This is a genomic window from Rhodococcus opacus B4, from assembly GCF_000010805.1.
GTDB classification, from domain to species: Bacteria; Actinomycetota; Actinomycetes; order Mycobacteriales; family Mycobacteriaceae; genus Rhodococcus_F; species Rhodococcus_F opacus_C.
In genome coordinates this window covers 1-229,971 of sequence record NC_012520.1, presented here as the reverse complement: position 1 = coordinate 229,971, position 229,971 = coordinate 1, and the positions used below count along the sequence as shown (strand labels likewise).

Annotated in this window: 211 protein-coding genes, 21 pseudogenes, 1 riboswitch and 2 other annotated features; of the genes and pseudogenes, 120 read left to right on the top strand and 112 right to left on the bottom strand. The window is 65.5% G+C overall.

The features are described 5' to 3' along the window. Positions 1 to 223 precede the first annotated feature (223 nt). Positions 224 to 1,252 carry an IS110 family transposase gene (locus tag ROP_RS37075; RefSeq protein WP_007296062.1) on the top strand — a complete coding sequence of 343 codons (1,029 nt, stop codon included), beginning with the start codon at positions 224 to 226 and terminating at the stop codon, positions 1,250 to 1,252. 539 nt (positions 1,253 to 1,791) lie between these two features. Here the strand turns inward: ROP_RS37075 and ROP_RS37070 are convergent. Beyond that, positions 1,792 to 2,463 carry a M23 family metallopeptidase gene (locus ROP_RS37070; RefSeq protein WP_007296063.1) on the bottom strand — a complete coding sequence of 224 codons (672 nt, stop codon included), beginning with the start codon at positions 2,461 to 2,463 and terminating at the stop codon, positions 1,792 to 1,794. 517 nt (positions 2,464 to 2,980) lie between these two features. After that, on the bottom strand, positions 2,981 to 4,405 hold the full coding sequence (locus ROP_RS37065; protein WP_007296064.1) for an MFS transporter: 1,425 nt from the start codon (positions 4,403 to 4,405) through the stop codon (positions 2,981 to 2,983). Between the two features lie 473 nt (positions 4,406 to 4,878). Between ROP_RS37065 and ROP_RS37060 the strand changes: the two genes are divergently transcribed. The 4 genes from ROP_RS37060 (at position 4,879) to ROP_RS37045 (ending at position 9,001) form a co-directional block, all read left to right on the top strand. Beyond that, entirely contained in the window at positions 4,879 to 5,085 is a 207-nt protein-coding gene (locus ROP_RS37060; protein WP_007296065.1) for a heavy-metal-associated domain-containing protein, read from the top strand. A gap of 39 nt (positions 5,086 to 5,124) precedes the next feature. Continuing rightward, complete coding sequence (locus ROP_RS37055; protein WP_007296066.1) at positions 5,125 to 6,069, top strand: hypothetical protein; 945 nt, start codon at positions 5,125 to 5,127, stop codon at positions 6,067 to 6,069. Between the two features lie 29 nt (positions 6,070 to 6,098). Beyond that, positions 6,099 to 8,360, top strand: a complete 2,262-nt coding sequence (locus ROP_RS37050; protein ID WP_007296067.1) for a heavy metal translocating P-type ATPase — start codon at positions 6,099 to 6,101, stop codon at positions 8,358 to 8,360. Between the two features lie 296 nt (positions 8,361 to 8,656). After that, positions 8,657 to 9,001, top strand: coding sequence for a metal-sensitive transcriptional regulator (locus ROP_RS37045; protein ID WP_012686863.1), 345 nt, complete (start codon positions 8,657 to 8,659; stop codon positions 8,999 to 9,001). A 312-nt stretch (positions 9,002 to 9,313) separates the two neighbouring features. Here ROP_RS37045 and ROP_RS37040 read toward each other — a convergent pair whose 3' ends face one another. Further along, a complete protein-coding gene (locus tag ROP_RS37040; RefSeq protein WP_007296069.1) occupies positions 9,314 to 9,589 on the bottom strand; it encodes an SHOCT domain-containing protein in 276 nt (91 codons plus the stop codon). Positions 9,590 to 9,721: 132 nt separating this feature from the next. Between ROP_RS37040 and ROP_RS37035 the strand changes: the two genes are divergently transcribed. Further along, a complete protein-coding gene (locus ROP_RS37035; protein ID WP_007296070.1) occupies positions 9,722 to 10,483 on the top strand; it encodes a response regulator transcription factor in 762 nt (253 codons plus the stop codon). After that, positions 10,480 to 11,652 carry a sensor histidine kinase gene (locus tag ROP_RS37030; RefSeq protein ID WP_007296071.1) on the top strand — a complete coding sequence of 391 codons (1,173 nt, stop codon included), beginning with the start codon at positions 10,480 to 10,482 and terminating at the stop codon, positions 11,650 to 11,652. The genes ROP_RS37035 and ROP_RS37030 overlap by 4 nt, the downstream gene beginning before the upstream one ends. A 343-nt stretch (positions 11,653 to 11,995) precedes the next feature. Here ROP_RS37030 and ROP_RS37025 read toward each other — a convergent pair whose 3' ends face one another. From ROP_RS37025 to ROP_RS37000, 7 genes and pseudogenes are all read right to left on the bottom strand, one after another. Further along, positions 11,996 to 12,223 (bottom strand): heavy-metal-associated domain-containing protein, encoded by a 228-nt coding sequence (locus tag ROP_RS37025; RefSeq protein WP_373418960.1) that lies wholly within the window; start codon positions 12,221 to 12,223, stop codon positions 11,996 to 11,998. Between the two features lie 56 nt (positions 12,224 to 12,279). Further along, positions 12,280 to 12,981 (bottom strand): DUF305 domain-containing protein, encoded by a 702-nt coding sequence (locus tag ROP_RS37020; RefSeq protein ID WP_012686861.1) that lies wholly within the window; start codon positions 12,979 to 12,981, stop codon positions 12,280 to 12,282. 361 nt (positions 12,982 to 13,342) lie between these two features. Then, positions 13,343 to 15,775, bottom strand: coding sequence for a heavy metal translocating P-type ATPase (locus ROP_RS37015; protein WP_007296075.1), 2,433 nt, complete (start codon positions 15,773 to 15,775; stop codon positions 13,343 to 13,345). A gap of 118 nt (positions 15,776 to 15,893) precedes the next feature. Beyond that, positions 15,894 to 16,142 carry a hypothetical protein gene (locus tag ROP_RS37010; RefSeq protein ID WP_007296076.1) on the bottom strand — a complete coding sequence of 83 codons (249 nt, stop codon included), beginning with the start codon at positions 16,140 to 16,142 and terminating at the stop codon, positions 15,894 to 15,896. 362 nt (positions 16,143 to 16,504) lie between these two features. After that, positions 16,505 to 17,533, bottom strand: coding sequence for a hypothetical protein (locus tag ROP_RS37005; protein WP_012686860.1), 1,029 nt, complete (start codon positions 17,531 to 17,533; stop codon positions 16,505 to 16,507). 108 nt (positions 17,534 to 17,641) lie between these two features. After that, on the bottom strand, positions 17,642 to 18,046 hold the full coding sequence (locus ROP_RS45140; protein WP_012686859.1) for a hypothetical protein: 405 nt from the start codon (positions 18,044 to 18,046) through the stop codon (positions 17,642 to 17,644). After that, a pseudogene (locus ROP_RS37000) lies at positions 18,043 to 18,650 on the bottom strand (ATP-binding cassette domain-containing protein). The gene ROP_RS45140 and the pseudogene ROP_RS37000 overlap by 4 nt, the downstream one beginning before the upstream one ends. Positions 18,651 to 19,224: 574 nt before the next feature. On the opposite strand from ROP_RS37000, the gene ROP_RS36995 reads away from it, so the two are divergent. Then, a complete protein-coding gene (locus tag ROP_RS36995; RefSeq protein ID WP_007296080.1) occupies positions 19,225 to 19,890 on the top strand; it encodes a class I SAM-dependent methyltransferase in 666 nt (221 codons plus the stop codon). Positions 19,891 to 19,935: 45 nt separating this feature from the next. Here ROP_RS36995 and ROP_RS36990 read toward each other — a convergent pair whose 3' ends face one another. Further along, on the bottom strand, positions 19,936 to 20,364 hold the full coding sequence (locus tag ROP_RS36990) for a MerR family transcriptional regulator (protein ID WP_012686857.1): 429 nt from the start codon (positions 20,362 to 20,364) through the stop codon (positions 19,936 to 19,938). Between the two features lie 28 nt (positions 20,365 to 20,392). On the opposite strand from ROP_RS36990, the gene ROP_RS36985 reads away from it, so the two are divergent. Continuing rightward, a complete protein-coding gene (locus ROP_RS36985) occupies positions 20,393 to 21,154 on the top strand; it encodes a methyltransferase domain-containing protein (protein ID WP_007296082.1) in 762 nt (253 codons plus the stop codon). Positions 21,155 to 21,193: 39 nt separating this feature from the next. Here ROP_RS36985 and ROP_RS36980 read toward each other — a convergent pair whose 3' ends face one another. After that, positions 21,194 to 21,769: a TetR/AcrR family transcriptional regulator gene (locus tag ROP_RS36980; protein ID WP_007296083.1), complete on the bottom strand. Its 576-nt coding sequence runs from the start codon at positions 21,767 to 21,769 to the stop codon at positions 21,194 to 21,196. A gap of 99 nt (positions 21,770 to 21,868) precedes the next feature. Between ROP_RS36980 and ROP_RS36975 the strand changes: the two genes are divergently transcribed. Both ROP_RS36975 and ROP_RS36970 read left to right on the top strand, forming a co-directional pair. Then, entirely contained in the window at positions 21,869 to 22,132 is a 264-nt protein-coding gene (locus ROP_RS36975; protein WP_007296084.1) for a hypothetical protein, read from the top strand. Positions 22,133 to 22,134: 2 nt separating this feature from the next. Then, positions 22,135 to 22,665, top strand: a complete 531-nt coding sequence (locus ROP_RS36970) for a hypothetical protein (protein ID WP_039950558.1) — start codon at positions 22,135 to 22,137, stop codon at positions 22,663 to 22,665. Positions 22,666 to 22,688: 23 nt separating this feature from the next. Here the strand turns inward: ROP_RS36970 and ROP_RS44570 are convergent, their stop codons facing one another. The 6 genes from ROP_RS44570 to ROP_RS36945 all read right to left on the bottom strand — a co-directional run bounded on the left by ROP_RS44570 (position 22,689) and on the right by ROP_RS36945 (position 26,652). After that, a complete protein-coding gene (locus ROP_RS44570) occupies positions 22,689 to 22,991 on the bottom strand; it encodes an SRPBCC family protein (RefSeq protein ID WP_328799687.1) in 303 nt (100 codons plus the stop codon). Continuing rightward, on the bottom strand, positions 22,937 to 23,128 hold the full coding sequence (locus tag ROP_RS44565; RefSeq protein WP_231869105.1) for an SRPBCC family protein: 192 nt from the start codon (positions 23,126 to 23,128) through the stop codon (positions 22,937 to 22,939). Before ROP_RS44565 ends, ROP_RS44570 begins: the two co-directional genes overlap by 55 nt. A gap of 100 nt (positions 23,129 to 23,228) precedes the next feature. Beyond that, positions 23,229 to 24,482 carry a M23 family metallopeptidase gene (locus ROP_RS36960; RefSeq protein WP_050785263.1) on the bottom strand — a complete coding sequence of 418 codons (1,254 nt, stop codon included), beginning with the start codon at positions 24,480 to 24,482 and terminating at the stop codon, positions 23,229 to 23,231. Between the two features lie 153 nt (positions 24,483 to 24,635). Next, positions 24,636 to 25,442, bottom strand: a complete 807-nt coding sequence (locus ROP_RS36955) for a cytochrome c biogenesis CcdA family protein (protein ID WP_007296087.1) — start codon at positions 25,440 to 25,442, stop codon at positions 24,636 to 24,638. After that, positions 25,439 to 26,065 (bottom strand): TlpA disulfide reductase family protein, encoded by a 627-nt coding sequence (locus ROP_RS36950; RefSeq protein ID WP_012686852.1) that lies wholly within the window; start codon positions 26,063 to 26,065, stop codon positions 25,439 to 25,441. Before ROP_RS36950 ends, ROP_RS36955 begins: the two co-directional genes overlap by 4 nt. Then, positions 26,062 to 26,652, bottom strand: coding sequence for a TlpA family protein disulfide reductase (locus ROP_RS36945; protein ID WP_007296089.1), 591 nt, complete (start codon positions 26,650 to 26,652; stop codon positions 26,062 to 26,064). Before ROP_RS36945 ends, ROP_RS36950 begins: the two co-directional genes overlap by 4 nt. 378 nt (positions 26,653 to 27,030) lie before the next feature. Between ROP_RS36945 and ROP_RS36940 the strand changes: the two genes are divergently transcribed. The 15 genes and pseudogenes from ROP_RS36940 (at position 27,031) to ROP_RS43430 (ending at position 39,974) form a co-directional block, all read left to right on the top strand. Next, on the top strand, positions 27,031 to 27,411 hold the full coding sequence (locus ROP_RS36940) for a BlaI/MecI/CopY family transcriptional regulator (protein WP_007296090.1): 381 nt from the start codon (positions 27,031 to 27,033) through the stop codon (positions 27,409 to 27,411). Beyond that, positions 27,408 to 28,370, top strand: a complete 963-nt coding sequence (locus ROP_RS36935) for a M56 family metallopeptidase (RefSeq protein ID WP_007296091.1) — start codon at positions 27,408 to 27,410, stop codon at positions 28,368 to 28,370. Before ROP_RS36940 ends, ROP_RS36935 begins: the two co-directional genes overlap by 4 nt. A gap of 116 nt (positions 28,371 to 28,486) precedes the next feature. Continuing rightward, a complete protein-coding gene (locus tag ROP_RS36930) occupies positions 28,487 to 28,879 on the top strand; it encodes a hypothetical protein (RefSeq protein WP_007296092.1) in 393 nt (130 codons plus the stop codon). Positions 28,880 to 28,986: 107 nt separating this feature from the next. Continuing rightward, a complete protein-coding gene (locus ROP_RS36925) occupies positions 28,987 to 30,099 on the top strand; it encodes a PLP-dependent cysteine synthase family protein (RefSeq protein ID WP_012686849.1) in 1,113 nt (370 codons plus the stop codon). Next, positions 30,096 to 31,385: an MFS transporter gene (locus ROP_RS36920; protein WP_007296094.1), complete on the top strand. Its 1,290-nt coding sequence runs from the start codon at positions 30,096 to 30,098 to the stop codon at positions 31,383 to 31,385. The genes ROP_RS36925 and ROP_RS36920 overlap by 4 nt, the downstream gene beginning before the upstream one ends. Positions 31,386 to 31,510: 125 nt before the next feature. Beyond that, complete coding sequence (locus ROP_RS36915; protein ID WP_007296095.1) at positions 31,511 to 33,061, top strand: multicopper oxidase family protein; 1,551 nt, start codon at positions 31,511 to 31,513, stop codon at positions 33,059 to 33,061. Positions 33,062 to 33,155: 94 nt separating this feature from the next. Further along, positions 33,156 to 33,977: a F510_1955 family glycosylhydrolase gene (locus ROP_RS36910; RefSeq protein WP_007296096.1), complete on the top strand. Its 822-nt coding sequence runs from the start codon at positions 33,156 to 33,158 to the stop codon at positions 33,975 to 33,977. A 5-nt stretch (positions 33,978 to 33,982) separates the two neighbouring features. Continuing rightward, the gene (locus tag ROP_RS44560; protein ID WP_012686848.1) at positions 33,983 to 34,621 is read left to right on the top strand and encodes a copper resistance CopC family protein; all 639 of its coding nucleotides are present in this window, start codon (positions 33,983 to 33,985) and stop codon (positions 34,619 to 34,621) included. Positions 34,622 to 34,623: 2 nt separating this feature from the next. Further along, positions 34,624 to 35,622 (top strand): CopD family protein, encoded by a 999-nt coding sequence (locus ROP_RS44555; RefSeq protein ID WP_231869104.1) that lies wholly within the window; start codon positions 34,624 to 34,626, stop codon positions 35,620 to 35,622. Between the two features lie 38 nt (positions 35,623 to 35,660). After that, the gene (locus ROP_RS44550; RefSeq protein WP_012686846.1) at positions 35,661 to 35,918 is read left to right on the top strand and encodes a hypothetical protein; all 258 of its coding nucleotides are present in this window, start codon (positions 35,661 to 35,663) and stop codon (positions 35,916 to 35,918) included. Between the two features lie 148 nt (positions 35,919 to 36,066). Continuing rightward, entirely contained in the window at positions 36,067 to 36,522 is a 456-nt protein-coding gene (locus ROP_RS36900; RefSeq protein ID WP_012686845.1) for a DUF6153 family protein, read from the top strand. A 94-nt stretch (positions 36,523 to 36,616) separates the two neighbouring features. Next, a complete protein-coding gene (locus ROP_RS36895; protein ID WP_007296098.1) occupies positions 36,617 to 37,300 on the top strand; it encodes a DUF305 domain-containing protein in 684 nt (227 codons plus the stop codon). A 126-nt stretch (positions 37,301 to 37,426) separates the two neighbouring features. Further along, positions 37,427 to 38,665, top strand: a complete 1,239-nt coding sequence (locus ROP_RS36890) for a L,D-transpeptidase (protein WP_007296099.1) — start codon at positions 37,427 to 37,429, stop codon at positions 38,663 to 38,665. 149 nt (positions 38,666 to 38,814) lie between these two features. After that, a pseudogene (locus ROP_RS36885) lies at positions 38,815 to 39,231 on the top strand (TVP38/TMEM64 family protein); the annotation flags it as partial. A gap of 578 nt (positions 39,232 to 39,809) precedes the next feature. After that, a complete protein-coding gene (locus tag ROP_RS43430) occupies positions 39,810 to 39,974 on the top strand; it encodes a hypothetical protein (RefSeq protein WP_012686844.1) in 165 nt (54 codons plus the stop codon). 147 nt (positions 39,975 to 40,121) lie between these two features. Here ROP_RS43430 and ROP_RS36875 read toward each other — a convergent pair whose 3' ends face one another. Then, complete coding sequence (locus ROP_RS36875) at positions 40,122 to 40,490, bottom strand: hypothetical protein (protein ID WP_007296102.1); 369 nt, start codon at positions 40,488 to 40,490, stop codon at positions 40,122 to 40,124. Between the two features lie 117 nt (positions 40,491 to 40,607). On the opposite strand from ROP_RS36875, the gene ROP_RS36870 reads away from it, so the two are divergent. Together ROP_RS36870 and ROP_RS36865 are read left to right on the top strand one after the other, a co-directional pair. Beyond that, positions 40,608 to 40,955, top strand: a complete 348-nt coding sequence (locus ROP_RS36870) for a type II toxin-antitoxin system RelE/ParE family toxin (protein ID WP_007296103.1) — start codon at positions 40,608 to 40,610, stop codon at positions 40,953 to 40,955. Then, positions 40,955 to 41,257 (top strand): helix-turn-helix domain-containing protein, encoded by a 303-nt coding sequence (locus ROP_RS36865; RefSeq protein WP_007296104.1) that lies wholly within the window; start codon positions 40,955 to 40,957, stop codon positions 41,255 to 41,257. Before ROP_RS36870 ends, ROP_RS36865 begins: the two co-directional genes overlap by 1 nt. A gap of 133 nt (positions 41,258 to 41,390) precedes the next feature. On the opposite strand, the gene ROP_RS36860 is transcribed toward ROP_RS36865, so the two are convergent. Further along, positions 41,391 to 41,591 carry a hypothetical protein gene (locus ROP_RS36860; RefSeq protein WP_007296105.1) on the bottom strand — a complete coding sequence of 67 codons (201 nt, stop codon included), beginning with the start codon at positions 41,589 to 41,591 and terminating at the stop codon, positions 41,391 to 41,393. An 820-nt stretch (positions 41,592 to 42,411) separates the two neighbouring features. On the opposite strand from ROP_RS36860, the gene ROP_RS36855 reads away from it, so the two are divergent. Further along, on the top strand, positions 42,412 to 43,728 hold the full coding sequence (locus ROP_RS36855) for an alpha/beta hydrolase (RefSeq protein WP_007296106.1): 1,317 nt from the start codon (positions 42,412 to 42,414) through the stop codon (positions 43,726 to 43,728). A gap of 568 nt (positions 43,729 to 44,296) precedes the next feature. Here ROP_RS36855 and ROP_RS36850 read toward each other — a convergent pair. Beyond that, a complete protein-coding gene (locus tag ROP_RS36850; RefSeq protein WP_231869131.1) occupies positions 44,297 to 45,139 on the bottom strand; it encodes a COG4705 family protein in 843 nt (280 codons plus the stop codon). A gap of 536 nt (positions 45,140 to 45,675) precedes the next feature. Here ROP_RS36850 and ROP_RS36845 point away from each other — a divergent pair. The 4 genes and pseudogenes from ROP_RS36845 to ROP_RS36830 all read left to right on the top strand — a co-directional run bounded on the left by ROP_RS36845 (position 45,676) and on the right by ROP_RS36830 (position 49,125). After that, on the top strand, positions 45,676 to 46,053 hold the full coding sequence (locus ROP_RS36845) for a CD225/dispanin family protein (RefSeq protein WP_039950588.1): 378 nt from the start codon (positions 45,676 to 45,678) through the stop codon (positions 46,051 to 46,053). Positions 46,054 to 46,783: 730 nt separating this feature from the next. Further along, on the top strand, positions 46,784 to 48,073 hold the full coding sequence (locus tag ROP_RS36840; RefSeq protein WP_007296109.1) for a COG4705 family protein: 1,290 nt from the start codon (positions 46,784 to 46,786) through the stop codon (positions 48,071 to 48,073). A gap of 83 nt (positions 48,074 to 48,156) precedes the next feature. Beyond that, positions 48,157 to 48,451 (top strand): annotated as a pseudogene (locus ROP_RS44545) (hypothetical protein); the annotation flags it as partial. Between the two features lie 188 nt (positions 48,452 to 48,639). After that, on the top strand, positions 48,640 to 49,125 hold the full coding sequence (locus ROP_RS36830; protein ID WP_007296112.1) for a hypothetical protein: 486 nt from the start codon (positions 48,640 to 48,642) through the stop codon (positions 49,123 to 49,125). Positions 49,126 to 49,132: 7 nt separating this feature from the next. Here ROP_RS36830 and ROP_RS36825 read toward each other — a convergent pair whose 3' ends face one another. After that, positions 49,133 to 49,807, bottom strand: a complete 675-nt coding sequence (locus ROP_RS36825; protein WP_007296113.1) for a response regulator transcription factor — start codon at positions 49,805 to 49,807, stop codon at positions 49,133 to 49,135. A 110-nt stretch (positions 49,808 to 49,917) separates the two neighbouring features. Between ROP_RS36825 and ROP_RS36820 the strand changes: the two genes are divergently transcribed. The 8 genes from ROP_RS36820 to ROP_RS36790 all read left to right on the top strand — a co-directional run bounded on the left by ROP_RS36820 (position 49,918) and on the right by ROP_RS36790 (position 57,780). Beyond that, positions 49,918 to 50,850: a phosphatase PAP2 family protein gene (locus tag ROP_RS36820; RefSeq protein ID WP_007296114.1), complete on the top strand. Its 933-nt coding sequence runs from the start codon at positions 49,918 to 49,920 to the stop codon at positions 50,848 to 50,850. Positions 50,851 to 51,117: 267 nt separating this feature from the next. Beyond that, on the top strand, positions 51,118 to 51,735 hold the full coding sequence (locus ROP_RS36815; RefSeq protein ID WP_007296115.1) for a hypothetical protein: 618 nt from the start codon (positions 51,118 to 51,120) through the stop codon (positions 51,733 to 51,735). A 4-nt stretch (positions 51,736 to 51,739) separates the two neighbouring features. Continuing rightward, a complete protein-coding gene (locus tag ROP_RS36810) occupies positions 51,740 to 52,423 on the top strand; it encodes an ABC transporter ATP-binding protein (protein WP_007296116.1) in 684 nt (227 codons plus the stop codon). Beyond that, positions 52,420 to 53,178, top strand: a complete 759-nt coding sequence (locus ROP_RS36805; RefSeq protein ID WP_007296117.1) for an ABC transporter ATP-binding protein — start codon at positions 52,420 to 52,422, stop codon at positions 53,176 to 53,178. The genes ROP_RS36810 and ROP_RS36805 overlap by 4 nt, the downstream gene beginning before the upstream one ends. After that, entirely contained in the window at positions 53,175 to 54,206 is a 1,032-nt protein-coding gene (locus ROP_RS45135) for a hypothetical protein (protein ID WP_012686838.1), read from the top strand. Before ROP_RS36805 ends, ROP_RS45135 begins: the two co-directional genes overlap by 4 nt. After that, positions 54,116 to 55,834 carry an FtsX-like permease family protein gene (locus ROP_RS45130; protein WP_012686837.1) on the top strand — a complete coding sequence of 573 codons (1,719 nt, stop codon included), beginning with the start codon at positions 54,116 to 54,118 and terminating at the stop codon, positions 55,832 to 55,834. The genes ROP_RS45135 and ROP_RS45130 overlap by 91 nt, the downstream gene beginning before the upstream one ends. A gap of 121 nt (positions 55,835 to 55,955) precedes the next feature. Beyond that, entirely contained in the window at positions 55,956 to 56,282 is a 327-nt protein-coding gene (locus ROP_RS36795; protein ID WP_007296119.1) for a hypothetical protein, read from the top strand. A gap of 70 nt (positions 56,283 to 56,352) precedes the next feature. Then, positions 56,353 to 57,780 carry a HAMP domain-containing sensor histidine kinase gene (locus ROP_RS36790; protein ID WP_007296120.1) on the top strand — a complete coding sequence of 476 codons (1,428 nt, stop codon included), beginning with the start codon at positions 56,353 to 56,355 and terminating at the stop codon, positions 57,778 to 57,780. A 537-nt stretch (positions 57,781 to 58,317) separates the two neighbouring features. On the opposite strand, the gene lgt is transcribed toward ROP_RS36790, so the two are convergent. Continuing rightward, positions 58,318 to 59,223 (bottom strand): prolipoprotein diacylglyceryl transferase, encoded by a 906-nt coding sequence (lgt, locus tag ROP_RS36785; protein WP_012686835.1) that lies wholly within the window; start codon positions 59,221 to 59,223, stop codon positions 58,318 to 58,320. A gap of 161 nt (positions 59,224 to 59,384) precedes the next feature. Then, a riboswitch (Fluoride riboswitch) is annotated at positions 59,385 to 59,472 on the top strand. Positions 59,473 to 59,491: 19 nt separating this feature from the next. Here lgt and ROP_RS36780 point away from each other — a divergent pair. The 5 genes and pseudogenes from ROP_RS36780 to ROP_RS41905 form a co-directional block, all read left to right on the top strand. Then, positions 59,492 to 59,980: a fluoride efflux transporter FluC gene (locus tag ROP_RS36780; protein ID WP_007296122.1), complete on the top strand. Its 489-nt coding sequence runs from the start codon at positions 59,492 to 59,494 to the stop codon at positions 59,978 to 59,980. Next, positions 59,977 to 60,342, top strand: coding sequence for a fluoride efflux transporter CrcB (crcB, locus tag ROP_RS36775; RefSeq protein WP_012686833.1), 366 nt, complete (start codon positions 59,977 to 59,979; stop codon positions 60,340 to 60,342). Before ROP_RS36780 ends, crcB begins: the two co-directional genes overlap by 4 nt. A 24-nt stretch (positions 60,343 to 60,366) precedes the next feature. Beyond that, entirely contained in the window at positions 60,367 to 60,903 is a 537-nt protein-coding gene (locus ROP_RS36770) for a universal stress protein (RefSeq protein ID WP_007296124.1), read from the top strand. Between the two features lie 111 nt (positions 60,904 to 61,014). Beyond that, a pseudogene (locus ROP_RS41910) lies at positions 61,015 to 61,438 on the top strand (MFS transporter); the annotation flags it as partial. A gap of 159 nt (positions 61,439 to 61,597) precedes the next feature. Continuing rightward, positions 61,598 to 62,373, top strand: a pseudogene (locus ROP_RS41905) (IS3 family transposase); the annotation flags it as partial. Positions 62,374 to 62,402: 29 nt separating this feature from the next. On the opposite strand, the gene ROP_RS36750 reads toward ROP_RS41905, so the two are convergent. Both ROP_RS36750 and ROP_RS36745 read right to left on the bottom strand, forming a co-directional pair. After that, positions 62,403 to 64,739 carry a tyrosine-type recombinase/integrase gene (locus tag ROP_RS36750; protein ID WP_012686759.1) on the bottom strand — a complete coding sequence of 779 codons (2,337 nt, stop codon included), beginning with the start codon at positions 64,737 to 64,739 and terminating at the stop codon, positions 62,403 to 62,405. Then, positions 64,736 to 65,785 (bottom strand): tyrosine-type recombinase/integrase, encoded by a 1,050-nt coding sequence (locus ROP_RS36745; protein ID WP_043826076.1) that lies wholly within the window; start codon positions 65,783 to 65,785, stop codon positions 64,736 to 64,738. Before ROP_RS36745 ends, ROP_RS36750 begins: the two co-directional genes overlap by 4 nt. An 83-nt stretch (positions 65,786 to 65,868) precedes the next feature. Between ROP_RS36745 and ROP_RS42935 the strand changes: the two are divergent. Next, positions 65,869 to 66,021, top strand: a pseudogene (locus tag ROP_RS42935) (DDE-type integrase/transposase/recombinase); the annotation flags it as partial. A gap of 7 nt (positions 66,022 to 66,028) precedes the next feature. Here ROP_RS42935 and ROP_RS36740 read toward each other — a convergent pair. After that, positions 66,029 to 67,423 (bottom strand): IS30 family transposase, encoded by a 1,395-nt coding sequence (locus ROP_RS36740; protein WP_043827253.1) that lies wholly within the window; start codon positions 67,421 to 67,423, stop codon positions 66,029 to 66,031. A 48-nt stretch (positions 67,424 to 67,471) separates the two neighbouring features. On the opposite strand from ROP_RS36740, the pseudogene ROP_RS41895 reads away from it, so the two are divergent. Continuing rightward, positions 67,472 to 67,765: pseudogene (locus ROP_RS41895) on the top strand (integrase core domain-containing protein); the annotation flags it as partial. A gap of 29 nt (positions 67,766 to 67,794) precedes the next feature. Here ROP_RS41895 and ROP_RS44965 read toward each other — a convergent pair. Next, complete coding sequence (locus tag ROP_RS44965; protein WP_258085249.1) at positions 67,795 to 67,923, bottom strand: hypothetical protein; 129 nt, start codon at positions 67,921 to 67,923, stop codon at positions 67,795 to 67,797. 1,123 nt (positions 67,924 to 69,046) lie between these two features. Between ROP_RS44965 and ROP_RS36735 the strand changes: the two genes are divergently transcribed. From ROP_RS36735 to ROP_RS44530, 9 genes and pseudogenes are all read left to right on the top strand, one after another. Then, complete coding sequence (locus ROP_RS36735; protein WP_012686829.1) at positions 69,047 to 69,919, top strand: DedA family protein; 873 nt, start codon at positions 69,047 to 69,049, stop codon at positions 69,917 to 69,919. Beyond that, positions 69,840 to 70,601 (top strand): COG4705 family protein, encoded by a 762-nt coding sequence (locus ROP_RS36730; RefSeq protein WP_012686828.1) that lies wholly within the window; start codon positions 69,840 to 69,842, stop codon positions 70,599 to 70,601. The genes ROP_RS36735 and ROP_RS36730 overlap by 80 nt, the downstream gene beginning before the upstream one ends. Before the next feature lie 413 nt (positions 70,602 to 71,014). Beyond that, positions 71,015 to 71,275, top strand: coding sequence for a CD225/dispanin family protein (locus ROP_RS36725; RefSeq protein ID WP_012686827.1), 261 nt, complete (start codon positions 71,015 to 71,017; stop codon positions 71,273 to 71,275). Between the two features lie 251 nt (positions 71,276 to 71,526). Continuing rightward, positions 71,527 to 71,985: pseudogene (locus ROP_RS36720) on the top strand (phosphate signaling complex PhoU family protein). A gap of 209 nt (positions 71,986 to 72,194) precedes the next feature. Then, a pseudogene (locus ROP_RS36715) lies at positions 72,195 to 72,838 on the top strand (HemK2/MTQ2 family protein methyltransferase). A gap of 333 nt (positions 72,839 to 73,171) precedes the next feature. Continuing rightward, on the top strand, positions 73,172 to 73,612 hold the full coding sequence (locus tag ROP_RS44960; RefSeq protein WP_012686824.1) for a condensation domain-containing protein: 441 nt from the start codon (positions 73,172 to 73,174) through the stop codon (positions 73,610 to 73,612). 32 nt (positions 73,613 to 73,644) lie between these two features. Then, on the top strand, positions 73,645 to 74,286 hold the full coding sequence (locus ROP_RS44955; protein WP_269454491.1) for a non-ribosomal peptide synthetase: 642 nt from the start codon (positions 73,645 to 73,647) through the stop codon (positions 74,284 to 74,286). Beyond that, positions 74,256 to 74,639: pseudogene (locus ROP_RS44535) on the top strand (AMP-binding protein); the annotation flags it as partial. The gene ROP_RS44955 and the pseudogene ROP_RS44535, both read left to right, overlap by 31 nt. Beyond that, on the top strand, positions 74,587 to 75,102 hold the full coding sequence (locus ROP_RS44530; protein ID WP_236581714.1) for an AMP-binding protein: 516 nt from the start codon (positions 74,587 to 74,589) through the stop codon (positions 75,100 to 75,102). The pseudogene ROP_RS44535 and the gene ROP_RS44530, both read left to right, overlap by 53 nt. A gap of 283 nt (positions 75,103 to 75,385) precedes the next feature. Here the strand turns inward: ROP_RS44530 and ROP_RS44525 are convergent, their stop codons facing one another. Further along, complete coding sequence (locus ROP_RS44525) at positions 75,386 to 75,562, bottom strand: hypothetical protein (protein WP_231869140.1); 177 nt, start codon at positions 75,560 to 75,562, stop codon at positions 75,386 to 75,388. Between the two features lie 94 nt (positions 75,563 to 75,656). Between ROP_RS44525 and ROP_RS44945 the strand changes: the two are divergent. From ROP_RS44945 to ROP_RS36705, 4 genes and pseudogenes are all read left to right on the top strand, one after another. After that, positions 75,657 to 75,860 (top strand): annotated as a pseudogene (locus tag ROP_RS44945) (acyl carrier protein); the annotation flags it as partial. An 18-nt stretch (positions 75,861 to 75,878) separates the two neighbouring features. Then, positions 75,879 to 76,487: a condensation domain-containing protein gene (locus ROP_RS44940; RefSeq protein WP_258085261.1), complete on the top strand. Its 609-nt coding sequence runs from the start codon at positions 75,879 to 75,881 to the stop codon at positions 76,485 to 76,487. A 56-nt stretch (positions 76,488 to 76,543) separates the two neighbouring features. Further along, the gene (locus ROP_RS44935) at positions 76,544 to 77,215 is read left to right on the top strand and encodes a condensation domain-containing protein (protein ID WP_258085248.1); all 672 of its coding nucleotides are present in this window, start codon (positions 76,544 to 76,546) and stop codon (positions 77,213 to 77,215) included. Positions 77,216 to 77,282: 67 nt separating this feature from the next. After that, positions 77,283 to 77,753 (top strand): DUF2231 domain-containing protein, encoded by a 471-nt coding sequence (locus tag ROP_RS36705; protein WP_012686818.1) that lies wholly within the window; start codon positions 77,283 to 77,285, stop codon positions 77,751 to 77,753. 677 nt (positions 77,754 to 78,430) lie between these two features. Here the strand turns inward: ROP_RS36705 and ROP_RS43755 are convergent. From ROP_RS43755 to ROP_RS36690, 3 genes and pseudogenes are all read right to left on the bottom strand, one after another. Next, positions 78,431 to 78,577: a hypothetical protein gene (locus ROP_RS43755; protein WP_193384908.1), complete on the bottom strand. Its 147-nt coding sequence runs from the start codon at positions 78,575 to 78,577 to the stop codon at positions 78,431 to 78,433. 167 nt (positions 78,578 to 78,744) lie between these two features. Further along, a pseudogene (locus ROP_RS36695) lies at positions 78,745 to 79,056 on the bottom strand (transposase); the annotation flags it as partial. 462 nt (positions 79,057 to 79,518) lie between these two features. Then, a pseudogene (locus ROP_RS36690) lies at positions 79,519 to 79,845 on the bottom strand (DDE-type integrase/transposase/recombinase); the annotation flags it as partial. A gap of 305 nt (positions 79,846 to 80,150) precedes the next feature. Between ROP_RS36690 and ROP_RS36685 the strand changes: the two are divergent. Further along, positions 80,151 to 80,639: a hypothetical protein gene (locus tag ROP_RS36685; RefSeq protein ID WP_012686814.1), complete on the top strand. Its 489-nt coding sequence runs from the start codon at positions 80,151 to 80,153 to the stop codon at positions 80,637 to 80,639. A 185-nt stretch (positions 80,640 to 80,824) separates the two neighbouring features. After that, positions 80,825 to 81,203: pseudogene (locus tag ROP_RS44510) on the top strand (helix-turn-helix domain-containing protein); the annotation flags it as partial. A 369-nt stretch (positions 81,204 to 81,572) separates the two neighbouring features. Here ROP_RS44510 and ROP_RS44500 read toward each other — a convergent pair. Beyond that, positions 81,573 to 81,857 carry a hypothetical protein gene (locus tag ROP_RS44500; RefSeq protein WP_043827272.1) on the bottom strand — a complete coding sequence of 95 codons (285 nt, stop codon included), beginning with the start codon at positions 81,855 to 81,857 and terminating at the stop codon, positions 81,573 to 81,575. Between the two features lie 340 nt (positions 81,858 to 82,197). Between ROP_RS44500 and ROP_RS36670 the strand changes: the two genes are divergently transcribed. Beyond that, positions 82,198 to 82,644 carry a toll/interleukin-1 receptor domain-containing protein gene (locus tag ROP_RS36670; RefSeq protein ID WP_148222647.1) on the top strand — a complete coding sequence of 149 codons (447 nt, stop codon included), beginning with the start codon at positions 82,198 to 82,200 and terminating at the stop codon, positions 82,642 to 82,644. 29 nt (positions 82,645 to 82,673) lie between these two features. On the opposite strand, the pseudogene ROP_RS41850 reads toward ROP_RS36670, so the two are convergent. After that, positions 82,674 to 82,967, bottom strand: a pseudogene (locus ROP_RS41850) (integrase core domain-containing protein); the annotation flags it as partial. Between the two features lie 48 nt (positions 82,968 to 83,015). On the opposite strand from ROP_RS41850, the gene ROP_RS36665 reads away from it, so the two are divergent. Beyond that, positions 83,016 to 84,410: an IS30 family transposase gene (locus ROP_RS36665; RefSeq protein WP_043827253.1), complete on the top strand. Its 1,395-nt coding sequence runs from the start codon at positions 83,016 to 83,018 to the stop codon at positions 84,408 to 84,410. Between the two features lie 7 nt (positions 84,411 to 84,417). On the opposite strand, the pseudogene ROP_RS42920 reads toward ROP_RS36665, so the two are convergent. From ROP_RS42920 to ROP_RS42915, 5 genes and pseudogenes are all read right to left on the bottom strand, one after another. Then, positions 84,418 to 84,576: pseudogene (locus ROP_RS42920) on the bottom strand (DDE-type integrase/transposase/recombinase); the annotation flags it as partial. A 27-nt stretch (positions 84,577 to 84,603) separates the two neighbouring features. Further along, positions 84,604 to 86,940 (bottom strand): tyrosine-type recombinase/integrase, encoded by a 2,337-nt coding sequence (locus ROP_RS36660; RefSeq protein ID WP_012686759.1) that lies wholly within the window; start codon positions 86,938 to 86,940, stop codon positions 84,604 to 84,606. Then, on the bottom strand, positions 86,937 to 87,986 hold the full coding sequence (locus ROP_RS36655; protein ID WP_043826076.1) for a tyrosine-type recombinase/integrase: 1,050 nt from the start codon (positions 87,984 to 87,986) through the stop codon (positions 86,937 to 86,939). Before ROP_RS36655 ends, ROP_RS36660 begins: the two co-directional genes overlap by 4 nt. An 82-nt stretch (positions 87,987 to 88,068) precedes the next feature. After that, positions 88,069 to 88,841 (bottom strand): annotated as a pseudogene (locus ROP_RS41840) (IS3 family transposase); the annotation flags it as partial. A gap of 200 nt (positions 88,842 to 89,041) precedes the next feature. Beyond that, a pseudogene (locus tag ROP_RS42915) lies at positions 89,042 to 89,302 on the bottom strand (hypothetical protein); the annotation flags it as partial. Positions 89,303 to 89,705: 403 nt separating this feature from the next. Between ROP_RS42915 and ROP_RS36645 the strand changes: the two are divergent. Together ROP_RS36645 and ROP_RS36640 are read left to right on the top strand one after the other, a co-directional pair. Beyond that, entirely contained in the window at positions 89,706 to 90,452 is a 747-nt protein-coding gene (locus tag ROP_RS36645; protein ID WP_308821646.1) for a group II intron maturase-specific domain-containing protein, read from the top strand. A 124-nt stretch (positions 90,453 to 90,576) separates the two neighbouring features. Further along, positions 90,577 to 91,059 (top strand): IS30 family transposase, encoded by a 483-nt coding sequence (locus ROP_RS36640; protein ID WP_012686807.1) that lies wholly within the window; start codon positions 90,577 to 90,579, stop codon positions 91,057 to 91,059. A 254-nt stretch (positions 91,060 to 91,313) separates the two neighbouring features. Here the strand turns inward: ROP_RS36640 and ROP_RS36635 are convergent, their stop codons facing one another. The 8 genes from ROP_RS36635 to ROP_RS36595 form a co-directional block, all read right to left on the bottom strand. Continuing rightward, positions 91,314 to 91,775 (bottom strand): DUF4189 domain-containing protein, encoded by a 462-nt coding sequence (locus ROP_RS36635; RefSeq protein WP_007297546.1) that lies wholly within the window; start codon positions 91,773 to 91,775, stop codon positions 91,314 to 91,316. Positions 91,776 to 92,732: 957 nt separating this feature from the next. After that, a complete protein-coding gene (locus ROP_RS36630) occupies positions 92,733 to 93,866 on the bottom strand; it encodes an IS701 family transposase (RefSeq protein ID WP_007297545.1) in 1,134 nt (377 codons plus the stop codon). 43 nt (positions 93,867 to 93,909) lie between these two features. Beyond that, positions 93,910 to 94,819, bottom strand: a protein-coding gene (locus ROP_RS41835; protein ID WP_231869098.1) for an IS5 family transposase whose coding sequence is annotated in 2 segments (ribosomal slippage) — positions 93,910 to 94,443 and positions 94,445 to 94,819 — 909 coding nt in all. Because the reading frame shifts where the segments join, the coding sequence is not laid out codon by codon here. 47 nt (positions 94,820 to 94,866) lie between these two features. Continuing rightward, complete coding sequence (locus tag ROP_RS36615) at positions 94,867 to 95,436, bottom strand: ester cyclase (RefSeq protein ID WP_007300077.1); 570 nt, start codon at positions 95,434 to 95,436, stop codon at positions 94,867 to 94,869. 56 nt (positions 95,437 to 95,492) lie between these two features. Continuing rightward, positions 95,493 to 97,001: an aldehyde dehydrogenase family protein gene (locus ROP_RS36610; RefSeq protein ID WP_012686806.1), complete on the bottom strand. Its 1,509-nt coding sequence runs from the start codon at positions 96,999 to 97,001 to the stop codon at positions 95,493 to 95,495. Positions 97,002 to 97,456: 455 nt separating this feature from the next. Continuing rightward, the gene (locus ROP_RS44495; protein WP_007300075.1) at positions 97,457 to 97,594 is read right to left on the bottom strand and encodes a hypothetical protein; all 138 of its coding nucleotides are present in this window, start codon (positions 97,592 to 97,594) and stop codon (positions 97,457 to 97,459) included. 90 nt (positions 97,595 to 97,684) lie between these two features. Next, positions 97,685 to 98,584, bottom strand: a complete 900-nt coding sequence (locus ROP_RS36600; protein WP_007300074.1) for a glycosyltransferase — start codon at positions 98,582 to 98,584, stop codon at positions 97,685 to 97,687. A gap of 271 nt (positions 98,585 to 98,855) precedes the next feature. Next, complete coding sequence (locus ROP_RS36595; RefSeq protein ID WP_157234331.1) at positions 98,856 to 99,467, bottom strand: TetR/AcrR family transcriptional regulator; 612 nt, start codon at positions 99,465 to 99,467, stop codon at positions 98,856 to 98,858. 917 nt (positions 99,468 to 100,384) lie between these two features. Here ROP_RS36595 and ROP_RS36590 point away from each other — a divergent pair. Continuing rightward, complete coding sequence (locus ROP_RS36590; RefSeq protein ID WP_007300072.1) at positions 100,385 to 101,710, top strand: cytochrome P450; 1,326 nt, start codon at positions 100,385 to 100,387, stop codon at positions 101,708 to 101,710. A gap of 121 nt (positions 101,711 to 101,831) precedes the next feature. On the opposite strand, the gene ROP_RS36585 is transcribed toward ROP_RS36590, so the two are convergent. After that, positions 101,832 to 102,452 carry an ester cyclase gene (locus tag ROP_RS36585; protein ID WP_231869101.1) on the bottom strand — a complete coding sequence of 207 codons (621 nt, stop codon included), beginning with the start codon at positions 102,450 to 102,452 and terminating at the stop codon, positions 101,832 to 101,834. A 238-nt stretch (positions 102,453 to 102,690) separates the two neighbouring features. Between ROP_RS36585 and ROP_RS41830 the strand changes: the two genes are divergently transcribed. From ROP_RS41830 to ROP_RS36550, 6 genes are all read left to right on the top strand, one after another. Then, positions 102,691 to 103,499 (top strand): IS5 family transposase gene (locus tag ROP_RS41830; RefSeq protein WP_193384907.1). Its coding sequence is split into 2 segments (ribosomal slippage): positions 102,691 to 103,033 and positions 103,033 to 103,499, totalling 810 coding nucleotides; the frame shifts between segments, so codons are not numbered across the junction. Between the two features lie 113 nt (positions 103,500 to 103,612). After that, positions 103,613 to 104,068, top strand: a complete 456-nt coding sequence (locus ROP_RS36570; protein WP_007300068.1) for an SRPBCC family protein — start codon at positions 103,613 to 103,615, stop codon at positions 104,066 to 104,068. 37 nt (positions 104,069 to 104,105) lie between these two features. Further along, positions 104,106 to 104,906 (top strand): DUF5602 domain-containing protein, encoded by an 801-nt coding sequence (locus ROP_RS36565; protein ID WP_007300067.1) that lies wholly within the window; start codon positions 104,106 to 104,108, stop codon positions 104,904 to 104,906. A gap of 72 nt (positions 104,907 to 104,978) precedes the next feature. Next, positions 104,979 to 105,428: an SRPBCC family protein gene (locus ROP_RS36560; RefSeq protein ID WP_007300066.1), complete on the top strand. Its 450-nt coding sequence runs from the start codon at positions 104,979 to 104,981 to the stop codon at positions 105,426 to 105,428. Continuing rightward, positions 105,425 to 106,135: a hemerythrin domain-containing protein gene (locus ROP_RS36555; RefSeq protein WP_007300065.1), complete on the top strand. Its 711-nt coding sequence runs from the start codon at positions 105,425 to 105,427 to the stop codon at positions 106,133 to 106,135. Before ROP_RS36560 ends, ROP_RS36555 begins: the two co-directional genes overlap by 4 nt. A 37-nt stretch (positions 106,136 to 106,172) precedes the next feature. Further along, positions 106,173 to 107,324, top strand: coding sequence for a thiamine pyrophosphate-binding protein (locus ROP_RS36550; protein WP_007300064.1), 1,152 nt, complete (start codon positions 106,173 to 106,175; stop codon positions 107,322 to 107,324). A 169-nt stretch (positions 107,325 to 107,493) separates the two neighbouring features. Here ROP_RS36550 and ROP_RS43280 read toward each other — a convergent pair whose 3' ends face one another. Then, positions 107,494 to 107,670, bottom strand: a complete 177-nt coding sequence (locus tag ROP_RS43280) for a hypothetical protein (RefSeq protein ID WP_007300063.1) — start codon at positions 107,668 to 107,670, stop codon at positions 107,494 to 107,496. Between the two features lie 385 nt (positions 107,671 to 108,055). On the opposite strand from ROP_RS43280, the gene ROP_RS36545 reads away from it, so the two are divergent. From ROP_RS36545 to ROP_RS36535, 3 genes are all read left to right on the top strand, one after another. Next, positions 108,056 to 108,322, top strand: a complete 267-nt coding sequence (locus tag ROP_RS36545) for a hypothetical protein (protein WP_007300062.1) — start codon at positions 108,056 to 108,058, stop codon at positions 108,320 to 108,322. 81 nt (positions 108,323 to 108,403) lie between these two features. Continuing rightward, entirely contained in the window at positions 108,404 to 108,970 is a 567-nt protein-coding gene (locus ROP_RS36540) for a helix-turn-helix transcriptional regulator (protein WP_231869100.1), read from the top strand. Next, entirely contained in the window at positions 108,967 to 109,419 is a 453-nt protein-coding gene (locus ROP_RS36535) for a hypothetical protein (protein ID WP_007300060.1), read from the top strand. Before ROP_RS36540 ends, ROP_RS36535 begins: the two co-directional genes overlap by 4 nt. Positions 109,420 to 109,440: 21 nt before the next feature. On the opposite strand, the gene ROP_RS36530 is transcribed toward ROP_RS36535, so the two are convergent. From ROP_RS36530 to ROP_RS36515, 4 genes are read right to left on the bottom strand one after another with little or no spacing between them, the layout of a single operon-like run. After that, a complete protein-coding gene (locus ROP_RS36530) occupies positions 109,441 to 111,786 on the bottom strand; it encodes a TniQ family protein (RefSeq protein ID WP_007300059.1) in 2,346 nt (781 codons plus the stop codon). After that, the gene (locus ROP_RS36525) at positions 111,783 to 112,886 is read right to left on the bottom strand and encodes a TniB family NTP-binding protein (RefSeq protein ID WP_007300058.1); all 1,104 of its coding nucleotides are present in this window, start codon (positions 112,884 to 112,886) and stop codon (positions 111,783 to 111,785) included. The genes ROP_RS36530 and ROP_RS36525 overlap by 4 nt, the downstream gene beginning before the upstream one ends. Then, positions 112,883 to 115,024 (bottom strand): DDE-type integrase/transposase/recombinase, encoded by a 2,142-nt coding sequence (locus tag ROP_RS36520; RefSeq protein ID WP_007300057.1) that lies wholly within the window; start codon positions 115,022 to 115,024, stop codon positions 112,883 to 112,885. The genes ROP_RS36525 and ROP_RS36520 overlap by 4 nt, the downstream gene beginning before the upstream one ends. Beyond that, positions 115,021 to 115,761: a TnsA-like heteromeric transposase endonuclease subunit gene (locus ROP_RS36515; RefSeq protein ID WP_012686801.1), complete on the bottom strand. Its 741-nt coding sequence runs from the start codon at positions 115,759 to 115,761 to the stop codon at positions 115,021 to 115,023. Before ROP_RS36515 ends, ROP_RS36520 begins: the two co-directional genes overlap by 4 nt. Before the next feature lie 251 nt (positions 115,762 to 116,012). Between ROP_RS36515 and ROP_RS36510 the strand changes: the two genes are divergently transcribed. The 5 genes from ROP_RS36510 (at position 116,013) to ROP_RS41815 (ending at position 121,378) form a co-directional block, all read left to right on the top strand. Next, positions 116,013 to 117,185, top strand: coding sequence for an ATP-binding protein (locus ROP_RS36510; protein WP_012686800.1), 1,173 nt, complete (start codon positions 116,013 to 116,015; stop codon positions 117,183 to 117,185). 684 nt (positions 117,186 to 117,869) lie between these two features. After that, positions 117,870 to 118,253 carry a helix-turn-helix domain-containing protein gene (locus tag ROP_RS36505; RefSeq protein ID WP_231869099.1) on the top strand — a complete coding sequence of 128 codons (384 nt, stop codon included), beginning with the start codon at positions 117,870 to 117,872 and terminating at the stop codon, positions 118,251 to 118,253. A 220-nt stretch (positions 118,254 to 118,473) separates the two neighbouring features. Further along, entirely contained in the window at positions 118,474 to 119,427 is a 954-nt protein-coding gene (locus ROP_RS36500; RefSeq protein WP_012686798.1) for a hypothetical protein, read from the top strand. 357 nt (positions 119,428 to 119,784) lie between these two features. Beyond that, positions 119,785 to 120,276, top strand: coding sequence for a helicase associated domain-containing protein (locus tag ROP_RS41820; RefSeq protein ID WP_080512611.1), 492 nt, complete (start codon positions 119,785 to 119,787; stop codon positions 120,274 to 120,276). Positions 120,277 to 120,468: 192 nt separating this feature from the next. Then, a protein-coding gene (locus ROP_RS41815) for an IS5 family transposase (RefSeq protein WP_231869098.1) occupies positions 120,469 to 121,378 on the top strand; the annotation gives its coding sequence in 2 pieces (ribosomal slippage) (positions 120,469 to 120,843 and positions 120,845 to 121,378; 909 coding nt in all). A 47-nt stretch (positions 121,379 to 121,425) separates the two neighbouring features. On the opposite strand, the gene ROP_RS36485 is transcribed toward ROP_RS41815, so the two are convergent. The 9 genes from ROP_RS36485 to ROP_RS36445 form a co-directional block, all read right to left on the bottom strand. Further along, on the bottom strand, positions 121,426 to 122,223 hold the full coding sequence (locus tag ROP_RS36485) for a hypothetical protein (RefSeq protein WP_007299925.1): 798 nt from the start codon (positions 122,221 to 122,223) through the stop codon (positions 121,426 to 121,428). Then, complete coding sequence (locus ROP_RS36480; RefSeq protein ID WP_012686794.1) at positions 122,223 to 124,061, bottom strand: hypothetical protein; 1,839 nt, start codon at positions 124,059 to 124,061, stop codon at positions 122,223 to 122,225. Before ROP_RS36480 ends, ROP_RS36485 begins: the two co-directional genes overlap by 1 nt. Before the next feature lie 2 nt (positions 124,062 to 124,063). Next, positions 124,064 to 124,480: a hypothetical protein gene (locus ROP_RS45330; RefSeq protein ID WP_373418959.1), complete on the bottom strand. Its 417-nt coding sequence runs from the start codon at positions 124,478 to 124,480 to the stop codon at positions 124,064 to 124,066. Positions 124,481 to 124,723: 243 nt separating this feature from the next. Next, on the bottom strand, positions 124,724 to 125,068 hold the full coding sequence (locus ROP_RS36470; RefSeq protein WP_007299928.1) for a hypothetical protein: 345 nt from the start codon (positions 125,066 to 125,068) through the stop codon (positions 124,724 to 124,726). Positions 125,069 to 125,095: 27 nt separating this feature from the next. After that, positions 125,096 to 126,394 (bottom strand): AAA family ATPase, encoded by a 1,299-nt coding sequence (locus ROP_RS36465; RefSeq protein ID WP_007299929.1) that lies wholly within the window; start codon positions 126,392 to 126,394, stop codon positions 125,096 to 125,098. Between the two features lie 69 nt (positions 126,395 to 126,463). Then, on the bottom strand, positions 126,464 to 127,654 hold the full coding sequence (locus ROP_RS36460; protein ID WP_007299930.1) for a hypothetical protein: 1,191 nt from the start codon (positions 127,652 to 127,654) through the stop codon (positions 126,464 to 126,466). Then, positions 127,651 to 127,845, bottom strand: coding sequence for a hypothetical protein (locus tag ROP_RS36455; RefSeq protein ID WP_007299931.1), 195 nt, complete (start codon positions 127,843 to 127,845; stop codon positions 127,651 to 127,653). The genes ROP_RS36460 and ROP_RS36455 overlap by 4 nt, the downstream gene beginning before the upstream one ends. Further along, positions 127,842 to 129,101, bottom strand: a complete 1,260-nt coding sequence (locus ROP_RS36450) for a vWA domain-containing protein (protein ID WP_012686792.1) — start codon at positions 129,099 to 129,101, stop codon at positions 127,842 to 127,844. Before ROP_RS36450 ends, ROP_RS36455 begins: the two co-directional genes overlap by 4 nt. After that, positions 129,098 to 130,198, bottom strand: coding sequence for an ATP-binding protein (locus ROP_RS36445; protein WP_012686791.1), 1,101 nt, complete (start codon positions 130,196 to 130,198; stop codon positions 129,098 to 129,100). Before ROP_RS36445 ends, ROP_RS36450 begins: the two co-directional genes overlap by 4 nt. Before the next feature lie 310 nt (positions 130,199 to 130,508). On the opposite strand from ROP_RS36445, the gene ROP_RS36440 reads away from it, so the two are divergent. Next, entirely contained in the window at positions 130,509 to 130,727 is a 219-nt protein-coding gene (locus tag ROP_RS36440; protein WP_007299934.1) for a hypothetical protein, read from the top strand. A gap of 32 nt (positions 130,728 to 130,759) precedes the next feature. Then, entirely contained in the window at positions 130,760 to 131,056 is a 297-nt protein-coding gene (locus tag ROP_RS36435; protein WP_007299935.1) for a hypothetical protein, read from the top strand. Positions 131,057 to 131,290: 234 nt separating this feature from the next. On the opposite strand, the gene ROP_RS36430 is transcribed toward ROP_RS36435, so the two are convergent. The 3 genes from ROP_RS36430 to ROP_RS36425 form a co-directional block, all read right to left on the bottom strand. Then, entirely contained in the window at positions 131,291 to 131,470 is a 180-nt protein-coding gene (locus tag ROP_RS36430; protein ID WP_007299936.1) for a hypothetical protein, read from the bottom strand. Between the two features lie 132 nt (positions 131,471 to 131,602). Then, positions 131,603 to 131,752: a hypothetical protein gene (locus ROP_RS43650; protein WP_007299937.1), complete on the bottom strand. Its 150-nt coding sequence runs from the start codon at positions 131,750 to 131,752 to the stop codon at positions 131,603 to 131,605. A gap of 142 nt (positions 131,753 to 131,894) precedes the next feature. Beyond that, positions 131,895 to 132,755, bottom strand: a complete 861-nt coding sequence (locus tag ROP_RS36425; protein WP_148222645.1) for a DUF3800 domain-containing protein — start codon at positions 132,753 to 132,755, stop codon at positions 131,895 to 131,897. Between the two features lie 457 nt (positions 132,756 to 133,212). On the opposite strand from ROP_RS36425, the gene ROP_RS44485 reads away from it, so the two are divergent. The 3 genes from ROP_RS44485 to ROP_RS36410 all read left to right on the top strand — a co-directional run bounded on the left by ROP_RS44485 (position 133,213) and on the right by ROP_RS36410 (position 134,534). Then, positions 133,213 to 133,404 (top strand): hypothetical protein, encoded by a 192-nt coding sequence (locus ROP_RS44485; RefSeq protein WP_231869096.1) that lies wholly within the window; start codon positions 133,213 to 133,215, stop codon positions 133,402 to 133,404. Then, complete coding sequence (locus ROP_RS36415; RefSeq protein WP_007299939.1) at positions 133,394 to 133,891, top strand: hypothetical protein; 498 nt, start codon at positions 133,394 to 133,396, stop codon at positions 133,889 to 133,891. The genes ROP_RS44485 and ROP_RS36415 overlap by 11 nt, the downstream gene beginning before the upstream one ends. 118 nt (positions 133,892 to 134,009) lie before the next feature. Beyond that, positions 134,010 to 134,534: a DUF2441 domain-containing protein gene (locus ROP_RS36410; RefSeq protein WP_007299940.1), complete on the top strand. Its 525-nt coding sequence runs from the start codon at positions 134,010 to 134,012 to the stop codon at positions 134,532 to 134,534. Between the two features lie 36 nt (positions 134,535 to 134,570). Here ROP_RS36410 and ROP_RS36405 read toward each other — a convergent pair whose 3' ends face one another. Together ROP_RS36405 and ROP_RS36400 are read right to left on the bottom strand one after the other, a co-directional pair. Then, positions 134,571 to 134,831 carry a hypothetical protein gene (locus ROP_RS36405; RefSeq protein ID WP_007299941.1) on the bottom strand — a complete coding sequence of 87 codons (261 nt, stop codon included), beginning with the start codon at positions 134,829 to 134,831 and terminating at the stop codon, positions 134,571 to 134,573. A gap of 813 nt (positions 134,832 to 135,644) precedes the next feature. After that, entirely contained in the window at positions 135,645 to 135,914 is a 270-nt protein-coding gene (locus ROP_RS36400; protein WP_007299942.1) for a WhiB family transcriptional regulator, read from the bottom strand. A gap of 497 nt (positions 135,915 to 136,411) precedes the next feature. Between ROP_RS36400 and ROP_RS36395 the strand changes: the two genes are divergently transcribed. Further along, complete coding sequence (locus ROP_RS36395) at positions 136,412 to 137,005, top strand: hypothetical protein (RefSeq protein WP_231869095.1); 594 nt, start codon at positions 136,412 to 136,414, stop codon at positions 137,003 to 137,005. 25 nt (positions 137,006 to 137,030) lie between these two features. Here ROP_RS36395 and ROP_RS36390 read toward each other — a convergent pair whose 3' ends face one another. From ROP_RS36390 to ROP_RS36375, 4 genes are read right to left on the bottom strand one after another with little or no spacing between them, the layout of a single operon-like run. Beyond that, complete coding sequence (locus ROP_RS36390) at positions 137,031 to 137,756, bottom strand: hypothetical protein (RefSeq protein WP_043827262.1); 726 nt, start codon at positions 137,754 to 137,756, stop codon at positions 137,031 to 137,033. Further along, complete coding sequence (locus tag ROP_RS36385; protein WP_012686783.1) at positions 137,753 to 138,622, bottom strand: RAMP superfamily CRISPR-associated protein; 870 nt, start codon at positions 138,620 to 138,622, stop codon at positions 137,753 to 137,755. The genes ROP_RS36390 and ROP_RS36385 overlap by 4 nt, the downstream gene beginning before the upstream one ends. Further along, positions 138,619 to 139,035: a hypothetical protein gene (locus tag ROP_RS36380; protein ID WP_007299946.1), complete on the bottom strand. Its 417-nt coding sequence runs from the start codon at positions 139,033 to 139,035 to the stop codon at positions 138,619 to 138,621. The genes ROP_RS36385 and ROP_RS36380 overlap by 4 nt, the downstream gene beginning before the upstream one ends. After that, entirely contained in the window at positions 139,032 to 139,709 is a 678-nt protein-coding gene (locus tag ROP_RS36375; protein WP_007299947.1) for a hypothetical protein, read from the bottom strand. The genes ROP_RS36380 and ROP_RS36375 overlap by 4 nt, the downstream gene beginning before the upstream one ends. A gap of 127 nt (positions 139,710 to 139,836) precedes the next feature. On the opposite strand from ROP_RS36375, the gene ROP_RS36370 reads away from it, so the two are divergent. Then, positions 139,837 to 140,691, top strand: a complete 855-nt coding sequence (locus ROP_RS36370) for a phosphoadenosine phosphosulfate reductase family protein (protein ID WP_007299948.1) — start codon at positions 139,837 to 139,839, stop codon at positions 140,689 to 140,691. Positions 140,692 to 140,851: 160 nt separating this feature from the next. Here the strand turns inward: ROP_RS36370 and ROP_RS36365 are convergent, their stop codons facing one another. From ROP_RS36365 to ROP_RS36310, 11 genes are all read right to left on the bottom strand, one after another. Further along, complete coding sequence (locus ROP_RS36365; RefSeq protein ID WP_007299949.1) at positions 140,852 to 141,604, bottom strand: RES domain-containing protein; 753 nt, start codon at positions 141,602 to 141,604, stop codon at positions 140,852 to 140,854. Next, positions 141,601 to 141,993 carry a hypothetical protein gene (locus ROP_RS36360; protein WP_007299950.1) on the bottom strand — a complete coding sequence of 131 codons (393 nt, stop codon included), beginning with the start codon at positions 141,991 to 141,993 and terminating at the stop codon, positions 141,601 to 141,603. Before ROP_RS36360 ends, ROP_RS36365 begins: the two co-directional genes overlap by 4 nt. Before the next feature lie 96 nt (positions 141,994 to 142,089). Next, positions 142,090 to 142,662, bottom strand: coding sequence for a 3'-5' exonuclease (locus tag ROP_RS36355; RefSeq protein ID WP_007299951.1), 573 nt, complete (start codon positions 142,660 to 142,662; stop codon positions 142,090 to 142,092). 167 nt (positions 142,663 to 142,829) lie between these two features. Then, positions 142,830 to 143,246 carry a hypothetical protein gene (locus ROP_RS36350; protein ID WP_007299952.1) on the bottom strand — a complete coding sequence of 139 codons (417 nt, stop codon included), beginning with the start codon at positions 143,244 to 143,246 and terminating at the stop codon, positions 142,830 to 142,832. Between the two features lie 128 nt (positions 143,247 to 143,374). Next, on the bottom strand, positions 143,375 to 144,322 hold the full coding sequence (locus ROP_RS44930) for a C40 family peptidase (protein WP_007299953.1): 948 nt from the start codon (positions 144,320 to 144,322) through the stop codon (positions 143,375 to 143,377). A 271-nt stretch (positions 144,323 to 144,593) separates the two neighbouring features. Then, on the bottom strand, positions 144,594 to 144,788 hold the full coding sequence (locus tag ROP_RS42910; RefSeq protein WP_148222644.1) for a hypothetical protein: 195 nt from the start codon (positions 144,786 to 144,788) through the stop codon (positions 144,594 to 144,596). A 56-nt stretch (positions 144,789 to 144,844) separates the two neighbouring features. After that, positions 144,845 to 145,732 carry a hypothetical protein gene (locus tag ROP_RS36340; RefSeq protein WP_007299954.1) on the bottom strand — a complete coding sequence of 296 codons (888 nt, stop codon included), beginning with the start codon at positions 145,730 to 145,732 and terminating at the stop codon, positions 144,845 to 144,847. Next, positions 145,732 to 146,721, bottom strand: a complete 990-nt coding sequence (locus tag ROP_RS36335; protein WP_231869094.1) for a hypothetical protein — start codon at positions 146,719 to 146,721, stop codon at positions 145,732 to 145,734. The genes ROP_RS36340 and ROP_RS36335 overlap by 1 nt, the downstream gene beginning before the upstream one ends. A 487-nt stretch (positions 146,722 to 147,208) precedes the next feature. After that, positions 147,209 to 148,162, bottom strand: a complete 954-nt coding sequence (locus ROP_RS36325; RefSeq protein WP_007299957.1) for an alpha/beta fold hydrolase — start codon at positions 148,160 to 148,162, stop codon at positions 147,209 to 147,211. Positions 148,163 to 149,133: 971 nt separating this feature from the next. Next, positions 149,134 to 149,532, bottom strand: a complete 399-nt coding sequence (locus ROP_RS36315; RefSeq protein ID WP_148222643.1) for a hypothetical protein — start codon at positions 149,530 to 149,532, stop codon at positions 149,134 to 149,136. Positions 149,533 to 149,995: 463 nt separating this feature from the next. Beyond that, a complete protein-coding gene (locus tag ROP_RS36310) occupies positions 149,996 to 150,859 on the bottom strand; it encodes a hypothetical protein (RefSeq protein ID WP_012686779.1) in 864 nt (287 codons plus the stop codon). 422 nt (positions 150,860 to 151,281) lie between these two features. On the opposite strand from ROP_RS36310, the gene ROP_RS36305 reads away from it, so the two are divergent. The 4 genes from ROP_RS36305 to ROP_RS36290 all read left to right on the top strand — a co-directional run bounded on the left by ROP_RS36305 (position 151,282) and on the right by ROP_RS36290 (position 155,469). Further along, positions 151,282 to 151,623, top strand: a complete 342-nt coding sequence (locus ROP_RS36305) for a hypothetical protein (RefSeq protein WP_007299961.1) — start codon at positions 151,282 to 151,284, stop codon at positions 151,621 to 151,623. A gap of 99 nt (positions 151,624 to 151,722) precedes the next feature. After that, entirely contained in the window at positions 151,723 to 152,313 is a 591-nt protein-coding gene (locus tag ROP_RS36300) for a hypothetical protein (RefSeq protein ID WP_007299962.1), read from the top strand. 354 nt (positions 152,314 to 152,667) lie between these two features. Beyond that, positions 152,668 to 154,761 carry an ISAzo13-like element ISRop2 family transposase gene (locus ROP_RS36295; protein WP_007299963.1) on the top strand — a complete coding sequence of 698 codons (2,094 nt, stop codon included), beginning with the start codon at positions 152,668 to 152,670 and terminating at the stop codon, positions 154,759 to 154,761. A 108-nt stretch (positions 154,762 to 154,869) separates the two neighbouring features. Next, a complete protein-coding gene (locus ROP_RS36290; RefSeq protein WP_080512609.1) occupies positions 154,870 to 155,469 on the top strand; it encodes a CPBP family intramembrane glutamic endopeptidase in 600 nt (199 codons plus the stop codon). A 119-nt stretch (positions 155,470 to 155,588) separates the two neighbouring features. Here ROP_RS36290 and ROP_RS36285 read toward each other — a convergent pair whose 3' ends face one another. The 14 genes from ROP_RS36285 to ROP_RS36220 all read right to left on the bottom strand — a co-directional run bounded on the left by ROP_RS36285 (position 155,589) and on the right by ROP_RS36220 (position 169,556). Further along, positions 155,589 to 156,455, bottom strand: a complete 867-nt coding sequence (locus ROP_RS36285) for a CopG family transcriptional regulator (protein WP_012686776.1) — start codon at positions 156,453 to 156,455, stop codon at positions 155,589 to 155,591. A 217-nt stretch (positions 156,456 to 156,672) separates the two neighbouring features. Next, positions 156,673 to 157,062, bottom strand: a complete 390-nt coding sequence (locus ROP_RS36280; protein ID WP_007299966.1) for a hypothetical protein — start codon at positions 157,060 to 157,062, stop codon at positions 156,673 to 156,675. A 1,254-nt stretch (positions 157,063 to 158,316) separates the two neighbouring features. Then, positions 158,317 to 158,955 carry a hypothetical protein gene (locus ROP_RS36275; protein WP_007299967.1) on the bottom strand — a complete coding sequence of 213 codons (639 nt, stop codon included), beginning with the start codon at positions 158,953 to 158,955 and terminating at the stop codon, positions 158,317 to 158,319. An 11-nt stretch (positions 158,956 to 158,966) separates the two neighbouring features. Next, on the bottom strand, positions 158,967 to 159,527 hold the full coding sequence (locus ROP_RS36270; RefSeq protein WP_007299968.1) for a hypothetical protein: 561 nt from the start codon (positions 159,525 to 159,527) through the stop codon (positions 158,967 to 158,969). After that, on the bottom strand, positions 159,524 to 162,715 hold the full coding sequence (locus ROP_RS36265) for a LysM peptidoglycan-binding domain-containing protein (protein WP_007299969.1): 3,192 nt from the start codon (positions 162,713 to 162,715) through the stop codon (positions 159,524 to 159,526). Before ROP_RS36265 ends, ROP_RS36270 begins: the two co-directional genes overlap by 4 nt. Beyond that, positions 162,712 to 163,173 (bottom strand): TadE/TadG family type IV pilus assembly protein, encoded by a 462-nt coding sequence (locus ROP_RS36260; protein WP_007299970.1) that lies wholly within the window; start codon positions 163,171 to 163,173, stop codon positions 162,712 to 162,714. Before ROP_RS36260 ends, ROP_RS36265 begins: the two co-directional genes overlap by 4 nt. Next, the gene (locus ROP_RS36255; RefSeq protein WP_007299971.1) at positions 163,170 to 163,622 is read right to left on the bottom strand and encodes a TadE/TadG family type IV pilus assembly protein; all 453 of its coding nucleotides are present in this window, start codon (positions 163,620 to 163,622) and stop codon (positions 163,170 to 163,172) included. Before ROP_RS36255 ends, ROP_RS36260 begins: the two co-directional genes overlap by 4 nt. Continuing rightward, positions 163,619 to 163,972, bottom strand: coding sequence for a hypothetical protein (locus tag ROP_RS36250; RefSeq protein ID WP_231869093.1), 354 nt, complete (start codon positions 163,970 to 163,972; stop codon positions 163,619 to 163,621). The genes ROP_RS36255 and ROP_RS36250 overlap by 4 nt, the downstream gene beginning before the upstream one ends. Positions 163,973 to 164,225: 253 nt before the next feature. Continuing rightward, entirely contained in the window at positions 164,226 to 164,483 is a 258-nt protein-coding gene (locus ROP_RS36245) for a hypothetical protein (RefSeq protein WP_005560295.1), read from the bottom strand. A 126-nt stretch (positions 164,484 to 164,609) separates the two neighbouring features. Next, positions 164,610 to 165,509, bottom strand: a complete 900-nt coding sequence (locus ROP_RS36240) for a type II secretion system F family protein (protein WP_007299973.1) — start codon at positions 165,507 to 165,509, stop codon at positions 164,610 to 164,612. Then, the gene (locus tag ROP_RS36235) at positions 165,506 to 166,381 is read right to left on the bottom strand and encodes a type II secretion system F family protein (RefSeq protein WP_005560293.1); all 876 of its coding nucleotides are present in this window, start codon (positions 166,379 to 166,381) and stop codon (positions 165,506 to 165,508) included. The genes ROP_RS36240 and ROP_RS36235 overlap by 4 nt, the downstream gene beginning before the upstream one ends. Then, the gene (locus tag ROP_RS36230; protein ID WP_007299974.1) at positions 166,381 to 168,027 is read right to left on the bottom strand and encodes a CpaF family protein; all 1,647 of its coding nucleotides are present in this window, start codon (positions 168,025 to 168,027) and stop codon (positions 166,381 to 166,383) included. Before ROP_RS36230 ends, ROP_RS36235 begins: the two co-directional genes overlap by 1 nt. After that, on the bottom strand, positions 168,024 to 168,803 hold the full coding sequence (locus ROP_RS36225) for a hypothetical protein (RefSeq protein WP_007299975.1): 780 nt from the start codon (positions 168,801 to 168,803) through the stop codon (positions 168,024 to 168,026). The genes ROP_RS36230 and ROP_RS36225 overlap by 4 nt, the downstream gene beginning before the upstream one ends. Positions 168,804 to 168,848: 45 nt before the next feature. Beyond that, positions 168,849 to 169,556, bottom strand: coding sequence for an SAF domain-containing protein (locus tag ROP_RS36220; protein ID WP_007299976.1), 708 nt, complete (start codon positions 169,554 to 169,556; stop codon positions 168,849 to 168,851). An 805-nt stretch (positions 169,557 to 170,361) separates the two neighbouring features. Between ROP_RS36220 and ROP_RS36215 the strand changes: the two genes are divergently transcribed. Then, positions 170,362 to 171,144: a helix-turn-helix transcriptional regulator gene (locus ROP_RS36215; protein ID WP_012686772.1), complete on the top strand. Its 783-nt coding sequence runs from the start codon at positions 170,362 to 170,364 to the stop codon at positions 171,142 to 171,144. Between the two features lies 1 nt (position 171,145). Here the strand turns inward: ROP_RS36215 and ROP_RS36210 are convergent, their stop codons facing one another. Beyond that, complete coding sequence (locus ROP_RS36210; RefSeq protein WP_012686771.1) at positions 171,146 to 171,934, bottom strand: alpha/beta fold hydrolase; 789 nt, start codon at positions 171,932 to 171,934, stop codon at positions 171,146 to 171,148. 567 nt (positions 171,935 to 172,501) lie between these two features. On the opposite strand from ROP_RS36210, the gene ROP_RS36205 reads away from it, so the two are divergent. Both ROP_RS36205 and ROP_RS45325 read left to right on the top strand, forming a co-directional pair. Next, a complete protein-coding gene (locus ROP_RS36205) occupies positions 172,502 to 172,819 on the top strand; it encodes a transposase (protein WP_043827358.1) in 318 nt (105 codons plus the stop codon). Beyond that, positions 172,780 to 172,908, top strand: a sequence feature (AL1L pseudoknot). Its footprint overlaps the gene before it by 40 nt. Further along, positions 172,822 to 173,553 (top strand): IS3 family transposase, encoded by a 732-nt coding sequence (locus ROP_RS45325; protein ID WP_012686770.1) that lies wholly within the window; start codon positions 172,822 to 172,824, stop codon positions 173,551 to 173,553. (Overlaps the previous feature by 87 nt.) Here ROP_RS45325 and ROP_RS36200 read toward each other — a convergent pair. After that, entirely contained in the window at positions 173,450 to 174,844 is a 1,395-nt protein-coding gene (locus ROP_RS36200) for an IS30 family transposase (protein WP_043827253.1), read from the bottom strand. The genes ROP_RS45325 and ROP_RS36200 overlap by 104 nt on opposite strands. A gap of 96 nt (positions 174,845 to 174,940) precedes the next feature. On the opposite strand from ROP_RS36200, the gene ROP_RS36195 reads away from it, so the two are divergent. Next, entirely contained in the window at positions 174,941 to 175,237 is a 297-nt protein-coding gene (locus tag ROP_RS36195) for an integrase core domain-containing protein (RefSeq protein ID WP_231869092.1), read from the top strand. A 751-nt stretch (positions 175,238 to 175,988) separates the two neighbouring features. Here ROP_RS36195 and ROP_RS36190 read toward each other — a convergent pair. Further along, positions 175,989 to 176,615: a hypothetical protein gene (locus tag ROP_RS36190; protein ID WP_012686768.1), complete on the bottom strand. Its 627-nt coding sequence runs from the start codon at positions 176,613 to 176,615 to the stop codon at positions 175,989 to 175,991. A gap of 121 nt (positions 176,616 to 176,736) precedes the next feature. Further along, a complete protein-coding gene (locus ROP_RS36185; RefSeq protein ID WP_012686767.1) occupies positions 176,737 to 177,069 on the bottom strand; it encodes a hypothetical protein in 333 nt (110 codons plus the stop codon). 1,604 nt (positions 177,070 to 178,673) lie between these two features. Here ROP_RS36185 and ROP_RS36180 point away from each other — a divergent pair. From ROP_RS36180 to ROP_RS42905, 7 genes and pseudogenes are all read left to right on the top strand, one after another. Further along, positions 178,674 to 179,276, top strand: a complete 603-nt coding sequence (locus ROP_RS36180) for a helix-turn-helix domain-containing protein (RefSeq protein WP_308821640.1) — start codon at positions 178,674 to 178,676, stop codon at positions 179,274 to 179,276. 1,832 nt (positions 179,277 to 181,108) lie between these two features. Beyond that, positions 181,109 to 181,327 (top strand): annotated as a pseudogene (locus ROP_RS36165) (transposase); the annotation flags it as partial. Between the two features lie 1,120 nt (positions 181,328 to 182,447). Continuing rightward, positions 182,448 to 183,220: pseudogene (locus ROP_RS41780) on the top strand (IS3 family transposase); the annotation flags it as partial. A gap of 82 nt (positions 183,221 to 183,302) precedes the next feature. Next, the gene (locus tag ROP_RS36150; RefSeq protein WP_043826076.1) at positions 183,303 to 184,352 is read left to right on the top strand and encodes a tyrosine-type recombinase/integrase; all 1,050 of its coding nucleotides are present in this window, start codon (positions 183,303 to 183,305) and stop codon (positions 184,350 to 184,352) included. Then, the gene (locus ROP_RS36145; RefSeq protein ID WP_012686759.1) at positions 184,349 to 186,685 is read left to right on the top strand and encodes a tyrosine-type recombinase/integrase; all 2,337 of its coding nucleotides are present in this window, start codon (positions 184,349 to 184,351) and stop codon (positions 186,683 to 186,685) included. Before ROP_RS36150 ends, ROP_RS36145 begins: the two co-directional genes overlap by 4 nt. A gap of 27 nt (positions 186,686 to 186,712) precedes the next feature. Beyond that, positions 186,713 to 188,314, top strand: a complete 1,602-nt coding sequence (locus ROP_RS36140; RefSeq protein WP_080512607.1) for an IS30 family transposase — start codon at positions 186,713 to 186,715, stop codon at positions 188,312 to 188,314. A 4-nt stretch (positions 188,315 to 188,318) separates the two neighbouring features. Then, positions 188,319 to 188,615 (top strand): annotated as a pseudogene (locus ROP_RS42905) (integrase core domain-containing protein); the annotation flags it as partial. Positions 188,616 to 189,361: 746 nt separating this feature from the next. Here the strand turns inward: ROP_RS42905 and ROP_RS36135 are convergent. The 4 genes from ROP_RS36135 to ROP_RS44925 all read right to left on the bottom strand — a co-directional run bounded on the left by ROP_RS36135 (position 189,362) and on the right by ROP_RS44925 (position 196,304). Then, positions 189,362 to 189,874, bottom strand: a complete 513-nt coding sequence (locus ROP_RS36135) for a hypothetical protein (protein ID WP_012686756.1) — start codon at positions 189,872 to 189,874, stop codon at positions 189,362 to 189,364. A 480-nt stretch (positions 189,875 to 190,354) separates the two neighbouring features. Continuing rightward, positions 190,355 to 191,929, bottom strand: a complete 1,575-nt coding sequence (locus ROP_RS41770; protein WP_012686755.1) for a pentapeptide repeat-containing protein — start codon at positions 191,927 to 191,929, stop codon at positions 190,355 to 190,357. Between the two features lie 99 nt (positions 191,930 to 192,028). Continuing rightward, entirely contained in the window at positions 192,029 to 194,383 is a 2,355-nt protein-coding gene (locus tag ROP_RS36130; protein ID WP_012686754.1) for an FtsK/SpoIIIE domain-containing protein, read from the bottom strand. A gap of 1,795 nt (positions 194,384 to 196,178) precedes the next feature. Beyond that, positions 196,179 to 196,304: a hypothetical protein gene (locus tag ROP_RS44925; protein WP_268960729.1), complete on the bottom strand. Its 126-nt coding sequence runs from the start codon at positions 196,302 to 196,304 to the stop codon at positions 196,179 to 196,181. Positions 196,305 to 196,696: 392 nt separating this feature from the next. Between ROP_RS44925 and ROP_RS36125 the strand changes: the two genes are divergently transcribed. Both ROP_RS36125 and ROP_RS36120 read left to right on the top strand, forming a co-directional pair. Further along, a complete protein-coding gene (locus ROP_RS36125) occupies positions 196,697 to 197,173 on the top strand; it encodes a hypothetical protein (RefSeq protein ID WP_043827368.1) in 477 nt (158 codons plus the stop codon). Next, the gene (locus tag ROP_RS36120; protein WP_012686751.1) at positions 197,170 to 197,532 is read left to right on the top strand and encodes a hypothetical protein; all 363 of its coding nucleotides are present in this window, start codon (positions 197,170 to 197,172) and stop codon (positions 197,530 to 197,532) included. The genes ROP_RS36125 and ROP_RS36120 overlap by 4 nt, the downstream gene beginning before the upstream one ends. A 184-nt stretch (positions 197,533 to 197,716) precedes the next feature. Here the strand turns inward: ROP_RS36120 and ROP_RS36115 are convergent, their stop codons facing one another. From ROP_RS36115 to ROP_RS36085, 7 genes are all read right to left on the bottom strand, one after another. Next, the gene (locus ROP_RS36115) at positions 197,717 to 199,369 is read right to left on the bottom strand and encodes a M23 family metallopeptidase (RefSeq protein WP_012686750.1); all 1,653 of its coding nucleotides are present in this window, start codon (positions 199,367 to 199,369) and stop codon (positions 197,717 to 197,719) included. Next, entirely contained in the window at positions 199,369 to 201,648 is a 2,280-nt protein-coding gene (locus ROP_RS36110; protein WP_012686749.1) for a hypothetical protein, read from the bottom strand. The genes ROP_RS36115 and ROP_RS36110 overlap by 1 nt, the downstream gene beginning before the upstream one ends. Then, positions 201,645 to 204,155 carry an ATP-binding protein gene (locus tag ROP_RS36105; RefSeq protein ID WP_012686748.1) on the bottom strand — a complete coding sequence of 837 codons (2,511 nt, stop codon included), beginning with the start codon at positions 204,153 to 204,155 and terminating at the stop codon, positions 201,645 to 201,647. Before ROP_RS36105 ends, ROP_RS36110 begins: the two co-directional genes overlap by 4 nt. Before the next feature lie 14 nt (positions 204,156 to 204,169). Continuing rightward, entirely contained in the window at positions 204,170 to 204,790 is a 621-nt protein-coding gene (locus ROP_RS36100; protein WP_012686747.1) for a hypothetical protein, read from the bottom strand. A gap of 160 nt (positions 204,791 to 204,950) precedes the next feature. Next, a complete protein-coding gene (locus tag ROP_RS36095; protein WP_012686746.1) occupies positions 204,951 to 205,277 on the bottom strand; it encodes a hypothetical protein in 327 nt (108 codons plus the stop codon). Between the two features lie 6 nt (positions 205,278 to 205,283). Then, positions 205,284 to 206,465 carry a conjugal transfer protein gene (locus ROP_RS36090; RefSeq protein ID WP_012686745.1) on the bottom strand — a complete coding sequence of 394 codons (1,182 nt, stop codon included), beginning with the start codon at positions 206,463 to 206,465 and terminating at the stop codon, positions 205,284 to 205,286. Beyond that, positions 206,462 to 206,725 carry a hypothetical protein gene (locus ROP_RS36085; protein WP_012686744.1) on the bottom strand — a complete coding sequence of 88 codons (264 nt, stop codon included), beginning with the start codon at positions 206,723 to 206,725 and terminating at the stop codon, positions 206,462 to 206,464. The genes ROP_RS36090 and ROP_RS36085 overlap by 4 nt, the downstream gene beginning before the upstream one ends. A 335-nt stretch (positions 206,726 to 207,060) precedes the next feature. Here ROP_RS36085 and ROP_RS36080 point away from each other — a divergent pair, with 335 nt between their 5' ends. The 4 genes from ROP_RS36080 to ROP_RS36060 all read left to right on the top strand — a co-directional run bounded on the left by ROP_RS36080 (position 207,061) and on the right by ROP_RS36060 (position 210,766). Continuing rightward, a complete protein-coding gene (locus tag ROP_RS36080) occupies positions 207,061 to 207,897 on the top strand; it encodes a sigma-70 family RNA polymerase sigma factor (protein ID WP_012686743.1) in 837 nt (278 codons plus the stop codon). 32 nt (positions 207,898 to 207,929) lie between these two features. Continuing rightward, the gene (locus ROP_RS36075; RefSeq protein WP_231869090.1) at positions 207,930 to 208,160 is read left to right on the top strand and encodes a hypothetical protein; all 231 of its coding nucleotides are present in this window, start codon (positions 207,930 to 207,932) and stop codon (positions 208,158 to 208,160) included. Between the two features lie 16 nt (positions 208,161 to 208,176). Further along, a complete protein-coding gene (locus ROP_RS36070) occupies positions 208,177 to 210,234 on the top strand; it encodes a cutinase family protein (RefSeq protein WP_012686741.1) in 2,058 nt (685 codons plus the stop codon). Positions 210,235 to 210,415: 181 nt separating this feature from the next. After that, entirely contained in the window at positions 210,416 to 210,766 is a 351-nt protein-coding gene (locus ROP_RS36060) for a hypothetical protein (RefSeq protein ID WP_043827246.1), read from the top strand. A 1,161-nt stretch (positions 210,767 to 211,927) separates the two neighbouring features. Here the strand turns inward: ROP_RS36060 and ROP_RS36055 are convergent. Beyond that, entirely contained in the window at positions 211,928 to 212,317 is a 390-nt protein-coding gene (locus ROP_RS36055) for a hypothetical protein (RefSeq protein WP_043827244.1), read from the bottom strand. Between the two features lie 697 nt (positions 212,318 to 213,014). Between ROP_RS36055 and ROP_RS36050 the strand changes: the two genes are divergently transcribed. The 8 genes from ROP_RS36050 (at position 213,015) to ROP_RS36000 (ending at position 224,678) form a co-directional block, all read left to right on the top strand. Beyond that, the gene (locus ROP_RS36050; protein WP_012686738.1) at positions 213,015 to 213,683 is read left to right on the top strand and encodes a hypothetical protein; all 669 of its coding nucleotides are present in this window, start codon (positions 213,015 to 213,017) and stop codon (positions 213,681 to 213,683) included. 914 nt (positions 213,684 to 214,597) lie between these two features. After that, entirely contained in the window at positions 214,598 to 215,566 is a 969-nt protein-coding gene (locus tag ROP_RS36045) for a ParA family protein (protein WP_005574273.1), read from the top strand. Positions 215,567 to 216,762: 1,196 nt separating this feature from the next. Continuing rightward, on the top strand, positions 216,763 to 217,020 hold the full coding sequence (locus tag ROP_RS36035) for a hypothetical protein (protein ID WP_012686736.1): 258 nt from the start codon (positions 216,763 to 216,765) through the stop codon (positions 217,018 to 217,020). Between the two features lie 191 nt (positions 217,021 to 217,211). Further along, positions 217,212 to 222,587 (top strand): telomere-binding protein, encoded by a 5,376-nt coding sequence (locus ROP_RS43750; protein WP_012686735.1) that lies wholly within the window; start codon positions 217,212 to 217,214, stop codon positions 222,585 to 222,587. Continuing rightward, on the top strand, positions 222,587 to 223,318 hold the full coding sequence (locus ROP_RS36010) for a hypothetical protein (RefSeq protein ID WP_012686734.1): 732 nt from the start codon (positions 222,587 to 222,589) through the stop codon (positions 223,316 to 223,318). The genes ROP_RS43750 and ROP_RS36010 overlap by 1 nt, the downstream gene beginning before the upstream one ends. Positions 223,319 to 223,468: 150 nt before the next feature. Then, positions 223,469 to 223,954 carry a hypothetical protein gene (locus ROP_RS36005; protein ID WP_308821638.1) on the top strand — a complete coding sequence of 162 codons (486 nt, stop codon included), beginning with the start codon at positions 223,469 to 223,471 and terminating at the stop codon, positions 223,952 to 223,954. Continuing rightward, positions 223,951 to 224,112: a hypothetical protein gene (locus ROP_RS43275; RefSeq protein WP_158306526.1), complete on the top strand. Its 162-nt coding sequence runs from the start codon at positions 223,951 to 223,953 to the stop codon at positions 224,110 to 224,112. Before ROP_RS36005 ends, ROP_RS43275 begins: the two co-directional genes overlap by 4 nt. Next, positions 224,082 to 224,678: a hypothetical protein gene (locus ROP_RS36000; RefSeq protein WP_012686732.1), complete on the top strand. Its 597-nt coding sequence runs from the start codon at positions 224,082 to 224,084 to the stop codon at positions 224,676 to 224,678. Before ROP_RS43275 ends, ROP_RS36000 begins: the two co-directional genes overlap by 31 nt. 87 nt (positions 224,679 to 224,765) lie before the next feature. Here the strand turns inward: ROP_RS36000 and tnpB are convergent, their stop codons facing one another. After that, on the bottom strand, positions 224,766 to 226,370 hold the full coding sequence (gene tnpB, locus ROP_RS41750) for an IS607 family element RNA-guided endonuclease TnpB (RefSeq protein ID WP_012686731.1): 1,605 nt from the start codon (positions 226,368 to 226,370) through the stop codon (positions 224,766 to 224,768). A 172-nt stretch (positions 226,371 to 226,542) separates the two neighbouring features. Between tnpB and ROP_RS35985 the strand changes: the two genes are divergently transcribed. Both ROP_RS35985 and ROP_RS35975 read left to right on the top strand, forming a co-directional pair. Continuing rightward, positions 226,543 to 227,825, top strand: a protein-coding gene (locus ROP_RS35985) for an IS3 family transposase (RefSeq protein ID WP_148222641.1) whose coding sequence is annotated in 2 segments (ribosomal slippage) — positions 226,543 to 226,831 and positions 226,831 to 227,825 — 1,284 coding nt in all. Because the reading frame shifts where the segments join, the coding sequence is not laid out codon by codon here. After that, positions 226,821 to 226,949 (top strand) — a sequence feature (AL1L pseudoknot). Its footprint overlaps the gene before it by 129 nt. A gap of 940 nt (positions 227,826 to 228,765) precedes the next feature. Next, entirely contained in the window at positions 228,766 to 229,740 is a 975-nt protein-coding gene (locus ROP_RS35975) for a DUF4192 family protein (protein WP_043827227.1), read from the top strand. Positions 229,741 to 229,971 lie beyond the last annotated feature (231 nt).

The window sequence follows — 229,971 nt, the reverse complement described above, 5'->3', positions numbered from 1 at the left end:
CACCCTGAGTCCGAGAGCACCCGAGACGGCGACGGTACGGGCCGCCGGTAAGCGCACGACGCGCACTTGCCGAGTGTTCTGAAGGCGCTGTGCTCGCCGGCTGCGGAAGCCACTGCCCTGGATCTGGTCGACCTGATGCGATGAAGGGGCGGGGCCTCCGCTCCTCGAGGGTTCCCGGCGAATGCTGGGAGTACTCACTTCCGAACGAAAAGGGAGGCCCCTGATGAGTGAGTATGACGGAAAACAGTTCGTCGGGATCGATCTGCACCGGCAACGATCGGTGATCGTCCGCCAGACCGACACCGGCGAGCAGCTCTCGGCGGTGCGGATCGTCAACGACCCGGTGGCGTTGGGGTTGCAGATCGACCAGGCCGGCCCGAACCCCGAAGTGGTCCTCGAGGCGACCTACGGCTGGTACTGGGCGGTCGACGCCCTGCGAGCGTCGAGTGCGGACGTACATCTGGCGCACCCGTTGGGTGTCAAGGGATTCCGATACCGGAGGGTGAAGAACGACCGTGATGCCGGTGATCTGGCGGATCTGCTGCGGATGAACCGGTTGCCCGAGGCGTGGATCGCCCCACCGCAGACCCGCGAGCTGCGCGAGCTGGTGCGATATCGAGCAAAGCTGGTCGCGCTGCGGTCCGGGCTCAAGGCGCAGGTACACTCCGTGCTCGCCAAGGCGGGAGTCCTGATCCCGGTGTCGGACCTGTTCGGTGTCACCGGCCGCCAGAAGCTGGCGCGGGTGCCTCTCGCCGACGCGTACGCGCAGCGGGTGATCTCGTTGCTCGAGCTGATCGACGACCTCGACGCCCACGAGGCACGGTTCACTGCCCGGATCGCCACCGAGCTGCGTGGCGACCGTGGGTATACGGCGATCCAGGCGCTGCCCGGCATCGGACCCACCCTGGCCGCGGTGTTCGTCGCCGAGATCGGGGACGTGCACCGGTTCACCGATCCCGCTCACCTGTGCTCCTGGGCCGGTTTGACGCCCAAGCACCGCGAGTCCGACGCCGTGGTGCGCCGCGGGCACATCACGAAGCAGGGCAGCAAACTGGTGCGCTGGGCGGCCGTCGAGGCCATCCAACGGCATCCCGCCGGCACGAAGATCTCGACCGATCGCAAACGGATCGAGGCCCGCCGCGGCCGAAACATTGCCAAGATCGCCGCGGCCCGCAAACTGCTCACCCTCGTCTACTACGGACTGCGCGACGGAGAGATCCGCGCCGTGGCCCACCAGAAGGCGGTGGCGTGAGCACCCCGGACGCAACACGCGCGCGGCCGTGCACAGGTCTGACCCCCGTGCCTACGACGTGGTCGCCCACCTGATTGACCCCGCGTATTGCCAGCGCACCGCTCCATGCCCGCACCGCCGGGCGAAGGGATGACCGGCCAGCCGAGGAAGCCCGGCCCTGCCCAACCCCACACGCATCACACTGGAGACGTTGCACCACAACCACGTAACAAACCGAATCGCGTCGTTGGTCCTCGACCCGTTCTCGGGCTCATTCCAGTCTGCGCCGGGCCGGGCCACCGTCAAGACCATTCGTCCTCGCTCACGCTGCGGGCGCTGTGTCTTGACCCCCGGCCCTCACCCAGCGCTGCCCGCATGGAGCCGAAACCACGTAAACGCGACCCTTTGACAAGGCCCCGCTCCTTCATACATGACCTGTGAGGGGTCCGCCCTCACGGTCGAAGGATGCTCGACATGCCCGAACCGCATGCGGGACGCGGCCTGCCGTCCGGCCTGCCGCGCCCTGCATCGTTTGGAACTGACTACCGCCAGGGCGAGTCCTAGTCGGCTCCCCAGGTCACCGAGACGCCGCGGTCGCGCAGCCACTGGCTCGGGTTGAGCCGGTTGCCGCCTGCGTCCGAGACCTCGAAGTGCAGGTGCGGACCGGTCGACTGACCACGGTTGCCGACGGTGGCGATCTGCTGACCCGCCGCGACCCGCTGGCCGACGTTGACGATGAACTCGTTGATGTGGCCGTAGACGGTGACGGCGCCGTCGTCGTGGCGCACCCGCACCCATAACCCGAACCCGGAGGCCGGGCCCGCGGAAATGACCTCACCGTCGGCCGCGGACTGGATCGGGGTGCCGATCGGGGCCGCGATGTCGATGCCGCCGTGGTGCGCACCCCAGCGGGGGCCGTAGCCGGAGGACAGCGTGCCGGACACCGGCTGCACGGCGCGGGCCTTGAGCGGAGCGGGAATGCCCGGGTTGACCGGCCCGGGCATTCCGGGCGCGGGCGGGGCGGCCGGGATGTCGGGCAGCTCGATCGCGGGCAGCTGAACACCGGCGGGCAGCAGGCCCGGCGGGATCTCGAGCGGGCGGGCGGCCGCGGACCCGGCGCCGAACTGCGCGCCGCCGATCAGGATCGCACCGGTCGCCGCGGCAACGGTCGCGATCTTCAGGCGGCCGGTGATGGAATTTGAACGATCTGCCGTCCTGCGGTGTTTCGCCACAGTGTCTTACCTCGTCTTCGTTGGCTAGCCCGCGCTCTGGAGATTTCGCGGCCTCGGACCCCCGTCGAAAAGGAAAGTAACAAAACGATATCGACCGCACAATCGTGACCTAATCGATATCTAAATATGATCTTGCTCGAATAAGTCCATGTCAGGGATCTGGACCTGACCTACACCGCCATCACGGGCAGATAACGACATGCGGGACCGCGTCCCGGACACTCCGTCGATCGGCACCGCGCAAGGCCGACGAAACCGGCACTGACCTCGACATTCGCGGGGTCGGCGACTGCGCGCAGGGTCGGCGCGACGACATCCGGCGACGCGACGCGGGTTGCTTCACGGCCCGCCGCAAGCGGACACGCCGCCGACGACGCCCAATGTGACAGACACCACACAGCCTGTCGTGTCCAGCGGGGCACTCGGACGGGCGAAGGCCCTCGCGGCGATCCGGTCACCACGGGCACCGGCGCGGGGTGGGAGCCGGGCCTGCCGACTCCCACCCCACGGTGTGTTGTCAGTGCTGCTCGAGGACTGGTTCCGGCACCTTGTCCGACTGGGCCGTGCGCATCGACACGGCGGTGACCCCAGCACCGGCCAGGGCGATGACGGCGGCGCCGATGAACGCGGCGGAGAATCCGTTCGTCAGCTCGGGGAGGTCGCCGATCTGGTTGGCCCCGAACGAGGCGGCGACTGCGGTCATGGCTGCCAGACCGAGCGCCGAGCCGACCTGGTAGCTGACGTTGACGATGCCCGACGCCAATCCGCCCTCATCGGGTCGGGCGGCGGAGATCGCCGTGCCCAAGGAGGGGATGAAGGCGAGCGACATACCTGCTGCGGCGACCAGGGAAGCCGGCAGCACGTCGACCCAGAAGTTGCCGGTGGGCCGGACCAAGGCCATCCACCCGAGCCCGAGCGCGAGAACGATCAGACCGGTCACGATCATCGGTTTCGCCCCGAACCTCTGCATCGCCCGCGGCGCGATGACGATCATGCCGAGCATGATCAATGTGGTCATCGGCAGTAGTGCTGCGCCGGCGGGGAATGCGCTGTAGCCCAGGACCTGCTGCAGGTACAGGTTCAGGAAGAACCACATCGGTATCCACGCCGCACCGAGCAGCAGTTGGGCGACGTTCGCTGCGGCGAGGTTGGGGGCGGTGAAGATCCCCAATCGCATCAGGGGTTCGCGGCGCCGGGACTGGATGAGCACGAATGCGCCCAGCAGCACCGCGGAAACGGCGAGGTATCCCCAGGTTTGACCCGAATCCCAGCCGACCTCGGGGGCCCGGACGATGGAGTAGACGGCAAGCGCCAGGCCGGCGGTGACGGTCAGTGCGCCGAGGATGTCGATCGAACCGGATCGGGTGGGGGCGTTGGGCATCAGCAGCGGTGTCGCGGCGAGGGCGATGACGGCGATGGGGATGTTGATGTAAAACACCCATGGCCAGCTGAGGTATTCGGTGATCACCCCACCGAGAAACACACCGGCGGTGCCGCCCGCAGGTGCGGCGGCGCCGTAGACGGCGAGGGCTTTGGTCAGCTCCTGCTGGGTGGAACCGAACAGCATCATCAGCAGAGTCAGCGCGGAGGGTGCGATCAGTGCGGCACCGGCGCCTTGGACGGCGCGTCCGGCCAGTTCGGTGCCGACGTTCCCGGCGGCGGCGGTGATCGATCCGACGAGCAGAACAACCCAGCCGGTGGCGAAGGTGCGTCTGGCGCCCCACAGGTCGGACAGGCGTCCGCCGAGCAGGAGCAGTCCACCGAAGGCGATGACGTAGGCGTTGAACACCCAGGTCAGGTTCTCCTGGGAGAAGCCGAGGTCGGTCTGCATTTTCGGTAGCGCGATGCCGATGATGGAGGTGTCCATGATGACCATGAATTGGGCTGCGGCGATCAGCGCCAGCGCCCACCACTTGCGTGTGGATGATGCCTGAGTAGGCATGACAATCCTTCCTTACGGGTATGGGGTATCTATCGTGATGTGAACGAAGAGGAGTGCAGTGGCGCGCCTACCCACAACATCGAGGCCCCGACCCTGGGATCGGGGCAAGTACTGCAGTGTCCGTATGCCTTTCGGGTCGATACCCGCCCTCTGTGCACATCGCCACCCTCCTGAATGCTGCTCGATCCCTCTGCGGATATCGATACCATAGGGGGGTACCGTAGATGATGCAAGGAGCGATTCCGATGTCACCGAAGCCGTTCCGTTCGCGCCGCGGCAACACGCACGGCGGACGGCCATTCGGGCCCCGCCGGGTTTCATCAGGCCGCCTGAGGAACACCACCAGGGGGTACGAGTCCGACTGGAGCGGGTGCGACCACTCCGGCGTTGCATACGGTAGGGGGGTATGGTAAATCTGTAGATGGGTCGCTACGGCCTCGATCGAATTCCGAACCGAAGAAAGAAGGACATCGATGAGCACCACCACCGCCACCGTCACCGGCATGACCTGCGGGCACTGCGTCTCCTCGGTCCGTGAAGAGATCGGCAGCATTCCCGGTGTGACCGGCGTGGATGTCGACCTCGCGAGCGACCGGGTCGATATCGACTCCGACACCCCGATCGAGCAGGAGGCGCTCGCCCAGGCCGTCGACGAGGCCGGCTACCAGCTCGCCGGCTGACCTGCCGAAACTCGAGACCCGGACAGGAGATTCCCCACGATGAACGCATCGTCGAAGTTCGCCGGATTCACCGTCGGCCTGGCCGCGGTCTTCGCCCTCGCCCTCGGGGCCGGGGCCGCCTTCGGCCCCGAGGGCACCACCCCGGCCGACACGCACGACACCTCAACTCACGACGCCGGATCCGTGTCCACCTCGGACGCACCGGCCGCCGATCAGAGACCTGGAGGACTGATGGTCACCGACAGCGGTTACACCCTGGCACTGGACACCGCGCAGGTTCCCGCCGGCGCCGACGTGCCGCTGCGGTTCCGCATCCTCGGTGCCGACGGGCAGCCGGTCACCCGCTACGTCGACAGCCACGAAAAGCAACTGCACCTGATCGCGGTGCGCCGCGACATGGCCGGCTTCCAGCACGTGCACCCGGTACTCGACGCCGCCGGAACCTGGAGCGTGCCACTCGATCTGACCCGCGCCGGGGCGTACCGGGTGTTCGCCGACTTCACCCCCGACGGCGGTGACGGCCTGACCCTGGGCGCCGATCTGCAGGTCGCCGGCGCCTACGATCCGCAGCCCCTGCCCCCGGCGGCGGCCTCGGCCGTGGTCGACGGTTACACCGTCACCTTGGGCGGCACCCTCACCCCAGGTCAGGCGTCGAAGGTCACGCTGTCGGTGAGCCGGGACGGGCAGCCCGTCACGGATCTGCAGCCCTACCTCGGGGCGTACGGGCACCTGGTGGCGCTGCGGGCCGCCGATCTCGGCTACCTGCACGTGCATCCGGACGGCCACCCCGGCGACGGGGTCACCACGCCCGGTCCGGGTATCGACTTCTTTGTCACCACCCCGAGCGCGGGCGACTACCGCCTGTTCCTGGACTTCCAGCACGATGGAGTGGTGCGGACCGCCGAGTTCACGCTGACCGGCGGGCAGACCCCCGCCGCGGTTCCCGCCGCCCCGGAGCCGATGCCCGCCGGGCACGGACACTGACCTACCACCACGCCCCGAGAGGAGGAACGATGAATCCCGTCACGCAGCACCCGACCGCCGACGGCCAGGTCGAGCTCGAAATTGGTGGCATGACCTGCGCCTCGTGCGCGAACCGGATCGAGAAGAAGCTCAACAAGCTCGACGGCGTCACCGCCACGGTGAACTACGCCACCGAGAAGGCACGCGTCAACTACGTCGGTGATGTGTCGACCGAGGATCTCGTGGCCACCGTCGAGCAGGCCGGCTACACCGCCAAGGTCCCCACGCCACCCTCCGCCTCCACCGGCACCGACGCCCCCGCCGCAGAGCAGGACCCGACCGCATCGTGGCGCCAGCGGCTGCTGATATCGCTGGTGCTGTCCGTGCCGGTGATCGCCATGGCCATGGTTCCGGCCCTGCAGTTCCCCAACTGGCAGTGGCTCTCACTGACCCTCGCCGCCCCCGTGGTGGTGTGGGGTGCGTGGCCGTTCCACAAGGCCGCCTTCACCAACCTGCGGCACGGCACCTCCACCATGGACACCCTCATCTCCATGGGCACCATCGCCGCCCTCGGCTGGTCGCTGTACGCCCTGTTCTGGGGCACCGCCGGAATGACCGGCATGACCCACCCGTTCGAGCTGACCATCTCCCGCAGCGACGGCGCCGGCAACATCTACCTCGAGGCCGCCGCCGGGGTGACCACCTTCATCCTCGCCGGCCGCTACTTCGAGGCCCGCTCCAAGCGGCGCGCCGGTGCAGCCCTGCGGGCCCTGCTCGAACTCGGCGCCAAAGAGGTCTCGGTGCTGCGGAACGGCGTCGAAGAGCGCATCGGCATCGATCAGCTTGCCGTCGGGGACGAGTTCGTCGTCCGCCCTGGCGAGAAGATCGCCACCGACGGTGTCGTCACCGAAGGCTCCTCCGCGGTCGACGCGTCGATGCTGACCGGCGAATCCGTGCCCGTCGAGGTCGGACCCGACGACCAGGTCGTCGGCGCCACCGTCAACGTCGGCGGTCGGATCGTGGTCCGCGCCAACCGAATCGGCTCGGACACCCAGCTTGCGCAGATGGCGAAACTCGTCGAGGACGCCCAGACCGGCAAGGCGCAGGCCCAACGGTTGGCCGACAAGATCTCCGGCGTCTTCGTCCCGATCGTCATCGCCCTGGCCGTTGCGACGCTCGGCTTCTGGATCGGCACCGGCGGCGGAGTCGCGGCCGCCTTCACCGCCGCCGTCGCGGTGCTGATCATCGCCTGCCCCTGCGCCCTCGGGCTGGCCACCCCCACCGCGTTGATGGTCGGCACCGGCCGCGGCGCCCAACTCGGCATCCTGATCAAGGGACCCGAGGTGCTCGAATCCACCCGCCGGGTCGACACCGTCGTCCTCGACAAGACCGGCACCGTCACCACCGGCAAGATGACCCTACTCGATGTGATCACCGCCGACGGCGAAGACACCGCGCAGGTGCTGCGCCTGGCCGGGGCGCTCGAGGACTCCTCCGAGCACCCCATCGCCCAGGCCATCGCCAAGGGTGCGCGCGAGCAGGTCGGTGCCCTCCCGGCAGTCGATCAGTTCGCCAACATCGAAGGCCTCGGCGTCCAGGGCATGATCGACGAGCACGCCGTGATCGTCGGGCGCGCCCGCCTACTCGCCGACTGGGCGCAGCACCTACCCGAGGCGCTCGAAAACGCGATGGCCGCAGCCGAAGCCGACGGCAAGACCGCCGTGGCCGTCGGCTGGGACGGGCGGGCCCGCGCGGTCCTCGTCGTCGCCGACGCGGTCAAGGCCACCTCCGCCGAGGCGATTGAGCAGCTGCGCGGTCTGGGCCTGACCCCGATCATGCTGACCGGCGACAATGCGGCCGCCGCCCGGGCGATCGCCGACCAGGTCGGGATCGAGGAAGTGATCGCCGAGGTGCTGCCCGCCGACAAGGTCGACGTCGTCAAGCGACTGCAGGATGCGGGCAAGGTGGTCGCGATGGTCGGTGACGGCGTCAACGACGCCGCAGCGTTGGCCCAGGCCGACCTGGGTCTGGCGATGGGCACCGGCACCGACGTCGCGATCGAGGCCAGCGATCTGACCCTGGTCCGCGGTGATCTCCGCGCGGCAGCGGACGCGATCCGGTTGGCCCGCAAGACGTTGGGGACGATCAAGGGCAATCTGTTCTGGGCCTTCGCCTACAACGTCGCCGCCCTGCCCCTGGCCGCCATGGGGCTGCTCAACCCGATGCTCGCCGGTGCGGCGATGGCGTTCTCGTCGGTGTTCGTGGTCAGCAACAGCCTGCGCCTGCGCCGGTTCAAGTCCACCGCCGGATAAGGCCGAGCCCGCACACAGCAAGGGTGGGGGTGAGCGGGCGTGCAGGCGCCGCCCGCCCCCACTTCACCATTAAAGCGAAAGGAGACGAGCATGGGATCGACGAGGACGACCTCGATGAGGACGATGGTGGGGCGGATTTCCCGGCATCCCGCGACCCGGGCCGTCGCCCGTTGCGCGGTGATGTGCGCCGCCGCCGCGATCCGCCCGTACCCCGACCGCCCGAACACACGGCGCGATACCCCGGGCGGGCATAATCGGGGGTGCTCGACATGACGGTCGGATACCAGGAGGACACCATGGCCACCCCCACGCCCGCGGCCACCCAGGCACCTGCCGAGACCGACGGCCATGACCATGCCGCGCACGGCTACATCACCGAAAAGGACGCCTACCTCAAGCGCCTCAAGCGGATCGAAGGCCAGGCCCGGGGTCTGCAGCGGATGGTCGAGGAAGACAAGTACTGCATCGACATCCTCACCCAGGTCTCGGCGATGACCAAGGCCTTGCAGGCGGTGGCCATGGGGCTGCTCGAAGACCACATCAGCCACTGTGTGGTCGACGCCGCGGTCGCCGGCGGCCCCGAGGCGGAGGCGAAGATCAAAGAGGCCACCGACGCGATCGCCCGTCTCGTCCGCTCCTGAGACGAGCCGAGATCACCCGGCGTAGTCCAGTCGGGACATCATGCCCGGTTTCTGATGATCCGTTGTGGCAGTCGATCATCCAGTGTCCGCGACCAGCTCCAGCTGCGTGAGAGCGTATCGGCCGAACGATGTGTCCGTGCCGGTGCATGGAATACCCATCGTGGCCAGGTGCGTGAAGGTCGGGCGGACCCGTCGACCTTCACGGATCGTCAATGGGGCTGTGTGATCGTAGGGGCAAGCGTTGATGGTCCCGGCGTGCCACGGATCCAGGCACACCGTGCTCGAACGACGCTGATTTGCGGTACTACCTGGTTATCGGTCATGTCCGGTGCGTAGTTGGTCTCTGCGGATGCGGTACTCCTCGGCGTCGATCTCCCCTCGGGCGAAGCGTTCGTCGAGGATCTTGTCCGCGCTCGGCCTGCTGGTGGCGTCGGTGTCGTAGGGAGGATGGCGGTCCGCGCCGATGGTGCGGAACAGTGCCATGACCCCGACGATGACCAACCCCCAGAACGCGACCATCAGCGCGGCCATCAGCACCCAGCCGCCCCAGCCCATTCCGTAGCCCATTCCGTTGTTCCACCACATCATGGTTGTTCGCCTTTCGTTGCTCTCCATCGTGGATTCCGGATGCGGTGAATCGATGAGGGTTCTGTGTAGTTTCGCTGAAGATGTGGCCGGTTCGGGGCGACGCGTACCGGATCTGGAAGGACACCGGCGACGATGGAGACCATGGACAACACGCCGCCCCTGTCGCCTGAGAGCGCCGCGGGATATCGGGCCTTGGTGGTCGACGACGAGCGCCCGTTGGCCGCGGTCGTCGCCAGTTACCTCGAACGGGAGCACTTCGAGGTCGCCGTCGCTTACAACGGGGTCGATGCGCTCACACTCGCCCGGGAAATCGACCCCGACGTCGTGGTCCTCGACCTCGGGCTGCCGGGCATGGACGGAATCGAGGTGTGCCGCGAACTGCGGACGTTCTCGGACGCCTATGTGGTGATGCTGACCGCCCGCAGTGCGGAAATGGACACCATCATCGGGCTGTCCGTCGGCGCCGACGACTACGTCACCAAACCGTTCAGCCCACGGGAGCTGGTGGCACGCATCCGCGCCATGTTGCGCCGACCGCGGAAGGCGCCGGTGTACGAGATACCGGCACCCGAGCCTGGGGCCGAGGCTCCGCCACGGGTCTTCGGGGCGCTGAGAATCGATGTGGCGGGCAGGGAGGTGTGTCTCGGCGAGCAGCCGGTGATGTTGACCCGCACCGAGTTCGATGTGCTGGCGGTCTTGTCGTCCCGACCGGGTATGGCATTTAGTCGGCGCCAGTTGATCGAGGCCGTGTGGGGAGAGTCCTGGGTCGGGAACGAACACCTTGTCGACGTCCATGTCGGTCACCTGCGCCGCAAGCTCGGCGACGACCCCGCCGCACCCCGGTACGTCACCACCGTCCGCGGCATCGGGTATCGGATGGGGACCGGGCAATGACCTCGCATGGGGACCGACCCCGCACCCTCGGCCCAGGTCCGGTGCGCAGCCGTGGCCCCGGCCTCGGCATCCGGCTGCTGCTGGCGCAATCGCTGGTGCTGGTTGCGGGCGTCGTAACCTGTTGGGTAGTCGCGGTGTTCGTCGGCCCCCCGCTCTTCCGCGAGCACCTGCACCGCGCCGGGGTACCGGCCTTCTCCGACGAGCAGTTCCACGCCGAGCAGGCGTACCGCTCCGCCACAGCCATTTCCCTGGCGGTAGCCCTCGGGGTGGCCACCCTGGCCGCGTTGGTGGTGACCTGGTACTTCAGTCGGCGCCTGCAACGGTCGGTGACCGAGGTGTCGTACGCGGCGACCGCGGTGGCCGACGGGCGCTATGACATCCGGGTCACTCCCCCGCACCTCGGGGACGATTTCGACGCCCTCGCCGAGGCGTTCAACCGGATGGCTGCCGGGCTCGAATCGGTCGAGACTACCCGCCGCCAACTTCTCGGTGACCTCGCCCACGAGATCCGCACCCCGGTGTCGGTGCTCGAGGCGTACATGGAAGCACTCGAGGACGGCGTCGAGACATTGGATGCCGACACGATCGGCATGCTGCGCGATCAGACCCGTAGGCTGGTCCGTTTCTCGGACGACGTCAACGCACTCTCCCACGCCGAAGAGAGCCGGACCTCGATCGAGCCCACCTGGGTGGACCCCGCCGCACTGCTCTCCACCACCCTCACCGCCGCGGCGGACCGCTACGCCGCCAGGGAGGTGGCACTGACCTCTCGTGTTCCTGCGCACCTTCCCCGCCTGTGGGCGGACCCGGAGCGGCTCGGGCAGGTGCTGGGCAACCTGCTCGACAACGCCTTGCGCCACACCCCCGGCGGCGGCCGGGTGGAGGTGACCGCCGGCCACCGACACGAGCTGCTGGTGATCGAGGTGACCGACACCGGCGACGGCATCGCCGCCGAACACCTCCCGCACCTGTTCGAACGGTTCTACCGTGTCGACGCGGCACGCGACCGCGCACACGGCGGAGCCGGGATCGGACTGGCGATCGCCAAGGCCCTTGTCGAGGCGCAGCGCGGTCACATCACCGCCCGCAGTGACGGCCCCGGAACCGGCAGTACCTTCACCATCGCCCTTCCGCTGCGCCGGGATCAGCGACGAGGAAATACTCGGTGACGGCGATCGCGGCATCGGCTCGAGGACGCTCGCATCGTGCCGAGCGGACCGAGCGCGGCAACGGTCTTCGGTGGTCACGAGCACCGGCTGGGCCAGACTCTCGTCGCGCTCCCCCGGGCCGGCGATAGCCGGTGTTCCCATTCACGGCGAGGCTGCCGTGTACATCATGTGCGGTCGGGTCGGGCTGACCGGCCGTGGCAGCCACGTCGATGCGGTGGCGGGCGATCTGGTGGCGATCACCGCGGCGCGTCCTCTCCGGGTCGAGCCGCTGAGTCGAGTCCGTCCTCGTGCTAACCGGCGCGAAACCTTCCTGATGCCGCGGGGAGGGCGCGTTGGGGGTGGATCAGGTGGGTGGGTCGGCCAGGGAGTATCCGGCCTCGTCGACGGCGTGACGTACCTGCTCGAGCGACAGTGGCCGGCTGCTGGTGACCCTCACCCGTGAGTCGCCGCCGGGAACCAAGTCGATGTCGACGCTCGTCACTGCATCGAGACGGTCGAGTTCCTCGGTGACCGCCTTCACGCAATGCGCGCAGGTCATGCCGGACACGTGGTAGCTGGCGGTGGTGCTCACTGTGTTCTCCTCGGACGAGGTCATCGTTGGGTGTTCGACTCCCCGAAGCCGGGGTGTCACAGCGAGGCCAGGATGTTCTGCATCGTGGTGATCTCCTGTTGTTGGGTGTCGGCGATGGTGCGTGCCATCGCGACGGCGTCGGGATACTGACCGGAGTCGATTTCGGTCTGCGCCATGGCGATCGCGCCCTGGTGATGGGCGATCATCTGCGTGAGGAAGAGCCGGCTGGCGTCCACGCCCTGAGCGTTCTGCAGTGCCGTCATGTCCTCGGCGGACATCATTCCGCTCATTCCCATCCCGCTATCGCCTGGCATCTCCATGCCCGACATCGGCATGCTCTGGCCCGGAGTCATCATTCCGGACGTGGCCATCGGCATGCTCTGGCCCGGAGTCATCATTCCGGACGTGGCCATCGGCATGCTGGACTGTCCCCACTCGGTCAACCAGCCCTGCAGCTGCTCGATCTCCGGGCCCTGGGCTGCCTTGATCTGATTCGCCAGATCGGTCACCCGGGGGTCGATACCGTTCTTGGCGAGCACGACATCGCACATCTCGATCGCCTGCGCGTGGTGCGGAATCATCTGCTGCGCGAACGTCACGTCCGCCTGGTTGTGGGTATCGGCGGCCGCTGTGGTGGCGGTGACGCTCGCCGAGGCACTGCTCTGCGCTGACTGATCGCTGCCGGAGTTGCTGCACGCGGTCAACGCGACCAGGGCGGCGACCGCGGCGGCGCCGACGGCAATTTTCGTGGTTTTCATGGCAGGGAGATTCCTTTCTCGCTGTGGACACAGGTGCTTTTCACCCCGGACCCGGGGAGGTTGGTCTTGCATGCTCGGGAGATGCCCGATCCCCGGCACCGAGGGGGTGGTCGACGAGGAGTTCCGTAGGGGTTTCTTCGACGCCGATTCGTGTACGCCGCGTCGGCCGCGGACGGGTGCGCGACCGTCACCGGTATCGATGGCGGGAGTCGTCGGTGATCAGGCGGTAGAGGACATACAGCGAGAACCACGTGATGAGCACGCTCACCAGGACCAGCAGTATCTCGTAGAAGATGACCACGATCTCCTCCTCGGACGTGCGGGTGGACGGTGAATTCGGTTGGTGCCGAATGCTCTTTGCTCATCGGGGACCCGTGGGAGTGGGTGCGGGCGCCGGCCGGGGCTGGGTGAGCTGCGGTTCGGGTGGGGAGGGCAACGCGAGCCGTTTGAGCATCAAGGCGTTGACCGCCACGATGACGCTCGACCCGGACATCGACAGGGCGGCGATCTCCGGGCGCAGCACCAGTCCCAGGGAGGGTTCGAAGACCCCGGCGGCGATCGGCAATGCGATGACGTTGTAGCCGACGGCCCAGCCGAGGTTCTGCCGCATCTTGCGCAGCGTGCCGCGCCCGATCCGCAGGGCGATCGGCACGTCGAGCGGGTCCGAGCGCATCAGCACCAGATCGGCGGTCTCGATCGCGACGTCGGTGCCGGCACCGATCGCGATGCCCAGGTCCGCCTGGGCCAGGGCGGGCGCGTCGTTGACGCCGTCGCCGACCATCGCGACCGTCTTGCCCGCGCGCTGCAGTTCGGCGATCTTGGCGGCCTTGTCCCCGGGGAGGACCTCGGCGATGACGGTGTCGATGCCCAGTTGCCCGGCGATGCGCGCGGCGGTGGCCTCGTTGTCGCCGCTGAGCATGACCACCTCGGCGCCGAGGTCGTGGAGGGCGGACACGGCGGCGGCGGAGGTGTCGCGGGCGGCGTCGGCCAGGGCGATCACCCCGACCCCGTGGCCGTCGACGGCCACGAGCACCGCGGTCCGCCCGCCCCGGGCCAGCTCGTCCCGCCGGTCCATCAGTGCACCGAAGTCGACCTGTTCGGCGGCCATCAGCTTGCGGTTGCCGACCGCGACCCGGCGGCCGTGCACCTGGGCGGTGGCCCCGTGTCCGGGCACGTTCTCGAACCCGGTCAGCGGCAACTGCGGGATGCCGCGGTCGGTGGCGTAGCGGACGATCGCACCGGCCAGCGGGTGCTCGGATTCGCGTTCGACCGAGGCGACGAGCGCGAGGAACTCGTCCTCGATGATGCCGTCGGTGATCACGTCGGTGACCTCCGGTTCGCCTTTGGTCAGGGTGCCGGTCTTGTCCATCACCACGGTGTCGATCCGCGCCGACGTCTCGAGCGCGGTGGCGTTCTTGAACAACACCCCGCGTTGGGCGCCGAGGCCGGTGCCGACCATGATCGCGGTCGGGGTGGCCAAACCCAGGGCGTCGGGGCAGGTGATGACCACGACGGTGATCGCGAACAGCAGCGCCGTCTGCACACTCTCCCCGACCAGCACCCACACCAGGAAGGTGCCGATGCCGCCGATCAGCGCGACCAGCACCAGCCAGAACGCGGCCCGATCGGCCAGGCGTTGCCCGGGGGCCTTGGAGTTCTGGGCTTCCTGGACCAGGGCGACGATCTGCGCGAGCACGGTGTCGGAGCCCACCTTGGTGGCCCGCACCCGCAGGGTGCCGGTGGTGTTGATCGATGCACCGATCACCTCGGAGCCGGGCGGTTTGGTCACGGGCAGGCTTTCCCCGGTGACCATGGACTCGTCGACCTCGGAGTGGCCGTCCTCGACGGTGCCGTCGACCGGGATCTTCGCGCCCGGGCGTATGAGCAGCAGGTCCCCGGCGGTGACCTCGGCGGTGGGGATCTCGACCGGTTCGCCGCCGCGCAGCACCACCGCCCGCGGCGGAGCGAGCTCGAGCAAGGTGCGGATCGCGTCGTTCGCGCCGCCGCGGGCCCGCATCTCGAACCAGTGCCCGAGCAGCACGAAGGTGGTCAGCATCGTGGCGGCCTCGTAGAACACGTCCCCGCCGCCGGTCAGGGTCACCCCGACGCTGTAGAGCCAGCCGGCCCCGACCGCGACGGCGACGAGCACCATCATGTCCAGGGTCCGCGCCCTCAGCGCCCGGTAGGCGCCGTCGAAGAAGATCCACGCCGAGTAGAACACCACCGGCAGGCTCAGCAGCAGGGTGAAGACGTCGTCGCGCAGGCCGAACGGTGCCGGCACCATGAACCCGAACATGTCTCGGCCCATCGGGGACCACAACATGATCGGGACCGACAGCACCAGCGCCACCAGGAAACGGTTGCGCATGTCGCGGATCATGGCGTCCATCGACATCCCGGCGTGACCGCCGCCGTGTCCCATCATCTCCTGCGGTAACCGCCCCGCAGGCGCATGCCCGGCGGGCATTTCGTGAGCGGCTGGCTCAGCGGGTGCCGCAGCTTCCGGGGCGGGGTGAGCGTGTCCTGCCTCGCCGCGCACGGCGGCCGGTTCGGACATCGGGTCGCAGACGTGATCGGGCACCGAACGCCCGGCGCAGTGATAGCCGCAGTCACGCACCCACTTCGACAGTTCGACCACCGACGTGAGGCCGGGATCGTAGGTGACGGTGGCGGTCTGGTTGACCGCATTCGCCTCCACGGAGGTGACACCCGGTCGGCGGCGCAGGGTGGCCTCGACGGTCGCCGTCGAACTCGCCCAGTGCACCCCACTGACCTCGAGGACGGTTGTGTTCATTCGCGCTGGCACCTCTTCGTTGTGGCGGCGCCGAAGCCGGCGTCCCGCTCGGTAGGCTGACTTCTGTCGGTACGCACGCGACCCGGCGCCCCCATGACCGTCGTCCACGGCGCGGGAGTCAATGCCGTTGTCCCCCCATCGAAAACATCATCACCGCCATCATCCCGAGGCACGCCAGCGCGAACACCAGGCTCCCGATTCCCACCGTTCCGCTGGCGATCAGCGCGACAGCGACAATCAGCATCGGAATGCAGCAGGCCATCATCCACCGGTGACGACTGCGACCACCGACTCCCTGCGGTTCCTCACCAACCCCACGGTCTCCGTCGTTGCCGACGTACGGCGCCCGCCCATCCTCGTTCGTCATGATGTTCCGCCCTTCGACGAAGCCGGGACATAGCCCAGCCTCTGATACAGCGGCTGCTCCCTCGCTTCTGCCGCAACCGGTTTCGCCGTGCTCGCCGCTCCCTGCCCGGTCATGTCCGAGAGTGCCCCCACCGGGTATGCCTTGGTTAGTGATTTGATGAAGATTCGATGAAGAAGGCTGGCGGTGAACCCCTTCAGCCTGACTGACCTCGCTTTTTCGCAGCCGACGAGACAAGAACCATTACCACTACCCTCTATGGGTATATGGTTCGTGCTCACCGGAGCGTGGTCGACAACTCGAGATCATGTTCTCGATCACCAGACTCGGTCATGTGGGTCGTCATGTGCACCCCGGGCACATCGTTACCGGATCACGAGCCCAAGCGGGGACGCACGGGGGTGGGCGCGGTGGAACAACCGCCCCGCCAGCGCACTGAGCGCGAGCAGCCACACCAACGCTCCGAGCAGTGGGCCGACCTCGTCGAACCGTGCGGTCAACCCGCCGTCGAGCAACACCCGCATCGCCCCGTATCCCGGTAGGCCGTGTGCCCAGGTCGCAGGTTCTGGGCGCAGCATCGGACTCTGGCCGATCCCGAGGTCGAGAAAGGGCACCAGAAACGCGATGAACACCCCACCCACGCACCCGAAGCTCGGCCCCAGGCTGAACCCGAGCAGCCCGTAGGTCACGGCCATGAGCAGGTTCCCGCCGCCGTAGACACCCCACTGCCGAGCATCGAACACCGTCGCGATGATCATCAGCGACGAGACGGTGACCAGACCCGCGGCGAACCCGATCATCGTCAACCGCACCGCGAGCAGGAGGGGGAAAGGGAAGCCGGCCAAGGTCAGTCGCCGATCGCCTCCGCGCGCATCGAGCCCGACGAACAGCCCCGCCAACGCCGCAAGCGAGGAGACCGCGATCGGGGTCATCGTCCCGGCATGCACATCCGGCAACCAGAACACCTGCATCACTGTACTGCCCCTCTCGACCAGGGAGAACACGCCGGACTCGCTCGCGGTCATCGCCTTGGCCAACACGATGAACACGATCGGCACCACCACCAGCAGCACCCACAGCACCGGGTTGCGGCGGTAATCCCGCAGACCCATCCGCAGTCCGGTCGAGAACTGACCCCACCCGGATCCAACTGGAGGGCGCCGACGCGACCGCCGGGACACACCGACGGTGGCGGCGATGACAGCGGTGCTGACGATCAGTGCCGCGAACATCCACACCAGCGCCCAGCCCAAGTCCCTCATCCGGCCACCGTGCCGGGACAGAATATCCACCATCCACAACGTCACGAAATGCGTCGGGAACCACCGGGTTTCGATGCGATCGGGGGATCCCACGGCGGGGCCGAAGAACACGTCCAGAATCCAGACGAACAAGATGAGGACGTGCCGTTGACCGGGTTGCGCACCACCGCCCCCACCAGCGCGCCGATCGCCAGATAGATCACCGCGAACATCAGCGTGCCGGCGATCGCCCGGCCGAGGTCACCGATGCCGGTACGCGCGGCCAAAGGCGAGCAGGGCCGCCGCGACCAACACCCCCAGCACCCCTCCGGTCCCGAGCCGGGCAGCGACCAACCGCATCGGCGCACGGCCCGCCGACACCATCCGCCGATCGGCGGCACGGGCTCCGCCGATCTGGAAGAACCTGGCGATACCGGCGAGGAATCCCGCCGCCCAGCCGGCGGTCGCGGTTTCCACCGCGGGCCCGCCCGCGCCGCCGAGCAGCTTCGCGGCATCGGCCATCGACCCGGCCGCAACAATCACGAACACCACCGGGACCAGCACCAGCACCAGCATGTTGACCGGGTTGCGGGCGTAGTCGACCAGGAATCGGTGGATGAGTAACACGACCTCGCCCGGCCCCGCCAGGTGATTATCGCTTCTCATCTCGCCGCCGCCAGCCCGTTGCGCGGGTCGACGATGCGGTCGAATCGGTGCTCGTCGGTGACGAAGTGACTGATGATCAGCACCGAGTGCCCGTGTGGCGGCGGTGCGCCACCAGTTCCCAGAACCGCAGGTAGGTGTCCCAGTCGAAACCGGAGTACGGCTCGTCGAGCAGCAGCACCTCCGGGTCGGCGAGCATCGCCAACCCGAGGTTCAGCTTCGCGAGGGTACCGCCGGACAGCCGGTCGGCGCGGGTGCCCGCGTAGCGCTCGAAGCCGAGCGCCGCATACAGTCCCCGGCGGGACCGTCGCTCCTCGTTCGGGGTCATCCGGTAGGCGCAACCGAACAGCTCGAAGTGTTCGTCGCAGGTCAACCTTTCGTACACCACCGGCTGCTGCGGGCAGTAGCCCAGCCGCCCCGACCGGGTCACGGTCCCGGCGTCCGGCCGGTACTCGCCGACGAGGATCTTCATCAACGTCGACTTCCCCGACCCGTTCTCCCCGGTCAGCCCGACCACCTCGCCCGGCTGCAGCACCAGATCCACGCCCCGCAGTACCGGGGAATCGCGGCGGGCCGGCCACCATCCCTGCCGAAAGCTCTTCTCGATGCGGTCAGCACCGCGTTCACCGGCGCCGACTCCGCGGACCCCGAACTGTCCATCTCTCTCCTCGGAACACTTGCGGTGGTCATCGGGACGTCAGCGCCGCTGCGTCAGGCGTGTGCGCACCACCGGCGGCCGGCACGGCAGTGAGGGTGTCGAATCAGACGCCGTGATGTGCAGGTCGAGGTGCCACCCCTTTCCCCCGCACACAGCAACCCGAACGAGTGCCGCCAGATCGGTGCACACTCTCCTCGGGTCGTGACCCGCCGATTCCTCAACTCAATACCGTGCCAGCGCCAGGCGCACTCGACCGGCCCTCTTCTTCAACGAATCTTCACAAAACCCTCACCGATTTGCGGGGGTTCGCCGCCGACACTCGTCAACGAACCGACGCATAACCGGGTCAGGCCCGCGGAGGGGGCTGCGGCCATGTCGGTCTCGACGATCGTCGTGGCGCTCAATGCGCAGCTTCTCCGTCGACTCGACCTCGACCCCGCACGGCTTGTCACCCACTGATATCCGTACCTCGAGCAGCACACCCTGCAGGGCGCTGACCGATCACCATAGGGAGGACTTTCACATGGGACTCGGTCGGAAGCTGCTGGGCGGCCCCGATGGTCATGCCGACGACGGGAGCGGAGGACTGATTCGGCGGGCGCGACTGTACGAGTGTTTCTCCGCGGTGGGATTCGGTGGTTTCCGCCGCCGGGTTTTCGACGGGCTGGTGGCACTCGCCGGGGCGCATCCCGGCGACGAGGTGCTCGACATCGGGTGTGGCACCGGCTACTTCTCCCGCCGGGCGGCCCGCGCCGTGCTGCCGGGCGGGCGCGTGGTGGGGATCGACCCGTCGCCGCCGGTGATCGATTACGCCCGGCGCGTCTCACCACCGCACTGCACATTCCGGCTCGCGGGCGCCGAAGCCCTGCCGCTGTATGACGCGTCGATGGATCTGGTGATCTCCAGCCTGGCCGTGCACCACATTCCACCCGAGCTGAGGGCCACCGCGCTGCGGGAGGCGTTCCGGGTGCTCCGGCCGGGTGGCCGGCTGTTCATCGCCGACTTCCGGCCACCGCGCAACCGCATCGCGAACCACCTCGTAGGAACTCTCAGCGGGCACGCCATGCAACACAACCCGATCCACGAACTCGACGGTCTGATCAGCGGCGCCGGATTCGAGATCACCGGAAGCGGCGACCGCCGCCCGCTGCTGCACTACGTCCGAGCGGCACGGCCCGCATCCCCATAAGTCCGGCCATCACGGTAGTGGGTCCACCGGCAGTCCCTTGGCCGCTCACGGAAGTGACAACGGCGCGAGCGCGCCGATGCGGGCGTCGATCGCCGCGTGAAAGTGCGGACAGGACGCGATGTCGTCGTGATCGCAGTCGAGCGCACAGTCGATCAGGGCGAGCGAGGCCTGCGCGCGGGCGATCCGCCGGGCCAAAGCGTCGCGGTGTCGCCCGAGAATGGCTGTGCGCCTCACCGGGTCGTCGGTGTCGAACATCTCCCGGATGTCGTCGAGACCGAAACCGGCCTCCTTCGCGCGCAAGATCATCGCCACCGCGTACACATCCGACTTCTCGTATCGGCGGCGCGAGCCACCTTCTCTCGACGGGTGCAGCAACCCCACCGTTTCCCAGTGGCGCAGTACGTGCGTGGCGATCCCGAACCGCTCGGCGACCTCACCGATGCTCCAGGAGCGGCTGTCGTCGCTTGACTTCATGTCAACATGAAGTCGCATCCTGGCTGTCATGTCAACCACCAACATCTCCCCTGACACCGAGGCCCTCGTCGCGCTCCTCGACGTCATCGACAACTACCCCGGTGCCGCGGCACTACGGGCACGATCGATCGAACTACTGGCCGCCCCACCTGGAGCGGTGATTGTGGACGTGGGCTGCGGCGCCGGTCGCGCCGTCGCCGAGATGACCGAGCAGGGATGGGATGGTCTCGGGATCGACCTGGACGAGCACATGCTGACCATCGCCCGCAGGCGGTGGCCGCACTGCCGATTCGAGAAAGCGGATGCAGCCGAGCTTCCGCTGGCCGATCACTCGGTGCAGGGATACCGGGCGGAGAAGGTCTTTCACGACCTCGCCGATCCCACTGCGGCGCTCACCGAGGCGCGCCGGGTGCTCGCTCCGGGCGGGCGCATCGTCCTGATTGGGCAGGACTGGGACGGATTCTTCATCGACTCCGATCACCCCGAGCTCACCCGAATCATCGTCCACGCCCGCGCCGACACCGTCGCCGCGCCCCGCGCTGCCCGCCGTTACCGCAACCTCCTGCTCGACACCGGCTTCACCGACGCCCAGATCGAAGTTCACACCGGGGTGTTCACCGACCACACGCTGCTGCCGATGCTCACCGGCATCGCCCACGCCGCAGCCGCCGTCGGCGCGATCACGTCCGAGGAGTCCGAGGACTGGATCGGTGACCAGACTCGCCGCGGGCAGGCGGACCGAGGTTTCGTGGCGATTCCGGTGTTTCTCGCGCACGCCGCGCGGCCCTGAGATCACACCCCCACCGGCGGCGGGGTGCAGAGATCGCGGTCAGCGCTGCGGCCGCAGTCCGGCCAGGATGATCGTGACGAGCCGGTGCACGGCGGCGGGTGAGTCGAGTCCTTCAGCCGCGGCGACCGCGTGCAGCACGTACCAGGTCAGCTCATCAGTTGTGGCGTCGGCGCGGACCTCGCCCTCGCCCGTCTCCGCGGCGTCGGTGAGCAGGTCGCGGACGAACTCGTGCAAATGTTGCTGTGCGCGCGCCACGTGGTCGCCGCGGTGCAGCCCCGCCGCGATCGCACCGGTGTGATGATGCGCGAGGATCTGCGCGTACGCCTCGAGCACCGCCGCCAGGCGGGCGCCGGGGCCGTCGGTGTGGTCGCGGACCTCGGCGAGATGGTGCAGGTGGCCTGCGATCTGGCGCTCGTGCCAGGCGGTGAGAATGGCGTCGACGTCGGGGAAGTACTTGTACAGCGTGGCCCGCCCGATCCCGCTGCGCTCGGCGATCTTCGACATGGTCACCGCCGCGAGCCCGGACTCGGCCACCACGGCCGCGGCGGCGTCCATCGTCGCCTCCCGCACCGCCTGGCGATGCGATTCGATCGTCTCGTTCCACAGCTTCGGCACCCTCGAAGTATACGCAACGCCGCACTATCGACAACATGACTTGGCATGTGACAGTGTGTATCGCAAAAGTTGTCTTCGTGGATGAGGGAGCTACCGCCGATGACCGACCCCACACCCACCCCACCGCCGCCGCCCCGTTCAGCCGGCGGCAGCTCCGAGCACCGGACGCCACGCTGGGTGAAGGTGGTCGCCGTCGTCGTCGGCCTCCTGCTCGTGCTGGTCATCGCCGTGATGCTGTTCGGTGGCGGCAACCACGGTCCGGGACGGCACATGTCCGCCCCCGCCACGGTCGTGCACCCGGTGACCGGCTTCGACGCCGACCGCGCCCTGCCGCAGGCGCTGACCGGGCCGATCACACTGTGACGATGTCGCCGCCGGTGCGCACGCTCGCGCTGACCGTGCACATCGGTGCCTCGGCGGGGTGGCTCGGTGCCATCGTCACGTACCTGGTGGTGGCCGCGGCCACGCTGATCGGCGCCGATCCGGCACAGGTGCGCGGGGGCTATCAGGTGATGGCGATGCTCGCCGACGCGGTGCTGCTGCCGTTGGCGCTGGCCTCGCTGGTCACCGGGTTGATCTGCTCGCTCGGCACCGCGTGGGGCTTGTTTCGCCACTACTGGGTGCTGCTGAAGTTGCTGCTGAATCTGGTCGCCACCGTGGTGCTGGTGCTCTACACCCGCTCGATCGAGTACGCCGCGACCGTCGCGGCGCAGCCGAGCTGGTCGCAGGCCGACCGAGCCGTCTTGCAGGACCCCACCCATCTGGTGCATGCCACCGCCGCCCTGATCGTGGTACTCGCCGCGCTGGTGCTGGCGGTGTACAAGCCGCGCGGGGTGACCGCATACGGGCACCGGAAAGCGCTGCGGAACCGGGCGGCGCCCAGTCTGTCGAGATAAAGTCGCGGCCGGATCGGTTGCGGCTATTCTGCGCGGGTTTCGAGTAATGCCTTGAGGTTTCGTAGGTTGGCGGCGAAGTCTCTGCGCAGACCCTCGGCCACCACCCGGTCACCGAGGGCGAACAGTCCCTTCTGCTCCATCCGCATGTGGCAGCTGAGCCGGGTTCCCTCGGCGGTCTCCTCGGTCCGGTACGTCACCTCGAAGCGGCTCGGTCCGGACGCACCGGTGAAGGTGATCTCCGCGTTCGGCTCGAAGTGGGCGTATTCGTTGATCAAGTCCAGTCTCCGACCCAGAAACTTGCGGACGACAACATGTTTGGTTCCCACCCCGGGGGTCCGTCGGTGATCCGGCGGACCTGCTCGAGTCCGTTCTGCCAGCGGGGTGCGTTGGTCTGATCTGCGACGAAGTCGAAGACCTCGCCGATGGGGCAATCGATGACGATGCTGTCCTCGACGTCGATCATCGGCAACCACCGTCCCCTTCCACCGCCGCTGTGCCGCTGCACGAGCTCTGCCGCCGACTGTCCGACCCGATTGCGGAGACGGAGAAACAGCGGTTGCAGCTCAGTCGAGTCCGACGATGGAGGCGCCACGCTTGGCCAGCCATTTGACGGGGTCCACGATCTCCCCGTCCGGGTCTTCGATTTCGAAGTGCAGGTGTGGGCCGGTGGAATTGCCGCGGTTGCCGACGGTGGCGATCTGCTGTCCGGCCTTGACCCGCTCCCCCACCTCGACCAGGTTGTCGTTGTTGTGCCCGTAGGTGGTGATGGTGCCGTCGTCATGCCGGATCCGCACCCACAACCCGAACCCTTGGGCCGGGCCGGCGTCGATGACTTCACCGTCCGCGACGGCAACGATCGGGGCACCCAGTGTGTTGGCGATGTCGATGCCTTCGTGGCCGCGCCCATCCCCCATGGTGGAGGTGACGGTGCCCGCGCTGGGTGCCACGAATTCCTTGGTGCCGGGGCGATTCCAGGTGCGGGGCTGCTGCGGAGCCGCCGCGCCGTCCTCGGTCTCGTCAGCACCGGTCTCGTCAGCACCGGTCACGGCGCCGGTCTCGTCACCGGTCGCGTCGTCGGCGGCCCCCTCGGCGTCGGCGCCGTCGTGGGTGTGGGATCCGTCGGCGTCGCCGCCGGTGTCCGCCTCGGGTGAGGGGGCCTCGATGTCCTCGGCGCCCTCGGGGCCGGGATGCTCGCTCTGGGGATCGGCGTCGGCCTCGGCCTCACCGGTTTCGGCACCGGTGCCGGCGGTCTGCTCCTCGTCCGGGTTCGGGACGGTGGCCTCGGCGAGCGCCGAGTCGGGTGCCGCCGCAGCCTCGGCCGGGTCGGTGTGGTCGAAGATGCCTGGACCGGAGGATTCGGAGACGTCGCCGAGTTCGAGTGCGGCGAGCAACCTCGGCGCGATGCCGCCGTCGACGGCGCCGAGCTCGTCGGCGCAGGCACCGAGCACCTCGGCGGCGGCGGACCCGGCGGCGAAACCGCTCAGGCATCCGGCGAGCAGGTGCTGGGCCTCGAACGCATCGGCGAGCGAGCCATTCGCCTCGGCATTCCGCAGGCTGGCGGCCGCGATGTTCGCGACGGTCTGCCAACGACTGGGATCGACCACCACCACGTCCGGCTGCGCCGCGTCGGCGACCATGGTGACCGCGTCGGCCAGCGCCGCGGCGAGCGCGGACGACGAATCCGCGTGGCCGGGATGGGCGGCCGAGGCGGGCGGGGCCGTGAGGACCACCATCGCCGCCGCCGTGGAGGCACCCAGGCACAGGGTGGGCAGTCTTCTCGTGCAGGCGGTCAGCGCCGAGGAGGTGATACCGCGCATCGCAGGTCCCTTCTGAGCAGTCACGCCGGGGTTTCGGCGGTGCAGCAAACACATGGACCGGCGCGACAAAGTCAAGACGACACGCCGTAACGCTAATACACTTTCTTCACTTCTGTGCCGCTATTCACTTGTTTCCCACGGTTCCCACCGGGGTCAGATGGGGAGGACGACGGCGGTGACGAACTCGTCCCGAATCCAGGCGACGAACACATCCCAGGCGCCGGCGAGCAGGGCGAGCCCGACCACGACGAGGGTCAGGCCCCCCAGGATCTGGAGGGTGCGCGAGTGCCGCCGCAGCCAGCCGACACCGCGGACGGCCGCGGTGGAGCCGAAGCCGAGCAGGATGAACGGCAGGCCCAGGCCCAGGCAGTAGGCAACGATCAGGGTGACCCCCCGGGCGGCGGTGGCGCCCTCGGTGCCGGCGGCCACCGACAGCACCCCGGCGAGGGTGGGACCCAGGCAGGGGGTCCACCCGAGCCCGAACACGGCCCCGAGCAGTGGGGCGCCGGCGAGGTGGGAGATCCGCCGCGGATGCGGGCGGGTGTCCTTCTGCAGGGCCGGAATCGCGCCGAGGAAGGCCAGCCCCATCACGATGGTGACCACGCCGCCGATCCGCCCGAGCAGTTCCCGGTTCAGTTGCAGCACGCTGATCGCCCCGAACACCGACGCGGTGGCGAGAACGAACACGACGGTGAATCCCGCGACGAACAGGACCGCGGCGCCGGTGACCCGCCAGCGGGTGGCCGTGCGCACCCCGATCGCACCACCGGGGGCGGACTCGGTCTCCGCGCCGGTGATCCCGGCCAGATACGACAGATAGCCGGGGACGAGGGGGATGCAGCACGGGGAGGCGAACGAGATCAGCCCGGCCAGCGCCGCGGCACCGAGGGCCAGCAGCATCGGTCCGGTGGCGGCGGCGGTCTGGAAGCTCGACCCGAGTTCCTGGGCGAGCACGGTCATCTCGGATCTCCCGGCTCGGCCGCCACCCGTTCGATGACCGGTTGCAGGTCCTCGGTGAGCAGGGCGCGCAGGAACACCGCGGCCACCCGGTGCTGGCGGTCGAGGACGAGGGTGGAGGGGATGACGCTGGTCGGGTAGCTGCCGCCGAGGGCCAGCAGGGTGCGCATGGGTGGGTCGTAGATCGAGGGGTAGGTGACGGCGTTGTCGACGACGAAGTCCTGCGCCTTGTCGCGCCCCGGGTCGCGGACGTTGATGCCGAGGAACCTCACCCCCCGGTCCGCGGTGGCGGTGTAGGCGCGTTCGAGGTCGTCGGCCTCGCTGCGGCAGGGGGCGCACCATTGGCCCCACAGGTTGATCACCACCACATGCCCGGCGTAGTCGGCCAGCGACACCGGTCGGTCGGTCATCAGGTCCGGTCCGGTGAGGGCGCCGATGCTGCCCCGGGCCTGGGGTGGGTCGTAGAAGATGTCGGTCTGCCCGCCCGGGGCGACGAAGTCGAACGTGCCGCCCTGGGCGACGGCGTCCGCACCGGTGGCACACGCCGGCGCGGTGAGCAGGGCCGCGCACACGGCGGCGAGGACTACTCTGCGGCGGAGAAGTCGCTGAGGCGTCGGTGTGGTCATGAGGTCAGTTCGCTGACAGCTCGGTGGATTTGGGCGGGTTCGGCGAAAACCGCAGGCTCGGTGATGCGCGCAATCGAGCCGTCCGAACGTAGGAGGAAGCTCAGCGGCAGCACCGGCGGCGCCCCGAGGGCGCCGCGCAGGGCGCCGGCATCGGTGTCACCGAAGGACGGATAGTGCGCGCCCAATTCGGTGAGCAGGGCGAGCGCGGCGGTGGAACTGTCGTCGACATCGACGCCGACGACGCGGATGGCATCGGGGGTGTGCGCGTATTCCTCGAGGACGGGGATCTCCTCCCGGCACGGCCCGCACCAGGAGGCCCACACGTTGATCAGGGTCGGCTCACCGCTCAGGGCGGCACCGAGATCGACCTCGGTGGTCGATCCGAGGCAGCGGGCGGTGATTCCTCCCAGCGCTCCGGCGTCGACGGTCTCCGCCTTTGCGGTCGGACACGGCTGTAGCGCTGCTGCGGCGGCGAGTCGGCCCCGTTCGGCCTGGTCGCTTCCGCGGCCCGTCGCGATTGCGGTGGGCGGCCCGGTGGAGGGGTCGTCATCGCTTTTGTCGTGGCCAGAGCGCGACGACCAACACAACGATCACCGCCAGAACCGGCACAAGCCAGCGGACTCCGACCGGCAGGGGCCGACTCATACCGTGGTTCTCTGAATCCGAAAGACTCTCAATCGATTACGAGGGCATCATCATCGAGCACATGTCACACATCTGACACATCTGGCCGCTCATCATCATCTGACAGTCCCACCACGCCTGCAGATTGCTCACCATGTCCAGCATCGTTTCCACGCCTCCTCGTCGATTCACATCAGCTTCCGAACTCAATATACGTACTACGTACGTAGATAGTAGATAGTGGTGTTCTGTGACGTCGCCGCAGGTGGGCGCACGACCGAGGCGCAGGAACCGGGCCGGGACGTCGTACGCTGGGACGGCGAAGACGGTGGGAGGGCGCGATGCGGGTGCGCGGGTTCGGAGAACTCGAAGCGGTAGTGATGGAACGGCTGTGGGATCGAGAGGGATCGACCACGGTCCGTGAGGTGTTCGACGACATGGCCCGGGGCCGCGAGATCGCCTACACCACCGTGATGTCGACGATGGACAACCTGCACCGCAAGGGATGGCTCGAGCGTGAGCGCAGCGGCAAGGCATTCCGGTACTGGCCCACCCTAACCCGGGAGGAGCACAGTGCCCGGCTGATGCGTGAGGCGTTCGAATCCGGCGGCAGGTCCGATGTGGTCTTGACCCACTTCTTCGAGCAGATGAGTGAGGAGGAGGCCGCCGGACTTCGGATGGCGTTGCAACGCATGGCCACCGACGAGGACGCCGCCCCATGATGAGCGCAGCGGCCTGCTTCCCCCTGTTCAGCGGGCTCGTCGCCGTCCTCGGTCCGCCGGTGTTGCGCCGCATCACCCATGGCGGCCTCGCCCCGCGTCTGGGGGTGATCGCCTGGTCGGCGGCCATCGCCAGTGTGGTGCTCTCGTGGGCGATGGCCGCACTGCTGCTTGTTCTCGACCTTCTCCGGTATCGGGCTCGTCCCGGCGAGTCGCTGCTCGGGGCCTGCCTTGCCCGCCTGCAGGAGAGCCTCGGCGGTGCCGACACCGCATTCGAGGTGGCCGGAGTCGCGGCGGCCACGGCAGTGGTGTCGATCACCGTGTGGATCACCGGCCGACTCGCTGTCGGGCTGATGCGGCTGCGGATCCGCACCCACGGTCATGCCCGCCGGGCCCGCCTCATCGGCCACCAGGTGCGCGGTGTCGACGCCGTGGTCATCGACAATGCCGAGCGCGCCGCCTACTGCGCCGCCGGGCGACCGCACGCCGTGGTGATCACCACCGCCGCCCTCGCCGCACTCGATGACCGGCAGGTCCAGGCGGTCCTGGCCCACGAGCGCGCCCATCTGGCCGGGCACCACGCTCAGATCCTGGCCGTTCTGCGGGTGCTCGCCGCCTCGTTGCCCGGCATGACCCTGTTCACCGCCGGTGCGGTGGAGGTCGGCCGCCTGCTGGAGATGTGCGCGGACGACTCGGCGGCGCGCGCGCACGGCTCGCGGGCCCTGCTCTCGGGGCTGCTCGCGTTGTGCGCTCCGGCCCAGGTTCCCGACGGGGCCCTCGGCGCCGGCAATATCGCCCTGCTGGACCGGGCCGGACGACTGGCGTCACCGCCGCGGCGGACCGCAAAGGTGCGGGTGTGCCTGCTGTCGGCCGCCGTGGTCGCGATGGTGACCGCCGCCCCGCTCGCGTTGGCTGTCCTCGAGGTGACCGGAACCATGTGGTGCCTGCCGATGGCTTCCTGACCAGTGGATATCGCGCCCGGGAGGCCCTGGTGTCCGCCGATCAACTGGACCGGCGCCCAGGTACGCGCTGCTAGAGTCGGGAAATTGTGACGGCCTTTGCGATACGCCCCCCGCGTATGCGGACGGTTGTTGCGGTCGCCGCTGCCCTCTATTTACTCGCCCACACGATCGCCCAGTGCGGGATCTTTCTGGCGCACGATCACCAGGGCGAGGACGTGCACGTCTCCTCGTCCACAACATCCATGCCAGCCGAGGAATCCGCTCCCGGGCACGCGCACATCGATGACGGATCGACCCACCTGTCGCACGAGACGCACACCGTCGTCGCAATGCCCCGCTCCGACAATCCGCTCCGCCCGCTGACCGTCGCCGCGGTCGTCGCGATCGCCCTGGCCGTGGTGCTGGTGCTGATGTCGGTGCCGCTGACCCCGCGGGCGCCGCCGGATCTACCCATTCCCATCCGGCACGGCCGGACCGTTCTGAACGAACTCTGTATCAACAGGTGCTGATCAGCAGCCCGCAGGCCATCTGAGGACTTTTGGTCCTCGTGGCCCAGCTCGTGCTGCCCATCACTCACTTACTGCCGTCGTCGCAGTCGATACAGGGACTACTCATCATGAACAGTGCTGTTCCCTCCACCCTCGTTCCACCGTCCGCCAGCCACCTGCCGAGCACCGCCGGCCGTTGCCCGCAACCGAGCACCATGGTCGGCAACACTCCCGTCCTGTGGATCGGAGAACCGTTCGCCGACACAGGCCGGGGCTTCTGGGCGAAGCTCGAAGGCTCCAACCCCGGGGGGATGAAGGACCGCCCCGCCCTGCACATGGTCGAGAAGGCCAAGGCGCGCGGCGACCTCGCACCCGGGGCGATGATCATCGAATCCACCAGCGGAACCCTCGGGTTGGGTCTGGCCCTGGCCGGGATCACCCATCACCATCCCGTCACCCTGGTCACCGACCCCGGCCTGGAGCCGATCGTGCACAACATGCTCGCCGCCTACGGCGCCCACGTCGAGTTGGTCACCACACCGCACCCCACCGGCGGCTGGCAACAGGCCCGGCGCGAGAAGGTCCGCGAACTCCTGAGCGCCCATCCAGGGTCCTGGTGCCCGGATCAGTACACCAACCCCGACAACGTCGACGCGTACGAGTCACTCGCCCTCGAACTGATCGCCCAGCTCGGCCGCGTCGACACCCTGGTGTGCTCGGTGGGCACCGGCGGACACTCCGCCGGCGTCGCCCGCGTGCTGCGCCGGTTCTGCCCCGACCTGAAACTGGTCGGCGTCGACACCGTCGGATCGACCATCTTCGGGCAACCCGCCGGTACCCGGCTCATGCGCGGGCTGGGCTCGAGCATCTACCCCGACAACATCGACTACCCCGCCTTCGACGAAGTGCACTGGGTGGCCCCCCACGAAGCGGTCTGGTCCTGCCGAACCCTGGCGGCCACCCACCACGCCAGCGGCGGCTGGAGCGTCGGTGCCGTCGCCCTGACCGCCGGTTGGATCGCCCGCACCAGCCCACCGGAGACCCGGGTCGCGGCCATCTTCCCCGACGGCCCGCAGCGCTACTTCGACACCATCTACAACGACGACTACTGCGCCGAGCACGGCCTGCTCGACGCCAACCCGCCCACCGAACCGGCGACCATCGACCACCCGACCGACCACGTCGTCCAGTCCTGGACCCGGTGCGCCACCGTGGTCGACCCCACCGAGAGCGTTTCATGAAGAACCTTCTGACCCAGTTCCGCAGCTTCGACCGGCCCAGCCAAGTGCTGATGGTCAACCAGTTCTCCATCAACGTGGGCTTCTACATGCTGATGCCGTATCTGGCCGGCTACCTGGCCGGCCCCCTGGGACTGGCGGCGTGGGCGGTCGGGCTGGTCCTGGGCATGCGGAACTTCTCCCAGCAGGGGATGTTCCTCCTCGGCGGCACCCTCGCCGACCGCCTCGGCTACAAACCCCTGATCGTCGCCGGCTGCCTGCTGCGGGTCGCCGGGTTCGTCCTGCTCGCCGCCGTGGAATCACTGCCGGCGATCCTGCTCGCCTCGGTCGCGACCGGGTTCGCCGGAGCGCTGTTCAACCCGGCCGTGCGGGCCTATCTGGCCGCCGACGCCGGCCCCCGTCGGGTCGAGGCGTTCGCCACCTTCAACGTCTTCTACCAGGCCGGCATTCTGCTGGGCCCCCTGATCGGGCTCGCCCTGACCACCCTCGATTTCCGGGTCACCTCGCTGGCGGCGGCCGCGGTCTTCGCCGTGCTGACGATCGTGCAGATCTGGGCGCTGCCCGCGCATCGGGCCGAGACGGCCGCGGCCAAGACCTCGGTGCTCGAGGACTGGCGTGTAGTGGTCGCCAACCGGCCCTTCGTCCTGTTCGCAGTGGCGATGATCGGGTCCTACGTGCTCTCGTTCCAGATCTATCTGGCGCTGCCCCTGCAGGCGGCCGTGGTGGCCGGGGACGAGCGGTCCGACACCGCCCTGGTGACCTCGCTGTTCGTGGTGTCCGGGGTAGTGGCGATCGCCGGGCAGCTGAGGATCACCTCCTGGTTCTCCCGCCGGTGGGGTTCGGGACGCAGCCTGGTCGTCGGGATGGCCATCATGGCGCTGGCCTTCCTTCCGCTGATCCTGCTGCCCAGTCCGGCCGCCCTCGGCGGGTGGGCCGCCGCCGGTGCCCTGGTGCTGACCGCGGCGCTGTTGGCCGTCGGCACCGCCGCGGTATTTCCGTTCGAGATGGACACCGTCGTCGCCCTATCCGGCGGCAAGCTCGTCGCCACCCACTACGGCTTCTACAACACCGTCGTCGGGATCGGCATCCTGCTCGGCAACCTGGGCACCGGCGCCGTCTTCGGGATCCTGCGCGACGCCGATCTGGGTGCGCTGATCTGGGTGGCGCTGACCGTCGTCGGGGCGGTGTGTGTGGGTGCCCTGTATCTGCTCGACCGGTCCGCCCAGCTCGCCCCGCCGCCGGCGCAGACCCCCGCACCCGAGGGCGACGAGGTACCGGCCGCCCGCTAGGTCGCCGAAGGCAACGCCCTGGTCAGACCCCCACCCCACCCCATCTACTATGCAACTACGTAGATTGGGGTGGGGTTCACGGCCGGAGTCCCGCGCCGCCCTCCGCGCTCGAACAGGAGTTGTGCATGATCGAACAGTTTCCCGGTGCCGCCCGCCTGTCGCGTCGGAACTTTCTGGCGCTGGCCGGCCTGGGGGCCGTGGCGGCTGCGGGCGCGTGCAGCAGGGGTGGTGGCCCCGGACCGGCGCCCACCGCCGTCGGTCCCGATTCGGCAGCCGTGAGGACGGCCGAGCAGGTCCGGCGAGCCACTATCGGGACCGGGAACACGGTCACCGCCTCCCTGAAAGCCGGCCCGACCCGGATCGACCTGGGCGGTGTCCAGGTCGATACCTGGGCCTACAACGACCGGATTCCCGGCCGGGAAGTCCGGCTGCGCCGCGGGGATCTGCTGCGCGCCGAGCTGACCAACGATCTGCCGGCCGAGTCGACCATCCACTGGCACGGCATCGCGCTGCGCAACGACATGGACGGGGTGCCCGGGCTGACCCAGTCCGCCATCGCCCCCACCAGCCCGTTCACCTACGAGTTCCTCGCCCCCGACGCCGGCACCCACTGGCTCCACCCCCATGTCGGGATGCAGTTCGACCGGGGCCTGTACGCCCCGGTCATCGTCGAAGACCCGGCCGAGGGCGGCGACTACGACCTCGAGGCCGTCCTGGTCCTCGACGACTGGCTCGACGGGGTGGGCGGCCGGACCCCGGACCAGCAACTCGATGAACTGCGCCAGGGCGGGATGCCGATGATGAGCGGCATGGGCATGGACCACGGCGGCATGTCCGGGATGGACATAGGGACCACGATCGATCCGGCGAACCCGCTGGGCGCCGACACCGGGGACGTGGACTACCCCTACTACCTGATCAACGGCACCCTCGGGACCGACCCCTTCTCGGTGCGGGCCCGCCCCGGTCAGCGGGTGCGGCTGCGGATCATCAACGCCGGGGCGGACACCGCGTTCCGCCTCGCCGTGGGCGGCCATCAGCTGACCGTCACCCACAGCGACGGCTATCCGATGCAGCCGGTCACAGGATCCTCGGTGCTGATCGGCATGGGGGAGCGTTTCGATGCGATCGTCACGCTCGGTGACGGGGTCTTCCCGATCGTCGCGGCCGCCGAGGGCAAACAGGGGCAGGGTTTCGCCGTGATCCGCACCGGGGCAGGCGGACGACTCGATCCGGCCATCCGGCCTGCCGAGCTCGACGCACCCCCGATCACCGGCCTGGCGCTGCGGTCCCGCGAGGACGTCCGGCTCGGCCTACGCAACCCCGATCGGGTCCACGATCTGATGCTGGGCATGGACATGTCCGGGTACCGGTGGACGATCAACGGCGCCACCTACGACGAGCACACCCCGCTCGCGATCGCCCAGGGGCAGCGGGTGCGGCTGCGGTTCGTCAACCAGACCATGATGTTTCACCCCATGCACCTGCACGGGCACACCTTCCAGGTCGTCGACGGCCACGGCACCGGTCCCCGCAAGGACACCACCCTGGTGCTGCCGAATCAGACGGTCGAGGTGGACCTGGACGCGGACAACCCCGGCCAGTGGCTGGTGCACTGCCACAACCTCTACCACGGTGAGGCCGGGATGATGACCACCCTGTCCTACACCGAATAACCACCGCCGCAACACCATCGGACCCAGCACCCGCGGCGGCTTCGCTACGGGTGCCCCCCCTTTTTTCATCCCGCCGAGCACAGAACGAGACCCCATGCCTGCCAATCGGATCGCCCGCACCGTATTTCCCACCGGGATCGCCGCCCTGCTCGTGCTCGCCGGCTGCTCTTCGCAAGCCGACGACACGACGACACCGGACGCCGCCGTGCCGACGGTGGAGTTGAGCTCCGAACTGACCCACCTGCACGGACTGCACGTGGGCGCCGACGGCGCCGTCCTGGCCGGCACCCACACGGGGCTGTTCGCCATCGACACCTCCGGTACGACGTCCCGCGTCGGCGCCTCCGACGACGACTTCATGGGACTGACCGGCGTACCGAACACCGACACCGTCTTCGCGTCCGGGCACCCCGGTGCGTCCAGTTCGGCCGCCAACCCGCTTGGGCTGCGCAGCAGCACCGACGGCGGCACCAGCTGGGTGGACCGGTCCCTGGCCGGGCAGGTCGACTTCCATGTCCTGAGCACGGACGGACGGCTGCTGGTCGGTTTCGACGGCAAGGACGGGCTGCTCGTGTCGACCGACGGCGGCACCACCTGGACACCGGGCGCGTCTCTGGTCGCCGGCGCACTGGCGGTCAACGGCAGCGGGGTGTGGGCGGTGACCCCGGCGGGTCTGGAACACAGCACCACCGGCGCCCGCACGTTCTCGCCCGTGCCGAACGCCCCACGACTGGTGATGGTCTCCGGCGCCGGGGATGCGCTGTGGGGAATCGACGAGGACGGGTACGCCTGGCGCAGCAGGGATGGGCGGGACTGGCAGAAACGCTCCCGGGTCGGCACCGTCGAAGCGATGACCGCAGCCAACTACGACACCGCCTACGCCGCCACCTCCCAGGCGCTCTACACCCTGAACTGACGACTGTGCCCGCCCTCGCCCGCCACCTGTTCCGTGGCCTGCTCCTGCTGCTGGCCCTGACCGCGGCCGCGGGTGCCGGGGCGGGGGTGGCCGGCGCCCGTCCCACCCTGCTGTTCACCGACCCCGGCTCCGACACCGCGGTCTCCGACCCACCGCAGTCGATCACGTTGATGTTCAACGAACCGGTCACCCCCGGGGCGCCCGCGATCGTCCTGCACGAGGGCGCCGGCCGCGAAATCCCGATGGGCGCCGCCGAAACCGCCCGGGACGGGCGTGTCCTCACCGCCCGCCCGGCCGACACCTTGGCAGCGGGGACCTACACCGTGCGCTGGCAGGTGACCGGCGCCGACGGAGACCTGGTCGAGCAGGACTTCCGATTCGCCGTCGGCCTCGCCCTGACCGGTGACGGCAGCGCGGCCGACGGCCCGTCGACGTCCTGGACCGATACCGCCCTGCGGTGGCTGCTGCTCCTCGGGCTCGCCGTCGCACTCGGCGGTCTGATCGCCGAACGCGTCACCACCACCGCCCGACGAGAGAATCCGTCCCTGCCGGTGCTGCGGTCCCCGTTGGTGGCCGGCGCCCTGATCGGACTTGTCGGTGTCCTCGGCCTCGGCGCTGCCCTCGCCGCGTCGCCGGCGAGGTGAATATGTGGTGGCAGAGCCGGCCCGGTCTCGTCTTGCTCACCGAGGCCGCCGGATTGGCCGGGGCGATCGTGGTGGCCGCCGCCGACCGCCGGAAGTGGACACTCGCACCGCTGGTGCTGGTCGTCGCCGCGGAGGGCCTGCGCTCGCACGCCAACGTCGCCGCCCCCGGCTGGGGTGGCCTCCTGACCGCGGTGCACCTGGCGGCCGCCGCGATCTGGGTGGGCGCGCTCGTGCACACGGTCCGCGCGGTGCGTGCCTGGTGGGGCGAGCGCGCCGCCGTGCGGTGGGTGCTGGCGGGATACACCCGGCTGGCGGTGGGGACCTTCCTGGTCGTGGTGGCCACCGGCACCGTCTCCGCCCTGCTGCTGATTCCGTTCTCCGCCCTGCTGTCCACCACCTACGGTCAGGTGCTGGTGGTCAAGCTGGTGCTGGTCGCCGCCGCCGCCGCCGGGTTAGCGCTCGCGGCGCGGCAATCGCTGCACGCCCCGGAGCGAACAGCCCTGATGCGGCGTACGATTCGGGCCGAGAGCATCGTGTTGATCGCGGTGCTGGCGGTCAGCGCCACCCTGGTCTCCACCACCCCGGCCGGCACCTCCCCGCAGCCGGGCCCCCCGGCGCCGACGGGTCCGGTCCTGCCCCTGGGCGCCCTCGCCGGGCAGATCGGACTCTCCGTCGCCGCCAGCGACGGGCAACTGGTGGTACGGCTGTCCACCCCACGCCGCGGCGACTACTACGCCCCCGAACCGGGCCAGGACTTTTCCCTGACCGGGCGGATCGACGCCGCAGGAACCGACGGCGCTCCACTCGACCTGCGGGGATGCGGCCCGGGCTGCTTCGTCGCACCCGCCAGCTGGCAGGGCGGCGACAACGTGCTCACCCTCGGCGCGGCGGCGCAGGGCTGGCAGGGCGGCACGGTCAGCCTGCTCGCGCCCTGGCCCACCGGTCCCGGCGGCGACGACCTCGCCCGCGCCGTCGCCGCCACCCACGCCCACGGGACCTGACTGTCTACGAGAGCGTCACCAGCGACACCAGCGGCCCGGTGCCCGAGCCGCAGCGACTCGACCTGTCCGCCGACTTCTTCCTGGCGCAGGAACCGTACGCCGACGGAACCGCCCCGATCGCCGTCCGGTTGCCGCACGCGGACGGGGCCGTGCGGTTGGTGCTCGGCTACCCGGCCGCCGGAATGAACGTGTTGCTCACCCTCGACGACGCCGGACGGATCAGCGAGGAAACCCTCACCGACAGCAAACATCTCGTCACCCGCAGATTCCTCTACCCAGAGCCCGGTGAACGATGACGGGGCGGCGGGGCGGCGGGACGGCGGGCGATCGCATCGTCTCCGGGGTTACCCAGTGCGGACAGCCGACCGGTGGCGCCGCACTCAGCGACACAATCACCCGGTCGCGCCCTTCACCGCGGCGACCCCGAGCCCGGCCAGTACCATCATGACTGTGAAAGCGCTGGGTACGACGCCGCCGATGCAGCACCTGCTGCGGGTGGCCGCTGTCGTGGCGGTGCTGTTCGGTGTCCTCCTCATGCATTCCTCTCCCCTGCTCGACCACACCGGCGGGCACCCCACCTCATCGGGGCATGATTCCGGTGTGCACGCGCACTCCCACGACGCGGCCGCGGCGCCGATGCCGATGCCGCTCGAGGATTTTCCCGTCGCACTGGCCGGGACGGGCTGCGAGGGCGGCGACTGCACCGACCATTCCGGCCTGCATCTGTGCATGGCCGTGATGACGATCGCCGCGGCGTTGGTCCTCGCCCGGTGGTACGCCACCGCCACCACCGGCGAGACCGCGGTACACAGCCTGCGGGCCCTGCTGCGCCACCGCGCTGGCCGGGCGCCGCCGTGGACCACTCCGACCCTCGCGCAACTGTCGGTATTGCGGGTGTGACAGGTGACCCACGTCAAGTGGGTCACCTACGCGGACGTGTCTCGGGCACGCCTGCTTCACCTTTCACACACCGACCTTTCGAGGAGTCCTATCCATGTGGTCTTTGCGTTCCCCCCGTGCCACGTTCGTCCTGTCCGCCGCGGCGGTGTCCGGAGTGCTGGTTCTCGCCGGCTGTAGCGACAACAGCGGCGGCGGACACGACATGTCCCAGATGTCGAATAACACCTCGGGCACCACGTCGAGCAGCCCCACCACCGCAGCGGTGGAGACGACCGCATTCAACAACGCCGACGTGACGTTCCTGCAGACGATGTACCCCCACCACGCCCAGGCCGTCGAGATGGCCAACATGGTCGAGGGCCGCACCACCAACCCACAGATACTCGACCTGGCCAAAAACATTGCCGCAGCCCAGGGACCGGAAATGGAACAGATGACCGCACTGCTGGCACAGCGGGGCATGAGTGTTCCCTCGACCGATGCCGGCGGCGGCATGAGCGGGATGAAGCACGGCGGAACGAGCGGGATGGCCGACGGCGGTGGCATGAGCGGAATGATGACACCGGAGCAGATGAGCGACCTGGCCGGCAAGAGCGGCGCCGACTTCGACACCGCCTGGCTGAACATGATGATCGAACACCACACCGGTGCCATCGAGATGGCTCAGACCGAACTCTCCGACGGAGAGAACGCCGACGCCAAGCAACTGGCCACCGCCATCGTCGGCGCCCAGCAAGCCGAAATCACCACCATGCAGGGGCAGCTGCAACAGGGCTGACCCCACGAGGGTGGGACCGTGCCCCCTCCCGGTCCCACCCTCTTCCCCCGCCGCCACGGACATGGCGTGCACCCCACTTCTTCTCTGCCACCAGCTCGCTGCCGCCTCGTCGGTATTGAGGAACTCATGCACACACACCCACCCCGCCGTACTCCGATCCTGATCGCCCTGGCGATCCTGCTCGCGCTGCTGGCCGCCTGCGCCCCATCCGGCACCGGATCCTCGCCGGGCGGCGGCGCGAACCCTTCCACCCCCGCCGACCCCGACCCCACGATCACGGTGACCCCCGCCGACGGAGCCGACACGGTCAACCCCGCGGACCCGGTGTCAGTGGAAACCACCGGTGGCACCCTCGAATCGGTCACCATGACCAACAACGAAGGCAAGGTCATCGAGGGCATCTTCACCCCCGACCGCATCGCCTGGAAACCCGGTGCCGCGCTGGGATACGGCAGGACCTACACCATCGCGGCCACCGCAATCCACGACGACGGCACCCGCACCGAGCGGACCAGCACCTTCTCCACCGTCAAACCGGGCAACCTGACCAAACCGACGTTCGTCACCTCCGGTGGCAATCTCCTCACCGACGGCGGCACCTTCGGCATCGGAATCGTCGTCGTCACCCACTTCGACGAGCCGATCACCGACCGCGCCGCTGCCGAGAGGGCGTTGACCGTCGAGACCACACCCCCGGTGCCGGGATCCTGGTACTGGGCGGACGAGCAGAACGTGCACTGGCGACCGCAGAACTACTACACACCCGGCACGAAAGTCACCGCCCGCGCGAACGTCTACGGCGTCGACCTCGGTGGTGGACTGTTCGGTCAGGAGGACGCGACCACCTCGTTCATCATCGGCGACGCGCACATCGCCATCGCCGACGACACCACCAAACAGATCACGGTCAGCAACAACGGTGAAGTCGTGCGGACCATGCCCACCTCGATGGGGATGGGCGGCAGCGAAACCATCAACGGGCAAACCCTGACGTTCTGGACCCAGCGCGGCATCTACACCGTTCTGGACAAGGCCAACCCCGTGATCATGGATTCCTCGACCTATGGGCTCCCGGTCAATTCCCGCCTGGGGTACAAGGAAACGATCAACTACGCCACCCGCATCAGCAACGACGGCATCTATCTCCACGAACTCGCCGACACCATCTGGGCGCAGGGCAACACCAACGTTTCCCACGGCTGCCTGAACCTCAGCCCGGACAACGCCCGCTGGTTCTACGACTTCTCCGTCCCCGGCGACATCGTCGAGGTCCGCAACACCGGCGGGGAGCCGCTCGCGCAGTGGCAGAACGGGGACTGGTCCGTGCCGTGGGATCAGTGGCTGGCCGGAAGCGCGCTGGCGTGATCCCTCCAACGTGGAGGCCGCGAACCTACACCGTCCACGCCGCCGCGGAGGCCGACTCAGTCGGTGAGCACTCGCGGCCAGGTGATGCCCGCCCGAGCGCCTCCGCCGACCAACTATCCCCCAGATCCCCACGTCGCGGTCCTCGGCGGGTGCCGCTGATCCTGCGCGACCGCCGAGTCCTCGCCACCCTGGCGGTACTGGCCTCACTGGCCGTGGCCGCCGCCCTCGCCCCTCGCCCGTCGATCTCCCAGGTGCAGGAGTGGGCGGAGTCGATGGGACCGGCGTTCGTGCTGGTGTTCTTCCTGGCCCAGGCGGTACTGACGATCGCCCCGGTGCCGCGAACGGTGTTCACCCTCAGCGCCGGACTGCGGTTCGGGCCCGGCCCCGGGGTCGCCGTCGCGATCGCCGCCACGACGGTCAGCGCCGTGCTGGCGCTGCTGCTGGTGCGCGCGCTCGGGCGCACCGCGGTACGAGCGCGGCTGACGCACCCCGCGGTCAAGGCCATCGATGCCCGCCTCGCCCGGCGCGGGTGGCTGGCGGTCGGGTCCTTGCGCCTGATCAGCCCCAACCGTTGAGCAACAAGCTCGACGAACGCCAAGCACCACAAGCACCACAAGCCCAGCGAACTCATGCGTGAGGCCGTCGAGGACTACATCCAAAGCACTCTGCCTAGCTACAGCCGCGGCATCGGCGGGTGGGGTGGGACGTGCCACCAGCACCTCAGCTCAGCGCACTCTCACTGCATATGACCCATACAGCCCATATGGGCGGCAGGTCAAACGCACACTGGTGTCTGCCGTCAGAGGCGGTAGACACCAGCACACCCCGCCCGCGGTCGCTCTGCCCGCTCAGCCCAACTACGATGAAACGCTTCCACCGTCGTCTCATCGACATCGACAGCAGGCATCCGGTTACCGCGCACCGCTCAACCGACAAATTGCGTGCCGTGAACCAGCAGTGATGAGCGTGCGGTGCCCGCAGCCCGGGACTGTTCAGATCGTTCCGCCGCAATGCATGCGTTCATCGACGAATCCAAAAGGGGCGAGTATGCCCTCTGTCCGCCGTGCCGGTCGCTGCCGGCGATCTCACCGGTCTCCGTAAGCAGATGAACGCGCTCCGCCCGCCTGGACACACACGGATTCACATGACCGGTGTTGGCACGAAGCTGGCACCGAAGATTGTCTCCGAAGTCGCGCGACTCGAGGCGTCCAGCCGTATCCATCTCATGAGTTCGAAGAAGGTGAACGAGCGGCAGGCCGCGACGTCACGTTGGCCGCCGCAGTTCGCGATCTGGCTCAAACGTCGGTGACAAACCTCGTGATCGAGCCGTGCGATCAAGAGCGTGAGACAACCGCATCATCCGCGATGAATTATTCGGCAACGCGCCGTTCGTCTACACCCACGACCGTACCAATCCGCTGCGCCATCACCGGGCGCCCCTCGGGGTCGAGCCCGGTCATGGTCTCGATATCCGCAGGAAACTGCGCGAGCACCGGAACCTTGACCGCCCAGCCCCTCCGGCTCCACCACACAACGGCGGCCCGGTCCATCCGATCCCGGACACGTCGCACTCGGCCTGGTCCTCGCACACGCACTCACTGTTGCGGACACCGTTCTCGAGGCCCGAGTCCAGCCCGTACCCGTCCACCGTCACCGGGTCGAGCACCCACCGATCGGCACCGTCCCAGTCACGCATCAGGTACACCCAGACCGATTCCTCGATATAGTGGCTGCCGCGCCCCCGCGCGCGCTCTGCCTGCGACATGTACACCTCCGGAACCGGAACATCGTTCGTGCTGATGGTGGTCGTCAACCATCTCGCCATCGACGTCGTCCTCCGTGTCCTCAACTCCCGACGACGCGGCTGCAGGTCATGCTCGACCATGAAACGATCGAATATACTTCCCGGTCTCGTGTATATCCGTATTGATATACTGTGTAAGTGGTGCGAGGTAACGAAAAACCGATTCGATGGGTTGGCAGTGCGCTCGATGACCTGCGTGATCTGCCCGGAGATGCACAGACAGATCTCGGCTACCAGCTCGATCGAGTGCAGCAGGGGCTGGATCCGGATGACTGGAAGGCGATGAAGGAGGTTGGGGCCGGCTGTCGAGAGATCCGGGTCCGCACTCCCGATGGAGCGTTTCGAACGTTCTACGTTGCTCGGTTCGGCGAGGTGGTCTACGTCCTGCACTGTTTCCAGAAGAAGACGCAGAAAACCTCGAAGTCCGACATCGACCTCGGCCGTCGCCGCTACAAGGCGGCGGACGCACATGCGAAGGAGAAATGATGAGCGACAACGACATCGTCGAGACCGCTTCCGTTTGGGAGGCGATCAGCGACGCCCCGGGCGAAGCATACAACCGTCAGCTCCGCGCTGATCTGATGACCGCGATCCGCGGACAGATCGACCGCTTCGGGTGGTCCCAGGTCACGGCAGCGCAGAACCTCGGCGTCACTCAACCGCGGCTGTCGGACCTGTACCGCGGAAAGCTGAGCAAGTTCTCACTCGACGCCCTGGTCAACCTCGGCAGCAAAGTTGGAGTCCACGTCGGGGTGCATGTGGACACCGACGAACTCACCAGCCGCTGACAGGTGCCGCCGCCGGTGGCGCCTGCACTGGCGATGCCACGGGTGATCGCCATTCGGGCAAGACGGACCATCACATTCCCTCCCTCGCCCGGCTCGTCAGAGACACCATGTCTCTCACGTCTCTCTTACGAAACTAGGTGACCACCGCAGGTGAGGACGGGTGGGGGGTGACGCGGTAGCCGAGTGCCTCGAGCTCGCCGACTGCGCGGGCCCCTGGTCGTGGCGGGGCCACGCCGGATGAAGTCGACGGCCCCGGGATCGGGGCAGAGGTCGCCGTGGCGAGAATGTTCCAGACGACGAGCATCGCATGCTTCACGGCGATGAGCGCCTTCATCGGAAACCCCGGAAGGACGCGATCCGCTTGTCCTTCGCGGAGAGGTTAGGTGCGCTTCGAGCTAGGCACGAACAGCGCCTCCGTCGAGTCCGAGTCCGAGTCCACCGAGGCGATCAGCGCCACGGCTGCGGCGTAGGCGTAATCCTCCTGGTACACCCGGCGGATGTCTGTGACCGCCTCGCCGCGGCGAGACTACCGACTTCCGCGGCCGCGCTACGCCCTCTGCGTGGTCACCGATCCGGTCCTGCGGATCAGCCCGAACCTGCTGAGCCCCAACCAGGTTCACTGTGACTAAACAATGGTTGCCATCGATCGATGGCGGAACGCACTCGGATGAGCATCGACGGCGGTCGCCGGTACGACAAATCCTTGCCGAACGCCGGAGACCGAGTTGCCGGCGGTGTTCGAGCAGCTGGTCACCCGCGGTCCGGTGTTCGGGAGGTCGTCGACAAACCGAACACATCGGCTGGCAAGTCCCGGAAGGAGAGTTGGCCGGATACGGCTTCGTCCAGCGGCTCTCCCGAGGAACGCATTTGCTGACCCTCGACTGGCGCCGGGAGGCACCGTTGCGGGTCGATCCACACACCGACACCGCTGCCGTCGTCTCCGTCAACGCCACGTGTGGCAACAATCGAGTTGTGGCCGCATTATCTGCGGACGGGTACGGTTGGCCTTCGCCTGCCGATCATGGCGGCGCGCGCCCGGCCGACATCAATGCCACTGCCAACTGGGAAGAGCCGCTTGGGTGGGGAGCGCGGCGGTGGTACCGGCGTCAACAGCACAGTCCGGGCCCCGTCGGGAGGAAGGGTGCGCCGATCCGATGCTCAGCGAACTGACCGGGTGGTCATTGCTGTCCGGACCGATCCGGGCCGCACTGACGGTCGCCGTGGTCATCGGTCTCGGTGTTCTACTCCTCCGCCGCGGCCGCCGATGGCTGCTCGTCGGTGTCCCCCTCGCCGGTTGTGGTGCCGTGGCGCTGGCGGTGGGATCGGTGTGGATCGTCGAAAGGGTCTGGAAGCCGTTTCCCGACATACTCGACCGGCGAGTCTACTTCTGGGGTGGCGTCGCGGTGCTGGCCGTCCTGTTGGCGACGTTGCGGGCGTTCTTCCGATGCCGCGACCGCCGCTACCCGGTGACAGCGACCGCGATCGCCCTTTCCTCGGTTGTCGTCGTCATCGCCGCGGCTGGCCAGATCAATGTCCTGTTCGCTGCCTACCCGACACTCGGGTCGATCCTGGGCATTCCCGACTACCGCACACTCGCCCTCGACCAGATCAGGGGCACCGACCGGACCGCCGTCGATCGGGATCCGCTTTCCCCGGTGTGGGAAGCGCCGGCAGCCATGCCCGCGACCGGAGCGGTCACTACCGGGACCATTCCACCGACGGTGTCTCGATTCGAGGCACGACCCGCCATCGTCTACCTCCCACCGGCATACTTCGCCGAGCCACGCCCCCTTCTGCCGGTACTGGTGCTGCTGGCCGGGGTACCCGGCGGCCCCGAGGACTGGCTGGCCGGCGGACGACTGGTCGAGACCATGGACTCCTTTTCCGCACAGCACGCCGGCCTGGCGCCCGTTGTCGTCGTCGCCGACGCGACGGGCACTCAATTCGGCAACCCGGCGTGCGTGGACTCGCACCTCGGCAATGTCGACACCTACCTCGGTACCGACGTCCCGAACTGGGTCAAGAGCACCTTCCAGATCGATCCGGACCCGCAAGGCTGGGCAATCGGAGGGCTCTCCTACGGCGGAACCTGCAGCCTCCAACTGGCCACCGCGCACCCCGACATCTACCCGACCTTCCTCGACCTGTCCGGGCAGATCGAACCAGGCCTCGGTGACCACCGCCGCACCGTCACCGACGTGTTCGCCGGCGACGAGCAGGCCTTTCGCCGCATCAACCCCCTCGACCTGCTCCACACCCACCGGTACCCGGACAGCGCCGGCGCATTCGTCGCCGGCTCCGCCGATCCCGAGGCTCAGCAGGCGCTGCAACTGCTCGCCATCGCCGCCCGGGATGCCGGTATGGATGTTCACTACTCCGAGCTCCCCGGCGGTCACACCTTCGAGGTGTGGTCGGCCGGTCTGGAGAAGGAACTCCCCTGGTTGGGTCGACGACTCGCGATCACACCCTGAACCGGCGCACATCACCGTGCTCGAGGCATCGTGGGCCACCGCACAGACCTTCCGGGACCGGGGTACTACTGGCGCTGGCTATTCGGCGAGATCGGCCGGGGGTGGTCAGGTCCACGTACGGCAAGTTCGACGATGACGCGAACGCCGCCGTCCGGGCCGTCTGCGAGCCGGACGGCCCCGTTGTGTGCGGCGTCGATGGCCAGCCCCAGCCCGGAACCTCCGGTGCGGCGGCCGCGGTCTTGCTATAGACCAAGCGCTCGAAGCCGCTGTGACGGCGTATCTGTCCGACCTGGGCCGGTCGACGGCACGCAGCGTTCCTATGGGATGGACCCGCTTCGGTGGTTCCTTTCCCTGTCGGCGGTGGAGGTCCCGTGGCAGGAGGCGACCAGGGGCCGAGGCGCGAGACCTCTCCCGCTGGATTCAGATGAGCACGAAACACGTTCGGCCTCATCGGCGTTCCTCCGACAAACCTGCGCCGGCGACGACACCGACGCACAACCCGGTGACCGGCAATAGCTCGCCGGGTCGCACCTACGCGCAGCGCCGGGCATGTATCGGCCACGGCGGGTCAAGCGGATCCCTCGGCAGTGACCCGCTCCGCGCGGTCTTCGGGGACCAGGGCGCCGTTGGGCTTCTGCCGATCACCTGTGCGCCGGTCGATCGGAGCTGGCAGAGGATCGAGAGGGTGATGACGCAGGTGTATGGCCTGGTAGATGATCAACCCGACCATTGCGGCGAGCAGCGCCGCCGATGTCCACATGGTGCCCCAGTTCAATCCGCCCTTTTCGATCGGTTTACTCAAGGAGTCGCCTGCGGTGGCGCCGAGGGGACGGGTGAGGACGAATGCGATCCAGAACAACAACATGGCGTTGATCCGGGTGAAGTAGTGTGCGGCCAACAGCAGCAACATGACCGCGGACAGGACCACCGCACTATCCCGGAAACCGATGCCGAGGTCGTCAGCTAGGAAGTCCCCACTGGAGGTGCCGAGACTGTTGGAGAAAAGGATCGCGATCCAATACAACACTTCACCTTTGAAGCTCGCGACATTTTCGACGTCGAGGGTTTGCCCGCTGCGCCACCAGACTACGAACACGACGGCGAGACAGCTGGTGAGCAGGATCGCGCCTTTCGTGTAACCGATTCCTCCGGTACGGTTCATCAAGTCCGACAGGGTGGTGCCGGCGGTACTGGTGAGCGCGATGACCGTCCAGTAGATGGCGGGATGGAACTTCCGAGCCCGCAGCTGCACCACGACAGCGACAAGGAACATCGCGAAGAAGACGAGCGTGCTCACCAGGTAGCCGACCTCCAAGGTCTGCGCGAGCAGGTCGCCACCGGTTTCCCCGAAAGTGGTCGCGACGATCTTCAACATCCAAAAAGTCAGGGTGATGTGAGGAAGTTTGCGCATCACATACCGTGACGGATGATCGGGTCCATGCGATCCGGGCGCAACCGATGACATAGGTCGATCTCCTCTCTTCTCCGTGGTCGGCAATCACATTCACCCCGGCACCCACTATGGCCATCCAATGCTGTGGGTCCGCTGAGAGGGGTTCTCGTTGTGCGCCCATACCTCTTGCGCGACTTGACCAATACATGGCAGGCCCACCCGGATGTCGTTACCGCGTCCGAAGAATGGATCACTGCGTGTCGGCATCTGCGCGATCGAACCCCTCCAAGGAGAGGTGACCTCGGGAACCGTGGTCGACATCGTCCGGGATGGCATGCACATCCGGAGTGACCGGATTCGCCGAGAGCACTCTGAGGGACGGCGGACCTACCCAGTGGTCTCGCTACTCGCGCGGCGCGGTGATCGAGAGGCGCCGCGCCACGACAGCGAACACGGCGACCACACCCGAAATCGATCATGGAGCACTCAGCGAATCCTCAGCGTAAGGCACGTATCGTCGATGCGGAACGGTCTCTACAGATATGGAGGTCGCGATGGTCAATCCATCATCGGAACCCGCGCCTGATGAGCGGCCCACTCGGACCGAGCCCGCCCGCGACCCAACCGACGGCCAGTCGGTCAGGGCGAGACCCAGCAGCAACGCCGGCTGGGCGGTGGTGTCGGTGCTCTTCTTCTGGCCACTGGCGTTCTCGGCATTTCACCACGCGTTTGAGGTCTATCCCAGGTGGGCAGAGGGCGATCTTGACGGCGCCGAGTACGCCTCTCGGCGGGTGCGTAAGCTCGGGCAACTGTCACTATGGATCTTCGGTGGCTTACTGCTGCTCGCGATCGTCCTCTATGCGATCGCGGCGATTGTTCTGATTGCAAACGGCGGCGACGGGGGCGAGTGGCACGACCACATGCGCGAATAACCCCGATAGTGAGGTGATCTTGCGCCTGGTGCCGACGGGTACATTCTCCCGGCGGAGCGCAGCGGAGCCGAGCAGATCGCGGTGGTGTTGTGCGGGTCAGGTGACCGGGCGAGGGGTGACGGCGTATCCGAGGTCGTCAGAGCATGCAGCGCCGCGGGGACAAAGCGCCGCGCGGACAACTTGCGCAGCGCCTGCCGCCGACCCGACAATATGTCGACCGATTCCATCCAAGAACCGTTGTGTTCGGCACACCGGGACCGCGACCTTCCCGAATGGGTCATCGATCGCGCTTGGTATCGTCTCTCGTACAATGGAAACCGTCAGATCAATGGCGCGGTTCAGTGCTTGCCGCAAGGCCAGCGGCGACGGTGGGACGGAAGTACTTCGCATCCTCGAGCGCAGACTCGTGGGGTCATCTCCACAGCGATGGACACGGATCGATCACTGATTCTCACCCCGCACCCCCAGCGCAGCGGTGATGGGTGGCAGTTTGCTGGGGCCCCAGTGGTTTCGTCGACATTCGTGGGGCGCTTGCGTACATCGATTCCGATGAACCATCATGCCGCTCGGGATACCCAGTCAGGGCGAGGCAACCCCTCCTCGCGAGCCAGATCCGCCGGTCCTCATTGCGCCGGCCGGCGAAAACTGACATAGGCAGTAGAGCGAACCGGACGACAGATCACTCGTGACATGGGGAGGGCGGGGCAGGCGTTGACCGAACCCTCAGCGAATGTTCAGCCACGTGGCGTTACGGTCGGACGTTGTGGACGAGGCAACGAGATCCGAGACGATCAAAGCCCAGCGCGCGATGCTGAGTAAGGTGCCCGAGATCACCGTCTGGTTCTGGGTCATCAAGATCCTCTGCACCACCGTGGGCGAGAGCTTCGCCGACTGGATCAACATGACCTTGGGTTTCGGTCTGAACACCACCGCCCTCACCTTCACGGTCATCCTTGCCGCAGTTCTGGGGTGGCAGTTGCGCCTTTCCCGTTATGAGCCATTCGTCTACTGGCTGACGGTCGTCGTGCTCAGCGTGACCGGCACGCTCTACACCGACATCCTGACCGATGTTCTCGGCATTCCGCTCGCCCTGAGCACGAGCGTCTTCGCGGCGGCCCTGACCATCGTCTTCGCCGTGTGGTTTGTTCGCGAGCGGACGTTGTCGATCCACAGCATCGTCACGGTGCCCAGAGAGTTATTCTATTGGCTCGCAGTACTTATCACCTTCGCCCTGGGTACCGCGGCCGGCGACTGGACACTCGACCTCACCGGCTGGGGACCCGGTGTATCGGTGCTCCTGCCGGCCGGCCTGATCGTGTTGATCGTGATCGGCTGGCGTCTGGGCGCGAACGCTGTGCTCTCCTTCTGGCTCGCCTACATCCTGACCCGCCCACTCGGCGCGAACCTCGGCGACTGGCTCGCATCCCCGTCGACCGATCACGGACTCGGCCTGGGTACCGCCCTCACCAGCGCCATCTTCCTCACCGCCATCCTCGCGACGGTCGTGTACCTCACGCTCACCCGCAGCGACGTCATCGAAGAGCACGAACAAACCCACACAACGACCATCACCACGCATCCGACGCGCGAGCGGATCATGCTCGGGTACTACGTCGCCGTCGCCGTCGCCACCGGCGCGCTGCTCATCTGGGCGGCCGGGCAGCCACACGCGACCGCGGCGAGCGACGAGGAAACCGGCACCACACCCGTGATCACAACGCTCACCCCGGGTCAGGTGTCAGCGCATTTCCCGCCGACAGAGATAGCGCAGTTCCGCACCATCGCGGAGGACACCCTCGGGAAAGTCCAGGCCGGCGACCAGGCAGACGCGACAGCCCGGATCAAGGACCTCGAAACGGCGTGGGACGACGACGAGACGACGCTGCGCCCACTCGACGAAACCACCTGGACCGTCCTCGACGGCCAGATCGACAGCGTCCTGCACGCACTACGCGCCAGCAAACCCGACACCGCGACCGAGACCCAGACCCTCACCGCACTGTTGACCGCGCTTCGGTAAGGCAATCGTGCAAAGGCACGGACCGGCGTCCCACCGATGCGGCGGCCGCCCGCCGCATCGGACCGCAGAAGGGCACAGAGTCCATTCCGGCGCTGTATTGGTGCAGTGATTCTGCTGAGCGTGGTCGGGACACTCATCCCGGACAACCCTGACCGGTCTCTCGAGGCCACCACCATGATCTTCGGTATCGCACTGATAGCGGCCTTCGTGCTCGGGTACGCGAGCGAGCGCACCCTGTCCATCCATAGCATCGACACCACTGGCCGCGAAGGGTTCTACTGATTGGCGATCCAGTTCACATTCACTCTCGGCACCGCGGCCGGTGAACTTGCGGGAGAGCGGCTCCAGTTGGGGTACGCGGTCTCCGCGCTGTTCTTCGGTGGTCGCGGTCGGCGCCGACTGGCGAGGGCGCGCCTACTGGTCAGTCCGGCGGGAATCGGTCCGGAGGACACCGCGAAGGCCGTGAATCGGCTCGGCGAACGTTTACCCTCTAGGTTGGGCCGCTGTGTGCCGCATGACCAGCAAAATGACCCGGGCGGCGACCGGCGGGGTGAGGAGCAGATGGTGTGAACCATATCGCCCGCTTCGTCGAGGAAGTCGTGGAAGTGTTCCACTCGCGGATCGTGGACGAGGGCAAGTTGGGGGCATTCGTGGTGCTGGCGTCGTTCCTGGTCAGCTTCGTGGGGGTGCGGGTGATCACGCACGCGGTTCGGCGGGGCAGCCGGTTCGTGCGGAATGTGCGGGTGGGGGGCACCCATGTTCATCATCTGGTGCCCGGGATCGTGCTGCTGCTGGTGACCGGATATCTCGCGTTCGCCTTCGGTTACGGCGACCATCCGGTCGTTGCCGCGCTGTTCGGTGTCGGTGCCGCGCTCACGCTGGACGAGTTCGCCTTGTGGCTGAATCTTCGTGACGTGTACTGGGAGCGGGCGGGACGTCGTTCGGTCCATGTTGTGCTGTCGGCCGCCGCGACCGGTGCCCTGGTGGTGATCGGCCTCGATTTTTGGGAGGCCGTCCTGCGGGCGTTCGCGCGGCTGATCCAGCGGGTGTGAGATTCGGTCATTGGGCGTCGAGTAGCCGGTAGCCGACGCCGCGCACCGTTTCGATGGTGGCCATGCCGAACGGTGCGTCGATCTTTCGCCGCAGGTAGCCGATGTATACCTCGACGACGTTGTCGTCGCCGTCGTAGTTGCTGTCCCACACCGAGCGCAGGATCTCCGCCTTGCTGACGACGTCCCCCTTGTTCCGCAGCAAGAATTCGAGCACCCCGTACTCGCGGGGTGTCAGGGCGAGTACGTCCTCCCCCCGGCTCACGCGCCGGCGGGCCGGGTCGAGTGCCAGGTTGCCCGCGGTGAGGATCGCCGGCCGCTCGGGGGCCCCGCGCCGCAGCAGGGCGCGCAACCGCGCCACCAGGATCACGAACGAGAACGGCTTGGTCAGGTAGTCGTCGGCGCCGAGGTCGAAGGCGTCCGCCTGGTCGTATTCGCCGTCCTTGGCCGAGAGCATGAGCACCGGAGTCCACACCTGGCGTGCGCGCAGCTCCCGCAGGATCTGGTAGCCGTGCATGCCGGGCAGCATGATGTCGAGCACGACCACGTCGAAATCTCCGGTCACGGCCTGTTCGAGCCCGTCGCATCCCTCGCGCGCGACATCGACGACGAAGCCCTCGGCCGTCAGTCCACGCCGCACGGTCTCGGCCAGTCGGGCCTCGTCCTCGACCAAGAGGATTCGCATCGCGCACCGTCCTCGGGTGTTTCTTCCATTAGAGCCCAATTCCGGACGGACCAGGGCACGCTCTCAGTGTTCTCACAGCGGCCGAACACGACACTGGAAGCATGCCCGGAATGCGCGACGCAATTGACCTGGTGATCAACGAGGTTCGTACCGAAGCGGCCACCGCCGAGATCGCGATCTGGATGCTCACGGTGGGCGTGCTGGCCTATACGGTGGCGCTGGGGGCCGAGCGGTGGAATCGGCGCCGCGGCGATTCCACGGTCACGACGGTCTGTGGGTGGGGCGCGGTGCGGGTCGCGGCGCTGCTGCTGATGTTCACCCTCCTGGCGGTCCAGGTTCGCCTCTCCGGTTGGGTGACCGGCGCCGACACCGCGACACTCGACTGGTTCGTCGCGCATCGCTCCCCCGGGGTAACCGCGGCGGCGGTGGTAATCACCGACGCGGCCAGCCCGGTGGGGGTCGCGCTCGTGGCCGTGGTCACCGCCGCCCTGGTGTCCTGGCGCCGGCGATCATGGGAGCCGGGAGTGCTGGTGGTGGGTATCGTCGCGGTCGCCGCGGCGGCCAGCACGATCGTGAAGATGATCGTCGCCCGCTCACGACCTCCCACTGCCTCCCAACTCGTCACCGAGACGGACTGGTCGTTTCCGTCGGGGCATGTGACCGGCATCGTGGCCCTCGCCGGCGCCCTGCTGATCGTGACCGGCGCGGGGCTGCCCGGCCGGGCCCGTGGCGCCCTGGCCGGGACTCTGGCGGTGTTGGTCGTGGTCGTGGTCGCGGCGACCAGGCTGTACCTCGGGGTGCATTGGCTGACCGACGTGCTCGGTGGAGCCCTGCTCGGGGGCGCGGTCGTGGCCGCCGGATCCTGCGCCGTCACCGCCCTCGCGGCCCGCCGCCCACCCGGGCGGGCCGCAGAGGTGACCGGCGCCCCAGCCGTGCCGATTTCAGCCGTGCAGATCTCGGGGATCGAGGACGGTCGGCCCTCGGACACACCACCGATGCCACATCCTGTCGCTGACGAGCACCGACCGATATCGACCGGGTGATCGCATGCCAGCATCGAGGACCAGCTCAGCGACCGCCGGATCCGGCTCCGCGGCGCGCCGCGCCGGCCGACAATCACGGTCCGCCGTGGTGATCCGCGCACAGCATCTCGACCTCTCTCCGCACAGCGCAGAACCAGGCAACACCACGATGATCCCGAATCGAGCGGTCCGCGCGGTCTCGACATCTTCCGGTGCACCCCGCGCATCGATCAACAACACCAACCGCCACCACAGCACCCGTACTCCGAGGGTGTTCGGGAGACCATCATGAAGCACATCGGCAACCGCGCCGGCACCGCCCTGAGAACCGGTCTCCTGGCCGTGGTGTTGGTGATGGTGACCGTGAGCTGCTCACAGAATCCGCCACCCATCTCCCCGGGCCAGAGCACCGCACCGAATGCCACCGCCCCCGAGTCCAATCCGGCCGGTGACATCCCCGACAACCAGGTGTATGTGCCGTTCACCCCGGCCGGCGACCGGTTCACCATCTCCGTCCCCGAGGGCTGGTCGCGCAGCACCGCGGGCACCGAGACCGTCTTCACGGACAAGTACAACACCGTCCGGGTCCAGGCCGGCGACCGCGCCGCCGCGCCGACCGTCGAGTCGGTCATCTCCCAGGAGTTGCCCGGCATCGCGGCGGGCACCCCCGGCTACCGTGCGGGCACGGTGACTGCCGTCCAACGGCGGGCCGGCCAGGCCGTCCTGATCACTTATCAGGCGGCGTCGGCGCCGAACCCGGTGACCGGGAAGTCCGTCACCGAAGCGGTCGAGCGGTATCAGTTCTGGCACAACGGAACCGAAGTGGTTGTGACCTTGTCCGGGCCGCAGGGCACCGACAATGTCGACCCGTGGCGCACGATCACCGATTCGCTGCAATGGCCGTGATGTGATGAGCACCGGGTCGCCGTCCGGGCCGCCCGCCCTACGGGCGCGGACGCTGTATCGGTTCTATCGCGCCGGTGAGGAGGAAACCCTTGCCCTGCAGGGAGTCTCCCTCACCGTGGGTCGCGGCGAGTTCGTGGCGGTCGTGGGCCCGTCCGGATCCGGAAAATCCACCTTGCTCGCCTGCCTGGCCGGGATGGACGACCCGGACGGCGGCAGTGTGCACATCGACGGCCGCCGCATCAGTCACCAGCCCGAACCGGTCCGGGCCCGCATCCGGGCCCGGCACGTCGGCATGCTGTTCCAGAACGCGAACCTGCTCGAACACCTCACGGTGGCCGAGAACCTGACTCTCGTGCGGGGCCTCGCCCGCCGGCGGACCCGCACCAGCGGAGCGGCACTGCTGGATTCGCTGGCAGTGGGCCACCGCGCCCCCGCCTACCCGAGCCAGCTCTCCGGGGGCGAGCTGGCCCGCGCCGGACTCGCGATCGCCCTGGCCAACGAGCCGACCGTCCTCATCGCGGACGAGCCCACCGGAGAACTCGACAGTGTCACCGAGTCGGGGGTGCTCGACCTGCTCGCCGCCGCCGCGGAGGGCGGCACCGCGATCGTCGTGGCCAGCCACAGCCCGGCGGTGGCGGTCGCGGCGGCCCGGGTGATCACCCTCGAGGACGGGCGGGTGCGCCGATGACCGGCAACGGCACCCGCGCTGCGGGAGAAGCCCCCGCGCCGCGGGTGGTGGTCGAGGGCACCGCCCTCGGCCGAACCTACGGCGCCGGCCCGAACGCGGTGATCGCCCTTCGGGAGGCGAGCTTCGAGCTGCCCGGATCCGCACGCATCGCGTTGATGGGGCCCTCCGGATCGGGAAAGACCACGCTGCTGCATCTGATCGCCGGACTCGACACCCCCACCACCGGCAGCCTGCGATGGCCGGCGCTGCCCGACCTGCGCCGTGGCCGGGCCGCTTCGGTGGGCGTGGTGTTTCAGGGCCCGAGCCTGCTGCCTGCCTTGAATGTGATCGAGAATGTGGCGTTGCCGTTGCTGTTCGCCGGGCAGTCGGCGGACCGGGCGAGGGCCCGTGCCCGCCGCGCGCTCGAGGTGCTGTCGATCGGGGATTTGGCCGACAAGGTGCCGGACGAGCTGTCCGGCGGGCAGGCGCAGCGGGTGGCGATCGCGCGGGTGCTCGCCGCCCGCCCCGCCCTGATCCTCGCCGACGAACCGACCGGGCAACTCGACCACGACACCGCACGCACCACCCTCTCGGTGCTCCTCGACACCGCCGAGGCCATTGATGCCGCGGTACTCGTCTCCACCCACGACCCGGTTGTCGCGGGCCTACTCACCGGGCGGTGGACGATGCGGGACGGGCGACTCGACACCGGTGCGCGGTCCGGGACCGAACCACCGGGCCTCGGGCCACCAGAGACCGGCGGGGGCGCGAGATGATCGGGATCTGGGTTCGGGGTCTGCTGCGGCGGCGGCGCGCCCGGTTGGCCGCGACGGTGGGCGGGATCGGGGCGGCGGTCGCCCTGCTGGCCGGCATCGGGATCTTCCTCACCACCGCGCAGGGTTCGATGACCGTCCGCGCCGCCGGCACCGTCGCCGTCGACTGGCAGGTCGAGGTCCGGTCGGCCACCACCCCGAGCGCGGTGCTCGACCTGGTCCGCGCCACCAGTGGGGTCACCGCCGCGGTCCCGGTCGGATTCGCCCAAACCAACGGGTTCACCGCGACCGGCGGCGGAAGCACCCAAACCACCGGACCGGGCATGGTCCTGGGCCTGCCCGAGGGGTACCGCACCGACTTCCCCGGGGCGGTGCGCACCCTGGCCGGGGCGGGCGGCGGGGTGCTGGTGGCGCAGCAGACGGCGGCGAATCTGCACGTGAAACCGGGAGATACCGTCGAGGTGGGTCGGGCCGGGCTGCCGACGGTCCCGGTGGTGGTCGACGGCGTGGTCGATCTGCCGCAGGCCGACTCGCTGTTTCAGAAGGTCGGCGCCCCGCCCGGCGCGCAACCGGTCGCCCCGCCCGATAACGTGCTCCTGCTCGACCAGGCGCGGTGGCACGTCCTGTTCGATCCGCTTGCTGCTCTGCGGCCGGACCTGGTGGGCACCCAGATCCATGCCGTCCTCGACCACGCCCTGCCCGCGGATCCGGCCTCCGCCTATCGGGAGGTGACCGCGGCGGCGCACAATCTCGAGGCCCGCAGCGTCGGCGGCGCCCTGGTCGGGGACAACCTCGGGGCGAGCCTGGGCGCCGCACGGTCCGATGCCGCCTACGCGCAGGTGCTGTTTCTGTTCCTCGGCCTGCCCGCCGCGATCCTCGCCGGCCTGTTCACCGCCGGGTCGTCGACGCCGGGCGGGGGCGACGCCGCCAGGAGCAGGCGTTGCTGCGCGCCCGCGGGGCCTCGCGCAGGCAACTTCTGCGCCTGGCCGCCGTCGAGGCGGTCACCGTCGGGGTCGGGGGCAGCGCGGTAGGTCTGGCCGCCGCCGCGGCGGTCGGCGTGATGCTGTTCGGTTCGGCGCGGTTCGGTGCCACCGCCACCTCAGCGCTCGCCTGGTCGGGTGCGGCGGTGGCCACCGGACTGGCGGTCGCCGCCGCCGCGATCCTCATGCCGGCGCGGCGGGATCTGCGCGCCCTCACCGTCACCGCGGGACGCGCCACATTGACCGCCGGGCGCAGCCCGCGCTGGGCCCGCGCCGGGCTGGACATCGGACTCCTCGCCGCCGCGGGTGTGCTGTTCTGGTCGACCAGCCGCAACAACTACCAACTCGTCCTCGCCCCCGAGGGGGTGCCCACGATCTCCGTGTCGTACTGGGCGTTCACCGCCCCCGCCCTGCTGTGGGTCGGCGCCGCCCTGCTGATCTGGCGGCTGGCCGATCTGATCCTCGGCGGTGGCCGACGGATCGTCGGTACCGCGCTGCGGCCGCTGGCCGGACCCTTGGCGCCGACCGTCGCGAACTCGATCTCGCGGCAGCGACATTCCCTGGCCCGCGGCATCGTGCTGCTGGCGCTCGCGCTGGCCTTCGCGATCTCCACCGCCACCTTCAACGCCACCTACCGCGCCCAGGCCGAGGTGGACGCACACCTGACCAACGGGGCCGACGTCACCGTGACCGAATCACCCGGGAACCCGGTGCCGCCGGACGCGGCGACCGCCCTCTCGGCGGTGCCCGGTGTCCGCGCGGTCGAACCGATCCAGCACCGCTTCGCCTACATCGGCGCCGACCTCCAGGACCTCTACGGGGTGAACCCGAGCACGATCACCACGGTCACCGCGTTGCAGAACAGCTACTTTCAGGGCGGCACCGCGGCCGAGCTGATGAATCAGCTTGCCGTGCACCCGGACTCCGTCCTGGTCAGCGCCGAAACGGTCAAGGATTTCCAACTCGCCCCGGGTGACACGCTCAACCTGCGCCTGCCCGACAGCCGCACCCACCAGCTGGTCCCGGTGCCGTTCCTCTACGTCGGAGTGGTCACCGAATTCCCCACCGCACCCAAGGACAGCTTCTTCGTCGCCAACGGCGATTACATCGCCCAGCAGACCGGAAATAACAGTGTGGGCGCGTTCCTCGTCGACACCGCCGGGCGGGAGACCACCGCGGTCGCCGACCGCATCCGCGCCGTGGTCGGCACGAGCGCGACGGTCACCGACATCACCACCACCCGCGCCACGGTGGGCTCGAGCCTGACCTCCGTGAATCTCGCCGGTCTGACCCGCATCGAACTCGGCTACGGTGTCGTCGTAGCGGCCGCCGCCGGGGCGCTGGTGCTCGCGCTGGGGTTGGCGGAGCGGCGACGGGGTTTCGCCATCGCGAGCGCCCTGGGCGCCCAACCCCGGCACCTGCGCGCGTTCGTGGTCGCCGAAGCGGCCGTCCTGGTCGTCGGCGGGCTGGCCGCCGGTGGGCTGCTCGGCGCGGTGTTGTCGCAGATGCTGGTGAAGATACTCACCGGCGTCTTCGACCCACCCCCCGAATCCCTCACCGTCCCATGGGGGTATCTGGGCGCGGTCACCGCCACGGTCGTCGTCGTGACCGCGGTCGTGGCCACCACCACCAGTCGCATCGCGCGCCGCTCACCGCTGACCGTGCTACGCGAGCTCTGAGAAACGGCGTTCGGATGCGCCTCTCGGCGGTCTCTCAGCCACCCACAGCGACCTCTCAGCACCGGTTGGGCAGCCTGGTCGTAACAGTCAGATCGGCTGAAAGTACGGGAAGGACGACACCATGAACCTCAAGGGCAAACTCATCGCGACGGCCGCGGCGGTCTCCGCCGCCGCCGCGATCGGCGGAGGCATCGCCGCGGCCAACACCGCCCAGCCGCCGCCGAATCCGCCGTCGGTGGTGGACACGCCGGAACCCGGTGACGTCCCCGACGCCTGCGGAACGGTCGACAACGACAACATTCAGGAAGGAGATCAGACCGGCCCGGAGGTACCCGATACACCGGAATGCGATACCCCCGGCGCCGTCGACAACGACAACATTCAGCAGGGCGATCAGACCGGCCCGGAGGTACCCGATGCCCCCGGGATGCACACCCCCGGCCGGTAGAACCCGCCGTGGGCGGGCGGATCTTCCCGCCCGCCCACGGCCGACACCGCGATGATCGAAGATGGAGCCCATGGACGGGATCTGGCCCCTGCTGCATCCGCGGAGGTGGGGGCTGCGCATCCGATCCGCGATCATCGCCGGCGTCGTCGTGGCCGTTGCCGTGGGATTCGCTGCGATCGCGCTGACGCTGGTGCTGTACCGGTCGATGATCTCGGCATCCGACGATGCTGCCGCCGCCCGGATCCAGGAAGTCAGTGCCCAGCTGCGGCTCGATACCCCGGACGAACTCGACGCCGCCACCGTGTCCGTCAACCCACGGGTGACGTTGGTGCAGGTCATCGACCCCCAAGGCCGGGTGGTGCGGTCCTCCGCCGCCGGCCCCACCGAACCGGTCACCGCGGTGCGACCGCCCGAGGGTGCGCTCGTTCATGGCGCGCGGCCCGCCCCCCGCACCGACGGGTTACGAGTGAGTGCGTACACCACCACCGGGGTCGGTGGCCGGTACACCGTCGTGGTCGCGACCAGTGTGGAAAACATCGAGAACACCATCAAAACCGTTGCCGTTCTGGTGGCATTGGGGGCCCCGTTCATCGTGGCCGTCGCCGCCCTCGCCACCTACGCCCTCATCGGACGTTCGCTGCGGTCGGTGGAGAAAATCCGTACCCGGGTCGCCGCGATCTCGAGTTCCGATCTCGCCGAACGCGTCCCGGTACCGACCCAGCACGACGAGATCGCCGCCCTGGCCGAAACCATGAACGCGATGCTCTCCCGGATCGAATCCGGCCAGCACGCGCAACGCCGCTTTGTCGCCGACGCCTCCCACGAGCTGCGCAGCCCACTCTCGACGGTGACCACAGCGCTCGAGATCGGACGCGATCGACCGGAACTGCTCGACACCGCGCTCGTCGAACACACCCTGCTCCCCGAGGCCGCCAGGATGCACCACCTCATCGACGACCTGCTGCTCCTCGCACGAGCCGACGAGCACGGACTGCCCCTGCGCATCGTCGACGTCGACATCGACGACGTCGTCGCCTCGGAGGTGCACCGCAAACGCGCCGAGGGCGGTGCAACGTTCTCCTGCGTCCTCGAACCGGTCCAGGTGCGAGGTGATGCCACCCAGATTTCCCGGGTGGTGCGCAACCTCGTCGACAACGCCGCCCGCTACGCGACCACCACCGTCCGTGTGCGGGTGTCATCCGATAGTGTGACCGCCCGAATCGAGGTCTCCGACGACGGCCCCGGAATACCCGAGACCGAAAGAGACCGGGTATTCGAGCGATTCTTCCGCCTGCAACGCGACCGCGCCCGCGGCAGCGGAGGCTCCGGACTGGGCCTGGCCATCGTCGCCGAGATCGTCACCGCACACCACGGCACTGTGCACATCGACACCAACCCCGACGGCGGCGCCACCGCCATCGTCCACCTTCCGGTCCGAGGCACGACCCCGCACAGCACGAAAAAGCCCGAACTGCCGGAGCCCGGATACACCGATTGACTGCTCGGGCACCCAATTACAAACCGTGTCGGTCAGCCGACGACCCCACTCGCGCATTGACCACACGCCCTAACAGCCTCGCTTTCTGCCCGGATGGAGCCGTCCGACGTGAACCCCTGCGCTGACAAGTTGACAGAACGATGCGGGTCACGGTCATCGTCACCGCGCAAGACGGACACGGTGGGAGTGCAATCGCGGACCGTCCCGTGGGTAAGCATCGGCAAAGGCAAGGCCGAGCACACGTACGAACGACACCGAGACGGTCGATCTGGACAGAATGGGCGAATCGTCGCTGTCGCCCTGTTGATGCCTCGAGCTTGCGGTATCCGAAGTGCCGCAAGGTCTGCGAGTTATCGGTCCAGAGGTCAGTAAGGTAAGCGCGGCGGTCGGCCGGTTCAGTCAGTCGCGTCATCCGTCTGTCTTGCTGCCGTCGGTCTTCGCTCCGGACTCGGCGTCCGCACTCACAGCCTTGTCTCCCGACGCCCCCTCGGGAGCCTTCTCCTCCGATTTCGGCGTCTCGCCGGTCGTCGGCTCCGCCTACTCGGGCTGCCGCGTATTCGCAGCATCACCGTGCGTCGACTGCAGCTCCGCCGGATCCTCACGGCCCTTCGTCGCGGCGAAGAAGTACACCAGGGCCGCGACGAACACCAGGCCGGAGGTGAACGAATTGACCCGGATACCCGCGATGAGGCTCGCATAGTCGCTGCGCATCAACTCGACCGCGAACCGGCCGGCGCAGTACCCGGCCACGTACAGGGCGAACAGGCGGCCGTGACCGATACGGAAGCGGCGATCGACCCACACGAGCAGGAGGACGATCAGCACGTTCCACAGCGCCTCGTACAGGAACGTCGGATGCACCACGAACGCGACCTCGCCGGTGGACACCCCGTCGATCAGCTGCGGTGACACCTGGCCCAGGTCGTTGCGCCGCTCGAAGATCTCGAGCCCCCACGGCACGTCGGTCTCGCGACCGTAGAGTTCCTGATTGAAGTAGTTTCCGAGCCGGCCGATCGCCTGCGCCAGCAGGATCGCGGGCGCGACCGCATCGCCGAGCGCAGGCAGCGGGATGCCGCGGCGACGACAACCGATCCAGGCTCCGACACCGCCGAGCGCCACGGCACCCCAGATGCCGAGACCGCCCTGCCACACCTTCAGGGCGTCGACGGGGTCGCCGCCTTCCCCGAAGTACGTCGGCCAGTCGGTCATCACGTGGTAGAGACGGCCGCCGATCAGGCCGAACGGCACCGCCCAGATGGCGATGTCGAGGACCGTGCCCTTCTCGCCGCCGCGGGCGACCCAGCGACGGTCACCCCACACGATCGCGACGACGATCCCGACGATGATGAACAGCGCGTACGCGCGCAGGGCCACCGGTCCGACATACCAGACACCTTGAGGCGGACTCGGAATGTAGGCCAGTACGTCCACAGTGGAAGTCACGACGCCACGGTAGCGGAGCGAACGCCCACGGCGAGTTCCTCGTGAGCGAGCGCACCCTGACCCGGCAGCTCGCCGCCCCGCCGCCGTGGTGAGGCTCTCCCGTGTTGGTTCTCCTGAGCGGACCGACGGAGGTCTACGTCCGATGCCAGACGGCGGTTATGATCCTGTTCGGCGATGGATCTCCGCCACGACACCCTGCGAGGGGTCGTCTGAACCGCCTCACCCGAGGCTGATGGCTCCTTTTCCCTTTCGTGGAAGGAGTGTGCCCGTGGACGGTCGCCGCGACCCGAATCCCACTTTGCCGGTCGATCCCGATACCGCACCCCGTACCCCCGGCCCGTTGCATGTTCGCCCGGCGGCGATCGCGGCGGTCGGTGGTGGGGGCTTGCTCGGGGCCCCGCTTCGCTATCAGCTCGGTGTGTGGTTCCCCCAGGCCGCGGGTGGATGGCCGGTGACCACATTCGTGATCAACGTGGCCGGTGCGTTCCTGCTCGGGCTGGTGCTCGAAGCGTTGACCCGGCTCGGCCCGGACACGGCGTGGCGTCAGCGGGTGCGCCTGGGTGTGGGCACCGGGGTGCTGGGCTCGTTCACCACCTACAGCACCCTCGCGGTGGATGCCGACCTGCTCCTGCGCGGCCATCAGTGGTGGGCGGCGGGAAGTTATGCGGCCGGAACGGTGCTCGCGGGCATGGTGGCCACCATCGCGGGGATCGCGGTCGGGGAGCAGGTGCGGTCGCGGCGGGAGGAGCAACGGTGATGGTGTGGTGGATCGCGTGCGCCGGCAGTGTGGGGGCGATCGCCCGGTTCGTTGTGGATGGGGCGATCAAACACCGCCGCAGCGTTGAGTTTCCGTGGGCGACGGCGGCGATCAACGTGACCGGGTCTTTGCTGCTCGGGTTCGTGGTTGGCCTGGTCCTTTTTCACGGTGTTCCGCGCGAGGTGCAGTTGATTGTGGGTGTCGGGTTCTGCGGTGGGTACACCACCTTCAGCACCGCAAGTTTCGAGACCGTGCGGCTGATCCACCGCGGACGGTATGCAGCCGGTGTCACCAACGCGGTCGGCACCCTGCTGGTGACCGTCGCCGCCGGCGCGGCGGGTCTGGCCTTGGCCGGGATCTAGAAGCGAGGGTGTGAGGAGAACACAATGACCCAAAACAACCACAACCACCCCGCCCCCCGAGAGACGCTGCGGGACTGGCGGACCCCGCTGCGCGTCGACGGCCCGCCGGCGCCCACCCCGGCGGTGTGTCATCTGGTGGTCGGCTTCGACCGGCACCCGGCGAGCCACGCCGCCCTGACCTACGCGATGGACCTCGCCGGCCGCCTGACCGCGTTCGTGCACGTCGCGCACATCGTCGACATCGACGACATCCCGATCGAACCGGACCGCGACGACTGGGAGCAGCGCTTCGCCGACGCCGTCGAGCAAGAGCGCACCGAGGCGAGCGCCATGCTGGCGGCCCTGCCCGGCAACTGGGCCTATTACTCCCGCGAGGGCAACCCGGCACAGCTGCTGACCACCATCGCCGAAGCGAACGACGCCCTGATGATCATCATCGGCACCTCCCGCGGCGGGGCGATGTCGCTGATGGAACGGTTCCTCGGTGAATCAGTGTCCTCAAAACTGGTCCACCACGCCCACCGCCCAGTCCTGCTCGTCCCCGTACCGCCAGGAGCGTGAATGACGCCGTCCGAGCCCGCGGACAGGTCCTCCAACGCCCGGCGCGGGTCCCACGCGCCGGTCCCGAAACCCGTCCGAACGGTGGGCATTGCCGGGAGGGTGCGCCGGCCGATGGGTGCTTTGCGGGTCGTGTTCGCGTTCGGCACGATCAGCCTGCTCACGGACGTCGGATACGAGGGTGCCCTGTCGATCACCGGCCCCCTGCTGGCGTCGTTGGGTGCGACCGCGTTCGTCGTCGGTATCGTCACCGGAGTCGGTGAGGCTGCGCGCCAATGCTGCGGCTGGTCTCCGGGCCGCTGGTCGACCGCACCCAAAAGTCTTCGGCGTGGACCATCGCCGGATACGCGCTCACCGTGATCGCCGTCCCTTTCCTCGGGATCGCCGCCGCCCTGTGGCATGTGCTCTGGTCATCGCCGAACGGGTCGGGAAGTCGGTCCGCAGCCCGGCGAAGGACACTCTGCTCTCGCACGCCACCGCCGCCACTGGCCGCGGCCGCGGCCGCGGCTTCGCCGTCCACGAGGCCCTCGACCAGATCGACTATGAGGGCGAGGTTCTGCCGGACCGCGACCATGTGGTCGTTTATGCCGGCATCCCGGCCCATTGGCCGATCGTCATGTGCCCGCCGTCGTGAGGCTGCACCCTTTGAGTGGACACCCCGGACAATGGTTCTAGGAGAGCCAGGAGGGATGTCGAGGTGGGACGCCAGTCTCTGTACACGGAGGAATTCCGGAAAGACGCGGTCGCGTTGTATCGCGCGGCCGACGGCAAACGCACGTACGCGGCGGTGGCCGCGGATGTGGGCGTCAGTGGCGAAACGCTACGGACGTGGGTCCGCAAGGACACCGCCCGTAACGCGCGCTCGCAGGACCGCAGTACCGGCGCCGACGGGACCGAGGCGGACGAGCTCGCGCGGCTGCGCGCGGAGAATGCGCGGCTGCGCGGTGCGGAAAAGGAATGGCAGCTCGAACGCGAGATTCTGCGCCGGGCGGCCGCGTATTTCGCAAAGGAGGTGAAGTGAAGACCCGCCGCTGGGACTTCATCTCCGACCATCGCGCCGAGTTCGGCGTGCAGCGGCTGTGCCGGGTGCTCGGGACCTCCCGTTCCGGCTACTACAAGCACCTGATCACGGAGCCGGCCCGAGTCGAGCGCCAGGCCGAGGAAGCCGCGACGGTCGCCGAGATCCGCGCCATTCATGCCGAGCACCGGAGCGCCTACGGTGCCCCGCGGGTTCACGCCGAACTCCGCTCCCGCGGACGCAAGATCAACCGCAAACGGGTGACCCGGCTGATGCGAATCCACCACGTGGTGGGCAGGCACCTGCGCCGCAGCAAGCGCACGACCGTCGCGGACAAGTCGGCTCCGTCGGTGCCGGATCTGGTGATGCGAGACTTCACCGCTACGGCTGTCGATACCAAGTGGTGTGGGGACATAACCTACATCCCGGTGGGATCCTCGTGGTTGTTCTTGGCCATTATGTGGAATCAGGATTGTCAAGTTCATCAGGGTTCTCCGTGTCGGACTTGCACGATCGGCAGCAGGGTCACGGTCGGGGACGTACCGATCTCTCGTGGGGTGGGCCCGGCGGGTGTAGGGAGGTCGGTGAGGCGCTCGAGCAGCGCCGCGACGGCGGTGTGTCCGTCATCGACGGCGGCGCGTTCGTCGTCGGTGAGCGGGATGCTGGTGAGCATGCGTTGTAGGTTGCCGCTGGCCTCGAGTAGCTGGGCTTTGCTGGAGTCTTTCGGCGTGTAGAAGTCGCAGCGTGCGCAGGCCATCCGGTGCTGGCACTGCTCGAAAAAGGTGTAGCTGCACCAGCCGTGGCCGAGGTCGTAGTGCTGCCAGGGTTGGCCGGTGGCGGCGCCGCCGGAGGTGACGGCGTCGCGGTCGACGAGCACTTCGATGGTGCGTACGTTGCGGGCGAAGTAGCCGGCTTCGTTGTAGGCCTTGGACAGCGTGTTCGGGGTGATTTTCGCGTAGTGCTGGGTGGTGTTCGGGGTGCGGTGGCCGAGCCAGGCCTGCAGCTCGAACAGTGTCATCGGTTCCTTGGCGTTGTAGAGCTGGGTCGCGATCGTGGAGCGGGCCCGGTGACTGGTGATGTTGCCGCGGACGTCGCTGCTCGGAACACCGGCCTTGGCGCAGAGCGCGGGAATGATCGTGCGGTTGATGTAGTTCTTTGCGACCGGGTGCGCGCGGAAGGCGAAGAGCATGTCCACCTGTTCGCTGGTCTTGCGGTCGAGTGTCTTCGGCTGAGGCGGGCGCAGGGCTTGCCAGGCCTCGAGCGCCTGTCCCAGAAGGGGATCGACGGGTTTCGTGAACGCGGTGCCGGTCTTGTGGACGGGGACCTCCAGCAGGCAGACGGCGTCCTCAGCGAGCACGTCGGGTGAGTCGGCAGCAATGGGCTGACCGTCGTGTTGCCAACGCACGCAGCCAACTCGCAGCCGCGATAGCTCGTCGCTGCGCAGTCCGCCGAAGAGCCAGGTCAGTGTGATCGCCCGGATCAGCTCCATTGGGTAGTAGGTGTGGGCGGAATTGCCGGGCAGGTCACTCGAGTCGAGATTGAGCCCGGCCCAGAGCAGCTTCGCCCACACATCGTCGGCAATGACACGCGGGTTGGTGCCGATCAGTGCGGACACGCTGCGGGGCAGTGCGAGTGCCCGGGCCGGGTCGAAGCGACGATCGATCCATTCCCACTCCTGGCAGTCGCGGAAGAAGGTGCGGGTGGCCATGAGAATGTGGGCTTTGGTGCGTGGGGAGATCGGGTCTCCGGTGCGGGCGCGGAGGTGGTCGCGGCGTTGGACGTAGTCGCCGACGGTCATGCGGTCCACGGCCGCGACCCAGGCGGCGCTGGTCTGGCGGGTCCATTGCCCGGGTTCGGTGATCTCGGGATGTTCGGCGGCGAGCCACCGCCCGGCCTTGGCCAGGATGGTGCGGATGGTCCTGCGGACCCGCGGGGTGAGCGTGGAGGTGTCGTGCCAACGGGCGACCCAGTTGGCCCAGCTGTCGGTGGTGCCTTCGATGACGGCGTAGGGGTTGTCTCCGGTGCGCACCGGCGGGTCGCAGTGTCCGAGTGCGGCGACGGCACGTTGGAGCGCGTAGAGCATCTCGCCTTGGTGATCGTTGGTGGCTGGGTGCACGCGCAGCCGGTCGAATGCCGCGGTATCCAGATCCTCGAGCCTGGAACTGCGGTTGATCAGCAGGGCCTGGCTGAGCCCCCCGCGCAGTCGGTGTTTGCCGATAAAGACGCCGCGGTACCCCCACTGGTCCAGGACCGCGCTGGCCTGGCGCATCGACTCCTCGATCGCCTCGGCGCCGAAGACGAGGCGGGCCAGGTGCAGCCGGTTGAATGTGCCCAATAGTTGGAAGGCGTCGAAGCTGCCGAGCAGATAGGCCAGAGCGACGAGGAAGGGACGCACGGTGGTCTCGGTAGGCAGTTCCCTGGCCGCGACGAAGGCCTCGGCGCTCGAACCACACAGCTGCGCCCAGTCCTCGCTCGTCCACGCCCAGTAGGACCGGCCGGTGTCCGCGCAGTTCTGCAAGATGATAGCGGCCGCGTGCGCCCCGGCCCGCCGAAACCGGGCGTCATCGCCATGATGCAACCCGGCCCGCGCGGTGTCGAGCGGCTCGACGAGCCGCACCAGCGCCGTCCAGTGGGTCGCGGTCCGGCGTGGGATTCCCCGCGCTCTATTGCGGCGCAACGCCTTCGGGCTCAAATCGCGCAGTGCTCGGCGCTCCGCATCGGTCAGCTCCTCCCGGCGATCGTAGCGTTCGAGGGACACCGGAAACGTCGACGCCGGCCACGTGGCATCCGCCTCGCCGACGGCACGAACCGCGGCGGTCACGCCGGACCCGTCCCGTCGGGTGCGGTGAGCATGCTGATGCGCTGCGCATGCAGGTGCGTCATTGCACGATTCAGCTTCTCCGCAAGATCCCGACCCGACAGGTGAATATAGGTCAGCGTCGACTCGGTGGAACGGTGCCCGGCGAAGGTTGCGATCGCATGCAGCTCCCAGCCCATTCGCGCCAGGTCGGTCAGACACAGGTGTCGGGTGGTATGCGTAGAGAACTGCGGAACATCAGCAGCCAACGCGACTCGCCGCACCACCTTCGACCAGCTCCACAAGCTCAGCGGCTCACCGAAATTGCGCCGTGACTCGGACAAGAACAGCGGCCCCCGGGCGCGGCTGATCCCGGCCCGGTGGGCGAGGTAGCCCGACAGCAGCACCCCGGTCGCCGCAGAGTACGGCACCACCCGCCCTCGACGGGTCTTGGTCGTCTCCGGCCGCACCCGCAGCATGCGGTGCGCGGGATCGAGATCGTCGGTACGGAGCGAGCACAGCTCTTCACGGCGCAGCGCCGAGTCGTAGGCCAGCGCCAGCATCAGCCGGTTACGGATCGGCTCGAGCCGGAAAACGTCGAGCAGCTGCAACCACTCGGCCTCGCCGGGGATCCACGGCAACTTGACCATCCGCGGGACGAGCGGCCGGGGCTGCCCACCGAAGTGCCGGCCCGGCGTGTAACGCCCGCGACCGACCGGGTTGGACTCGCGGACCCCCTCCTCGACCAGGAAGTCGTAGAACAACCGCACCGGAACCAGTCGCTGCTGCAGCGTCGCGTTCGCCAGACCCGAACCCGAGTCCAACGCGACAACATTGGTACCGCGCCGACTCGGTCGAGTCCGCAAGTCCCTTACAAACAAGGCGATTTGGGCCCGGGTCGCGACAACCGGATCGACGCCTTCACGCTCGCAGACGAGCAGGTACTCGGCCAGGCCGCGAGCGTACGCATCGATCGTGCGAGGCGCCCGCCCCAGATCGGTCCAGATCTGCAACCACTCGGCCGCCCGCTCGTGCCGGCACAGGACCGGCCACTTCTCTTCCAAGATCATCGACACAGTCAACAGGGCCCCTCAGCTCGTGGTGACACCGCGGGACGAACAACCGACCCCCGGCGTGATTCCACGTAACTAATACGGTGATCGACATCTTCTCACGCCGGGTGGTGGGCTGGTCGATCGCTGACCACATGCGCACCGATCTCGTCACGGACGCGATCGAGATGTCGGTGCGCACCCGCGGTGGTGACGTCGGTGGCGTTATCTTCCACAGCGACCGCGGATCACAGGGCGGATTCAACCGGTCGTCGCAACACCGTGCCGTGAGGACGAGTGTACCTGTTCGGCAAACACTTCCGCTGGAGTTCTCCAACCGTGCACTTTTCGGGGGCGGTTGTTGAGCGCATCGGCGACCGCCTGAAGCTCACGGAACTTGTATCGGGACAGATCAGTTCCCTTCGGAAAATATTGTCGCAGCAGCCCATTGGTGTTCTCATTCGTTCCGCGCTGCCATGGACTGTACGGATCACAGAAGTAGACACGGATACCCGTAGATGCCGTCAGCTCGGCATGACGCGCGAGTTCCTTTCCGCGATCCCACGTCACGGATCTGCGTAGATGCTCGGGCAGCGGTGACAGCGTCGCGGCCAGAGCATCACGAACGGACTCCGAACCATATCCGGACAGCGCCGGCCCGTTCTTCACCATCGCCGCTGTTCCATAGCCCTTCAGTCGCGGCAGGTGTAGTAGAGTCGTGTATCTGCTGGTGCGCTCGACGAGCGTGCCGATCGCGGACCGGGTCAGACCGATGATGAGGTCGCCCTCCCAATGCCCCGGCGTCTTCCGGCTCTCGACCTCCTCCGGACGGGCGCTGATGGTCACCTCCTCGGTGATAAATCCGGTGCGCTGCTTCCGTGCTCGCGCACGAGGCTTTCGCAGCGCCCGGCCGGTGCGCAAGCACGCGACGAGCTCCCGCTCCAGGCCGCCGCGACCCTCGATGTAGAGCGATTGGTAGATCGCCTCAGGTGAAATGCGCATCGTCGGGTCCTCCGGATAGTCGATCGGTAGGCGATTCGAGATCTGCTCCGGACTCCACGCCGTCGCCCACCGACGATCACCGCGCCGAGGCTTGTTTCGGCCAATCCAAGCGGCATCCGGACCGGACACCACGGTTCCATCGTCGGCACGAATCACACCAGACAGTTTGTCCTGCACATATTCTCGTAGCCGATCGTGTTCGGCGAGCTTCGCTGGTTTTGGGCGCCTCGCGGCGAGGTCGGCCTTCCACTGTGCGGTCGACGCTCGGTATGTGAGCTTGCCATTGCGGGTGGCGGCGTTCCGCCGCAACTCCCGCGAGATCGTCGACGGTGACCGTCCGATCCGGTCAGCGATGTCGCGCATACTCATACCCTTGGCTCGCAGCAGCGCGATATCCTCACGCTCGGTGAACGACAGGTACCTCCCCGAGACCGGGGTCAACTCGATCGGTGGCATCCCACCAGCCTGGCGGAACCACCGTGTCCCCACCGGCCCCGACACGCCGCATGTGGTCGCTGCGTCGTCGCTCGTGAGACCCTCGGCGATCCGCGTCCAGAATGCCCGCTCTAGATCTCGGCGTATCGGAGGCCGTCCCGGTGACCGCATCACCGCACGCCCCGTCAACGCTGCTGCCCACCCGGGTGGTCGTCCCATTCCCACACCTCCGTTATCGAGGTGTTGCTTCCACCGGTTGAGCCTGGTCAGTACACCGCAGCAGCTTTCGTCGATGTATGCCGCCGTCATGGGATTCAGCTAAGTCGAGGACGGGTCGGCTCGAGTTACGATAATGCTCTCGCCGAGTCGTTCTTCCAAGGACTCAAGAGGGAGTGGCTGCACGGACGGAGTTGGACGTCGAAGTCGCAGGCACGGCTGGACCTGTTCGAGTGGCTCTCGTACTTCAATCGACGTCGCCGTCACTCCGCCCTCGGATACCTCACCCCAGTGGAGTTCGAACAACGACTCATCGCGTCGTCTACGCTGTCAGTCGCCGCATGAAATCCGGTGTCCACTCCCGAGGGGCAACCTCAGTCGTCGATGACCACCGATGCTTGTCCGTCGACCAGTGGCCGCACCAGGATCCCGTTCCAATGGAAGCCACCACGAATGTCTTTCAGCTTGAAACCCGAGTTGAACGCGGCAACCAACGACGGCATCACCCACCGGCACCCGAGCGTCTGCCGGGTTTGGCGAACTGGAAGGCTGCTCGGTGCCCTCCATCAGATGAGCGTCACCCCGCGCGCAGAGGTCTGCCGCGCACCGGCGACCACGCCGCGGTGCGCGGCATCGGGTTGGAACACCGCGGTATAAGACAAGGGCGTGCCTTCCGGGCCGGCACGACCCGGTGACCACATGACCGGTGGCGTGTTTGCCGGGTGCGGCAGCAGCGGCAGGGCCAGTCGCGGCTGCTGCGTCCCGGCCGGGAACACCGGGAACGTGCAACGAGGGGGCGAGCTGACTCAGGTCGGGTTGCGCGTTCGACGGCGGATGCCGCGTGTAGAGCCAGTTCTCGTACAGGTTCAGTAATGGGGCGGCGCCGTGGTCGCGCAGCCACGAGGAGGATTTGTCCTGCCACGTCGCGTAACCGGGAGCCAGCAACGCCTGGGCATACGACATCGCGGCGGCAAGGACCATGGTGGTCACGGCCACGCCGACGATCCGGCGCGCTGTCCGCCGACCGGCGCGCCGACGTGGTGGCGGCGAGGTCGGCGGGTGAACCGGCCTGTCCTTGGTAGACGTCATGGCCCACTCCTGCCCTCATGCCGGCTATTACTGCGAGGGTGGCCCCAGCCCAGTGTGGACTCGCCGAGAAACCGCTCACCGATGAACGAAACTCCAGGTCACACCCGATACTGGCTGAGAGTGTGCGGCTTCCTCAGCGTCACCACAGCACCCCGCGCCAAGACTGCAGGCGTGAGACACGCACTGACACCGTCGCGCTTTCGACGCCGACTCGCCCGGTTCGGCAGGCTGCGCGGCGGCGCCCACGACCTTGCTCACCGAGGTGCAGCACGACCGTGCTACCGCTGGCCCTGCTCGTCGCAGGCACAGCGGTGTTCGCCGCGACGGATGGCTGAGCCCGTCGCGCGAGCGTCGCCGGGGCCCGGGCGCATCGACACTGCAAGTCCTGGAGGACACGGGAGTTGGCGTCGGCGTTCGCGGCAACCGAGACCGGTGCCTGCTGGCTGTCCGGTCATCGCCCGGAATGGCCGTCAGCAACCACGCGATGACGACGGGGCCGCGGCATGAGCATGGCACTGGGGGATCGGCATCCTGGATGTGCCGACGTTGCTGGGCGCCCTCGGTCTGCTCGGCGTTCTCGGCGCAGTGTTCGTCGAATCCGGGCTTCTCGTCGGCTTCTTCCTGCCCGGCGACTCGCTGTTGTTCACCGCCGGCGTGTTCGCCGCCCAACTTCAGCCCTTCGCGCCCCTGTGGGTGCCGGTGATCGCCATACCTGTCGCTGCGATCCTGGGCGATCAGGTCGGTTACCTCATCGGCCGACGCGTGGGACCGGCGGTGTTCGACAGTCCCAGCGCGACGAGGCTGGGACCGAAGCAGCTCGAGCAGTCGCGGCGCTTCTTCGACCGCTACGGGCCGCGCACCGTCCTCCTCGCGCGATTTGTACCGGTCGCCCGGACCATCGCCCCGGTGATGGCGGGAGCCTCCGGCATGCGCTACCGCACCTTTGTGACCTACAACGTCATCGGGGGTGTGCTGTGGGGTACGGGCGTACCCGTCCTGGGATACCTTCTCGGCGGGATACCGATCGTGCGCAACCACATCGAGGTGATCCTGATCGCGGTCGTGGTGGTCTCCTTGGTGCCGCTGCTGATCAATGCGGTGCGCACCCGACGACGTCGCGACTCCGTCGGCGCAGCCGCGCACAACCATCCCGGACGTGTCGGCGAGCCCCGCCGACACCCCAGCGTCGACCAGTTCGACCTGCACCACCCGACCAGCACAGAACCGTGGGGGCACCGCAGATGTATGAATGACCAGCACTCGTGCTGCCGCACCACGCATCGTGCGAGCGTCCCAGTGACCGTTGCCGCGCACAGCGACTGGAGCAATCATGAAGAAACTCCCCCAGATCACCGCCATCTTCTGGGTGATGAAGATCGCCGCCACCACGCTCGGCGAAACCGGTGGTGATCTCCTCGCCCAGACCCTGAACATCGGCTACGCCGCAGCCTCGGTGTTGTTCATCGGACTGTTCCTCGTCAGCCTCGTCACCCAGCTGAAGGCCAAGACGTTTCATCCCGCCCTGTATTGGACAGTGATCGTCGCCACCAGCACCGCAGGCACTACCATGTCCGACTTCCTCAACCGCTCCGCCGGACTCGGCTACGCCAAGGGCGCACTCATTCTCATCACCTGCCTGGCCTGCGTCTTCGCCATCTGGAGTCGGTTCGGCGATACCTTCGATGTCGAACGGATCTGCACCTTCCGAGGCGAGTTGCTCTATTGGACCGCCATCTTGTTCTCCAACACCCTCGGCACCTCGCTCGGCGACTTCCTCGCCGACAGTTCCGGTCTCGGCTTCGCCGGCGGCGCCCTCCTGATCGGCACCGTGATGGCGTTGATCCTCGGCGCCCACTACTTCACCACGTCCTCCGGCACTGTCCTTTTCTGGGCTGCGTTCGTGCTGACCCGCCCGCTCGGTGCGACGGTCGGGGACCTGTTCAGCAAGCCGCACGACAAAGGCGGATTGGCGCTGGGGACGGTGGGCTCATCGGCAGTGCTCGCCGTGATCTTGCTGGCGCTCATCGTCTACACCCACATCCGCCACCAAGAAACCGTGGCAGACCGCGAACCGGTCCACGAACGGTCGTGATGGCTCATCTCCCAGCCGTTCACGCGGCCCCTGCACCCCACCGCAGCAGGCAAGCGGGCGATTTTCTCACGCATCCTCGACGTGTGGAATACGGCCTCCGTTCGAACCCGAGAGCATCGACAGCTCGTCTCCGCCTCATCCCCGATGAGGACACCGGCCTCCGAGGACGTCCTAACCTCCGCAACGTTGTTGCACGGCAATGGTATTAGAACGGAATCGGCTGGCTTCTCAGCGAATTCTCAACACAGGTCCCGTACCGTCAGGCAGATCCCGACCGACATTGAGTCCATCATGGTCTCGCCGACACCAGAATCCACACCTGCCGAACCGGCCGCGCCGCGAACGAACCCCCAGCCAAGCGCGGCGCCGACGACCCCGCCGAACCGAGACCCAGCAGCAATGCGGGTTGGGCCGTGGCATCGCTCGTGTTCTTCTGGCCGCTGGCTTTCTCCGCCTTCAACCATGCATTCGATGTGTATCCACGGTGGGCGAGCGGCGACGTCGAAGGCGCCGTGGACGCCTCCCGCCGGGTGCGCCGGCTCGGGCAACTGTCGCTGTGGATCGCCGGCGGTCTACTCCTTCTGGCGGTGATTCTTTACACGATCCTGGCCATCGTGCTGATCGCCCAAGGCGGTGACGGAGACCATGAGTGGGGTCGTGAGATGCGTGGATAGTCCCCTCGTTATCCATATCCTGCAGCCCACCGATCGTTGCGCTGTTCCCGTTCGACGCTCGTTGCGACGAGAGGAACACGGCTGCCCGATGACGACCGTCGATTCAATCCATCTCAATACATACACGCGAAAGCAGCAGGCACTGGTGCATCACCCGCCGCTGCGCGTGATGCACACGCGGTGCAGTGGAGGTGGTAAACGATGTTGGGACGCCCGACGACGCTCGCACAGTGCCCACTGACCGTGAGCGGATGCGCACACGATTCGCGGATAGCATCGACGGGCTGACCGGTGGCTTGGCCGCGACATGCGCGCTGACCGTCACCGCGGTGTCGGATGCGACGAACGCGCTGCTGGATGCGGACCTCACTCTGGCCGAGCGTGTCATCGACGCGAGCGGAGCACTCGAGAATGACGCCACGACCTGGGAGCAGCGGGCGTTCTCGCTGCTCCCGCTGCAGGCGCCCGTCGCGCATGATCTGCGTGTCATGGTCGGCGGCCTCGTGCTGTCGGCGACCTACGACGCATGGGTGGACTCGCCGTGCACATAGCCGAGAGTAAACGATCACCCAAGCCGAGCAATGGCCTCACGGGGTACAAGCCGCTGTCGACATCACTCTGCTCGGCCGCTTCTACGAACGATTCTGTGACCACACTGCTGAGATCGGCGGCGGGTCATTTTCCTCGAGACCGGAAGCCTGCCGGCCTAGGACATCTGGCCCCAGCGGCCGAGCCCCGGCGGGAACGATCGGGCAAGCACACAGTGCGAGAGGACAAGTCCGTGTTTCGATCCTTTGGTGGACTCGACGACCGCGGATCTTATGCTGCACCGCACGACCGAAAAGGCCGTGTGTGTAGCCACCACTCCGGATCGTCCACGAGTCGGTGATGACCGCTGCCGCAATCGCGAGGAGTACCGGTGCTGTTGCGCCTGCCCGGGGTATATCCGCCACAGGCAGACACCTGGTTGCTGGCACAGGTACTCGCATCGCAGAAACTCGGACCCCGTTCCCGGGTCCTCGACCTGTGCACCGGAACGGGGGCACTGAGCCTGGGGGCCCTCGCGGCGGGCGCCGGCCGGGTGACGGCAGTGGACCTCTCCCGCCGCGCTAGGCTCAACACGCGGCTCAACGCCGCGATGCATCGCCGGTCGATCCGGGTCGTGCGCGCGGCGACCTGACCGCTCCGGTCCGCGCCGACAGGTTCGACCTGGTGGTCACCAATCCTCCCTACGTTCCCGCCCCCAACGATGAGCTGCCAAGCCGCGGGGGCGAGCGGGCGTGGGACGGAACGGACGGGCACTGCTCGACCGGATCTGTATCGAGGCACCGGATGTCCTCTACGCGGACGGGGTACTGCTGATCGCCCAGTCCTCACTCAGCGGAGAATCGAGATGATACAAACATCCTCGAAGAACAGGGGCTGCGCGTCGACATCGCAGCGAGGGCCGAGGTCCCGTTCGGTCCGGTTCTCTCCTCGCGCATCCAGATGCTCGAGGTACGCGGTCTGATCACTCCAGTGCACAGGGCCGAGGAGATCGTTGTCGTGAGGGCAGCGGCATGACCTCGTCGATCGATGGGCCGCCCTCGGTGTGCGCCCTGCCGGGGCGACCGGAGACCCTTCCGCTCACCGGGGCGTAGAAGGCCATCTGGTTCGCACAGCATCTCTCCCCCGAGGTGCCCTTCGTCATCGCCCAGTACACCGAACTCCGCGGCTCCGTCGACCTCGACCTGCTGACCGCCGCCAACCAGCGGGCCCACCGCGAACTCGGCGCCGGATCCGTTCGGCTCGTCGACGTCGACGGTCACCCCCACGCCGTCGTCGTCGCACCGGCCGCGAACGTATCGGTCACCGTCGTCGACCTCAGCGCCGAAGACGCGCCGCTGGAGGCAGCTCATGAAATGGATGCGACGGGACCGCAAGATCTCCCTCGACATGTACGACGAGCACCTCGTGGTCTCACACATCCTGCGGCTCACCGACAGCCGCTGCTTCTGGTATTCGCGCGCCCACCACATCGCCCTCGACGGATACGGCGCGATGACACTGATCGGCCGGACCGCCGAACTGTACGTCGCCGCCCTCGAACAGCGGGAAGCTCCCGCCCATCCGGTGGTGCACCCCGGGCAGCTGCTCGACGAGGACCTGCGCTACCAGCAGTCCGACCAGAGACGCCGCGATCGTGATTTCTGGGTTGGCGAGACAGCGGACCTGCCGGACGCAGTGACTCTCGGGCGCAGCAGCACACCCGGCGCAGCGGCACACCGGGTCAGCGGCGCCGTCTCCGCCCGGGGCAACGCCCTCGTCGACCGCGGCGGCTCCGTTCGGCGGCGGTGATCGTGTCCGCGTTCGCCGCCTTCCTCGCCCTCATGACCGGCGCCGAGAACATCCTTCTCTCACTGCCCGTTTCGGCCAGAACTAGTGCTCTACTGCGTAATTCCGCAGGATCAGTATCGAATATGCTGCCGTTGCGGCGACGGCGGGTCCGCTCGTCCACGGTCGGGGAGGCGATGAAACCCACCCAGGCGGCGTTGACCGCCGCCCTCCGCCACCAGCGGTATCGACGCGAGGACATCGGACGCGACCGCCATTCGGGCGCAGCCGCGTCTGCCCCATCCGATCCGGCGCCGTTCGGACCGGTCATCAACCTGATGATGTTCACACAGCAGATCTCCTTCGGCGGTGTGACCGGACAGGTGCAGGTCCTGACCACCGGGCCGACCTCGGAACTGGCGATCAACGTGTACCCGGGATCGATCGGATCGTTGCCGCGCATCGACTTCGAAGGCAACTCCACCGCATACAGCCACGACAAGCTCGGCGCCCACCATCGATGGTTCATCGCGTTCCTGGACACGTTCGCCGCCGCGGACTCCTCGACCGCGATCGCGGATCTCGGCCTCTTCCTTCCGGGTGAGCGCACCGGTTTCGTGCCCGCATCCGGTGCCGCGGACTGCCCACCGAGCAGTATCCCGAAGCGGTGGCGTTGCGAGCAGACGAACGGGCGCTGACCTATGTCGAACTGGATCGGCGGTCCAGCCGGGTGGCCCGGGCACTGATCTCTCGGGGCACCGGCCCCGAAACGCTTGTCGCGGTGGCGGACTCCAGATCGATCGAATCAGTGGTAGGCCTCTGGGCGGTGGTCAAGTCCGGAGCCGCGTTCGTTCCGATCGACCCCTGCCATCCTGCCGATCGCATCACGTACACCGTGGCGGACTCGGGCGCCGCGATCGGACTCGCCGTCTCGCAGGCACGTGATCGACTACCCGACTCACTCAAATGGCTTGCGCTCGACTCCGAGGAACTGTGCGGTGATCAGCGATCCGGACCCGTACACGACCTCGAACGCACACACTCCCTCCGCCGCGACCACCCCGCCTACGTCATCTACACCTCCGGTTCCACCGGCACCCCGAAGGTGGTGCGTCGTCACCCACGCCGGACTGGCGAACCTCGCTCAAGAGATTCGCGAGAAATACGGTATCTCCACAGCGTCCCGTCTCCTGCACCTCGCTTCACCGACGTTCGACACCGCCCTGGTCGAGATACTGGCCGCCGCCAATGCCGGCGCCACCCTGGTCGTGGCCCCCGCAACCGCCTTCGGAGGTCGGGAACTGGCCAAGTTCCTGTGGGAACACCACATCACCCATCTGCTGGCTACCCCTTCCTCCCTGGCGACCGTCGACCCGGCAGGTCTCGACGAGTTGCAATTGGTGCTGGTCGGCGGCGAACCGTGCCCGCCCCCGCTGGTCCGACGCTGGGCCCAAGGCCGTGACATGCGAAATGCATACGGTCTCCCACCGAAACCACGTGCAGTGTCACCTTGACCGACCCGATGGATCCGTAGTCACCGGTCACGATCGGCCCCTCATGCGCGGGGTGCGCGCCGTGGTGCTCGATCGGAATCTGCGTCCGCTCCCCCGGCGCCACCGGCGAATTGCATCTGAGCGGAGCGGGTCTCGCCCGCGGCTACCACCTACGTCCGGGTTTGACCGCCGCCACGTTCGTCGCGAACCCCTTCGGCGAACCGGGCTCGCGTATGTTCCGCAGCGGAGACCACATCCGCTGGTCGACGAACAGCGAATTCGAGTTCCTCGGCCGGGCCGACGATCAGGTGAAGATCCGAGGTCTGCGGATCGAGCTCGGCGAGATCGACGCGGCTCTTTCGGACCATCCCGACATCACCTTTGCCGCACCGTGGTGCATCGCGGGTCCACCGGGAATCCGGTGCTCGTCGCGTATGTATTGCCGCGCGAGCCCGAGACGTTCGACGTCGAGCAGCTCCATGCACGAGTCCGGCGGTTCCTCCCCGATTACATGGTCCCCGCGTCAATCATGCTCGTGGACTCGGTACCCCTGTCCCCCACCGGCAAGCTCGACCGTGCGTCGCTGCCCTATCCCACCTTCGAGGACGGCGCACGGTCTCGACGAGATCCCGAGACACCGACCGAACACGCCGTCGCCGACGTGTTCGCAGGTCCTCGGTGCCTCCGCGGTCGGTGCCGACAGCTCGTTTTTCGACCTCGGTGGCGACTCGCTGTCCGCGACCCGAGTGGTGTCCCGGATCAATGATCGCTGGGGTACCGATCTCGGGGGGCGGGACGTGTTCGACGCGCCCACGGTTGCCGCGCTGGCCACCCGGATCGGCGAATCGACGCGCGATACGGATCGCCACCGGCTCGGCGCGATACCCCTGCCCGACCGACTCCCGCTTTCCCCGGCACAGACTTTCATCGACAGAACCGTCACCGCGCCCGCCCACTACAATATTCCGTTCACCCTCCGTGTTCGCGGCGCGTTCGACCACACCGCTCTTCGACGTGCGGTCGCCGATGTGCTCGAACGGCACCGGCCACTGCGGACCATCTACCCCGACACTCCCGCCGGCCCCTACCAACACCTGCTCGCCGACGCCGTCCCCGACCCCCGCCGACGAAGAAACATCAGGGCGGTCCTTACAGCTGGATTCGACGTCCGAACTCATCCACCCCTCCGGATTCGGGTCTTCGAATTCGGGCCCGACGACCACATGATCGCCTGCACGTTCCACCACATCGGCGTGGACGGGTGGTCGTTGGCGCCGTTGGCGCGCGACCTCGTCCTCGCATACAGCGCGCGGGCGGACGACTCGGCGCCGCAGTGGCAGGACCTTCCGGTGCAGTACGCGGACTACACCCTCTGGCGGCGGGCTGTCCTCGGACAGCGAGGATGACCCCGGAAGTCTCGCGTATGCCCAAATCGACTATTGGACAGAGGAACTGGCCAGGATTGACCGGAGCGCTCTCGCTCCCGAGTGATCGCCCCCGACCCGAGAAGTGGTCCTACGGGGCGGCGCGCCTGCCCTTCGCCATCGCCCCGGCCGTCCATGGCGCACTGCTCGAGGCGGCGCGCACCCACCATACCGGCCTGTTCACGGCACTGCACGCAGCGGTGACGCTACTACTTGCCCGGCTGAGCGGCGCCACCGACATCGCCATCGGCGCTCCCGTCGCCGGACACGGCCACCCGAGCCTGGACGACGTCGTGGGAATGTTCGTCAACACCGTCGTCCTGCGCACACAGGTGGAGTCGACCACGACCTTCGACGACCTGGTGGCCCGTTGCTCGGGACATCGAGTTGCGGGCGTTCGCGCACGCGGATGTGCAGTTCGAGCGCCTGGTGGAGATCCTCGATCCCGCACGGTCACCGTCGTTGCACCCGTTCTTCCAGGTCGCGATCTCGCTCGAAAACTTCGCCCCCGCCGAACGCGATGTCGACGGACTCACTTCGACATCACGCCCAGTCCGCTCGACATCGCGAAATGCGATCCGCATTTCTATTTCACCGAACGGCACGACGGCACCGGTGCACCAGACGGTATCGACGCCAAACTGGTGTATTCCACCGATCTGTTCAACAAGGGCCTACGCGCCGTCCTCAGCACACGGTCAGAACTGTGACCACACCGCAGCCTCCGCCACAGCTGACCTTCAGCGCTTTCTCAGCACGAATCTGAACAATTGGCCCATGTCCACTGTCAACGGTTTACCCGTACATGTACTGCTCGTCCATTTCATGGTGGTACTCGCGCCGATGACAGCGGTTCTCGTCATGTTGTGCAGCGTGTGGCCGACCGCCCGGCATCGACTGGTGTGGCCGACACTGGTGCTCGCGGCCGTCACCACTGCTTTGACCCCGCTGACCACCGACGCCGGGCAATGGCTCGAAAAGAATGTTACTGACACTGCTGCCGTGGATGCGCACACCGAACGCGGCGACACCATGATCTACTTCTCCGCGGCGCTTCTGCTGATCGCACTGGCCATCACCGCGGTACACCTCCGCGAACGAAAGGCGGGACCGTCACGCCCGCTCACATGGATCGTCGCGATTCTCGCGATCGTCGTGGCGGCCAGCACCATCGTGCAGGTCTACCGAATCGGCGAGTCAGGTTCGCGCGCGGCCTGGGGTGACGTCGTCCCCGGTGAGGCTCCATGACCTACTCAGGAAGCTATCTCAACTCCCGATCGGTCGCTGCCGGACGAAGCAGCCGAGCAAGAACGATCTGAACGAGCGATCTAGACGCGCGACACATCGTCAACCCCGACCTCCACCGCCACGTCCGGACCTGCGAATCGCCGGCATGTCGGAGGCGGTCGCTGCCCCTCTCGGGCAGTAATGTCCACATCCCGCTAATGTCCACATCCCGCTGGAAGCGCGCCCACCGTGCCATTGCGCCGACGTGGCGGCGCTTCGAGAGCTGGTGCACTGGTCACGACGACACGGCGTTGCCCGCGTATCCGAAGACGGCGGCGGCCTATCTCATCGAGGCTCTGCCTGCGGTCCCCCGGAGGCGATGGGCCTTCCATCGACGACATATCGACCGCAGCGTCTATGGAACCCCAAAAAAATCCGCGAAATTCGGGACGCTCACCTCTGACTCCCCAAGATCGGTAATCGGCGTTTCTTCTGGAACCGCGCTCAGTTCGGTGGCGCTGGAATGGAAGTTCTCACGCCCGTGGTTGTTCAGTTGCAACCGCCGCCGTTTCCGCAGTCGGAATATCCTCCACCGCCGTCGAAGCCGCTGTAACCGTAGAAGCTGCCGGCGGCGCTGCCCCCCCTGCACTGCTGGTGATGCGGTAACGCCCGCCGTTGCTCGTGGCCAGACGATCTGGTCAGAGCCTGATGGGGCACTTCCGCCGAATCTCGATGACCGTACTCATGCCCGCGCAGCAGTCCCGGACCTCGGGGCTGATCGCGGCGAGTATGCGGAGCGCGTCGTTGTGCCGGGCGGTGATGTTCACGCCGAGCAGGGGCTCCATGTGCGAGACGCGGTTACGGAGGCCGTGCAAACGCCCGCCCCGGTCGGCGACGATGTACCCATTGGGATCATTCGTGTTGTGGGGGAATGCGTGACGCAACGCCTGCTGCCACAGGACCCGCCGTCCGCCATAACTGAAGCGTCCTGGATTCGGTAGAGACTCCCGGTTTACGCCACCTCACTCGAGGTGGTCTGTTGATGGTAGCGATCTTCGTACTCGACCGGTGTCAGGTAGTCGAGTGCGGAAAGCCGGCTGTTGTTGTACCAGTGCACCCACGCAGCCGTTTCGCGTTCGAGTTCGGCCCTCCCTTTCAGTATCGGATGGCGGCCGAGGAGCTCGGTCTTGTACAAGCCGATCGCCGATTCCATGAGTCCGTTGTCGAGGGCGTCGCCGACGCTGCCGATCGATCCGACGATGCCGGCTTCCTGCAGCACATGGGTGAAGGCCAGCGACGTGTATTGGCTTCCCGCATCGGAGTTAAGCCGAGTTCGGCTTAACTCCGATTAAGCCGAGGTTTTCGTTAAGCCGAGGAAGTGCCTGTATTTCTGTGCTGCAGAGATTTCTGAGGAATTCTTCGGCTTAATGATTGATTGCCTGGCGTACGTTTGTCGGTGTCCATTGCCCCAATGGGAAGGATGTTGCAATGGACAAGACGAGCACCAAATCGGTGCCGTCGTTGTCGCCGACATGCGTCTCCTCGGCCACGAAAGGTACCAACCACCACCATCTTCTACACACTCGCCACCATCGACCTGACGCGCGCCGCCGTCAACGCCGCCTCCTCAACCCCGGCGCCCCGCCGAACACCACCTCACCGAAAACGCACTGCGATCCTTCTGCACCTTCGATGAATCGGAAACGTTAAGCCGAAAAATCCGACCGACATAAGCAGCTGACCAGCCCTAACCCTGAATTCCTCGGCTAACGAAAACCTCGGCTTAATCGGAGTGATGCACCAAACCGGTTGCTGTGAAGTGGAAGTCGTGTCGACGTCGGGTGAACAATACTTGTTCGAGCACCGATGTGACCAGCGGAGTAGATTTGCTGGTCATCACTCGCCAGCCGAGGATCCGGCGGGAGAAGACGTCGACGCAGAACGCGGTGTAGCAGAATCCCGACAACGTCCAGGTGTAGGTGAAGTCGGCTACCCACCACTGAGCCGGGTGGGTCGGTGTCGACCATGCTCGTCCGATCAGAGCCGGGTGACGCGGCGCGGTATCGTCGCTTCTCGTGGTGACAATGCGGTGCCGGCCGCGGACGGCGCCGGTGATGCCGGCCATCGTCACCCAAGTGCCGCAGCCTCACGGGCGACAGGGGGCCGGCGGCGGATGCCGCCGTCCGCAGGCCATCGTGCTTCATCTCCACGACCATGCCCTCATTCTCGTGTCGAAGACAGGACACTGCCCACGTCAGAGGCTCGCGCAGGCCAAGTCACGGAACCATCGACCGCCGGCAGCGTCGGCCGTGACGCCCATAAGATACGACGACAAAACGACATACACCCCTGAACGATCCGCCGCTGACATCTGGGTGAGCGCTAACACGGTCCGCCCTCACACCGACAGGAGCACCCATGTTCAAGTTCTTTCGTCGCAGATCCGCAACCGCCCGCGATCAGCCGGGGGTCGAACAGAGCGTGGAATCAGCATCGCCGGCGGACCTCGCGCGCCTCAGGCTATTCGCGAGCGAATTCGCCGTCAGTGGTCCCTTCGTCGATCCGGACAGCGACGAGCACGACCTCTGGCAAGCCGGCAAGCTCGTCCCCTGGTACATCAGCCACCTCCTCGACAACGGCCGACACTCCGGGCCCACCGTCGACATCGCCTGCCACGCAGAAGAACCCACCGTCGACCTATGGGAGGCCGGCCAGGCCTACCCGACCTGGGATCAGACAATAGCCCTAGCCCAACTCCTCGACGTGCGAGTACGCGACCTCACCCACCCCGACGCGCGCCCGCGCCACCACCCGAACCGCCCCCAACGCCGGCGTCGTGACCTGGCCATCCTGTCATTCGAGCCGTCCGCGGTCCACGCCGCGACAGAGTGCCGCACGATTCTCTGACCCGCAGCAAAGCCGCCATGGCAGCAACCCCATCCGGGCTTCCCCGCCAGTCGTCACCGCGGTTGCGATGTCCGTCAGGCAGGAGTGCGGTGCGGTGCGCCCGAGCGCCGTTCGGGTACAGGTGCGCGAACTCCCATCCGTCCGCTTCCGGTGCTTCGTCGACGGTCCAGGTCAGCACCTGCCCGATGATCCGGCGGGCCCGGGTGTTGCTGGCGCTGGACACCTCGGTCGGGGTGGTTGATGAGAAGGAGGTGATCGCGGCACGGTTGGAGGTCTCGGGTGAGACGTTGCGGCTGGTGGCCAATCGGTTCGCTGAGACCGGTCGAGACGTGGAGGCCACGATCGGTCGCAAGCAGCGTGACCTCCCACCGGTGCCGTCGGGAGATCACTGGTGAGATCGAGGCCAGGTTGATTGCGTTGGCCTGCTCGAAGCCGCCCGAGGGTCGGTCGCGGTGGTCGCTGCGACTGCTGGAGAAGCACGTCGCCCTGGTCGACGACATCCCCGACCTGGACCACTCGACCATCGGCCGGGTTTTAAAAAAACGAAACTTCGTCCTCACCTGAAGAAGTGCTGGACCATCCCGCCGCGGGCCAACGCAGAGTTCGCGGCCCGCATGGAAGACATCCTGTCGGTCTACGCCCGCCCCCACGATCCCTCACGCCCGGTGGTGTGCATGGACGAGAATCCCTACCAGCTCCTCGCTCACGCGCATGACCCGATCCCAGCGGGCCCGGGACGCGATCTGAAGGAGGACTCCGAGTACGTGCGGCACGGGACCTGCTCGATCTTCTGCTGGGTCGAGCCCCTGGCCGGCTGGCGGCGTGTCGATTCCCAGCCCCGGCGCACCAAGGTCGACTGGGCCGGGCAGGTCAAAGACCTGCTGTGCGTGGACTATCCCGACGCAGAGACGGTGTTGCTGGTGATGGACAACCTCAGGCACCCACGGCATCGGATCGCTCTACGAGGCCTTCGAGCCGGCCGAGGCGTTCGCGCTCGCGCAGCGGCTCAAGATCCACCACACCCCCAAACACGGCTCGTGGCTCAACATCGCCGAGATCGAGCTCTCCGCGCTGACCCGCCAGTACCTGGACCGGCACATCGAGGACCTCGGAATCCTCAACGCCGAACTCGCCGCCTGGCAACGACAGACCAACGCCGATCAACGCCAGGTCCAGTGGCACTTCACCACCGACGACGCCCGCATCAAACTCCGCCACCTATATCCCAACACTTAGCCGCGACGGTCTACTAGCAGTTGCGGGTGTACCGTCGTCGGGGCCCAAGTCCGACCCACCTCCGTCGACTGTGGCGGGATCGATCACCACCCACTCACGTCCCAAGGCAGCATCAGATTCACCCAAACTGACTCCTCGATGTAATAGTGCCCTCCTCGGCAGCACGCTCGCTCCGCGACTTCCATGGCACCAGAACAGTTCCGGGTGAGCTGTTCGGGATGATTGCGTGCCTCAACACGGAGCTGCCCTGACCCGGCGGGCCGCCACCCCACACCCGACGCCGGTAAACCGCCGGACGCCCCCGACGACACCACACAGGTACATGCCATCGCCCCGGATCAGGGAAGGATACGATCTCGGCGTGACATCAGCCGAGGGCAAACACGTGTTCATCTCCTACGTCAAAGAGGATCAACAGCAGGTCGACCAACTCTGCAAAATCCTTGACGCAGCCCAGATCCCCTACTGGAGAGACCGGACATCACTCGCCCCCGGCGACAATTGGAAGGCAAAAATCCGAGATGCAATTCGATCAGGAGCACTGATCTTCCTCGCGTGTTTCTCCGACAACTCCCGCGCACGGCCCAAGACCGTCATGAACGAAGAACTCACTCTCGCCGTCGAGGAGTTCCGCCAGATGGCACCCGGCGTGACCTGGCTGATTCCGGTTCGATTCGACGACGGGAAGATTCCCGGTTGGGATCTCGGCGCAGGACGCGTCCTCGGTGACCTGAACTACGTTGACCTCTTCGGGGCAAATTACACGTGAGGTTGCCCCTCGGGAGTGGACACCGGATTTCATGCGGCGACTGACAGCGTAGACGACGCGATGAGTCGTTGTTCGAACTCCACTGGGGTGAGGTATCCGAGGGCGGAGTGACGGCGACGTCGATTGAAGTACGAGAGCCACTCGAACAGGTCCAGCCGTGCCTGCGACTTCGACGTCCAACTCCGTCCGTGCAGCCACTCCCTCTTGAGTCCTTGGAAGAACGACTCGGCGAGAGCATTATCGTAACTCGAGCCGACCCGTCCTCGACTTAGCTGAATCCCATGACGGCGGCATACATCGACGAAAGCTGCTGCGGTGTACTGACCAGGCTCAACCGGTGGAAGCAACACCTCGATAACGGAGGTGTGGGAATGGGACGACCACCCGGGTGGGCAGCAGCGTTGACGGGGCGTGCGGTGATGCGGTCACCGGGACGGCCTCCGATACGCCGAGATCTAGAGCGGGCATTCTGGACGCGGATCGCCGAGGGTCTCACGAGCGACGACGCAGCGACCACATGCGGCGTGTCGGGGCCGGTGGGGACACGGTGGTTCCGCCAGGCTGGTGGGATGCCACCGATCGAGTTGACCCCGGTCTCGGGGAGGTACCTGTCGTTCACCGAGCGTGAGGATATCGCGCTGCTGCGAGCCAAGGGTATGAGTATGCGCGACATCGCTGACCGGATCGGACGGTCACCGTCGACGATCTCGCGGGAGTTGCGGCGGAACGCCGCCACCCGCAATGGCAAGCTCACATACCGAGCGTCGACCGCACAGTGGAAGGCCGACCTCGCCGCGAGGCGCCCAAAACCAGCGAAGCTCGCCGAACACGATCGGCTACGAGAATATGTGCAGGACAAACTGTCTGGTGTGATTCGTGCCGACGATGGAACCGTGGTGTCCGGTCCGGATGCCGCTTGGATTGGCCGAAACAAGCCTCGGCGCGGTGATCGTCGGTGGGCGACGGCGTGGAGTCCGGAGCAGATCTCGAATCGCCTACCGATCGACTATCCGGAGGACCCGACGATGCGCATTTCACCTGAGGCGATCTACCAATCGCTCTACATCGAGGGTCGCGGCGGCCTGGAGCGGGAGCTCGTCGCGTGCTTGCGCACCGGCCGGGCGCTGCGAAAGCCTCGTGCGCGAGCACGGAAGCAGCGCACCGGATTTATCACCGAGGAGGTGACCATCAGCGCCCGTCCGGAGGAGGTCGAGAGCCGGAAGACGCCGGGGCATTGGGAGGGCGACCTCATCATCGGTCTGACCCGGTCCGCGATCGGCACGCTCGTCGAGCGCACCAGCAGATACACGACTCTACTACACCTGCCGCGACTGAAGGGCTATGGAACAGCGGCGATGGTGAAGAACGGGCCGGCGCTGTCCGGATATGGTTCGGAGTCCGTTCGTGATGCTCTGGCCGCGACGCTGTCACCGCTGCCCGAGCATCTACGCAGATCCGTGACGTGGGATCGCGGAAAGGAACTCGCGCGTCATGCCGAGCTGACGGCATCTACGGGTATCCGTGTCTACTTCTGTGATCCGTACAGTCCATGGCAGCGCGGAACGAATGAGAACACCAATGGGCTGCTGCGACAATATTTTCCGAAGGGAACTGATCTGTCCCGATACAAGTTCCGTGAGCTTCAGGCGGTCGCCGATGCGCTCAACAACCGCCCCCGAAAAGTGCACGGTTGGAGAACTCCAGCGGAAGTGTTTGCCGAACAGGTACACTCGTCCTCACGGCACGGTGTTGCGACGACCGGTTGAATCCGCCCTGTGATCCGCGGTCGCTGTGGAAGATAACGCCACCGACGTCACCACCGCGGGTGCGCACCGCCATCTCGATCGCGTCCGTGACGAGATCGGTGCGCATGTGGTCAGCGATCGACCAGCCCACCACCCGGCGTGAGAAGATGTCGATCACCGTGGCCATTATGTGGAATCAGGATTGTCAAGTTCATCAGGGTTCTCCGTGTCGGACTTGCACGATCGGCAGCAGGGTCACGGTCGGGGACGTACCGATCTCTCGTGGGGTGGGCCCGGCGGGTGTAGGGAGGTCGGTGAGGCGCTCGAGCAGCGCCGCGACGGCGGTGTGTCCGTCATCGACGGCGGCGCGTTCGTCGTCGGTGAGCGGGATGCTGGTGAGCATGCGTTGTAGGTTGCCGCTGGCCTCGAGTAGCTGGGCTTTGCTGGAGTCTTTCGGCGTGTAGAAGTCGCAGCGTGCGCAGGCCATCCGGTGCTGGCACTGCTCGAAAAAGGTGTAGCTGCACCAGCCGTGGCCGAGGTCGTAGTGCTGCCAGGGTTGGCCGGTGGCGGCGCCGCCGGAGGTGACGGCGTCGCGGTCGACGAGCACTTCGATGGTGCGTACGTTGCGGGCGAAGTAGCCGGCTTCGTTGTAGGCCTTGGACAGCGTGTTCGGGGTGATTTTCGCGTAGTGCTGGGTGGTGTTCGGGGTGCGGTGGCCGAGCCAGGCCTGCAGCTCGAACAGTGTCATCGGTTCCTTGGCGTTGTAGAGCTGGGTCGCGATCGTGGAGCGGGCCCGGTGACTGGTGATGTTGCCGCGGACGTCGCTGCTCGGAACACCGGCCTTGGCGCAGAGCGCGGGAATGATCGTGCGGTTGATGTAGTTCTTTGCGACCGGGTGCGCGCGGAAGGCGAAGAGCATGTCCACCTGTTCGCTGGTCTTGCGGTCGAGTGTCTTCGGCTGAGGCGGGCGCAGGGCTTGCCAGGCCTCGAGCGCCTGTCCCAGAAGGGGATCGACGGGTTTCGTGAACGCGGTGCCGGTCTTGTGGACGGGGACCTCCAGCAGGCAGACGGCGTCCTCAGCGAGCACGTCGGGTGAGTCGGCAGCAATGGGCTGACCGTCGTGTTGCCAACGCACGCAGCCAACTCGCAGCCGCGATAGCTCGTCGCTGCGCAGTCCGCCGAAGAGCCAGGTCAGTGTGATCGCCCGGATCAGCTCCATTGGGTAGTAGGTGTGGGCGGAATTGCCGGGCAGGTCACTCGAGTCGAGATTGAGCCCGGCCCAGAGCAGCTTCGCCCACACATCGTCGGCAATGACACGCGGGTTGGTGCCGATCAGTGCGGACACGCTGCGGGGCAGTGCGAGTGCCCGGGCCGGGTCGAAGCGACGATCGATCCATTCCCACTCCTGGCAGTCGCGGAAGAAGGTGCGGGTGGCCATGAGAATGTGGGCTTTGGTGCGTGGGGAGATCGGGTCTCCGGTGCGGGCGCGGAGGTGGTCGCGGCGTTGGACGTAGTCGCCGACGGTCATGCGGTCCACGGCCGCGACCCAGGCGGCGCTGGTCTGGCGGGTCCATTGCCCGGGTTCGGTGATCTCGGGATGTTCGGCGGCGAGCCACCGCCCGGCCTTGGCCAGGATGGTGCGGATGGTCCTGCGGACCCGCGGGGTGAGCGTGGAGGTGTCGTGCCAACGGGCGACCCAGTTGGCCCAGCTGTCGGTGGTGCCTTCGATGACGGCGTAGGGGTTGTCTCCGGTGCGCACCGGCGGGTCGCAGTGTCCGAGTGCGGCGACGGCACGTTGGAGCGCGTAGAGCATCTCGCCTTGGTGATCGTTGGTGGCTGGGTGCACGCGCAGCCGGTCGAATGCCGCGGTATCCAGATCCTCGAGCCTGGAACTGCGGTTGATCAGCAGGGCCTGGCTGAGCCCCCCGCGCAGTCGGTGTTTGCCGATAAAGACGCCGCGGTACCCCCACTGGTCCAGGACCGCGCTGGCCTGGCGCATCGACTCCTCGATCGCCTCGGCGCCGAAGACGAGGCGGGCCAGGTGCAGCCGGTTGAATGTGCCCAATAGTTGGAAGGCGTCGAAGCTGCCGAGCAGATAGGCCAGAGCGACGAGGAAGGGACGCACGGTGGTCTCGGTAGGCAGTTCCCTGGCCGCGACGAAGGCCTCGGCGCTCGAACCACACAGCTGCGCCCAGTCCTCGCTCGTCCACGCCCAGTAGGACCGGCCGGTGTCCGCGCAGTTCTGCAAGATGATAGCGGCCGCGTGCGCCCCGGCCCGCCGAAACCGGGCGTCATCGCCATGATGCAACCCGGCCCGCGCGGTGTCGAGCGGCTCGACGAGCCGCACCAGCGCCGTCCAGTGGGTCGCGGTCCGGCGTGGGATTCCCCGCGCTCTATTGCGGCGCAACGCCTTCGGGCTCAAATCGCGCAGTGCTCGGCGCTCCGCATCGGTCAGCTCCTCCCGGCGATCGTAGCGTTCGAGGGACACCGGAAACGTCGACGCCGGCCACGTGGCATCCGCCTCGCCGACGGCACGAACCGCGGCGGTCACGCCGGACCCGTCCCGTCGGGTGCGGTGAGCATGCTGATGCGCTGCGCATGCAGGTGCGTCATTGCACGATTCAGCTTCTCCGCAAGATCCCGACCCGACAGGTGAATATAGGTCAGCGTCGACTCGGTGGAACGGTGCCCGGCGAAGGTTGCGATCGCATGCAGCTCCCAGCCCATTCGCGCCAGGTCGGTCAGACACAGGTGTCGGGTGGTATGCGTAGAGAACTGCGGAACATCAGCAGCCAACGCGACTCGCCGCACCACCTTCGACCAGCTCCACAAGCTCAGCGGCTCACCGAAATTGCGCCGTGACTCGGACAAGAACAGCGGCCCCCGGGCGCGGCTGATCCCGGCCCGGTGGGCGAGGTAGCCCGACAGCAGCACCCCGGTCGCCGCAGAGTACGGCACCACCCGCCCTCGACGGGTCTTGGTCGTCTCCGGCCGCACCCGCAGCATGCGGTGCGCGGGATCGAGATCGTCGGTACGGAGCGAGCACAGCTCTTCACGGCGCAGCGCCGAGTCGTAGGCCAGCGCCAGCATCAGCCGGTTACGGATCGGCTCGAGCCGGAAAACGTCGAGCAGCTGCAACCACTCGGCCTCGCCGGGGATCCACGGCAACTTGACCATCCGCGGGACGAGCGGCCGGGGCTGCCCACCGAAGTGCCGGCCCGGCGTGTAACGCCCGCGACCGACCGGGTTGGACTCGCGGACCCCCTCCTCGACCAGGAAGTCGTAGAACAACCGCACCGGAACCAGTCGCTGCTGCAGCGTCGCGTTCGCCAGACCCGAACCCGAGTCCAACGCGACAACATTGGTACCGCGCCGACTCGGTCGAGTCCGCAAGTCCCTTACAAACAAGGCGATTTGGGCCCGGGTCGCGACAACCGGATCGACGCCTTCACGCTCGCAGACGAGCAGGTACTCGGCCAGGCCGCGAGCGTACGCATCGATCGTGCGAGGCGCCCGCCCCAGATCGGTCCAGATCTGCAACCACTCGGCCGCCCGCTCGTGCCGGCACAGGACCGGCCACTTCTCTTCCAAGATCATCGACACAGTCAACAGGGCCCCTCAGCTCGTGGTGACACCGCGGGACGAACAACCGACCCCCGGCGTGATTCCACGTAACTAATAAGAACAACCACGAGGATCCCACCGGGATGTAGGTTATGTCCCCACACCACTTGGTATCGACAGCCGTAGCGGTGAAGTCTCGCATCACCAGATCCGGCACCGACGGAGCCGACTTGTCCGCGACGGTCGTGCGCTTGCTGCGGCGCAGGTGCCTGCCCACCACGTGGTGGATTCGCATCAGCCGGGTCACCCGTTTGCGGTTGATCTTGCGTCCGCGGGAGCGGAGTTCGGCGTGAACCCGCGGGGCACCGTAGGCGCTCCGGTGCTCGGCATGAATGGCGCGGATCTCGGCGACCGTCGCGGCTTCCTCGGCCTGGCGCTCGACTCGGGCCGGCTCCGTGATCAGGTGCTTGTAGTAGCCGGAACGGGAGGTCCCGAGCACCCGGCACAGCCGCTGCACGCCGAACTCGGCGCGATGGTCGGAGATGAAGTCCCAGCGGCGGGTCTTCACTTCACCTCCTTTGCGAAATACGCGGCCGCCCGGCGCAGAATCTCGCGTTCGAGCTGCCATTCCTTTTCCGCACCGCGCAGCCGCGCATTCTCCGCGCGCAGCCGCGCGAGCTCGTCCGCCTCGGTCCCGTCGGCGCCGGTACTGCGGTCCTGCGAGCGCGCGTTACGGGCGGTGTCCTTGCGGACCCACGTCCGTAGCGTTTCGCCACTGACGCCCACATCCGCGGCCACCGCCGCGTACGTGCGTTTGCCGTCGGCCGCGCGATACAACGCGACCGCGTCTTTCCGGAATTCCTCCGTGTACAGAGACTGGCGTCCCACCTCGACATCCCTCCTGGCTCTCCTAGAACCATTGTCCGGGGTGTCCACTCAAAGGGTGCAGCCTCAACCGACGGGATCCTGGCCTGCCTGGCCGAGCGTGCCGCCGGCACCGCCTCCAAGCACGCCCCGTCGACCAGGCCGGCGGCGGAGGCAAACCGCAGCAACGACCGCACCGCGCACAGTTTCTGCTCGACAGTCTTGAACTGGTATCCGGCCAGCGTGGCGACGAACGCCCCGATCATGGCGGCGTCGCAGCAGCCCAGCCCTCCGCGGGTGTCGGTGAACGCGACGAACTCCCCGGCCAACGTCCCGTAGGTCCGCACAGTCGAGGCCGAGCGCCCAGCCGAGCGCAGGTGCGCCTGGAACCGGGCGACCGTCTGGGCGCCGGCCACGTCCAGCTTGCTCACCGACCGGTTATAGCGGCGCAGCACCGCCCCGTGGACCGCGTAATCCTCCAGCATCTGAGCAACTCTGAACAAATACACATCGGTTCGCTTCAGGGTGCCGGCCTGCTCCTTGTCGAAGAAACCACACGCGTCGTCGACCCACGCCATCGCCGCATCCAGGGAGAACTCCTCGACACCACGCGCAGCGAAGTGCTTCTGCATCCGCCGCCAACAGCCCCGGTACCAAACGAGCGTCGAATCCTTGTAGCCCAAACGCTGTAGCTCCGCCTCCAGGCCCGACACCAACGCAGACAAAGTCGCCATAACAACTGACCTCCGATCATGGAGGCCCGGCACCGTACCGGGCCGCCTGATCAGAGGATCCGCGGATTATGCGCAGCGATCGACCTCTGACATCGCCGTCACCAGGCCTTGCACGCCAGCGCTGCGCATAACCCAGCACTGTTCATAAGGCGGCATACTCTCACCGTTGCTCGCCAACATCGCTCTGTCGGTGTTGGATGCACATTTCTGTGCGAAATGGGATTCCCACGGGAGTGCCTATCGGCGCGAGGTGCACCGCAAACGCGGCGGGGCCACCTACCGAATCGTGCGCTACGCGGACGATTTCGTCATCATGGTGGTCGGAACCAAGGCGCATGCGGACGCACTCTGGGACGAGGTCGCGGACGTGATAGCCCCGCTGGGGCTGCGGTTGTCCGCCGAAAAGTCCCGGGTATGTCACCTGGACGAGGGGTTCGACTTTCTCGGGTTCCGCATCCAGCGGCGCCGCAGGAAAGGCACGAACAAGATGAGCGTCTACACCTATCCGTCGAAGAAAGCGTTGCTTTCGATCATGGCGAAGGTGCGGGCGCTGACGAAGAGGGCACGTCATCATGGCCTTGCTGATCTGCTCGGACGCCTCAATCCGGTGCTCCGAGGATGGTGTGCGTATTTCCGTCACGGTGTGTCGAAAGCGACGTTCGGTTACCTCGATGCCTTCGCCTGGCATCGGGTCACCCAATGGCTGCTCAAACGGCACAAACGGATCACGTGGGCGGATCTCTACCGACGGTTCCTGACCGGCAGGCCCGGCAATCGTCCGCAAGAGAACGGGATCATCATGTTCGACACCACCACCGTCCCGATTACTCGGTACCGGTGGCGGGCGAGCAACATCCCCACACCGTGGACCAGCAGAGCAGAGACCTTGGTCCCTGCTTAGCAGTGGCAGTCCGTGGAGCGCCGGATGCGATGAGAGTCGCACGTCCGGTGCGGAGGGCGGGCCGGGGAAACGGGCCGGGAGCAATCCCGGCACCGCGCCCCGGTCCGACCCCTACATCCTGGGGTTGCGCTGCCGATCGGCGATGATGACCCTGCGGGAACGGACGACGCAATACGGAATCATCGTCAATCTCCCCGTCGATCACACCGCCGAATCGGTGAAAAATGCTGTCATCAAAGCATTTTCTGGCCTGCCGAAACGAATGCGCAGAACGTTGACGTGGGATCAGGGAACGGAGATTTGTCTGCACCGAGAGATCTCCGCGGCCCTTGATCTGAAGATCTACTTCGCCGAACGTTCCAGTCCGTGGCAGCGGGGTGCGAACGAGAATTTCAACGGGCTCGCTCGACAGTATTTCCCGAAGGGCACCGATTTGTCGGTGCACAGTCACGCTCATGTGCGGTCGGTAACGCGTGAGCTCAACACTCGCCCACGGAAGAACCTGGAGTACGCAACTCCCGCCACGGTGTTCAACGCCGAGCGACGGGCCACCGCTCACCGGCGCCGCACTGCGCTGGAACTCGCGATGCCGACTGCGGTAACGTAATCCGTGAGCTGGGACGACCCAGATTTCAATAGACTTGTGTTGCAACGACAGTGAGAATCCGCCGCCCCGAAAGCAAAATCATCACCGGACGGGGCTATCGGGACCCGCGCAGCTCAGTGAGTTCCGGTCTACGCCCGGCTTTCGGGACGTGCCGGTCTGCGTTCCGCTTGCGGACGGGGCGAGGTCGACGTTCGGGGTGATCGATCGGACCGGACGTTGGGCCGATCGTGTGAGTCCGGGATTCGTCCGCAACTTCAGTAGACGCACTTGGTGACTCCGTGGCCAACGGCGTACGGGGTGGCGTCGAGTCGAGCCTCGACATCGATCGTGGCCACCTGTTCAGCCTCTTCCCTGGTCGGCCCATTTCCCACGCCGAATATGGGCTTCCCCTGCGGACTGCCCAAGTACGACTCCTTGGTCCAACCGCGCACCAACGTAACGCAGCCCCAATCACTCGTGATCACGACCTGGCAATCGTTAGCGCCACTGAGGTTGTCGCAGTGGTAGTACGCCTGGCTCACGGACTCGGCGTACGTGTCCACCACGTTCGAGGACCCCGCGAAGGTCGACTCGAGGGAATAGGAGAGGCTCACGAACCGCGGCGCCGGCGGATTGACGCCCGGCACTGCGTTCGCCGGCGCTGCAATCAGCGCGGCGACTGATGCGGCGACCAGTGCGCCGCCACCGATGAATCCTGCAATCTGCTTGATGAACATGTCGGGCTCCCAGAAGATGTAACGCGAGTTCGAATCCCGCTCCGATCCCGCACCGGAGATGCGAGGCTGATCCCAGTCTCCGGTAGACAGCGAAATGGCACCTCCCCCCTCGGGGTGGAAGATCTCACCCCGAGTTCTCTCTCATCGATCCGCTTTCGGAACGAGCGCGACCACTGTCGGATCAGTGCACGCGTACTCACCGCCGGGACGCTGCGATCCGGTCCGCGCCGCTTTCGCAGAAGGAGCGGCCAGCGGTCGCACTGTTGATCCACGACTCCACACCACGCGGGCGACGCCGCGACAATCTCAACCAATCGGCCAACTGGCCACCGAGTGGCCATCTTGCGTGAGATCTGGCCACAGTTCTCGAGACACTACAAGCTTGTAGGGTCTCGCTACTGATGGCATTTTGGGACGGCTGTGACCTGAGGATTTGTCGTTGGTCTCACGGCATGGCCGCCTCCCTATGTCTCAATTCCCTGGCATTTCTGCAGCCGACATCACGATGCGGCCAGGCAGATGCGGGCGAACAGGACGCCCCTGATGTCAGACTTCAGGAGTGATTGGGACACAACAGGCCTGGGCGTATTGTCCACAGGTGCCGATCGAGCCAAGCCCGGATCGGCGCCGGTGGATCGTCGGCTGCCCGCCCGTGATCAGGGCCGTCGCCATACCCGGGACAGGCTGATCGGCCAGGACGTGACTGTCCTGATGGAGACAACCGGCCGCCGAAACTTCCGCGGATCGGGACTTTCCCATCGGGGTCTGCCTGAATTCGACGCTAGTACTGCAACGGCACTTATGGGAGGTGTCCGCGACGTCGGTAGTGGGAAGTGCGGGCCTGGTGTTGTCGGCGCCGTCGCCAGTTCGACCAGGACCAGATGTGCTCGTCGGGGTGGGCGTGTCGCAGGATCAGTTGCACGAGCAGGCGGCGGATCTCGGGTAGCGTGTAGCCGATCATGCCCTGATTTTCGATCCCGATTCCCCTTTTATCGCTTCGGTTTTCGACCCGGCGAGCCAGGTGAGGGCGAGCATCGACAAGGTGATGTGGGCGTACCAGGCCCGGTAGGTCCGCACCTGGTACTGGTCGAGGCCGGCCTCGTTCTTGGCCTGCTGGAAGCATTCCTCGACCCGCCACCGGGAGCCGGCGATGGTGGCGAGTTCGGTGAGCGTGGTGCGGCGGGGTCCGGCGCAGATGTAGTACGCGATCTCGGTCGGATCGGAGAGGGATCGGCGGGCGAGCAGCCAGTGCCCGCGCCCGGGTGCCCAGGCGATCCGGATCGGGATCCGCACCCAGGAGTATTCGCGCCGGCCGTGCGCGCCATCGCCGACGGAGATCCGGCGCCACTGCTTCGCCGGGACCGCGGCGATCATCTCGTCGGCGCGACCGGAGCGGCCGTGCGGGGTGAACACGTCGTCGTTGCAGCGCGTGGCTAGGACGTAGGAAATATCGCGTTCCTCGAGCCAGACCCGCAGGTACTTCACCTGCCCGTAGGCCTCGTCCGCGGTGACCCAGGAGAACGGGACCTGTGCGTCGAGGGCGCGTTCGATCATGTGTTGCGCCAGTCTCGGTTTGGTCGCGAACTCGATGTCGTCAGTGATGCCGGCGGCGCGGCACCGGTCGCGGTCGGAGGTCCAGGATTCGGGCAGGTACAGTTCCCGGTCGATCAAGGCGTGGCCGGCGCCGCTGGCGTAGGCGAGGAAGACGCCGATCTGGCAGTTTTCCACCCGCCCGGCGGTGCCCGAGTACTGGCGTTGCACCCCGGCCGAGCGGGTGCCCTTCTTGAGGAATCCGGTGTCGTCGACGATCAGTACACCGGCCGGATCGCCGAGCCGTTCGACCACGTAGTCACGGACGTCGTCGCGGACGCCGTCGACGTCCCAGTCCGCGCGCCGCAGCAACCGTTGCATCCCGTCCGGGCTGATCTCGCCGGCCCGCTCGGCGAGGGTCCACCCGTTCTTGCGTTCCAGACCCGCAACCAAACCCGTCACATATTCACGGACTCGGGACCGCGGCTCCGACCGGGCGAACCGACCGGAGATCCGCTCATGCAACGCTTCCAACTCGGCAGCAACCAGATCGAGGACCACACAATCAGTATCGCGTACCTGTCAAGCAAGTGCCGTTGCAGTACTAGGGCATGTCTCCCAATAACTTGAGCCACTCGACGATGCCGGCGAGCAGGAATCCGGCGCGGTAGGTGAGGGCGAGTTTGTCGTAGCGAGTGGCCACCGCACGCCACTGTTTCGCCTTGTTGAAGGCCCGTTCGACCACGTTGCGCCCCTTGTAGGACTCCGGGTCGAAGTTCGGTGGCCGCCCGCCCGCGCGGCCCTTGTTCACCCGGTTCGCTGCCTGATCGGTCTTCTCGGGGATCACCGCCTTGATGCCTCTGCTGCGCAGCAGTTCCCGGTTTGCCCGTGATGAGTACGCCTTGTCGGCCCGGACCTCGTCGGGGCGCGTGCGGTGCGCTCCGCCCGCGAGCCGCGGCACGCAGATGCCCTCCAGCACGTGGGCGAACATCGGACTGTCACCGGCTTGGCCTGGGCCGACCAGCACCGACAGCGGGCGCCCGTGACCGTCGCACGCCAGGTGCGCCTTGCTGGTCAATCCGCCCCTCGACCGGCCGATGCCGTGATCGGCAGGCTCGTCACCGAGGTTCGTGTAATTCGGTAGATCCCCCTGTGTGGCGGGCGGCGTTCGCACCGTGCTGATGGACCCGGACCACTGTGGAATCGACAGAGACCGCCCAGTCCAGGTTCCCGCCGGCGTCGGCCATCGCGACCAGAGCCGTCAGCACCCGATCCCAGGTTCCGTCTCCGGCGTAGCGGCGATGTCGCTTCCACACCGTCTTCCACGGCCCGAAATGCGACGGGAGATCTCGCCAGGGCAACCCGGTCCGCAGTCGATACAGCATCCCCTCGACCACCACACGATTGTTCCGGAACTTCCGCCCCCGGAGCCCATCGGAACTGGGCAACAGCAGCGCGAGCAACTCCCACTGCTTGTCCGTCAACACCTCAAACCGATCAACAACGTCTGCCACACCGAAGAGTCTGCAGCACAACACCACAAATCATTGGGAGACACACCCTAGTGGAACGCTGTCCCGGCGGCAGTGGTCTTGCGTGCTCGCCGTTTGGCGAAAGCGTTTCGGATCAGAATGGCCGGGGTCGGCGGGATCCACCCGGCTTGTTGTGCCATACCGAGGTCGTCGCGGACGGCCCAGTGTTCGATCAACCTGCCGTCGACGAACCGTAACCAGTGTGTTTGGCGGACGGAGAAGCTTTTTCCGGTCGGCGCGAAGGCCTGGTCGACCCGACCGTGTTCGTCGTAGGTCACGAACGGCCCGACCTGGCGGCCGGTCATGACGGTATCGAGCACGACGAGATCGTCCGCTGCCACGGCGTGCAGGACGTCGTGGTGCAACTCGGCAAATGCGCCTCGTAACCACAGCGCGGTCGCGTAGAACCCTTCGGGGCCGATGACTCTGGTGTCCGGGGGTTCGGTCCGAGACTCGCGATTGATGGCGTCGGGGTGCACCAGTTCCTCGAACGTGGCGCGGTCGCCGTCGGCCATCATCTCCATGCAGCGCACGGCGACGGACGTGATGTCCGAGGGGCTTGTTGGTGTGGTGGCCGGGGTCGGTTGTTCGGTGTTCACGGCGGGCCTCCTTGCCGTTGAAGGTTGGATTTCGGGTGAGTGAGTTCGAAACGTTGTTACCGTGCGTGCCGGAGCCGGAACATCCAGGTGGCGATCCTCATGTCCCGTTCCGCGCGTTCGAGCGCGAACAGTTTCAAGGGGGCTGGGTATCTTTCGACGGTCAGGGCGTGGGCGCGGCTGAACTCGAACAGCCCGTCGGCGCCGTGCACGCGGCCGAAGCCGGATTCACCGATCCCACCGAACGGCAGTGCCGGGATGGCGCCGTAGCTGAAGACCGAGTTGACCGACACGGCCCCGCTGCGCAGGCGGTGGGCGAGCGCGGTGCCGCGGGCCCGCTTCCGGGTGAAGACCGACGCCCCGAGCCCATAGGCGGTGGCGTTGGCCCGCTCGACCGCCTCGTCGAGATCCCCGACCTTGTTGACCACCACGGTGGGGCCGAAGGTCTCCTCCCGCACCGCGGTAGAGGTTTCCGGGACGTCGGTGAGGATCACCGGGTCGATGTAGCGCTCGTGCACCGCGCCCACACCGCCGACGACCGCGGTGCCGCCCCGGGTGAGGGCGTCCGCGATGTGATCGCGCACGATGTCGACCTGGCGGGGCAGGGTCATCGGCCCGTAGGTGGCGGTGTCGTCGCCACCGGGACGCACCCGGATCGCCGCGGCCGCGAGTTTGTCGAGGAACCGGTGGTAGACGGGTTCGACGACGTAGACGCGCTCGACACCGGCGCAGACCTGGCCGGCGTTGCCGAACGCGCCGACGGCGGCGGCTTCGGCGGCCTTGTCCAGGTCGGCGTCCTCGGCGACCACCATCGCGTCCTTGCCGCCGCACTCGGCCACCAGCGGGGTGAGGGTTTCGGCGCAGGTTGTCATCACTTTGCGGGCGGTGGTGCCGGAGCCGGTGAAGGCGATCTTGTCGACCCCGGCCCGGGCGAGTGCGGTGCCGGTCTCCCCGAGACCGGTGACCACCTGCAGCACCGGCCGCGTGCCATCGAGCGAGTTCCACTTCTGCTCCAGCCAGGTGCCGACCCCTGGGGTCAGCTCGGAGGGTTTGAACACCACCGCGTTGCCGGCGGCGAGGGCGTAGGAGATCGCGCCCATCGGGGTGTAGAGCGGGAAGTTCCACGGGCCGATGACACCGATCACCCCGAGCGGCTGGTAGCCGAGGGACGCGGACTGGTTGATCGCGGCCAGACCGGACCGAACCCGTTTGCGCCGCAAGATTTTTCGGGCGTGTCGGGCGGCCCAGTCCAGATGCTCGATCGCCAGCATGATCTCGAGGGCGGCGTCGCCGCGGGGTTTGCCGGTCTCGGCGGAGATGAGCGTGGCGAGGGCGTCGGCGTCGGACGCGACGGCCCTCTTGAACGCGAGCAGCATGGTGCGACGCCCGCGAAAGCCCTGGTCGTGCCACCAGCGGGCGGCGGCGCGGGCCCGATCCACCGCGGCGGCCACGGCGACCGAGTCGGCGATCGGGTATTCGGCGAGGACGGTGCCCGAGCGCGGGTCGAGGCTGGCGAACGTGCCGGACGGGGCGACGGTGGGGGCAGTAGTGCGCGTGTCTTCAGTCATGAGATCAGGCCTTCTTGGCAGGATCACCCGACGCAATTGGGTGGTCGCGGGCTACTCGATGTCACGGGTGCCGGCGGCGGGTGGTCGCGGCGAAATGAGAGTGACCGGGTGGGCGAACCGCCCCGTGGAGGGTGGTGCCCGCACGGTGTGTCAGGCTTCGAGCACGGTCTTCGCGTTAGCGAGATTGCGGTGGGCGTTGCGGGCATAGAGTGTCGCGACGATCCCATCGGGGATCTTGCCGAGGAGGCCACCGAACTTCCCGGACTCCTGGTGCCAGGTGACCCGGGTGCTCTCCGCCCCGGCCGGGGCGAAGCGGATTTCGGTCTCGAAGGGGGGCGGGAGTGTCGACGCCGCGGCGACGCAGGGACGTGTCCTGCTCGACGCCGGTCAGTTCCTCGGTGACGTCGAGCCGCCGGCCGGCGACCTTGACGACGTGATGCACGACGGCGCCCATTTCACCGCAGTCTCCCGACACGTGCTGGTAGGACGCCACGTTTCTTGGCGTACCGGGTGACGTTGGCAGGGTCGTGGAAGAAGGCGAACACCTCCTCGATGGGGCGTTCGATGACAACGGATTCCTCGGTGATGATCATGGCGCCCTCCTGGGTCGTGTTCGTGTTGGTGGGTGTGGATGGCGGGGTGCGTGGGGAGGTGGATTCAGCCGACGGTCGGAGCAGTCAGATTCATCTGCGTACCTGTCGGTGGGGTAGGTGGTCGATGAGGTCGGCTGCGGCCATCGAGCCGTCGTGGGAGCGGATCCTCGTCCCGAGCCCGGCGGCGGCCGCCCGGTGTGGGCCGTCGGCGAGAAGAGTGTCCACCGCAGCTCGGATGCGGTCGGGTGGGGCCTTCTTGGGCAGGCAGCGGGCCGCACCGCGGTGGTCGAGGGTGCGGCCGATCATCGTCTGATCGAGCAGCGGGTGCATCGGCAGGATGATCAGCGGCACGTCGTGGGCCAGGGCGCGCATGGTGGTGTCGTGTCCACCGTGCCCGATGACGAGGGTGGCGTCCGGCAGGATCGTCTCGTGATCGAGGTGGCCGTGGATCTCGGCGTCCGGGCCGGCGGTCAGCGTCGTGGGGTCGACGGAGGTGCCGGTGGTCACCACCGTGCGTGCCGGGACCCCGCGCAGCGCGTCGAGGACGCGTTGCAGAGTCTGCTGCTGGCCGCGGAAGTTGGTGCTGGACAGGCTGACCAGGATCAGCGGCTCCCGCTCCCCGACCCAGGTCAGGGCGGACGGCATGCGGTGCGGCACCACCCCGGTGTAGTGGACCGCCGGGGGCAGATCACGGCGCCGGCGCCCGGCCGGGTCGAGTTCCCGCTCGGTGGTCACCAGCACCAGGTCCGAGGAGGTCCACAACCGCAGGGGCCGTTGCCCTTTCAGGCGGGCCAGCACCGGTGCCGGGCCGCGCCTGGCGCCCGCTTCCATGAACTCGTAGAAGGTGTGCACCAGCGTCACCCGCGGCAGGCGGGCCCGCTCGGCCGCGGCCAGGGCGCCGTAGAGCAGGCAGTCGGTCACCACCACGTCGGCGGGTTCGGCGGCGACGGTGTCGAGCAGATCGATCCCGGGGCCGGGGTCGGTGAACACCGACAGATACGCGTACAGACCGCGGATTCCGGGGTGTGCGGTGGTCGACCGCCAGGGCCGGGCACGGCGGAACGCGGTGAACCGGAAACCCAGGTTCTCGATCTGCCGGCGCTGCTGTTCATGCCCGAGGAACCGGACCTCGTGGCCGCGGCGGTGGAGCTCGGTCGCGATGCCGAGGGCGGGGGCACGTTGCCGCCGCCGTCCCAGGTGACGAACAGGATGTGTGCCATGGCGTGGCCTCCAGGAGGCTGGGTCTCGGGATGGGCCCGGTTCAGGTCGGTTCGGGTGGCGCGTCCGGGAGCAGCGCCCGCAGCATGCCGAGCAGCGCCTGCCCGGTACGCTCGGCCGACATGCCGAGATCATTGCGGAACACGTGCCAGACCAGCACGTCGGTGCCGGCGGCGAGCTGAGCGAACAACAGGTCACGATCCGCCGCCGGCAGCGGGTCCAGGTACGGGGCGAACACCTGCTCCACCCAGCGGTGGTGGAGGCCCTGCGCGCGGGCGACGATCGACGCGATGAGCGGCGAGCGCTGCGCCTGCAGCACGTGCCGCAAACCCAGCGGCCCCCACTGCTCGTAGTGCGTCATCAGGTTCTCGACGGCGGCGTCGACGTCACCGGCCGCGACCGGGAAGCGCTGCGCGGTGACCTCGCGGCCGATCCACCGCAGCGTCGCGGTCAGCAGTCCGTCCCGGTTGCCGAACTTGCGCTGCACCGTCTTGATCGACACCCCGGCCCGGCCCGCGACCCGCTCGAGGGTGATCTCGTCCAGCCAATACTCCCGGTACAGCTCCAGCGTGGCGCCCATGATCCGCTCCGTGGTCTGTGCCGCCGATTGCGCCCGGGCGGTCATCCGGTACGGGCGCGGCGACCCCACTTTCATGTCCATAATGATGGACCTCAAAATTTGGGCTGTCAACAGCGACGACACGATCCGTTGCATGCCCCAGACCCCCCAGCTCGCGGATGTTCGCGGACAGCTGTCCACCGTTGAGGAAGCCATTCGCGCAGGACTGCTCGCCGAGACAATCTCACCCATTCGGCCAATTTGCTGGCATTCCCTAGCCCGGCGGAGCCGTGGTGCCCAGCGACTCCGACCGAAACCTGACGCTGTACCACGGCCCGGACGTCGCCGACTTCGTGCTCGACGCCAGCGCTGCGGTCGTGCGACAGCTGACCCGGCCCACGCAATGTCGCGTCGCCGCGCCGCCGGGCGCGGTGAGAGCGGGAGCTGTTCCGGGACCACCGCCGCGACCGCGCCAGCTTCATTCCGCCGGTCGACGTCGACGGCAAGATCATCGCCGAGCGGTTCACCCGAATGGACATCTATGCCCGCGACGGCGGGATATGCCAACTCTGCCTGGAGCCAGTGGACTTCGATGCCCTGTACGGCCCGGAAGTCCTGTCGATCGACCACATCGACCGCGAAGGCCCCCACACCCGGGCGAACTGCCGCCTCACCCATCAGTTCTGCAACAACGATGCGCAGTGGGCCAGCGGTTTCGATCCCAGTTCCGCGAGTCGGTTTTCTCGGACGGGGAAACGGGAACGCGCAGCTCACCGGCTTCCGGCCACGGGGCCGGTTTCGGAACGCCCCGGTCCGCGTTCGGCAGACGGGGTCGTTCCTGCCGAGCTCTCGCATGTCGACTCGGGGACGAACACCGGAGCGGCGTGGTGTCCGAGTCCTCAACGGGGGGCGTCCCCTGGTCTAGCGGTCGAGCCGGGCCGAGTGTCAGACTTGACGTCGTGGCCCGGACCAGCGAAGAGGCGCAAGAGTATCCGATAGCACCCGACGCGCCGATGCCGCTGTTCGCACGGGTCAAGGCCCTGAACAAGTTTCACACCGGTCTCGAGGACATCCGGGACGCGGGCGGACCGGTCACGATCGTCGCACTCGGACCGAAGCGACTGGTGCCGCCATTTGCTGTCGTCACCTCGCCGCAAGGTGCTCACGACGTCCTCGGCGGTTCCGACGGCGCCTTCGACAAGGAATTGACCGTCCATGCCGAATCACGAAAATGGTCCGGCGACAACCTCTTCAACATCACCCACGAGCCGTGGCTGAGCCGACGCCGAACCTTACAGCCGCTGTTCACCAAGAAACACGTCGCGATCTATGCCAGCTGCATGGCGGGTGTCGCGCAGACCATGGCCGCGGAGTGGGCCCGCTCGGACCAGGTCGACCTCGACAGGGAAACCCGGCGACTGACCTTGCGGGTGCTCGGGCAGTCACTGTTCGGGAGCGACCTCGGCGCGCAGGCCGAGGTACTCGGACCGGCGCTCGACCGTGCCGCCCGGTTCGTGTCGCATCGCGCGCTGCAGCCTGTCCGCGCACCAGCCTGGCTGCCGACACCCCCGCGCCACCGGTTTCGTACCGCGAAGGACGTCGTCGACACCGTGATCGATGAAGCGATCACTTCGGCCCACGATGAACCCGGCCGGAATGCCGAGCTGATCAGACTCTTCTTCGATACGACCGACCCCCAGACCGGGAAGCCATTCACCGACCGGGCGATCCGCCAGGAGCTGTGGGCGTTCCTTTTTGCCGGACACGACACCACGGCGACCACCTTGGCCTACAGCCTCTGGGCCCTGGGGCGCGATCGCGCGATCCAAGATCGAGTGGCGGCGGAGGTCGCCGCACTCGGCGATCGCCCACTGCACGTGGACGACGTGGCCCGCATCCCCTACACCGTCCAGGTGGTCCATGAAGCACTACGGGCCTGTCCACCCGCGGCCGCGGTCGGTCGCAGGGCCATGCGCGATGTCGCGGTCGACGGCTACCGAATTCCGGCCGGCACGAACGTCATCGTCGGGATCTATGCGCTCCATCACGATCCCACCCTGTGGGGCGCCCCTGGTCGGTTCGACCCGGAGCGGTTCAGCCCGGACCGATCGGCGGGGCGCACCAGGTGGCAGTACCTGCCGTTCGGAGGCGGTCCGCGCACCTGTATCGGGGATCATTTCGCCATGCTCGAAGCGACATTGGCCTTGGCCGGCATCCTCCGAACAGTCCAGACCGAGTCCCTCGGTGCCGACTTCCCACTCGTCACGCCGTTCACCATGGTAGCCGGCGGCCCCGTGCCCGCCCGTATCCGAGCGAGGACACCCGCTCCACCGATATAGCTGTGAGTAGTGGCCCAGGGTTTTTCCGACTTTGATTTTCGACGCGAGTTGCAGTGTCTGCGAACGGTGATCTGCCGTACGTCGAGAATTTGCGAGCCGGGTAGTCACCTGTGATCGCGAGCTAACGACGTCGAACGATGCCGACTACACGCGTTGTGGCGTTGAAGGCAGCCTTCAACGCGCGATCCGCAATTGATCCGTCGGGCGGTAGCAGCTTGATCTGGCGGGCGAACTCCATTTGGTCGTAGCGCACCGTGTTCGTGACGACCTTCCCGTCCTGAACGACGAAGTGGTCGAATCCCTCGAAATCGATTCGCCGCCCGGTGGCGGCGATGCCGACAAAGGTGCCGACGTGCCGTCCGGTCAAATGCCAGTGGACCAAGACGTCATCGCCGGACTCGGCGATCGAGACCGTCTCGAAGGTGAAGTCGGTGACGGCGGCGAAGACCTGCTCGAAGTAGGCGGCGATCTCGGCGCTCCCGCGACACGTCCCGGTCGGGAAGTGCACGGTGGAGTCGGCGGTCCAAAAACTACCACGCAGGCTGTCGACGTCCTGGGCGTTGAGGCGGTCGAGAGCCCACTGGACGAGTTGCGCCTTCGTGGCGTCGTTCGGCGGCGCGATCGGGGTCGAGGTGGGGCTGCGATCGGGCATCTCAACTCCCTGCACGTTGTCGCGCGGAACATGGGCGAGCGCCGCACGGGATTCTTCTGACAAGGCTAACGTTGCGGAGTAGTCGACCACTCGGGTTTGTCGACACCCGTTCGCCTGAGGACCTCTCCCGGGCCACTGCAACGCGCGTCGAGAATCAAAGTCGGAAACGTCCCGCCCACCTTGGGGATGGGGCAGGAACTCCTACCCGCCCACGCGCAGCAATTCGGCCTCCCCGGGCCGACGTCATGTGACCAGTATCCGCTGGTCGAGGGCCTGCTTAGAGCGTGTCTCATGTGGATGAAGTGGCGTATGGGACATAATGTGACGCGTGTTAGATGGGTTGTCACTGCGGTTGGTGCCGGATGCGTTGTGGGAGATCGTCGAACCGTTGATTCCGCGATTCGCCGCACGGCCACAGGGAGGCGGCAGTGCGCCGTTGGAGGATCGGGCGGTGTTCACCGCGATCGTGTACGTGCTGACCAGCGGATGTGCGTGGCGGCATCTGCCGCCCTCGTTCGGGGTCACCGTGCCTACCGCGCACCGAAGATTTACCGCCTGGGCGGCGGCCGGGGTGTTCGAGAGACTGCACCGCGAGGTGCTCGACCGGCTCGGAAGCGCCGGTGAACTCGACTGGACGGCCGCGATCCTGGACGCCGCGAGCGTCCGGGCGAAAAAGGGGGATCGCTGACCGGGCCGAGTCCGGTCGATCGCGGCAAGAAGGGGTCGAAGATCCACGTCCTGTCCGAAGCCAACGGCATCCCGCTGGTCGTCGATGTGTCCGCGGCGAACACCCACGACAGCACCCTGCTGCAACCGATGGTCAGCGCGATCCCGGCGGTGAAATCCCGACGAGGGCCGCGCCGTCGCAAACCCGGAAAGCTTCGCGCCGACAAGGGCTACGACTACGACAAGCACCGCCGGTGGCTGCGCGAAGAGAGAATTGTCCCACGCATCGCCCGCCGCGGAATCGAGAGGAACGACCGGCTGGGCCGATACCGGTGGAAGATCGAACGCATCATCGCCTGGCTCACCGGCTACCGACGTCTGACCATCCGCTACGAACGCCACGCCGAGCACTTCGCCGGATTCCTCCACCTCGCCGCGGCACTCACTTGCTTCAAGAAACTTCCCACATGAGACAAGCTCTTAATATCCCCCACGTGAGGGATGGTCCGGGGACGCACCGCCGACCCACACTGGGTCCAGTCACAAGTTCCGTATCGCGGCATTCGACACTGGAGTTGAGCGTGATGAGCCGGACGGTTCACGCCGAGATGGTCTTCCCATTCGACCCTGAGGAGACCTGGGACTTCTTCGCAGATCAGGGGCAGCATCTGGTGAACCTGTCGAAACGGGTTGCGGCGGTGCGTGACTACCACATCCGCGCCGATGGCACACCCCGGTACTCGATGGTCCTGCGCATCGGTCCGCTGACCGTGCAGGGCACCTCGGATTACACCGTGTTCGATCGCCCGCGGCGGACCGTCAATGCCGTGCTCAGCGAGCCCTTCGGGGGTGTCTACGAGATGCGCTTCGAGCCGGTGGTGTTAGGCACCCGTGTGCGCATCGAGTGGGCGGTGGAGGCGACGACGCGGCCGGGCGGACTGATGCTGCCGATGGTTGCTCCGCTGCTCGCCCGTGCGCTGCGCGCGGATCTCGTGACGATCGCGCGGCGCGCGTGCAAGGAAAGCTTGTGCGGACCCTGAAAGGGGCCGGCACCGATCTCGACAAGGTGGCCACATCATGCGACATCATCGAATGCACCGCTTGCTGGGACTTCTGCTCGCGGCCTGCGTCACCGTGGCCGGGTGCGGCGCGGCCGCCGCCGGACCGGAGGAGATCCGCACCTACTTCGGCTCGTCGCAGAGCGTCGGCCATGGGACGGTGAGGATCTACACCACCGTGGACACGCGGGGTGAGCCGACCGCGGTCGGTCTCCGGATGTCGGCGGCTGCCTTGGAGGGGCTGCCCGACACCAGTGCGATGTTCATGCTTGGCTTACCCGAGCAGGCGTCGGCGACGGTATTCGACCACGTCATGCTCAACTGGAACCCGCACGGACACGAACCCGAGATCCTGTTCGGCAAACCGCATTTCGACATGCACTTCTACATGACCGACATGTCCTCGACCATGGGGATCGATCCCGCCGCACCGGAGTACGCGGCCCGCGCCGCACACCTGCCCGACGGCAAGTACATCCCCCGCGATTACATCACCCCGCCCGGGCCGCTCGCATCCGAGCTGGCAGTGCCGTTAATGGGGGTGCACTGGATGGACGCGACCGCCGGAATGATCCCGGGCATCTACGACTTCACCCAGACGTTCATCAACGGGTCCTGGGACGGGAACTACACCTTCATGGAGCCGATGATGACCCACGCGTGGCTGTTGACCAGGCCGACGATTCAAGAGCCCGTAAAGCAGCCGCAGGCCTACCAGCACACCGCCTACTACCCCACCACCTACAGCGTCCGATTCGACAACACGACAGGCGAATACGACATCGCCCTCGGGGAGATGATGCTGCGCCAGCGATCGTGAAAACCAGGTCGAGCAGGGCGCCGCACTACTGCGAGTCCCAGCAATGAACCCCCTTTCCAGACTGGAGTCATCATGATTGTCGCCGAGGAATCCGTCGTCATCGACCGCCCCATCGAGGAAGTTTTCACTTTCATTCAGGATCCCGGCAACGTGACGCTGTTCATGACCAATGTGATCTCGTACGAGTTGGTCTCGGGTCAGGCCGGTGAGGTCGGCTCGGTCGTGCACGGTGTGGTCGAGGTCGCCGGCCGGCAACTCGAGATCACCGAGGAACTCACCGACATCGAGCAGGGCAAGTATCTGCGCCGCCGCGGCACCGACAGTCCGGTCCCGTACGAGACCGAAACCCTGTTCGAATCCACCGACCGGGGCACCCGGGTCACCTATCACCAGGAATCCGGGTCCCTCGGCGGCATATTCGGCGCACTCGCCGACGGAATCGTCGCGAAACTGTACGCCCGCGACGTCCGCAGCAACCTCGAGCACGCGAGAACACTCCTCGAAGCAGGCGACCCGCAATGAGCACCGATCGGGCCGCTCCCGCCGACACCCGGATGATGGGGATCCTGCACGACGCCCTGCGCCGCGACCTGGGACGGGCCCGCACCGTCCTCACCGCACCGACCCCGCCGGCGCAGTCCCAACGCATCGCTGTCGCCGACCACCTCCTGTGGATGATGGACTATCTGCGCTACCACCACCGCACCGAGGACGAGAACCTGTGGCCGCTGATCCGGCGACTCAACCCCGGCGCCGGTACCCTGCTCGACCGGATGGACGCCGACCACACCCACATCTCCCCGGAGATCGACCGCCTCTGTTCCGCCGCCGGCGCCTACCGCGACGACGGCTCCACCGACGCCCGGCAGGCGGTGGTCGTCGCACTCGACGGCCTCGAGGCGGCGCTGCTGCCGCATCTGCGCCGGGAGGAGGACGAGATGATGCCGGTCGTGTCCCGCACCATCACCGTCGGGCACTGGGAGGACTGGGGCCGCGACATCGTCAAGGACAAACCCAAGCTGGAGCTGGCGCGGGAGGTGCCCTGGGTCCTCGACGGACTCGACGCCGAGCAGTATCGGCTCGTCGCCCACGTGCTGCCCGCACCGGCGCGGGTGATCCTGCTGCACGCCCTCGCCGGGCAGTACCGGCGGGCCTGCGCCGCACGGTGGGGGCCCCGCGTCGAAGTCACACCCCTCACCTCGCACCACCGCGAACGCCCTCGCGTCTGAACAACGCCCGCAGTTATTCCGCTCAGGGGAGAACATCATGGGAACTCCAGCCCGGCCCCACGAGCAGGGTGGGCGACGCGTCGTCGACGTCCTCGTCGACACCGTCGCCGACCTGGACGTGCACCACATCTTCGGGGTGGACGGCGCCAACATCGAAGACCTCTACGACGCCCTGTTCGCCACCGACCGCCCCGTCCAGGGGGTGGTGGCCAAGCACGAGTTCGCCGCGGCCACCATGGCCGACGGCTACGCCCGCAGCACCGGCGGCCTCGGGGTGGTGGCCGCGACCTCCGGCGGCGGCGCGATGAACCTGGTGGCCGGGCTCGCCGAGTCCTACACCTCGAAAGTGCCGGTGCTGGCCCTGATCGGGCAGCCACCCACCCCCCTCGAGGGCACCGGCGCCTTCCAGGATTCGAGCGGCCGATCCGGCTCGATCCACGCGGTCCGGCTGTTCACCGAGGTCTCCCGCTACTGTGCCCGCATCGAGCGGCCCGACGACCTCGCCGCCCACCTGGAACGCGCGGTGGCCGCGGCACGAGACGGTGGGCCCGCGGTGCTGTTGCTGCCCAAGGACATCCAACAAGCCACCGTCGTCGGCGCATTCACCTTCCACCCACCGCCGCGCCGATCCGGCCACGACCCGGACGGGCTGACACGGATCCGGGACCAACTCGTCGCGGCGCGGCGGACCGGGAAGATCGTGCTCATCGCCGGTGACCAGGTGGCCCGCGACGACGCCCGGGAACCGCTGCTGGCCCTCGCCGCCGCGGTGGACGCCGCCGTCGGGGTCGCCCCGGACGCCAAGGACGTCTACCCGACCGACCAGCCCGGGTTCTGCGGAGTCGCCGGAACCATGGGACACACCGAACTGATCGAGGCGGTGCGACACAGCGCGCTGTGCCTGCTGATCGGCACCCGCATGCCGGCCACGGCCCGCACCGGGCTGGAGGCCGCCCTGGCCGCTGTCCCGGTCGCCAGCCTCGGCGCCGAACCCCCGTATCTGCCCACCACGCACGCGACCAGCCGCGACCTGCGCCACGGGTTGGCCGCACTCGCCGACATGTGGTCGCCGCGACACACATCCGATGCTGTTGTTCACGGAGGGCCTTCCTGGACCACGCGCAGAATCGAGGTGGAACGACGCGGATGGACGATGACACCGGATCCACTGTGCCCCAACCACACCTGAACGTCGACAACCGCCGCCCGGGTCGGCGTGACGGTGGAGAGTCGTAGCGTCGCTCGCGGGGGTTCCCTCCGCCGGGCGACATCTGGGGGTCTACCCGCGGACATGGCCGCCCACACATCAGCGCACCGCAGGGCTCGCGCCGGCACCGGGTCGGGGCCGCGGCGGGTGCTCAGAGGTCGGGGTGCTGTGGCCGCCGAGCGGCGGCGGAACACCTCGCGGTGGGCCGATAGTTCTCGAGGAGGTCGACGGGATCGTCGGGAATCCCGCCGGGCGGGAGGTCGGCGCCACCGCTGCAACGATCGGCGTGGATGCGCTGCTGCCAGTATGTTTCGCTCCGGCCGATCATGCCGATCCCTCCTTGGGTCGTGCCGACCCGGTCTCCGACTCGCGTCGGGGAATCGCCTCGTTCCGGGGTAAGTCCCTGAGGGGCAACCGACGCCGTGATCTCTGTGCCGTCGTGTATCAGGCACTTGATGTCACAGTTCATCGTGCTCCGCGGGTGTGGGAGCTGTCCACATCACTGCCGGTCCGACAGAAACGCTCGGTGACGGTGTCTAGCCCTAAACTCTGTGCGCAGTGCAGGAGGTTCTGGAAGGTCCGTTTCCTGACTCAGGTGGCCGCGACGACGTTGGAGGTTCCGATCAACACCGAGCCCGGTAAACCCACACGCTGTCGCCACCGTGTGGGCACAGGCGCGTCTCGGCACGCGGCCCCGCACCCGAGGCCGGCGAATGGGTGAGGCGTGGGATGAAGTCAGCCTCAAGGATGCCCGGCGGTCGCTGGACAGCGAGGTCTATGCGGTCGTCGAGGACCTCGTGAAGAACAAGGGCTGGCGCCTGCGGGAACAGGGGCACAAGTACGCGATCTACTGCCCTTGCACTGACGGGCGAGCGAACTTCATCACGCTCCCCGGGACGTCCAGGAACCCCGGAAACGCCGCCAAGCGGGTCAAACGATCCGCATCACGTTGCCCTGACCGGCACGAGCTGATGAAATAACGATCGCTGTTTCCAGTTGACAACAGCATCGGGGATGAGGAAGCTGGGGTCATGTCCCCGACCGAATTCGAGCTTATTTTCGTGACCCCAGAAGTCTCCGGCCCAGGTGATACCCGGATCGCGGCGGTCGAGGAACTGCTGGACATCGTGGTGGAGTCGCACAGCGGTTTGACGCTTGCCACGGTGACCGCCGAGGGTGACGACGCGGTGACCGCGGCGCTGGACGCTGCGGCAGTGCTGTCGTCACGCGGCCTCCCGGTCGTGCGGTCGTACCCCGACCTGGTCACCCGCCAGGACATCGCCGACCGAGCCGAGGTATCGCGGCAAGCAGTCGGAAACTGGGTGCGCGGTGACCGCATGCAATCGGACCCTTTCCCGGCGCCGGTGAACCTGGTCGGTGGCGGCGCGTGGTTGTGGGGAGATGTTGTCGCGTGGCTCCGCCGACAGGATTACAAGATCGACGACATCGAGTTCCCCTCGATGGACGACCATGTCCGCATCGACGCGGCACTCGTCGGTGCCCCGAGAAGGACGCCGAAGATCAGCGGACATCTCGAGGCGAAGGTCGGGTTCGCCCCTGCCGTTGTCGGAATCAGCCGCGACTGGGCCGGGGACAGCTTTCAGTCGAGCTATGCACTAGCCGTATGACAGAAACATCGTCTCCTCGCACTGTCGCGGACGCCCGCGAGTTCCTCGAGCTGACGGAGCTCACCGATATCGTGTTCTTCGAAACGGGCGCTCGGCGCAAACCCGACGTGGAAGAAACTCCACTGTCCATCCAGATTGCGCTGCGCCGCGAAGAACTCCTCCTGGAAGTTCGATGCCGGGCAACCGTCTCCGGTTCAGGGGGCGAGTACCTCGCCGACGCCTCGGCGGTCTTCACCCTCCGGGAGCCGATCGAAGCCTCCGATGCGATCATCACAGAGTTCGTCGAGCGTGTCGGAGTGATGTCCGTCTACCCGTATCTCCGCGAATCCATCACCCAGTCCGGCGCCAAGCTAGGCCTCGACCGTCCCGTCTTGAAATTGCTGCGACCGGGCGATATCCACATCACTGTCGAGGACTCCGACGGCGACGAATCAACCGACGCCACCTGACGCGTCAGGGGATCGCCGCGCTCACTGGGACGTCCGGTGTCGGCGCGCAGCGTCGCCGGTACGGCAGGCCTCGCTCGGTGGGCGAATCGGGATGCCGTAATCCTTCGCGATCCGGCTCATTTGCGGCACGCTGCGCCCCGTCTCGTGTCCGAGTTCCCGCAGTGTTCGCCGCTGGGTGACGTACTGGTCGTGAAGCCATGCCGGATCGACCGGGGGCCGACCGGACTGGGGTGTGATGCCGTGGTGTCGTGCCAGCCGACCTGCCGCCTTCCTGCTGACTCCGATCATCGCGGCGATCTCGGCGAGGGTGCGGCGTTGCACGCAGTAGAGGTCGACGAACTCCGTCCGGCTCACCGCCTCCTCTGCCGCGGCCTGGGTTGCGCGTCGTCCGAACCGCTCTGCGGCAGGGGGCGATGCGGGTGCTGGGTGGTTTACGAGGAGGTGGCGGATCACATCGAGGGTGGTGTCCAGTTGCCGTGCGATCTCCGACAGCGCGGTGTGGTCGCGGCGGGTCAGGTCGTGGAGGGCGGCGAGGTCCACTGAATTCGGATCGGGTCCGGGCAGGTCAAGCCCGTCGAGCAAGTCCCGGGGTGGATGCCAGTAGACCGGTTCCTCGCCCAGCCCCTGATCGTCGAGGAACCGGTGGGCCGCCGCGTCGACCTGCGCGGCCAGGGCGGGGGTAAGGGCGCGCGGGAACTCGGACAGTTTCGCGCGGACGTCGTAGCCGGCCGCGAGGAACGGGGAACGGTCGGCGGGGAGCCCGCTGAGTCGTTCGAACAACAGGCAGCGGGCGAAGTCCGCCTTCTGACCGGCGCCGGGGGGTGTTCCGGTCCGGCGGCAGATCTGTTTCCACATGTCGTCGGGTAGTAAGCCGCGGTAGTCCAAATGGCGCCGCCGCTCGTAGTCGATCGGTGGCGGCTCGGCGGCGAGGTGGTCTGCCAGCCGGATCAGCGCGGTCAGGGTGTCGTCCCACCGAGGAGAGCTCCGCAGGCATGCCAGCGTGCGGGTGACCCCGTCGGCTCGGACCGCCGATCCCAGGCGGTCGGCGGCCTCGCCGACGGTGAGCGTGGTGCCCACCAGCATCAGTGCTGCCGACAAGGCCGGTCGGACCTGCGCCGGGCTGCACGGCGGCACCGTGAACCGCAGCGACCATTCCGGCCAGAGCAGGGTCGGGATGCGGCGGGCGGCGTCGTTCACGGCGGTGGCACTGACAGTCGGGTAGCTCGGGAGGTCGGCGGCGCTGCGATACCGCAGCTGATCGACGGCGCGCACGAACAGGGGCCGCAACGCGGCGAGCTGGACGGCCGCCAATCTCGTGCTGGTGGCGCTGCCCCAGTCGCCCTTGACGCCGGCGTTGACCTGCCGGCCCAGGCGCCGACCGCCGTGCACCAGCCACCGCAACGCCTCACCGGCGTCGGCGATGTCGGGCCGATCCAGCACAGCGGCGGCCGCGGTCACCGCAACGGCGGTTGCGATCGCTCCGCCGGCACCAGAGAGCTCCGATCCTCGTGACGTCAGTGCTTCCGATGCGGAAGACGACCGAACCCGGGCCAGCGCGTCGGCGAGGCCGGCGGGGACCCGCTCGGCAATCTCCGCGTCGGTGCCGTAGACAAGGACGCGGGATGCGACTGCGTGCAGATCGGCCAGAACCTCGCGGGCCCCGAGGGGACGCTCGGCGTATACACCGAAGGTGCCCTGGCCGGCCGCGAGGACATCGAGCACGAGTTGCTGGGCCCACAACGCCGGGTGATCCGCGCGTAACCGCGTCACCGGTGCCGAGGTCAGGTCCGCCCCGCACCGGGCGAGCCCACTCGGCGCAGCGGTGTCCGCACTCCAGTGGGCGCAGCGGCCCGGACTCGGAATCACCTCACGGAGGGGACGCCTGCACCGTTGGAAGCCTCCGCAGTGCGGGCAGGTATCCGCCAGCAGGCAGTGATGTTCGCTGCAGGCGAATACGCACCCCAGCCGCCAGCGCAGTTGCCATCGCCCGCCGGAGACGGCGAGGCAGGCCGGGCAGTATCGGGATCGTCGTCCGCGACCCCACGGCAGGCCCGCGGCCGCACGTCCCTTCCTACCGTTCAGCGACAGGGCGATGCCGTCGTAGCGGGCCAACGTCATCGCTTCGACAGTGGCCGCGGGCAGTTCCGCCGCCGCCGCGATGGTGTCCACTTCCCGTGGAGGCAGGTGCACCGGCCACACGCTCGGGCGCCGAACCCTTTCGGCGGCAGTCCGGTCCTCGCGGTGCAGGGCCGTGTCCAGGTCACCGAACGCCGTGCCGGTGCGGTGCGCGATGGCCTCGAGCCAGGAATCGATTGCCTCGCCGGGCAGCGGGGCGACCCGGATCGGCAGGGACCGCACCCCGGTCATCGGCGGCGGCGTGTCGGCCGGGTGGTGATGCGCCGCGCCTCGAGGGCGGCCGCGAGTTCTCGCCGCGCGGTCTCGGCGTCCTCGTCGTTGCTCACCCCGTCCAATACGCCGGCGTCGAGGCGCTCACGGCCGGTGACGACGGCGCGGTGACAGCCGCGGTTGATCAGCACCATCAGCGACCCAATGTGGCCGGTGCTGCGGGTGAACAGGTAGTCCGAGAGGTCGTCGGCGAGCATGCCGGGATATTTGTCGGCGAGCACCAGTCCCTGTTCGATCGCCAGCAGCATGGTCCGCCATTCGCGGCGGCCGGTGTCGGTGTCGATGAGGAACGGCTGCATCCCCACCAACGTGGTGCGCCGCGCTGTCTGCGCCTCGGCGAACAGGCCGCGTTCGGCCAGCTTCACCCCGACAAAGACCACGGTGACCGGGAACTCGTTGGCGATGTACTTGAAGTGGTTGCTGATCTCGACGCCGCTGGTGGCGTGCATGCGCAGGAAATGCAGATCATCGACCACCAAAAGTCTTGTCTCACATGATGTCACGCAGTCCAGGGCGCGGCGGGACAGGTCGGCGCTGGTGCCGCGGGTGGTCCCGGGGTGGGCGTAGAACTCGAGCATCGCCCGGTTGAACTCCTTGAGGCCGGTGTTGCCGGTCAACCCGACCCGGCACACCGGCCACCGCTGGTGCCCGTCGCGGGTGTGGGTGCCCTTGATCCGGATCTCGCGGCGATGAAACGCCTTGGCGAACGCCAACACCGACGTCGTCTTGCCCAGGCCGGGATAGGCGTCGATCGCGACCGCCCCCTTGGCCTTGTCGCCGAACTGGAGGTTGCTGTCGACCACGGTCGAGAGCTGCTCGTGCAACGCGGTCAGTTGCGGCGTCCGGATCGGCCCCAGATTCGCGTGCCACAGCTGCCGGAAATGGTTGTAGACCTCGGCGTCGTCCGCGCTCAACGCCTGCAGCTGCGTGCGGGTCAACACCGCCGGCGCGACCAGAGCGGGCGCGTCGGCGAACTCCCGCCACCCCTCCTTACGGGAGAGCGCCACATTACCCAGCGGCGCGCAGTCCTGCAGACGCTGCCGGATCAGCGCGATCGTCACAGGTACTCCAGCGCATCCGCGTAGAAATCGTCGCCGTCGTCGGGTCGGTTCAGCTCGTCCTCGGCGTCGTCGTCACCGATGTCCTTGCCGTCCTGCGCGGCGTAGACCGGCGCCGTCGCGTCGTGACGCGTCACTGATGGCGGTCCGGTCGCGTCGGTCGGTTCGTCCGGGTCGAGGTCGAGCGCGGTGTCCTCACGTGCCATACGCAACGCCATGCGGCGCTCGGTCATGCTCGACCCGAGGCCGAGGTTCCAGCGCTCGAGCAGGTCGGCGACCGCGATCCGGTCGTCGGGGTAGGTGTACTTCGCCTTCGCCAACCGGCGCGCGAACGCCAAAGCGTCCTCACTCAGCGGCATCTGCATCGACCGGGCGTGCTCCCACTCGAGCGGATACCACCGCCGCGAGGTCGGATCCCGCAGATAGACCCGGGTGACGTCGTCCGGGTCGACATGCAGCGGCCACCACCGGCCCTTGCCCTTTCCCCGGTCCGGGTACGGGCTGGCACCGTCGCGGCACCCGGGCGGCAGATCGCCGTGGTAGCGGCGACCGTGCACCTCGAAACCGTAGTGCTGGAGGGTGCGCCACTCCACCTTGAGGAACTCGTATCCCAGGTCCGGATCGCGGGGCACCTCGATGTAGCCGGCGCGGGCGATGCCGTGCTCGAACATCACCGCCGGCGACATCTTCACCGACGGCAGATGCGGATCGAGCAGGCTCTCGTGCGGCCGGTGGTGATACACCACCGCCACCCACTCCCGGATGATCGCCTCCAACTCGTCGAGGTAGAAGAATGCCTCCGACTCCGGCGCCACCCCCCGCGAGTGCACGTCCGGTCCCTTGTACCCGGGCAAAGCCTGCAACAGGTCCTCCCGAATGGTGCGGAAGAACCGCTCGACCGGCCCCTTGTCGCGGCCGGTCCGCAACCGGGCCGGCTGGATCGAGATCCCCATCCGCTGACACACACTGGTCAGATGCTCGGAGACGTAAATCTTGCCGTGATCGATCACGATGGTCTCCGGCGCCAGCGCCGGACTCGCCGCCCCGGCGATCGGACCGTCGATCGCCGAGGCGTCGACCAGCAGGGACCGGGGAATGCCGTGCTCGGGCCACACTGCATGCGCGGGCCAGTCCTTGCCCGCCGGTCGCGGCCGGAACGCCTGATACAACGTGGCGGCGGCGTCCACCGCCTTCGTCGACACCGGCGTCAGCCGGATACCGACGATACAGCGGGTGTACCAGTCCATTCCCACGGTCAGCTCGGCCTGCACCCAGCGCAATGTCACCGGATCCAGGGCGAACACGTCCAGCCGGGTGGTGTCCATCAGCAGGTACTCACCTGGTCGGGTCGGGCGCAGCTTCCCGTACGGCTCGTCCGGTCGGGCCGCGATATCCCGATTGCGTTTGGTGCTCAGCCGGAACGTCGGATGCCGCCGTTCCAACTCCTCGAGCACCCGAAACGCCGTTGCCCGCGAGGGCAGCCGCACCACGTCCGCCCCGAACCGGGCGACCGCCCGGGCATTCGCACGCTCGATCACCATCGTCCGCGACGGCCGCGACTGATCGGTGTGCTCGACCATCACTTCCAGGGCCGTCTCCACCCACCGGTCATCGGTTCTCGTCGAACTCACTGACGAAGGGTCGCGCCGCACCGCCAGCCCGGCCTCGCCGGCCTTCTGGAACTTGCCGGCCCAGCGCTCGATCGTGCGAACTCCGACCCCTAACTCGGCGGCCTTCGCGGCATACCGGTCCGACAACGCGACATTCTCGCTGTATTGGGGGCGAGGCTCGCCGGGGCCGGCGATCAGCGGGTTTCCGGATCGATATCCGGTAAGTACCTCGCGCACATGGGCTGCTCGCGCGGTGAGTTGCTCCTGCTCGGTCGTGGTCAGCTGGGCCAGGACTACGCTGGCGACTTCCTGATCATCGTCGCTCGCCGGGCCGGGGCTGTCCGGGATCACCCTGGCGCGTTCGCACGCCAGGAGTTCCTTCAGCGCGAAGCGTCGATACTGCCGGCCGGTCGCGTCCTTGACGACGACCTCGTTCCCGGAAGCGGTCGACACCATCTCCACTACCTCGACGGTTTCGCCGTCGTAGAGGAACCGAGTCCCGACGCCGACTCGCACACCCGCGCCGCTCACGAACGCTCTCCCAGCACGCTGTCCGAACTCAGGGTCTTGCTCAAGTCGACCGTGAAATGGTGTCGCCACAATAAGTGCAGGACAGTCGATCGCATGACAGGTTCCGGCCGGTCGGACAGGCATCGGACGGCCTCACCGAGCGTGGCGCCGTCCAAGTCGACCGAACGCAGATCCGCCAGCAAGTCGTCGTCGAACAGCCAGTCACGGCGATACCCGGCGAGGAATCGGACATTGCTCAATTCTGTCTCCGCCGGTTCGCTGGCAATCTGGTACCGCCATCCACGTGACTCCACCACCTGCCGCGTCCACGCAAACGTCTGCATGACCTCCGGTTTCGCCAGTCGCCAAGCGGGTTTCACGTCAACAACAACCGGACCATCGTCGCTCAGCAGCAGATAGTCCGGCACGTGCCGTCGTCGCGCGCCCGCCACGTCGGCTTCGAGCAGGAACGGCTGAGCGAGAATGCGCCGCACCGAGCGATCGAAATCTGCCAATAGCAGTCGAGCCAACTCCAGCCGCGACTCGTAGATCACCAACGCTTGCTCCGTGCTGGACCAATACGCACCGGAATAGTGCTTCTGACCGTGATACCAGCGGAACGTTCGCCACGGCGCAGCGGCGCCGACCAGCGACTCCGGCACTAGGGCGTCCCAATCAGCCTCGCATTCAACACCATCGGCGCTGCGGCGGACGTTCGCCACAACCGATGTCGGGCGTGGATCAAGATCAACGACCATCAGACAACCTCGATGCCGAAGCGGGCCACACCACCGCAGCCCTCACCATCGATCATCACCCCGGTCGACCCAATGACCTTGCATTCAAAATGGGCGTGTCTCACACCGATGGCGGATCCGCCATCGGCCCGCCACTCGCCGTGAGATTCCGCCACCGATCTCGAGACCCTACAGGAACCGGACCTCTCGGCACCTATCGCAACTTATAGAGGTTTATGGCATCCTTCCCATAACCCTCTATACTTACCGATATGGATCCTGCGCTGAACCCGTTCAAACCCGGCTCGGGCCTGCGACCCCCGGCTCTGGAGGGCCGGGACCAGGAGCGCCAGGAGTTCGATCTGCTCGTCGCCCGCAGCAAGCGAGGCAACTATGACCGCGGGATGGTGCTCTCCGGGCTCCGCGGGGTCGGCAAGACCACCCTGCTCAACAACCTGGCCGAGCACGCCGAGCGGCAGGGATGGTTGGCGATCACCATCGAGGCCAGACCGAACGAGGCCGGGATCGCCGCGGTCCGCGCCCGCCTCGGCTACGAACTCGCCGTCGGTCTGCGCCGCTTCAGCCGCAAACACCAGCTGCACAAGGTCATCGACGATCTCGTCTCCCTCGCGAGGGGTTTCACCCTCGGTGTCGGCCTGGGCCCGGCCAAGATCGAAATCGCCCTCGGTGGGCGTGCCGCCAGCGGCGACATCGACCTCGACCTCGAGGAGTTGGTCGAAGCGATCAGCGACGTCATGCGCAAGAAGGGTGCCGCGTTCGGACTGTTCATCGACGAAATGCAGGACCTCGACCCTGATTTGCTCGGTGCCTTGCTCGCGGTGCAGCACCGTGCCAGCCAACGTGAATGGCCGTTCTTCGTCATCGGTGCCGGTCTGCCCAGCCTACCGGCGGTGCTCGCCGACAGCCGCTCCTACGCCGAACGGCAATTCTCCTACCGGACCATCGGCCCGCTCTCCCCGGCCGATGCCGCCGACGCGCTCCGGGTCCCGGTCGAGGCGCACGGGGGTGCGTTCACCCCGGACGCGCTCGAGATCCTTGTCGAAGCCAGCGGCGGCTACCCGTACTTCCTGCAAGAGTTCGGCAAGGCGATCTGGCACACCGCCCCCACCTCCCCATTCGATGCCGAGGACGCCCACACCGCGGTCGAAGAGGGCCGTCGAGCACTCGATGACGGGTTCTTTCCGTCTCGGTGGATCCGGGCCACCGATCGGGAGCGCCGGTACCTGCGCGCCATCGCGGAAGCCGGGGAGCCCACTCCTCGGTCCGGGAAGGTCGCCGCAGCCATGGGGGTGGCGACGACCGCGGTCAGTGATGTCCGTGATTCCGCCATCAAGAAGGGCCTCGTCTGGTCTCCCGAGCACGGTCGCATCGCGTTCACCGTCCCGGGAATGGCCGACTTCATTCGACGCCAGCCCACCGCCTGAAACTCCTACACTCACACGCCATCGGCTCTCGCGGCGTGCGCCGACACACTGCAGAAGAAAAGGTGTGTTGCCTGAGAAAACCACCCGAGGCACGGGGAAACGTCCTTCGACAGCAGACACCCGTACTCACGAGTGAGCAGTCACCTGTAGTTCACGAGTGAGATGGTGGCCTTGCTTGTGCGCCGGGTCATCCGGGGCCGACCGGTGTTGAGCGTCTCTGCATATGACGACCACGGGGCCACCAACCGTCACCCGTGATGCAGATGGGTTCCGGGCAGAGGGCCGATCGTCTGCATCGTCACCGTGCCGAGGAACGAGAACAGCCGTGATGAGCGATGCCGGATCGGGCGGACACGACCGTGCGGTGACGGCGGCGACGTCGTTCGTCGTCCGGCGTGACGGCGTGCCGTGAGAAGCGCTGCTACCAACACGAACCGGCCCCTGGTGCGATTGGATGTAGTCGTCGACACTGGTCCCACCATGAGCGGAGTCATCGGCTGTGATCGTCATACGCCGGCCCGAGGAGGCCGACACCTTCCTCGACGCCGGCACCATGCGATGCCCGCAGTGCCGGGGCACGGTGGCCAGGTGGGGACACGGGCGTGCCCGCACCGTCCGCGAGACGACCCTGACCGTGCGCCCACAAGGGTGCGCTGCCGCGACTGCGGCGCCACGCACATCCTGTTGCCCACCGCCCTGCAGGTGCGCCGGGCCGACACCGCCGAGGTGATCGGGAATGCGTTGGCCCACAAGGCGAAAGGCCTGGGGTTCCGGAGGATCGCCGAGCGGATGGGCCGCCCGGAATCGACCGTGCGCCGCTGGCTACGTCGCACTACCGGTGAGCATGTGCAGTGGCTACATCGCCGGGGTACCGAGCGGCTGGGCCTCGTCGCCCGCGAGGCGTTCTGCACCATCCGGTACGTCGGGAATCCGCTCGGGGACGCACTGTGCGTCCTGTCGGCGGCCGCGGTCGAGGATCGTCGCCGCTTCGGGTTCCCCGATCCACCGTGGGACCTGATCGGGATCTACACACAGGGACGTCTGCTGTCCCCACCCCGCAGCGGCTGACAAAACTGTCCCGTCCGGTCTTGCCGTGCCCGGGTACGTCCGTCATCGTGCCGATCGGCGGCGTTCACAATGACGCACAGCAGTCACCGTGCCGACGGGCCCGTCAGCCTGCCGACGAACGGCGACACCTGCGTCTGCAAATTCCGTGACGCCATCGTCTGCATTCTCAGCGACGGCCAACAACCGGCCGAAGCGGTCATCCCCGCTACCCTTTTCGGGTATGGGGATCACCTTCCACGGGCCGAGTCCGTGGCCGCACATCACCCGCGCCATCCGCACGCGCGGACCTCGGCATGGCGCGATCGCCTACCTCGGAGAGGACGCGCCCACTCTGCTGCCGCTGCGTGCCGGGGACGTCCTCGTCGTCAACGCCTCGAGGGCCGCGGTGCGCGCACACGCGACCTCCCCGGCCGCGCTCGCGCACTACGTGGACGCCGGGGTGCGGGTGCTGTCGTCACCGAATCTGCACGCCAATGTGATTGTCACCGATCGGCGGGCGGTCATCGGTTCCGCCAACGCCTCCCACAGCTCCACCATCGCCGATGAGGCCGTGGTCATCACCGAGGACCCCGACATTGTCGCCGCCGTGCGGAAGTTCATCGACGGTATCGAGGAGATCACCGAGGTCGACCAGGTGTTTCTCGACAACGCCACCGCTATCTGGCAGATCGGCCGCGCCGTCCCCCTGCCCGGGATCGGCGGCCGCAACCGTGCCGAACCCGACTTCCTCCCCACCCCGGTAACCCGGATGTTCCTGTGGCACATCACCGACTACCAACCCGGCGCCGCGGAGGAACACGAGCGGGCGGCCCACACCAGCCGCCACCGTACGTCTGCGGGGCCGGCGGCGACGTACCAGCTCGAATGGTTCCGCATCGACACCCCCGGCGGCCGCGGGCAGCTCCAGCGCGGTGACGTCCTGCTCCAGGTCACCGCCGACAACGAATGGCTCTACCCGCCCGCGGTCGTGGACTCCGATCCGATCGCGATCCCGCACACCCGCCGAGCGGTGGCGTACCAACTGCGCACCCGAATTGACCTGGAGCCGATCGCGGTGACCGACGCAGAAGTATGGCTTGCCGACGTCGGGCACCCTAATCCCCGGCTGCGCACCGACCACCGCATCGTCTCAGCCAGCCTGCGAGCCGCGGTGCTCCGACTCTGGAACCTCTGAACCGAGAACCGATCCGGACGTTTCCAGGCTTGACCTGTGAATACGCCATGTCCATGAGGGTGACGGCGTACCGACATCGCCGTGGCACAGGCTGGAGTGATCAGGCCAGCGCTAGGACGCGGGAGCGCGCTTTCCTCCACCGGGGGACGGGCCCAGGCCCTCGGCGTGCCGGTGCGCGAGCGCGAAAGGTCTCTTCACGCTGGTGATCAGACTTGTGAGTTCCACCGGCTCTCGCACCTGCCAAGTTGCAACCCAACACGTGTCGACTTCCGTGACAGATCGTCAAATAGGTTGACATACTTGGGGTAATGACTATCCGGGCAACGCTTGACGGCTTTCACAAAGGATGTGATTTCGATGCGGGCAAACCGGTCCTCAGCCTCACCTCTGCAGCTCTACGCTGCGTTTCGCCGCCATCACCCCCGAATCGTGGTGCCCGTCGACTATGTCACCGAATGCGGTTTTCGACTGGGACTTTGGCAGGACCGCCAGCGGGTTGCCCGTATGCTCGGCACCCTTCCGCCCCAACGCATTGCGCAACTCGATGCGATCGGGTTCGTGTGGAGTGATGACGATCTTCCACTTCCTGCCGTGTCACCGGCCGACGGCAAGCGGCGACGGATGCTTTCCGAAATTGCCGCCTACCGCGAAGAGCACGGCGACGCACTCGTTCCCGCGAACTATGTCACTGCCGACGGTGAACAGGTAGGCCAGTGGCTCTACCAGGCGGTGAAGAAGTGGCGAGCCAACGCATTGCCCGACGACGAGAGGCGTCCACTTGCGGCCCTCGGGGTCTCCCCCGGACCACGCCCACGGGGGCCGCGAATGTCAGCACAGCCTGTGGGATAAACATCCCACCCTCTTGTCTATGGAGGCAATGGGCGCGCTCGCCCCTCTATCCGGCGGACAGCGGTAGTTGACCCGCTGGGTGGGCAGACCGCTGTCCCCGGCCTGCCACGCCCACGGCGAGGTGAGGAGCACGGTGTCGATCTAGGGTGTGTCTCCCAATGATTTGTGGTGTTGTGCTGCAGACTCTTCGGTGTGGCAGACGTTGTTGATCGGTTTGAGGTGTTGACGGACAAGCAGTGGGAGTTGCTCGCGCTGCTGTTGCCCAGTTCCGATGGGCTCCGGGGGCGGAAGTTCCGGAACAATCGTGTGGTGGTCGAGGGGATGCTGTATCGACTGCGGACCGGGTTGCCCTGGCGAGATCTCCCGTCGCATTTCGGGCCGTGGAAGACGGTGTGGAAGCGACATCGCCGCTACGCCGGAGACGGAACCTGGGATCGGGTGCTGACGGCTCTGGTCGCGATGGCCGACGCCGGCGGGAACCTGGACTGGGCGGTCTCTGTCGATTCCACAGTGGTCCGGGTCCATCAGCACGGTGCGAACGCCGCCCGCCACACAGGGGGATCTACCGAATTACACGAACCTCGGTGACGAGCCTGCCGATCACGGCATCGGCCGGTCGAGGGGCGGATTGACCAGCAAGGCGCACCTGGCGTGCGACGGTCACGGGCGCCCGCTGTCGGTGCTGGTCGGCCCAGGCCAAGCCGGTGACAGTCCGATGTTCGCCCACGTGCTGGAGGGCATCTGCGTGCCGCGGCTCGCGGGCGGAGCGCACCGCACGCGCCCCGACGAGGTCCGGGCCGACAAGGCGTACTCATCACGGGCAAACCGGGAACTGCTGCGCAGCAGAGGCATCAAGGCGGTGATCCCCGAGAAGACCGATCAGGCAGCGAACCGGGTGAACAAGGGCCGCGCGGGCGGGCGGCCACCGAACTTCGACCCGGAGTCCTACAAGGGGCGCAACGTGGTCGAACGGGCCTTCAACAAGGCGAAACAGTGGCGTGCGGTGGCCACTCGCTACGACAAACTCGCCCTCACCTACCGCGCCGGATTCCTGCTCGCCGGCATCGTCGAGTGGCTCAAGTTATTGGGAGACATGCCCTAGCAGCCCGGTGGACCTTCGGCGCGGCCAGCCGAGGTAGTGGAGGACTGTTAGATCCAGTCGATGTGGACGGAGTCGATGTGGTCGAAGTGGAATCCGAACTGGTCGCTGTACTTGTCGAAACCCTTGTTCTCGGGGTAGTCGAGGGTGGCGTGCCGCTCGAGCAGTGCCACGACGCGGGCGTGATCGTCGTTGGCCAGTGCGGCGGCCAGTTCGCGGGACTCTTCACTGGTGAACGGTGTGTCGGAGTTCGCGAAATCCAGGGTGCGGACCCGGTAGTCGTATCCCTCGTCGGCGCCGTTGCGCACCATGACACCGCCCTTGACCCGGATGACGGCCTTCTTCGGTGTTCCGTCCGGTCGCAACACGCCGGCGCGTTTCATGATGTCCTGCGCCTTCACGTTGCGGAGTTTCTTGCTCGCGTCGGCACGCAACTCGTTCGTTTCACCGGACCGGTACCGGGACACGGCGGAGCGGGACCGGCCGATCTTGGCGGCCACGGCATCGACACCGCCGAGGCGTTCGATCGCGGCACGGCGCTGGGCTCGCTCGAGGACGTCCGGGTGGGGGATCCGGCCTTGCTGCGCCCACCGGCGCAACGTGCGAGCCGATGGGGGTGTGCGGCCGGCATCGATCGCCGCCTGCCGCAGGCCCTCGTTGCCGAGTTCCTTGCGCAACTGCTTGACCGAGACCTTGCTGGTCAACCCGGCGAGTCCCCCACTCTTGACCTGCTTCGACTTCTCGACACCGCTGGTGGCGGCGTTGGCAACGGTAACCTTGAGTCCGTCGAGGCCGACCGCCTCCTGCGCGGGCTTCTTGGTGCGCGGCTTCGGGAGATGCAGGGCCATCAGTCCTCCCCTTCCTCTTCGTCGTCGGCGGCGTCCTCGTTGTCGGCGAAGGCGGCCTTGATCGCGAGGTTCACCTCGTGAACGTCCTGCGCCGAAGTGAAGGCGGACAGGAGGGTGTCGGTGAGGACCACGTCCTTCTCGACCGACATCTTCCCCAGCGCCTCGCTTGCGTCGGCGATGTCCTCACCGCCGGCGAGGAGGTACACCCAGGAGTCGGTGACGGTGCGGACCGGCCAGCGGCCGTGCTCGCGGGCAATCCGCATCGCGACACGGCGGCCGCGCCACCGGCAGTGCGCGATGATCGACGCCCGCCAGAGCGGTTGGTGGTGATGTTGCATCTGCTTCGCAGTCCACATGTCCGGGTTGACCATTCGCCCGATGTAGCCCTTGTAACAGGTGCCGAGGAACCGCTTCGTCGCGTCGTCTTCGGTATCGACCGCGGCCTTGCGGGCCTCGCGCAGGATTTTGGCCCACTTGTCCAGCGCCCGGCCCTGCTGTGGGTAGACCCAGGCCTCGGTGATGTCGAGGTCGCCCCGGTCGGCGCCGATTCCTCCGTCTGCCACTGGTGAGCACAGCCCGTCGAGGCTGACCGTGGTCACCCAGGTCTGTACCGGTTGGTCCGCGAGCATGTGGGGGTGCGGCAGAGGTAGCTTCTCGGGCAGCGAAAGTGTTTGCCCGGGCGGCAGGGTGATCCGCCACAGCCCGAACGGTGCACCCTTCTCCCCCACCGCCGCAGTGGCCGCCGCGTCCCCGGTCAGGTGTGTGGGCTGCCCGTAGCCGAATTCGAGCATGCCCGCGGAGGCGAGGTAGGCGGCGCGTTGGTCAATCGAGACCAACCGGTGGGCGTTGTCGAGGTCGTCAGACTCCGGGACGCGGGTCCAGCCGACAGCAGGTTCGAGATCTCCCCGCGGCGGGCCGTCCAGGGGTGGAACCGAGCCGGGTGCGGTGACGACGATGCCTTTGCCGCTGCGGGTGCGTTCACGCTTGATCTTGTCGACGAGGGCGGCGCCGGTCCGGGCGGGCGTCGGTCCCGGGAGCACCCCGAGGTGCTTGGCGCACCAGGCCAACCGGCGACCGAGTTCACGTGCCGCCGACAGGTCGTCGTCCGGGAGATACGTTCCGGCGGTGGGTGAGCCGAGGATGCCCATGTCGCCGACGCGGTTGTGCCAACCGAAGTCCTTGTTCCAGTAGGTCCACACGTACGGTTCGATCACCACATCGACCATGGAGGTGAAGTTCCCGATCGAGCGGGACAGGTGCACCACGTGCCCCGGTTCGCCACGGAGTTCCCACCCTGCATTCAGCAGTGGGGTGAGGGTGGCGTGGAGGACGGCGGTCAGTTCTTGGGCGGCGCGGTTGCGAAGGGCTTCCATGTCGTCGACGTCGTCTTCGCTGCCGGGGTCGATGATCCACCCGAGCAGTTCGCACGCGGCCTGTCCGACGACCCAGATCTGTGCGGGGGCGCCCAACGGTGTCAGCGCGGCCCAGCGGATCAGCTTGTCCAGCTTCTCGACCGAATCGACCGAACCGGTCAGTTCCCGCCCGGACGGCGTGTAGGTCCCGTCGGCGGTCACGATCAACGCATGGCCATCGGCTTCCTCTCCTGCGGGCAATGCCTCCCATACCGGTGCGGGTGGTGTTGCCGCCGGCTCGGTCGCCGATGCATTCAGCAGATTTGCGGCAGCGGCGGTTGTCGTCGGTTCCGCCGAAGCTGGTTCCGCTGGAGCTGTTTCCTCCGGTGCAATCTCGGTGGCATCGTCGCCAGGCTCCGGGGCGGGTGCGGGAGGTGCTGGTTCGTGCAGGTCGAACAGTGCAATCTGCTCCCACGGACGGGTCACGTTTACTGCTCCACGATCCGGCCCTCGATGTCCGCCGGCGGTACGTGGTGGCGGTCGAACAACTCCTGCAGGGCCACGTCAACCACGCTGGTAACCGAGAAGTTGCGGTTCTTCACCAGCCAGTTCAGCCGCGCCTCCGTCGAGGCCAGAACCCGAGTATTGAGTTGCACTTTGGTCGGACCCCTCCGCGGTTCCAGCTTCGCTAGCGCCCCCACGGTCGGTGCCATCACGTCGGAATCTCCTCCTGCGCTGAGAACTTCATCCTGCGATCGCACTGCACGTCCGTTCCCCACCCCCGTCGGACGCTGGCGAGCGCCCTTCCGCTTTCCGGCCTGCACCATGCCTCGCTCCTCTGCTGCACTCCGGGACGGCCACTGACCAACCCGCCTACGGCCGCGTATTTCCGGGACCTTCGGCATTCATGCTAGAGAAGGACTCGCCGAATCACACGCATCTTTACTCGCGTGTCTGCACGCATTTTGACACGCAGGTCGACACGCGGAATGAAACGCAGGTGGGCCCGCAGAGTGACACGCATCAATCAGCGCGGTCGATGCGGGTGATGGCCACAGGCGAATCGGGAAGTACCGGTCCCCGGCGCACCCGGTGCCGGGGACTGCCGGCCGAACGGGTCCTTGGGACCGTCCAGCCGTCAGTTCCCTTTAATCCGCGCCGTACAACTCGGCGGTGTAGTGGACCGCTCCCCTTCGCTGTGCTTCGTCCCAGTCGACGCCCATCGCATCGGCCAGATGGTGCAGATCGCCGAGGAAGTCCCCGAAGACCGTCATGGCCTCCTCCTGATCGGTATTGCAGATTCGGGCGTAGGTGATCAGCCCGTCCCCTGCCCGCAACGCGCGGACGCCGTTGTCGTGGACCTGAGAATCGTCGTCGTACTCGTAGGTGAAGTTCGGTCGGATCCTCCCCGCGAATGCGGCTGCCAGCTGGGCTGGTGAGTCGACGTCCGCCAGTCGTTCTGCGTGGTATGCGGTCATGATTTCATCGGACATTGCGTAAATCCCTTTCCTTTTGAGTTGCTACACAGCGGGAGTGCGGTGCAGCGCGGCCAACAGGGCGGTATTGGTGGCGTGCGCGGTCGAGGGTTCGGTGTTGGCGAGTACCTCGGCGCTCGCGTCATCGATGACGACGCTCATGTGGGCGCGGTGGCGGGAGAGCATCACGCAGGCGCGGCCCGGATCGAGGCTGAACGGTTCGGCGGTGCGGTATCCGGCCAGCGGATGCAGCACCACCACAGCGGCACGCTCGAGCCCTTGCAGTGAGTTCGCGGTGCCGACCAGCACGTCCGGGTGATCGGACAGGAGGGCGCGGATCGCCGCCGCCTGCGTCACGTGGGGAACCACCACCGCGATATCGGCGGCGCTCATCGGTCGCTGGTCCTCGGCGGTGACCAGGACGGCGTCGAGCAGCTCCCGCGCCCGCTGTGCGCACGCGGTCACCAGCGCCGGATCGGACGGGCCACCGCAGACCGTGACCGGGCGGTGCGCCAACTCGGGCACGACTCCGCCAGCGTCGGTCAGGTGCTCCGGTGGTCGTCGGGAGGTAAACGGCAGGTCGGGGTAGAACAACGGCCCGATCAGGGCGGTGGTGTCCGCTCCGAAGCGCCAGGTGTGGCGCAGCCGGACCACGCCCACAGCGTCGCCGTGTGCGGCTTGCAGCGCGATCGGTCCCGGCAGGTTCGGGGCGGTATCGCTGCCGTCCCATCGCGACACGTCGCCGGTCACCACCGGATCGATCTGACCGGGATCGCCCACACAGACCACCTGCCTTGCCATGGCGCCGAGTGCGCCCAGATCGGCGTAGGTGCATTGCCACGATTCGTCGACGATCAGCACGTCGGCGCCGACCCGGTCGGGGTCCGAGAACAGCCATCGGGCGGTCGTGCCGATCAGGATCGCGCCCACGTCGCCGGGCCACCTCACCTTCTGCCCCGACACCGCTGGCGTCTCGCCGCTGTCGGGTTTCGGCGGTTTCGTTTTCCACATCAGTGCAGCGCGATCGGTGAGGGTGCCGAGGCGCCGCGCAATCTCCACTGCCTGTTCGCGGGTCTGGGCCGCGATGCCGACACGCAGATCGCCGCGGTGCGCCAATGCCGCCGCGAGCAGGGCAACCAGTCGGGTCTTGCCCGCACCGGGTGGCGACGGGACGACGACGGCGGGATCACCGGACCACACCGAGAACAGCACACGTGCGGTGATCGGATCGGACATGATCTGCGATCCCGGCCACTGCGTGAGCGACGGCGCGCTCGGCCTGGGTGCCGGTGCGCTCGAGGGTGCCGGTTTGGGGATATCGGGTCGGGGGGCGAGGATGCGCATGACGGTGCAACCTTTCACGAAAGGTGATGTGAAGCAGGAGTTTTTGGGTTGTGGTGCAGGCTGCCGGGGCTAGTCCTCTGCGCCCGCGATCAGCACGTCGAGGGGAACCTCACGCCGCGCAGCGACCGGTGTTTGGCCGGTGGAGAGCCAGGAACGGCGGGCACGGTAGAGCCGCCAGTATCGGCCCCGACCCGCGCGCATCGTCTGCGGGGACGGCGGCCCAGGCATCAAGCACACCCTTGCTCCCGGTGCGGGGGCGTGTGCGCCGACCGAGCCGAGACCGAGGACTAATTTTCCCTCTACGACCTGTGCCGAGGTGACCTCGACAAAGAACCGCTCGAAGGGCTTGTCCGCTGGGGTGCCCATCCAGCCGGTGACCTCGGATCCGACGCGTAACCGTGAATCGAGCCGATCACAGGTCACCGACAGCGATGCGTTGCGCCGACGCGACCCTTTCGGCGGCGGGGTCACCGATGCCACCCCGACCGCCACGTGCCCGGTATGGACTGCGCGTTGCCGCCAGAGCGGATCATCGAGCAGGGCGGCAGATTTCAACTCGGCGGCATCGCATCGGGTGCGCAGTCCCATGGCGGCGCTGGCAGTGTTGTCCGGACGCGACCAGTCATGCCCGGCCGTCGCTGCCGACAGCGCGCGGTCCCACGAATAGCGGTCGTCCTCGTGAATCGGCTCCAGTAGTGGTAGCAGCGGCCCGCCGCTGATCTTCGCGGCCCACTCATGCAAGCCGCTGACGCCGTCATCGCAGATGCGCAGCCACTGCCGCCACGTGGTCGCCGATCGTTCGGCCTCCGGGGTGGTGCCGAGGACGTACCGCGCCGACGACGCGGCCACCAGATTCACCACCGCCGACGTGCCGGGATGGTCTGCCCGATCCGCCCACCACGCCACCATGGCCGCCGCTCCGGCCACCTGCGGGTCCGGGTGGTGTGCGTGCGCCCGCGCCAGGGTCACCAGCGCGGGCAGGGTGCCGGTGTCGTCGGTGAGCAACGGTGCCGGGTCGCATCGCCCCACGATGGTGCCGCCGTGTGCGGCCAGCAGTCCCAGGGCATCCACGTCGCGGGCGCGTTCCTCGCGGCCCTCGAACCCGGCCACTGACACGGTGACGCTGCCGCCACGTGCCACCGCGCGCACCGCCAGCGCCGCCGTGGACGCCGCGAACGTGGTGTGCGTGAGCCGAGCGACCGGCGACCGGGTTTCGGCGGCATAGAGTCGCTGAGCGAGGTCGAACCATTCCACGCTCATGCAGCTCCCCGCTCCTCGTCGCTTCCCTGCACCGGATTCGCGGCACAGCGCCAACCGGCGCGCAGTGCCGTCGCCGCCGCATCGGTCGCCGCACCTGCCACTACCGCCGCGACCTGGTTCGCGGTGATCCCGGTACCGGCCAACACTCGGTCGGCGTAGCGGACCAGGTCGCCGTTTCCTGCCGCGCTCATGCACGCGCTCCCGCGCCGACCGGCACGTACACCGTCGATGCCCACGACGGTGTACGTGCCGCAGCCGTGTCGCTGCCGATCACCGCGCACACCAGATGCGACCGCGACGGGCGATCCGGCCACGGCGTATCCCCGTCCGTCAGGACGATCACCACATGCGGCTGCGGACGCGCAGCATTGGCGGCGTCGATACCCACCCGCATGTCGGTGCCGCCGCCGCCGATCAGTTTCACGTCCGCGATGGACCGAACCGGCTGCGCCGTTGTGCTCGACGCGTCACAGGCCAGAATCCGCACCCGATCCCGTGACACACCGCCAGCCCGCAGCACCCCGGCAACCTCACTCATCGCCGCATCCAGATCGTCTGCCGACATCGATCCCGAGGTGTCGACCACAATCGAGACCGTGATCGACGGGCCGCGCATCGCCGGAGCGACTATGCCCGGGATCCCGCGCCGCGACGGCCGCGAATACGTGTAGTTCGTCCGCCCCGCCTGATCCGCCAAGACGCGCCGGATCGCCGCACGCAGCAACCGATCCCACGCCACGGTCGGCGGTGCCAGTACCTCACCGGCCCACCGCACCAGCCCGGCCGGGGCGCTCCCCCTGCCCTTTCCCGAAGACTCACGAACGGCCTGCGCGACGTACCGCCGCACCAGGTCTGCCTCCGCGCCGTCGAGACCTTCGGTGACCTCATTCCCTGCCGCACCCAACTCGCCGGGCACGGCAGGGCACCCCGCACCGGACCCGCACCCCGGATCACCGTCGCCGTCTGCGGGTGCGTTCGGAGATGGAGAGGCAGACGGATCGACCAGGTTCGTGTAGTAGTCCTCCGCAATGCCTCCCGATGCGCAGCCGAACGACTCCGGGGTGATCACCCCTTCGGGCAGTCCGACACCGGCCGCGAGAAGGTCATCGTTGATTTCCGCATCGGCGGCGTAGTTCCACGCCAGGTGCTGGACCGGTTTCGGCAAGGACGCGGCGCGCGCGGCATGTGCCCGCAGCAGGTGCCCTACTTCGTGCAACAGGACCGCACCCGCCACCGGGACCGGCCAGGCGTTCGCACCGACCAGCAATGCCGGATCAAGATACAACCGCCACTGCGCATCCACCGCGAACGTGCCCAGCCCCGGCGCAGCCACAGGTTGCGCCGCGAACAACGCCCGCATGAAGTACGGCATCTGTTCGGCAGAGACCAACCGGGCCAACCGAAACGGGCGCAACTCGTCCGGGTCGAGTACCCGCACCGCGCTCACGCCGCCTCACCGACCAGACCCGCAGCCACCAACATCGGGGAGAACCGTTTCGCCGCAGCCGGAACCACAGCCTTGGCGGGCCGCGCCTTCGCCAACGTCCGCGCCGCAGCGCCCGCCACATCAGGTGCACCCGCTTCCGCAGCCGCGATCAGCGGCCCCCACGCGCTGCGCCACGCCTCGACAGTGCCCCGCCCCGCAGCCCACGCCGTCACACCCGACAGAACTGCCCACACCAGGTCCGGACGAGACTGCCAGTCGAACGCCGTTTCCGGATTCTCGATCACCGCCACCGGGTCGGGCAGATCGGCATTCCTGCGCCATTCCAGGAACTCGACACCGGTCCCCTCACCGATCAGCCCGAACACCACCGCATTGATCGCCGCGTTGTCGTCGTCACGCAGATGCGGCAACACCGCCGCCAACATCGCCCATGTGCGGCGCGACGGCCACGCTCCCCCGGTCTGCGCCGCCGACGACGGGAACGCGTCCAACGCTTCCGGGTTGCGCTGGACATATCCGGTGATCGAACTACGCACCAGCGCCACGCGCTGTTCGTCCGTCGCCACCGCACGCGAGGCGGGCGGCGTAGCCCACCCCGTCGCCATACCATCCAACCACTCGTCAACAGACGGAGTGAACTCCACATGGCAGAACCGATTCGCCAATGGCGCTTCCAGTTCGTACCCACCGGCAGCGCAATCGGGAGGATTCGCACCCGCAATCACCCGCGTTCCCTTCGGCAATTGCAGATCACCGACCTTCAGGTCCAACGCGACCGCGAGCATCGCCGCCTGCACCGCAGGCGGACTCGTCGTCAACTCGTCCAGAAACAGATAGCCGCCACCCTCGGCGTGAATGCGCTTCGCCCAGTCCGGAGCCTCCAACGTCACCCCGTGCTCACGCACCACCGGCAGGCCAGCGAAGTCGGCCGGTTCACGCAACGACCCGAGGACCGTCTCGCACAGCACCCCGTCCGACGCCGCCAACCCACGAACCAGACTCGACTTACCCATACCCGGACCCGAGATCAACAACGACGGAACACCAGCCCGCCCATTCGCATCCAACACCGTCACAGCAGTCGCCAAATCAGCCACAGAAAATCCTTCAGAGTCGAGCGAGTTGGTCAGTCTCGCTACCGAATTAGACTCCTCGATTATACGGTCTGACCTGCAGAAATAGGGGTTTTGCGCTCGTCCCGCGTCCCCGGCGCACCCTGTGCCGGGGACGCGGGACGAGCGCCCACCCTGCACCGCGCGGAAAGATCGTCTGCGGGCCCCGCGGAGGGATCAAACATCGCCGGCCGCGGCACAATCCTGTTTTCCGCCACGCCCCCGGACGAGCCGTTCGATCGAGACCTGATCTAAAGAGGAGAGGTTGTCGGAGGTGAGGTCTACGCTGCCGCTCATGAATCTGATTCAGCGCACCAGTCCTGAACCGCAGGCGTTCAGTAGTCATGGTTTCAAGATCCCGCGCCCCAGCGGTGAGCACAGCGCCCGCATCTGGCAGGCTGCCGAGACGTTCGGCAAGGACAGCAATGCTGTGTCCGAGGCGACGTTCCACGCGGTCGTCGCCCTCGAAGCCGAGGTGGTTGCCCTCCGCCGCGCCACAGGTACGTCTGAGTAACTTCACCGACCTGAACCGAAAGGCACTCACCCATGCTCCCCCGGATCCAGGAGTCTCCGACTCGCATTCTGTCCGCGACGCTCACCGTGTCCGATCTGCTCGACTTCCAGAGCACCGACGAAGCACCACTGCTAGTGGAGGTCGACACCACGGACGACGACGGCCGAACGTACCGTCAGAGTCATATCGTCGCCAAACTCTCGGAGAAGCACGACACCGTGAAGGGTCACCACGAGTTCACCATCTGCTTCGCAGACCCCACGCTTGCGGCGCACACGTACGGTCCCGAAGACACGGTGACCATCCACCGCATGTTCTTCGCGCCGTGACCGGGGGAGCAACCAAACCTTTGCTGCCGATCGCTCCTGGTCCTTGTGGGCAGGATCCGAGACTCATTGTCAATAAGCCTGGCTCGTCTCCCCACGCTGCATCTTTCTGGGGATTTCGCACGCTCGACGCGCGGACCTCATGAATATAGGGGTCGGTGTCATGAAATCTGACCCCACCCCACGGGCAGGCCGCCGGATCCTCGAATATCGCGCGGAGGCGTGCGCGATATGTACTCACACACAGGAGGCCGGCGCTGACAAAAGAGGAGGGAGACCACACAAGGTGGCGACCGCCACCAGTGCCGCGATTCCACGGACCTTGGTCCAGAAGGCCGACTGGCGGGCGATGTCGACCTCTTCGGCGCGCTCAGAGCGGCGCAGCTCCCCCGCGACCACGAGGTCTGCCTCAGCCATCTCCCGCGGCTATCGCGTCGTCCCTCTCGGCGTTGCCGCTCGAGGAGTGCCAACAGCCTGGGGTCGACTGGGGCGGTTCCGAGTTGACGGATCAGTTCGCGGAGCAGGCAACGGGGGGCAGGGTTGACATCATCATTTGTCCCCTGATTGCGGATCAATTTCGTCGAACTTGAGATTCCCCTCGCGTGCCGCCTTCGCGAACCGCAGAACGATCTTCGCGAACACGTCGTCGGGCGCCGGTCCGACGGTCTTGACCCACTGGTTGATCTCTTCGTCTGTCAATCGTCGCCCCCACCTCGATCAGCAAATCCCTGGGCTGAAATTCTCCGTATTGGCACACAACCCTGTAACGTGGGCGACAGCGCTCAACCTTTCCCAATGGATTGGCTAGGCGCTAGCTGCCCCCCAGCCGAGCTGGGGGGCCTTATCTTTTCCGTATGACAACGCCAGGCGCGCCGTTGCGAGTGACACTGTTGACCACCCTGTGCGTCGCCAAACCAACGTGACGCCACATGTCCGACGGGCAGACCTCAGCCACCTTCTTGCTCGGAGGCATGTACGTTCTCCAACCTGCGTACGCCACCATGTCCGCTGTCTGGATTAACTGCGAATTATGCGATGCCCGCGACACAGGATCGTCCAGGAACAGCGTCCCCTTTGACCTGATCTGGCCAGAACCGTAAGCGCTGCCCGCGGTCAAATGCCGTCGGGCCTTGCGAAATTCTCTTCGCACCGCATGGTCCTCACCCTCGTCATGAAGGATCATAAGCGTCGACTTCTCTTTGGTGCTTGTGCGCTCCAAGCGGTTCAACAACGTTTCCCACGCCATGTGGAAACACTCCTGACCAGAGAGTTTGGTTGCCTCCTTGTCGACAACCACGGTGAATGCGCGTGCGCCGATTTCATGGAGCATCTTCAGATGGCCGCGGTAGACGAGATGCCGAATGCCCGGAGGCAACGCGAGAGCCTTCAGCGGGCCTCCGCCGCGGATGAGGTAGTTCGCCTTCAGCTCCCAGCGCTGATTTATCCCGTACGTCTTGGACAAACGCCGCCGAAAGTCGAGCATCTTGTCGAATGCTTCCGGCCACTGCGAGTCGTCGATCAAGACGCAACCGAGCGCGTAACAGTTGGTACCGCCCTTGGCGATCAATCCAGTGTCACCGGTCTCATCGATGTAGGCCATCAGCACCAGGTGATTATGCCGATCGTGACCGACAGCGATCATCACTGGGTTGCGCAGATATCCGAAGAGTGAATGGGAGGCCACGGCGGTCACCGGCGGCATGACACCCTGTCCCACGAGACTTCAAGCTCTCCGACGTCGGAAGGACCCGCCACACACCATGCCCATTTGAACTCTCTGGCTCGGCGCCGTGCTGGTCGTCGCTGGTCAGGCACCCAGATCACACATCGGGCCTCGGCAGCCCGAGCCCTCTGGCTGCTCGCCGTGCTCGCCTTCGCGGCCGCTGCCGTCGGGGCGGTGACCGTGTCGAGTTCTCGCTGCCCCTGCTGCTCACCGTGTTTGTCCCGATCGCGGCGACCATCGCCCTGAGCGTGGTCACCAGTGATCCGAAGAAATCCGTGGCCTCGAGAAGGGACGCCGAATGATCACAGCGATCTGCGCTATGGTCCTCGGTGTACTGCTCGGGGGATCGGACCTGGTTGACCGGTGGCGCACAGTCCAGTCGAAGCGGGTGCGTATCGCCTAGATCGCCACTAGTCTCGACCGCTTCCAGTGGTTGGTGCTCGAGGACCTCGCTGAGGGACGCCACCAGTTCCTGTACCGAGATCGCAGACAGGGGAACAAGCAGGTCATCGCGCTCATCGCAGCCCAAGAGCGCGCCACCAAGGTCGGTATCCCCGACGAACTGGCGGTGTACCGCCTGGCCGACCAGATCATCCGAGAACGGGACAAACAAGCCCATGCCCGCTGATCGCGGCAGCGTCCACACCGACTCCGACCAAGCGCTGCCGCACCTGGCCACCGATGACGTCTGGGCAGATTCGCACATCATCACGGCGGCCCGCACCGGAACGAATATTGAGCTGCAGATCCACACGTCCATCGCACCGTTCGGCGCCGCGGCCGAGGCGTGGTTCCCCGCGGCTACCGGGTTCACTGTCACCGTCATCGTGCACACCGTCGATGCGCAGACGGGCGAGCCCCGGTATTTGCCGCCCGCCGAGCCCGCCGAGTGGGCGCGGACGATCTTCTCCACCGTTGACGCCCCGCACGGGTACTTTCTCGGCGCCGTCGACCCAGCGACCGGCGTCCACCGGGGAAGTCAGCTCGCATATCGTCTCTACCTCGACAGCACTCGACGCACAATTCCCGTGCCCCGTCAAGTGGTCACCTGCCCGCACTACCTGCTCGCTGCCCTCGACGGCCGAGCCGAGGTCACCATCGATACCACCGCTTGACCAGCCGAGCGCCGCCCGCACGTACGTCCCTCCTGGTGGACACCATTTCGACCATGAGGAGATGGGGGCGGTCGGATGGTGAGTCGACTATCACTCACAGCTAGAGAGGTTTTCAGAAATGCCGCGCTTCTACACCGTCGACCGGAGAGGGACCCTTCACGAGGGACTGTCGCTCGGGCTCACCCGCTTCGACGACGTCGAACCGACAGCGCTGCAACAGCACCTCGACGTGCTGTTTCCCGATGGCGTTGCCGCGCACGGTGAGATTAACTTCGTCAACGCGGCCGCTCAGTTTCAAGTCACAGATCATCTGATCGAGCTGATATGGGAGAACGTGCGTCGGGCACACTTTCCGACCGCACCGTCTCGTTTTCAATCTGCCTTCGCAGTGGACACACTCGACGAGGCCCGCGCCTTCCGCACTGCCTTCGATCCGACTGAAGCAGCGAAGATCTGGCAGGTGGAGACCGATCACGACGGATTCCGGGCCAACATGGAGCTGCTCCGCGCCCCTGGCACCGCTCTGATGACGTCGTATCACTCCTATTGCTACTGGTCCCAGCAAAGCCCGGACCACGAGGTGCCCGTGACATGGGAGGTACTCCTGAGTCCACCTATCCGGGTTCTCGGCCCCGCCGAATAGGTTGTAATTGGGCGGTTCAACGAGAAGCGGAGCGGACTACCCGGTAAAGAGGTGCGCGGTCAGTCGCGACGCGAGTTCTTCCCGTGTGTCCTCGTCGCCGGGGTGCGAGTAGACAGGGCTGATCGGGCGACCGGCGTCGATCATGTCCTCGCGCGCTATCTTGACCGCCTCCGCACACTCGCGGAGGGCTTCGGCGAACTCAGCCACGAACGAGGCGTCTGTGGAGGGCGCCGCGTCCACGATGGCGTCGGAGAGGGCTTCGAGGTAGCGGACGGACTGTTCGAGGAGATCACGCATGCGATGACCGTAGCGCGGACGGAAGGGCCGTGTCACCGATGAATTAGGTTGTGCAGTAACAGCGGCGCCGCCAGCGGCACCGCTGAATCATAGCGAACTGATTCCGCATCGGGCGTGTCACGGCGTGTCGCTCGGGCCAAGGCGAGGAGTGATTGGGCGGTCGCCATCGCGGCGAACCTCCTACAACCGGCCCCGCTCGGGTCCACGGCCATGCTGGATACACCAACCCTGCCCACATTCGATTGAGCACCGACACCACCAACCGTGACGGGCAAGGACCCGAGCGACGCTGGTCAAGACCACCGAGCGTCACACGCTTCGGTGTGTCCGCCGACTACACATCGGCACGTCCGGCTCGGCTCCGCTCCCCAGAACAGGGCGACCACCAACCCCAGAACACCTACACCGCAGGCCAATGCCACGCCGAGGATGAACGCGTCACTCATCGCTTCCCCCCCATTCGCCGGTTCTCCATTACAACAGGTCCCATCAGCCTCCGGCTCCGGCTGCGTCGGCGACATCCACAAGTCCCGCTCGTCATGCGCGCGCGAGCAGCAGCGGGATGCTCAGGCTCCGCCCGCGCCCACCGCGTCTTCTGCTTCGGCAAACTCGCTGTGCCATAACAGGTCTCCTGCCAAACGTGGCGGATGAATGCCCACCCGCCGCGCAAGTCGGCGAAACTGTTGCGCCCATAGTGACAGCAGGTCGGCCGGGGCACGACCCGATCCCAAAGGTACCGGGCGAGTTGGATCGCTTTGGTGCCTCGCCGCCCTTCGGCCTGGCTGGTGTGTTCGAAGTCCATGGCCATGGCGGTCACCGGCGACGCTTCGGGTATCGCTTGCGGCGCTCGGCCGCGGTCAGCCCACCCCAGATCCCGAACCGCTCATCGTGGGCGAGTGCCTCGGCGAGGCAGGCCTCGCGAACCTCGCAGCCCGCGCACACCCGTTTCGCGGGGCGGCCGTTCTCCCCCGTTTCGGGGAAGAACGCTTCCGGATCGGTCACTCGGCAGAGCGCGAAGTCGCGCCACTCCGGAGCGTCCAACTCGATCCTGGGCCGTATGTCGGTATCGGTCATCTCGCTCATCTCCCTTTTCCCGCAGATGGTGTCTCGGTGAGGCGGACGGTAACGCCTGACCTGGACAGCTCCACACGAACTCGCACCTCCGGGACGCCCACCAGGTTCCAGCGACCAATCCGGGGCCAGTCCGATTGGGTTGTCTGTCATATCCGTGGTGACCTCTCCGGCGAAGTGCGAGTTGTTTTCACTGGGAGGAAGATCCGCGGCGTACGTGGTGAGTGACATCGCGTAATGGAACGTGCTCGACGAACCATCAACTACTCATCAGGGCAGGTGGAAACGCCGCTCCGACCTAGTTCTCGGCCGGTCACAGTCCACACCAACCCATTCCGCGACACCCGTGACCAGGACACCGGTCCCACACCGCTACTCTCGATGACGTCGTCCGCGCCACAACCGGCACGCATATGGAGGCTGACCACGACCCTGTTCACAGGGCGCCCGTCAGCCAGGGGAGAAAAGGGAAATGAACGATGATCATTCGCAGAACCACGATTGCTGCCGTGACTACCTGCACCGCACTGGGACTGACCCTGTCCGGGTGCGGCAATGGCGACGAACAGGCCACTCCCACTAGTCAGACCGCTACCTCGGCAGCGATGACCACCACTGGATCTACGACCACGACCGCAGCAACCAACCGGACCACGATCTCGTCGGATAACTCGGACACCATCGGCGGAACCGCTCAGACTATTACCGCCGCCGACGTCACCGCCCGCATCGAGGTGAAAGAGCCCCAGCTGATCGAAAAGACCTCCATGGGGGAGCCGCGGATACTGTTGTTCCCGATCGTGCTCGACGTCGACTCCGGAACCCTGAACGCGACATCGACCAACTGGAAGGTCCGCACACTCAGCGGACAGACCATCACCGGCGATAATTCCTGGGGCAACATCCCCACCGCGATGGGGAACAACGCCCTCGACGGTCACGCCGAAGGCCTCGTCCTGTTCCCCGGAATCGGGGACAAGCTGACCGACGACGTGTCGATCGCCGAGGTCGCGCTCTATCCTCCGAACGGATCGAATACCCCACTTGCTCGCTGGACGCTGCCCGAACCGGTCGCTGTGCCCGACCTCCCGCGTTCCGAATAGTCGGCGAACCGCACCACGCGGCGGCTCATCGAGGTAGGTGGAGTTGCCGCATTCGGGTCGGGTGCATGTACGGCGGCCGCAGGCCAGCCAACCCGAAGCCGGCCGATTCCGGTTCGGGTCGATCGGGCAGACAGGCCGGTGGTGTGGTGCGCCCGAGAGTGCCGTCGCTATGTAGGTGCGCCGCCGCCCACCGGTCGGCGGCGGGGCAGTGTTCGAACTCCCACCTCAGGACCCGGCCCTCACCATGGGCCCGTTTCTTGCCGATGACATCCAGGCCACCCAGGATCCTGGCGACGGCGTCGAGATCTCCGACTCCGCGCCAGGTGACCGTGCGAGTGCTGGTGATCATCAGGGGCATGTAGCGGGCCCGGTAGCGGCCCTGTCGATCCGAGATCACCGCCGGCAGCGTGTGACTGAGTTGCTCGAGCCCGCGGTGATCGGCCCGCGACGCCCAGTGCCGCACCACGGGATCACCGGCCGGGTCCTCGGGGAACGAGCACGTCGCACACCAATGCCAGTCCTCGCCTGCGAGCTCGCACCGAGCCAGTGGCAGCGCGAGGTCGGGCGGGGCGCACTCGGGTGTCAGCGCCGGCACATACTCGACTCGGTCGAGTGCCGCGGCCTTGTGATCGGCCCACAGTTCGGCGGCGAGGATCCCGTCGAGACTGATTCCCCACGGCGTCGCGTGCGCCAGTCCCGACGACAGGTGCGCCCGGACAACGAACGGTGCCATCTCCTCGGTGCCCGTCATGTCAGCCAGCACAACGCTTCGATGACCTCATCACGCAGTGGTGCGAGCTCGACGCGCCAGTCCACTGTCTGTGGGTCCGGGCCGGCCAACACCACCCGATCCGATTCGGCACGGACGCGTCCGTGACCTATCGCGCTGCGCCCTCCGAGGAATCCGTCACGCGCGAATCTGCCCCACACATCGGTGAAGAACGAGATTTCGAGAGGGGTGGCCCGGTCCAGCCGTAAGAACGTTTCGAAACGGGTTCCCGCAGGAAGTGTTTCGACCTCGAATCGCATCAGCATCGACGAGCCGACATCCTTGCCGGCTCCGCCCCCCGCGGAGGATTCGGGGAACGTCCGGGTGTCGGTGTCGTCGAATCGGCTGTAGCTCTCCAGGGAGACCAACTCGAACTGACTCATCAACCGGCCGTCATATGCCCGGGTCATGATCGTCTCGGTCTCACGCACCCGCGGGACCACCTTGCCCACCCTCAGGCAACCGTCGATCGGTGGCTGACCTCCGCCGTTGCCGCCGAACACCCCGATCGGGGGAACCAGCTCCCGCAGTCGATGCCGCCGACGACCGGTCAGACCGTCGCCGGTGACCTTCGTCAGAGAGCCTCCGTTGCGTAGCGCGTGCGCCGCCGAGAGCGGGATCTGCCCTTCGTAGCCGATGACATCGCGGAACAGCTCCTCAGCGATCCTGCGCAACCCGCCGCGTAGAGAGTTTCCGGACACGATCGGCACCAGCACCGGCCTTCCGTCCGGCTGGATCACCGGCTCGCGCCGGAACAGTGTCGTCGTCGTTCCGGAGTCCTCCCCCTTCTGGGAGATCGAGGACAGCGCGGTCAGCTCGACATCCCAGCGCACCGTCGACCTCATCATTTCTTCGTTCCCGAAGTCCGAGCGGCGGCCACCGCTTCGGCGACGATCCGCGTGCGCAACACGTACGAGGTGGGACGCTCACGCAGCAACGTCAGCACCGGCTCGGACTCCTCACGCAGCAACGTCGCCAGCTCCAGCCGCTGGTCGGTGTTCGTCGGTTCCGATTCGAGGGACCGGGAGACCACCGACCACCACCGGTCGAGATCGCCGCCACCGATATAGGTGGCGACCCGAACACGGTTCGGCAGGTGCTGGGTCCAGTACGTTTCCCGCCGCCGGCCGATCCATCCCGAATCCCAGTCGATCCCGTAGTGCAGCAACAGCAGCAGGCGTTCAGCCGTTGCCGCCGGACCCTCGAGCGGCGGCAGCCCCGCCGGTGCGGCAGCGAGCCATCGATCGGTCGGGCTGGTCATTTCGTTCCTTTCGCACTCGCCGACACGGTGGCTCGCAGCGCAAGCTCCCACCACTGCCCGACCTGGCGGTACGGGGCGAGACGATCCCAGTCCGCGAAGACCGCCGGCCACCGCCCGGGGGCGATCGTGGCGAGCACCGGATACGGGGCCGCAGGCTCGGCGAGCATCCGGGCCCCGAACCCCAGCGCCCGCAGTCGACGCATCGCTGTCACCGCCGCGACATCACGCGACGTCCAGGGCAGGCACGTGTCCTCGACAGCAATCCCGCCCCACCGCGCGTGCGGCAGGATGTGCTTTCGGCCGGGCCGCAAGGGCACCACCACGGCGGTATCCGGATCAAGTGGCCGCGACAAGATCCGTTCGAGATCCGCCGCGGTCACTGCCCTCATCGCTGGTCGTGTGGTGACCACATGCATGCTTCTGCGCAGATCCGGGTGCCGGTAGGCCCAGGCGCAGGACGTGCACAGCCCACCTTCCACGGGCGCTTTCCAGCAGTCGTAACCCGTGAACGTTCGGGACACCACCTTGGTCACCGCCTCCACCCGAACCGGGGACGCCGCGCATCTCGCACACCGGCCCACCCTCGCCACCTCGACTACCTCGCGCGTCTTCGTCGACGCGAATGCCGCGGCGACGACGTCCTTCCGGCCGGCCACTTCGCACAGTTTCCCCACACCACACTCCTCACATGCCCAGGCGACTTCAAACGCCCCTACGACTGGAGGAAGATCTACCGGGCGGACACTGTGTGACAGAAGCTGCGAGATCTCGATACCGACCGGACACCGTGAAGGAGGACGTGTGGCGGGCAAGCCCGAACCCGACGGCCTGGACCTGAACACCCTCCGGGCACTGCGCCGGCCCCGCCGCGACCTCGCAAAACTCACCGGCCGCATCGCCGGGCACCTCGACGACCACGACGGATACCTCGCCTTCTCCGGCGGCAAGGACTCACTCGTCGCACTCCACCTCACCCTGCAGGTCGAACCGAACATCCCCGTCGTGTTCTTCGACTCCGGCCTCGAGTACCCCGAGACCTACACCTACATCACCGCACTCGCCGACACCTGGAACCTGAACCTCGCACCCCACCGAGCCGACCCACCACTGCTGACCGTCCTCGCACAATCCGGCGAATGGGACCACCACCAGCCCACCCGAGCCACGAGCCAGAAACTGCGCGACATCCTCATCGGTGCCCCCTCCCGCGCGGCGCACGCAGCCCACGGGCCAGGAGAAATCTGGGGCGTACGCGCCGACGAATCCCCGAAAGGGACCGGCCGCTGGTCGCTGTACTACAACGCACTCAGCAGCCACGTCACACGCATGTGCGACGGCTGCTGCACCAACACCACCGAGCAACGCCGACACCACGGCGGCCTCATCGACCGAGCCGACGGAACCCGTGTCTTCGGGCCCGTATGGGACTGGAACACCGACGAGATCTGGACCTACATCGCCCACCACCAGCTACCGGTGAACCCCGTCTACGGCACACTCCGCCGACTCGGCACCCCCGAAAAACACCTACGGGTCTCCCACATGCTCGACGGCGCCTTCCTCGAACACGGCCGTATCACCCGCCTACGACGTGGGTGGCCGACACTCTTCGAAGAACTCGCCCACGTCCTCCCCCGGATCCGCGAATTCGTCTGATAGCGAGGGGGTATCACGGGACCGCGACAAGAGCGAGAGAGAGAAGTTAGCGCGGTGTCGCGTCGCTTGTGGACCTCCGCCGACCCAGCCACAACCGGTGTCGCGACTGTGGTTTCCGCCCCGACGCTGCGGAGAATCTCGTGATCCCACAACGGACGACTCATGTGTCGTCCCATTCGAGTCCGAGCAGACGCATCGCCTGGACAAGGTCACCGTCGTCGGGTGCCACCGGCACCTGATCCAGTGCGGTGACGTGGGGGCTGACCACCGGGTCACCCGGTCGCTCGTAGACTGCCCACAACCGCAGCCCGTCACCGTGTCGCGAGTCGAACTCGACTCCGGTGATCGGACATCCGTCCGGACCACCAAGGGTGTTGATCCACTTGGAGATTGCCTGCGTCAACGCCCGCGGGCGGCCGTCCCGAATCGCGGCGCCGTCGAGATCATCGAGTCCGTGCCGGATCGCGGCCGACCGAAACCCGACACGCAGCGTGGCCAGCGTCTCCGGGTGCCCGGGGACCGCGAACCACCCCGTCAGCGCGCCGTGGGCGGTCATGCGAGGCTCGCACCACGACCGTGGCACCCGGCCGGGTTCGACCGTGGGGAATGCGGCGGCATCCTCGTCGTCGACGACGATCTCGTCCAGATCTGCGATCACCTGCGCGCTCGGCCGGGCGTAGGCGAGGACCTCCAGGTAGCAGGCCAATCGGCTGGCACCCACATAGAGGGTGCGCCACACCCCGTCCGGGTCGTCCCACCGGCCGGTGAACCGGCCGTCGGTGGCGTACACCCACGGTGTCCATTCCCACGGCGACGGCGCGAACCCGACCCGATAGACCTCGCATCCGTATCGGTGGGCGCACCACATCGACCCTTGCGCCGTGGCGACGAGGGCATGGTCGAGCTGGGTCATCCGACGGCGGCGAACTGCCGGGCCGCGGCGAGGACCTGCGGGCCGACATCGGCGAGTTCCCCCTCGCGCAGCAACAAGGCGGGGGCGCGGTCGTCGAGGATCGGATTCAAACCCTGAAACCAGGCCTGCGCCACCGCCGGGGTGTCGCGGGCGGTGATCAGCCGTGCCGCCCGGTACGCGATCCGCAGCCGTTCCACATCCGAGTCGCTACCGATCGTCCGTGTGCCCTCCGCCCACTGGCGCACTGCCCGGGTCTCCTTGACCCGACCCAGATAGGCGACCAGCTTCGCGCCCAGCAGCTCCCGCAACGCGGTGACCAGCTCGGGCTGGGACATACGGGCGGCCTGGTTGTACGCCTCCAGATCCGGCCGGGGATGTGCTGCGGTCATCACGAACCACCTCCAGATCCCAGGGTAAATCACAATCACGATCGCAGCAAGGACACCAGCCAAGAGAACAGACTCAGAAGCAGATGACTCGGTGGACTACAGCGGCAAGTGGGAGGTAGTGGCGGGGTCCACGGTGGTGGATGGCGCCGAGGTGCCCTCCGCGATGCCGAGCAGGACGGTGCGCGCGGCCGCGGCGTCGCTGCGGGCTCGGTGTCCGCCATCGAGCCGAATGCTCTTCTCGGTGCCCTCGGCCTGCGATCGCATCCGCATGATGCATCCCCACATCTCGGGGTCGGCCAGGTGCGCAGGGTCGAGACCATGCCGAGCACAATCATGGAGAACGCGCCCCCTGTCGAACTCACTGTGGTAGCTGAGCGTCACTCGCCCAGTGGTCACCGCAATCAGAGCCTGGTGGACCGTAGACCAGCCAGGTGCGCCAATCAGATCGGCCAGGGCAATTCCATGCACGGCATAAGCGTCCGGGTGCATCGGAACGTCGCCCGGATCGACCAGGGTATCGAGCAGTGGATTGCCCGTGGCCGCGTCCAAAACGCAGATTTCGATGATGCTGCCGTCCAAATTGGTCGATTCAACGTCCAGCACCGCTGCCCGGCCGGGGACGAGCATGCCCCGTGCCCACTGCTGCGGAGACGTTTGTGTACTGGTCATGCCACTTCCTTCTCATGATCATCGTGACGGCACCCTCTGACATGTGGTTCTCACTCCGGCACCTATGCCAGCCCGGCGAAGTTCCTGGTAGCGCTCGGGAGCCGTCTCCCGACAAGGATCGGGACGACGGCGCCCGAGAGGCTGGGGCCACCCCACCGGACAGCTTCCTAGCTGTAGGAATGCTCAGGTTCGCGCTCGCTGGAGATCTGCCCGTCGGTGCTCGGCGGCTGATCGCCTCCCTGCGGTGCAGCAGCATCTGCGACGTCGGTCGTCTCAGTCGCGTCCTTACTGGCGCCACCACGCGCGGCCTTACTGGAGGCGTTCTTCCGCTTCTTCGGGGCGGTGTAGCCCATGGCTGCGAGCTCTTTGGCCGTCCATCCGCCTTCGATCGCGTTCTCGTGGGCCGTCCTGATTGCATCTACAGCTGCCTCGCGTGCGGAATCGAGTGCGGCAAGCTCTTCCACTGCTTCCCCGATGGCTCCGACAAGCGCGACTCTGGTTTCGATTGCCTTCTGCGCCAGTGCTTCCGCATTCTTTCGCGCGGTCTCGATTGCCTTCTTGTGGGCTGCTGGCGTAATCGTCATGTGTCACTGTCTCCTTCGTCTCTGCGGTCGTGCCGCACGTCGCGACACGACTTTTGACCGGTCTGGGTCTATAGTGGCGATCGTATTGTTCCGCTTCGGGATCAAGCACAGGGCACTGTCCCCGATGGTCACAGGAAGCGGGCGGGCACCATGTCCGAGCGCACGGCGCTGATCTGGATGAGCTCCCCGGTCTGCGGTGCTTCAAGCATTCTTCCGCCACCGAGGTAGATCGCGACGTGGTTGGCCCCGTCTGCCTGCCAGTTCCCGAACAGCAGGTCACCAGGCTGGGCTCGGTCCATGCTGATCTGCTGGCCTGCCCGGAACTGTTCCTGTGAGGTTCGCGGCAAGACCTTCGTGCCGCCGGTACCGATGTAGTAGGCGAAGCGAGTGAGCCCAGAGCAGTCGTAGCCGGCGGTAGCTCCTCCGGTGCCGTCGCCCATCGACGGTCCGGTGAGAAGGCCTCCGCCCCATTGGTAGGGCAATCCGATCGCACGCATCGCCGCTTCGATGACCGCACGCGCGAACTCGAGGTTGCGGGGAAAGCGGGGATCGAAGGTCAGATCGCTGACTGCGGTCGGGGCGAGCATTCCTGTCAGGGAGGGGATGCCGGCCGCAGTGGTGGGTGCTCCGCTGACGACAGGAGACAGGAATAACGGATTCGTCTCCTGCTGCGGAGTCGATGACGGTGCCTGAGCTGCGGGTCCCGCTGGGTCGGCGACACCGCCGGCGGGCCCGGGCTCCGGACTTGGGGCGGGCAGGACCACCTCGGGAATCAGACCCTGAGCCTCGGGCGGGAGCTGTTCCCTGGCCCCCTCAGCGGCATCCCGGACTTCCGGTGGAATGGCGTTCTCGATCTCGGCTTGCCACTCGTCGGGCAACTGCTCCTGCGCCTGCTGCACGGCCCGGGCCGCGTCGTCGAGGTAGGGCTGCGGGTCCGGGACATACTGGGCGAGAGCTGGCGGTAGTTTCTGTGCGACCGACGTGACGCTGTCGGTGATCGCGGGGTCCACTCCGCCGCCCTGGGCAGCTGATGCGCCGGCCACTGCGACGCCGATGATGATCGATGCGAAATCCATGATGTCTCCTAGCCGAGGGTGTGGCGGCCAAGGGCGGAAGTATTGTCTCGATGACCGCGAGGGTGTCGTGCGATCAGGACAGTAGAGATGGACCTGTACAACTCGACCGAACTCACAACCGGGGCAACCCAGTCGGGCATCCACAATCGGCCAATAGGGCGTAGAGAATTGGACCGGATGCGGAAGATCAAATAGGGTGTGGGTACTGAGAATGCACTGGGTGAGTCGGAGGCACACCATCTTGTAGGTGGCCTCCGACTTTTCTTTCTGCTCACAGCCCCTTGCCATCTCGTCGTCCGGTATGAGCGTCTGCGCCGGAGCCCTCCTTCCCTTGCGTTGTGTCCGTGGTCGGATCCGCATCGTCGTGTGGCGCGGCTTTCACCACTCTGAATTGCGCGGGCGCAGCGAAGATATCGGGATGAAAGGTCAGGTCGGGGCGCCGGTGGCGCGGCTTGTCCGCAGTCATGACTGTGTGTTCCTTCCCGTGGGTTGAATCTGTCTCGAACCCCCCGCCTCGACTCGTCATGGCGTCTCGTGATCGACGAGTTGGACGACCAGGCGCTCCCCTGGTGGCTGTCCGGGTCGCTCGTACGGCACAAAATGAGCCCCCACCACCTGTAGCTGCATTCCTCGTGGCAGTAAGTGGTGCGAGTTGTCTACGCGGGAAGATTGCCCGTAGTACATACCCCGGTCGGTCTGGATCTCGAAGACGACATCGGTGGGCCGGGCGGTCGAGTCCAGTTCGTGCAGCGAATGGGTTGCTGCAGTGAACCGGTCGAAGGACAGGACCGTCCCCGGCGATAGCGTCGAGGGCAGATCTGACGGGTTCACGACCGCGTTGGGGATGCTCACCGAGGTGTACACGAGATGACCTCGTCCGGATGCGCGTTCGTATCGTTGGATGGCCCTGTCCACTCGTTGGACCTGCTTGCGGCGAGCATCGTCGAGCTCGACAGCGTCGCCGGCCACAGCGGAGAGGGCGTTGTTCGTCTCCCGCCAGGTCTTCGGGTCCGAAGTCAACGACGCCAGCGCCGTGTACTGAGTTTTCGGCATGGCGTCGAGGACGCGGCGCTTCGCCGCGGATCGGGTGTTCCGTTGTCGTGCCGAGAGTGTGCGACGGAGTTCGATCGCCGGTGGCAGCTGGGGGCGTAGCCGAGAGTTTCCGATTGCCGCCGGCGTGGGCCGTGGATAGGCGCGGTTGAGGTCCCGTTGCGCTCGGGTCAATCCGGGTAGGTTCTCGGTAGCGGTGTCGAGTTCTCGTGCTCCGCTGCGGAGATCGGCTCGGGTGTCGTAGGCGTGCTGCGAGATCAGGGCGCCTTCCTTGCGGGTGGCGACGTCGCTGTCGCCCCGGTCGGGATCGAACACACCGTTGCCGCGGTCTGGGCTGATCCGGTCATGGCTGCGGCCCATCAGTTGCGCCGATCGAATCCGGTGACGTCGCCGCGCAGCTGGGCCAGCGCCTTTTCCCGCGCCTGGTGTTGATCGGCCAGGTCGGTGGCCAGGTCACCGATTGCCGACGCTGCGAGGTCATCATTCGCCGAGTTGACCAGCAGTTCTCCGAGCGCCGGTGCGTGAGCGTCGATGCGACCGAGAGCCGCAGTACCGTCGATGGAGTCCTGAAGCATCAGTAGGTCTTGGTGATATGTCCACAACGCTGCGACCCGCCCGATCAGTGATTCTTTGGCCTGTTCGAACCACCGTCGCTGCTCGTGGTGGGCGGCCCGAGCCGCGTCAGCCTCGGCACTGACTCCCCTCGTGGGTTCGCCGACGCTGGCCCGGAAAGTTGCCAGCTCACCGCAGTGGCAGAGAATCATTCGGAGTTGGTCCTCGATGTCGAGCCGGATGCGGTGGATGTCGAGGTCCTCGTGACTCCATGCCGGCACTTCACGAATATCGTCGACGATCGCGGACGCAGTCATGGCCAGACGAAGTTCGAAGTAGTCGCCGCCGGCCGAGACGTAGGCATCGAGCTTGGCAATGCTGCCGCGGATCATCTGCTTGTCCGCCGCGGTCAGTCTGAGGGGATCGCGGCGGATCCACCACCACATCGCGAGGACCTCCACACCTGCAGCCGCGGAGATGAATACCGTCAGATCTGTGATCGGAGACTGAAACAGCGGATTCATGTTGAGTAGGACAGGAATCATGCCGATCAGAACAGGTGCGATCACGACGAGGGGAATCTCGACAACGACACCGCCGTTCGTCCGCCCGAACGGGACCTGCGTGCGCCAGATATTCCGTCGGGGATAGGTATTCACGTCGTGGGCGGTAAAACCCAGCTCCGCTCGCCTTGCGACGATTGTGGCCGCCCTCGGCGAGAGGAGTTGTAAGTGGATGCGGTCGAGCGCCGTCAGAAACTGGTCGCTCTCAGGGTCGATCTCGACGCGGTCGATCATGTCCAGAACAGCGCGGGCCGCGGGGTCGCCCGCTTCTGCCGGGATCATCGGCGTAGCTCGCTTCGCCCGATGGGCCGCTGCTCGCTGACCTGCCGCGATTCGGTGTCATTCTTTCCGGGATAGGTCCGTGGATCTGGCCTCCCCGAGGGGTGATGAGGGAAACCGTCGAATGCTTCGACGGCGGTGTCGAACTGCGCATGATCGCCGGCCCACCGGATGTGACCGCAGCGGCAATAGGTGACGTCTTGCCATGGGTTGTAGGTCTTCGGTTCGTGATGCAGATCGATGCACCGGTGCCGCGCCCCGACCTGCACACCACACGCTGCCACCCGGTTCAGAACATGGCGTGTGTACGACCTCGCGCCGCGGTGAACGAGCTTGTCCGTCCGGTGGTGCGCCGGACCGGATGACAGGTCAACGTCCTGGTGAATACTCACCACTTCTCCCATCAGTGGTTGTCTCGTCAGGTCTGAGGCACGCGCAGATCTCACGCCCCGACGAGGTCGGATTTGGATCTGCGGGTGGTGTCCTGTTCGCGGCGCCCTACCGCGCGGCCGAGCAGTCGATCGAGACTCTCGCTCACCACGTCAGGGCGCTCGAGTCCGACCATGTGCCGCGCTCCGCTCACCGGGATCAGTTCGGCGAGGGGAAGAGCCGCCGCGAGTCGCTGTGAGTGCCCGATCGGGGTCACCCTGTCCCGGGTTCCACAGATGATCGACGCCGGCACCTTCGCGAGCACGTCGAGCGCCGGGGAAGCGTCGTAGATCCGCAGGTCACGCAGGAAGGCGGCCACGGTGGCGATCGGCGTCGCGTGGACCATCCCGTAAGACGTGGCGGCGGCACGGACACTTGCACTCGGAGCAAGCGGGCAAGTTGCGCCGACCACCGGCGACAAGATGCGACGTGAGAGATTCCAGCTGCGCCCGACGAGCCCTGGGGCGTGAGCTGATGCCGACCGCAACAACGTCACCGCCGGTGTATTCAGAGCGCGCCCGATGCCGGCGCCGGCGACATTGTCGACGGCGGTCGAGATCAACCCGACTCCCACGACTTGCGCGGCCGCGGCCTCTTGGTGATGGGCGACGTAGGACATCACGGCCATCCCGCCCATCGAGTGCCCGACGAGGACAATCGGACCCTGTGGTGCCACCGTGCGAATCACCGCATCCAGGTCCCGTCCAAGCTGGCTGATCGTGTAACTGTCGGTGTCAGCCGCGCCGGATCCACCATGGCCGCGGTGATCGAAGAAGACCAACCGGGCACGCCCACGCCAGACCATAGCCAGGTAGGCCCGTTGCGGTGCCCAGGCGTCCATGTGGAGACAGAATCCGTGCGCGAAAATCACAGTGACCGGCGCCATCTGGGATCCGATCTCACGCACCGCAAGAGAGGTGCCGTCGGCGGTGAGGACGAGGCGTGTGCGATCCCCGGGGGCCCTCATCGCTGGCCATCCAGACCTCGAGCCAACCATCCGCATCCATACTGGTCCGCGCGGTGACGCCCGGTGAGCGACTCTGAATGAAGGTGGCGGCGGATTTTCTTCGCATCCGTCGGGTGGATACGGCGAACCTCAACATTCATCGGTACCACTCCTTAGTCCTCACGACAGCAATTGCGAGGACCATAGGTCCGGACCTTGACTGCCCCACCTCGACCGCGAGCGATCGGCAACTCCGCCACAACAGACGCTCCTCCGTCGTAGGAAGTGCCACCACTCCCAATCATCTGGAGGAAGATCCACACAACTGGGGTTGTGTGACATGTCTTTGGACAGAACCGATGGGTCTTCATCCACAGGCCGACATCGCTCAGCATGATGTCCGCGCCCGGAACACCGTTGGGGCGGCGGCCGTCCTATTTGAAGGCCAGTCTGCCGGTCAACGACACGGTGGCTCCGCGCCTATCGACGGATCACCGGCCACGCCCCATCGACCGTCCTTCCCAGAGGGATCTCGGTACACACGATGTCCTTTACTGAGTAGGCGATCGCCCCGCACCGAGGGCACTGCCCGGGCAGCTGTTGGTGTCGGATCATTGCCCAGTGCTCGTCACACAGGAGGTAGTCCACGCGAGCGTCGAAGTGGCAGCAATCCTTGACGACCACCGCCCAGCGAGCCGCACGCACGAAGCCGACGGGGTCACCGGGGAAGTACTGAGGATGCTCCGCGCAGAACTCACACGGCAGTTCCGTCTGAACGATCGACGGCATCGGGGCGGATTGGTCCGCATCGTCCATACCGAAACACCTCCCAATCTCGAAACCAGTCACCCGGCCCTCGACACCTCAGCCGAAGAACACGTTCGATCGCGCGCCGATCACGGCATCACCACCCCGCTCAGACACTCAATTTCGGATCGGTGGTCGCCGATACACGTTCCGAAACCTGCTCGCCGCCGTTTCGTACTCATCCATCACGCGCCCAAACTTGTTCCCTCCTCGTACGGAACCGAAGCGAGAATCAGCAACCTCTGATCGATGGTCGCAAGCAACTCGTCCACCCTCTCCGCTGGAACGGGGGCTGGTTTTCCCCTCAGAAGGAACCACGCCACCAAGTTAATCGTCAACCGATAGACATGCCCGAAAACTAGACGCAACCCTTTGACGGCCTCCCGCAGCCGCTCGTCGCAATCTCGTTGTGAGTCCGAACCCTCGGTAGCAGAAGCAAGTTCGAGCACCAACTCGCGAATGCCGATCAGCTGCGCAGGCAGTGTCGGATCGGTCAACCGCGTCGCCCTATGTCCACGACGCCGAGCCGCATCAAGCTCCCTCACAGCTAAAACAGAGGCGACCGAAAAAATGAAGACGGTCACTCCAGCAACCGCCGCCCACATCCCCGTCGATGAGGGCGCGATCGACTCCCCTTGCGATAGACGCAAAGTCGCGATGACGCCCAAGCTCACGACAATCGCGTAATGCCCAACGAGGAACCTGATGCAGTCGATGTTATTCGGGGAATAAGCTAGGAAGATTGGGAGCGTCAACCCAAGATAGCCGACCCAACAACCGACCCCTACCACCACCCGGTTGCCCCACCCTGAACGTCGACAACCATGAGCGCCCACAACGCCACACCGACAGCACACGCTAACGAGACACTTCCCACAGCAACAAGTCGAAGAACCTCGTCACGATAGGAAATCGGCCTTACCCGTATATCACTCACTCCCTCCCCCTTTCCTTCCCTTGTGTTTGGGAACACCCCCGGGAAACGTTCATCCGCATCGCACCTCCACTTGGCCACCACCAGGCAAAACCTAGGACTCCTTGCGGCGTTTAGATCCAGACGATCCACCACATCGGGGGGACCGCGATCGCCAGCGCGGTTCCGGAGACGAGGAAGGGGGCGAAACCGAACTCCCCCAAATCCTTCCGTCGTCCGATAAGTTTCACCCACAGCATCACCACGAGCGCGAGGACGTTCGGTAGCAACATCCCTGAGAGCACATTCATCCATCCGACCCATCCCAGGGCAGCACCCAGAATGAAACTCAAACGCACGTCGGCGAGCCCGGGGTAGCCGCGGGTGACGATCGCGAAGGCAAGGTTGAACGCGAACACCAGCATTCCGGCGAGAAGAGCGCGCCCACCTGCCGCAGGATCTTGATCCACCGCCACAGCGAATGCCCCGAACATCAGGCCCACTGCAGTGGTCAACCGGATCAACGTCAACGGAAACCGCAGCGTGAAGTGATCGATCCACCCTGCCCACACGCACAGCAGGCTCAGTGCAAGCCAGGCTGTCAAGATCGCGTCGCCGCGGGCGAGCAGCACGGCGCCAAACCACATTCCCGCGGTCGTAGCCGCAGGAACGATCCGCCGGCCGGTTGCCTCTGATGGAATATCGACCGCCTTACACAACCGGGCCATCATCGGCGCTATTGCCGCACTCAACGCCGCACCAACTGCAGCGCAGGCGCTTGCAGCCCACCACAGCGCTGTTATGCCGTATTCGGCATCAAACCACCGAACCGCGAACCACACCACCACACTCGCGACGACGACATTCCCAGCAGGCGCGTACACCGTCGCCGGCAGATGATCACTGCGTTGCCCTGCCGCATCTTCAGCACCGACGGCCGGCGATTGTGGCTCCTCGCTGAGACCACTGCCCGCCAACTCGGACGTCGGTTCGGTCATCTTGGGCACTCCTCCGCAACTGTGCGACAGACATAAGGGATAGATCGACACTAGCCGTCCACGTGGACAGTCTCAGCACCACCGAACCGATGCGGGAGCCCGCGCACTGGAAGGGCCCTTCGAGAAACCGCAGCTTGACCCGCTGGTGCGGCGGTGGTCGCGCCGGGCGTCGTTTTGTCCAGGTCATCACATATCACTGGGCTCGACATTGCGTCCTCCCTGTCGGACTGGAATAGAAGCGAGTACTCGTGAATCGACGAACCACCACGGAATTTGCTGCACTGTCCCTCATCACGGCCGCCATCCTCACCGGGTGCAGCAGCACAGAAGCCGAGACCGTATCCCCGTCAGCCGAACCAGCTGCTGCTGCCACAAGCGTCGAGTGGTCGACGAACCCTACCGTTGATCAAGGTCAGCCCGGCGTGGCCGACGCTCAGACCCGGCTATCCGAGACACAGCCGGCGACGACTACGCAGGCCACCGCATTGCCGCCCACGAGCGCTCAGTGCGGAATCGTCACGAACAACCTGAACGGTGCGACTGCACCTGTGATCATCATCGCCGGAACTCCGAGCTGCCCAGCAGCACTGAGCATCAGTGATCGCTACCTCAACGACCGCACGGTCGCCGCACAAGGACAAGGGCGATTCGCTGTCATCGACGCTTGGAACTGCAGCTGGCCCTACCTTCCGGACCGATCACACGCCGACTCCTATCTGCACTGCGTCGACCCGACCGGGAATGCCGTCAAGATCGGCGACTGACACAGAACACCGCGGCACACCGAACCTCGTGCAACCCACGCGCGACGCGCCGGCATCAGCGCTCGCACGAACGACACCAGACGAAGGCACTATTGACTCATGGGGGCACCAGTGAAGAAAACCACGCGCAACTCACGTCGGCCGCATTGTGGCCGCTCCACATCGCCGGTCCGCAGCTATACGGAATACACCAAGCGCCTCGCCGCTGGAGCGAAAACCGTCGTCATCGACGCCGACCCGGAGAACTGGCTGGACCTTGGTCACATCCCCAGCCAAGTCGAGGTCAAAATTATCGGACAAACCTGCGCGGGAATCGCCGGCGGCTCCATCGCAGCCGCCGGCCGGTGCTTCGTCCAAGCGTCCAACCACGCCAGGGTCACTGCCTACGAACATGCTCACATCGAAGCGTTCGACGACAGCACCGTCGATGCCCGCGGTAAGAGCCATATCGTCGGCACCGACAACGCCAGGATCCGCGCAGAAGACAGCGCCATCGTCTTCGCGCACAGTCATTGCCACGTCCAAGCCAACGGTCAAGCTCTGGTCGCCGCCACCGACACCACCACAGTCCGCATCGATGGCGAGGCCCACGTCCGAGTGAGCGGTGGCGTACGCATCATCGGGCCCGGTCGACCCGCGAATGTCGAAACCCATCCGATCAGCCGTCTCGCACGCCACCTGAATTTCTGAGCGAGACGATCCCCGCTGTCCGGATGTGCCGCGGGGCAGAACTGTCGAGCTGGGCAGCTCATCTACGCCCCACGCTGCACTCATCAACCGGTGATCGCATGACTGCGGTCCAACTCGCAGCAGACGTATCACCGCACAAACGCATTCACTGGAAAGGTAGCTCTCGTTGTCCAACGACAAGCCCCGAACATCAACGGGTGACCTGCTCGTAGCAAGTACAAATCCACGACGGCCCGCCACACTCGAGACCGGCTTCCCGAGATTGTGCTTGGCAGTCTTGCTGTGGGTATTGTGACTGTAAGGTAATAACATGGTGTTTTGCGGTTTGAGTCGGGTCGGTGCGGTAGGGCGGTTGTGAGCGAGGTCGACGGGCGGCTGCGGGAGCGGTTCGAGGTCTTGTTGCCGCATCTGAACGAGCGGCAGCGGCGTTTGGCGTTGGCGGCGGAGGCCCGGTCGCTGGGGCATGGCGGGGTGCGGGCGGTGGCCCGGGCGGTCGGTGTCAGCGAGACCACGGTTCGCAGGGGCGTGTTCGAGTTGGAGGCCGGCGAGCAGCCGGCGCCGACGGGTCGGGTCCGCCGTCCGGGTGGGGGCCGCAAGGGTGCGGACGCGCTGAATCCGCAGCTGGTGCCTGCGTTGTTGGCGCTGGTCGAGCCGGATGAGCGTGGGGATCCGGAGTCTCCGTTGCGGTGGACGACCAAGTCGCTGCGACACCTGGCCGAGGAGCTGACCCGGCAGGGCCATCCGGTGTCCGCGCCGACGGTGGGACGATTGTTGCGGGACAACGGATTCAGTTTGCAGGCCAACGCCAAGACGTTGGAAGGCGAGCAGCACCCGGACCGGGACGTGCAGTTCCGCTACATCAACGAGCAGGTCAAGGCGCACCAGGACGCGGGCGAGCCGGTGATCAGCGTCGATTCGAAGAAGAAGGAACAACTCGGCCAGCTGCCCACCCCGGGGCGCGAGTGGCGCCCGCAGGGCGATCCGGTGCGGGTGGTCGATCACAGTTTCTTCACCGGACCGAATGCGGACCGGGCCATCCCGTACGGCGTCTACGACTTGACCACCGACGCAGGTTGGGTCAATGTCGGCGTCGACCACGACACCGCCGCGTTCGCGGTCGCCTCCATCCGCCGCTGGTGGCAGGCCCGCGGCGCCGCCGACTACCCGCACGCGCGCCGGCTGCTGATCACCGCCGACGCCGGTGGCTCCAACAGCTACCGGTACCGGTTGTGGAAGGCCGAATTGGCTGCGCTGGCAACCGAGACCGGGTTGGCGATCACGGTCTGCCATTTCCCGCCCGGCACCTCGAAGTGGAACAAGATCGAGCACCGGTTGTTCTCCCAGATCACCATGAACTGGCGAGGGCGGCCGCTGACCAGCCATGAGGTCGTGGTCAAGACCATCGCCTCCACCCGCACCCGCACCGGGTTGCGCGTGGACGCCGAGCTGGACACCGGCGACTACCCGATCGGGATCTCGGTTGGTCGAGACGAGTTGCGCGCGTTGCCCATCCGACCGCACGCCCAGTGCGGAACGTGGAACTACACCATCGAACCCACTCACGCCGACGCCGCTCCGGTTCCCGGCCGGGACCGGGAAGGCGAGCGCGTCGCGGCTGTCGCGATGCTCGCCGACTCGCGTCTGACCGGCATGACGGGCGACGAGCTGGACGAACTCACCGCACGGCTGGCACCGGCCCAGGCCGCGCGCGCCGAGCAACGCCGCTGGCACCAACGCGGCGGCCGGCGCCGCAATGCCCCGGGTGCCGGCGGGCGACGGCTGCTGTCGGACGCCGCGGCCCTGCTGATCACCGTCGTGTATCTGCGGCAGGTCTGCCCTCAGCGGGTGCTGTCGGATCTGCTCGGGGTGAATCCGAACTCCATCGGCGAAATCATCGCCGAAACGCGGATGCTGCTCGACGAACACGGCCATCACGTCACCCCGACCATCGGGCTGCGCTTCAGCACCGCTGCAGACCTCGCGGGATTTCTCCGTGACGGCACGGCACCCGACCCGACACCGAATCGGCCGCTCCCCGAGGCACTGTCGCATCCGGCTCTGACCGGCATGAGTCGCCGGCAACTGGGCGACCTCGTCGAACGCCTCGCCGTCCGGCAAGCCGCCATGGTCGAGCGACGCCGCTACGCCCAACGCGGCGGCGAACGCATGCCAGGGGGCCGCGGCGGAATCTTCCTCCAGAAGATCACCGATGCCGAACGCGTCCTGGCCACCGTTCTGCATATACGCCAGCTCTGCAACCGCGCCGTCCTGGCCGAACTGTTCCAGGTCAGCCCCCGCACCATCGGCAATGCCCTGCTCGACGTGCGGCCACTGCTCGAACAGGACGGCTACACCCCGGCACCGGCAACCATCCGCTACCGCACCGCCGCCGCCCTCCTCGCCGCCATACCACCACGAGAGGGCGACACACCCGAATCGGCACATTAATTCCTTACAGTCACATTCCTCATCTTTTTTGCGGGCGTACCGACCATATCCGCTCAAGAAGGGAACGCGGTCGGACTCGGCCTTCTTGTTCTTGCCATCATCTGGGGCGTGTTCCTGCTCTGCATGCTTGCTCTGTTGGGTTCCTCCCATGGCGTCCGTGCCACGGTCGCCCGGGCCCGCTGGGCAGCACGCAGCATCGGCTGCGCACTTCCACAGCCTCGGACTATCGTGATGCTCCTTGCTGTCACAATCGTCACCCTGGCAGTGACGGCACTGCTGAGAGGCCCGATTTCCGACCTCGTGGTCGCGACAGCAGGAACGGACCAATCACCTGCGCAACGTGCCGCGGACGCTGATAGGTCCACCTGGTCAACGTCGGGTTGGGCCGGCCACATCCCTGGTCTGACGCTGATGTCCGGGGTCGTCACTGAAGAACTCATGTTCCGAGGACCACTTGTCGCTGCGGTCGTCTTTGCCCGCAGATACTTTCGCAGCGGCTGGCCAAAATGGGCAGCTCGCATCCTGATCGCCATTCTTTGGATTTTCCTTGGCTATGAATTCGGCATCGGACACGACACCTTCTCCGCCTTGAACGCAGCACTCATGGTGGTCGCCGGCCTTCTCTGGGGAGCCCTCGCCATCTGGACAAAGTCGCTGCTCCCCTCAATCGCGAGCCATGCGCTCTACAACCTCTTCGCAGACTGGTGACCACCACCCTCGTGTGGGCACGAAAGCCGGCCACCGAACGCAGCATTCTTGCGAGGGTTTCCAATCATGGGAGCACCGCAGGTGACTTAGCGTCGGGAACAGAAGGTTGTCCGCGGTGATCAGTCGGGCTGCGTGTGGCGTCGCGCCTGGCGGCGAGCGTGCCTGGCCATGAGGTGCTTCCGGTTCTTCTCGCTGCGGAAGACCTCGTTGTTCACTGCTTGTTCGATCTTTCCGGGTTCCTCGAGCACCCGTCTCGCGGCAAGGCGCATCAGCTCAGCGCGATCGGACCCGACCCGTGCAGCCAACCCGTCGAGCTTGTCGCGCAGAGGCTCGTCGAAGTGCACATTCGCCCTGGCGTAGATTTCGGGCCTGAGATCGCGCAGCGGCGCGATGGTTTCCAGGTCTCCGGCGAGGTCACCGGGCTCCTCGAGCAGGCGTCGTAGTGCGACCCGGAGCAAGGACGTGTTGAGCTTGTCCCCGTATCGGCCGGCGAGTCGCCAGATCTGCTGCTTGCTGGACGGGTTGACCATCACGTCGACCCAGTCGGACAAACCTGTCCGCTCGGCCTCGCGGAGCATCGGATGCTTGTAGCGGCCAGGCGCTTGCAGGAATCGGTGCAGCGCGATCCTCATCAGCGCGCTGACCGTAGTGTCATACGCGGCGGCCAGCGCCGCGAACTCCTGGGCTGTGTCCGGCTCCAGCTTAATCTTGAGCATGACCAGCGGGATTGCCCGCAGCGCTTCCGAAAGCCGTCGCTGTTCGGCGAGGCCAGTGCCGACAGCTTTGGGCTGGGTGACCAGTCGTCGGCAGGCAACACGAATCAACGCCCCGAATCGACGGGGGCCGATCCCCTCGGCCATGTCCTCGAGCTTGCGCTTGGGCTCTGGATCGAAGCGCAGTGCAATGGGATCGCCCACGGGGATCCGCCCTGGCCTCGTCTCCGTCACCCTCGATCCGTCCTCACTGCAATGAATGTGCCCCGGCATCGGTTGACGCCGGGGCAGAGGGGGGTTCTGGGAACAAAATTGGGGGGATGATCACCAGAACACCAATAACTCTAGCGGTTCGTCGATCGCTCGACGCATGCCCCCCACCATAAAGACTGGTGGCGGGCGTCTTCGATACTCATCAGCGCGGGTGGCTACGTACTCCCCAAGTTGAACGCCTGTGGAAGTGCCGTGGGGCAGCCTGCCGTCTGACTACCTACTTGATCCCCGCCGCGTCGAGAATAGATTGCGGGCTGCCGCAGACATCCGAGTTGTCGACTGCGCTGCCCTCTCCGTCGTGTCCGGCATAATCCAGCACGCCTTGGATCTGCGATGTAGACAGGCCTGCCTGATGTTGCCGAAGAACGAAATCGGAGTACGGCAGGCAGATCGCCTGTCGTACAACTCGTGGGTCGTCTACATCTGCCAGGTTCGAGATCGTTCGATCAACGCCCTCCGCCGCGGTGAAGACCATTGTCCCAATGAGAAAGCCGCCGAGCACGATCAACAAGGCGATCGCGACGGCCGCGACGGCCGTGACCTTCTGCGCAAGGGTGCTCACCGGCTTGGTTGCGGAAGTGGTCGTAACCGCCTGCTCTACGGTCATGCTGTTCTCCGTTCTGTTGGTTTCCGCAGGAGACAACAACTCGTCTCCTCGTTAGCGAGCCAGAACGTAGCAGTGGGCTTCTCCATCACACCCTCACTCAATTTGGCAATCAAACTCCAGCAGCAGCACCACTTCCTGATCTGAGCTACTTCACGGCTCATTGCACAGCTCGCGACGTCGACACCGCAGCGACGCGAGGGCATCGATCCGGGGACTCAGTCCTGCGCGTCCAGCGCCACTGAGTTTCTGACCGGACCGACGCCGCACCAACATCGAACGGAGTCCACGTCGAATCAATTGGGCGTAACCAGCACCTGTAGCTCACCGATTCGCTGTTGGTAGTTGGAGGTCAACGGAACAGGCACGACTCCACCTGCTCCGCCACCTGGCCATACTGCTGTCCAGTTCACAATCCAGGCCGCCGTCGCCGATACGTTGTTCACGCCGCCGGGCTGCGTGATCGATGTCTTCTCGATGTGGTGACCGCATGTCGGGGATGGCAATCCACTCGGTGGGGTCAGCGGACTGGCGTCGATCAGGTCGTTGTACGGGGTGAACGGTAGAAGCGCGCCCGGGCAGATTGTCGGGAGGGACCCGTCCCCCCAGTTGATCGTGACACTCGAGTTGACAGCTGTGGCGGTCACCACGACGCCTCCCGGACCAGGGACGACCCGTGTCACGGGACCGACGGTGCTCTCCCGGATCTGATCCGGGCAAACCCACGCCCACGCGTTCTTTCCGACCAAACCGGTTCTCCCACCAGGGAAGTTGGCAGGTTCGGGGGTCCAGCACATCGGCGGCTCCTCAAGCTGCATCCCGGTCACGGCTGTTCCCACCACATTCATGACCTGCGCCATGCTCACCGGGGTGGCCGGCATACCCACATCCGGACTCAGCGGAACGCAGTCCGTGAATCGGCCGCACGCCTTCAACTGCTCCCGAACCGGAGGTCCCGTAGGAGCGGCCACGACGTCACCACCACCGCTGTATCCAGACCCACCGCCGCCCGTCCCCGCTGCACTCGCCCCTGAGGAGCCGCCGGAGCCAGGCGACGCCGAAGGTACCTGGACGTAGCTGCCTTGAACGACAATGTTCGCACCCAGATTTCCGGAACCGGGAGCGACGTCTATTCCTCCAGAACCGAAGCCGGGTTGTCCAAGCGCTGAGTGTGGCGACGCAACCAGGCTCCCCAGAACGAGCGCGCCGATCACGGCCGCATGAAAACGACGACGATTTGGCATGTGTTCTCCTTGGTTATGGTGCATCACACGGCGCGTATCGGGCAGCTGCATCGCTGGTGACTCGCCAGCCGTTTGCATCGGGCCAATCCGCATTCCGGACGGTCAACTGGGCGAGCACAAACTGCGGCCGGTTGACGTCGTAGGCGGGACTACCGTCTGACTTCGTCCAGGTCATACCGGAGATGTCGGTGCAGGCGCGCACGTGGACCCAGGCGGGCCCGGAGATAGCCTTGCCGTCGTCGCCTACAGGTATGCCGGCGTCGGTGATCTTCGCATCGACAACCTTGACGTCGCCCGCTCCGACCACGTTCTGCGATCGACGCAGGGTGATATCTCCCCGCCAGCTATCCAGCACGGGACCACCGGCAACGGTGTCGAGCTGCTCAATCGGCGCAGCGGCATCGCCATCAAGCTTGCCCACGACAGCGTAAAAGTCATTGACCTTCGCAAGCGCCTGTTCCCGTGCCAACTCGTCAGGAGTCTTGTTCGACGTGTCCGCCCCGTCGGGACCCTCGAACGCCGGGTCACCGGTGACAGTGAGCTCTACCGCCGGATCCGCCGCGTCGGTGTCGGAGCAGGCGGTCACGCCGACCAATAGGGCCGTCGCAGCCAAGGCAGCGACGGCGGTTCGGCGGATGGTGGTGTGTGCCATAGTCGTATCTCCTAGAAAAGTCCGGCATTGCAGGGCGTACCGGGCAGTGTGTAGTCGGCTGTGACTCTCCATCCTGCTGGGTCGGGCCAAGCGGCGTTCGTCAGGATCGGCTTCCCGAGCTCGAGAACGTCGGTAGCGCGGGCGAGGCAGACGTCCATCTCGATGGTCGCGGTGCCGGGCGTAGGGATGCCGTTTTCGTCGATCGGGATGTTGTGGCGGGTGATGGTGTTCTTGAGAACCTTGACCTCGCCTGCGTCCGCCTCGATGCGATGCGCGGTGATGTCCCGCTTCGTCGATTGAAGGAAGTTGCCGGCCGCGACATTGTCGAGATCTGCGGGGTTGGCGGCGGGATCGGCACTCAGACGCGCGAGCACCGTGTAGTACTCGTTGACCTTCACCAGTGCGGCTTCACCGGCCTGTTGCTCGGGGGACTTTCCGGAGCCGGGCGGCCCGGTGAACGTGGGTCCGGCGTTGGTTTCGAGGATGACCGGTTCTGGGGTCAGGATGCTGCAGCTGGCTGTCAGGCACATCGCAGCAGTGAGTGTCGCCAGTGCGGCGATGCGGCGCGTCATGATGCTGCTCCGATCCGGTAGTGGCTCCCGTAGGTGGAGTCGAGCTGACTCAAGAGCATCTTGGTTTCGTGTTCGGGCTCTTCTTCAAGGGCGTCGAGCTCGGTGATCATGCGATCGATCAACCTTTGGGTGATCTCGGTGTCACCCGAAAAGTGGGTGGCGATGATCGCCGCACGCCAGCACCCTTCGTGGACTATGTCGACCTCGAGGCCCGTCTCCGCGGCGGCGTGTGCAGCCGCGAGGTCCTGGGGAACTTGTTGGCCGCGGATGTAGCGGGTGGCGAGCTCCTCGGCGACGTCGGTAACGGCGGAGATCATGTCCTGCTTGGTGTGGTCGGCCCACCCGTAGGCGGTGGGGTCATCGCTACTGAAAGGTTGACCGGTGACCAGAGCTAGTGCTGCGGATAGCCGGGCGATGTCGACGTCAGCGGGATGGGAATTGACGAGTTCCTCCCAGTAGTCCCAGTCGGTCGTGACGGCGTCGTGGAGCCGTTGCGGGGTCCGACCGGTTCGATCTCCGGACTTGATGAGGGCGGGTTCACCGGTCTCGGTGTCACCGAGCCACTTACGCAGGCGAGAGAGCGCTTCGTTGCGGCGCCGGCGGAGCCGGGCCTTCGCTTCTTTCTCCTGCTCGGCTGTGCCGGTTCTGGCGGCTTCGACGTCATGGGGCCAGATTTTGCTGTCGATGTCCGCGGCGAGGACTCCGCCATCAGTGGTGATGAGAAGCGCGGCGATTTCGGTCAGGCTCTTCTCTCGGCCTTCGGCCGGCCCTGGTGACGGGGGTGTGACGGCGGGTACGCCGAGCAGCCTGATCCAGATGTGATCCGCCTCCGGCAGCTCGCCTTCTGCGGTGACCTCATCCGAATCGGACGGCTCTGGTCGGTCGACGGCATGGTCGAGGTCCTCGTTCCCGACCACGCTGAAGGTTGCGGGATCGGAGCTGGTGATGAACTCGTCGGTCGAGATGTCGTTGTCGAGACGGGCTGCTTCCCATCGAATGTCAAGGTTATCGCCCTTGTGGGCAACGCGAGGTTCGCGTGAGGTGGTGGTCAGTAGGTCTAGGACAGACGCGTAGCTCTCCTCATCGAGGGTGGTCACTGTGATGCCGGCCGACGCGATTCCTGGACGAGCAAGGACGGCCGAGCCGTTGTCGTCGACCTCGAGGGTCCATTTGGCGTTGGTATGTGCGCTCTCGGTGGTCACTGCGGCGAACGCGATTCGGGGTGCGTGCCGTGCGATGCCGGCGAGTAGCCCGGCCTGTGCCTCGGTCACCGGATCGGCGATCAGAACGATCTCGGGTGCGGTCAGCTCGCTGGTGGTGTACGACGTGCGTGCCTGCGCGATTGACTCGAAGTCGTTGTCCGCGAGGATTTCGGAGTCGAGTTTGACGTGATTGGCGAGTGTCGTCAGTACCGTGTCGGCGTCCTCGGAGTGGGTGATGCGGCCGTTGTCGATTGCCTCCGGCAGGTCGGCGCAGTATCCGACGAGGTTGAGGTGGAGGCTGTCGGCGATGGGCGAGACTGCGAGCTCGACGGCGAGCGCACGCAGCACCCCGGCTGTTGCAGTCGGGGTGCCGCTGATGGCGAGGTGGCCGATCTGTTCGAGGTTGAGCAAGAGGTCGCGACCGTCGTCGCTGGTTCCGACTGCCGTCAGCGCCGGGTACGGACTGATCTCGGCCTCGGGAACGCCGCGCGGAAACGCTCTCGGATCTACTGACCAGGTGGTGTCGTCGATCTGTGTCCAAGGCGCGGGGAGTGAGACCTGTTCGACGAGTCCGAGGTCGATGTCGTTGTCACCGACGAAGACCGCCAGCAGGCCCGGCAGAGCGATACCCGTGGACCTGCAGTGGTGCGCGAGGTGCCGCAATGCGATGTCGACATGGGTGGTGGTGAGCGGATCAGCGGCGGCCGTGAGTGCTTGCTCCGCCTGGATCGCGGTTTCGGCGGGAAGGGCGATGCGCTCGCCGCGGCGGCGGCGATGTTGTTGCTTGCGGCGACGAAGAGCGAGGTGCCCGGTGAGTCCAGCTGCAGCAACCGCTGAGATTCCGAGACCGATGAACACGACGTCGGATGAGCCGTCCTCGGTATCGGTCTCTGCCGGCGCGTCATTGGTGACGAGGTCGGCAGGCATTTGAGGCTCGACGGGGTCGAGTTGCCAGTTGGGGGCGACATCCACAGGCGCGGGCGCCGGAGCGGGAGCCGGAGCGGGAGCCGGAGCGGGAGCCGGAACAGCTTCCGGAGCGGGAGCGGGAGCCGGAACAGCTTCCGGAGCCGGAGCGGGAGCCGGAGCCGGAGCCGGAACAGCATCAGCCGGCGGCACCAAGGCCGGCGCCGGCGTAGCGTCAGCCGCCGCGGAGGCGGCGGTGGGCATGATCAATTGCTGGCCGACCGTGATCAGCTCGCCAGCCGGGGTGCCGTCGGGAGTCGTGATCTCCTTGAAACGCAAAGGATCGCCGAGCTCTCGCTCGGCGATATCCCACAGGGTGTCGCCCTGCTTGACCGTATAGGCGCCGCGTACCACCTCGAGCTGGGATGCGGGCAGCTGCAGGGTCAACCCTTCGGCCAGAAACCCTGGCTCGGGGACAGCAGTCCGGTTGAGGTCCAGGATCTCGGCGTAGCGGCGGCCCTCTCCGAGATGCTGCTGGGCTAATCCCCACAGGGTGTCTCCCCGCACGGTCGTCACTGTCGGCCCCGCCGGTTGTACCGCCACCCGGGTAGCCCGCGGATCCACCTGCGTCTGCGGTAACGCGCTCGGATCTTCCTGCTGCGAGTGCGGCGCGTACGGAGACGTGCTTCCCACGTCCGCAGGCTGGGTCAGGACGGGTGCGGCGGTGGCGGTTCCGGCGGTCAGGAGCAAGAGGGCGCCGCTGACGAGGAACGTCGCCGTCCGCTGTTGTGAGCGAAGAAGGCGCAGCTTCGGCGTTTTGACGCCACGCAGTGTCGCCGCGAGTTCGAGCAGAATCGGTACGGTGAAGGTGGCCCAAGCAGCCCAGCCAACAAGGGGAAGAAGGGCGATGAGAAGACTGCCGTCATCTGGACTCGCGAGCAAACCTTCGAAATCCGACCACGGTATGTCGAGCGGATTGCCGCGCAGCGCCCAGAGCGCGGCCGGGATCCCGGCGACAAGCATCACCAGGATCAGGAGGTAGCCGAGTCCGGCAAGGCGTGACCGCGCGGCGTTTGCGCTCACAGAATGTACACCTCCCCGGCGTTGGTGCGGTTGAGATTCACAGCGGCCGTACCGATGAGCAGTTTCGTTCTGGGGTATGGCAGAAGTTTCGAGTTGTAGACGATGCGGGTCGTGATCAGGAGGGTGCGCGGGCCGGTGGGGATCACGTCACCGTCGACGCCGGCCTCGAACAGGTATCTCTTGGCGGCTGCGGTCGCGCGGACCGGGTCGACGACCGTGCCGATGCCGCGGGCGCTCACCGATCCGATGATCTGCTGACCGGCTGCTCGGGCAGCATCCTCGGCGACGTTGTCGGCTCGCTGGTCGGCGGTGAGCATGCCGCCACCGTCGACGATCAGTCCCCAGACGAAGAAGATCAGGACAGGGGCGAAGACCACCGTCATCAGGGTGACGGCACCCTTGTCGCGGTGCTCCGCCGGCAGTCGGGAGGCGAGTCGCTTACGCAGGGCGTTGGTCATCGGGTGCGCTCCCGGTAGGTATCGATCGGCGAGATTGCGGTAGCGGTGACGGTGCGGGCACCATTGACTCCGGGCCATCCAAGTGCGTCGAAGGAGACCTGGCAGGTCACTGTGACCTCGACCGTGGCGGGGACACCAGGTCTGGTGCGGAATCCGCTGGTATCGGCGTTGACGTTCATGGTGGCGCACTTGAGGCCTTGTCCGTCCATGCTGCCGGCCGCTGCTTGGTACGCCAGCGGGGTGGCCGTGGCGATGGTGCGGGCGAGTGAGGCTGCACGGGCACCCTCGGTGGCGGCGTGTTCAACCTTCTGGTGCGCCTGTCGGTTGACGCCGTACGCATACATCCAGCCCAGGAGCAAGATCAGGATGACGGTTGCGAGGCACAGCTCGATCGTGACGTCGCCCCGGTCATCTCGGCGGGCGCGGGATATCCATCGGGTGCCTCTCATCCGATTCCTCCCGGGTTGGTGACGCGTTCAGTCGGTTTGGTGTGGTTGACGACGATGGGGAATTCGAGACCCGGGACGAGGGAAGGGGCTTTTCCGGTGATGTTGACGGTTGTTTCGCGGATGTTCTTGCTGACGAGGACAACCGGGATCTGCAGGTCACCGGTTCCTGCCTGGGCGATGCAGGCATAAGCGGCAGCTGTTCCGAGCGCTTGGTTGCCGTACTGGGATCTCGTGTTCTTCAGTGCCTTTTCGGCGCAGCTGTTGGCGACGTCACGGCCGTGGAAGAACAGAGCGGTTTGCAGCAGGACCGAAAAGATCAGAAGGAATGCGACCATCGCGATGACCGTCACGAGCGTCGCCGGGCCTCGGTCATCGCGGCGCCATCGGTCGATCAACTGTTCCAGTGTGACCATGGTCTGCTTTCCGATAGTTGTTGGACGGCTGGCTTTTCAGGACGGAATAGGGATATACGGCCACGGCCAGGAATCGATTCCGAGCTGCACAAGCACCGCAGCGACTGCCACCATCGCAGCGGCCTGGAAGACCCTCACGAGGTATGTCACGTACTCACCGTCTCTCCAATCGATGCAGCGCTGTCTGATTTCAGTCGGGGATTGCGTTTGCGCGGGACATGATCTTGCGGACGACGATCGCACCGGCTGCGGCGGCGGCGCCGACAACCAGGACGGCGAGGAAGACGTACTCGAGGGTGGAGGGTCCGCGGTCTGAGTCTTTGCCGCCGGCGCGGTGGAGGAGGGTGCCTGCCAGTGCGGCGACGAACATCATCGTGAGGGTGATGTAGGAGGTCACGGCCTCGCGGGCGGTGCGCCGGGTGGCGGTAGCGACGGTGGTGATGCTCATGGTGGGCTCCTTGTGTTTGGTCGATGTGTAGCAGGTGAGCTGGACTGGATGATCGTGACCGGCCAGGCTCGGTGGTCTGGGCGTCTCGCTCCTTTCGCGGCGCTGGCTGCGCGCCATCGAATCGGACTAGCCGGTGATGATGGTCAGTGCCGGGATGAGCAGCAGCATGATGAACAAGCCGGCAAGTCCGGCCAGCGGCATAGCCAGCTTTTCGGTGGCCTCCGCTGCCGCACCCTGTTCTGCGCTGGCCTGAGCGGATCGCAGGCCCGCGGCCTTTGCCCGCAGTGATGCGTAGACGGATGCGCCTTTGTCTCCGGTCATGTTCATGATGTCGGCCAGGTCGCCCAGCTCGGTCAGGCCGAGCTCATGGGAGACGCGTGTCAGGGCATTCCACGGGGCTTCGCCGGAGCGCCCGGCTTCGTACAGTTCCTCGTCGAGGCGCAGGAACACCCATGAATCTCCCACCTGCGCAGCGCGCTCGAGGCTCTGGGTGGTGCCGATGCCACCGCGTCGGCACAGCGCGACGAGATCGATGTAGGAGCTCAGCGCCTGCGCGAATTCCGCTCGTGCCGCGGTTGCCCGGCGTCGGATCTCGATGTCGGGGATGAGGAAGAGCAGGAAGGCGGTCGCAATCGACAGGATGGCCGGGATGGACCATCCCAGGCCGACCCCGAATGCAGTCAGAACGAGGTTGAGGAAGGGGAAGATGAGCAGTCCGAGCAGTGCTGCGACGAGCTTCTCCCCGAGTACGTGGGCGGGATCTCGGTGCAGCAGGGCGAGATCGGCGTTGGGGAGCGTGAAGAATTTGCTGTCCTGCAGGTAGGGGTGGACCCGGATGCCGAGTTTGTTCGCCATCCCGTCGATCAGGGAGGTTCCGGCTGTCGACGTGCGCTCCGGGGCCGGTCCGGACAGGCGCGACATGGCATCGCTGAGTGCGGGTTGTGCGCGCATGAAGTAGAGGGCGACCAGGTAGATGCCGATTGTTCCGACGCTCGTGTAGAGGATGACCGTCATCTGAATGCTCATCGCTGCGCTCCTACGAGGTCGGTGCGGTTGACGCGATCATTGGTGCCGATAAAGCGGGGGTAGGTCGGCGGTTTGGTGGCCTGCTTCATCCAGTACAGGTCGGCCGCGAACAGGGTCAGCAGGATCAGTAGCACGATCTGCATTCCGCCCGACTTGTACGGTTCCATGAAGTTGGTGAACAGGAACGCTGCCGCGAGTGTTGTGATCGCGATGATGGTGACCCATTTCGCCTGTGTACGGCTGGATTTGCGGTCGGCCTCGGTGCGGCGTCGGCGCGCGACCATGTCACCGACGTCTTCGGCGAGGCCTTCGAGCACGGCTGCAAGTCCAACGCCCCGCAGTTGCATGCTCAGTAGCAAGGCGCCGCAGATCTTGTCGCCGACACTGTCGTTGAGGTCCGAAGCGAAACGTGTGATCGCATCCACCGGAGGGACGTTGTTGCGCAGGCGGCTGATGAACGCGGTGATCTCCTCACGTAGCGCCTCCGGGATCGGAGTGGAGATGATGGTGTGCTCGATTCCCGAACCAGCCTTCATGCTGCTGGACAGGTTGCGGGCCCACTCATCCATGGCCGCCAGCCGACTGATCTGCTGTTCTGCTTCGGGACGGCCGAGCAGGTACGGCAAGCCGACCAGCAGCGCCGGGACCAGAAAGAGGGTGAAGAGCCAACCCGAGAGGGACGACACGACGATGCCGGCGGCGAAGCCGACGACGAGCAGGATCTGGGTGCTACGCGGGATCTTCGACGAGCTGCGGCGCCGGCGCTGACGCGTGGGCGCGGTGGGATCGCGGCGGTCTTTCCATCCCATGACGATGCAGGCGACCCCGGCGCACAGCAGCAGTACCAGGAAGATGCCGATTTGCTGATACATCACGCCACCTCTTCATCGTCGTAGAGGTCGCGTTCTTCGTCGAAGTGGCGGAGGCTGTCGCTGGGGAGGTGGATTCGCTTGAATCCGCCGGCGAGCAGCTTGCGGAGCAGAGGTTGTGGAATGGATCCGAATTCTCCTGTGCCGTCCGAGTATCCCCGGTAGATCGTGGAGAAGGACGGCTTCTTGTCGTCGCCGGGCTCGACGTAGACGACTTCGTCGACGTAGCGGACCGAGGTGCGCGACCCTTCGCCATCGACGCGGACCTTCGTGCCGAGTTGGACGATCAGGTCGATGTGCTCTGCGAGCTGGCGTTCGACGTAGTCGACCGTCGCGTTCATCGGGGGTTCGGTCGCCAGGTTCACCAGACGGTCGACGACACCGCGAGCGGTGTACGCGTGGGTCGTGGATAGCCCTCCTCTGGCCGTCTGCAGTGCCTTGAGAAGAGCGAGGATCTCGTGACCGGCGACCTCACCGACGATCATGTAGTCGAGCTGCTGTCGCACGAACTCGTACAGGATGTCCGAGAGGGTGTAGCTGCCGGCGAGCTCGCCGTCTGCACCGCGTTCTCCGCCGCCGAGGATTGTCTCGGCGTCGACCACGAAATCCTCGCGGCCTGGCAGTTCGTCGATGAAGAGTTCTCGTTCGGTTTCCGCGATTCCGATTCGCGTCTGCAGAGGAAGCGCATTGGCCAGTGCACGCGTGAAGGTCGTTTTTCCGAAGCCCATTCCGCCGCCGGTGACCACCGAGGCACCGCCGCGGACCGCGCACGAGAGGATGGTCGCGAGCTCGATCGGCATCATCCGATGTTCGATGGCGAGCTGATCGAGGGCGATGTTCTTGAGGCGGTGGATGCGGATTGCCACCGAGGGTCGTTTGACCGAGTAGCCCATGACCGACAGTCGGTGGCCTCCGCGCATTGTCAGACGCAGTGACGGATTGAGCCGGGAGAATGGCCGGCCGCCGTTGTCGGCGCGTGAGGCCAGCAGTCCCATCCACTCGAGGAGTTCCTCGGGGGTGTCGACCACTGGGTCGCGGTGTTCATAGTGTCCGTCGGGGAACTTGACGTAGACGGCCGCGCCGTTGAGGAAGATGTCGGTGACGTGCGGCTCTTCGACGAGTTCCTGCAGCGGGCCCAGGTTGAACTGCGCGTCGAAGATGGCCTTGATCAGGGCTTCTTCTTCGACGATTGTGAAGGCTTCGCCGCCGGAGTTGATGGTCTTCTGGACGTGGTTCTTGACCAGGCCGGTGATCGTCTCACGGCCGAACTCGCGTTCTTCCTCCTCGGTGAACGGGGCGAAGTATTTGCCGGCGTTCTTCGGGTCGTGGCGCTCGCGGTCACGCGCTGACCGGTAGTCACGCAACAGTTCCGCAGCTTCTTTCTGCAGAGCGCGGACCAGGGCGCGATCGACCTTGACCTTCGCGGCCGGCGGCACGGACCGTCGCGCAGTGCCGCTGTGCCCTTTGGTGCTGGCCGGTGGCAGTTCGTGTAGGCGAAGCGATCGCAACGGATCGGTGTCGGGGAGCGTGATTTCCGATATGGAACTGCGGCCCCCACCTGCGAGGTCGGCGTCCGGGATCGGGGCTGAGAAGAAGGGAAGTTCCGTGATCTTGTTCTGCGGAGGCTGAGTCGCGTCGTCGGAGTTCATCGACGTTCTCCTGTCAGTGTCGGCAGCGCCGCATTGAGCGTGGGACCGGACTTCCAGTCCGCCTGATGGCTCACCGCGAATTTGGTGATCTTCGGCCAGGTACTGCGGTGGAGGGTGTGCAGGTAGATCGAGCGGCGACGGCGCCATTTGCTGATGGACAACCCGTCCGAGAAGACCTTGGCGTCATCGGAGTCGGGCAGGACTGCGATGACGTCAAGTCCGGTGACTTTCGTGACTTCTTCTGCGTTGTAGGGGGACTCACCGATCAGGATCAGCCCCAGACTTGCCCGTGATTGCACCGCGGAGAGCTGCTGTCGCAGGGCGTTCTGCGAGGCGCGTAACGCTGCGATTGCCGTTCGCTCAGTGCGGGTGACGATTGCGATCGTTGTCGCGTTGACGATCAGTTCGACTGGAGCGCCGCGTTGCCCGATCCGGCCGGCGTCGACGATCACGTTGGTGTCGTCGACGCTCAATCCGGCCAGGTGGACACCCAACGGTCCCCACACGGGCCGCATCGCATCTGCCTGGGCGGAGTGGACCAGCCCCGGGAGCAATGACACCGACGATTCCGGGATCTGGATGAGTTGCTCGGCCAGAGCAGCCTTGAGGCGCCCGTGACGATTCGCGTCGACGAGATTGATCAAGGAACGATCGTGATAGTGGTTTCCGAGCATGTATCCGGCCAGGACCGGCGAGGACCCGATGGCATCCGCTTCTACGAGCAGAGTCCGGTCGGTCGGTGAGTTCAGGGCCAGGGCGAGCGCCGTGGTGCTCACACCGGGTGAGCGTGAGGCGGATGTTAGTGCGAGAAACATCGCCGATCACCGCACTCGGTTGTCGAGGACGATCGCGACACGCTTGGTTGCGCCGCGGGCGGCGACCCAGTTGGCCTCTGCCTCGGGCACGAGCAGGTTGAGCGTTGTCTCGCCGGCTTCGGGGATCTCTTTGGTGGAGTACACCTGCGCCTTCGTGTTGATCGGGCCCTGTACGGGCGGGTCGTCCTGGTCGCGTGGTGTGTCCACGACACGGACCATGTCGCCGGGGACGATCGGCTCGGAGGGGAGGTGGCTGTAGCTCACCGTGATGCCGACCATCGTGAGGCCTTCCCCGGGGACAACCTGATCGGTGATCGCGGACGGGAGCAGGACGGTGCCGGCCGGCAACCGGGTGCTGGCACTCATTCCTACGACGCGGCCGCGTTCGCTGGCGGGCAGCGCACCGAGATCGGCATCGACGTTGACCGATTTGGCGGCCAAGTCCTTGGACTCGATGGTCTCGCCTTGCTGCACTTCGTTCGTCAGGACGAGCACATCGGTGGTTGCGCGCATCGCGTTGACCGCGGTGAGCATGCCGATCACTGCCACCACGACGAGTGCGACACCGATTGCCAGGTAGATGGGGCGTCGTCGGACGCGCGCGCGGGTATTCAGATCGGGTGGGTCGTCCTGATCTGCTTCGTTGTGAGCCGGGGGCAGGTCATCCCCGGACGAGCGGAGCTTGTCGATTTTCTTGGTCAGCAGGGATGCCATGTGGTGGTCCTTCACAGTGGACGTGTGGACGTATCGGAGACTTTCGTATGGCGAACAGTAGAGAGGTACCTGGACACGTTCGCTGCGACCACGTCACCTGCAAAGCTCCAACGGACTGGTGACGCCATCCGGTGCGACTGGTCCGGTGCGTGTGAGGGCGCCGCTGGGCGCGTGAACCAGCTGCGTTGCGTGGCGGATTTCGGTGGGGCGGCGACCGTGTTGCTCGCCATGGCAGTTGTGCACGCCGCTACGTTTTCGCCGGTATGTGCATGAAAACCTGTGTGTCCGGCGATATCCCGACCTCGGGTGCCGGAGACGACGGTTCCGACTATCCGGCGTTGGGCAAACTGCGCGGCATGCCGTTGTCCGACTACTTCTATTGCCCTATATAGGCAGTCGGGTTTGAAATGGTCATAGTAAACATGCCTGCGGACCGTTTTAGGCGTCTCTGCTTGGCTCGACCATCGCCTCAGCACGCCTAGCGATCCGTGCCGTGCCACGTCGAGCACGAGTAGCCGAACGCCGAGCACCGTCCCCGTCGATCGCACACGTGAACCCCATTGTGCTGCACGTGGCATAAACGCTTTCCCCTCCGCAACCCGCCTGGGCCCTCCCCCTCGGCGCGACTGTCGACCCGCACTCGTCTGCCTGCCACGCAGCTGTGAGTCTTCTGGGAAAACATTCCATCAGGTCGGGAACTGCGTTGTCCAGCAGGGGGGTAACACTCAAGAGTGTTACCTACAAGGCTTGACATTCCCCGGGAGTAGGGTAGTGCCGCTGTATTCGCTATCGGAAAGGCCAACCAATGGACTCGATCAGTCCGCCGAGTCTCGGTGATTTCATTCGTGCTCGGCGCACCCGGGCAACGCCGAAGCACCCGGATGGTATGACTCGGGCCCAACTGGGCGAAGAGAACTATTTGAGTGTCAGCTACATCGCGCGGCTGGAAGGAAACGTTAAGGACGCGAGTCCTTCTCCACCGGTTCTCGACGCCACCGCCAACGCACTGTGTCTCGATGATGCAGAACGTCGGCACCTTTTCAATCTGGCACGGCGGACCCAGACCGAGCGTGAGGACATCACGACACCGTGGACGATCGCCGACTATCGGACACTGATTACACCGGACATGGAGACCGCCATCGCGGCGCTGAACCCGCACCTGGTGGCGTACCTCGACGAACGCTGGAATGTCATCGACTGTAACTCGGCGTACGACAAGGCGTTCCCTGGACTGGTCGACGAGGGAAACGTGTTGCGCTGGTTCTTCTCGACTCCGGCATCAATGACGGTCATGGTGGAGTGGGAGGCGGAAGCCGCCTTGACCGTCAGCTGGTTCCGAGCGTTGATGGGTCGCTACTACAACCCCGACTGGGCGGTGGAAACCCTCGAAGAGTTGAGCGAGTTCCCTCTCTTCCGCGAACTGTGGTTACGCGAAGAAGTCCGGTTTGGCCGGCACCAGCCGTTCATGCACCTCCGCGACGCCGAGACTGGTGAGCACTATAGCGTGCACGTGCAGGTCCACGCGGAGATGCGGGGCAAGTATCCGCTGCAGATGTACCTCGGAGTGCGCCTCCCCGCCTCCTGAACTAGCGGAGCGCCTTGACGAACGCAGTGATCGCCGCGTTGACCGGCTCTGGGTGTGTCCAGTTTGCGGCATGGCCAGCAACCGGGATCGTGACAACTGGCGCAGCACCGGGAAGACCTGCTTTGAGCTCGTCGGCCTTCTCTGCGGGCGCTGACAGGTCATTTTCCCCACGGATGATCAATGCCGGAACGTCAATGTCGGAGAGTCGGTCCACGATGTCGTCGCGTTCGATAAGGCACTCTGCGGCTGGTCGGACAGCCATGCGATCTCCGCTGTTCCATTTGCTGATCCACGACGTCCAATCCGCAGGTTCTCCACCGATCAGTTGGGGGGCAAGTGCGCTGGTGAGCGGTTCGAATGGCTCTGTGCTGCACCACTGATCGAACAGGACGCGGTATCCGGACTTCTGCTCAGGAGTACAGGCTGAGGCTTCCGTGTCGAGCAAGATCAGAGCCCTCGTACGCCCCGGTGCGAGAAGTGCTGTGCGCAGCGCGGTATAGCCGCCCTGGGACATGCCCCCGATGATTGCCTTCTCGACGCCGAGGTCGTCGAGGACGGCGAGGGCGTCGCGTGCGAGGTCCCAGTATGTGAACGGCATACCCGCATCGGTGGTCTTTCCGTGGCGGCGCGCATCCCAACTCACAACCCGGAGGTCCGGAGATAGATCGCGAACCTGGGGCGTGAACATGGATGAGTCCATGAAGAACCCGTGCCCGAGTAAAAGTACGGGCCCCTCTCCCCCACTGTCGGTGTAAAAAATGTCGGCGTCGGGCGTTGTCACTGTCGGCACGTAGCCGATCCTAGGGTGAGGTGACTATCCCCGGGTCGGATGCGTCGATCACACCGGGCCGCTCAGGACGAATGAGCGAGGCTGAGGGGTTCGTCCCTGACGTGCACGTGAACCCGTACAAGGTCGCTAACGAGGACTGACCACAGACCAACTGACAGGGCGTCAAAGTCACCGGACACCGGACGGAACCATGCACTGACCACGACGCTCACCTTTCCGAGCAGAGCCGGTTAGCAGCGCCACGACGTGGGCGGGCATCACTTCCAAGCGAGGTGGTGCCCGCTCGACGGGTCAAAACTGATTCCACCACTGGGCGAACATGTTCCATTGAACGGTGCGTGTCCAATAGTCACCGACGTCAAAGAACCCTGGAAGATCGAACACGATGCCGATCATGATTTCTCCTAGAACTGATTGAACCAGAGGGCGAAGTTGTTCCACGCTTCCACGTAAGGAATAGCCCCATCATGTAGAACAAGTCAGGAAAGTTGCCGGTCATAGCGGGTTCCACACGTTGAATCGCCCCGGGTCTGTCGGAGGCTCTCAAACCTGTGAAGGATGGAGAGCATGGCAGCACCACGGAAGTACAGCGTTGAGCTGAAGGAACGAGCAACGAGGATGGCGGTCGAGGCCCGCCAGGATCCGGCGACGCGGCCGGGAGCGCTCAAGCGGATCGCCGATCAGCTCGGTGTGCATCCCGAGGCGCTCAGGACCTGGGTCAAGCAGGCCGAGGTCGACGGCGGCGTGCGCCCGGGCACCACTACCAGTGATGCCGAACGGATTGCCCAGTTGGAACGGGAGAATCGCGAGCTGCGGCGGGCGAACACGATCCTCAAGCAGGCCTCGGCTTTCTTTGCGGCGGAGATCGACCGCCCACAGCGCTGATCGTGGAGTTCGTCGCTGCTCACCGCGACGAACACGGAGTCGATCCGATCTGCGCGGTCTTGCGCGGTACGGCCGCCCAGATCGCTCCGTCCACGGTCCGAGCTCACCTGAGCCCCCAGCGAACCGAATCGGCACGTGCGGTGCGTGACCGCGAGGTTCTGTCCCGGATCCGGGGTGTTCATGCCGACAATCTCGGGGTGTACGGGGCCCGCAAAGTGCACGCCAGTCTGAAACGAGAAGGGATGTCAGTGGCCCGGTGCACCGTGGAACGATTGATGAAAGCCGATGGGTTACGGGGAATATTACGGTTGAAAGGGCGGAAGACCACGCACGCTGACGGGGCCGAGACTCCGCGGCCGGCGGATCGGGTCCAGCGGCAGTTCGTCGCCGACGCGCCCAACACGTTGTGGGTGGCGGACCTGACCTACATTCGCACTCATTCGGGGTGGGTGTACGCCGCGTTCATCCTCGACGTGTTCTCCCGGATGATCGTCGGTTGGCAGGTTTCGACGTCGATGCGTACCGACCTGGCCCTCGACGCCTTGGATATGGGGTTGTGGGCTCGCCGACGGGTCGGCCAGGACGTCGCCGGATTGATTCACCATAGCGACCGCGGCGTGCAGGGCGGATTCAACCGGTCGTCGCAACACCGTGCCGTGAGGACGAGTGTACCTGTTCGGCAAACACTTCCGCTGGAGTTCTCCAACCGTGCACTTTTCGGGGGCGGTTGTTGAGCGCATCGGCGACCGCCTGAAGCTCACGGAACTTGTATCGGGACAGATCAGTTCCCTTCGGAAAATATTGTCGCAGCAGCCCATTGGTGTTCTCATTCGTTCCGCGCTGCCATGGACTGTACGGATCACAGAAGTAGACACGGATACCCGTAGATGCCGTCAGCTCGGCATGACGCGCGAGTTCCTTTCCGCGATCCCACGTCACGGATCTGCGTAGATGCTCGGGCAGCGGTGACAGCGTCGCGGCCAGAGCATCACGAACGGACTCCGAACCATATCCGGACAGCGCCGGCCCGTTCTTCACCATCGCCGCTGTTCCATAGCCCTTCAGTCGCGGCAGGTGTAGTAGAGTCGTGTATCTGCTGGTGCGCTCGACGAGCGTGCCGATCGCGGACCGGGTCAGACCGATGATGAGGTCGCCCTCCCAATGCCCCGGCGTCTTCCGGCTCTCGACCTCCTCCGGACGGGCGCTGATGGTCACCTCCTCGGTGATAAATCCGGTGCGCTGCTTCCGTGCTCGCGCACGAGGCTTTCGCAGCGCCCGGCCGGTGCGCAAGCACGCGACGAGCTCCCGCTCCAGGCCGCCGCGACCCTCGATGTAGAGCGATTGGTAGATCGCCTCAGGTGAAATGCGCATCGTCGGGTCCTCCGGATAGTCGATCGGTAGGCGATTCGAGATCTGCTCCGGACTCCACGCCGTCGCCCACCGACGATCACCGCGCCGAGGCTTGTTTCGGCCAATCCAAGCGGCATCCGGACCGGACACCACGGTTCCATCGTCGGCACGAATCACACCAGACAGTTTGTCCTGCACATATTCTCGTAGCCGATCGTGTTCGGCGAGCTTCGCTGGTTTTGGGCGCCTCGCGGCGAGGTCGGCCTTCCACTGTGCGGTCGACGCTCGGTATGTGAGCTTGCCATTGCGGGTGGCGGCGTTCCGCCGCAACTCCCGCGAGATCGTCGACGGTGACCGTCCGATCCGGTCAGCGATGTCGCGCATACTCATACCCTTGGCTCGCAGCAGCGCGATATCCTCACGCTCGGTGAACGACAGGTACCTCCCCGAGACCGGGGTCAACTCGATCGGTGGCATCCCACCAGCCTGGCGGAACCACCGTGTCCCCACCGGCCCCGACACGCCGCATGTGGTCGCTGCGTCGTCGCTCGTGAGACCCTCGGCGATCCGCGTCCAGAATGCCCGCTCTAGATCTCGGCGTATCGGAGGCCGTCCCGGTGACCGCATCACCGCACGCCCCGTCAACGCTGCTGCCCACCCGGGTGGTCGTCCCATTCCCACACCTCCGTTATCGAGGTGTTGCTTCCACCGGTTGAGCCTGGTCAGTATCGAGCGGTGCGATACACCGAGCGCCTCGACGAGTGTGACGCAGTGTCTTCTGTTGGTTCCAAGGGAGATTCGTATGACAACGCGATGGCGGAGGCGTTCAACTCGTTGTTCAAGGCCGAGTGCATTCGCAATCCCGTGATGCGCCCGCACGGGGGCTGGCGAGGCCTTGGAGACGTCGAGTGGGCGGTCGCCGAGTACATCGACTGGTTCAATCACCGCCGCTTGCACGGCGAGATCGACCACGTCCCACCCGCAGAGTACGAGACCGCCTACTGGTCGAATCACACGGCGGCCGACTACCGTGAGACACCGGTCCTCGCTGAGGCCGGAACCAGATAGCCGAGCCTCCGTAGAACCCGGGGCGATTCACGTCGTCGAAGAACCAGAACATGAACACGCTGATTCCACCGAGACCTGGATAGAACCAGTTGTAGTCAGGCAGGTTGCCGATCATGTCAGTACCGCCAGTCCATCCATGCTTGCAACAATGGCTGCCATAGGTGCTGAGTCGGCGTCAAGACGTGCAGGCTGAACCAATCGGCCATATCAGTAAGTAGCCCGAACATTACGAACCACCACCGATCTGGCTGAACAGCAGTCTGGTACCGATTTCAACGATGTTCCAGGGCCACAGCCACAGGGTGTTCATGATGGCCCCTCAGAGCTGGTTAAACCAGTTGGCGAAGTTGACGTACCAAACACCCGGAGGCCAGATCGGGTCACCGAACACTGGTATGTCGAACACATTGCCGATCATGACTGTCTCCTGGTCCTCCCGACCTGCCTGACTATCGCTGACGGAGTGACCGCCGTTACTCCCCGAGGGCTGAGAGATGCCCCAACCCGAAGGACAACGCATGACACACAACTGGGGCTCAGGCGACCCCCGAACCAGCACCGCCGCATGGCGCAGACTCCGCCGAACCATCCTCGAACGCGACAACAAAACCTGCACCACATGCGGACAACCAGCCACCGAGGTAGACCACATCCGCAACACCAAAGCCGGTGGCACCGACCACCCAGACAACCGGACCAGCACATGCCGCACCCAGGCGAGTCTCAAGGAGCGCTGTTGCCGGTGCCCCTTTCAGAGGTTGCCGCTCACTCTCAACAAGACCCTCTCGCCACAACCTGCGGAGAGTATCGACGCGTTCTGCCGAGTGTCCGTGATCGGTGGGGCTTCTCCCGTTCGCGGGCCGCCCGCGACTGGGTGCGTTCGGTTCGTCCATTCGGTCAGAGCGCGGGCGATCCAGCATCGCGCTACCGCGGAGTCCGCCGCACAGGCGGCGAGGGACTCGAATGCCAGCGCTATCGCGACTGTGAACTCGGGGTGCGTTTCGTCGATGCATTCGAGTGCGATGTCGTTCGCCGCCGAAAGTGCCAGATAGGTGGCCTCTGAACTGGTTACGGCCGAGCTGTGGGCCAATCTCTCCGTGGCCTCGTACGCCGCGCGCCACGCATCGGGGCTGAGCGCCTTCGTTTCCGATGTTCGGCACATACCGGCGACGCGCTCAAGTGCGTGGAATACATCATCGCCGGCGGCCGGGAGCCTGCCGGTCAAGCCCCAGCCTGAGTCGAGCACGTCGGCGAACCAGCACCAGCGAGCGAACTCGTGCGCGTCTTCGAGCGCGAGTTCAACGGTTCCGGACGCCAGCTGCATCACTGCATCGGCGACCGACATCTCGTTGAGAGCGGAAGAAAATGACTCATGCATGATCGTTTCCCGTCTCCGTGTCCCGCGAGTGGGACGTGAGGATCAAGCGCAGGGTTGAAACCTGTTGTGGTAATTGCCAAACGCCGCACTGCGGAGCGTGCACGACCGAGTCCCACCGAGGTCAGAGCGTTGTCAACCAGCACTCGACGGCGCGCATGGCAGCGTCGGTTGGATCGGCGAGGTCGACCGCAGTGGTGGCATCAACCCCCTCGGTGCGCTCCCAGCTGCCGTCGTCTCGTTGGTGGTCGACGATGGACCAGATTTCAACCGTGGCTTCATGCTCACCGCGGGTGATGAGCCGAAGAGCCGGGACGAATCCGGGGCAGAGGTTGCTGAGGGCGATGTATGTGCGGTCCTCGTCAATGGCGAGGTCAAGGTCGTTGTGATCGTTCGCGTCGTGGGCGGCCGCAATGAACGCCGCGTGGAAGTCCTCGGGGATTTCTATGAGGGCCATCGGGTCTGGTCTCCTTCAAAAGGGTCGCGATCTGGAGTGCACAGCAATGCCTCACACGGTCGCCGGCGTCAACAGGTATCAGCGAACTGGCACAAGGCCTGCCTGGTCGACCGGGTCGGGGTGCCGATGCCTGTTCGGCGAGGCGATGCCATCGTTGACGCGAAGAGGGCCACCCCGACGACAGCCGCCATCGCTCATCTGAGTCAGGCCAATTCTGCTCGGCACCTACGGCTCTCGTTGAACCCAACCGGCAGGCCGGCCGCCATAGCTTCGAGCGCCGGGCTATCGGCCAGCTCCCTGGCACCCCACCTTCCGGCGCTGAACGAGCACAGTCGATCGTTGCATCGTGGAACTGTGCGCTTGCCGTGAAGGCGCCGGTCCAGCGGCGCCTGATCGCACTCACTCGGTTGGAGGAAGCCCGCGCCGGCGCGTTCACCCTGGAGCCGGCGGGCGACTGTGACTCGGCGGCATCCGACGTAGCTGCTGCTTCTCGCGGAGAGTCAAAATCGGTTGCGTGATCGGCCGTGGCAGCGACTGCGGCAGTCTCGCCCTTTCCACGCTCCCCCGTAGGCGCGTCGGTCGTGGTCGGCGTCTCCGCCGTGGAGGGATCATCGGAACCGGAGACATCCGTCTGGATGAGAGCTCGGCGGTACCGGCTCAGCTCCGTCACGGCCGAGTCGTACTTGATGGCGAGCTTGTCCGCGAGGAGGCTCGGTGACCAGCACTGCTCGTAGGCCATCCGAATGATTTCTCGTCGTTCGCAGTTGCGCATGGGGACTTGTTCGCCGCTCAGGCGACGAACGATGACGACCTCGTCGACCGCGACCGCTCCCGTGGCCCGCTCGCGCTCGTGACTACGCGCCTTCGGATTGTCGATCTCGTCGTCGTCCCATCCGAGAGGCGGCACCAGTCCTTCTGCGCGTGCTTGTTCACGGAGGTCGGCGTCAGGTCCGGGGCGCATGGAAAGCTCGTCGTAGATCTCGTCGACCGCTTCCCACAGCTCGCTCGGGATGAGACCTTTTTCCGGCATCGAAGTGACGACGTCGACCTCGACGTTCAACCGGTGAGCGAGGCTCGAATCGCCGTAGCCCATGGCGTTGAGTGCGCGCAGTCGGCGGCGAGCCCCCACTGCTGGGGTCAGATCACGCCCACGGCTCGGGCGAAAAGTGATCGAGAGGATCGCGTCCGCGATGACGGAGGTGGTCGTGCGAGTCGAAGTGCTCCTCAGCGACCGGATTGTCGCGACCGGCACAGAGGCCAGGTCAGCGATCAGAGCGGTCGTCATGCCGGCGCACATCAGGGCGTTGATGTGGTAGCGCACATCAACCGTGTCGACAGATGTATCGACGCGACGGGCAGGTGTCCAAGCCTGCCCGTCACGTCCCCCTAAACCCGACTGTCGCGATGTCTGGAACCACCCGTCGTCGCGACTGGGCAAAGCAGACCGGGCGGGGAATCCGGCTGCATTCAGTCTAGCTAGCTGAGCGGCGCATACGGACGAGCGTGCGTCGCGTCGATGCGCAGAAGTCTGGGACAAGGGTGGGGCAGCTGAAACGGTAGTCGTCATCGGATGCTCTTTTCCGTTTAGCGGCTGGTCAGGCCGCATGTACGTGGGAACTGTTCGTACTCGAGCGCACCGGGTTCGAGTTCAGCGAGTGATCGTCAGCGCTGCACCGCATCGCATTTACCACTGGAATTTAAACCCGGCATGCAACGATGGTATCTACATCTTCAATAGGATGTCCAGCGATGAACGGAAAATCGCAGTGAGAGCGCCCCTGAACGGCTTCAAGCCTCAGGCCCTCGAAGACGCGCGCACTACTGCCGGAATCACGCGCGGCGACCTGTCCCGCGCAATAGGCGTCGACCCGACCACCATCCACAACTGGGAAACCTCGCGAACGCACCCTCAGCCCGACCACCTCGCCCGGGCCGCCGAAAAGCTGGGAATACCCCTCGACCGCCTCGTCGTCGTCCCGGAAGACAGTCGGACCATCGCCGACCTGCGGAATCTTGCGGGATTGACGCAGAAACACGTCGCAGACCGAACCGGACTCAGCACCACCACCATCGGCCGAATCGAGCGGGGCGAAGGAAGCCTGTCCGATCGACATACCACAGCACTCGCTGAGGCTCTGCGCCTGGAAGAACGGACAATCCGTGACGCATTCATCCGCGCACGGAATCGACCGCTTCCTTCTCGATAGCTCGGCAACAATCACCCCTGTGCTCATGCACTGTCCCCGCGGCGCAACCGCTGCTGTCGGCGACGATCGATGGAGCGCCGCACTCCGCTGAGAGCCAGAGTCGCAGCGAGCACAAGAACTGCCACGACGATGATCAACCGGCGGAGGTCGAGGCCGGCACCTTCCGTGCCAGGGATAGTCACCAACGGTGACGCCGAAGCCCCAACGATGAGATCGTGAGCGAGCAGCCACGCAGTCGCCTTGGTCGACATCGCCGGAAGAGCCGCGACAAGGAGGCCCAGAATCAATGGGGCCGCCATCAACAGAGACAGTTGGTCCTCGTCGGACAGGCCTGCTGCATTCCGTGCTGGCTTGATGGGCTGCTGAGGTTGACTGGGGTGCATGGGATCTCCTCCTGAAGTGGGCTTCTATCTGGAGGAAGATCCGTTCGAAGAGGCTTGTGTGACAGACTGCGGCGTTCTTTTTGAACAAGTCCCGTGCCACGCATCCGAGACGGCGCCGGACGCTGCTCCCCGTACTCTCTCGGGCGAGAACACCGGGCAGATATCTGCTGTCCAGTGGTTCTTTCGGGGTGATTCCTCGTCAGTGGATGGCCGGTGCATCGGCAGTGCCGTACGACTGCCGCGCCACCACCTGCCAACCGGCGGCGAAGCCGGTCGAGTCGACGGTAGTGTGTCGTGTCGCGAGTTCGCATGAAGCCGAGGTACTGGCGTTCTAGAGTTCACCCTGTCTCAGATCCGCCCCGAAGCATCCGGTCCGACAAGTATGATCCCGACATGGATCGTGAGGTGTGGCAGATCCGCGAGATGCAGGAGATCTACAAAGACAGCGTCAACGGACTCTCCAAGGAGCTCCGCTCTCGCTTCCACGCGTCCCGTGCGAAACTCCGTCTAGGCCTTGGCATGGCAATCGCAACATTGGTCATTGACCTGACGATCATCGCGCTGAAGTGGACCACGCTCCAACAGTCGCCACTTAGCCTTTCGACTATGGCGCTTACTCTTATAGGAGCTATAGCCCTAGTTATCTATGTCGTATATCAATTCCCACGCGTGCGTTATCGATACGAGGACGCAGTCAAGCAACTTTCGCGCGAAGCTGCGCTTACGTTTGACCAGCTTGACTCACCCGCTCCTCGCAATAGGCCGAGTAGTTGACAACATCGGATGCCGAAATCCAGGCGGCTATCGGACGGTTTTTTCTGAACAACACCCCACCCAACATCGTCTTACACCAACAACCAGCACCCCCTCAACCGAACCCCGCCCTAACGTCTTCCATTGACCGACCTGGGTCAATCGCCGTAATAACTGGCGCGTTCCTGTTCGCATCAGCAATTGTTGCGGGGATTTTCACTTTGGTGGGCGAATCTCCTCCTCCTACTCCAGCCGTAACGAATTGCGCACAGCAGCAGATCGATGTGCTGAAAAACCAAAGGGAAAACCCGAACTTTCCTTTCCGCTACAGCGGCCCCAGTGAAGAGCAATGCCATCTCAACGAGATCGTGGATCGGGCGAGGGAACCCGAGAGTGGGGCATCAGGCTCCAACTAACGTGGAGGTCAATTATCTATTGGCCGTTATTCATCCCGGAATGGAGAGGAAAGCTTCTTCAGTCCAGGGATTCAGGGGGCGCGTACGCCGAGATGTAGAGAAGTGAAGGGGTATCAGAACAACCGGTACCCCCTTCAATGCGCCGTCGAAGCATCCCGTCCTTGACCGCTGCCACTTGCCTGCGTGGGATCTTCACCGACCGTCCGGTCGTACCTGAGGCTGCACCCTTTGAGTGGACACCCCGGACAATGGTTCTAGGAGAGCCAGGAGGGATGTCGAGGTGGGACGCCAGTCTCTGTACACGGAGGAATTCCGGAAAGACGCGGTCGCGTTGTATCGCGCGGCCGACGGCAAACGCACGTACGCGGCGGTGGCCGCGGATGTGGGCGTCAGTGGCGAAACGCTACGGACGTGGGTCCGCAAGGACCCGGCGGCGAAGCCGGTCGAGTCGACGGTAGTGTGTCGTGTCGCGAGTTCGCATGAAGCCGAGGTACTGGCGTTCTAGAGTTCACCCTGTCTCAGATCCGCCCCGAAGCATCCGGTCCGACAAGTATGATCCCGACATGGATCGTGAGGTGTGGCAGATCCGCGAGATGCAGGAGATCTACAAAGACAGCGTCAACGGACTCTCCAAGGAGCTCCGCTCTCGCTTCCACGCGTCCCGTGCGAAACTCCGTCTAGGCCTTGGCATGGCAATCGCAACATTGGTCATTGACCTGACGATCATCGCGCTGAAGTGGACCACGCTCCAACAGTCGCCACTTAGCCTTTCGACTATGGCGCTTACTCTTATAGGAGCTATAGCCCTAGTTATCTATGTCGTATATCAATTCCCACGCGTGCGTTATCGATACGAGGACGCAGTCAAGCAACTTTCGCGCGAAGCTGCGCTTACGTTTGACCAGCTTGACTCACCCGCTCCTCGCAATAGGCCGAGTAGTTGACAACATCGGATGCCGAAATCCAGGCGGCTATCGGACGGTTTTTTCTGAACAACACCCCACCCAACATCGTCTTACACCAACAACCAGCACCCCCTCAACCGAACCCCGCCCTAACGTCTTCCATTGACCGACCTGGGTCAATCGCCGTAATAACTGGCGCGTTCCTGTTCGCATCAGCAATTGTTGCGGGGATTTTCACTTTGGTGGGCGAATCTCCTCCTCCTACTCCAGCCGTAACGAATTGCGCACAGCAGCAGATCGATGTGCTGAAAAACCAAAGGGAAAACCCGAACTTTCCTTTCCGCTACAGCGGCCCCAGTGAAGAGCAATGCCATCTCAACGAGATCGTGGATCGGGCGAGGGAACCCGAGAGTGGGGCATCAGGCTCCAACTAACGTGGAGGTCAATTATCTATTGGCCGTTATTCATCCCGGAATGGAGAGGAAAGCTTCTTCAGTCCAGGGATTCAGGGGGCGCGTACGCCGAGATGTAGAGAAGTGAAGGGGTATCAGAACAACCGGTACCCCCTTCAATGCGCCGTCGAAGCATCCCGTCCTTGACCGCTGCCACTTGCCTGCGTGGGATCTTCACCGACCGTCCGGTCGTACCTGAGGCTGCACCCTTTGAGTGGACACCCCGGACAATGGTTCTAGGAGAGCCAGGAGGGATGTCGAGGTGGGACGCCAGTCTCTGTACACGGAGGAATTCCGGAAAGACGCGGTCGCGTTGTATCGCGCGGCCGACGGCAAACGCACGTACGCGGCGGTGGCCGCGGATGTGGGCGTCAGTGGCGAAACGCTACGGACGTGGGTCCGCAAGGACACCGCCCGTAACGCGCGCTCGCAGGACCGCAGTACCGGCGCCGACGGGACCGAGGCGGACGAGCTCGCGCGGCTGCGCGCGGAGAATGCGCGGCTGCGCGGTGCGGAAAAGGAATGGCAGCTCGAACGCGAGATTCTGCGCCGGGCGGCCGCGTATTTCGCAAAGGAGGTGAAGTGAAGACCCGCCGCTGGGACTTCATCTCCGACCATCGCGCCGAGTTCGGCGTGCAGCGGCTGTGCCGGGTGCTCGGGACCTCCCGTTCCGGCTACTACAAGCACCTGATCACGGAGCCGGCCCGAGTCGAGCGCCAGGCCGAGGAAGCCGCGACGGTCGCCGAGATCCGCGCCATTCATGCCGAGCACCGGAGCGCCTACGGTGCCCCGCGGGTTCACGCCGAACTCCGCTCCCGCGGACGCAAGATCAACCGCAAACGGGTGACCCGGCTGATGCGAATCCACCACGTGGTGGGCAGGCACCTGCGCCGCAGCAAGCGCACGACCGTCGCGGACAAGTCGGCTCCGTCGGTGCCGGATCTGGTGATGCGAGACTTCACCGCTACGGCTGTCGATACCAAGTGGTGTGGGGACATAACCTACATCCCGGTGGGATCCTCGTGGTTGTTCTTATTAGTTACGTGGAATCACGCCGGGGGTCGGTTGTTCGTCCCGCGGTGTCACCACGAGCTGAGGGGCCCTGTTGACTGTGTCGATGATCTTGGAAGAGAAGTGGCCGGTCCTGTGCCGGCACGAGCGGGCGGCCGAGTGGTTGCAGATCTGGACCGATCTGGGGCGGGCGCCTCGCACGATCGATGCGTACGCTCGCGGCCTGGCCGAGTACCTGCTCGTCTGCGAGCGTGAAGGCGTCGATCCGGTTGTCGCGACCCGGGCCCAAATCGCCTTGTTTGTAAGGGACTTGCGGACTCGACCGAGTCGGCGCGGTACCAATGTTGTCGCGTTGGACTCGGGTTCGGGTCTGGCGAACGCGACGCTGCAGCAGCGACTGGTTCCGGTGCGGTTGTTCTACGACTTCCTGGTCGAGGAGGGGGTCCGCGAGTCCAACCCGGTCGGTCGCGGGCGTTACACGCCGGGCCGGCACTTCGGTGGGCAGCCCCGGCCGCTCGTCCCGCGGATGGTCAAGTTGCCGTGGATCCCCGGCGAGGCCGAGTGGTTGCAGCTGCTCGACGTTTTCCGGCTCGAGCCGATCCGTAACCGGCTGATGCTGGCGCTGGCCTACGACTCGGCGCTGCGCCGTGAAGAGCTGTGCTCGCTCCGTACCGACGATCTCGATCCCGCGCACCGCATGCTGCGGGTGCGGCCGGAGACGACCAAGACCCGTCGAGGGCGGGTGGTGCCGTACTCTGCGGCGACCGGGGTGCTGCTGTCGGGCTACCTCGCCCACCGGGCCGGGATCAGCCGCGCCCGGGGGCCGCTGTTCTTGTCCGAGTCACGGCGCAATTTCGGTGAGCCGCTGAGCTTGTGGAGCTGGTCGAAGGTGGTGCGGCGAGTCGCGTTGGCTGCTGATGTTCCGCAGTTCTCTACGCATACCACCCGACACCTGTGTCTGACCGACCTGGCGCGAATGGGCTGGGAGCTGCATGCGATCGCAACCTTCGCCGGGCACCGTTCCACCGAGTCGACGCTGACCTATATTCACCTGTCGGGTCGGGATCTTGCGGAGAAGCTGAATCGTGCAATGACGCACCTGCATGCGCAGCGCATCAGCATGCTCACCGCACCCGACGGGACGGGTCCGGCGTGACCGCCGCGGTTCGTGCCGTCGGCGAGGCGGATGCCACGTGGCCGGCGTCGACGTTTCCGGTGTCCCTCGAACGCTACGATCGCCGGGAGGAGCTGACCGATGCGGAGCGCCGAGCACTGCGCGATTTGAGCCCGAAGGCGTTGCGCCGCAATAGAGCGCGGGGAATCCCACGCCGGACCGCGACCCACTGGACGGCGCTGGTGCGGCTCGTCGAGCCGCTCGACACCGCGCGGGCCGGGTTGCATCATGGCGATGACGCCCGGTTTCGGCGGGCCGGGGCGCACGCGGCCGCTATCATCTTGCAGAACTGCGCGGACACCGGCCGGTCCTACTGGGCGTGGACGAGCGAGGACTGGGCGCAGCTGTGTGGTTCGAGCGCCGAGGCCTTCGTCGCGGCCAGGGAACTGCCTACCGAGACCACCGTGCGTCCCTTCCTCGTCGCTCTGGCCTATCTGCTCGGCAGCTTCGACGCCTTCCAACTATTGGGCACATTCAACCGGCTGCACCTGGCCCGCCTCGTCTTCGGCGCCGAGGCGATCGAGGAGTCGATGCGCCAGGCCAGCGCGGTCCTGGACCAGTGGGGGTACCGCGGCGTCTTTATCGGCAAACACCGACTGCGCGGGGGGCTCAGCCAGGCCCTGCTGATCAACCGCAGTTCCAGGCTCGAGGATCTGGATACCGCGGCATTCGACCGGCTGCGCGTGCACCCAGCCACCAACGATCACCAAGGCGAGATGCTCTACGCGCTCCAACGTGCCGTCGCCGCACTCGGACACTGCGACCCGCCGGTGCGCACCGGAGACAACCCCTACGCCGTCATCGAAGGCACCACCGACAGCTGGGCCAACTGGGTCGCCCGTTGGCACGACACCTCCACGCTCACCCCGCGGGTCCGCAGGACCATCCGCACCATCCTGGCCAAGGCCGGGCGGTGGCTCGCCGCCGAACATCCCGAGATCACCGAACCCGGGCAATGGACCCGCCAGACCAGCGCCGCCTGGGTCGCGGCCGTGGACCGCATGACCGTCGGCGACTACGTCCAACGCCGCGACCACCTCCGCGCCCGCACCGGAGACCCGATCTCCCCACGCACCAAAGCCCACATTCTCATGGCCACCCGCACCTTCTTCCGCGACTGCCAGGAGTGGGAATGGATCGATCGTCGCTTCGACCCGGCCCGGGCACTCGCACTGCCCCGCAGCGTGTCCGCACTGATCGGCACCAACCCGCGTGTCATTGCCGACGATGTGTGGGCGAAGCTGCTCTGGGCCGGGCTCAATCTCGACTCGAGTGACCTGCCCGGCAATTCCGCCCACACCTACTACCCAATGGAGCTGATCCGGGCGATCACACTGACCTGGCTCTTCGGCGGACTGCGCAGCGACGAGCTATCGCGGCTGCGAGTTGGCTGCGTGCGTTGGCAACACGACGGTCAGCCCATTGCTGCCGACTCACCCGACGTGCTCGCTGAGGACGCCGTCTGCCTGCTGGAGGTCCCCGTCCACAAGACCGGCACCGCGTTCACGAAACCCGTCGATCCCCTTCTGGGACAGGCGCTCGAGGCCTGGCAAGCCCTGCGCCCGCCTCAGCCGAAGACACTCGACCGCAAGACCAGCGAACAGGTGGACATGCTCTTCGCCTTCCGCGCGCACCCGGTCGCAAAGAACTACATCAACCGCACGATCATTCCCGCGCTCTGCGCCAAGGCCGGTGTTCCGAGCAGCGACGTCCGCGGCAACATCACCAGTCACCGGGCCCGCTCCACGATCGCGACCCAGCTCTACAACGCCAAGGAACCGATGACACTGTTCGAGCTGCAGGCCTGGCTCGGCCACCGCACCCCGAACACCACCCAGCACTACGCGAAAATCACCCCGAACACGCTGTCCAAGGCCTACAACGAAGCCGGCTACTTCGCCCGCAACGTACGCACCATCGAAGTGCTCGTCGACCGCGACGCCGTCACCTCCGGCGGCGCCGCCACCGGCCAACCCTGGCAGCACTACGACCTCGGCCACGGCTGGTGCAGCTACACCTTTTTCGAGCAGTGCCAGCACCGGATGGCCTGCGCACGCTGCGACTTCTACACGCCGAAAGACTCCAGCAAAGCCCAGCTACTCGAGGCCAGCGGCAACCTACAACGCATGCTCACCAGCATCCCGCTCACCGACGACGAACGCGCCGCCGTCGATGACGGACACACCGCCGTCGCGGCGCTGCTCGAGCGCCTCACCGACCTCCCTACACCCGCCGGGCCCACCCCACGAGAGATCGGTACGTCCCCGACCGTGACCCTGCTGCCGATCGTGCAAGTCCGACACGGAGAACCCTGATGAACTTGACAATCCTGATTCCACATAATGGCCACGGTGATCGACATCTTCTCACGCCGGGTGGTGGGCTGGTCGATCGCTGACCACATGCGCACCGATCTCGTCACGGACGCGATCGAGATGGCGGTGCGCACCCGCGGTGGTGACGTCGGTGGCGTTATCTTCCACAGCGACCGCGGATCACAGACCAGGCTCAACCGGTGGAAGCAACACCTCGATAACGGAGGTGTGGGAATGGGACGACCACCCGGGTGGGCAGCAGCGTTGACGGGGCGTGCGGTGATGCGGTCACCGGGACGGCCTCCGATACGCCGAGATCTAGAGCGGGCATTCTGGACGCGGATCGCCGAGGGTCTCACGAGCGACGACGCAGCGACCACATGCGGCGTGTCGGGGCCGGTGGGGACACGGTGGTTCCGCCAGGCTGGTGGGATGCCACCGATCGAGTTGACCCCGGTCTCGGGGAGGTACCTGTCGTTCACCGAGCGTGAGGATATCGCGCTGCTGCGAGCCAAGGGTATGAGTATGCGCGACATCGCTGACCGGATCGGACGGTCACCGTCGACGATCTCGCGGGAGTTGCGGCGGAACGCCGCCACCCGCAATGGCAAGCTCACATACCGAGCGTCGACCGCACAGTGGAAGGCCGACCTCGCCGCGAGGCGCCCAAAACCAGCGAAGCTCGCCGAACACGATCGGCTACGAGAATATGTGCAGGACAAACTGTCTGGTGTGATTCGTGCCGACGATGGAACCGTGGTGTCCGGTCCGGATGCCGCTTGGATTGGCCGAAACAAGCCTCGGCGCGGTGATCGTCGGTGGGCGACGGCGTGGAGTCCGGAGCAGATCTCGAATCGCCTACCGATCGACTATCCGGAGGACCCGACGATGCGCATTTCACCTGAGGCGATCTACCAATCGCTCTACATCGAGGGTCGCGGCGGCCTGGAGCGGGAGCTCGTCGCGTGCTTGCGCACCGGCCGGGCGCTGCGAAAGCCTCGTGCGCGAGCACGGAAGCAGCGCACCGGATTTATCACCGAGGAGGTGACCATCAGCGCCCGTCCGGAGGAGGTCGAGAGCCGGAAGACGCCGGGGCATTGGGAGGGCGACCTCATCATCGGTCTGACCCGGTCCGCGATCGGCACGCTCGTCGAGCGCACCAGCAGATACACGACTCTACTACACCTGCCGCGACTGAAGGGCTATGGAACAGCGGCGATGGTGAAGAACGGGCCGGCGCTGTCCGGATATGGTTCGGAGTCCGTTCGTGATGCTCTGGCCGCGACGCTGTCACCGCTGCCCGAGCATCTACGCAGATCCGTGACGTGGGATCGCGGAAAGGAACTCGCGCGTCATGCCGAGCTGACGGCATCTACGGGTATCCGTGTCTACTTCTGTGATCCGTACAGTCCATGGCAGCGCGGAACGAATGAGAACACCAATGGGCTGCTGCGACAATATTTTCCGAAGGGAACTGATCTGTCCCGATACAAGTTCCGTGAGCTTCAGGCGGTCGCCGATGCGCTCAACAACCGCCCCCGAAAAGTGCACGGTTGGAGAACTCCAGCGGAAGTGTTTGCCGAACAGGTACACTCGTCCTCACGGCACGGTGTTGCGACGACCGGTTGAATCCGCCCAGTACACCGCAGCAGCTTTCGTCGATGTATGCCGCCGTCATGGGATTCAGCTAAGTCGAGGACGGGTCGGCTCGAGTTACGATAATGCTCTCGCCGAGTCGTTCTTCCAAGGACTCAAGAGGGAGTGGCTGCACGGACGGAGTTGGACGTCGAAGTCGCAGGCACGGCTGGACCTGTTCGAGTGGCTCTCGTACTTCAATCGACGTCGCCGTCACTCCGCCCTCGGATACCTCACCCCAGTGGAGTTCGAACAACGACTCATCGCGTCGTCTACGCTGTCAGTCGCCGCATGAAATCCGGTGTCCACTCCCGAGGGGCAACCTCATACCATCGGTCTCACCGTTCTTGGCTGGTGTTGCGACTACGATCGGCAAGTCGGCCGGGTGATATCTCTCGATCGTGCTTGTTTGCCGCCGCGGCAGCCACCCACAAGTCCGCGACTGTCCTGCACAGGTTCTCCCCCGCGACGGCGTCATCATATAGCCTGTAATGCCGTGACGCGCCCACCGGGAAGTCAGACTCGTGTACTGCCTTTCGGTGAGAACGGAAGCAAATTCTGCCTGCTGACCGTGATCGGCGGAAGATCCCTCTGTCGACGGGATAGATCAACGCGTACAAGGTTGACTGGTCGAAAGCCAGGAGTGGAGGAATCCCAGCCTTCATCCAAAGCCTGACGGGTGAAGTTCACTCTCACTTCCGAAATGGATCCATCGCTGCCCTTCTTCGGTAGCTCAATGAAATCGTCCGGACTATGTTGAGAGAGTTCTGCACTGGCCCGTTGACCGTATCCAGAATCATCGTCGGGGAGAACACGCTGATGCTGCCCGACTGTCCGGTGTACCGACGGCGCGCGACATCCCATAGGGAGGAGACCGCGCGTTGGATCAACAGAGCCACACCCAAGTCCTGATCCGGGAGAGTGCCGGTGGCGCTGACAAACCATTCTGGGCCCGACCGTGACCCGGGCCGCTCGGGTTTGTGCAGATACGTCAGCATCGATCCCGACGAAATCGGAATACGATCGCCACCACCCGGAGGTTCAACCTCGAAGCGGGTGCTCGGGGTTGACTGTGCTCGAGCCGTGCTTCGCAGCGTTGTAGATGAAGGACTCCGACAAGAATCGCTCAGCGCAAAAGAGAAGAAGGCTGGTCAGCGCCTCCACCGACGCCTCGAACTGGTCGTCGGTAAGGCGTACTGCGGCACCCCTCGGGTCGGTGCCGCCCATGAAGACTGTAGCGACGTTGTCCCGCTTCACACCGTGATGTGCGACCTTGAGGCACTTGTCCTTGAACTCACCCGGCGTCCGAGACGACGCGATACCCACCCAGGGGCAATGAGGGTAAGCGACGTGCGCGAAGTACATCCTCAGGAGTGTTTCCGCGGAGTGATGCAGGATCACAACAGCTTCGGACCTGACGTAGCGGACTCGCGCATCCTCGTCCGGCGGCTGCATCGCGCCGAATTCCGCAATGCCCACACGGCGGGCAGAGCCGAACGCAGGCGCTAGGGCCGAGTCGTCACACAGCGTCAGTGACAACGACTCGATACGCATGCGCAAGTACTCAGCGGGATCCCCGGTATAGAAGGTTGCGTTCAGCTCAGAGAACTGTTCTGAGGCCAGCCCTGCGCGTGGTTGTTGTGCAGCGCCATTCTTTCGACTGCGCCGGGACCTTCCCAAGATTCCTTACCGCCTCTGCCCACGCCTCAAAAAGCCATTAGTGGAGTCACGATATCGGAGCACGCCGGAGTCCACGTCGTCGCACGTCTCATCGATTCCTCGCGGCACATCTACCGTTCGAAGCTGCAACCGCCCGTTGCGCGAGCTAAAGGTCAGCGGCCAGGTCACGCGGTATCCCGAAGCCGCGATCGTCCCCTCACTGCAGAGCTGCAAGCAGTTTGTCCAAGCAGATTCTGCAAGCAGTACGTTTGATTCTGCGCGAGGCATCCTCACCCCAGCCGCCCCCCTTGGGAAAAGTGCATCGACTTCCACAACAGGGTTGGGCGGGGCCACGTGTGCCGCGCGAGGATGACGCTAGTCCTGCTCTTCTTCCTCCTCCGCACCATGCGAGTCCATCAAAGCGGGGGGCCAGACGTCCGGCAAAACATTCTGCGGCTTTCTTTTTCTCATCTCGTATGGAATTTGGGCACTCCAGTCAAATTCTACGTTCGCCCACACTTCCGGCCGTTCAAACGATGCGGGGCCGTTGAAAATGGCCCACCCGAAAGTTATGCGTCCGCCAATGAATCTTGCCTCATGAAACGTGGTTCCACTCACGCTATTGAACTCCGTACCACCAAACTTTGCCCTTGTGTCACCGAACGTCGATTTATCAAACGAAGTTTGATCTCCATTGAACTTCGCATACCCGAAGCGCGTCGCTTCTGCGCGAAACTCGGCGGCATTGAAATCAGTGAGTCCGCCCGAAAATTCTGCATTTTTGAACGTCGTATTCTTTCCTCGAAATTTGGCCTGGTCAAATGAGACTGCTTCTCCATCGAACGTTGATCGATCGAACGACGTCATCTCGCTCTCGAAGGTGGCTTCGACGAACCATGTTCTTTTGCTGAGCAGCTTAGCGCCGGTGAACAGCGTGTTTTTACTCTCGAACCGAGCGCTATCGAAGGCTGTATCCTCACCCTCGAACTCGCAATCCGTGAAGTTTGTGATGCCGCCCGTGAACTCGACTCGATCGAATCTGTTGTACCTGCTTCCGAACTTTGCGCCAGAGAATTTGTTATTGGGGCCGTGAAACTTCGCATCGTCAAATATTGTGAGGCCGCTGCAGAATCGAGCCTCACCGAAAGTGGCTGAAGCCGTGAAAGTCGCATGCTCAAATCGGGCAGATGCTCCAAGGAACTGTGCGCGTTCGAAGCGAGCAGGTTTGTTGAAAATTGCGTAAGAGAAGTCCGCGTTGTCGAGGTGCGCGCCAGTGAAGTCGAAGTCGAGATCGCTCCAGTTGCCCTTACCATTAGCTTTTAAGTGAGCAGCGATCGTGCGAATGATGCTCTGACGTACTTCTCGGTCGTCCTGGCGGTATTCATAGTGTTCTTCGACGACGCGGTCTGTAAGACTGATGCGGATTATTCTGTTCGTTTGATTCTGACCGCGCCCCTGTGCTTGTGCGTAGGGCGCGCGGACGTAGCTGCACAGGACGTTGATGCAAGCTTGCGCCTCGGACTTATCCCCGCGTGCCAGCCAGTCGTTGGCAAGAGCTTCCATTGCGTAGACGCCAGCAGTACGAACGGCGGAGGCCGGGTCCGCGAGTTGGCCGGCGATGGTGGTAAATCTGTCACGCAGACTGCGAGTGACTTCGAGGTCATGAGAGGTTCCGAAGTGTATCTCGGCCTGTTTTCGTGTTTTATTTCCGTTCCTATATACGAGATATCCGGATCCGAGGACAGCAAGGCTCGCGAGGAGGGTGGCCCATGGTTGAGTCAGCAATCCGGGTGTCGGAGATGCCGCTTCGAGGAAGCTCTTCAAGTCTTCGAGTGTGACGGGGATCGTCGGGGACGATGGAATCTCAGCAGGTGGCAGAGGTTCGGCCGGGATCTCCGGCGGAGCTGGAGGCTCGGTCGGCTGCAACTGGGTGAGCAGAATGGGCGGCACAGTTCATTCTCGCCTGGCGCTTCGTCTTATCCGTGGAGGCTGAGCGAGTGTCCAGCCATACTGAGTGCGACGGGCGCGACAGCAGTCGTCGTTGCCAGCTCAGCCCGATACCTGGATGGGTTTGCGAATTGATACGTAGGAGCTGTCAGGTAAGGCGAGGTCGCCGAACTCATCGGTGTCGCTGCGCCAGGTCAGCGAAAGCAATGAGTCTTCGATGATGTCCGGCTCGGGATCGGTGTCTACGACGACCCATTCGTCGATGTCCTCCATCAGCAATAGGTCGCCGAGTGCGACATCGGCGGCGCGAACATCGCGGACCGGCCCGTACTGGTCCTCGTAGGTGTCAGGTGAATCCTCCGGTATGTCGAAGACCTCGGCTCCGCCGTCCGCCGGTATCTCTGGTTCGGTTGCTGCTGACTCTTTGACCAGGGCTAGTCGAGCGCGTGAGGACTCCGCCCGAGCGGCGGAGGATTCACCGAGTTGTGGAGCAGAGAGCTGGTCTAAGAACGAGGCGGCATCGGTGGCGCCGGCGGCTGTCGGGGTGCGGTAGTCGTCGAGCTCTACCGCTGCTTCGTTGGTGGGCTCGGCGCGGCCCCCGAGTAGCCCGAGGAGCGCCGTCGGTGACGCGAGACGCCGATCGGTTTCGTGGGTCATCTTCGCTCTTCTTAGCACCGGATCGAGGTCGGGTCGGTCGGTGGCCAGTACCCATTCGGCTTCGATGTAGTCGAAGTATGTCAGCGGTGCCGGTTCTGACGTGTCGTCGGTGGCGTCGATGTCCGGAAGTTCGTCCGGTGGGACGATCAGCAATCGTGGATGGCGTGTTATCGGGGGTCGGAGGGTGTCGAGCAGATCGGACTCGAAGGTGCCGGCTCGCGTCTTGCGTGGGTCGGGTACGCGGTAGCACTGGATCTCGATGGGCTGATAGTTGTCGGTGACGGTGGTGCCGCGGCCGCGGCACTTGCGGGGCACGCTGGTACCGATCGTCGGTGATTGCCACATCATGAGTGCCCCTTGTGGTGAGAGCCGGCCCATGGAGATGCGCATGGCGAAGTTGTCACGCATGTCGCCGAGGAAGTACTGCGCGTCGGGACGCTGAGTTCCGAAGACTAGATGCACTCGCGAGGTTCGGGCCTTGCGTGCCATCGACGCGAGCATGTTGAGCACCGGCGGCTGTCGGGCGCCACCTTTCGGTTTAACCCTGGAGTACCAATCTTCGACGTTGCCGCGGAACTCGGCCCATTCGTCGAGAAAGACCAGTACTGGTTCGAAGTCCGCTTCTGTCGCCTCGCCGGTAACGATCTTCTGGTAGCGGAACTCCATGAGATCGCGGGCGCGGTGGACCAACGCCACTTGCTGCTCGATGGTTGTAGCGACGACTTGTACGTTGGGCCAGTCCTGGAATCCCAGGAATTCGACGTACTTGCCGTCGAGGACCCAGATCGGCCATCCACGTCGCGAGAAGTTGACCAACAGATTGTGTGCGGTCACGGTCTTACCGCTTCCGGGTGGGCCGATCAGCATCAGGTTCGGGTCGATCGCCGGCCGCCACACAACCTCGTTGCCGTCTTCGTCGATTCCGTACGGAATTTCCACCGAGTCGTAGCTGGCCATGAGGTCGGCACCGGGGTCGAGGTCCGGTGCCGGCAACCAGACACTGTCCGGGAATGCTGTGCGTTGCTCGAATCGAACCCAATCCGTTTCAAGGTTCCACCGTGCTCGCCAGCGACCGGGCAATGTCGCGCTCATTCCTCGTTCGACGCGGGTCCGGTAGCCATCCGATTCCAGTTTCGGACCAAGTTCGTGACGTACTTCCATTGAGGTCACTTCGCCGGTTTCGGCGGCGACGTCGATCACGGTTACGGTCGCGGTCGGGCCCAACAGTTGGGCGATGATCCTCTTCGCGCGCACAACCTGGTCGCTGTCGGAAACTTCTCGTTCCGGCTCGGCAGCGGGCGTGAAGATCAGGCGCCGGCGGGCGGGGTCGTGCTTGTCGAGTTCGAAGAAACCCCACCCTTGATCTTCGAAGACCCCGCAGATATCAGCGAGCCACGTCTCGTCATTCAGTGCCTGTGTGGAGTCGTAGTGCACGGTGAGTTTCCTCGGAAGTCCCGGCCATCCACTGCTCCATTTCGATGTCGACAGCACTGCCCGGGTGGCCTCCGGCAGCCCCACGATCGGACACAGTCTTTCGATCACTTCGTCGACGTCGACATCGCGAAGCTGGTTACGTTTGCCGGCTAATCCGGCGTAGAGGGCAGCGATCGACAAGCTCGCCGCGGCGGGCATCGCGAGGGCGCTGTATCCGAACAGCGGAGCGGCGGCGCTGGCACCGACCGCGGTCGTTCCCAAGCAGAAACTGTCGCGGAGCCAGGTGTGCGGCCGCGGCGGCAAGGAACTGATTCGGGGAGAGCGTGCGAACCGCGCACCACTTTGCTGCGGAGGTGTTGTTGTCATCGCCAGGCCTCGCCGTCACAAGTCGGCGAGGAGATTACGAGCGTGCCGGCACTGACGCCGCGATCGCCTTCCGCTCGCCAATTCGTACTTCCTGATCCTGACTCGGCGTATCCAACTGCCGATCGGTGCCGCGGCAACCTTGCGTTCGCAGATCGCTGATCAGTTCGCATTTCCACGCTGCTCCCTCCTGCGCGAGCGAGCACACAACCTCGCCGCTGATTGATCTCTCCTACTCGGAGGAAGATCCCGGTAAGGGAGCTTGTGTGACACGCGCTGCCAAGTTTCCTGGTCCGTGCTCGCTCCAAATCTGGAAGTTGTGCGCTCATCGCCTCATATCGGAGTCCTCTGGGAGGCGTCCCATCCTCATCCCATTGACCAGACCTTGCGCCACCGCAATGCTGTTACGGCAATCGCCGTGTCCCGACTCAACGAAACCGATGCGGGAACGATCCTGTTCTACGATGCATCAGATTGGCGGCGTGACCTCGTCGCGCGTGGCTTAACCAATCGGATGCACACGGAACGGCGGCCTGTTGTCGCGATCCTCTCGATAAGGCAGCACGCGCTGTCGGAGCGCTGACCAGGGAACTCCGCATCAGATTCACTACACCGGGCATCAGATTGACCGACGCCGGCATCAGATTCGCCGAGTCGGCATCAGATTCGCCGAGTCGGCATCATCAGATGCACTGAGTCAGGACAAATCCTGTCCTGACTCAATGAATCTGGCGGACCTGACCAGCGGTTCGCCAGGCTCGGTGCGTCGTTGCCTTGATGAGCGACTCATTGAATTTGGCGAGTACGGAAATAAGTATGGAGATGAAGGTTTCGCCGATTCGCAGCTACACCAGGTGATACTGGGTGATCTCGCCCGGCCAACTCTCCCAGCTCCACTGAGCCGTCCGCCAGATAGCCGACACGACTCGCCAGATTCAGTGATCCTCCGCCACCTTCATTGAGCCAGTGTCGGTTCTTGAGCGATCTGGCGGTGGCGCCCTGCCGTGAGCTGCGGTGCGCCACTTGTCGCGGTCATGTCGTCATCAACCCCTTCTCACGCGATCTGGCGGATTCTGGGGACAGAGGCACCCGAATCGGCGCGACTGCAACACGTGGAACTGCGGTTCCACCGCTTCCGCCACTTCGGATGAGGAGCCTCGCCACATGTGTGAGAACTCCCGCCAGATCAGCTGAGAACCGATAGGAACGACCTCACCGGCCGTTCCAGTTCGTCGACCACCTCCCGGCAACCACCGCCACGGCACCCGACGCTCCACCCCGGACCCGGAGACGAACACCGCCTCGAACTCGTCATCGGCACGGCTCAACTGCGCAATCTCTCCCAGCACCGAGGCATGCGCCACCCGGGCGAGAAACTGCGCCAACGCCGCGCCACCTATGTGAGAAACGCGCCAGATCGACCGAGAACCGACAGCCAGGACAAATCCCCGATTTACACCACCACCCCTTGACACGTTGGTTACGCTCCGATCAGCGCAACGAAGAGAGCATGGATCGGAGCGAATCCCCCGCGTACGGGAATTATTCCGCTCAGGCAATAACCTCTCTCACGCGTCTTGATCGTTCCTTCAGCCTCGGCTACGTCCCCGTACTGTGGCCCACGCTGCCGATCTCCCTGGTCTCGCACTCCGATCAAGAACCCGTCCCAACACCGTCCCAACACCGTCCCAATGCCGTCCCAACATCAAGACTGCTTGACTTACGGGCTTATCCGTGGTGCTCCTCTCAACTAACAGGTCGGCCGTTCACTCCCCGGGAGAGTCGTGAGAAGGGTGTGTCAGTCGATTTCGACACCGAGCTCCTGAGCCTTGGCCGCGCCGAAGCCGACCAACTCGGTGCGGTCAGGACAGTGCGCAATATCCTTCGTCTTCGGCGGCAACGTACTTCGAACGAGCAGTGCCACCGCGCTCTATCGACTGATCATGTCAGGGTGGGCGTCCACAACGATGCGGTAGCCGATGCCGACGAGAACACTGCCGGCGATGCGGACGGTAAGTTGCACCCAGCGCAGATGAGCGCCCCGTTGGTCGGGCACAAGTTCAGCCTGTCCGGCGACGACGAAAGGATTCGGATCGCCCGGACCGCTCGATCCCCACGTGTGCGGTCGCCTCGGTGTCGAAGTAGGGCAGGAAGTCGGGCAGGAACACCGACGCCACATGCGGCTTGGACGCCGAGACGCTGCGGCCGAAGAATTTGCCAACGGTGACTCTCTTAGGGCGCGGAGGCATGCTCGGAGGAGGCTACGTGATCAACGGCACCTGGAATATCTGAACTAGTTCTGATGTAATGGTGTGTATGAGCAAGTCGACTACTACGGCCACATTCTCCGAATTTTTGAGGTCACCCAAGGATGTCCTTGGCGTCCTCGAGGACAGCGGTGAGGTGGTTCTGACTCGCCGGAATGCTCCAGCTCTGCGGTTGACCCAGGAGTCGGCGAGCCGCGCGGAGTTGAGCGCCCTCGGCGTCGTCGGGCAGCTTTTCGCTGCCTCCCTCGATGAGGCGGCGCTCGATCGTGTCGCCACCCGCCTGGCCGTGACACTGCCGTGGATCGGGTTACTCCCTGCGGCCTTGCACGCGGAGTTCGTCGCCGAGTTCCAGGCCACGGCGCGTGCCTGCATCGCTGTGGCCCGCTTCGATCGACTCGCGATCCTGCTCGAAGCATGGAAGGCCACGGCGGAGGCGTACGCCGACCCTCGGTTGACAGCTGATGGCTCCGACTTGGAGTATCTCGATGAACCCGAGGTGGTCGAAGCCCCGGATCTCGGCGCGTGAGCAAGAAGGATGGCCCGGTCCCTCGTCCGATCAAACGTGTCGAATGGCATCTCGTGTTCGCCACGCGTGACGCCGCGAAGGGCTGGACCGATCTGCTGGCGACCGCACGCAACGCCACGGTCGATGCATGGGACACACTCACCCGAGAACCGATAGTGGAGACATCGCGGCTGTATCAGCTCAAGGGCGACTACGCCTACGGGACGTACCAAGGGCGAACCTACGCTCGGTACCAGTACAAGGTGACCGACGGTGGGCGGATCTGGTTCTTCGTCGATCCGGCGCCTAAAGGCGCGAAGAACGCCGGCCGAGTTCTACTCGAGCGATGCGAGCCTGGGCATCCGAAGGAAACCGAGTAAGGCTCAATACGGTCGCTGCGAGCACGCCGAGCGGTGGGGCGCGACCCTGCCCCAAACCGGAGGCCCATTAACGGTCCTGGCCTGCGGGAACCTGTAGGTCAGTGGTGCAGTCGACGTAGGTCGGCGTGGGCGGTGGGTGGCATTTGCGCACGATCTCGGTGTGGCAATAACGTCCTGGCGGGTGTCAGGCTGTCAACTTCTTCATGTGCTCACGCACGGCCGGCACGTATGCCTGGGTCTGGCCGAATGGCGGAATCCCGCCGTAAGTGACGACGGCACCCTCCCCGCCGTTGTAGGCGGCGATGATCAGATCGGTGAAGTCGCCCTTGACGGCTCCACTGTCGTGATGCGGTCGAAGGTAGTCGGCGATGTGGCAGAGATAGCGCCCTTCCGAGGCGATCGCGTCATACGGATTGAACGGGTCGGCAGCGTTCGGTGGTTCCGCTTTTCCGCTTCGATCTAGACCGGAATCCGTACCGAAAGCCTTCCAGGTCTCCGGCATGAACTGACTCATTCCTTCGGCGCCGCCCTGGTTTACGCCATCGCCCTTGCTGACCGCCTTTTCGTTGAACCCGGACTCTTGTTGAACGATGCCGGCAACCAGAACCGGGCTCACCTCTGGGCACAGAGACCCAGCAGCCGAGACTGCGTTGGTGTATTGCGGCGGGATGCTGCCAGGGGCGAACCTGGTCTGATCACCGACCTCTGGCGGGCACGGCTCCGTGGTGGTCGTACCGCCCGGAGCGCTGCCGTAGTGGGAGTCGGCGGTCGGCATCCCGCCGCCCTCGAGTGTGACGTGTACGTGGTCGAAGTGGTTTGCGGTGTAGCCGTGACGGTCCTCCATCAGCGACCAGTCACCGGTGCCGTCCCAGTAGCGCTGTTGCCAGATCACGTACTCGACGCTGAGGGCCGCTTTGTTCTGTTGGAGGTACAGGGCGATCTTGTCGCCGAGTGCCTTCCCTTGGGCGCTCGCGGAGTCGGGAATCATGATGTCGACCGCGCGCCCGGCGGGGTGGTCCTGGGCGACGTCGTCCGTGGGGCGCCAACCGCCGATGGTAGTGATCTCGGGGAAGGCCGCCGCGATTGTGCGCATGACGCGGATCGAGTCGACCTGCATCTGCGCTTCGCTGCCTTTGTCGGCGGGCAGCGGTGGCAGATCTCCACCGGTGGAATCGGTATGTGCGACCAGCTCTGCTGGTCCTCGAGTGGGCGAGATGGTTCCTTGTTGTTTGAGCCACGGAATGGGATCTACTCCCCCGCCCAGTGACCAGCCTCCGGGGTAGACGCCGAAGTGAAGATGCGGTCCACTCGACTGTCCTTCGCTGCCCACCTTGCCGATCAGTTGGCCCGCTGTGACCTTGTCTCCGGTGTGGACGAGGACCCCGGACGCCTGCATGTGCCCGTACAGGGATTCGACGATCTGGCCCTCGATGGTGTGCCGGATCCGAATCCAGTGTCCGTAGCCGGCGGCGGGCTCGGCGGCGATGACTTCGCCGTCACCGGCGGCGTAGAACGGGGTGTCCAGTGGTGCTGCGTAGTCCTGGCCGTCGTGCATGCCTGTCTCGCGCATACCGAAGGGTGAGCTGATTGTGTAGGTGCCTTCGGCCATCGGGACCGCGAGGGATCCGGGCTTGAGTCCCATGAGGCTGCCGCCCCCGGCGTCTGGCACAGGTTGACCGCAGTTCGTGTCACTACCGGTCGTCGCGAGGATGACCAGTATCGGAGCCATCATGATGACCATGGCGAAGGCGGGTATTCCGGCGAGCAGCCACCACCACTTTTTCGAGCTGCCTTCCTGTGCGTCCGGGGTCGACGGTGGTGTGTCGAGGAGCGCCATCAGCGAGCTCGGTGAGCCAGTGCGCTCGGCGTGACTACCGGCGCGGATCCGGACTGCGCGGCGGCAGCGAGCAGCTGAGCAGTCTTCGACCCTGCACCGTTGGGGACCCCTGTTTCAGGAGAGGCGGGTCTGGCTGGTCGCGGGGTGCGGCTCGGTGTAGTCGGCAACATCACCGGCGCCCCAGATGTGGTGGTGAATTCGCGGAATCGGCGACCGTCAGGGCTACTGGTCGTGGTGGCCGAGGCGCGGACCTGGCCAGGGTTGGCGACCGGCAACGACGGGGCGACCCCGATGGGGTGCTTGATGCCGGCCTTGTCCGACACCGCCGTTTTCGACAGTCGACTCCGGACAGCGTCGGCAGCAGCGTTCGTAGCCGCGGTTCCACGACTGGTCTGGGCACCGACCGTGCCTGAGGTGGACTTCGGGTAGCTGTCGGGATCGGCGATCGAGTCGACCTTGTTCTTCGCTCGCTTCGCCGTCGAGGAGAGGACCCGTCCGGCAACCAGCACTGCAGCTGCCCCGCCGGTTGCTGCGGTCGACGTGGCTCCGGCTGCGACTTTTCCGGTCGTTGCCGCGGCAGTGCCGGACTTCTTCGCTAGTGCTCCTGCCCCCTTCACCACGGCCTTTCCGCCCTGGTACATGTGGCGTCCGTTGGCGGCCATCGCAGCAATGTCGCGCGCTGTGGTGGGCGTTGAGCGACTAATGGCGGTCGGTGCGACGTTGGGCCGTTTAGTCAGAATTGTTGCCAGGTTGTCCGACATTCGCTTCATTCCCTTGACCGCTCGGCGGAAGAGGAGAAGTGCGGTGACCAGGAAGATGTCGACGAAGAACACCGTGCGGATCAGGTTCGATTCGTCTGCAGCGAAGAGATCCTCGACGACCATGACGTATCCCACGAGGAAGACGATGGCGAAGATCATCTGCAGCAACGCCATTGCGACGTTGGCGATGGTCCGCCAGAACTGCCCGCGCATCGAGGGTGCGATGGCGAGGACGACTCCTGGTATCGATTTGATGGCATTGCCGATCGAGACACCTGCGGCGATGATCAATCGGCCGGCGAGGTAGATCGCGAAGGCCATGAGGAGTGCGCCGGCGAAGATCAGGAAAAACAGGCCCATCGCTTGTCCGGGACCGGGGTTGTCGGCATAGGCCTTCATCGGCCCGTCCTCCCCCTCACATTTGGCGATGGCATCTTTGACGCGGTCTTCCGGTTTCGCGTCGGGATTGATCAGGTCAAGGGCTACGCCTGCCCCAGGGGCGATCTCGGAGACGACGTCCTGCGCTTTGTCTGCGAGTCCTGGCTCCTTGGGCTTCGCGAGGTACGCGGCGTCGAACTCTTTGACGCATTTCCCGTTGTTTTCCGGGGCATCGAGAACGACTCCGAAGTTGATCAGTTGCGTTGGTTGGCGGATGAACGTGTCGATGAGTTTCGATTCGATCGTTTCGATCTCGGTCTGCGGGTTTCCGCTGGTATCACCGCCGTTGGCGAGCCCGGAGGCGACTTCCAGGCCGGCATCTCGCGCCGACAGCACCAGTCCGTTGTCCCCGAGGACGCGATCGACCGGGTTCGAGAGAACGCCCGCGGCCGCGGCCGCGATGACGCAGGACATGAGGAGCTCGTAGATTCCGGTGGAGAATCGGCCGCGGATGATCCAGATGGCGACGCTGAGTCCGGCGACTGTGAGCATCAGCGGGGTCAGCGCGAACTGGTCGGTGATGGTGGTGACCGAGTCGGCGATGGTGCGCACGGGTGTGAGGATCAGGTCGAGCCATTCGAACGAGAGCACCCAGGTGATGAACCAGATGGCCGTTGCCATCAGGAAGCGGAAGACCTCGTATTCGAGGGTGATGATGTACGCCCAGATCATGCGCCAGCCGCCGCCCACTGAGGCGTTGCCTTTGTCGATGGACAGGAAATAGCTCCACGCGTCGATGCCGTGCGAATCTTTCAGATTCATCCAGGCGAAGAACGGGCTCGCACCGCCGCCGCCGGCGGGATCGGCGAGAGCCGGGGTGGCCACGATCATCAAGAGGGCGCCGGCCGCGTGCCAGCCGGCGATGAGGCGGATGAGTAGCCGGCTCCACCAGCGTGCCCACAGCCAGCGGGTTACTGGACGGGTCAGGTGTATCAGTGCGGTCAGCCAGGATTGCGGAATCCATGCGGTGACAAGCCACAGCAGTGAGCGTTTGGCCGCGGCGCGGACACTGAAATACTCCCGGGGTTCGGGGCCGCCGACCACCTCCCGTTCACGGGAGGACGCCGCGGCCGCGGTCATGCTTTCACCAGCTTGTTGTCCTTCGGAGTGGTCGACACTGCAATTCGGCGAGACTCGGTTGCAGGCAGCAGCGTCTTGATACGGCCGACGTTTCCGCTGCCATCGCGCATGTAACCTTCACCGCGGCGGTGAGGTTCGACGTACTTGTCTTTTCCGGTTACCGGAGCTGTCTGCTCCATGTATTGCTTGACCAGTCCGTAGTCGTCCGGGTCGAGGCCAAGCCATTCAATGGCGCGCTTGGCGAGGGTTTCGTCTGTATGACGGTGCGCGATGCGGGTCTTGATCAGTCCGCGCAGCTTCGGGGTGCCGAACGCGCAGTCCTGGTCGCCGAGTCCCACGGCGGCCGAGGACTTGCGGCCCTGCAGCACGAAGTCCTCGACGATGTCGACTCCGTCGTCGGCGCCCAGGAGGTGGTGTGCCTCGTCGACGAGGAACAACGCCATCTGGTCGGGGTCGGCGAAGCACTGTCCGCGGGCGACCTTCGCGATCAGGGTGTACACCGCGTGGCCGAACCGCTTCTCCAGCGGCAGGTTCTCGTAGAGGTGTTGTTTCTCGGTCTGCAGCTGGGTTGGTAAGTCGACCTTGTGGGTGCGGAAAATGATGCCGGGAGCAGTAATGGGCAGCGGGGGTAGATCTTTGCCGAACAGTGCCGCCGCGTAGGTGCGGCGGGCGTAGACGTTCATTGCTTCGCCGAGATCTTGGGCGTGGGCGATCGGGCAAGCACCGGACAGGAGGTGTTCGGTCAGCTCGCCCAAACCCTGGTAGGGGTGCTCTGCGCGGTATTCGGGCTCGATCACTTTTGCCAATGCGATGCCCAGGTCTGAGGAAGGCTGGATCCGGAGCAGTGTCAACAACACGGACTGGGCCATTTCTGCTGCGAGTCCGGCCTCGAAGATCCTCAGTGGATCCATGCTGTATTCGGGTTCGACGAGGTCGACCACGACTGCTTCGGTGACGGCGCGTGCCCAGTTGGCGTACTCGCCGAGATCGCTTTGGTCGATGCCGATGACCTGCCCTCCGCAGTCGACGACCTGGCCGGCGATCACCTTCATGGTGACCGACTTGCCCGATCCGAGCTCACCGGTGACCGCGAAGGATCCGGACTGGTCGCGTAGGGACTTTCCGGCGACGTCGTGGTGAACCACACCGATCCGAGAGGTGGTGATGTTCAGTGCCAACAGCGGACCGCTGCCATCGCCGAGTTCGTTGCGAATGAACGGCATGTACGCCGCGAAATGCGTCGATGTGGTGATCTGCGCGAACTCGCGGACGATCTTCGATGTGGGGACGCCAGGCAACATCGCCCACCACAGGTCTTCCTGGTAGCCGACCGGCGCGACCACCTTGTATTCCTGCTGTTCGAACGCTTTCACCAATGCCTTCGCATCAGCGAGTGCACGCTCCTCGGAATCAGCTCCTACCGCGAACAACGCCGTCCAGGCAACCTCGACCTCATCGCGGTTCGTCTCGAGCAACGAGGTGTATTCGGTCAACGCGGCGGCAGCGAGGTCGAGAACACCTTGGCCGCCGGCCAACTCTCCTTCCCGCTGTTCGTACTGCTCCTTCAGGTTCTCGAGTGCGCGCTTGTTCGCTCGCATGACATCGGCACCGGCGGTTACCTTGAGCCGTACGGCGAAATCGACATCAATATCGCCGAAGTCGTCAGCGAGGGTGAAGAACTCCGAGCCGGGGAAATAGACGCCACCGGCGGGGGTGTCAGCGAGCGCGAGGAGCACTTGGTAGGAGGCCGGGTGGTCGACGATTTCGTACGGCTGGTCGACTTTCAGGACCCGACTGAACGTCGGGACCTTGCCTCGCCAACCCGAAGCCTTCTCTCGATCCGATTGGGCGCCCTCGTCGATCCGGCATGCGGTCAGGGCGGCACCTGACTTTGCTCCTGGCGTCACGGCTGCGTCGGGCAGGTCAGGGTCGACATGCAGTCCGCGCGTCATCGCGTGCTGCCACAGCCACACCATCTGAGCGGGAGTGGCAGGTTGCGGATCGAAGACACCGGGGATGTCGGCCATGATCCGGTTGGCCTGCCGGACACGGGCCCGGATCTCGTCATCGTCAAGTGCGGTCCGCGGCAGCCCGATGTAGTCGGAGAGTGTGGTCCAGGCCGAATGAGCGGCGGCCTTGACCTGATCGACGACCTTGGGTGTGGTCAGCGGAATGCTCAGCCAGTAGATCCTCTGCCCCGGGCGGTATAGCTCGATCGAGTCGAGAGTCGCTTCGCATTCGGTTGCCCAGTCCGGGTGTGCATCGAGATCGACGCCTTCGGTCATTCGGGAAACGATGGCTTCGGCGCTCAACGATGCTGCGATGCCCATCAACAGTGACTCGCCCGGAAGGGCGCGGACGAGCATCGTGTGCAGGGTACGAGCAGTGCGCTTGTCCACATCGGGGCGGTAACCGTAGTCGATGCCCGTGAGCACGTAGTCCGCCCAGACAACGCCGGACTTCGTCCACCGGATGTTCGCGGCCATTGACAGTGTCGGCTGTTCCATAGTGGCGGTGCTTTCTACTCGGAGGTGCCTGCAGCAGCCAGAGCGAGGAGTTCCTTGACGCTCGATCGGCCGGCGCGATGGGTGGGCCCGCTTGCCGGTGTGGGCACCGGAGCGGAGGTCTGCGGTCGTGGTGCGACAGGTTCCGCCGATGCGGTTTCGGTGACCTCGGCGGTGGCGATGTGCACGGCCTGCGGGACGACCGTGGCGCTGAGTTCGGCGGCCGTGGGGTCGGCAGTGATGTAGCCACTCGGACGCACGAGGTGGGGTGGCCGGATGGTCACCCGGCGGCCGTTGATCTGGATCTTGGCACCGGCCGGCGCGAAGGCTGCGGCGCAGATTCCCTGTGCCACTGAGGCGGGGCTCCGGCCGGCAAACCGGACTTTGCCGACGACAAAGACGGTGCCCAGTGACCAGAAGGCGAAGAATCCGACGTTCCAGGAAATGCTGTCCCGAAGCCACAGTGGATGCAGGAGCCACAGGAGCGCACCGACGATTGCGCCGCTGACGGCTTGCGGAACGGTGTAGGGACCGAACGGCAGCTTCTTTCCGTCAGGTGTACGCCCGATCAGCTGCGGCACCTTGCGAGCGCGGGTGAAGTTCTTGATGACTTCCCCGGTGGTGCGATCGTCACTCATCGCAGCACCGGCCCACTCGTGACTTCATGCCGGCGAAGCCGCGAACCCGCTTCCGCAGTGCTAGCTACATCGAACATGGGAGCCCTCCTTGTAAGAGGTCGGTGGCGCAACGAGGTCAGTGCTGGCAAGGCATCTTTCAGCCGGTGCGAACGAGCGGAGATCACACGGGAAGGTCTAAGCCGGAAATCGGCTCGGCCACGATGTGCACCACGGCGGGAGCGCTCTCCAACTCCTCACCTGTCGAGTCCTTCAGGACGTCCATGTTGAAGACGACCCACAGTGCTGCACCGCCGATGAGCGCGGAAGTGATGAGCCGGGCAACTGTGAATGAGGCCATCAGATTCTTGAGAAGGAAGAACAAAACGAGGCAGCCGGCGGCCGACTGGAGGAGCAGCTTGCCGTTGCTGGTGAACTCCTGCGCCTTGTCGAAAAGCCCTGCGGCGAGGACCGCGTTGTTGGGATCGGTGGTTGCGAGCGCAATGGACATGATGGGTTACCTTCCGGATGAATGAGGATCGGTTCCTGACGGGGAAAAAAGCGGCACGTCGCCGGCAGTCGGCACCGAAAGTGCGGGGGTCTGTCCTGAATCAGGCGATGCGGACTCCGGGGCACCGGCACTTGGTGTGGTCGAGCTCGGTGCGGTCGTTGACGAGGATGGTGTTCGGGGTGCCGCCGGCGGGTACAACGGCGTTGCGTCAATTGCGCTGACCTCCCACCGGCCGCCGCGGGAGGTCATCGTCAGCGCGTACTGCCCACTGACCGAATCGACCTCGGCGACTTTCTGCGCTGCCGTCACCAGGAGGCGCACAACATCACCGTCAGGCAGCGGTGCCGATGCACTGGCAGCACTCAGGTCTTCCGACGAATAGACATCGGTGATTGCCACTCTGCGATACGGCGCCGGAACAATCGGGGCGATCGAAACCCCCGGCGTGAGATAGCGCGCTACTTCCCCGTTGCCGGTCAACATCGCGGACAGGAACTCGTGCGCGGACGTGGCGATGGGATGGTTGGCGACCCGGTACTTGTAGCCGAGCTTGACGTCGATCGAGGTCGACGGTTCAGCTACTTCGGCGGGGAGTGCGGCGGCCCTCACGCCCGCTTCGGTGACCACAACCGGCACCTGAAAGTAGCGACGAACTGTGGCCGCATTCGCGTCCGAGGCGGCTCGAACTGACACCGAGATCGTCACCGCGTATGTCCGTGACTTCTGCTCGTAGTCGATCGACGCGACGGCCGGATCAGTCGCGGCAAACAACGGCGCGGTCGGAAGGCTGGGGCTTCCCGAGACGAAATGATCGAGTTCTTGTTCATTCCCACGCGATGCCTGGAGCCAGGCAACGACGAACTGCCGAGCAAGATCTTCGGCTTTCGCTTGACCGATTGTGTCGACGTCTGCGGTGTCCTTGGTGGCGTTGTCGGTGAGGTTCGGGGTGGGCGAGGATCCGAAGACGACGAGGATCAGGGCAACTATTCCGGCGCCGAGTGCGGCAAGGATTCCTGCCTTGAGAAGTCGGGTGGTCCACACCTGCCGAAGGCCCCACTGTGCACGCACCGCGCGCGCCAACTCCTCGGCTTCGGCGACAACGGAGTCGACGCTATTTTCAGTCGCGGGATCGGTCTTGCTCTTGGGGCTGCGGCCGAAGTTGTTGATTTTCGCGAGGTCGATTTTCATCGGATGCCGGCTTCTGTCGTCGGGTCGGACGTTCTGCAATCGGGGACGGAATCCGCGATGTCGAATGCGGACGCCCGCGACAGCGCGGCGCGCGCGGCTGGCGCTTCGACGAACACCAACAGCCACAGCGAAGTGTTCGCCTCTTCATCGAGAGGGTTCACCGCCAGGGCTGCCGCGACTCGACGGATCTCCTCGGTGACGGCGTGCACGTAGCCGAGATCGTGCAGCTGGGCTTGCAGCGAGTTGTCGAGCTCGTGCATCCGGTCCTCCTGGCGACTGGGGTGTGGAAGAGCGCCACACAGAAAAAGTGGGCTTCTACTTGGAGGAAGATCCGGGTCCGGGGGCTTGAGTGACATCGTTCGCGAAACTTTCTTGAAGTTTTTCTGCAGTCACCAAGGGGTTATTGCCTCAGCCGAAAGAGCGCACGTGAGGGGCACTCCCTGGCCCACCGCCGCACAGCCGGAACCTTCACGGCAACAACGCCCTGGCAATAACGACAGCCCCTCCGGCAACAACAAACACGCAGGTCAGAGGCAATATCCGGTTGCTGTACTGGGCGCGAGACCACCTCGCCCGCGCCCAGAGGAGACCGATCGTGGAAACGTCCACCCACGCACCCACCGCCATCACAGCGTCATCGGCAACGCCGGTTCGCAGCACCGCGCAGAGCAATCTGTACAGCCGCTTGAACACCGAGTGGATGTACCTCTGCGCTCGCCCCGCCGCCGAAGTCTTGACGTGGTCGGTGAGCCGGGCCGCGCTCCGTGACGTCGCGGATCTCAACGATCTCGCCGCGGCGCACCGCCGAGATCGTGATGGTGTGCTTCTGGCGCTGCTGAGACTGCATCAGGAAGGAAGCGCCCTTGCCGGGCGAGCGCTACTGCAGCTGATGCTCGGCAAGCTCATCTCCCTGACGCGCCACGCACGGGTCAGTGGGCACGATCGGTATTACGCGTGCGATGAGAGAGCGGCCTCCACTGTGGCCACGTTTATGTCACTGATCGCCACCTACAGGCCCTCCGGTGAGAACGTCTACGCGGCGCTCTTCCTGCACACGCTGAAGAAGATCACGTGCGAGGAAACCTTCACCCAGGAGATCCCCGCCTCCGATGTCATGGACGAGTCCGACAGTGCTGAGAACGAGCCGGAAGCGGATATCTCTGCTCCGGCTCTGCTCTCCTGGGCGGTCGAAAAGAAGGTCATCAACGACCTCGATCGCACCCTGATTCAGCGGGCATACCTCGAGCAGACCGATTGCGACCTGGCCGTGATTGCCGCGGAGATTGGGATGACTCCGGCAGCGCTTCGCCAGCGGCTCTACCGCGCGGTCACACGCATTCGCAAAAGTGTCGTCGCCTCCAACCCGCCGACTCCTCGACCCCGGTTTGCACGTGGTCGTCGTCGGACTGCAACGACTACTGCGGTGATCTGATGATCCGTAGTCTCGCGCCTCTGTTCACCGTCATGGTCTTCATCGCGGCGGCGTTTCTTCTGACCGAAACGTCCTTGCTCCTCGAAGCGACGCGAGGATTCGATGCTGCACTCACCCGCCCCGCAATCGCTCGTCCCGGACTGCTCGCCGAGTCCTCGCATGTGATGAGCAGAGTCGCTCTCACTGTCGCTGACTTTCTGCCCCGCGACATCACCACTCATATCGACAGCGGTCGGGTCATCGTGCCGGCGCTGTATCGCTGACGAAGAGAGAACACTCATGACAAACCTTCACGCACCATCATCTGAGGACGGTCGCGCCAACGACAGCGGCCGGGTTGCCCTGCTCGTCGCCTCCTTGCTCGCTGCACTCCTCGCCTCGCTCATCGCGGTTGTGTCGCCAAGTCAGGCCGGGGCGGCGCCGGCATCATCGGGCTGCCCGGCAGTGGAAGTGGTGATGATGCCGGGAACGTTCGAGACGGACTCGACCGCCAATCCCGACGTCGCGAAGGGTCTGCTCAAGCAGGTCACCGATCCTCTTTCCCAGCTGTTCGGTAGCTCCATCAAGATCACCTATCCGGCGTACGAAGCGTCCGCCTTCAACAAGGGCAAGACCTATGGCATCAGTAAGGCATCTGGCATCGCGGCCGGCGCGCGCGTGATGCAGACTCGTGCAACGCAATGCCCGAACACTCTGTTCGCACTCGGCGGCTACAGCCAGGGTGCGGACGTGGCCGGCGACTTGGCGTGGTTGATCGGCCACGACAAGGGTCCGATCCCGGCAGAGAAGTTGATCGCTGTCGGTCTTGTTGCTGACCCACGGCAGAGTTCGAATGGCGACAACACTCTCGTCGGTCCTCCCGTCGACGGTGTTGGGATCGCGGGGGCCAGGCCGGGCGGGTTCGGAAAGACTGCTGCAGTCACGCGTTCGTACTGCGCCCCCGACGACCTCTACTGCTCGACCAACGCCGGCAAGGATGGATTGCTCGCCGGACTTGGACGGGTGCTTGCGCAGCCTCCGACTGCTTCCGGTCCGCAGCAGAGCGATGGATTTCAGCCCACCACCGCGGGTCTGCAGAACGCCTTGGTGTCCGACTACTCGAAGGTCGATCTTCCGGGATTGGCCGGCAACATCGAGACCCTCCAGCAACAGCTGCAGTCCGGCGCTCCGGACCTGAAGAGCATGGAATCGGCGGCGACAGATGTTGCCAACACCCTTGTTCCGGTGGTCGATACGACCAGCTGGGTTACCCAGAATCCGGCTGTGGAACAGACGCTCAAGACCGCGGACGCGTCGACTCCCGAATACGCCGCCGGCCAGCTCGTCGACAAGGTCAAAGGCATCGACCTTACGAGTGCATTTCAGGCCGCGGACACCATCGCGCGGACGGTTCAGAATGCCTCCACGCCGGATCAGGTGCAGCAGCTGCAGACATCGGTGGATACCTTGTCCACTCAGGTCTCCCCCTTGGCCGCTACTCCGGCTGATGGTCTGTCACTCGCGGCGGACGCACTTTCGATCATCAAGCCGAGCGTGCTCATCAACCAGGTCACGCACATCGGGACGAACGCATTCGACCTCGCCAACAACATCCCTGCAGTCCTCGACATCGTGTTCAACCGGATCCCGCACATTGTTCTCGATCCGGGTCTCGATCCGATGGCCAAGGTCAAGGCTGTCCACGCCGAATTCGACCGGATCAATGTCCTGTTCGAGCCACTCATCACGCTCGCCGCCGGGCTCGACTACAAGACCGCGGCGGCCCTGATCGCGATGATTCCCGACCCATCCGGCGCCGCACAGATCATCTCGATGATCGTCGGCGTCGTCGGGAATCTCGACATCATTGGTCTGGCGAACACCGCTGGCGAACTCCAAAAACAGCTCTGGCACGCCATCGAAACCGGCGACATCATCGGAGCCGGCCTCGGCGCACTCCCCCACATCCTCGACTTCGCGAAGATCGCGGTGGGCACACTCAGCGGTGGCCAGAAGACCGACGCGTCCAAGCTCGGTTCGGTGTCGGCGTCCACGACGACCGGACAGCAGATCATGCAGCAGTCACAGGCTGGGGACCTTGGAAAGCTCGCCTCGAGCCTCACCGCCCTGGCAGGCTCTGACGGTGCAAACGCCCTTTCCCAGATCGGTGCTGAAGGGGTGAAGTTCGCCTCATTCATCGGGTCCGGAACTCACCAGAACTACGGGGAGCTCGTCGTCGATTCATCAGGCACTACGGCCCTGCAGGACATGACCAACCACTTCCGCGATCCGATCGCCAAGGCCGTGGCCAAAATCGGTCGTACATCGAATGGAGGTTGGTTCGATGCCGGTCGGTGAGCCCAGACACTCCGAGCCGACCGCCCGCACCGAACAGTATTGCCAGAAAAGGGTCCCACCGGCCGGGGTCCTTTTCGCGGTGGGACAGACGGAAGACCCGACGTTTCCCATACGCCTCACGTATCCGGCCATCCGGGGCAAGACCTGTTGTATCCGGCGCGCCCACTGCCAGACTGAGTAGATGGGCGACTCCGCCGTCAACGTGAAGCAGCTGGACCTCTCGAACCTCGTCTCCGCTCGGCTCAGGCAGCTCGGCGATAAATACCAGGCCGCGTCACACCTCGTTTCGTCCGCAGGTTTCCAGGTCGGCTTCGTCCGGCTCGCGGGCGGGATGGCCGAATGGTCGCGCGAGCGGGACGGCCACAGGCAAATGCAGGAGCGCCTCTCGAATGAACAGTTCAACATCCTGATGTTGGCACCGGTCGACTACGCCTCACGTACAGCGATGACATGTCTGGACCTCTGTGCTGCAGCGGCCTATCGGCTGCGAAAATCTGTCCAATACGACGCTCGGGCAGGGATTCAGATCTAGATCACCTGCGTGAGGCTATGAACAAGGGTGTCGAGCTGCGCGCTGAACAGGGCGGATCGGAGCCTCTCAAGCGGACGCGTGACACCGTCACCCATAGACCGATCTCGGAGTACTCAATCGTCGGCAGCGATCAGCCGACCACCTCGATCGAATTCGATGGACAACGGTACGACGGAATCGCCCCAACCTCTCGTTTCGCTCGATTCGCCGAGACTCAATACGAGGCGTTCGTCCAAGCAGTTCGAGCGGACTTCCCCACTAATCGGGCGACGACGACGGCGTAGTCGGGCACAGAGCATCCGGGCCAGCGGGCACCGAGGCCCCGGGTGGCAAGACCCATCGAGGAGGACGCAGTCACAGGACCGCAACTAGCCTGCACGCCAGGCTCCTCCCCCTTCATCGTTCAAATACCGTGGTCGCGATCTGTTCGTCGTACACGTGACGACGTCAGGGAGCGGTGGCAGCATTCACCAGGTGCGGGACATCGCCGTCATCGACACGAGCACCGGAAGGTACTGGAACATTACCTCTCCGAGTCACAGCGAGCTCACTGCGGACGCGAGTGCGGTACTCGGCCTCCGGACTCGCACGAGGACGCATGGAGGGGCACATCGCTGGCGGATTCCACGGCGACGCGCACACGCAATTGCTCACCCGACTGCTCGCCGAGGTCAACCTCTCCCCCACCTGGCATCAGAGCGCTGATATCAGGAAACTGACAGCTGGCGCTCTAGGGATACCACCGACCCACACACCACTGCGGAACAGACATGCAACCTCTCTGCTGGGGCGTTTCCCTCCGAAACGCCCGCCACAGCGCCGCTCAGATGGCAAAGGCGGCCGCCGCTTGCTTCGACGCGCTCGAACATTTCGCAGCTGCAGGTCGGACTGCCACTGGCGACCCGATGACGAACTGAGCGACAGATGCCCCGACGCGATCTCCAGATCCCACCGCGAATCCCGAATCCTCCGGCGCCTTCGCGGTCGTCACATTGCGGGGTTGTGGGTTTCTTGCGGCCCTATTTCGTTAGCGCGATCGATGGTTTGGCCGCGACCGGGACGACTGTCCACTCACTTCTGGCCGTCCCCGTCGCTGTTGCGCCGATGATTGTTCTCGCGCTCTGGGTAGTAGTCGCAAACAAGAAGTAGGGCTCGTCGGCGCTACTCTGCCGCCTGTGTGCGTTCGTCGTCCCCGAAGAAGTATCCGGTCAGAGCCGCTGTGATCAGATGGGACCGCGACTTCGCGGCGAGATCGACGACGAGTTGATCAATGACGTCGAAGTCGGACTTGAACAGGCGGTATGTCACTTGCGTTTCAGAATCGTCACGTGACGATTTGGGGCGAATGCCACGGGGCGCGAAGAGCCCTCCCCCGATTCGTCCACCGGGGTACAACAGCTCGGGTAGACGCTCATGCGTCGCCTCGATCGCGACAATGAAGATCTGACCGTTGGTCATTCCCGTTTGCTCACGAAGCTGCTCAAGCTTTGCGTGGCACTTTGCCGGAACCCGAACGCTTGACGACTTCCCACCGCCGTCCGCGTCTGCCACCGACCCACGCTCAGGTGGCGCTTCGCGATTCGGTTCAACTTCCACATCATCAGATCCCTCGATGTACTGGGATGCGATGTGTTCGACCGATCGAGCAGCCGGCGATCGAAAGGTCGAAGCCAACGGACGGTGTTCCCCAGTGGCTTGAGGTCGACCATGTTCCTGCGTCACGACGATGTACTCCGATGCTGAACAGGGAGCGAGAGGCACTCGCTCGTACCCAAATGATCTTGATGTGTTTTATACAGCCCGCCCTGGACTACTCGGCTCGGCGGTACATACCGTCAACAGTGCCCTAGGAGCGCACCTTCAACGTGAAACGCGATGTTATATGAACAACATAGACCAACTCATGCCTATACCAAAGAGAGCAGTGCGGACGTACATGCCTCCACAGTTGATTCACATGCATACCCGTCCCAGTGTCGTACCAATATCATCCCAAAATAGCGATGAAACAATTTTCGAGATGTTTCTATGCAATCTTGATAGCCAGCACACGCAATCTTGCCAGTCTCATGGGATGCAGATGGGACGGCCTAGAGATTGGTTCGAACTAATATTGATTGCTTTCCGCTTTCCTATACTTTCACGTTCGGGATACCTTGTTTGGGAACTGCATCTACCACTTAGAAGAATTCGGGACGATTGCGTAACGATGGGTGACACCCACACCGCATGATGGCATCATGTTCATATGACGGTGCCAAATGGCGAGGGCCTTGAGCTTGGCCTTCCGTGGGTCGAGGATCTGCGCTGGCACCGCGATCAATGTAGGCAGTCTCGCTTCCAATGGAGCGGCAGTGAGGCGCTTCTCGCGGCCACAGAGTTCACCCGCGGCCGCCACGACTTCACCTCCCTGATGGATCTGCGCGAGCTGAACGAGGGCCGGCGCGCTGCCACCGAGTACGCCGCAGTCTGTCAACGCGCGTTCGGCGAGGCAGTCAGGCAAGCCCGACGGGCTATCTGTCCCACCTCCTGGGTGACTGTCGCCGCCGAACTGGACTCGACGGTCGACGACTGCTCGGCCAGCTCACACTTTGCGACCTGGTCAAGCCCTGCAGATAGAACAAATGCCCAGGTGGATCGGGTTCATCGCATCGTCGATGGTCTCTACTTCTCGAACCCTCTGATTCGGGCATGGGAGCTCAAGCAGCTCTGGGACCTGTACAAGGCCGCCGAGAACATCCTCGAAGACACCGTGATCGACCTCGTCGTCGAGCTCGACAGACAGCGACGCGCTCAGGACATCGCCGATGCGATCGGCGTCATCACTATCGCGGGCCTCCACCATCGAATCAGCCTCCAACGAAGCCGGCGCGGCACGGTCGGCGATCCCCGCAGACGACCGAATCAGTACAGGTAGGACACAGTTCTGCGAGCGTTTCACGCATGTGTTCACGCAAGTGATTCCCTATATCTTCACGCGAACGGGACTTCTCACCTTTCACGCTGTCAGGCCTCGCACTCAACGTTCGATCCGCAGAGCCTTCCGGTCGGGTGCCAGCTCGATCTCACGCACTGCACCTAGCGCCCAGTTGCGGTACTCGGTCACGCATCTCATTCGGTTTACCCCCTCGCACTCGGACCCGCAGCGAGGGCACGTATCGGTTCACGTATTACAACCAGTGATGTTGTCCGCATAAGCGACAGGATTAGTTCACGTGCAAGCACCTGCACTGGTCTCCCGCGTCTAATCACGCCCGTGTGCACGTGTTGACACAAGCATGTAGCCACGTTCGGGCCATCGCAGAAGATCACGCATCTGTCCACGTAGTTTGTCCCACTTGACATCCGGCAGTCTGTCCCGCGTTTGTTCATGCTGATGGTCACGCGGTATGACACGCAATGCTTCACGCATGCTCTCACGCGACGTCTCACGCGTGTCTTCCTACGTAAGTCAACGCAGGACAACTAGGTGCTCGTCACGCGTTTAATACCGCCAGAGTTCACGCGTGCCATGCCGCATGTCCTCACGTAGGTTAACCAGCGTGTCGCCATGCGTATGACCACGCCGATTGACCTGCCGAATGACACACTTGATTCCACGCTGGTATTCATGCCGATCACCACGTCTACTATCACGCCAGTTACCAGGCATGATGACCTGCCGAACTACCTGCGTTGCCTCATACGGTTGCGCCCGTTGTATCTCACGCGTTTGCTCACGCAGATCTACCTACGGTCTGCCCCGCGTGGCATACGGCAAGTTGTCCAGGAATCCTGCTAGCTTCACTGGGGAACCACTCGTCACAACCAAAGTCCAATGGGAGAACTGCCATGTCCATGCACGTCGTCGAGACCTCAACTGCAGAGCAGCAGGAACTGCCGGTGTCGTTCGGATTCTTCAACGGCAAGGGGGGAGTGGGAAAGACAAGCTGTGCCGCCAACTGCGGCGGACTCCTTGCCGCCGCCGGATACCGAGTTCTGATCGGTGACTTCGACCCCCAGGGGAACCTGTGCCGCGATCTGGGCTACGACAAGCGTGACGGATCCGAACTGTTCACCGCGCTCCTGCAAGGGTCCGCGCCTCCGATCGTCCACAATGTCGGCGGCCGCGAGAATCTCGATGTGGTGCCGGGTGGTCCCGCGATGTTCGACCTGGCTGCCGTCATGGTTTCCCGCCAGCAGCGTCAGGGTGGTAAGCGGCTCGGACAGCTCGTTCGCGCCATGCTCCTGCAGGTTGCGCATAACTATGACGTGATCATCTTCGACACTCCGCCCGGTGATTTGACCATCATGGAGGCATTGATGGAGGTCGTCCAGGCTGTGGTCATCCCAGTCAGGGCGGACGACGCAAGCCTCGACGGGTTGGAAACAATTGCCGGCCAGTTCTCGGCGACACGCGATGGTGATCCAGACCGTAATCTACCGGCTGTCAACCCACGGCTGCAGTTGGCAGGTATTTGCCTGTTCGGTGTGGGTTCGCGTTCAACCAAGCTCACGGCGAAGATCCGCCAATCCGTCAACGAGATGATCGGGGATGCCGCCCCCATCTTCGAATCCCGGATCCGGACGATGGAATCTACGGCCTACGATGCCCGCCGGGAGGGCTTGCTGGTCCATGAGCTGGAACAGCAGACCGAAGTCGCCAAAGTCGCACGTTTCGCCGCACTGAAGAAGGGCGCCAAACCGACGGATCAGATACTTTCGCGCAATGCGTCCGGGTTGGCCGAGGACTACGCAGAACTGACACGCGAAATCCTCGTTCGTCTGTCGACCATCAGCGAGGAGGTGGCATCGGCATGACCGAAACCAGCACTCCCCGCCGCAAGAGCCTTGCCAGTGCTTTCGCTCCGAAAGGTAACCGAGCGGAGGGTTTAGCCGGCCTCCTTCCGACTGCAGGCAACCCCACCCAGCCTCGGCGCTCTACCCCGATCACCGAGGTAGAACCAGCCGCGGAGGAGTCTCGGCATGTCGAGAAGGCGCCTGCAGCGCAGGAGCCGCCACAAGCTCAGGCCCAACCACCCGCTCCTACCACTACGGCGCCCATTCGCTCCGAGCCGGCTCGTAAACCAGAACCGACCCCACCACCTGCACCCGTCGAAAAGCAGGATCCAATCTATGAGCCTGTCCCGGACCCGACCCCGGTCCTCGACGATGATGTCGAACCTTCGACGGAAACCGGGAAGGTGACCGTGACGGCTTACCTGGATCGCACCACGCGTGATGCACTGCAGAGCCGCGCGGCCGAAAGTAGGTGTGATCACGCTGATGTGGCTATCGAGGCCTTCGATTCTGTTGGGATCGCGGGACTTCGCAGCCTGTTCCAGCCGGTGGCCCGGCGATCCGCAGCCGGGATCCCGATGCATCAGGAGCCATTCGCGGTCAAGGGTCCCGTTGAGACGTGGTTCCGGTTCACGACGGCACAGAGGGACTGGCTTGACGCTCAGGTGAAGGTGGTGGGATCGAAGTCCCGAAGCCGGCTTCTCGCTGGCGTCTTGTCGCTGCATCTTCGGACGGCGTCTCGGTAGTGACGATGGGGTAGGGCGGTGGGGGAGTAGAACCTCGCCGCCCTACCTCTTGATCGCTTCCCGAAAGCTCAGCGGTGGTGCGTGCGAAGGCACTTCAGGTGTCTTTGAACCCACTCCCCACCCCACTCCCCACCCCACTCCCCACCGTAGTGGGGAGTGGATTTTACCGTTTGATCAGGTATTTCTTCCCAATCCCCCCACTCCCCACCGAGTCGCCCCGCAGGTCACACGTAGGGGTTGTTGTTCATCTGAAACCGCGGTCGGGCGAGTTTGGTCAAACAGTCCATGCACCGCGGCATGATGCGGCGACGAAGATTTTGTTTCCCATCTGTCACACAGCGCTGGGTCGAAGGATCTTCCTCAAACCAGAAGCGGATTTTTGGTGAAGGTGAGGGGATGCACGATGAACGGCGACACACCGACAACACGTCATTCAACGTTTCCGAAGCAGTTTCTGTTTAGGCTCTTCGCATGGGACGGCCACACAAGGGAACGCGCAAGTGCATATCAGTTCGTGCACCCCTTCAACAGCACAGCTTCTACGAAGCACGCGCCGAAGAGCTCGGACTCGAGCTCGGCGACTACGCCCTGCTCGTCATGGCCCGTGCGTACAACCTGGATGTCCCCGACTACATCCTCAAGAAGTTGGACCCGGAAAAACTACGGGCGCACGACGAGCGCTATGCGGTCTCCGATTCGTCCGACAACGAACTTTCAATCTCGGCATGACCTGGCCATAGATAGCGAAAGACCCCCACTGCTTGCCGGCCTGCGGGGGTCCTTCGTTCCGTTGATTACGAACTGAGTCCTGGAGGGGACCTGGTTCATAAATACGAGTCCTGGAGGGGACCTGTGCCCATACTAACCCGGGCCGCACCGCGCTTGCCAGATCTCGTGGCGCGTGTGTCTGAGGCGGCTTCGTGACTGCTATCACTGCTGGAACCATTCAGATCGGTCGGATGTCGTCATTCGACCGGGTTCGTGCTGCTGCCGAACGCAATGGCGGGGTCAACGAACGCGGCTCGACCCAACTGATGGCGCGGTGCCCGATCCATGGAGACCGTCACGCGTCGATGTCCGTGACCTGGGTCGATGGGCATAGGGGAGGAATGGTGCTGCTTCACTGCCACGGCTGTGAAGCTCCCGTCTCGGAGATCGCCGAGGGTCTGGGTTTGTCGATGACGGACCTCTTCGACGAACCGCTGCCTGATCGCGATGCGCTTACACGCGTAGGCCGATCTCCCCGACGACGTGGTGCCGGGCGGCGCCGGCCGAAGGGTGGACGACTTCCCGCCCGGATCGCGCTTCCGGACGTGACACCTGATGCTCAACACCGGTGGGATCGAGTCAAGGTCTACTCGTATGTATCTGCAGACGGCACTTTGGTGCAGGAGGTAATCCGCGAGGAATGCACGAGCTGTGAAGCTGGCCGGCACAAGCAGTTCCGACAGATTTTCGTGGATGCCGCAGGGACCCGGCTCAGACGTAAGCCGGAGGGTTTTGAACCGGTCTTGTATCGACTCCCGGAACTGCTGTCAGCAATCTCGAGCCATTCGCCTGTGTGGTTACTCGAGGGGGAGAAGGATGTCGAGACAGCCGAGTCGCTTGGACTGGTTGCCACGACCAATGCTCAAGGCGGACTGAACTTCCCTCTCTCATGTGCTGACCTTTTCGAAGGCGCTGAGGTTCGCATCGTGCTCGATCGCGACTCCGTCGGATGGAAGCGAGGTATCGAACTCGCATCTCTGTTGGGTGGCAGTGGCGCCCAGGTCCAGCTCTTGCTGTCCGCAACGGCGGAACCCAAATCTGATTTTACTGACCACGTCGATGACGGACATTGGTCGACCGACTCGATGTGGGGTGGCCTCATCCCTGTTCGGGCTGGGGAAGTCGCTGCCCACGGCTTCGCTGCCGACGTAATCGAGAAGCAAGCACTAATCGAACTTGCGCTGGCAGAGGCGACCGCCAGAGTTGATCGTGCAAGTGAGCGGGACGGAGACGAAGAGTTCCGACGCGCACAGCGGTGGGCGCTCGAATCGGAGCGACGTTTCGAGGATCTGACTGAACTTCTGGACAAAGTTCGACAGCAGGCCGCGGCTGAAGGCACCGATTGGGCGGGAGAAGCGGTCGAGAATGCCATGACCGCATGGCGTGCCGCGCTCGTTGCAGCTCGGGCCACACACGATGTCGCGCGAGTTCCTGTTCCACCGATTCTGCAAGATCCCGAGCTTGAGCCCGTACCGGGTGCGGTTCAGGACTCGCTCAGCCCCGTTGATTCACAGCGGGTCTGGTCCGACTCGGAGAGTCTGGCTACGCCGCTGAACAGCATCCGGGGGCGCAATGTTATTGCTCCGGTGTATCGGATCATTGATGGGAACTTGGTCGAAATCGTCACGACCAAGAGCGGTGATCAACAGGCGAAACTCGTACTGGACCTCGATGCGCGGATCGTTGAGATGGAGTATCTCGAAGTTGCCGATGCGGGTATCGACGTCGACGAGCCGGAGTTGATGGGTCGAGCAGCGATGGCCGGTCAGAGTGAAGTCAACCCCGCCGCACCTCAAGAACTCACCGCGGTGGTTATCGGCTACACCCATCCGGAGAGCCGAGAGTTTCTGCGGATCCGGATTCCGGCGAAGGAGTACCGGGATTGCGGCTGGGTCGATACCTTGCCGGGTCCGCCTGCCTACGACTCTCGCCCCAGCGGAGTGGCGAAGCTGCGAGATGCACTCAAGGGCGCAGGTGGGCGCGAAATCCGACGGGTGGTGCGATACCGCTCGACAGGGTGGCGCCGCGATGATCAGGGCAAGTGGTTCTTCGTTCATGCTGGGGGAGCCATCGACGAGAATGGCGGACGGGTAGCCCCTGTTCTGCTGACCGGCCCCCTGAAGATGTATGACCTTCCCGCACCGACGCCCGACCCGGTAAGGATCCGAGAAGCATTCCTTCGTCATTCCGGCTCGATGCTCGAACGCACCCCGACGCGAGTTTCGGCCGCTCTACTTGGGCAGGTATTCAGGTCCGCATTGGGTCCGAACCCGTGGGTTCTTACGTTGGTCGGATCGCCTAACAGCTACAAGACCTCACTCGCGTCATTGGCGATGCACCACTGGGGAGAGAAATGGGATCGCCGGCGACCGGCGACATCGATGTCGGGCAACGGCGACACATTGAATGCATTGCGGATCAAGCTTAACGCCGCAAAAGATGCTCTGTACTGGGCGGACGATGTCGCACCAACCCGAGACTTCGGGACTGCGCAGAAGGCGCTCGAAGAGTTCGCTCGCATGGTGCACAACGGTGAGCAACGCTCGAGAAGCACACGTGATGGTCTAGGGGTTCTGGACGGAACCCCGCCCCGCGCGTCTGCTTTGGTCACCTCCGAGATCATGCCGCGGCCAGGATCTGCAGCTCAGCGGATGCTCGTGGTGCCGCTGCAGGCGCGGGAAATCGAACTGAACGTTTTGAAGGAACTCGATACTGCGCATTCCCGTCATGGCCGCGCCTTGTTGATGGCCACGTACCTGCAATGGTTATGCCCTCGGTTGGACATTGTCCGCGCCGAGGCGTTCGCCGAAGGTGAGCGGTATAGCGAGCGTTTGCGCACGAGCGGCGAAAGTGTTCGTCAGGCAGACGCTTTGGGGTCTCTGTGGGCGGGCTGGCATGCGATGTCACGTTTCCTTGTTGATGTAGGGGCGTTAACGGAGAACGAAGTCGCGCAGGTCGGGGACCTGGTCACGATGGGCTTGTCTGATGCCGCTGCTGCGGCGACTGACCCAGATCTGCCAATGCGGACCGGTGCGCGAGTACGGGAGTTGTTGGTACACGCACTGAGAAATGGTCACGCCTACGTGGAGGACGTCGACACCGGGCAAGCTCCATCGGATTGGTCGATGGCGGCATGTCTTGGATGGCGGCGCAGTGTGGTGGGTGAAACATCCGACGGCACCCCTCGATGGCGTGCGGAAGGTCGTGGCGTTCGATTGGGATATGTCGTGGCCAACCCGCGGCCGTGCGATGGTCAACCACAAGTCTTGTTGGACCCGATGGCCCTCGAACAGGTGTTGAAAGCCACTGGTCAGACGATGACCGATACCTTGCAGATCGATCGCGGTACCGCCTTGAGGGCTCTCTATGACGAGGGCGTGCTGATCGCGGAGGAACGGAAAGGCAGAATGCCGCGGTACACGGTGCAGCGGATGGTCAAGTGCGAAAACCGCAGGCAGCGCATGGTTGCACTGCGGCTGCACAAGTTGCTCGGTAGCGATGGTCCGGAAGACCAAGTAACCAGCGATGCAGGATCAAGTGACCCGACACTCGGTGGCGATTCCAGCGACTCTTCCACGCCTGTGCCCGGTGGTCCGGCTCTGTTCGATGGTTGGATCGCCGATCTGAACAGTCCAGGGTCCGGCGTAGCTTCGGGTGATTCGTCTAACGAAGTCATGAGCCTGACCAGCTCTCATTCCGAACAGGAGCCTGAGATGGCTATCGAGACCGATGCCGAAGGGCATACCGCTGATGGAGTGCAGATTTCACCGGTTTCCATCTGCGCCCTGTGTGGCGGCGAGGACGCCGGATGGCAGATCGACGGCTTGGTGATGCACCTTCCCTGCTGGTGGCAAAGCACCGCCGCCACCCGATCAGCAGCTGCAGCAACCGGCGACACAGTCGGACAGGTTTCGCCAATGGTGAAGGACGAGCCGGTGGCGGCTCCCGTCGAAACGACGTCTCGTGAGACTGCTGCAGCAACGCCGGCCATCGTCGCGACGGCGGAGACCACGCACCAGCCGACCACGACAACCCCGGCACCGAAACTTGCAGCAGGAGATGCACGGACCACCTTCACCGCACCCGCGGCAGTACTCGACGTCGATGGCGCCTGGCTTCCCGACGGCACCCGTCACGACCTTGCCTCGCAGATCACCCATGTCGGCGATGTCGCGGAGCTCGTAGCGACGTTGAACCTCGGCACGTGGACGTCCGACAAATGGTCGGTGCCTGGGCAGATCTGGATCACCGACGCGATGGCGCAGCACATGGGAATCGACACCAGCAGTCTGGGCAAGCGCAATCGAAACGACAGGCTCAAGGAACTGACCGCACAATCTCCGTTCGTCACAGAGGCTCTCTCCGAGGGCTGGCAGCTCGGCGGCAAGGAGGGGGACCGCCTCGGCACTTGGACGCGAGTGTGGAAAGGTGAAACCCGTGGTGTCTGGGTGACACTGACCTCCGGCATGAGCCAGGACCCCAAGGAGATGCCCATTCTTGGTGACTCGCCGGCACCCGCCACACTGGCGCGACGCCTGTCACTCCTAGCAAATGCTCTGCGTTTCCCCTGGGCTGTGAGCCCGGCATCGACGGGCATCGACCTGATGATCGCCGCCCGGCCGAAGGAATGGAAGCGCGTATTCGCACCCTCCGATGCCGAGTTCGCCAAGAAGTTCCAGATCTTCGAGGCAGATATCGACTGGTCACGGACCTTGTCTGACGACGAAGCGAAGTGCCGTTACGTCCATGCCTTCGACCGCGGCGGTTCGTACGCGGCAGGAATCGCCGGCCTCGAACTTCCGATCGGCGAACCTGCGCATCATTCGAACGGACTACCGTTCGATCGCAAGCTCCCCGGGTACTGGCTCGTGGAGATCCCCGAGTCCGCGGACTGGCGGTTCCCGAATCCTCTCAACCCGATGGGTTTGTCAATTTCCGAGCCGAAGTGGGTGACTACACCCACCCTCGAACGCGCCAGCAGTCTCGGGTACGAACCCGAGATTCTGGAGGCCTACGTGTGGCCTGATCACGGACGGGTCCTCGTCCCGTGGTACGAACGGATCCGGGATGCGCGCATCGCCTTGGACATCAAGGACGATCTCGACGCGCAGTTGGCTCGCGAACAGAACAAAGTCATCTATACGCACACGATCGGCATTCTCAATTCCGATCTGCACTTGGCAGGACGCCCAGGATATTCACCAGAGCGTCACCACCACATCGTCGCCAAGTCGCGGGCCAACATCATGTACCGGATAGCTCAGATCGGCGAAGACACCGGACAATGGCCCGTCGCAGTCACCAAAGACACCGTGCTCTACGTGTCGGATGAATCCGATCCCAAGCTGGCGTGGCCTGGAGGACCGAAGCAATTCGGACGTGGTTTCGGCCAGTACAAGCCGGAAGGATCCGCACTCCTCGCCGAACATCAGCAGTACCTGGACGGCAAGGGCTACCGGGGCAAGTCGGATCTGATCGCACCGGCTGAGTGGATGTCCGCCGGTATCAGCGCGGAAAGTGACTCGTGATGGCACGGAAGCCCCTCAGCCGCACTGCCTATTCGCGGATCGCCGACAGTCTGGCGGACTACGGCTCTGTGGTGGACAACCAGATCAATGTCGTAAGAGCCGCCAAGGAACTCCGTGTAACCCAGACAGCGGTGCGTGAAGTGCTGCGCGCTGAGCGCGGAAAGATGCAATCGGAATTCTTCGGCAAGCTGACCGGACGCCGAGGCTCCGACACTTCCGGTCGACCTGGATCCGCCAACCTCAAGGCTCAGCTACTTGCCGCTTACGGGCCCGGCAAACGGAGCGAAATCAACACTGCCGCCGCAGCACGCGATCTTGGGGTCTCTCGACGCACCGTGGAACGCTGGTTGGCCCCGGAAGGTCGGCAGCGAATCGCCAAACCACGAGCTGAGACCCTCAAAGCCCTAGCCCACAAGGCCAAACGAGCGGCCTCTACGCAGAGCGCACGTCGCGCGGCGATGTCGACTATGCGAAGCAGCAAACAAGGTAAGGCGTTGGCCAAGTACGGCGGCAAGATCAGGATCGATGCTGTTCAGGGTCCGGGACCGCGGGAGTATGCCCGGGATCGGTTGATCACCTTGGCGCTGACGCCTGACCAGGTCGAGGCGATGTGGAGTGCGTATGAACGCGGTGGCGACAAGGGAATGACCGACTGGATGAACACGCGAGCGCAGGACTACGTCGGTGGGTGGGAGTTCTTTCAAATTAACAGCTTCGACGTGGAACGGTAAGTTGTGGTCGTCCATCGAGGGCCTCGCTGGACGCGCAAACGTCTCGAGGCGATGCTCCGGACCTGTTACGGCGAAACTGCACGTGGAAGTGTTGACGTGCAGGCGGTCGCGGACGCTATGCATGTCTCGTCGCGCACCGTTAGGCGATGGTTGGCCGGCTCCAACCGCCGGTTGGCGGCCGTCCCACATCGTCGACTCGAGCAGCTGCGTCTGCCAGCCGCCGAGTCTGAGTTGCGGGGCCGGCAGCAGACCGACTACGCCCGCGAGGCGATCGCCCAGATCGCTCTCCCGAAGGACAAAGGAATTTTGCCTGTTTGGCGTGAGCGGGGTTGGCTCGAACCACACGTCGTGGCGATTCTTGACATCACTGGCAAGCCCTGGAAGCAGATTGTGATCAGCAACGGTTCGGCCCGCTCGATGAGTGAGTTCCGACGCCGCGGCTCCATCGTCGATGTCACGACGGTGCCGACGCGTTTCCATGGTGTCGTGCTTGCTCAGGAAGTGCTCGATGAGATCGAGCCGTGGAGGTTGCACCCGCTACCGGAGTTGCTTCCTCATGGTCGTACGCATGTGTGGTCGAACGACGCGCCGGCAGTCGATCTGTCGGTGTTAGCTGTGTCGAAGGAGTTGAGATGACAAACGAGAAGGAGATGAACATGGACAACGAAGCTAGCTCTGTCGAGAAACGAGCCAAGGCGCTGCTTTCGGAGTTCGTGCTCGATGACAACGCCGAGGGGGCGCACCGTCGTAAGGTCGATCTTTCGTGGTCATCGTCGGGCCGCTCACTGCCGTGATCGATTCGGTGGGGCCGCACCCATGGTTGCGCGTGAAAGATCCGCAGCCGTTGCCCGAGGCATCGAAGCCAGCACTCTTGGCGCGTCAGCTGCGTGAGCTGGACGAGAACAGCCTCGGCCGGCTGATACGCGATCACCTTGTGCCGCTCAGTTCGGACCGCAGTTACCGCACGCGGTGGAACGGATTCTGGTCATCTCTCGGGTTCGACCCGGTGCTGCGTGACCGCGCGACGAGGATCATCAATGGATTTCTCGATCTTGCTGAGGGAGCGCTCGAAGCCAACGATCAGGATGACAATCAAACTAAGCGCACCGAGAAGTTCTTCGATCGGTGTGAGGGTGCGCTCGATCGGATCCTGAAGCGCGAGGACGAACCGCTCGCCTGGGCGGGTGCGGCAGCAATGACGTTCAATCCGCCGGCTCGGGCAGTGATTGACCAGCTCGTGTCTGCAATCGAGAAGCACCGAAGCGATCTGGACAACGAAGCGCTGTGGGCGACACTCGACAGCGTCCGGAAGCAGTCCTTGGGCGGATCTGGACCGCGGAAACGCCGATCTCAGCGTTGAGGGGATAGTCACTCGGTTACAGCGTCAGTCAGTCGCTGAATACCAAACGTCCCCGGCACCCGGGTGTGCCGGGGACGTTTTCGCTGTTCAGGTAGTGTTTTTTCCTACACAAGTGGGTAGATTCGGTGTTGTCCTGCTGACGGGGACGACGGGACGGGGGGACGGGGGCGGACTGACCATCTGCCGTTCACGCTGAGTGTTTTTTTGTGTACTCGGCATGAGTGGCCGGGTTGCTCCGGCCACGTTCACCACTGGTGTGTGGTGTTCCCGCAGCGATACCGTCTGCCCGCTGGTGGCGGGTCTTATGGTTGGTTTCTGTCGGGCTGCTTTTACGTCTCGTCCGCAACTCGCCGGAGACGTGCCATCCTCAACGGACACCGCGAGTGCAGCGAGGTTCAGGGCAGCGTTGTGATCACGATCGCCGCGGTAACCGCAGTGGTCGCAGACGAACACCCGAACATTAAGGGGCAGTTTGGTTTTCACTGCCTGACAGTTCGAGCAGGTCTTACTCGACGGATACCACCGGTCCGCCACATGCAGACCGGTGCCAGTCCAATCGGTCTTGTAAGTCAACTGCCGTCGAATTTCGGCGAGAGCCGCATCACCGATCGCGCGATTCAACCCACGCTTGTAGGCGCCACCGGATCGGCTCATTCCGGAGACATTGAGGTCTTCGACGACGACGGTGTCGTAGACGCGGACGAGTTGGGTGGTGAGTTTGTGAAGGTGGTCGCGGCGACTGTTGGCGACCCTGGCATGTATCCGCTGAATCTGGTCCTGCGTGCGGAGCCACCGATTCGAGGGCTGCTGGCGGGTACGGCGGTCCGGGCCGGTGCGGCGAGCTCCTCGGCGTTGCAGGCGCCGCAGCTTCTTCGCCTGCTTGCGAGCGTGTTTCGGGTTCTCGATCAGTTCACCGGTCGAGAGAACCGCGAGGTGCTTGACCCCCACATCGACCCCGACCACCGATCGCGGACCGGTCGTGGTGGGCGGGAGGGCTCGTGCAGGGAGAAGCGTCTCGACGGAGAACGACACCTGCCAGCGACCCCGCCGGAACGACACAGTCGCCGACCGGATCCGGGCCGTCCCGGCAATGGTTTTACGCGCCAGCTTGCGGGTCGACTCGGCAGTGCGCACCACCCCGATCCGGGGAAGTTGGACATGGCGGCGATCCCCGTCGGTGGTGACCAAGCCGATACAGCCGGTCGTGAACCGGCACGAGGATGCAGCACGTTTGCTCTTGAATCGAGGAAACCTCATCGTCCCCGCACGTTTCCCTGAACGCGCCGCTGACCAGTTCGACAAGGCATTTGCGCAGTTCGCGATCCCGGAACTGTACGCCTCTTTCGAATTCGCCGACCACCACACCTGCCCGGTCTCGGGGTTGACCGCGACGTCGTCCTTGACGGTGTTCCAGTGTTTGCGCAGGCTGTACGCGGACCACGACATCGACGGGGTCAATCCCGCATCCGGAACACCGTAGGATCGTTCCGCGGTCCGTTGATCGAGGTTCGACTTGACCTGCGACAGCGCCCAGTTGTAGGCGAAACGCTGTGCCCCACAATTCGAACGCAACGCCTCGACCTGCCCCGGGGTGGGATCGAGAACGTACACGAACGCCCGGATCACCACCCGAGACGGATCCGGCGCAGCGATGTCGGCAGTGGGATCAGCAAGTGCAGCAGTGGCCGTCATGGGCGGTCCGGCGCGGCGGTCACGGCAGCGGCGTCACTGCGACGGGCACTGCGCTGCCCGTACAGGCGGGCACACCGCAACGTCATCACCTCGGTCATCTCACACACCAGATCATCAGCCTGAATCGCCCCGGGTCTGTCGGAGGCTCTCAAACCTGTGAAGGATGGAGAGCATGGCAGCACCACGGAAGTACAGCGTTGAGCTGAAGGAACGAGCAACGAGGATGGCGGTCGAGGCCCGCCAGGATCCGGCGACGCGGCCGGGAGCGCTCAAGCGGATCGCCGATCAGCTCGGTGTGCATCCCGAGGCGCTCAGGACCTGGGTCAAGCAGGCCGAGGTCGACGGCGGCGTGCGCCCGGGCACCACTACCAGTGATGCCGAACGGATTGCCCAGTTGGAACGGGAGAATCGCGAGCTGCGGCGGGCGAACACGATCCTCAAGCAGGCCTCGGCTTTCTTTGCGGCGGAGATCGACCGCCCACAGCGCTGATCGTGGAGTTCGTCGCTGCTCACCGCGACGAACACGGAGTCGATCCGATCTGCGCGGTCTTGCGCGGTACGGCCGCCCAGATCGCTCCGTCCACGGTCCGAGCTCACCTGAGCCCCCAGCGAACCGAATCGGCACGTGCGGTGCGTGACCGCGAGGTTCTGTCCCGGATCCGGGGTGTTCATGCCGACAATCTCGGGGTGTACGGGGCCCGCAAAGTGCACGCCAGTCTGAAACGAGAAGGGATGTCAGTGGCCCGGTGCACCGTGGAACGATTGATGAAAGCCGATGGGTTACGGGGAATATTACGGTTGAAAGGGCGGAAGACCACGCACGCTGACGGGGCCGAGACTCCGCGGCCGGCGGATCGGGTCCAGCGGCAGTTCGTCGCCGACGCGCCCAACACGTTGTGGGTGGCGGACCTGACCTACATTCGCACTCATTCGGGGTGGGTGTACGCCGCGTTCATCCTCGACGTGTTCTCCCGGATGATCGTCGGTTGGCAGGTTTCGACGTCGATGCGTACCGACCTGGCCCTCGACGCCTTGGATATGGGGTTGTGGGCTCGCCGACGGGTCGGCCAGGACGTCGCCGGATTGATTCACCATAGCGACCGCGGCGTGCAGTATCGAGCGGTGCGATACACCGAGCGCCTCGACGAGTGTGACGCAGTGTCTTCTGTTGGTTCCAAGGGAGATTCGTATGACAACGCGATGGCGGAGGCGTTCAACTCGTTGTTCAAGGCCGAGTGCATTCGCAATCCCGTGATGCGCCCGCACGGGGGCTGGCGAGGCCTTGGAGACGTCGAGTGGGCGGTCGCCGAGTACATCGACTGGTTCAATCACCGCCGCTTGCACGGCGAGATCGACCACGTCCCACCCGCAGAGTACGAGACCGCCTACTGGTCGAATCACACGGCGGCCGACTACCGTGAGACACCGGTCCTCGCTGAGGCCGGAACCAGATAGCCGAGCCTCCGTAGAACCCGGGGCGATTCAGCCACCTCAGTACCGTCCAACACCAGCAGGGTACGACCCTGTACCGACAAGGCGGCCTCGATATACCCGAACCCGGTCGGGCCTCTCCCACATGTGGAGTTCGGTGCGTTTGCCATTCAGGCCGGAACCGATCTCCCTGACCGTGTCCGACACACTCACACCACGTCTGCCACACTCGTCACCGCCCGCCCCGCCTGGCACAGGTGGTCACCGAGACCCTCCCCCCACAGCGGAGGTGACCCGAGTGGGCCGTGAGGACGCGTCCAGGGTGGCGGAGGAGCTCTCTCGTGATGGCATCGCCCGGGTATCTCGAGGAGTGCGAAACTCGGGGGTGTGCGTCAGCGATGAGCACGCGGCGCGGTTGCTGGCGGCGCCCTGGCACACCGTGCGGGATGCACTGTTGGCGGGCATCACTGTCGAGCACGGCCGGGCGCTAGGGGAGATGTGGCGGCAGGTTGCGGCCGTGACGATGCGGTTTCCGGCGGCCGCCCCGCTGATATTGACGGGGCCAGATTCTGGATCGTTCGGGACACGGTAGCGGCCCGGGAGGCCATCTCGGGCGGACTGGAGGCATTCCCGGATCACACCTTCGTCAGGTGATGGAGCAGATGCTCGATGCCGGATTGACCTCGTCGACGGCGGATCAGTTGTGCGCGGCCGTGCCAGCGGCCGAGGGCGTCGCCAACACGTAATCCGCAGCTGTGGCCGGCGCGGTGCCGGCCACCGGCCACAGCTGTGCGTGCGTCTATGTCCCCGGCACCGGGTGTGCCGGGGACATAGACGCAGTTCAATGCGGGTTTTTGTCCGAGGTTTCGGCTAGGTTCTGAGGTGTTCGTAAGTCCAATTCACGGGTGAGTCTGACCAGCTCGCCCACCCGACCCAAAGGGGTTTTGCTGTGAGTGTTTTTCGTATGTCTTCGCCGTCCGATGTTGTTGCCGGTGCGGTCGCGTTGGGCGGTCATCTTCCGGTCGACGAGGTGGCGGTATTGAGCCTTGACCGCCACCCGGCGGCGGTGATGCTGGTCCAGTTGGGTGACGATGCGGAGCGGGAGTCGGGGCGCATCTTGGACGCACTCGAGAGCGCCGCACCGTTCCAGGAGAGTCCGTCGATGCTGGCGGTGGTGTTCGGCCCGGCCGAGCGGGGTGATGTGGTGGGCGCGATCCTCGAGCGGCTTCGCCCCGATGCGGTGACCCCGGTGTTCGTGTTCACCGATGGTCTGGTGCGTCAGTGGCACGGGGCCGGGTCCTTGATCGGGCAGCCGGGCATGCCGGTCGATCTGGCGGCGCACCCGATCATCGCCGAGGCACTCGTGGTCGGCTCCACCACGCTCATGACCCGCGCCGAGATGCGAGCGAGTTTCGCCCCGGCCCAGCATGGTCCAGGCCGCGCCGCTATCGTGGCCGCTGGTTTCGGGCGCGAGCGCGTGATTCTGGCCGCGATGGCCCCGCAGAACGCCGCCGACCGTGCCTACGATTTCGCGTTGGCACCGTACGTGGGGGGAACCACCGGAGCGGGGGAGCGGGGCATCAGCGTCACGGACGAGCACGCCTCGATCATCGCGGCCGCGATGCACGATGTGCCGGTGCGTGATCTGCTGTTCGCCCGGATCGACGCACACAATGCCGATGCCGCCGCCGAGGTAATGCGTCAGGTCGGGGCCGTATTGCCCCATGATCTCGCCGGTGCGTTGATCATTCTTGCCGGAGTGTTTCATTGGGTGAGCCGTCACGCCGCGCTGGCACGTGAGGCGGTGAACGTGGGCCGTGCGCTCGATCCCGCGCACTCCTTCGGGAAGCTATTCGAGCAGTTTCTCAACCACGGGATGAACCCGGCACTGTGGGAGCAGCTGCGTGCCGCGGCGGTGCGGGCCCATCAGGACCAGTAGGTAACGAATCAGCGGTGCGGTGATCGAACGGGACGGTTCCGCACCGCTGGATTCGGCCAATCCCGTTGGTAATGAAGACTTCCGAAGTGATCATTTTGTTTTCTCCGGATTCCGTTATGCAACAAGCTAACCCGTGACCCAGCGCGCAGCGCGTGGGTGAATTCCGTTATTGGGCGGCTTGCCGCCCAGTCGGTTCAGGCCCCGGGCGCAGCCCGGGGTACCCTCCCCGAC

What these genes read in the sequence shown, in the direction of transcription:
- ROP_RS37075 (WP_007296062.1), top strand. Translation starts at nt 224, where the DNA reads ATGAGTGAGTATGACGGAAAACAGTTCGTCGGGATCGATCTGCACCGG.
- ROP_RS37065 (WP_007296064.1), bottom strand. Translation starts at nt 4,405, where the DNA reads ATGCCTACTCAGGCATCATCCACACGCAAGTGGTGGGCGCTGGCGCTG.
- ROP_RS37060 (WP_007296065.1), top strand. Translation starts at nt 4,879, where the DNA reads ATGAGCACCACCACCGCCACCGTCACCGGCATGACCTGCGGGCACTGC.
- ROP_RS37055 (WP_007296066.1), top strand. Translation starts at nt 5,125, where the DNA reads ATGAACGCATCGTCGAAGTTCGCCGGATTCACCGTCGGCCTGGCCGCG.
- ROP_RS37050 (WP_007296067.1), top strand. Translation starts at nt 6,099, where the DNA reads ATGAATCCCGTCACGCAGCACCCGACCGCCGACGGCCAGGTCGAGCTC.
- ROP_RS37045 (WP_012686863.1), top strand. Translation starts at nt 8,657, where the DNA reads ATGGCCACCCCCACGCCCGCGGCCACCCAGGCACCTGCCGAGACCGAC.
- ROP_RS37040 (WP_007296069.1), bottom strand. Translation starts at nt 9,589, where the DNA reads ATGATGTGGTGGAACAACGGAATGGGCTACGGAATGGGCTGGGGCGGC.
- ROP_RS37035 (WP_007296070.1), top strand. Translation starts at nt 9,722, where the DNA reads ATGGAGACCATGGACAACACGCCGCCCCTGTCGCCTGAGAGCGCCGCG.
- ROP_RS37030 (WP_007296071.1), top strand. Translation starts at nt 10,480, where the DNA reads ATGACCTCGCATGGGGACCGACCCCGCACCCTCGGCCCAGGTCCGGTG.
- ROP_RS37020 (WP_012686861.1), bottom strand. Translation starts at nt 12,981, where the DNA reads ATGAAAACCACGAAAATTGCCGTCGGCGCCGCCGCGGTCGCCGCCCTG.
- ROP_RS37015 (WP_007296075.1), bottom strand. Translation starts at nt 15,775, where the DNA reads ATGAACACAACCGTCCTCGAGGTCAGTGGGGTGCACTGGGCGAGTTCG.
- ROP_RS37010 (WP_007296076.1), bottom strand. Translation starts at nt 16,142, where the DNA reads ATGACGAACGAGGATGGGCGGGCGCCGTACGTCGGCAACGACGGAGAC.
- ROP_RS45140 (WP_012686859.1), bottom strand. Translation starts at nt 18,046, where the DNA reads ATGAGAAGCGATAATCACCTGGCGGGGCCGGGCGAGGTCGTGTTACTC.
- ROP_RS36995 (WP_007296080.1), top strand. Translation starts at nt 19,225, where the DNA reads ATGGGACTCGGTCGGAAGCTGCTGGGCGGCCCCGATGGTCATGCCGAC.
- ROP_RS36990 (WP_012686857.1), bottom strand. Translation starts at nt 20,364, where the DNA reads ATGAAGTCAAGCGACGACAGCCGCTCCTGGAGCATCGGTGAGGTCGCC.
- ROP_RS36985 (WP_007296082.1), top strand. Translation starts at nt 20,393, where the DNA reads ATGTCAACCACCAACATCTCCCCTGACACCGAGGCCCTCGTCGCGCTC.
- ROP_RS36975 (WP_007296084.1), top strand. Translation starts at nt 21,869, where the DNA reads ATGACCGACCCCACACCCACCCCACCGCCGCCGCCCCGTTCAGCCGGC.
- ROP_RS36970 (WP_039950558.1), top strand. Translation starts at nt 22,135, where the DNA reads ATGTCGCCGCCGGTGCGCACGCTCGCGCTGACCGTGCACATCGGTGCC.
- ROP_RS44565 (WP_231869105.1), bottom strand. Translation starts at nt 23,128, where the DNA reads ATGATCGACGTCGAGGACAGCATCGTCATCGATTGCCCCATCGGCGAG.
- ROP_RS36960 (WP_050785263.1), bottom strand. Translation starts at nt 24,482, where the DNA reads ATGCGCGGTATCACCTCCTCGGCGCTGACCGCCTGCACGAGAAGACTG.
- ROP_RS36955 (WP_007296087.1), bottom strand. Translation starts at nt 25,442, where the DNA reads ATGACCGTGCTCGCCCAGGAACTCGGGTCGAGCTTCCAGACCGCCGCC.
- ROP_RS36950 (WP_012686852.1), bottom strand. Translation starts at nt 26,065, where the DNA reads ATGACCACACCGACGCCTCAGCGACTTCTCCGCCGCAGAGTAGTCCTC.
- ROP_RS36940 (WP_007296090.1), top strand. Translation starts at nt 27,031, where the DNA reads ATGCGGGTGCGCGGGTTCGGAGAACTCGAAGCGGTAGTGATGGAACGG.
- ROP_RS36935 (WP_007296091.1), top strand. Translation starts at nt 27,408, where the DNA reads ATGATGAGCGCAGCGGCCTGCTTCCCCCTGTTCAGCGGGCTCGTCGCC.
- ROP_RS36930 (WP_007296092.1), top strand. Translation starts at nt 28,487, where the DNA reads ATGCGGACGGTTGTTGCGGTCGCCGCTGCCCTCTATTTACTCGCCCAC.
- ROP_RS36925 (WP_012686849.1), top strand. Translation starts at nt 28,987, where the DNA reads ATGAACAGTGCTGTTCCCTCCACCCTCGTTCCACCGTCCGCCAGCCAC.
- ROP_RS36920 (WP_007296094.1), top strand. Translation starts at nt 30,096, where the DNA reads ATGAAGAACCTTCTGACCCAGTTCCGCAGCTTCGACCGGCCCAGCCAA.
- ROP_RS36915 (WP_007296095.1), top strand. Translation starts at nt 31,511, where the DNA reads ATGATCGAACAGTTTCCCGGTGCCGCCCGCCTGTCGCGTCGGAACTTT.
- ROP_RS36910 (WP_007296096.1), top strand. Translation starts at nt 33,156, where the DNA reads ATGCCTGCCAATCGGATCGCCCGCACCGTATTTCCCACCGGGATCGCC.
- ROP_RS44555 (WP_231869104.1), top strand. Translation starts at nt 34,624, where the DNA reads ATGTGGTGGCAGAGCCGGCCCGGTCTCGTCTTGCTCACCGAGGCCGCC.
- ROP_RS36900 (WP_012686845.1), top strand. Translation starts at nt 36,067, where the DNA reads ATGACTGTGAAAGCGCTGGGTACGACGCCGCCGATGCAGCACCTGCTG.
- ROP_RS36895 (WP_007296098.1), top strand. Translation starts at nt 36,617, where the DNA reads ATGTGGTCTTTGCGTTCCCCCCGTGCCACGTTCGTCCTGTCCGCCGCG.
- ROP_RS36890 (WP_007296099.1), top strand. Translation starts at nt 37,427, where the DNA reads ATGCACACACACCCACCCCGCCGTACTCCGATCCTGATCGCCCTGGCG.
- ROP_RS43430 (WP_012686844.1), top strand. Translation starts at nt 39,810, where the DNA reads ATGACCGGTGTTGGCACGAAGCTGGCACCGAAGATTGTCTCCGAAGTC.
- ROP_RS36875 (WP_007296102.1), bottom strand. Translation starts at nt 40,490, where the DNA reads ATGGCGAGATGGTTGACGACCACCATCAGCACGAACGATGTTCCGGTT.
- ROP_RS36865 (WP_007296104.1), top strand. Translation starts at nt 40,955, where the DNA reads ATGAGCGACAACGACATCGTCGAGACCGCTTCCGTTTGGGAGGCGATC.
- ROP_RS36860 (WP_007296105.1), bottom strand. Translation starts at nt 41,591, where the DNA reads ATGAAGGCGCTCATCGCCGTGAAGCATGCGATGCTCGTCGTCTGGAAC.
- ROP_RS36855 (WP_007296106.1), top strand. Translation starts at nt 42,412, where the DNA reads ATGCTCAGCGAACTGACCGGGTGGTCATTGCTGTCCGGACCGATCCGG.
- ROP_RS36850 (WP_231869131.1), bottom strand. Translation starts at nt 45,139, where the DNA reads ATGCGCAAACTTCCTCACATCACCCTGACTTTTTGGATGTTGAAGATC.
- ROP_RS36845 (WP_039950588.1), top strand. Translation starts at nt 45,676, where the DNA reads ATGGTCAATCCATCATCGGAACCCGCGCCTGATGAGCGGCCCACTCGG.
- ROP_RS36840 (WP_007296109.1), top strand. Translation starts at nt 46,784, where the DNA reads ATGTTCAGCCACGTGGCGTTACGGTCGGACGTTGTGGACGAGGCAACG.
- ROP_RS36825 (WP_007296113.1), bottom strand. Translation starts at nt 49,807, where the DNA reads ATGCGAATCCTCTTGGTCGAGGACGAGGCCCGACTGGCCGAGACCGTG.
- ROP_RS36820 (WP_007296114.1), top strand. Translation starts at nt 49,918, where the DNA reads ATGCGCGACGCAATTGACCTGGTGATCAACGAGGTTCGTACCGAAGCG.
- ROP_RS36815 (WP_007296115.1), top strand. Translation starts at nt 51,118, where the DNA reads ATGAAGCACATCGGCAACCGCGCCGGCACCGCCCTGAGAACCGGTCTC.
- ROP_RS36810 (WP_007296116.1), top strand. Translation starts at nt 51,740, where the DNA reads ATGAGCACCGGGTCGCCGTCCGGGCCGCCCGCCCTACGGGCGCGGACG.
- ROP_RS36805 (WP_007296117.1), top strand. Translation starts at nt 52,420, where the DNA reads ATGACCGGCAACGGCACCCGCGCTGCGGGAGAAGCCCCCGCGCCGCGG.
- ROP_RS45135 (WP_012686838.1), top strand. Translation starts at nt 53,175, where the DNA reads ATGATCGGGATCTGGGTTCGGGGTCTGCTGCGGCGGCGGCGCGCCCGG.
- ROP_RS36795 (WP_007296119.1), top strand. Translation starts at nt 55,956, where the DNA reads ATGAACCTCAAGGGCAAACTCATCGCGACGGCCGCGGCGGTCTCCGCC.
- ROP_RS36790 (WP_007296120.1), top strand. Translation starts at nt 56,353, where the DNA reads ATGGACGGGATCTGGCCCCTGCTGCATCCGCGGAGGTGGGGGCTGCGC.
- ROP_RS36770 (WP_007296124.1), top strand. Translation starts at nt 60,367, where the DNA reads ATGACCCAAAACAACCACAACCACCCCGCCCCCCGAGAGACGCTGCGG.
- ROP_RS36745 (WP_043826076.1), bottom strand. Translation starts at nt 65,785, where the DNA reads ATGATCTTGGAAGAGAAGTGGCCGGTCCTGTGCCGGCACGAGCGGGCG.
- ROP_RS36740 (WP_043827253.1), bottom strand. Translation starts at nt 67,423, where the DNA reads ATGGGACGACCACCCGGGTGGGCAGCAGCGTTGACGGGGCGTGCGGTG.
- ROP_RS44965 (WP_258085249.1), bottom strand. Translation starts at nt 67,923, where the DNA reads ATGCCGTCGTTGGTTGCCGCGTTCAACTCGGGTTTCAAGCTGAAAGAC.
- ROP_RS36730 (WP_012686828.1), top strand. Translation starts at nt 69,840, where the DNA reads ATGAAGAAACTCCCCCAGATCACCGCCATCTTCTGGGTGATGAAGATC.
- ROP_RS44960 (WP_012686824.1), top strand. Translation starts at nt 73,172, where the DNA reads ATGAAATGGATGCGACGGGACCGCAAGATCTCCCTCGACATGTACGAC.
- ROP_RS44955 (WP_269454491.1), top strand. Translation starts at nt 73,645, where the DNA reads ATGACCGGCGCCGAGAACATCCTTCTCTCACTGCCCGTTTCGGCCAGA.
- ROP_RS44525 (WP_231869140.1), bottom strand. Translation starts at nt 75,562, where the DNA reads ATGGAGCTGCTCGACGTCGAACGTCTCGGGCTCGCGCGGCAATACATA.
- ROP_RS36705 (WP_012686818.1), top strand. Translation starts at nt 77,283, where the DNA reads ATGTCCACTGTCAACGGTTTACCCGTACATGTACTGCTCGTCCATTTC.
- ROP_RS43755 (WP_193384908.1), bottom strand. Translation starts at nt 78,577, where the DNA reads ATGGAGCCCCTGCTCGGCGTGAACATCACCGCCCGGCACAACGACGCG.
- ROP_RS36685 (WP_012686814.1), top strand. Translation starts at nt 80,151, where the DNA reads ATGTTCAAGTTCTTTCGTCGCAGATCCGCAACCGCCCGCGATCAGCCG.
- ROP_RS36670 (WP_148222647.1), top strand. Translation starts at nt 82,198, where the DNA reads ATGCCATCGCCCCGGATCAGGGAAGGATACGATCTCGGCGTGACATCA.
- ROP_RS36665 (WP_043827253.1), top strand. Translation starts at nt 83,016, where the DNA reads ATGGGACGACCACCCGGGTGGGCAGCAGCGTTGACGGGGCGTGCGGTG.
- ROP_RS36655 (WP_043826076.1), bottom strand. Translation starts at nt 87,986, where the DNA reads ATGATCTTGGAAGAGAAGTGGCCGGTCCTGTGCCGGCACGAGCGGGCG.
- ROP_RS36635 (WP_007297546.1), bottom strand. Translation starts at nt 91,775, where the DNA reads ATGTTCATCAAGCAGATTGCAGGATTCATCGGTGGCGGCGCACTGGTC.
- ROP_RS36610 (WP_012686806.1), bottom strand. Translation starts at nt 97,001, where the DNA reads ATGACTGAAGACACGCGCACTACTGCCCCCACCGTCGCCCCGTCCGGC.
- ROP_RS44495 (WP_007300075.1), bottom strand. Translation starts at nt 97,594, where the DNA reads ATGATCATCACCGAGGAATCCGTTGTCATCGAACGCCCCATCGAGGAG.
- ROP_RS36595 (WP_157234331.1), bottom strand. Translation starts at nt 99,467, where the DNA reads ATGAAAGTGGGGTCGCCGCGCCCGTACCGGATGACCGCCCGGGCGCAA.
- ROP_RS36590 (WP_007300072.1), top strand. Translation starts at nt 100,385, where the DNA reads ATGCCGCTGTTCGCACGGGTCAAGGCCCTGAACAAGTTTCACACCGGT.
- ROP_RS36570 (WP_007300068.1), top strand. Translation starts at nt 103,613, where the DNA reads ATGAGCCGGACGGTTCACGCCGAGATGGTCTTCCCATTCGACCCTGAG.
- ROP_RS36565 (WP_007300067.1), top strand. Translation starts at nt 104,106, where the DNA reads ATGCGACATCATCGAATGCACCGCTTGCTGGGACTTCTGCTCGCGGCC.
- ROP_RS36560 (WP_007300066.1), top strand. Translation starts at nt 104,979, where the DNA reads ATGATTGTCGCCGAGGAATCCGTCGTCATCGACCGCCCCATCGAGGAA.
- ROP_RS36555 (WP_007300065.1), top strand. Translation starts at nt 105,425, where the DNA reads ATGAGCACCGATCGGGCCGCTCCCGCCGACACCCGGATGATGGGGATC.
- ROP_RS36550 (WP_007300064.1), top strand. Translation starts at nt 106,173, where the DNA reads ATGGGAACTCCAGCCCGGCCCCACGAGCAGGGTGGGCGACGCGTCGTC.
- ROP_RS43280 (WP_007300063.1), bottom strand. Translation starts at nt 107,670, where the DNA reads ATGATCGGCCGGAGCGAAACATACTGGCAGCAGCGCATCCACGCCGAT.
- ROP_RS36545 (WP_007300062.1), top strand. Translation starts at nt 108,056, where the DNA reads ATGGGTGAGGCGTGGGATGAAGTCAGCCTCAAGGATGCCCGGCGGTCG.
- ROP_RS36535 (WP_007300060.1), top strand. Translation starts at nt 108,967, where the DNA reads ATGACAGAAACATCGTCTCCTCGCACTGTCGCGGACGCCCGCGAGTTC.
- ROP_RS36530 (WP_007300059.1), bottom strand. Translation starts at nt 111,786, where the DNA reads ATGACCGGGGTGCGGTCCCTGCCGATCCGGGTCGCCCCGCTGCCCGGC.
- ROP_RS36515 (WP_012686801.1), bottom strand. Translation starts at nt 115,761, where the DNA reads ATGGTCGTTGATCTTGATCCACGCCCGACATCGGTTGTGGCGAACGTC.
- ROP_RS36510 (WP_012686800.1), top strand. Translation starts at nt 116,013, where the DNA reads ATGGATCCTGCGCTGAACCCGTTCAAACCCGGCTCGGGCCTGCGACCC.
- ROP_RS36500 (WP_012686798.1), top strand. Translation starts at nt 118,474, where the DNA reads ATGGGGATCACCTTCCACGGGCCGAGTCCGTGGCCGCACATCACCCGC.
- ROP_RS41820 (WP_080512611.1), top strand. Translation starts at nt 119,785, where the DNA reads ATGCGGGCAAACCGGTCCTCAGCCTCACCTCTGCAGCTCTACGCTGCG.
- ROP_RS36485 (WP_007299925.1), bottom strand. Translation starts at nt 122,223, where the DNA reads ATGGCCCTGCATCTCCCGAAGCCGCGCACCAAGAAGCCCGCGCAGGAG.
- ROP_RS45330 (WP_373418959.1), bottom strand. Translation starts at nt 124,480, where the DNA reads ATGCCGAAGGTCCCGGAAATACGCGGCCGTAGGCGGGTTGGTCAGTGG.
- ROP_RS36470 (WP_007299928.1), bottom strand. Translation starts at nt 125,068, where the DNA reads ATGTCCGATGAAATCATGACCGCATACCACGCAGAACGACTGGCGGAC.
- ROP_RS36465 (WP_007299929.1), bottom strand. Translation starts at nt 126,394, where the DNA reads ATGCGCATCCTCGCCCCCCGACCCGATATCCCCAAACCGGCACCCTCG.
- ROP_RS36460 (WP_007299930.1), bottom strand. Translation starts at nt 127,654, where the DNA reads ATGAGCGTGGAATGGTTCGACCTCGCTCAGCGACTCTATGCCGCCGAA.
- ROP_RS36455 (WP_007299931.1), bottom strand. Translation starts at nt 127,845, where the DNA reads ATGAGCGCGGCAGGAAACGGCGACCTGGTCCGCTACGCCGACCGAGTG.
- ROP_RS36440 (WP_007299934.1), top strand. Translation starts at nt 130,509, where the DNA reads ATGAATCTGATTCAGCGCACCAGTCCTGAACCGCAGGCGTTCAGTAGT.
- ROP_RS36435 (WP_007299935.1), top strand. Translation starts at nt 130,760, where the DNA reads ATGCTCCCCCGGATCCAGGAGTCTCCGACTCGCATTCTGTCCGCGACG.
- ROP_RS36430 (WP_007299936.1), bottom strand. Translation starts at nt 131,470, where the DNA reads ATGGCTGAGGCAGACCTCGTGGTCGCGGGGGAGCTGCGCCGCTCTGAG.
- ROP_RS36425 (WP_148222645.1), bottom strand. Translation starts at nt 132,755, where the DNA reads ATGCCGCCGGTGACCGCCGTGGCCTCCCATTCACTCTTCGGATATCTG.
- ROP_RS36415 (WP_007299939.1), top strand. Translation starts at nt 133,394, where the DNA reads ATGCCCGCTGATCGCGGCAGCGTCCACACCGACTCCGACCAAGCGCTG.
- ROP_RS36410 (WP_007299940.1), top strand. Translation starts at nt 134,010, where the DNA reads ATGCCGCGCTTCTACACCGTCGACCGGAGAGGGACCCTTCACGAGGGA.
- ROP_RS36405 (WP_007299941.1), bottom strand. Translation starts at nt 134,831, where the DNA reads ATGCGTGATCTCCTCGAACAGTCCGTCCGCTACCTCGAAGCCCTCTCC.
- ROP_RS36400 (WP_007299942.1), bottom strand. Translation starts at nt 135,914, where the DNA reads ATGAGCGAGATGACCGATACCGACATACGGCCCAGGATCGAGTTGGAC.
- ROP_RS36390 (WP_043827262.1), bottom strand. Translation starts at nt 137,756, where the DNA reads ATGACGGGCACCGAGGAGATGGCACCGTTCGTTGTCCGGGCGCACCTG.
- ROP_RS36385 (WP_012686783.1), bottom strand. Translation starts at nt 138,622, where the DNA reads ATGATGAGGTCGACGGTGCGCTGGGATGTCGAGCTGACCGCGCTGTCC.
- ROP_RS36380 (WP_007299946.1), bottom strand. Translation starts at nt 139,035, where the DNA reads ATGACCAGCCCGACCGATCGATGGCTCGCTGCCGCACCGGCGGGGCTG.
- ROP_RS36365 (WP_007299949.1), bottom strand. Translation starts at nt 141,604, where the DNA reads ATGACCCAGCTCGACCATGCCCTCGTCGCCACGGCGCAAGGGTCGATG.
- ROP_RS36360 (WP_007299950.1), bottom strand. Translation starts at nt 141,993, where the DNA reads ATGACCGCAGCACATCCCCGGCCGGATCTGGAGGCGTACAACCAGGCC.
- ROP_RS36355 (WP_007299951.1), bottom strand. Translation starts at nt 142,662, where the DNA reads ATGACCAGTACACAAACGTCTCCGCAGCAGTGGGCACGGGGCATGCTC.
- ROP_RS36350 (WP_007299952.1), bottom strand. Translation starts at nt 143,246, where the DNA reads ATGACGATTACGCCAGCAGCCCACAAGAAGGCAATCGAGACCGCGCGA.
- ROP_RS44930 (WP_007299953.1), bottom strand. Translation starts at nt 144,322, where the DNA reads ATGGATTTCGCATCGATCATCATCGGCGTCGCAGTGGCCGGCGCATCA.
- ROP_RS42910 (WP_148222644.1), bottom strand. Translation starts at nt 144,788, where the DNA reads ATGACTGCGGACAAGCCGCGCCACCGGCGCCCCGACCTGACCTTTCAT.
- ROP_RS36340 (WP_007299954.1), bottom strand. Translation starts at nt 145,732, where the DNA reads ATGGGCCGCAGCCATGACCGGATCAGCCCAGACCGCGGCAACGGTGTG.
- ROP_RS36335 (WP_231869094.1), bottom strand. Translation starts at nt 146,721, where the DNA reads ATGATCGACCGCGTCGAGATCGACCCTGAGAGCGACCAGTTTCTGACG.
- ROP_RS36325 (WP_007299957.1), bottom strand. Translation starts at nt 148,162, where the DNA reads ATGAGGGCCCCCGGGGATCGCACACGCCTCGTCCTCACCGCCGACGGC.
- ROP_RS36310 (WP_012686779.1), bottom strand. Translation starts at nt 150,859, where the DNA reads ATGACCGAACCGACGTCCGAGTTGGCGGGCAGTGGTCTCAGCGAGGAG.
- ROP_RS36300 (WP_007299962.1), top strand. Translation starts at nt 151,723, where the DNA reads ATGGGGGCACCAGTGAAGAAAACCACGCGCAACTCACGTCGGCCGCAT.
- ROP_RS36285 (WP_012686776.1), bottom strand. Translation starts at nt 156,455, where the DNA reads ATGCCGGGGCACATTCATTGCAGTGAGGACGGATCGAGGGTGACGGAG.
- ROP_RS36280 (WP_007299966.1), bottom strand. Translation starts at nt 157,062, where the DNA reads ATGACCGTAGAGCAGGCGGTTACGACCACTTCCGCAACCAAGCCGGTG.
- ROP_RS36275 (WP_007299967.1), bottom strand. Translation starts at nt 158,955, where the DNA reads ATGGCACACACCACCATCCGCCGAACCGCCGTCGCTGCCTTGGCTGCG.
- ROP_RS36270 (WP_007299968.1), bottom strand. Translation starts at nt 159,527, where the DNA reads ATGACGCGCCGCATCGCCGCACTGGCGACACTCACTGCTGCGATGTGC.
- ROP_RS36260 (WP_007299970.1), bottom strand. Translation starts at nt 163,173, where the DNA reads ATGACCAACGCCCTGCGTAAGCGACTCGCCTCCCGACTGCCGGCGGAG.
- ROP_RS36255 (WP_007299971.1), bottom strand. Translation starts at nt 163,622, where the DNA reads ATGAGAGGCACCCGATGGATATCCCGCGCCCGCCGAGATGACCGGGGC.
- ROP_RS36245 (WP_005560295.1), bottom strand. Translation starts at nt 164,483, where the DNA reads ATGAGCATCACCACCGTCGCTACCGCCACCCGGCGCACCGCCCGCGAG.
- ROP_RS36240 (WP_007299973.1), bottom strand. Translation starts at nt 165,509, where the DNA reads ATGAGCATTCAGATGACGGTCATCCTCTACACGAGCGTCGGAACAATC.
- ROP_RS36235 (WP_005560293.1), bottom strand. Translation starts at nt 166,381, where the DNA reads ATGTATCAGCAAATCGGCATCTTCCTGGTACTGCTGCTGTGCGCCGGG.
- ROP_RS36230 (WP_007299974.1), bottom strand. Translation starts at nt 168,027, where the DNA reads ATGAACTCCGACGACGCGACTCAGCCTCCGCAGAACAAGATCACGGAA.
- ROP_RS36220 (WP_007299976.1), bottom strand. Translation starts at nt 169,556, where the DNA reads ATGGCATCCCTGCTGACCAAGAAAATCGACAAGCTCCGCTCGTCCGGG.
- ROP_RS36215 (WP_012686772.1), top strand. Translation starts at nt 170,362, where the DNA reads ATGGACTCGATCAGTCCGCCGAGTCTCGGTGATTTCATTCGTGCTCGG.
- ROP_RS36205 (WP_043827358.1), top strand. Translation starts at nt 172,502, where the DNA reads ATGGCAGCACCACGGAAGTACAGCGTTGAGCTGAAGGAACGAGCAACG.
- ROP_RS36200 (WP_043827253.1), bottom strand. Translation starts at nt 174,844, where the DNA reads ATGGGACGACCACCCGGGTGGGCAGCAGCGTTGACGGGGCGTGCGGTG.
- ROP_RS36190 (WP_012686768.1), bottom strand. Translation starts at nt 176,615, where the DNA reads ATGCATGAGTCATTTTCTTCCGCTCTCAACGAGATGTCGGTCGCCGAT.
- ROP_RS36185 (WP_012686767.1), bottom strand. Translation starts at nt 177,069, where the DNA reads ATGGCCCTCATAGAAATCCCCGAGGACTTCCACGCGGCGTTCATTGCG.
- ROP_RS36180 (WP_308821640.1), top strand. Translation starts at nt 178,674, where the DNA reads ATGTACGTGGGAACTGTTCGTACTCGAGCGCACCGGGTTCGAGTTCAG.
- ROP_RS36150 (WP_043826076.1), top strand. Translation starts at nt 183,303, where the DNA reads ATGATCTTGGAAGAGAAGTGGCCGGTCCTGTGCCGGCACGAGCGGGCG.
- ROP_RS36140 (WP_080512607.1), top strand. Translation starts at nt 186,713, where the DNA reads ATGGCCACGGTGATCGACATCTTCTCACGCCGGGTGGTGGGCTGGTCG.
- ROP_RS36135 (WP_012686756.1), bottom strand. Translation starts at nt 189,874, where the DNA reads ATGCGTATCGAGTCGTTGTCACTGACGCTGTGTGACGACTCGGCCCTA.
- ROP_RS36130 (WP_012686754.1), bottom strand. Translation starts at nt 194,383, where the DNA reads ATGACAACAACACCTCCGCAGCAAAGTGGTGCGCGGTTCGCACGCTCT.
- ROP_RS36125 (WP_043827368.1), top strand. Translation starts at nt 196,697, where the DNA reads ATGAGCAAGTCGACTACTACGGCCACATTCTCCGAATTTTTGAGGTCA.
- ROP_RS36115 (WP_012686750.1), bottom strand. Translation starts at nt 199,369, where the DNA reads ATGGCGCTCCTCGACACACCACCGTCGACCCCGGACGCACAGGAAGGC.
- ROP_RS36110 (WP_012686749.1), bottom strand. Translation starts at nt 201,648, where the DNA reads ATGACCGCGGCCGCGGCGTCCTCCCGTGAACGGGAGGTGGTCGGCGGC.
- ROP_RS36105 (WP_012686748.1), bottom strand. Translation starts at nt 204,155, where the DNA reads ATGGAACAGCCGACACTGTCAATGGCCGCGAACATCCGGTGGACGAAG.
- ROP_RS36100 (WP_012686747.1), bottom strand. Translation starts at nt 204,790, where the DNA reads ATGAGTGACGATCGCACCACCGGGGAAGTCATCAAGAACTTCACCCGC.
- ROP_RS36095 (WP_012686746.1), bottom strand. Translation starts at nt 205,277, where the DNA reads ATGTCCATTGCGCTCGCAACCACCGATCCCAACAACGCGGTCCTCGCC.
- ROP_RS36090 (WP_012686745.1), bottom strand. Translation starts at nt 206,465, where the DNA reads ATGAAAATCGACCTCGCGAAAATCAACAACTTCGGCCGCAGCCCCAAG.
- ROP_RS36085 (WP_012686744.1), bottom strand. Translation starts at nt 206,725, where the DNA reads ATGCACGAGCTCGACAACTCGCTGCAAGCCCAGCTGCACGATCTCGGC.
- ROP_RS36075 (WP_231869090.1), top strand. Translation starts at nt 207,930, where the DNA reads ATGGTCTTCATCGCGGCGGCGTTTCTTCTGACCGAAACGTCCTTGCTC.
- ROP_RS36070 (WP_012686741.1), top strand. Translation starts at nt 208,177, where the DNA reads ATGACAAACCTTCACGCACCATCATCTGAGGACGGTCGCGCCAACGAC.
- ROP_RS36060 (WP_043827246.1), top strand. Translation starts at nt 210,416, where the DNA reads ATGGGCGACTCCGCCGTCAACGTGAAGCAGCTGGACCTCTCGAACCTC.
- ROP_RS36050 (WP_012686738.1), top strand. Translation starts at nt 213,015, where the DNA reads ATGACGGTGCCAAATGGCGAGGGCCTTGAGCTTGGCCTTCCGTGGGTC.
- ROP_RS36045 (WP_005574273.1), top strand. Translation starts at nt 214,598, where the DNA reads ATGTCCATGCACGTCGTCGAGACCTCAACTGCAGAGCAGCAGGAACTG.
- ROP_RS36035 (WP_012686736.1), top strand. Translation starts at nt 216,763, where the DNA reads ATGGGACGGCCACACAAGGGAACGCGCAAGTGCATATCAGTTCGTGCA.
- ROP_RS36010 (WP_012686734.1), top strand. Translation starts at nt 222,587, where the DNA reads ATGGCACGGAAGCCCCTCAGCCGCACTGCCTATTCGCGGATCGCCGAC.
- ROP_RS43275 (WP_158306526.1), top strand. Translation starts at nt 223,951, where the DNA reads ATGACAAACGAGAAGGAGATGAACATGGACAACGAAGCTAGCTCTGTC.
- tnpB (WP_012686731.1), bottom strand. Translation starts at nt 226,370, where the DNA reads ATGACGGCCACTGCTGCACTTGCTGATCCCACTGCCGACATCGCTGCG.
- ROP_RS35975 (WP_043827227.1), top strand. Translation starts at nt 228,766, where the DNA reads ATGTCTTCGCCGTCCGATGTTGTTGCCGGTGCGGTCGCGTTGGGCGGT.